Source organism: Sphingomonas sp. PP-CC-1A-547, from assembly GCF_003610375.1.
Lineage (GTDB): Bacteria > Pseudomonadota > Alphaproteobacteria > Sphingomonadales > Sphingomonadaceae > Sphingomonas.
Genome location: NZ_RAPZ01000011.1, coordinates 283,153 through 510,667, shown reverse-complemented (window position 1 = coordinate 510,667; position 227,515 = coordinate 283,153). Strand labels below are relative to the sequence as shown.

The following is a 227,515-nucleotide window of genomic DNA, read 5'->3' as shown; positions in this document are numbered from 1 at the left end:
CGCGGCCTATGCCTCGTCGAAGGCGGCGATCCGCAATCATAGCAAGACGGTGGCGCTGTATTGCGCGCAGCAGGGGTGGAAGATCCGCTGTAACTCGGTGCACCCGGCAGCGATCCTGACACCAATCTGGGAGCCTATGCTCGGGGACGGACCGGACCGCGAGGCGCGGATGGCGGCGCTGGTGGCCGATACGCCGTTGAAGCGGTTCGGGATGCCGGAGGAGGTCGCCGCGGTGGCGGTGATGCTCGCGTCGGGCGAGGCGACGTATATTACGGGGACCGAGATCAATATCGATGGCGGGTTGTTGGCTGGCTCAGCCGCGTCGCCGGGGTAACGGCAACATCGTAATCCTCCCCCGCTAGGGGGAGGTGGCACCGAAGGTGACGGAGGGGGGACACGGAACAGAGGTTACCCCTTCCTCCCCCTCCGTCTGGCAAGAACCAGCCACCTCCCCCTTGCGGGGGAGGATCGTGGGGTCGCCCCTCAGCGCGTGACCATGTTGCCACGATCGAACAGGTCGACGCTCTGCGGCGTAATCCACCCGTAAGAATAATTCAGCTGGAACAGCACGAACAACACCGTCGCCACCACGGTCACCCGCCACGCCGTCCGCCCCGACCGAAACTCATGCGGCGCGCTTTCGGCCTGGCCGGGGACGTGTTCGCCCCCGACCTCACGCGTCGTCTTCACGCCGAATGGCAGGACCAGGAACACCGAGAACGACCAGAACAGGACATAGATCGCGAGTGCCGAGGTCCAGCGCATCGACTCAGCCCTCGATCAGCAGCACGTCAACGATCGGCTGCTTGCCGGTCCAGCGCTTGGCGACCTTGCGCACCGCGAGACGGATCTGCTCGCGCATCTTCTCACTCTCGCGCTTGCCGCCGCGTACCGTGTCCGCGGCCGCCTGGACCGCATCGGCGATAAACGCCGCACGGTCTTCCTCGACCGGCACACCCTGCACGCGGACTTGCGGCTGGCCGACCATCCGGCCGTCCTTGCCGAGCGCGACACCAACCGAAATCTGGCCATTAATCGCCAGCTTGCGCCGCTCGCTCAGCGTCGCGCCGTCCGCCGGGAGGATCACGTCGCCGTCGAGCACCAGACGCCCGACCGTCGCATTGCCGATTTTCGCCGGGCCCTTGGGCGCGAGGCGGATGATGTCGCCGTTGCTCTGCACGATTGCGCGCGGAATGCCCTGCTCGAGACCGAAGCGCGCATGCTCCATCATGTGGCGCATCTCGCCGTGTGTCGGCACCAGCACCTCGGGCCGCAGCCAGTCGTACATCTGCGCGAGTTCCGGCTGACCCGGGTGACCCGAGACATGGACGTGTGCCTGGCGCTCGGTGATCATGCGGATGCCCTTGGCCGCCAGCGTGTTCTGGATGCGACCGATCTGGACCTCGTTGCCCGGGATCTGCTTCGACGAGAAGATCACCGTGTCGTCGGCGTCGAGCGTGATCGTGTGCTGGCCATTGGCGACACGTGCGAGCGCCGCGCGCTCCTCGCCCTGGCCGCCGGTGGCGATGATCAGCACCTTGTTCTTGGGCAGGCGCATCGCTTCGTCGGGGCTGATCGTGTCGGGGAAATCCTTCAGATAGCCCGTCGCGCGCGCGACCTTGATGATCCGGTCGAGCGAACGCCCGGTGACACACAGCTTGCGCCCGGTTTCCTTCGCGACTTCGCCGAACGTGTGCAGACGCGCAGCGTTCGACGCGAAGCTGGTGATCATCACGCGGCCCTTGGCCTTGCTGACCTCCTCGAACAGACCCTTCCGCACGGTGCTCTCGCTGCCGGAAGCGGTGGTGTTGAAGATGTTGGTCGAATCGCAGACCAGCACGTCGACGCCCTTGTCGCCGATCGCCATGAAGCCTTCGGGCGTGGTCGGGTTGCCGATCACCGGGTTCTTGTCGAGCTTCCAGTCGCCGGTGTGGAACACGCGACCATAAGGCGTGTCGATCAGCAGCGCGTTCGCCTCGGGGATCGAATGCGACATCTCGACGAAGGTGAAGCCGAACGGCCCGAGCTGGAAATTGCCGCCCATCGGGATCATCTTGAGCTTCACGCGGTTGGCGATGCCCTCTTCCTCGAGCTTGCCGCGGATCAGGCCCATCGTGAACGGTGTCGCGTAGATCGGCACGCCGAGGTCTTCGGCGAGATACGGCAGCGAGCCGATATGATCCTCATGGCCGTGGGTGATGACGATGCCGAGCAGGTCGTCGATCCGGTCTTCGATGAAGGACAGGTCGGGCAAGATCACGTCGACGCCGGGATATTGCGGATCGGCGAAGGTGATGCCGAGATCGACCATCACCCACTTGCCCTGGCAGCCGTACAGGTTGACGTTCATGCCGATTTCGCCGGAGCCGCCAAGGCCACAGAAAAGGAGTTCGTTCTTCGGAGTCATTGATTACTTTCAGGATTATACAGGAATATGGCCCGCAGGCCGGTCGGCGCGAGCCCAATGGCCCTAGATATGGTGACGATCCCACATCATCGCCAGCCCCTGGATCGTCAGGTCGGCTTCGATGACGTCGAACACGTCGGTCTGCTTCTCGAATAACGTGGCGAGGCCGCCAGTGGCGACGACCTTCACGGGACGGCCGATCTCGCGCTTCATCCGCGCGACCAGCCCCTCGATCATAGCGACATAGCCCCAATAGATGCCGATGTGCATCTGCGAGACGGTATTAAGCCCGATCACGCTAGTATCGGTCGGCGCCTCGATCGCGATCCGCGGCAGTTTCGCGGCCGCGGTTACCAGCGCGTCGAGCGACAGGTTGATCCCCGGCGCGATGATCCCGCCCTTGTACGCGCCGCTATAGTCGACGACGTCGAACGTGGTCGCGGTGCCGAAGTCGATCACGATCAAATCGCCGGGATGCAGCGCGTGCGCGGCGATCGTGTTGACCGCACGATCGGCGCCGAGCGAGGCAGGCTCGTCGACGTCGATCGCGATGCCCCATTCGACCGGAGCATGGCCCGCGATCAGCGCTTCGGTGTTGAAGTATTTTGACGCGAGCACCTGGAGATTGTGCAGCGCGCGCGGCACGACGGTGGCGACGATCACGCCCTCGACCGCGGTCCGATCATGTCCGCCGAGCTGCATCAACTGGCTGAGCCACACCGCGTATTCGTCCGCCGTCCGCCGCGGATCGGTTGCGATCCGCCAACGTGCGACGATCTCGCCGGCTTCGACCAGCGCGAACACGACATTGGTATTGCCGGCATCGATCGCGAGCAGCATCAGCGGGGCCTCAAAGCAGGAAGACGTCGGCAGCGTGAATGACACGCCGCTCGCCAGACGCCAAGCGGAGGATCAGCGCGCCATCGGTATCGAGCCCGACGAACAGGCCGTCGATGCCGCTACCATCGGGAAGGCGAGCGGTCAGCGCGGTCCCGGCAGGGTGCGCACAATCGACCCAGCGCTCACGGACGGGCGCGATGCCCTCGGTCCGCCAACGGCCGATCCAACGGGCGAAACTGTCGGCGAGGATGTCTAGGAACATCGCCGGTTCGACCGCCACACCGTGCGCCGCGAGATCGGTCGTCAGACGGTCGGGCAGGTCAGGATGATGCGCGATGTTGACGCCGTAGCCGACGATCACCGCATTGTCCGCGCGTTCGAGCAGGATGCCCGACAGCTTGGCGTCCGCCAGCAACAGATCGTTTGGCCATTTCAGGACCAGCGTCTCGCTCGCATCGGTCGTGCCTTGGCAGATCCCGGCGACGAGAAAGGTCGACACCGTTTCCTGCAAGGCGACCGCGGCGACCAGCGCGAGGCTGGCGGCCGGCGGATCGTTCGGTCGCAACCGGACCAGCGTGCTGGTGTAAAGGTTACCCTCGGGCGACGACCATTCACGCCCGAGCCGTCCCCGCCCCGCCGTCTGGCGGATGGCGCGCAACCAGAGACCGTCCTCGGCACCGCCGCGTGCAAGCTCCAGCAGGTCGGCGTTGGTCGACCCTGTTTCCGCGACGGTGCGGATGATACTCAGAACAACGCCCGTGCGGCCGCCATCGTCCACGCGCCGAGCACGGGGATGAGGAGGTAACCGGCTGGCGACACGAACACCGCGGCGATGGCGATGAGGCCACCCTCGACCTTGCTCTCCATCGGCGCGAACGCCGGGGCCGGATCGTCGAAGTACATCGTCTTGACGACGCGCAGGTAATAATACGCGCCGATCACCGAGGCGGCGATGCCGACCACTGCCAGCGGGAACAGCCCGGCGTCGACCGCCGCGCTGAACACTGCGAACTTCGCGTAGAAGCCGAACAGCGGCGGAATGCCGGCGAGGCTGAACATGAAGATCGCGAGTGCCGCGGCCAATGCCGGCCGGGTCCGCGACATGCCGGCGAGGCTGTCGATCGTCTCGACCGGTTGCCCATCGTCACCACGCATCTGCAACACGACCAGGAACGAGCCCAGCGTCATCGCGACGTAGATCGTCAGGTACATCAGCACGCCCGACACGCCTTCCGGCGTCCCGGCCGCGAGACCGATCAGCGCGAAGCCGACGTTGTTGATCGACGAGTATGCGAGCAGTCGCTTGATGTTGGTCTGGCCGATCGCCGCGACCGCACCGAGGATGATCGACGCGAGTGCCGCGAAGATCACTATCTGGCGCCATTGGTCCGTCGCCGGGCCCATGGCATCGACCGCCACGCGGACGCTGAGCGCAAGCGCCGCGACCTTGGGCGCCGACGCGAAGAACGCGGTGACCGGGGTCGGTGCGCCCTCGTACACGTCGGGCGTCCACATGTGGAACGGCACGGCGCTGATCTTGAACGCGAGCCCAGCGAACACGAACACCAGCCCGAACAGCAGGCCGAGCGACTTCGTGCCCGCATAGGCTTCCGAGATGCCTGCGAACAACGTCGTACCGCTGAACCCGTAGACCAGCGAGATGCCGTACAGCAGGATACCACTGGCGAGCGCGCCGAGGACGAAATACTTCAGGCCCGCTTCCGCCGAACGCCCGTCGCGCCGCATGAAGCTGGCGAGGACATAGGCCGCAAGGCTCTGGAGCTCGAGACCGACATACAGCGTCAGCATGTCGGTGGCCGAGACCATGATCCCCATGCCGCACGCCGATAGCAGGATCAGCACCGGATATTCCGGACGCAGATCGTCGCCGTACGTGCGGGCGAAGAAGCTCGGCGCCATGACGATCGCGACCGCCGAGGCGATATAGATCAGCACCTTGGCGAACGCGCCGAACGCGTCTGCGCGGTACAGGCCATCGAACGCATAGCCGCCTGACGAGGCCGGACCGACCAGTGCGATCCCCGCCCCAACCAGCACGAACACGGCCGCGATCGAGACGGCACGCGTGGACTTGTCCCCGCCCCAGGCCGAGACGAGCATCAGGGCGATCGCGCCCAACGCCAGCACCAGTTCGGGCAGCGTCATTGCGATGTTAGCGGCGTAATCCATCAGTGTGCCTCCCCGTGCGCGGCACTATGGACGGTTGCGGCGGGCTTCCCCGCGGTTGGGTTGGAATCGCTGGCTGGCTTGGCGCGGTCGACACGGGCGAGAAGCACGCCCACGTCCTTGCGCATCGGAGCCAGGAAGCTCTCGGGATACACGCCCATCCACAGCACAACGGCTGCGATCGGTGCGAGCAGCCACATCTCGCGGCCCGACAGGTCGACCATCGCGCGGACGTCGTCCGACTTGATCTCGCCGAACACGACGCGGCGGTACAGGAACAGCATGTACGCAGCGCCGAGGATGATGCTCGTCGTGCAGAGCAGCGCGGTCCAGGTCGAGACCTGATACGTGCCCATCAGCGACAGGAACTCGGCGACGAAGCCGCTGGTGCCCGGCAGGCCGATCGAGGCCATCGTGAAGAACAGGAAGAAGATCGCGTATTTCGGCATGTTGATCGCGAGGCCGCCATAGCGCGAGATCTCGCGGGTATGGAGCTGGTCGTAGATCACGCCGACGCACAGGAACAACGCACCCGATACCAGGCCGTGGCTCAGCATCATGATCATCGCGCCTTCGATACCCTGCCGGTTGAACGCGAACAGACCGATCGTGACGATCGCCATGTGCGCGACCGACGAATAGGCGATCAGCTTCTTCATGTCCGACTGCACGAGCGCGACGAGCGACGTGTAGATCACCGCGACCGCCGACAGGCCGAAGATCAGCCAGGTGAGCTGGCCCGAAGCTTCGGGGAACATCGGCAGCAGGAAGCGCAGGAAGCCGTATCCGCCGAGCTTCAGCAGCACGCCCGCCAGGATCACCGAGCCTGCGGTCGGCGCCTGAACGTGCGCGTCGGGCAACCAGGTGTGTACCGGCCACATCGGCATCTTGACCGCGAACGATGCGAAGAACGCCAGCCACAGCCACGTCTGGACGTGCGCGGGGAAGTCGTAGTTCATCAGCGCCGGGATGCTCGTCGTCCCCGCGGTCTTCGCCATGTACAACATCGCGATGAACATCAGGACCGAGCCGAGCAGCGTGTACAGGAAGAACTTGTACGACGCGTAGATCCGGTTCGCGCCGCCCCAGATGCCGATGATCAGGTACATCGGGATCAGGCCGGCTTCGAAGAACACGTAGAACAGGAACAGATCCTGCGCCGCGAACGTGCCGATCATCAGCACTTCGGTGAACAGGAACGCCGCCATGTATTCCGGCACGCGCGTCGTGATCGAGCGCCAGCTGGCGCCGATGCAGATCGGCATCAGGAACACGCTGAGCATGATCAGCATCAGCGCGAACCCGTCGATGCCGAGCGACCAGCCGAACGGACCGAAGATGCCGGGGGTATGCTCGACGAACTGCCACTGTGCGCCACCGATATCGTAGTTCATCCACAGCATGATGCCGAGCACGAAGTCGATCAGCGTCGCCGCCAGTGCCAGCATCCGCGCCGTGTTCGCCGAAACGAACAGGCACACGACAGCCGCGATCATCGGGACCGCGATCAGGACGGAGAGGATAGGAAAGCCGGTCATTACAGTCCGATCGCCCAGGTTACGGCTGCGGTCAGCCCGATCAGCATGACGAAGGCATAGGTGTAGAGGTATCCCGTCTGGAAGCGGTTGGCCACGCGGCTACCGATCTGGACGACCCAGGTCGCGCCGTCGGGCCCGAACCGGTTAATCGTCTTCTCGTCGCCGCGGTGCCACAAGAAGCGGCCGATCGCGAACGCCGGGCGAACGAAGATCAGGTCGTACAGCTCGTCGAAATACCACTTATGCAGCAGGAAGTCGTAGAGCACGCCGAACTGTTCGACGACCTTGGCCGGGAACGTCGGTGCCTTGATATAGGCGTACCAGGCGGTGAGCAGGCCGAGCAGCATCGCGATCGTTGCCGACAGCTTCACGAGCAACGGCACGCCGTGCATCTCGTGCATCAGATGTTCGCGGAACGCGAGTGCGCCCTTCCAGAACTCTTCGCCTGCGGTCGGCTCGATGAAGAAGCCGTGGAACACGAAGCCGGCGAAGACAGCACCGATCGACAGCACGATCAACGGGATCAGCATCGGCAGCGGGCTCTCGTGCGGGTGATACCCGCCATCGCCTTCCGCCGGCGCATGTTGTGCGTCGTGATGATCGTGCGGCGCATGGCCTGCGTCCTCGGCCTTCGCCGGGTTCGCATGGTGATCGTCGACATGATGCGCATCGCCGTGGTCATGACCGTGTGCGTCGTGGAGCGCATGCTGGATGTGCTCCGATGCGGCCCAGCGCGGCTTGCCCCAGAAGGTCAGGAACATCACGCGCCACGAATAGAAGCTCGTCAGCAACGCGACGAGCACACCGACGAACCATACGCCCGGCTGACCCGCAGCCCAGCTCGCCTCGATGATCGCGTCCTTCGAATGGAAGCCGGCGAAACCGATCGCGGTGTTGCCGAAGATGCCGGGGATGCCGACGCCGGTGATCGCGAGCGTACCCGCCATCATCGCCCAGAACGTTACCGGGATCTTCTTACGCAGGCCGCCATAATAGCGCATGTCCTGCTCGTGGTGCATCGCATGGATGACCGAGCCGGCGCCGAGGAACAGCAGCGCCTTGAAGAACGCGTGCGTGAAGAGGTGGAACATAGCCGCGCCGTACGCGCCGACACCGGCCGCGAAGAACATGTAGCCGAGCTGCGAACAGGTCGAATACGCGATCACGCGTTTGATGTCGGTCTGCACGAGGCCGCAAGTCGCCGCGAACAGGCAGGTCGCGGCACCGACCGAGGTCACCACGGTCAGCGCGACCGGGCTCATCTCGAACATCGGCGACAGGCGGCAGACCATGAAGACGCCGGCGGTGACCATCGTCGCCGCGTGGATCAGCGCCGACACCGGGGTCGGGCCTTCCATCGCGTCCGGCAACCAGGTGTGCAGGCCGAGCTGCGCTGACTTGCCCATCGCGCCGACGAACAGCAGCAGGCAGAGCACCGTCATCGTGTCGAAGCGGTAGCCGAGGAAGCCGAGCGTCGAGCCCGCCATGCCGGGAGCCGCGGCGAGGATCTCGGGGATCGAGACCGTGCCGAACACCAGGAACGTGCCGAAGATGCCGAGCATGAAGCCGAGATCGCCGACGCGGTTGACGACGAACGCCTTGATCGCGGCCGCACTGGCGGAAGGCTTGCGGAACCAGAATCCGATCAGGAGGTAGGACGCCAGGCCCACGCCTTCCCAACCGAAGAACATCTGGACCAGATTGTTCGCGGTCACGAGCATCAGCATCGCGAAGGTAAACAGCGACAGATACGCGAAAAAGCGCGGCTGGTCGGGATCCTCGTCCATATAGCCCCAGCTATACAGGTGGACGAGCGCCGAGACCGACGTGACGACCACGAGCATCACCGCGGTCAGCGCATCGACGCGCAGCGACCACGCGACGTTCATGTCGCCCGAGTGGATGAAGTCGAGCAGCGGCGCGACGGTGGCCGTGCTGGTGCCCGAAAGGAAGCCGATGAAGATCGGCCAGGACAACAGGCACGACGCGAACAGCGCAGCCGTGGTGACGAGTTTCGCCGGCACGTTGCCGATCGCGCGATTGCCGAACCCGGCAACGATCGCGGCCAGTAACGGCAGGAAGACGATAAGCTGGATCAACCGTATTACCCCTTCATCCGGTTGACGTCGTCGACCGCGATGGTGCCGCGACCGCGGAAATAGATCACGAGAATGGCGAGGCCGATCGCGGCCTCACCCGCGGCGACCGTCAGCACGAACATCGCGAACACCTGTCCGACGAGATCGTGGAGGAACGCCGAGAACGCGACGAGATTGATGTTCACTGCCAGCAGGATCAGCTCGATCGCCATCAGGATGACGATGAGGTTCTTGCGGTTCAGGAAGATGCCGAGCACCCCCATCGTGAACAGGATCGCCGCAACGACCAGATAATGGACGAGACCGATCGTCACAGTTCAACTCCCTGCCCGACGACCGGGCTCGTGTTGCGCGTGGCATCCTGTGGACGACGCGCATTCTGGCGGCTGATGTTCTGCGCCTTGACGCCGCCACGCTGGCGGTGGGTCAGCACGATCGCGCCGATCATCGCGACCAGCAGCACCAGGCCGGCACCCTCAAACACGAACAGATAGCGCGTGTAGAGCAGATTACCGATCGCCTGGATGTTGGGCACGGTGTCGTCGATCGGTGCGGCACGCCGCGCGAGCTGGATTGGACCGGTGCTCCATGCGCCGATCGCGATCATCACCTCGGCGGCGAGTGCGACGGCGAGCGCGAGGCCGATCCCGAAATATCGGGCGACGCCTGCGCGAAGCTCGGTGAAGTCGATGTCGAGCATCATGACGACGAACAGGAACAACACCGCGACCGCACCGACATAGACGATGACGAGCAGCATCGCGATGAACTCGGCACCGACCAGGATCATGAGACCGGCCGCGTTGAAGAACGCTAGGATCAGCCACATCACCGAATGGACCGGGTTGCGCGACGCGATCGTCAAAGCGCCCGACAGGACGACGACGAATGCGAAGAGGTAAAAGGCAAAGGCCTGAATCACGATTGCGGCCCCTTAGACGCCCACGAGAAGAATGAGCGCGCCATTAACGGTACGGCGCATCGGCGGCAAGGTTCGCCGCGATCGCGCTTTCCCAACGGTCGCCATTATCGAGCAGCTTCGACTTGTCGTAGATCAGCTCTTCGCGCGTCTCGGTCGCGAACTCGTAGTTCGGCCCCTCGACGATCGCATCGACCGGGCACGCCTCGGCACACAGGCCGCAGTAAATGCACTTGGTCATGTCGATGTCGTAGCGCGTGGTGCGGCGTGACCCATCGTCACGCGGCTCGGCCTCGATCGTGATCGCCTGCGCGGGGCACACGGCCTCGCAAAGCTTGCACGCGATGCACCGCTCTTCGCCGTTCGGATAACGACGCAGCGCATGCTCGCCCCGGAACCGCGGCGATACCGGATTGCGCTCGTACGGATAGTTGATCGTCGCCTTCTCCTTAAAGAAATAGCGAAGCGTCAACGCGTGCGCCTTCACGAATTCCCACAGGGTAAACGACTTGATGATCTGAGCGACGCTCATGAACCCACTCCAACGCGCGTCAGCATGAGATAGCCCGACACGAGGAAAACCCAGAACAGCGAGACGGGGAGGAAGACCTTCCAGCCGAGCCGCATCAGCTGATCGTAGCGATAACGCGGCACGGTCGCCTTCACCCAGCTGAACAGGAAGAAGAAGAACAGGATCTTGGCGAACAGCCAGATGATCCCCGGCACGTAGTACAGCGGCGCCCAGTCGACCGGTGGCAGCCACCCGCCCCAGAACAGCGTCGCGTTGAGCGCGCACATCAGCAGCACGTTGGCATACTCGCCGAGCCAGAACAGCGCGAACGACATCGACGAATATTCGGTCTGGTAGCCGGCGACGAGCTCGCTCTCCGCCTCGGTCAGATCGAACGGCGCGCGCTGCGTCTCGGCCAGCGACGAGATAAAGAACATCACCGCCATCGGGAACATCAGCGGGTTGAGTATATACCCGTTGAAGAACCAGACGTGCGATTTCTGCGCCATCACGATCGCTGACAGGTTGAAGCTGCCGGTCCACAGCACGACCGAAATCAGGATGAAGCCGATCGCGACCTCATACGACACCATCTGCGCGGCCGCACGAAGCGCCGAATAGAACGGGTATTTCGAGTTCGACGCCCAGCCCGACAGAATGATCCCGTACACGCCGAGCGACGAGGCCGCGAGCACGTAGAGCAGCCCGACGTTGATGTCCGCGAGCACGACGCCGACGCCGAACGGCACCACCGCCCAGACGATCAGCGCGACCGTAAAGGTGATGATCGGTGCCAGCAGGAACAGCGTCCGGTTGGCGGCTGCGGGGACGATCGTCTCCTGCAGGAACACCTTCAGACCGTCGGCAAAGCTCTGCAACAGGCCGAACGGACCGACGACGTTGGGACCGCGTCGCAGCGCCATTGCCGCCCAGATCTTGCGGTCGGCATAGATGATCATCGCCACCGCGAGCATCAGCGGCAGCGCGATCACGAGGATGTCGATGATCGTCGCGAGGAAGAACGCCCAGTCGTAACCGAGCGAGGATTCGAACCAGGAGATCATTCGGCTGCCTCCGCGTAGTCTTCTCCGTGGAGAAGTTCGGCCGAGCAGCGCTGCATCGTCGGCGACGCACGGCAGATCGCGTTGGTCAGGTAGAAGTCCTTGATCGGATAGCCGGCGAGGACACCCTCACCTGCACCGTTGAGCGAAGGCGGATTCCAATCGAACGTCGCGAGCGCCTGATGACGCAACGCAGGCACGTCTGCGTACATTTCCTCGCGCAGCCCCTCGAAACTGTCGAACGGCAGCGTATGGCCGAGCGTGTCGGACAGAGCGCGGAAGATCGACCAGTCGTCGCGCGCATCGCCGGGCGCGAACACCGCACGCTCGCCGCGCTGGACACGGCCCTCGAGATTGACCCACGTGCCCGACTTCTCGGCATAGGTGACGCCCGGCAGGATGACGTCGGCAGCTGCCGCACCCTTGTCGCCGTGATGCCCCACGAACACCTTGAAGCCGGCGAACTTCGAATAATCGACCTCGTCCGCGCCGAGGAAGAAGCCGAGCTTCGCCCCCATCACGTCGGCGATCCCGCCCTTCTGCGCATAACCGAGCATCAGCCCGCCCATCCGCGAGGCGGCCATGTGGACGACGTTGAAGCCGTTCCAGTCCGCCTTCACAAGACCGAGCGTGTCGACCAGCTTCAACGCAGCCGCATGGCCACCCTTCAGCGTGCCGCCACCGACAATCACCATCGGACGCTCGGCCTTGCCGAATGCTTCGGTCACCGCCTCAGGCAGGTTACCCAGCAGCGCCAGATCGTCGCCGAGCCACTCGACCTTGTACGTCAGGTCCGTCTCCGGTCCGATCGCAAAGACCTTTGCGCCCTTCTTGATGGCCTTGCGCACCCGCGTGTTCACCAGCGGCGCTTCCCAGCGCAGGTTGGTGCCCACCAGCAGGATCGCGTCGGCACGCTCGGTGCCCGCGATCGTCGTGTTGAAATTGACCGCGGCGATGCTGGTCGCGTCATAGTCCATGCCGGTCTGACGGCCTTCGAGCAGGCTCGACCCCATCTTCGCGAGCAGCGCCTTGGCGGCGTACATCGTCTCGCAATCGACCAGATCGCCAGCGACAGCCGCAACGCTGGACCCGGCGTTCACCGCCTTGATCGCTGCAAACGCTTCGTCCCACGTCGCGGGAACCAGCTTGCCGTTCACCCGCACATAAGGCTTGTCGAGACGACGACGGACAAGGCCGTCGATCGCATGGCGCGTCTTGTCGGTCGCCCACTCCTCGTTCACGTCCTCGTTGATCCGCGGCACGCAGCGCAGCACCTGGCGACCACGGCTGTCGAGCCGGATGTTGGTGCCGACCGCGTCCATCACGTCGATCGTCAGCGTCTTGCGCAATTCCCAAGGACGCGCCTCGAACGCATACGGCTTCGACGTCAGCGCACCGACCGGGCACAGATCGACGACGTTGCCCGACAGTTCGCTCTTGACCGCATTCTCGAGATACGAGGTGATCTGCATGTCCTCGCCGCGGAAGATCGCACCGATCTCCTCGACGCCGGACACTTCCTCGGCAAACCGGATGCAGCGCGTGCACTGGATGCAGCGGGTCATGACCGTCTTGACGATCGGGCCCATATACTTCTCGGTGACCGCGCGCTTGTTCTCGTCGTAGCGCGAATGACCGCGACCATACGCGACCGACTGGTCCTGAAGATCGCACTCGCCGCCCTGATCGCAGATCGGGCAATCGAGCGGATGGTTGATCAGCAGGAATTCCATGATGCCCTCGCGGGCATTCTTGACCATCGGCGAGTTGGTGAAGATCTCCTGCTTGTCCGCCGCCGGCAGCGCGCACGACGCCTGCGGCTTGGGCGGACCAGGCTTCACCTCAACGAGGCACATCCGGCAATTACCGGCGATGCTCAGCCGCTCATGATAACAGAAACGCGGAATCTCCTTGCCGGCAAGCTCGCACGCCTGCAGCACGGTGGCGCCCTGCGGCACCTCGATCTCTACGCCATCGACTTTGACTAAGGGCATTACTCTGCGGCTTCCATCATCGGCGCGGTGTCGCCACCGCGCTCACGGATACGGCGCTCCATCTCGGGGCGGAAATGCTTGATCAGGCCCTGGATCGGCCAAGCAGCGGCGTCGCCGAGCGCGCAGATCGAGTGACCCTCGACCTGCTTGGTGACCTGCTGGAGCATGTCGATCTCGGACAGTTCGGCGTCGCCGGTGCGCATCCGCTCCATCACGCGCCACATCCAGCCGGTGCCTTCGCGGCACGGCGTGCACTGACCGCAGCTCTCATGCTTGTAGAAGTACGAGATGCGGCTGATCGCGCGGACGATGTCGGTCGACTTGTCCATGACGATGATCGCCGCGGTGCCGAGGCCCGAGCCGACAGCCTTCAGGCCGTCGAAGTCCATCGCGCAGTCCATGATCTGCGCGGCGGGCACAAGCGGCACCGAAGAGCCACCGGGGATCACCGCGAGCAAATTGTCCCAGCCGCCACGGATCCCGCCGCAATGCGTCTCGATCAGGTCGCGGAACGAGATGCTCATCTCCTCCTCGACCACGCAGGGCTTGTTCACATGGCCGCTGATCTGGAACAGCTTCGTCCCGCGGTTGTTCTCCGCGCCAAAGCTGGAGAACCATGCCGCGCCACGTCGAAGGATCGTCGGCGCGACCGCGATCGACTCGACGTTGTTGACCGTCGTCGGGCAGCCATAAAGACCGGCCCCCGCCGGGAAAGGTGGCTTCAGCCGCGGCTGGCCCTTCTTGCCCTCGAGGCTCTCCAACATCGCGGTCTCTTCGCCGCAGATGTACGCGCCCGCGCCACGATGCACGAACACGTCGAAGTCGTAGCCCGACCCACATGCATTCTTGCCGATGAAGCCGCGATCGTATGCCTCGGCAACGGCTGCGAACAGCGTCTCGGCCTCGCGGATATATTCGCCGCGGATGTAGATGTACGCGGCGCGCGCGCGCATCGCGAACCCGGCGATCAGTGCGCCCTCGATCAGCTTGTGCGGATCGTGGCGAATGATCTCGCGATCCTTGCAGCTGCCCGGCTCGGATTCATCGGCGTTGATGACGAGGAAGTTCGGCCGGTCGGGCTTCGGCTCCTTCGGCATGAACGACCATTTGGTGCCGGTCGGGAAGCCCGCACCGCCACGGCCACGCAGACCAGACGCCTTCATCACGTCGATGATCGCGTCCTGGCCGAGCGCCATCAGGTCCTTGGTGTTGTCCCAATCGCCGCGCATGATCGCCGCGTCGATGTTCCACGGCTGGAAACCGTAGACGTTGGTGAAGATGCGGTCCTTGTCGGCGAGCATCAGGCCCACTCCCCCCGGTAATCGTGGTTCGCGTCGACCATCGCCTTCAGCGAGGTCGCGCCGCCCTCGGGGCAGCTTGCGCGACGACCGAATTGCGGCCCCGGCGTCGGGTGCCCGCCATTGGCCAGCGCCTCGAGGATCTCGGTCGTCTTGTCGTAATCGAGATCTTCGAAGTTATCGTCGTTGATCTGCACCATCGGCGCATTCGCGCACGTGCCCAGGCACTCGACCTCGGTCAGCGTGAACATGCCGTCCGGAGTCGTGCCGCCCTTGACCAGCCCGCGGTTCTTGCAGGCGGCCAGAACGTCGTCCGACCCACGCAGCATGCACGGCGTCGTGCCGCAGACCTGGACGTGGAAGCGACCGACCGGCGCGAGATTGAACATCGTGTAGAAGGTCACGACCTCGTACACGCGCATGTACGGCACGCTGATCTGACGCGCGACGAACTCGATTACCGGCACCGGCAACCAGCCCTGCGTCTGCGTTTCCGCACCGACCTGGCGCTGCGCCAGATCAAGCAGCGGGATCGACGCCGACTGCTCGCGACCCTTGGGATAGCGCCCGAGGATCTCGTTCGCCTTCACCTGGTTCTCGTCCGTCCACGCGAACGAACCCCAGCGGGCGCGGGTCTCGGCCTCGTCGGGAATTTTCGGAGCTTCAGCCATCAGCGGTCACATTCACCAAAAACGATATCCATCGCGCCGAGGATCGCGGTCGTATCCGCCAGCATGTGGCCCTTCGCCATGAAGTCCATGGCTTGCAGATGCGAGAACGCGGTCGGGCGGATCTTGCAGCGGTACGGCTTGTTCGAGCCATCGGCGACCAGATACACGCCGAACTCGCCCTTGGGGCTCTCGGTCGCGACATAGACGTCGCCGGCGGGCACGTGGAAGCCCTCGGTATAGAGCTTGAAGTGATGGATCAGCGCTTCCATCGACTGCTTCATCTCGCCACGCTTGGGCGGCACGACCTTGCGGTCGAGCGACGCGATCGGCCCCTCCGGCATGTCGCGCAGGCACTGCTTCATGATCCGCGCAGACTGACGCACTTCCTCGACGCGCACCATGAACCGGTCATAGCAATCGCCACGCGTGCCGACCGGCACCTCGAAGTCCATCTTGGCGTACACGTCATAAGGCTGCGACTTGCGCAGATCCCAGGCGATACCCGAGCCGCGGATCATCGGACCGGAAAAGCCCCATTTGATCGCGTCGTCGCGGCTGACCACGGCGATGTCGACGTTGCGCTGCTTGAAGATGCGGTTGTCCGCGACGAGGCTGATCGCATCCTCGAACAACCGCGGCAGGCGCGTGTCGAGCCAGTCGCCGATGTCGGTGAGCAGCTTCAACGGCGCATCCTGATGCACGCCACCAGGACGGAAATAGTTCGAATGCATGCGCGCACCGGAGACACGCTCGAAGAAGTTCATGCAGTCTTCGCGGATCTCGAACAGCCACAGGTTCGGCGTCATCGCGCCGACGTCCATGACGTGAGAGCCCAGATTGAGCATATGGTTCGAGATGCGCGTCAGCTCAGCGAAGAATACCCGCAGATACTGCGCACGCTCGGGCACTTCGAGATCGAGCAGCTTCTCGACCGCCAGCACCCAGCTATGCTCCATGCACAAAGGCGAGCAGTAATCGAGACGATCGAAATACGGCAGCGCCTGCGTGTAGGTCTTGTATTCGATCAGCTTCTCGGTGCCGCGATGAAGCAGGCCGACATGCGGGTCGACACGCTCGACGATCTCGCCGTCGAGCTCCATGACCAGACGGAGCACACCGTGCGCGGCCGGATGCTGCGGACCGAAGTTGATCGTGTAGTTCTGGATCGTGACGTCGCCGGTCGTGGGATCGGCTGCGTCGGCTTCACCCAGAAGCTCTTCGACATAGAGGCTCACTGGTTCTGTCCCCCGGTTCCGTTGACACCCTTGCTCGGGATCACATCCGACTCCACGGGCTTGTCCTGCTTCTGGTTGCCCGGATCAGGCTCGCCAGCACCACTTTGACCGGAATGCTTGACGTCCTTCTTACCATAAGGCTCGCTCGGCGCGGCAGGCGCCTGGGTAGGCGACTGCGCCGCGTCCGCCTTAACGATCGTGTCGGCCTTGAGCGGCGTCGGCGCACCCTTGGCCTCGGGCAATGCGCCCTTCTCGTCGCCGGGGAGCACGTAATTCGCGCCCTCCCATGGGCTCATGAAATCGAACGTGCGGAAGTCCTGCGCAAGCTGAACGGGCTCGTACACGACGCGCTTCGACTCTTCCGAATAGCGCAGCTCGACATACCCGGTCAGCGGGAAGTCCTTGCGCTGCGGATGACCGCGGAAGCCGTAATCGGTCAGGATGCGGCGCAGGTCCGGATTGCCGCTGAACAACACGCCGTACATGTCGTACACTTCGCGCTCGAGCCAACCGGCGACCGGCCAGATATCCGTCACCGACGGCACCGGCTTTTCCTCGTCGGTCGCGACATGCACGCGCAGACGGTGATTCCGCGTCAGCGACAGCATGCAATAGACGACCTCGAACCGCTCTGCGCGATCCGGATAGTCGACGCCGGCGATCTCCATGAGCTGCTGGTAGGCAAGCCCCGGCGTATCGCGTAGCGCGATCATCGCGTCGTACAGGTCTTCGCGACGAACGTGCAGCGCGACTTCGCCGACATGGTCGACCGCGTCGAGCAGCATGCCGCCAAGCGCCGCGCGGGCGCTGTCGATCACGCCGTCATTCGACGTGTACGCTGGTGCGGGAGCCCTCAACGCTCGATGCTCCCGGACCGCCGGATCTTCCGCTGCAGCTGCATGATGCCGTACAGCAATGCCTCAGCCGTCGGCGGGCACCCGGGGACGTAGATGTCCACGGGCACGATCCGATCGCAGCCACGCACGACGCTGTAGCTGTAGTGATAATAGCCGCCGCCGTTCGCGCACGATCCCATCGAGATCACGTACTTCGGCTCGGACATCTGGTCGTAGACCTTGCGGAGTGCCGGGGCCATCTTGTTGCACAGCGTACCGGCGACAATCATCACGTCCGACTGGCGCGGGGACGCGCGCGGTGCGGCGCCGAAGCGCTCGAGATCGTAGCGCGGCATGTTGACGTGGATCATCTCGACCGCGCAGCATGCGAGCCCGAACGTCATCCACCACAGCGAGCCGGTGCGGGCCCACTGGAACAGCTCCTCGGTCGACGTGACGAGGAAACCCTTGTCCGTCAGTTCACCGTTCAATCCGTCGAAAAAGCCCTGGTCGGGTGGCACCAGCGAACTGGGCGAACCGGGTGCGGGCTGAAGCTCTACTCCCAATCGAGTGCTCCCTTCTTCCATGCGTAGACGAGGCCAAGGGCCAATTCGCCGATAAAGATCATCATCGAAATCCACGCGGTCCAGCCGAGCGTGAAGACCGAGACGGCCCAGGGATACAGGAACGCGGCCTCGAGATCGAAGATGATGAAGAGGATGGCGATCAGGTAGAAGCGCACGTCGAACTGGCTCCGCGGATCCTCGAATGCGGGAAAGCCGCACTCGTATTCGCTGAGCTTCTCAGGCGTAGGCTTGTGTGACCCCGTGAGGCGCGAGACGGCTATCGGCAGGAACACGAACGTGCTCGACAATGCGATGGCGATCCCGAGGAACAGGAGGATCGGAAGGTAGTGCGACAGGTCGACCAAATTGCTTCTCGCAAGTGCGAACGGAACGGGGCCGCTTTAGGCCGATGGGGGGTGATGGGCAAGGCGTGGAGGGTGTGAGAATCACTCGCAAGTGGAGGGATGGGGGTGGCGGGAAACATGCGTTACTTGGCGCGCACGAGCGTTGGCGCTCCATGACGTCGCCGATACCGATCCGTCACCTCGAACGCGTTCGGCGCCTCCCTAAGAAGCAAAGACGACGCCGCGTTCGAAGAGCGACCCCCTCCTCCTTGTTCTCCCGCGAAGGCGGGAGCCCAGTCTGGATCCCCGCCTTCGCGGAGAGACAAGCTGACTTGGACTCTAGGGATACACCGAGTAGTTCCGAGGTCCCCCGGCACCGCAAACAGACGACGAAAGATGTTTTGCGCGAGTGGATGCCGGAACAAGCCGGCATGACAGACTGCGCGCTGACGCCGTCCGACCTCACGATCCTCCCCCGCCAGGCGGAGGTGGCACCGAAGGTGGCGGAGGGGGAGGACGCGGAACAGAGGTTGCCCTTACCTCCCCCTCCGACTGGCAAACGCCAGCCACCTCCCCCTTGCGGGGGAGGATCGTGCATTCGCCTTAGCGCAGCGCGCCGGCCACCAGCTTATGCAACCGCGAGTGAAGCGCATCGTTCGCAGCAAGGAACTCATTACGCTCCATCGCGCGATCGCCGCCACGGAAGTCGGTAACGAAACCACCGGCTTCCTTTACCAGCAGCATGCCCGCTGCGACGTCCCAAGGCTTCAGGTTCGATTCCCAGAACCCGTCGAAACGCCCGGCCGCAAGCCAAGCCAGATCTAAAGCAGCAGCACCAAGACGACGGATCCCAGCAACCTCAGGCGCAACCGCGCCGAAAATCCGGCTCCACTGCGCGAAGTCGCCATGCCCCAGGAACGGGATCCCCGTCGCAATCAGCGATTCGGACAGATCGCGGCGCGACGACACGCGCAGGCGCTGGTCGGTGAGCCAAGCGCCCCGGCCCTTCTCGGCCCAGAAGCTCTCGTCGGTCAGCGGCTGATACACGAGCGCAGTCGTGACCTCACGCTTGCCGTTCGGCATCGGCTCCTCGACCGCGATCGAGATGCAGAAATGCGGGATGCCATGGAGGAAGTTCGACGTCCCATCCAGGGGATCGACGATAAAGCGCGGCTTGTTCGGATCGCCCTCGACCTCGCCGCGCTCCTCCATGAGCATGCCCCAATCGGGACGGGCGTGGCTGAGTTCTTCGAAGATCGTCTGCTCGGCGCGCTGGTCGGCCTGGCTGACGAAGTCGGCTGGACCCTTGCGGCTCACCTGGAGCTGCTGGACCTCGTTGAAGTCACGGCGCAGGCGCGGCGCGGCCTTGCGGGCGGCGCGCTCGATGACGGTCATGATGCCTGAATGGCTGGGCATGGTATTCTATCTCCCCCCCCCCGCAAGCGGGAGGGGCCGGGGGTGGGCTCGCGCTATCAGCGTCGCGCGGCATCGAAATTGTTCGCGCCAAGGTCGTTGCGTACCATGGAGGGCGGGTGCCCACCCCCCGGCCCCCTCCCGCTTGCGGGAGGGGGAGCAGTTTTCAGTCCGCGCGACGCACGTAGGTCTGCTCGTAGACATCGACCACGATCCGCGTGCCGGCACCAATATGCGGCGGCACCATCACGCGCACGCCGTTCTCCAGCACCGCAGGCTTGTAGCTCGACGAAGCAGTCTGCCCCTTCACGACGGCATCCGCCTCGACGATCAGCGCCTCGATCGTGTCGGGAAGCTGGACCGAGATCGGCCGCTCTTCCCAGAGCTCCATCACCACGTCCATACCGTCCTGCAGGAACGCCGCGGCGTCGCCCAGGATGTCGGCGTCGAGCGAGATCTGCTCGTAATTGACCTTGTCCATGAAGGTGAGCATGTCGCCCTCGCGGAACAGGAACTGAAAGTCGACGGTCTCGAGCCGCACCTTCTCGACGCTCTCGGCGGAGCGGAAGCGAGTGTTATTCTTGCGGCCGTCGATGAGATTCTTCATCTCGACCTGCATATAGGCACCGCCCTTGCCAGGCTGGGTGTGCTGAATCTTGACGGCGCGCCAGATGCCGCCCTCATATTCAAGAATGTTGCCGGGACGAATCTCGACCGCGTTGATCTTCATGACCGATTCCTGCTGGAAAGAGCTAGGGGCCGTCCGCGAAGCTTGGCCCTGGGGCATGACTCTGCGGAAACCCGAAGCGGCGGGCTTTAGCGGGACGACCCCGTTCCGGCAAGCAGCGGGTAGGGGTTCACGTTCTCGCCCTGCCACCAGCGCTCACCCGGCTGCATCCTGGTCAGCCCGAAATGGAGGTGGTAATTGCCTGCCCCCGCATCGCCGGTGTCGCCGACATAGCCGAGCGTATCACCTGCCTTGACCGCCATGCCCTCGCGGATGCCAGCCGCATACCCCGCGAGGTGCGCATAATAATAGGTCCAGCGCCGGTCGGGCGAGCGGACGTACAGCGTGATCCCGCCAAGTCCGCTCTGGAACAGCTTCTCGATCCGCCCCGGTGCAGCCGCGACGACGCGCGTGCCACCCGGTGCCATGATGTCCGTCCCGTGATGACTGCGCAGACCGCCGCCCCGCGCATCGTTCCAGCTGTCGGCAATCGCTTTGCGCGACACGCCAGCCACCGGAACGGCCAGCGCCCCCGGCGTCACGGTAACGGCAGCGACCTCGGCGGGAGGCACCGACTTACGCCAAGGCACCCGCCGCTCGATGCCGCTACCGCTGCTCCCGAACGACACCATCGACGCAAATCCGCCGATCGCCACCACGATCAGCCCGAGAATGATCCAGAACGTCCGCGTCATCGCCTCAGGCCTGGAACACGGCCTTGGTCCCCGGCTTGATCATCATCGACAACCGCGCCGCATCCCAGTTGGTCAGGCGGATGCAACCATGGCTCTCCGCACGTCCGATTGTCTCGGGGTTTGGCGTACCGTGAATGCCGTAATGCTCCTTCGACAGATCCATCCAGACGACCCCGACCGGACCGTTCGGCCCCGGCGGGAGCATCTCCTTCTGCTGCCCCTTCTTCGCATCCCAGAACAGCGCCGGGTTGAAGTGGAACTTCGGATTGTAATCGGATCCCTTGATCGTCCACGTGCCGAGCGGCAGCGGGTCATGGCTCGACCCCATCGTCGCGGAGAATTGCGCGATCAGCTTGTCGTTCGCATCGAGCACGCGCAGCACGCCATCCGACTTGTCGACCACGACATGATCCGCCTGCGGCTGCTTCGCATCGACGTTCAGCATCGTGAGCGTCGCGATCCAGTCCGGCTTCAACTTCGAATCATACGCGCGCGACGTCGGCAGCGCGTTCGGAAACACGACCTTGGTGCCCGGCGCCAGCTTCGTCGTCGGCGAGTTCAGCGCGACGATCACCGCCGGCGTCGTGTGGAACATCTCGCCGAGCTTCTCCATCACCGTCTTGTAGCCCAGCGACGGGAGTTCGGCCTGCTTGGCCGGATCCTTCGGGAACGGATTGACGAACGGCCCCGCCAGCATCTCGGGTGTCAGCGCGACCGTCACGGTCGGCCGCGCGGCGCGGTACGGATACAGCGCCTGCAACGTCCGCGCGTCAGACTTGCCAGTGATCGGCAGTCCCTTCGCCTCCTGGAACCCCTTCAGCGCCGCCACCAGCGACTGCCCGCCGCGCCCGTCGAGCACGCCCGGCCCAAAGCCGAGATAGTCGAGGATAACCTGTACGTGCAGGATGTTGCGATCGATCGGCACAGGCTTGGCCGACGCTGTCTGCGCCAATGCGGGAGACGCGGCCCCCAGCAGGCAGGCCGCAAGAACCGAAGCCTTCATCGCAAATGCCGTCATGCCCATCATCCCAAACCGTTACGCTGCTGCATCAAACGGTCGGGACGACGGTTGTTTCCACCGGCTCAGCGCTTCGCGAGAACCTCGCCGAACGCCTTGATCGCAGCAACCTCGTCACCACCCCAAACGGCGCTCGACACGGCAATGAAGTCGGCACCAGCAGCAACCAGCGGCGCGGCATTCTCCGGCGTAATCCCGCCGATCGCGACGCACGGCATCTCGAACAGCGTCGACCACCACGACAGGATAACCGGCTCGGCCATATGCTCGACCGTCTTCGTCGTCGTCGGATAGAACGCCCCGAACGCAACGTAGTCGGCCCCGGCCTCGCCCGCTTCCATCGCCAGATGACGGCTGCCATGACAGCTCACGCCGATCTGCGCATTGGGCCCAAGCTGAACCCGCGCCTCACGCGGATCGCCATCGTCCTGCCCGAGATGCACGCCGTCCGCGTCGAGCCGCTTCGCAAGCCCGATATCGTCGTTGACGATAAACGCGACATCACGCTCGGCACAGATCGCCCGCAAAGGCTCGCCCAGCGCGGCCGCCGCATGCTGGTCGATATCCTTCACGCGGAACTGGAACGCAGCCACGGGGCCAGCATCAAGCGTCCGAGCGAGACGCTCCGGGAAGTCGCCACCGACATCCAGCGGCGACACCAGGTAAAGCTGGCAAGCCGGCCGGCGCATGTCGCGGCGGAAATTCTCGGCGAAATTGGGATCGAGCGGGCCCAGCGGATCTTCGAATTCGGTCATGTCCGCCCCCTAGCCGCTCATGCCCGCCACGTCACCCCGGCGCATGACCAGGGCGACGTGCAGGCCAACCGAGGCTTATTCCTCGTTCTTGTAGATCCGGATGATCCGGTCGAGCATCGCCAACGCTTCGTCGCGCGGGCGCTGGAAGGTATTGCGGCCGATGATCGAGCCGTTGCCGCCACCGTCGCGAATGTCGCGCGCGTCCTGGAAGATCGCGTCCTCGCCCTTCGACGCGCCGCCCGAGAAGACGTTGATGCGACGCCCGGCAAAGCTCGACTGGACGACGTGCTTCACGCGGTCCGACTGCTTCGACCAATCGGTGTTTGCATAAAGCGGCTTAGCTTCCTTCTGCTCGATATGCGCGGTCGGCAGCTTGGTCTTGATGATGTGCGCGCCGAGCAGCGCCGCGATGTGCGCGGCATAGGCGCCGACGTCCAAAGCGAGCTCGCCGTCCTTGGTCAACTCGCCGCCGCGCGGATACGACCAGATCACCGTCGCGATACCGACCGACTTCGCCTCTTCGCTCAGCTCGCGGATTTCCTCGACGAGGTCGAAGAACTGGTCCGCGCCCGGGTAGATCGTGAAGCCGATCGCCGCGGACCCGAGCCGCACCGCGTCCGACACGGTCGCCGTCACCGCCTGGTCGATCGAGGTCGCCCAGCTGTTCGAGCTGTTGCACTTCAAGATCGTCGGGATCTGCCCCGCAAACGTATCCGCGCCCGCTTCGAGCATCCCGAGCGGCGCGGCATAGGCACTGAGCCCGGCATCGATCGCCAACTGATAATGGTAATGCGGGTCGTACGCCGCCGGATTGACCGAGAAGCTGCGCGCCGGGCCATGCTCGAAGCCCTGGTCGACCGGCAGGATCACGAGCTTGCCGGTGCCGCCGAGCTTGCCCTGCATCAGGATGCGCGCGAGGTTCGCCTTCACCGCCGAACTGGTGGCCTCGTATTTGTCGAGAATCATTTTGATTTGCGGGGTGATTGTCGAGGTCATGCTGAAATCCTGTCTTAGAGTTCGAGCCAGCGGCGCAGCGCGTCGTCGACTCGGGTCATGGTGGTGATGGGTATGGTACCGATAATCTTGACGATCTTGTTGCGGTCGAGCGTATCAACCTTGTCGATCTGGATCTGGCTATCGCGAAACAGGCCGGTTTCCGCCGATGCCTCGAGCGACACGCGAAACAGGTTGGTCCCGCTAATGACGCTGGTCAACGGGCACAGCGAAATCGTCGCGTGATCTGCAAAAAGGTCTGATTGGACGACAAGAAAGGGGCGCGGCTTGCCAGAGAAATCGCCCTTGCCCGCGCCGACGACGATCATACCGCGGACGAATTTCATGCAGGGGGCGCCCCGATTAGTGCGTCCCAATCCTCTTCACCTGCCTGCCTATCGTGATCCGCCGCCGCGAGCGACTGACGCCGTGCCTCCGCAAGGAATGCCTCGTCGTGGCGTTCGACATAGCGTCGCACGGCTTCGCGTGCGATATCGCTCTTGCTGCGCCCTTGGGTGCGCGCAACCGCTGCAAGCCGCTCTTCGAGTTCGCTATCGAGCCTGACGCCGAGCATCCGAGTCTCCGTTTAACATGTTAAACATAGGACGGCCTGGATCATCGATCAACCCCCGCCCCGACCGCAGACGTCGCAATTGACGTGAACGCGCGCGACGCCGAGACTGGCAAAAACAGGGGGGCAGGCAATGAGGGTTTTGCAGGGCGTCATCGCATGCGCGTTGCTCATGGCGGCATCCGCGGCACCGGCCGCGGTGAAGATCGGCGAGAAAGCGCCGCCGTTCGAACTGACGTTGATCAACGGGACCAAGGTGCGCAGTGCCGATCTGCACGGGCAGGTCGTCGTCTTGAACTTTTGGGCGACATGGTGCGGGCCGTGCAAGGCAGAGCTTCCGCTGCTCGACAGCTATTACCGCATTCGCAAGGACAACGGCCTGCGCGTGTTCGCGGTGGCGACGGAGGATTCGCTGCCCGCGTCGAGGCTTAAGCCGCTGTTCGCCGCGATGACGATCCCGTCGGCGCGGCGAATCAAGGGGCCGTTCGCGGTGATGGGCGCCCTCCCCACCAACTACATCATCGATCGCGCCGGCGTGGTTCGCTATGCGAAAGCCGGCGCGTTCGACCTGAATGAACTCAATACCCTGCTGGTCCCGTTGCTGCGGGAACCAGCGCCTTAACGCGTCAGCGCCGCGACGCCGGGAAGGTCCTTGCCTTCCATCCATTCGAGGAATGCGCCGCCTGCCGTAGAGACGAACGTGAACGCGTCCGCGACGCCCGCATGGTTGAGCGCCGCAACCGTATCGCCACCGCCGGCGACCGAGACGAGCGATCCGCCTTCGGTCAGTGCTGCGGCAGTCTTTGCGAGGGCAACGGTCGCCTTGTCGAACGGCGGCGTCTCGAACGCGCCGAGCGGGCCGTTCCAGACTAGCGTTCGGCAGTTCTTGAGGACATCGCCGAGCGACTCGACCGCAGCGGGACCGACGTCGAGGATCATCTCGTCTGCGGCGACCTCGTGAACGTTGACGGTACGCGTGGCGGGGTTCGGCTTGAACTCCTTCGCGACCACCACGTCGTACGGCAGGTGGACGGTGCAGTTCGCCTTGTCCGCCGCTTCCATGATCTGTTCGCAAACGCTCGCAAGCTCGTGCTCGCAAAGGCTTTTACCGACATCGACCCCGCGCGCCGCGAGGAAGGTGTTCGCCATGCCGCCGCCGATGATCAAATGATCTACCTTGGTGACGAGATGCCGCAGAACGTCGAGCTTCGACGACACCTTGGCGCCACCGACGACCGCCGCGACCGGATGCTCGGGCTCGCCAAGTGCCTTCTGGAGCGCGTCGAGTTCGGCTTCCATCGCGCGGCCGGCATAGGCGGGTAGGACGTGCGCGAGCCCCTCGGTCGAGGCGTGCGCGCGGTGTGCGGCGGAGAAGGCATCGTTGACGTACAGGTCACCGAGGCTCGCGAACCGGGTCACCACCGCCGCGTCGTTCGTTTCCTCGCCGCCGAAGAAGCGCGTGTTCTCCAGAACCGCGATATCGCCAGGCTCCAGCGTAGCGACGGCGTCGTCCGCCCCTTCCCAGTCGATGTAGCGGACTTCGCGGCCGAGTACTTCGCTGTACGGCTTCACGACCTGCGACAGCGAGAATTCGGGGCTCGGTACGCCCTTGGGACGGCCGAAATGCGCGAGGACGAGGACGATCGCGCCCTTGTCGGCAAGCTCGCCAACCGTCGCGACGGTGGCGCGGAGGCGGGTATCGTCGGTGACGCGACCCTCGGCCATTGGCACGTTGAGGTCTTCGCGAACGAGCACGCGCTTGCCCTGGACATCGCCCATATCATCGAGCGTCTTGAATGGCTTGGTCATGGTTCTTCGATCCTGATCTCATCACCGACGGCGATTCTGCCGCCCATCAAAACTCGGGTACAGGCCCCGCCCCGCCAATCCGGCGTCAGCGCGGCGAACAACCCTGGCGCCAGTGCATCCATGCGGTCGCACGGATCGGTGTGGCGCGTCACCTCCAGCACGACGTCCGCGCCGATGCGCAGCCGCGTGCCGGGTATCTGGGGAAGATCGAAGCCGTCGACGAGCAGATTGGCACGCCGTTCGTACCACGGAATATCGCGCCCAACTTCGGCCATCGCGGCGTCCCAGTCGCCGCGTTCGAGCAACGTCACCTGCCGCCGCCCCTTGCCACCGGGCTTCACGCGACCGCGGAAGTCGCCGTGTAGGCCAGCCTCGATGGTGATCTCGACATCGTCGATGACCTCCATCGGAGCTTTCGCGCGGGGGTGGCGCGCGATGCCGGCTATCGTGCCAGCCATCGTTGGGGCCGGAGCCTGAGCCACCGCCCCCTCTTCGTTCGTGTCGAGCGCAGTCGAGACACCATCTGTCACGGGAAACGACTTCTCGACTGCGCTCGAAGCGAACGGAATAGGGGACGCATAGATCGCGAGCTTAGATGAACTTCGCCATCGCCGTGGCCGTATCGACCATCCGGTTCGAGAAGCCCCACTCGTTGTCGTACCAGCTGACGACGCGGACCAGCTTGCCGTCGATCACCGCGGTCTCCAGGCTGTCGATCGTCGACGATGCCGGGGTATGCTGGAGATCGATCGAGACGAGCGGCTCGTCCGACCAGTCGAGTACGCCGACGAGCGGGCCGCTCTCGGAGGCCGCCTTCAGTACCGCATTCACCTCTTCACGCGTCGTATCGCGCGACGGGGTGAAGGTCAGGTCGATCAGCGAAACGTCCGGCACCGGCACGCGGATTGCTGAGCCGTCGAGCTTGCCCTTGAGCTCCGGCAGCACCTCGGCAACCGCACGCGCGGCCCCCGTCGTCGTCGGGATCATCGACATCGCCGCAGCGCGTGCGCGACGCAGATCCGGGTGGATCTGATCGAGGATCTTCTGGTCGTTGGTGTACGCGTGCACGGTCGTCATCAGGCCGCGCTCGATGCCGATCGCATCGTTCAGTACCTTGGCGACGGGCGCGAGGCAGTTGGTGGTGCACGACGCGTTCGAGACGATCGTGTGCTCGGCGGTCAGCTTGTCGTGGTTGACGCCGTAGACGACGGTCAGGTCGACGTTCTTGCCCGGTGCCGAGATCAGCACCTTTTTCGCGCCGGCATCGAGATGCTTCTGGCAGCTCGCCTTGTCGGTGAAGAAGCCGGTGCATTCGAGGACGATGTCGACGCCCAGTTCGGCGTGCGGGAGGTTCGCCGGGTCACGCTCGGCGGTGACGCGGATGCGCTTGCCGTCGACGACCAACTCGTTGCCCTCGGCCGAAACCTCGCCCGGATACTTGCCGTGCACGCTGTCGCGCTTGAACAGCCAGGCGTTCGACTTGGCATCGCCGAGATCGTTGATCGCGACGAGTTCGAGTGCGCCGTTCGACTGTTCGAGTACCGCACGGGCGACGAGACGGCCGATGCGCCCGAAACCGTTGATCGCAACCTTGACCGTCATTGCTGTCTCTCCGCTACGCCCGCGAGTCCGTTCCGGGCGCGCAGCCTTTGCGGGGCGGTGGGGCGCCCTGTCAACACCGTGGATCGCGGAGCACGGTGGCGAAACCGGCTTGTCGCACACCCCGTGCATGCTATCTCGCATTGCATGTCAGACACACCTTCCGACGGACCAACTGCCGTCGACCGGATCGACGCCGCGATCGCGCGAATCGAATCCGCCATTGCCGCGCGCGCCGAAAGCGGCGACGCACTCGCAAAGCGTCACGCCGCCCTCAAGGCGCGGATGGCCGAGGCGGTCGCCGCGCTCGACGACGTCATCACTCGTGGGAACCCCAACTGATGGCACAGGTCATGCTCGATATCGGCGGCCGTCCGCACGCCGTAGCCTGCCGCGATGGCGAAGAATCCCGTGTCCGCCTCCTGGGCGCGATGGTCGCGGAGCGTTGGGCGACCGCGGACCGTGCCGCCGGCGGCCTCAGCGCCGAACGCGCGATGCTGTTCGTCGCGCTGATGCTCGCCGACGACCTTGACGAAGCCGCGCACCGCCCGCCCGAAGGCTCGGCCGTGAGCGAGGTCGCCCTCACACGGATCGCAGATCGTCTCGAAGGGCTTGCGGAAGCCCTTGAGCTAAGCCCTCCGAACGCCTAGATTGGTGGTGGCGGGTTCTGCCCGGTACGAGCCTTTATTATCCCTGAGGCTATTCATCATCCATAGGGGGCTGTCCCTGTTAGGATCCTGGTCCGAAGCACATGGTCCCCACCTGACGTACCGTGCGTCAGTGGATAACCCGGCACACGGCCATGGTGGGCCCGCCACACCACCATCTTCCAAGGTCGCCGCATGACCGACAAGAGCGCGCTCAGAGCCTCGCTCCGCGCCGCGCGGGAAGCGCACCCGCCGATCGAGCTGCCGGTGCCGTCGGCGTTCCTTGACCAGCTGAAACCCGGATTGACGGTCGCCTCCTATGTGCCGTTCGGTGGCGAGGCCGACCCTTCTCCCTTTGCGCGCGCCGCCGTCGATGCCGGATGCGTCATCGCCCTGCCCCATGTCGTCCGCCGCTCGCTGCCGATGCGCTTCCTGTCCTGGGCGACCGAGGCAGCGCTGATCGCCGGACCGTTCGGGCTGCACCAGCCCGCCGAAGACGCCGCCGAACTCGAACCCGACATCATCCTGACGCCGCTCGTAGGCTTCGACCGCAGCGGCAACCGGATCGGCCAAGGCGCCGGCTATTACGACCGCGCCTTCCTCGCCCACCCGAACGCCTGGCGCGTCGGGGTTGCGTTGTCGGTGCAGGAAGTCGACACGCTGACTCCAGACCCGTGGGACGTCCCGCTCCACGCCATCGCCACCGAATCAGACTGGATCACGCCATGACGCCAACTTGGCGCAAACCCGTCGGCATGCTCGGCATCCTGCTCCTGATCCTGGTGTGGTGCGTCGCCATCGTCAGCCTCTCGAACATGGTCGGCAGCTGGCACTGGCTGGGGCAACTGGTGTTCTACCTTTTCACCGGCCTGATCTGGATAGCACCGCTGAAGCCGGTCCTGCGCTGGATGGAGCTTGGGCGGTAACGCCTGCCTGTTCCCGTTCTGCTCGACACGCTCCTCGCACCTGCGGGTTTCGCAAAACACGCCCCCCCCCCCGTTCGTCCTGAGTAGCTATCGATTAGTCGCGCAACGGCGTATCGAGAGGGCGTATCGAAGGACATGTTGGCGGGTGGAACACATGCTTCGATACGAGCCCTCGATACGCTCCTGACGGAGCTACTCGGTCTCTACTCAGCACGAACGGAGAGGGGTTGGTGGTTCCGGACAATCTACGGAACGGAATGCTCACAGCATCCAAAATCTAAAAAGGGTCTCGTCCACCCATCAGGGTGGCGCGAGTGACGGGACTCGAACCCGCGACCTCCGGCGTGACAGGCCGGCGCTCTAACCAACTGAGCTACACCCGCATTCCCAATGACGAACCCTAGCGACCCTAGGGCCACGCGGGAAGGCTCGTCAAAACCTTAACACTATCTCACACCATCTAAACGATGGCGCGAGTGACGGGACTCGAACCCGCGACCTCCGGCGTGACAGGCCGGCGCTCTAACCAACTGAGCTACACCCGCTGAAACAGCGTGGAGGCGGCAACTAGGCGAGGGTTCGGATACCGTCAACCCAAATTATCCGCCAGTTTCACGTTGTGCCTCGGGCGGGTCGCCACGCCGACGGTTTCGCCCCGTCTTGGGCTGCACCAGCGTCCCGTGCTCGAACAGGAACCCGGCGATATCGGGCTTGCCAGCGGCCTTCACGATCGTCTGGATGATGATCAGCAGCGGAACCGCGAGCAACGCCCCCGACGTGCCCCACACCCATCCCCAGAAGCTCAGCGAGATCAGGATCAGCAACGGGCTGATCGTCAGCCGGTGCCCGACCACGAACGGCGTGATCGCGTTCGCCTCGACCAGGTGCAGCCCGTACATCAGCGCCGGCGGCAGCATCGCCATCCAGATGTCCGAGAACGTCATCAGCCCGCCGAGCGCGAGCAGGAACGCACCGATCACCGGCCCGAAATACGGGATGTAATTCAGCAGCGCGACGATCCCGCCCCACATCGCCGGATAGGGCATGCCGATGAACCACAACGCGGTACCGGTGACGATCCCGAGCACGATGTTGATGAGGGTAATCGTGCCGAGATACGCCGACACGTCGTCGACGATATCCTGGATGACCCTCGCGGTCGCCATCGCCCCATCGAAGCTGGTCCGCCCGGTGATCGTCTGCCGCCGCATCCGCGTCCAGCCCGAGAGGAAGAAGAACACGATCAGGACACCGAACAGGAACTGTACGATAACCGCCGGCGCCGACGTCGCGGCGAGTTCGAGGATCGAGCCCGGCGCGGCTACGCCTGCAGTCGCCGGCTGCTTGATCGGCGTCGACGCGACCTGCCGCAGCGTCTTGTTCACGTATTTCTCGAGGCTCGAATACAGATCGAGCAACGGCGCGAGATTGTTCTGGATCCGGTCCAACCGGGTCGGCAGCAGCCGGAAGAAATCGGTCGCCGGCACGAGGATCGCGGCGATCGCGATGTTCGCGGCTATCAGGAAGACGAGGATGCACAGGATCGCGGCCAACGGCGACGGCACATGCCGCCGCTCGAGCCATTCCAGCACCGGCACGAGCGCAACCGAGATCACGAGCGCGATCGTAAGCGGGAGGAAGAATTCCGCCCCCGATTTCAGAGCGAACGGCGTGGCGAGGATCAGGCCGATACCGGCCGTCAACGTCAACGCCGCGAGCAACCGATCGCGACGCTGCGCGATTCGCATCGCATCCTCGACCCCGACCGCGATCGGCAGCCCGAACGCACTCTCGGCCGGCGGACCTTCGGTAACGGCGCTGTCCCCGCCTTGCGGCTGGTTCGTTTCGTGGCGAAGGCCCTCGTCCGTCATGGCATTTTCCTTTGTTCCCCCATCCCGTAATCGTGGCTAGCATTCAAGCATGCCGAACGACGCCAATGATCTAATTCTCGTCATCGACGAGGGCACCACCTCCACCCGCGCCATGCTGTTTGCGACCGACGGCCGCTGCGTCGCCAGCGAAGCTCGGGCACTCGACCAGAAATACCCGCGCGCCGGTTGGGTAGAGCATGACGCTGCCGAGATCTGGCGCAAGACACTCCGCGTGACCGCGGCGATGGTCGCGCAGGCAGGCGGCGCGCACCGGATCGCCGGGATCGGCATCACCAACCAGCGCGAAACGATCGTCTTCTGGGATCGTGAGACCGGCGAACCGCTCGCGCCCGCGATCGTCTGGCAGGACCGGCGTACCGCCGCGACCTGCCGGGACCTGCGCGAACGGAGCCACGAAGCTGAGGTTCAGGCCAAGACCGGCCTGTTGCTCGACCCGTATTTCTCCGCCTCGAAGATCGGCTGGGCCATGCGGAAGTGGCCCCAACTCGCCGACGCGGGAGCGCGCCTTGCGATCGGCACGGTCGACAGCTGGCTGATATGGAAACTGACCGGCGGGTTGCACGTGACGGACGCGACCAACGCCTCGCGCACCGCCTTGATGGACGTGCACACCGGCGGCTGGGACGACGAGCTCTGCGCGCTGTTCGGCGTACCCCCCGCGGCGTTGCCTGAGATCGTCGACTGCGCCGGACGATTCGGCGAAACGACAGCGTTCGGCGCGGCGATTCCGATCTGCGGCATCGCAGGCGACCAGCAGGCGGCCGCGATCGGCCAGGCCTGCCTCGCACCCGGCCAGACCAAGGCGACGTTCGGCACTGGCGCGTTCATCCTCACCCATGCCGGCGCGACGCCGCCAACATCGGGGCACCGGATGCTCTCGACCGTCGCGTGGCAACTCGGAGGTCAGCGCGCCTATGCGCTCGAGGGATCGGTGTTCGTTGCCGGCAGCCTCGTCCAGTGGCTCCGCGACACGCTAGGCCTGATCGGCACGGCTGCCGAAACCGAAGCGCTGGCCCGCAGCGTGCCCGACACCGGCGGCGTTTACTTGGTGCCAGCCCTCAGCGGCCTCGGCGCGCCATGGTGGGAACCGGACGCCCGCGCGAGCATCTCAGGACTGAGCTTCGCCACCGGCAAGGCACACGTGGCACGCGCGGCGCTAGAGGCCATGGCGTATCAGGCGCACGATCTGAAGACCGCGTTTGCCGCCGACGGCATCGACTGGCACAGTCTGCGGATCGACGGCGGCATGGTCGCCAACGATTGGATGGCGCAGGACATGGCGGACCTGCTGGGGATCGAGGTCGAGCGGCCGAGATTTGCAGAGACGACCGCGTTGGGCGCGGCAATGCTGGCCGGCGTGGGTGCAGGACTTTTCGGAGGGCTAGAAGAGGCCACCTCAATGCGCGGCGAGGTCGAGACGTTTACGCCGTCGCTGGGAGAGGACGAGCGGCAGGCGCGACTGGCGGGATGGAAGGCTGCAGTCGATGCGGTCGTCGCAGGGTCGAAGCGCTAGAACCGATCGCGCGCCGCAACCCCAACCACCACCCCGGCGGAGGCCGGGGCCCAGTTGGGGAACGTCGCTAACGTAGGGCAACGCGTCGTTACCACGGCCTTCCCGACTGGACCCCGGCCTCCGCCGGGGAGGCGCGCCTAGCCAGGCATGCTGCGGCTAAGCCACCACCCCCACCCGATCCGCAAACAACACCTGCAAGTCCTTCTTCAAGATCTTCCCATTCGCATTCCGCGGCAAAGTCTCATGCACGAAGCGCACGGCGACCGGCGTCTTGAACGCCGCTAGATGTTGCCGCACCCAGCTCTGCAACTCCGCCTCGGTCGTTACCGCCCCCGGTGCGAGATGGACCACCGCCGCCGGCTCCTCGCCGAGGATCCGATGTGGAATACCAATCAGCGCCGCGTCGGTCACCGCGGGGTGCGCGTAGAGGACGTTCTCGACCTCGCTGGAGTATATGTTCTCGCCGCCACGGATGATCATGTCCTTGGCGCGATCGACGATGTAGCAGAATCCTTCGTAGTCGAGGCGCGCCAAGTCTCCGGTCCGAACCCAGCCATCGACGAACGTCGAGGCGGTCGCGTCCGGCTTGTTCCAATAGCCTTTCACGATCATCGGCCCGCGCGCCCAGAGTTCGCCGACCTCGCCCTGCGGCATCTCCGTCACGCCGTCGTCCGCCATGATCTTCAAGTCGGCAGCCGCAACCGGAGGCCCCGCGCTGGTCGGGCGGTTGAGATAGTCCTCTCCCCCATGATGCGTGACCGTCGCCATCGTCTCGGTCATGCCCCAGCCATTGCCGGGCATCGCGCCGAACTCGGCATAGATGCGCTTCACCAGTTCGGGGGCAGCGGGCGCTCCACCGTAAGCAATCGATTCGAGCGACGAGAGGTCGTATTTCCCACGATCGGGATGTTCCAAAAGCTGCCAGGCGATGGTCGGCACGCCACCGGTGATGTTGACCTTCTCGCGCTCGATGATCTCCATCGCCCGCACGGTGTCCCATTTGCGCATGAAGATCATCGTGCTGCCGGTCGCGATCACCCCCATCATCCCCGCCGAGCAGGCGGTGACGTGGAACAGCGGGATCACCGTCAGCGTCACACGCGGCGTCGGCTCGGGCGGTGCCTCGCCGCGCCGCAAAAACGAGCGGGCGGAGGAATAGCCGCCGGACATGATGTTCGACATCATGTTGCGGTGCGTGCCGAGTGCCCCCTTGGGCGCGCCGGTGGTGCCGCTGGTGTAGAAGATCGTTGCATCGTCGTCGGGCGCGATCGTCGCTTCGGGGAGGCCGACATCGGGCAGCGCAGCCCAGTCGTGCGGGGTGCCGATCACGTCCTCCAGCCGCGTTACGATCCCCGTCAGCGGCTCCGCGGCGCGCGCGACGAACACGTGCTCCAGCGCCGGCAGCGTCGCATAGGCCGCCTCCAGCCGGTGATGCCGCTCGTCGTCGGTGATCAGCACGCGCGCGCCCGAGTCGGCCAGGCCGTATTCCATCTCCGCGCCGGTCCACCACGCGTTGAGCGGCACCATGATCGCGCCGATGCTGGCGCCTGCAAAGAACGCGACCGGCCATTCGGGCAGGTTGCGCATCGCCAGCGCGACGCGGTCACCGGGGCCGATCCCCATCTCGCGCAACCGGTGCGCCAGTACCGCGATCGCGCGAAAGTTCGCCTCGTAGGTGACGCGCTCGTCCTCATACGCGGTGAAGACCCGTTCGCCATGCGTCCGCGCCGCCTCGGCCAGCCAGCGCAACGACGGCGGCGCGTTCTTCCAGATGCGCGTCTCGATGCCGTCGATCGTCAGCATCTCCATCTCGAACTTCGCGCCGGGCGCGGTCAGCATTCGCTCGGCATCTGCGAGCGACATCGCCGGCCAGGAGGGATCGAGTGCGATGATCGGTTCGCTTGCCAAGACCGGTTGACTCCAGAGTTGAATTTCGGGTTTGGCTTATCGCCTGTTCGAAGACAGGTTATAGTTGATTCCTGCCGCACTCAAGGCAATAGAGGCACCAAGTTCGAACTAGGGGTATGGAGCGGGTCATGGCACGGACGGTCGAATCGTGAAAATCGCTGAACCTGCCGCGCACGGCTTCGCTGCGAGCCGGTTGGCGGCGATCGATACGCTGCTCCAGACGCGCTACATCGATTCGGGCAAGCTGCCGAACGCGCAATTGCTGATCGCGCGGGACGGCGAGATCGTCCATTTCTCGAACGCGGGCGCGGCGCGTGAGGGCGGCAAGAGCGTCGACGAAGGATCGCTGTTCCGGATCGCGTCGATGACCAAGCCGATCACCTCGGTCGCGTTCATGATGCTGGTCGAACAGGGCCTCGTTGCGGTCGATACGCCGGTCCACCACGTGCTGCCCGAGTTCAAGGATATCGGCGTCTATGACGGCGGTGGCGGCGGCGTGCCGTTCGTGACTAGGCCGACGGCCGAGCCGATGCGGATGGTCGACCTGCTTCGCCATACCTCGGGGCTGACGTATAGTTTCCAGAACCGTTCGAACGTCGATGCCGCGTACCGTGAGGGCAAGATCGAGGGCTGGCATGGCGGGTATGATCTCGATGGCTTCATCGGCGCACTCGCCAAGATCCCGCTCGAATTCTCGCCCGGCACGGCGTGGAATTATTCGGTCGCGACCGACGTGCTCGGCGCGGTCGTGCAGCGCGTGTCGGGCCTGCCGCTCGACCAGTTCTTCAGGACACGCATCTTCGCGCCGCTGAAGATGGACGACACCTTCTTCCAGGTTCCAGCCGACAAGTTCGACCGGTTGACGGACTGCTACACGCTCGCGCCCGGCAAGGGCCGCGTGATGTACGATCGCGGCGCGGAGAGCGCATGGAGCCGTCAGCCGAAGCTCGTGTCCGGCGGCGGCGGGCTCGTCTCGACCGCGCTCGATTATCACCGATTCAATACGATGCTGCTGAACGGGGGCGAACTCGACGGCGCGCGCATTCTCGGGCGCAAGACGCTCGACCTGATGACGCAGAACCATCTGCCCGGAAAATCGGATCTCGCAGCGATGTCGAAGTCGCTGTTCAGCGAGGCGGCGAATGCGGGCACCGGGTTCGGGCTCGGGTTCGCGATCACCGACGACGTCGCGAAGACGATGGTGCCGGGGTCGAAGGGCGAGTTCTACTGGGGCGGGATGTTCTCGACCGCGTTCTTCGTCGACCCTGTCGAGCGGCTGTCGATGGTGTTCATGACACAGCTTTCGCCAAGCAGTTTCTATCCCATCCGCCGCGAACTGAAGACGATGATCTACGCAGCGATGACCTGAGTTTCCGTTCTCCTGCGCACGCAGGAGTCCAGTATCACGCAGGGCTGCCGATGCGGCCCTGGGCTCCTGCTTTCGCAGGAGAACAAGGAGAATATGATGACCCCGTCGACGAACACTGGCCCGATCCGCACCGAACGCCATGACGACGTGCTCGTCATCATCTCGAACAATCCCCCCGTCAACGCGCTCGGCGCCGCGGTCCGGCAGGGTCTCGAAGCTGCGATCAAGGACGGCGTGAACGACGACAGCATCACCGCGATGGTGATCCGCTGTGATGGCCGCACGTTCTTTGCGGGCGCCGACATCACCGAGTTCGGCAAGGAGATGGTCGAGCCCGGCCTGCCCACCGTCGTCGACATGATCGAGGCATCGTCGAAGCCCGTCGTCGCGGCGATCCACGGCACCGCGCTCGGCGGCGGGTGCGAAGTCACGCTCGGCTGCCATTACCGCGTCGCCGTCCCCTCTGCGAAGATCGGCACGCCCGAAGTGAAGCTTGGCCTGCTCCCCGGCGCAGGCGGCACGCAGCGTATCCCGCGGATCGCCGGTGTGAAGCTCGCGCTGGAAATGACCGCGAAGGGCGATCCGATCTCGGCGAAGAAGGCGCTCGACGCCGGGCTGATCGACAAGATCGGCGGCGAGGACTCACTCGAAGCCGATGCCGTGGCGTTTGCGCGCGAGATCGCGAGCAAGCGCCCCCTGCCCCGTGCGTCCGAGAAGACCGCGCGGGCCGATCCCGATGCGGTCGCCGCGTTCAAGAAGGAGAATGCGCGCCGTTTCCGTAACTTCGACGCGCCGGCCGCCAACATCGCCTGCGTCGAGAAGGCTGCGGACGGCTCCAGTTTCGAGGAGGGCATCGCGTTCGAACGCCAGGAGTTCATGAAGCTCATGATGGGCGTGCAGTCGGCCGCACAGCGCCACATCTTCTTCGCCGAACGCCAGGCCGCCAAGATCGACGACGTTCCGGCCGACACCAAGCTTCGCGAGATCAAGCGCGTCGGCGTCATCGGTGCGGGCACGATGGGCGGCGGCATCTCGATGAACTTCCTGTCCGCGGGTATCCCGGTCACGATCGTCGAGATGCAGCAGGACGCGCTCGACCGCGGCACCGGCGTCGTGCGGAAGAACTACGAGGCAACCGCCGCCAAGGGCCGGATGAAGCCCCAGCAGGTCGAGCAGGCGATGGGCGCGCTGAAGCCGACGCTGGACTTCGCCGACCTCGCGGAGTGCGACCTGATCATCGAGGCGGTGTACGAGACGATGGAGGTGAAGAAGGAGATCTTCACCAAGCTCGACGCGATCGCCAAGCCGGGCGCGATCCTGGCGTCGAACACCTCGTATCTCGACATCGATGCGATCGCGGCGTGCACCAAGCGGCCGCAGGACGTGGTCGGCATGCACTTCTTCTCGCCCGCCAACGTGATGAAATTGCTGGAGGTGGTACGCGGAGACAAGACCGCGGACGATGTGCTGGCGACCGTCATGGCGCTCGCTAAGAAGATCAAGAAGGTCGCTGTCGTTGCCGGCGTTACGTACGGGTTCATCGGCAACCGGATGCTGATGCCGCGGCAGGTCGAGGCGACCAAGCTGCTGCTGGAAGGCGCGAGCCCGGAGCAGATCGACAAGGTCCATGTCGCGTTCGGGATGCCGATGGGGCCGTTCCAGATGAGCGATCTGGCGGGCGTCGACATCGGCTGGCACCGCGACCCGAGCCGGATCGAGAACATCCGCGATGCGCTGGCCGCGGAGAACCGCTGGGGACAGAAGACCAAGGCGGGTTTCTACGATTACGACGAGAAGCGGACGCCGTCGAACTCGGCACGGGTCACCGAGATCATCGACGATTTCCGCAAGAAGTCGGGTGTGACGCCGCGCGAGATCAGCGACGAGGAGATCGTCGTGCGGACGCTCTACACGATGGTCAACGAAGGCGCGCTGATCCTCGAAGAGGGCAAGGCACAGCGCGCGTCCGACGTCGATGTGGTGTGGATCTATGGCTATGGCTGGCCCGTGTACCGCGGCGGCCCGATGTTCTGGGCGCAGTCCGAGGGGTTGGCGAAGGTCGTCGCGGGGCTGGAGAAATACGGGTTCACCGTTGCGAAATCGCTCAAGGACGCCGCGGTCTCGGGTGTTCGACTGAAGTGATCGGTTGCGGTGGTTTCTTTCGGGCAACCGCGCTCTGATGGAGCGGTCCGCGCTCCAGACGGCGGCTGCGATCCGTGCGGGCGAGACGACCGCGCTCGCCGAGTGCGACGCGGCGATCGCGCGGATCGAGGCGCGCGACGGTGCGATCAACGCCGTCGTCGTGCGCGATTTCGTGCGGGCGCGTGAGGCCGCACGGGCGCTCGATGTGGAGGGTTCGGACGATCGTCCGCTGTTCGGCGTGCCGATGACGGTCAAGGAGTCGTTCGATGTCGCCGGCCTGCCGACCAGCTGGGGCGTCGGGGTCCACCGCGACAATGTCGTCGACAGCGATGCCGTGGCCGTCACGCGGTTGAAGGCGGCGGGCGCGGTGATCCTCGGCAAGACCAACGTACCGGTGCGGTTGAGTGACTGGCAGGCGGAGAACCCGATCCATGGCCGGACGAATCATCCCATCGATCCGACGCTGACACCCGGCGGATCGTCGGGTGGTGCCGCGGCTGCGCTCGCGTCGGGGATGGTACCGCTCGAGCTCGGCTCCGATATCGGTGGCTCGATCCGTGTGCCGGCCGCGTTCTGTGGCGTCTGGGGGCACAAGCCTACTTATGGCGCCTTGTCCGATCTCGGCCACCGCGTGCCCGGCACCGATGGGGCTAGTGCGGCTCTCGGCGTGATCGGACCGCTCGCGCGCAATCCCGAGGATCTGGCCGTCGCGCTGGACATCCTCGCCGACATCCCCTTGCCGCGCGCGACCGTCGACTTAGCCCGACCACGCGTCCTCCTGCTCACCGCGCATCCCTCGGCACGCGTCGATTCGTCGATCGTCGGCGCGATCGGGCGCGTTAGTGAAGCCCTCGCCGCGGCCGGCGCCATCATTTCAAGCGCACCCCCGCCGATCGACCTCGCCGCGCAGGATGCCGACTATATGCGGATGCTCGGCATCGCGATGACCCGCGGCGGGCCCGCGCGCGACGGCAAGGTCGCGACGCTGTCGCACTGGTTCGACCTGCTCGACTCGCAGGCGCGGATGCAACGCGCCTGGGGTGCGCTGTTCGAGCAGTTCGACGCGGTGATCGCGCCGGCCAGCGGCGTGAACGCTTTCGCGCACATCGCCGAGCGCAACGTCGCGCGGCGCACGCTGTCGATCGATGGCGAGGATACCCCGTTCGGCGTCCAGTTCGCCTGGGCGGGCCTCGCCACCTTCCCCAATCTGCCCGCGACCAGCGTGCCCGTCGGGATCGACCCGCGCGGCCTGCCGATCGGCGTGCAGGTCATCACCAACCGTTACCGCGACCACGACGCGATCGCCGTCGCCGCGCTGTGCAATCGACTAAGCAGGAGCTGATCCGATGTCCGACCTCGATACTTTCCGGTCCGAAACGCGTGCGTGGCTCGCGGAGAATTGCCCGCCCGAGATGCGCAAGCCGGTGCGCTCGGAGGACGACGTCTGCTGGGGCGGGCGCCAGTTCAAGCCGTCGTCGCCGGCGCAGAAGGAGTGGCTCGACAAGATGGCGGCGAAGGGCTGGACCGTGCCCGACTGGCCCAAGGCCTATGGCGGCGGTGGACTGTCGCCTGCGGAGACGAAGATCCTGCGCGAAGAGATGGCGGCAATAAAGGCGCGCAACCCGCTGAACTCGTTCGGGATATCGATGCTTGGACCAGCATTGCTGAAGTACGGCACCGAGGAGCAGAAGCTCGACCACCTGACCAAGATCGCGCGCGGCGAGATCCGCTGGTGCCAGGGCTATTCGGAGCCGAATGCGGGGTCCGACCTTGCCGGGCTTGCGACCTCGGCGGAGGACAAGGGCGACCATTATCTCGTCAACGGGCAGAAGGTGTGGACCTCCTACGCCGACAAGGCCGACTGGATTTTCTGCCTCGTCCGTACGGACAAGACCTCGAAGCAGGGCGGGATCAGCTTCGTGCTATTCGACATGGCGTCGCCGGGCGTGTCGACCAAGCCGATCCTGCTGATCAGCGGCAATTCGCCGTTCTGCGAGACGTTCTTCGACAATGTCGAGGTGCCCAAGGTCAACCGCGTCTACGAGGAGAACAAAGGCTGGGACGTCGCGAAATATTTGCTCGGGCATGAGCGCGAGATGATCTCGGGGATGGGGCTCGCGTCGAGCGGCGGCAATCCGTTGATCGACGGGGCGATCGCGACCGTCGGGCTTGGACATGACGGACGGCTGGCCGATCCGCTGCTGCGCGCGTCGATCGCGTTGTTCGAGGTGCGCGCGAAGGCGTTCGGGGCGATGTCCGAGCGGTTCATCGACGAATTGAAGGCGGGCAAGGCGCATCCGGCTCAGCCGAGCATGATGAAATATTACGGGACAGAGCTGAACAAGGGCCGGTACGAACTGATGATGGCGGCGGGCGGATCGGATGCGCTCGAATGGGACAGCGATCGGTCGCGCGGCGGGGCGATCCCGCGGTCGTGGCTGCGGACCAAGGCGAACTCGATCGAGGGTGGGACCAGCGAGATCCAGCTCAACATCATCGCCAAGCGGATCTTGGAATTGCCTGCCTGACCTTTGACCGTTCTCCCGCGAACGCGGGAGCCCAGAATCACGAACGCTGCGCGTGGGGCTCCTGGGCCCCCGCCTCCGCGGGGGAACCAGAATGCCACTGTATCTAGACGACGACCAGACCGTCCTTCAGGACACCATTCGCGATTTCGTCGCGGAGCACGCGCCCGTCAGCCACATGCGGGCGTTGCGCGATGCCGACGACGCGACCGGCTTCTCGCGCGACCTGTGGAAGCAGTTCGCGGAGATGGGCTTTACCGGCATCCTGATCGGCGAGGACCAGGGCGGCCTGGGGCTCGGCCATGTCGAGGCGGGCGTGGTGCTGGAGGAGATCGGGCGCAACCTGTCCCCCTCCCCGTTCCTCTCCACTGCGGTCGCGGCGGTCGAGGCGCTCAAGGGCACGGCGCAGGCCGAACGTTGGTTCCCCGGCATCATCGCCGGCGAGACCGTTGCCGCGCTGGCGATCGACGAGGGCGCCAAGCACCGCGACTCGGTTGCAATGACCGCCGAACGCTCGGGCAACGGCTTCAAGCTGACCGGCTCCAAGCGGTTCGTGACTCACGGTCACACCGCCGACCTGATCATCGTCGCTGCGCGCACCGGCGGTAGTGCCGACGACAAGGATGGGATCACGTTGTTCGCCGTCCCGAAGGATGCTGCTGGACTGACGGCAAACGCCGAACGCCTCGCGGATGCGAGCCTCGCCGCGCGGCTCGAGTTCGATGGCGTCGAGGTCGATGCGGATGCGGTGATCGGCGAGGTCGATGCGGGGCGTACGCCGCTCGATCGCCTGTTGCGCGCGGGGCGGACCGGCGCTTCGGCGGAGTTGCTCGGCGTCGGCGGCGGGGCGATGGACATGACGATCGGCTATATGAAGGAGCGCAAGCAGTTCGGGATGCTGATCGGCAGTTTCCAGGCGCTCCAGCACCGTGCCGCGCATCTGTATTCGGAGATGGAGGTGGCGCGGGCTGCCGTGCTGAAGGCGCAGCAATTGCTCGACCAGGGCAGCGATCGCGCGGACGAGGCGGTGTCGGTGGCCAAGGCGATGACGGCGCTGGCGACGACGCTGAGCGTCCAGGAAGGCGTACAGATGCATGGTGGCATCGGCATGACCGATGAATACGACATCGGCTTCTACATGAAGCGGGCGCGGGTGCTGGCCGAGATGTTCGGGGATGCGAACTTCCATGCGGATCGGTTGGCCGTAGCCGCGGGGTATTGACCGTAGGGTGTGCCCCCGCGAAGGCGGGGGCCCAGTCTGGGCACCCGCCTTCGCGGGTGAACATGGAGGTCAGATGAGCTTGGATACTGCCGATACGTCGCCCGAAGCACTCGCCCAGGGGCTCGTCGACCTGCTCGAGATCGAGGAGGTGGACACCGATCTCTATGTCGGCAAGCGCCAGCCGGGCGGGGTCGGTCGCGTGTTCGGTGGGCAGGTTATCGCGCAGGCGTTGCAGGCCGCGCAACGCTCGACCGAGGCGCCCAAGGCCGCGCATTCATTGCACGCGTATTTCATGCGGCCGGGGAACGAGGATTACCCGATTGTCTACCGCGTGGTGCGTGATTTCGAGGGGCGGAGTTTCGCAACCCGGCGCGTGATCGCGATGCAGCGGGGGCAGCCGATCCTCAACATGGCGGCGTCGTTCCAGACGCCCGAGGATGGACTCCACCATCAGGACGTCATGCCCGATGTCGCACCGCCCGAAGACCTGCGCACCGATCGCGAACTGCGGCTGGAGAGCATCGACGGCATCCCCGAAAAATACCGCGCGCACATGCTTCGCCAGCGCCCGATCGAGATCCGTCCGGTCAACCCGCGCAGCTGGATCGAGCCCGTTCCGCAACCCGCGGCGCATGCCAACTGGTTCCGCCTGGTCGCGCCGATCGGCGACGACCCGGCGATGCACCGCGCGATCCTGTCTTATGCGTCGGACATGGCGTTGCTCGGTACCGCGCTGCTGCCGCACGGCGTCAACTGGATCACGCCGGGGCTGCAGACCGCGAGCCTCGATCATTCGCTCTGGCTGCACGAGGATTTCCGCGCGGACGACTGGCTGCTCTACGCCTGCGACGCACCGTGGTCCGGGCATGCCCGCGGGTTCAACCGTGGGCGTATCTTCTCGCGCGATGGCCGGCTGGTCGCCAGCGTCGCGCAGGAAGGCCTGATCCGGATGCGCCAGTAACCCGCGCGGTTACTTGCGCACCCAGACCTTCTCCCCGCCGATCCACGTCTCGCTGACCTTCGTCGCGCGCAGGTCGGTCGGCGAGGCCATCGTCGGGTCGCGATCGACGACGATGAAGTCCGCGCGCTGACCGGGCGCGAGCGCACCGAACTGCTTCTCGGCGAACCCTGCATAGGCCGCCGCACCGGTCATCGCCCACCACGCCTGTTCGCGCGTCACCAGTTCCTGCGGCTGCCACCCGCCCTGAGGCTGACCATCGGCATCCTGGCGCGTGAACGCTGCCGCCCAGGTCGCGAACGGATCGGGCTTCTCGACGGGGAAGTCGGTCCCGAAGGCGAGCTTGGCGCCGTTGGTCAGCATCGATTTCCACGCATAGGCGCCAGCCAACCGGTTCGGCCCTAACCGTGCCTCCGCCATCGTCCGGTCGCTGGTTTCGTGCGTGGGCTGCATCGAGGCGATGGTGCCGAACTTGCCGAAGCGCGGCAGGTCGGTCGGATCGACGATCTGCGCATGCTCGATCCGCCAGCGGCGATCGCCGGTATAGGTCTCGCTCTCGACCTGGATCGCGTCGAGCACCTCCCGATTGGCCTTGTCGCCGATCGCATGGACCGCGACCTGGAACCCGTCCATCGCCGCGCGGCTCATCTGGTTCTGAAGCTGGTCGTCGGTCAGGAAGCCGAGCCCCGACTGGCCCGGTGCGTCCGAGTAGGGTTTCAGCAGCCATGCGCCGCGCGAGCCGAGCGCGCCGTCGGCATACAGCTTCACGCCGCCCATCCGCAGATGGTCGTTGTACAGCCACGGCGTCGGCCCCTTGCCGCCGATCCGGCTCGCGGTCTCGACGCCCATGGCATAGCTCATGATGCGGACGCGAAGCCCGCCGATGTCCGCCATCCGGCGATAGGTCAGCCAGTCGTCGAGCGTCGTGCCCATGTCGGCGACTGCGGTGACCCCGTAGCCGAGCAGGATGCGTTGCGCGGTCAGGAACGCGGCATCGCGCTCTTTGGGCAGCGGTTGCGGCACGACCTTCTCGATCAGTCCTTGCGCGCCGTCGACGAACACGCCCGCGGGCGCGCCGCCGGTCTTCTCGATCCGCCCGCCCGCCGGAGATACGGTCGAGCTGGTGACCCCGGCCTCGCGCATCGCCTCGCGGTTCGCCCAGCCGGCGTGCCCGTCCGCGCGCGACAGCCAGATCGGGTGGCCGCCGGAAACCGACTCCAGGTCGGCGGCGGTCGGGAAGCGACCCAGCCCCCACGCCTCCTGGTTCCAGCCGCGGCCCAGGACCCATTTGCGATCGGGGTTGCCGGCGATGTAAGCGGCGATCCGCGACTTCGCCTCGTCGAGCGACTTGGTCATCGACAGGTCGAGCGACAGCGCGCCGAAGCCCATCTCGAGGACGTGGCCGTGCGCATCGATGAAGCCCGGCAAAACCGTCTTGCCACCCATGTCGACGCGCCAGTCGTAGAGCGGCTTGCCGGCGTTCTTCTTCAATTCCTTGCGGCTGAGCTTGGGTGGTTCCTCGCCGGGGGGGACGAGCCGCGTGACGCGACCATCCTTGTCGACCAGGATCGCCTTGAAGTGGATCACGCGTCCGCCGTCAGCAATGGTGACACCATTGACGTTGTCGACGATCCCATCGGCGAGCGCTGGCGTCGGAAGGAGTAGCGCCGAAAGCGCCAACATTGCTCCCCTCCCTGAAAGGGAGGGGTTGGGGGTGGGTCGGCTGGTTGGGGCAACGTGCCGCCTGAACGACGGGCCAACCCACCCCCGGCCCCTCCCTTCCAGGGAGGGGAGCAGTGTTGCAGTGACGGAAGCATTCTCGATGAAGGGGAGCAGTGCTGTGGTGTTGCGCTTGATCACTTCGGCAATCTCCGTACCAGCGCGCTCGTATCCTGGCGGGCGCCGCCCATCGCCTGAACATCGGCGTAGAATTGATCGACCAGCGCCGCGACCGGCAGCACCGCGCCGTTACGTCGCGCTTCGTCGAGCGCAAGGCCAAGGTCCTTGCGCATCCAGTCGACTGCGAAGCCGAAGTCGAATTCGTCCTTGGCCATCGTCGGCCAGCGATTGACCATCTGCCAGCTCTGCGCCGCGCCGCCCGAGATCGCCTCGAACACCTTGTCGAGATCGAGCCCGGAGTTTTGGGCGAACCGCAGCGATTCGGCGACGCCCTGGATCACGCCGGCGATCGCGATCTGGTTGCACATCTTGGTGGTCTGCCCTGCGCCTGCTTCGCCGACATGGACGATCCGCGCGGCATAGGCCTGCATGAAGGGTTCGGCCTTCGCCATCGCTTTGGCCGAACCGCCGCACATGATCGAGAGCTTGCCGTTCTCCGCGCCAGCCTGTCCGCCGGACACCGGGGCGTCGACTACCAGCGTGCGCTCGCCCGCGAGCCGCCGCGCGATCGAGGCGGAGACCGTCGTGTGATCGACGAACACCGCGTCGTCGCGCATCGCCGCGAACGCGCCGTCCTCGCCTAGAGTGACCGAGGCCAGATCGTCGTCGTTGCCGACGCAGGCGAACACGGCATCGGCATCCTTCGCCGCAGCGGCCGGCGTGTCCGCGACCTTGCCACCATATTTATCGGCCCATGCCAACGCCTTGGCCTGAGTCCGATTGTAGACCGTGACGTCGTGCCCTGCCGCGGCGAGGTGTCCCGCCATCGGCGCGCCCATGACGCCGGTTCCGATGAATGCCAGTTTTGCCATAGCGTCCGCGCATAAGCGGTGTTTCCCATGCGCGCCAGATGGTCTAGCGGGTCCGGCATGGCTACCCACGCTGCCGTAGCGGCACCCACCCTCCCCGTCTCGATCGACGACGTCCGCGTCGCGCATGACCGGATCCGCGACTCGATCGTCCGCACGCCGACGCTGATCAGCAAGACGCTGAGCAAGATGACCGGCGCGACGGTGTATCTGAAGTTCGAGAACCTGCAGTTCACCGCGGCGTACAAGGAGCGCGGTGCGCTCAACACGCTGTTGCAGCTGTCGGCGGAGGCGCGCGCGAAGGGCGTCATCGCCGCGTCGGCGGGCAATCATGCGCAGGGCCTGGCCTATCACGCCAACCGGCTCGACATCCCAACAACGATCGTGATGCCGACCAACACGCCGACCGTGAAGGTCATGCAGACAGAGGGCCACGGCGCTAACGTCGTGCTGCACGGCGAGACGTTCGACGCGGCCTATGCCCACGCGCGCATCCTGGAGGGCGAGTGCGGCTTCACCTTCGTCCATCCGTTCGACGATCCGCGCGTCATCGCAGGGCAAGGCACTGTCGCGATCGAGATGCTGGAGGACGTGCCGCAACTCGATACGTTGGTCATCCCGATCGGCGGCGGCGGGCTGATCTCGGGCATGTCGACGGTTGCGCGCGCATTGAGCGAAGCGCCGGGCGGACACCCGATCGAGGTCGTCGGCGTGCAGGCCGAGCTGTTCCCGTCGATGTACAACCGCATCAACGGCACCGACATGGCGTGCGCCGGCGATACGCTGGCCGAGGGCATCGCGGTCAAGGAGCCGGGCGCGATCACCTCGAAGATCGTTGCCGAACTGGTCGACGACATCGTCCTCGTCAGCGAGCGCAGCCTGGAAGAGTCCGTCAGCCTGCTGCTGCAGATCGAGAAGACGGTGGTCGAGGGAGCTGGCGCTGCCGGGCTCGCTGCGCTGCTGTCGCATCCCGAGCGGTTTGCGGGGAAGACCGTCGGGATCGTGCTGTGCGGCGGCAATATCGATACGCGGCTGCTCGCCAACGTGCTGTTGCGCGATCTGGCGCGGTCGGGTCGGCTGGCGCGGTTGCGGATCCGGTTGCAGGACAAGCCGGGTGCGCTGTTCCATGTCGCGCGGATCTTCGACCAGGAACGCGTCAACATCATCGAGATCTATCACCAGCGCGTCTTCACGACGTTGCCGGCAAAGGGGCTCATCACCGACATCGAATGCGAGCTTCGCGACCGAGCGCATCTCGATCGGCTGGTGGGGGCACTGCGGGCTGGCGGGTACGAAACGTCGACCGTCGAGCTGGCATAATCCCATTCTGATACGGTGATTTACCGTGTTAACCGACATTCGTGGTAAACCGATTGTACGTTTGGGTTAGGCGGCCATATACGGGGCGACGCGGCTGACCGCGCCTGCCTGAAGGACTTTTCGCTCGGTGACCGCGCCTTTCCGTTTCCCGCGCTTTTTCGTCACCAGCCCCGCGCCGTGCCCGTATCTGCCGGATCGTCAGGAGCGCAAGGTGTTCACCGAACTGACCGGTCCGCATGCGAACGAACTGAACGATGCGCTGGGGCGGATCGGCTTTCGTCGCAGCCAGGGGGTAGCGTATCGGCCGTCGTGCGCGGGGTGCATCGCCTGCGTCTCGGTCCGCGTGGTGACCGACGAGTTCGTGCCCAACGCGACGCAGCGAAAGTTGCTGAAGCGGCTTGGCGATATCGAGGTGACTGCGTGCAAGGCGTGGGCGACCGACGAGCAGTTCCAGTTGCTGCGGCGTTACCTCGGCACGCGTCATCCTGGCGGCGGCATGGCGGGGATGGACGAGGACGACTATGCCGACATGATCGAGCATTCGCCGGTCAATTCGGTGATCGTCGAGTATCGCGAACCGACCGTCGACGGCGTGCAGGGCGCGCTGATCGGCGCGTGCCTGACCGATCGCCAGGCTGACGGACTGTCGATGGTCTACAGCTTCTTCGCAGCCGACGACTCCACGCGACCGGGGTTCGGCAATTTCATCATCATGGACCACATCCTGCGCGCCCGCGATGCCGGGCTGCCGTACGTGTATCTGGGATACTGGGTGAAGGGTTCGCCGCGGATGGAATACAAGACGCGGTATCGACCACTGGAAGTGCTGGGGCCGGCTGGGTGGCGGCGGCTGGAGGATGCTGATGTAACGACGACGCCGGCCCGGGTTGCTGCGTTGGTCTGAGTTGTGGTGAGGTGATTGCCTAGCCTGTTAACTCGCCTCAAGGCCCCCCCGGCGAAGGCCGGGGTCCAATTGGGAAACGCTGCTAGTTGAGGGCAGCACTTCGTTACGACCACCTTGCCAATTGGGCCCCGGCCTTCGCCGGGGTGGGGTATCAGCGGAAAATTCGTCGCCTATTGTTCTCCCGCGAAGGCGGGAGCCCAGTCTGGGTCCCCGCCTTCGCGGGGAAACAAATTTTAAAGCTTAGTCTTCCCGCTGCACCACGACGTCGACGTCGAGTTCCTCGCCACCCTCGCCCAGTCGCGAGCCCGCCACCGGCGCGGCTCCCGCCGCATCCAGCGCCATCGCGACGCGGACGTAATGCTCCTCCGGCGACATCCCCGTGCACGGATCGAACCCTACCCAGCCGAGCCCGTCAACGAACGCCTCGGCCCAGCCATGCGGCGTGGGCAAATGCACCACCTCGTGATCGTTGTGATGATAGCCCGACACGTACCGTGCAGGCGCCCCGAGCGACCGCGCGGCGACGGCGAACATCTGCGCCATGTCGCGCGGTGTGGCGCTGTCCATGCGGAACGCCGCAGCGGCCGTCCGCCCGGGTTCGGGACGCCCGGCATCGAATGCGAACCGCTTATGAAATGCCCGGTTCAGCCGGTGCAATGCGCCGATCCGGTCGCGTGCGCCCTCGGCCGCATTGGCCGCGAACTTCGCGATCGCCGTATCGAGGACGGTCGCCTCGGTGGACCGAAGGTACAGCGCGGGCGGAAGCGTTTCGTGGACGCCGTGCAGGACACCGTCGGAATGGCTGGTCAGCACCTCGCCCTTGACGGTGATCTCGATCCCGTCGACCGGCCCTTCGGCATACAGCATCGTTACCGCGTTGCCGAAGCCGTCACGCCCCGGCCGCAGCCGCGCGTCGCAGTCCACGTCGATCCGCCACGACGCGACCGTCTGGTCATGCGTGTTCTCGGGCGTTAGCCGGAGCATCTGCACTAGCCGCCCCTGCGGCTGCGCGAAACGATAGATCGTGTGATGATCGATCGACAGCCGCATCAGAGGAACTTGAACTGACGGCCGATCGCGCCGTGCAGCAACGCGTTCTCGGCGATGAACGCCTGCAGATACTGGTGCAGCCCGGAGGCGATGACCTCGCCCGATCGCGTCTTCGCCATCCGCGACGCACGCATCCGTGCCATGCGATCGGCCTCGCCGTGGTTCCCGGTCCGCTTGGCGAGCAGGTTGAGCACGTCGACCGTCTCCTCGACCGACGCAGCGAGACTGCGCGGCAGTTCGGACCGTGCGAGCAGCAGGTCGATCACGTCGGCAGGCCGCAGCCCGTCATTGTAGAGCCAACGATAGGCGGTGACGGCGGACACGGTCTGGAGGATCGTCGTCCACTGGTCACGGTCAATCGCGCCGCCGAGTCGTTCGCCCTCGGGCAGCAGGATGTGATATTTGACGTCGAGCAGACGCGCGGTATTGTCCGCCCGCTCGACCGCCTGGCCGAGCCGGATGAACCACGTCGTCTGGTTGCGGAGCATGCGGTGAACCGCACCCTCGAACCCGCGGGTCTCGTTCTTGACCGCCTCGACGAGGTTTAGCTGCGAGGTCGTGCTGCCGGGCGTGGCGCGGTTCTCGAACAGCAGCCATGCGCGGTTGATCGCGGTCCACGCCTCGCGGGTCAGCGCGGTGCGGACCGCCTTGGCGTTGTTGCGCGCCATGTCGAGGCAGCGGACGATCGATCCCGGATGGCTCGAATCGAGCGTCAGGAACCGCACGACGTCGCGCTGGCCGATCTCCACACCGGTCGCCGCGAACGCCTCGTCGGTTTCAGTGACGGCCAGGGCGGAGGCCCAGGCGGCGTCGCCCGAGGGTTGCGACGAAAGCACGTCGAGGCGGACGGTGGCCTCGACCAGACGGGCGATAAAGTCGGCGCGTTCGAAATAGCGGCCGAGCCAGTAGAGCGAGGATGCGGTGCGCGACAGCATCAGGAATTCCCGCCGGACGTCTGGGCACCCAATGACTGAGAGGCCAGCGTCTGCGTCATGCCGCCCATCGTCTGGGTCATCCCGCTGGCGTTTATGCGCTGCGACTGGTCGGCCATGAGGACGAAACTGTCCTTGGTGCCGCCGCCCTGGCTGGAATTGACCACGAGCGATCCCTCCTTGAGCGCGACGCGGGTGAGGCCGCCGGGGACGACCTGCACGCCCTTCGCGCCGCTCAGCACGAAGGGGCGGAAGTCGACATGGCGTGGGCTGAGGCCGCCCTGCGCCATTGTGGGGACGGTGGAGAGTGCAAGCGTGGGCTGCGCGATGTAGCGATGGGGTTCGGCGATCAGCGCGGCGCGGAAATCCTCGATCTCCTGCTTCGACGCTGTCGGGCCGACGAGCATGCCGTAGCCGCCCGAGCCGTCGACCAGCTTGACGACGACGTCTTCGAGATTGTCGAGGACGAACTTCAGCGCCTGCGGTTCGCGGCAGCGCCACGTCTCGACGTTGCGCAGCTTGCACTCGCCGCCCGAGTAAAACTTCACGATGTCGGGCATGTAGCTGTAGATCGCCTTGTCGTCGGCGATGCCGTTGCCGGGCGCGTTCATGATCGCGACGTTGCCGGCCGCATAGGCTGCGATCAGGCCTGGGACGCCGAGCGCGGAGTCGGGACGGAACACGAGCGGATCGAGATAATCGTCGTCGATCCGGCGATAGATCACGTCGACCTTCACCCGCCCGGCGATGGTCCGCATCCAGACGATGTCGTCGTCGACCACCAGATCGGCGGCCTCGACGAGTTCGATCCCCATCGAGTCCGCGAGGAAGCTGTGTTCGTAATAGGCGGAGTTGTAGTGACCCGGGGTCAGCAGCACGCAGGTCGGGTTGGAGCCGGTGCCGTGCGGCGCAACAGACTTCATCGTTTCCAGCAGCAGATCGGGATAGCTGTCGACCGCCGCGACGCGGAACTCGCGGAAGAGTTCGGGGCAGAGCCGGAGCATCGCCTCGCGGTTCTCGAGCATGTAGCTCACACCGGACGGCGTCCGCGCATTGTCCTCGAGCACGAAAAAGTCGTCGGGGCCGGTGCGGACGAGATCGATCCCGCAGATATGCGCCCATACGCCGTGCGGCGGGCGGATACCGGCAATCTCGGGCCGGAACTGCGCGTTGCCGAGCACGAGGTCTTCGGGAAGGATGCCCTCCTTGAGGATGCGCCGTTCGCCGTAGATGTCGTCGAGGAACGCGTTGATCGCCTCGACGCGCTGGACGAGGCCTTCGGACAACCGCGTCCATTCGTCATGCAGGAATACGCGGGGGACGATGTCGAACGGGATGATCCGCTCGGCCGCCTCGTTCTCGCCGTAGACCGCGAAGGTGATGCCAAGCTGCCGGAATGTCGTTTCGGCGGCTTCCTGCCGGCGTCGCAGCTCGGCGTTGGGCGTATCCTCGATCCACTTGCCGAGAGCCGCCAGTTCGGGCCGGGCGGTCGTGTCGCCCGGTGTGCCCATGATCTCGTCGAACGCTTGTTTCCCCATCGAAACGGTCAATTCCCCATCAAGCGTTGCGGTTCCATGCTGCAACGCATCGCTGCGCTGCACAAGTCCTTCTGTGTAAGCATTGGTCGGCTGGTGACCGTTCAATCCTCCCCCGCAAGGGGGAGGTGGCGCGAAGCGACGGAGGGGGAGGAACACGCAACGGAACTCACCCTTACCTCCCCCTCCGTCTGGCGAGCGCCAGCCACCTCCCCCTGGCGGGGGAGGGTCGGTTCAGGCGCCCAATCCCTCCAGCAGGCCCGGCGTGAGGACCTGCGGGAGGACGGTGGGTTCGGCTGCGCCCGGCGCGTAGTATAGGTACAGCGGCACGCCGGCGCGGTTGTGGGCTTGGATGAAGCGGCCCATGACCGGGTCGCCGTCGGTCCAGTCGCCGATCAGCGCCGCGACGCTGTGCTTGGCGAAGGCGTCGCGGACGCCTGTCGTATCGATCGCCGCCTTCTCGTTGACCTTGCACGTCAGGCACCAGTCGGCGGTGAAGTAGACGAACACCGGGCGCTTTTCGGCGCGCAGCGAGGCGAGCTTGGCCTCGGTGAACGCCTCGTCACCCGCGGTCGCAGTCTTGGCGGCGACCGGCGGCGCACGTGAGATCAATACCGCGCTGCCGACGAAGACCACCAGCAAGAGCACCTGCGCGACCGCGCCGAACGACTTGCCCTTGCGCTGGCGCGAGCCGCCGATCCACAGCACCGCGCCGACCGCCAGCACCGCGACCAGCGCGAGCGTCAGCGTATCCACGCCGGTCTGGCGCCCGAGCACCCAGCCCAGCGCGATCGCGGTGAGGAACATCGGCACCGACAGGATGTGACGGAACGTCTCCATCCACGCGCCGGGCTTTGGCAGCCACCGTCGCCATGATGGAATGAACCCGATCGCGAGGAAGGGGAGCGACAAGCCGATCCCGAGCCCGCCGAACACTGCGAGTGCCGCGGGCCACGGCAGCACCAGCGCCGCGCCGAGCGCTGCGCCCATGAACGGCCCGGTGCACGGCGTCGCGATGAACGCGGCAAGTGCTCCGGTCGCGAACGCGCCGCTCGCGCCACTCTCGCCGGCAAAGCGGGGTGTCGGGACCTCGAACAGTCCGGCGAGGTTGAACGCGATCGCGGTGCTCAGCAACAGCAGCGCGACGATCGCGCCGGGATGCTGCAACTGGAACGCCCAGCCGACTGCGGAGCCGCCTGCGCGCAACGCGAGGATCGCGCCGCCGAGACCGAGGCAGACCAGCACGACGCCCGCGGTGTAAGCCAACGCCTCGCCCCGCGCGTCCTTCTCGCTCGCACCACCACGAGCGAGGCTGAGCGCCTTGAGGCTGAGGATCGGGAACACGCAGGGCATGATGTTGAGGATCAGGCCGCCGAGCACTGCTCCGGCGAACGCGATCAGCGCGGTCAACCAGAGGCTTTCGCCGCTGGTGCTGGTCGCGTCGCCGCCGGCCGCTTCGGCCACCGCACCGGGCGTTGCCTTGACGCCGAGCCCCTGCCCGTCACCGATCCGGAGCACGCCCTCGATCGGTCCGCCAACCTTGGCGTTCGCCGCAACCTTGGTGCTGATCGTCAGCCGATCGCCGTCGCGCATGACCGTCTGCGCCGCGCCGTTCTCGATCGCGCCGGTGGTGACCGGGAAGAAATACGCCTTGTCGATCTTCGCGCCCGCCGGAAACGGCACCGCGATCCGCATCGTCCCGTTGCTTGCTGCGTAGGTCGCGCCGGCATCGAGCGGCTTGGGGATCGCCTGACGCCAGCCCGCGAATGCGGCGGCCTGAGACGGCACGCCGTCACCGATCGTGAGGTCGAGCGACAGCGCCTTTTCCTCGGGTACACAGATCGTCGCGGAGCAGACGAGATAGCTCGTCTTCAGGCGGATCGGGAATTTCGTGCCTACCGCCAGCCCCGCCGGAACCTGGATCGTCACTAGCGGCGCATAGGGCGCCTCGTAGACATAGTTCATCAGGCCAGCGATCAGCAGCGTCGTCGGCACCGGCCATTCGGGCTCGCCCGCCTTCGCGCCCGTCGGCAAAGTCCAGTCGAACGTCGCCGGAAAGCCCGCATCGCCCGGGTTGCGCCAATAGCCGTGCCAGCCGGTCTCTGGCGTCGTTGCCAACGCGATCGTCAACGGCGCGCCGGCTTTCGGGTGATCGCTTTCGGCGACCAGCTTCATCATCAGATGCTGGCTGGAGCCGTTCAGCGATTCCGCAAGCGCGGGCGCACTCGCCAGCCCGCAGACGGCCAGCAAGACCGTCATGAGGACGCAACGTAATCCGCGCATGGCCATCCTTGTTTCGTTCATCGCGCAAAGCCATAGCGGTGACCTTGTCGTATTGCACTTCAAAGCGACGGCCCTGCTCAAGGGACGTTGCTGGCTAAAGGACTGTTCGTGAAAGCACTTATCGCCGCGCTCCTGCTGACTTCGGCTTCTTCGGTCTCTGCCCAGACGGCGGCGCCCCCCGCGGCGACCCCGACGACTCCGCCGAAACTGATCGTCGCGATCTCGGTCGACCAGTTCGCCGCCGACCTGTTCCAGCAATATCGCAACCACTATACCGGTGGCTTCACCCGGCTGCTGAACGGCGCGGTGTTCCCGAGCGGGTATCAGAGCCACGCGGCAACCGAGACGTGCCCTGGCCACTCGACGATCCTGACCGGGATGCGGCCCGCGCATACCGGGATCATCGCCAACAACTGGATCGACCAGCGCGCCGGGCGGCCCGACAAGATCGTCTACTGCTCGGAGGACGAACGCGTCACCGGCAGCACGCACGACAGCTACACCGTGTCCGACATGCACCTGAAGGTGCCGACGCTCGGCGAGATGATGAAGGCGCGCGATCCGCGGACCCGCTCGGTGTCGGTCGCGGGGAAGGACCGCGCGGCGGTGATGATGGGCGGGCACAAGGTCGACGAGCTTTGGTGGTGGGACGGCAAGACGTATGTGTCGTATGCCGGCCGCGCGGTGCCGCCGGCGGTGCAGCGCACGCGCGACGCGGTCGCCGCGCTGATCGCCAAGCCGCAGGCGGCGCTGCCATTGCCGGGTTACTGCGCGGGCGTGAACCATCCGATCGTGATCGCGGGCAAGACCTATGGCCAAGGGCGCTTCGAGCGCGACGCCAGCGACGCGAAAGGCTTCCGCGTGTCGCCAGCCTCCGACGCTGCGGTGTTCGCGATGGCGGCGGCGCTGGTGCAGGACATGAAGCTCGGCAAGGGGCCGCAAACCGACATCATCGATATCGGCGCGTCGGCGACGGACTATATCGGGCATACCTACGGTACGCAGGGGTCGGAGATGTGCATCCAGATGGCGCAGCTCGACAAGACACTGGGCGATTTCTTCGCGGTGATGGACGAGACCGGGGTCGATTACGAGGTCGTGCTGACCGCGGATCACGGCGCGCACGACGCGACCGAACGCCAGCAGCAGCGCGCGATGCCGATGGAGGCGCATATGGACGAGAACGTCCTCGCCAAGCAGGTCGGCACCGCGATTGCCAAGGACATGGGGCTGCCGGGTAGCGTGCTGCTCGGGACCGAAGGCGACGTTTATATCGACGACACGCTGCCGGCGAAGACGCAGGCGAAGGTGCTTGCCGAAGCGCTGCGGCGGTATCGCGCGATGCCGCAGATTGCGGGTGCGTACTCGGCTGCCGAGATCATGGCGACGCCGATGGCGAAGTCCCCGCCCGAGACGTGGACGCTGATCGAGCGGGCGCGGGCGTCGTTCTATCCGGAGCGGTCGGGCCAGATGGTGGTGCTACTCAAGCCACGCGTGACGACGATCGTCTCCCCGGCAGGTGGCTATGTCGAGACGCATGGGTCGCCGTGGGATTACGACCGCCGCGTGCCGATCCTGTTCTGGCGCAAGGGGATGACGGGGTTCGAGCAGCCGCTGTCGGTGGAGACGGTGGATATCGTGCCGACCCTGGCGGCGACGATCGGGTTGCCGGTTAGCGGGCTGGATGGGCGGTGTCTGGATCTGGATCCGGGGGCTGCGAGTACGTGCGCTAACTGAGGGTCGAACCTTACCCAAAAAGCAATGTTCGGTGCGGTGCCGCTTCCCTCCAAATCCGTCATCCCAGCGAAAGCTGGGATCTCCCCGTGACCGTGCGAGCCTATCCCAACCGGGATACCCCAGCTTTCGCTGGGGTGACGAATAGTGGGTGGGATGCGGATCAGTTCACCGCGTCTCGAACGCCCGCAACCCGGTGCCCAGCCGGTTCGCCCCCAACGCCAGCTTGTCGTGGCTGTAGTCCGCAAGGAATGCGGGGCTGCTGCTGTCCCCAGGCGACAGTCGTGCGTCGTTACCTTCGATCCGCAACCCGGTCGAGGGATACGTCTGCGCCTCTGCCGCGACCACGATCAGGCCGGTGTGGTTCTCCTTGTTGCGCCCCTGCACGAAGGTGTTGCGCGCGATCAGGCCCGTCGCGCCTTCGGGCAGGTCGATCATGTAGTTGGTCTTCTTGCCCGCCGTATCGTCGAAGCTGTTGTCGGTGATCGACACGGTCGGCACGCGCAGCTTGACGTAGTGCCCGCCGGTACCGCGCTCGAACCGCGAGTTGGTGATCGTCACACTGCCTTTGTTGGCAAGGTAGATCGCATGCGAACAGCCTGGCGATTCGTCGCACTGGCCGAGCCCTGCGAAGGTGGAATGGTCGATCAGGATCTTCTGACCGGTCGGCTCGCCGCCGAGGATGCCCTCCTGGCTGTCGAGGAACATCGCGTTGGTGACGGTCAGGTCGCCCATCTCGGTGCGGATGCCCGCCCCATTGCCGTCCGACACGCGATAGCCGCGGAAAACGAGGCCATCGACGACCGAGCCCTGCCCGCGCAGGACCAGCGCCGCCTTGTCCTCGCAGGCGACCTTCTCGAAGATCGCGGTGCCGGGCTTTACCGCCTTGAAGGTGATGTGGCCGCCGGCCTGGACCGCGCACTGCCGGTAGGTGCCCGGTGCGATCAGGATCGTCGCGGTGCCCAGCCGGATCGACGAGACCGCCTCCTGCAACGTCCCGAACCCCTGCCCGTTCACCGTGAACGGCGCCGAGCTCTGTGCGAACGCGGGGGCGGCGAACAGCGCGAGGGCGAGCAACGATCGTTTCATCCGAGATCCTCTTCGTTCCGCGGCGGTGGCCCACAGACAATATGGGCTGCGTGATCGCACGGAACGTCGCGCTTCGACCAGTGCGTCCGCCGCGCTTTGACGACGCCTGTCCCGTTATGAAGCATTGGAAAGAATGAACCGGGCTGGGTCGATCCCGGCGTCCGCATATTGCCGTGCCCGCGTCGACCGCATAATACCGCTACCGTAACAAAGCCGGCGGGGGAACCGACCGGCGCGGGGGATCCACATGCACGCCATGACGCCGACGGAGGTCTTCCTCCTCGCGATACTCATCATTTTTACCGTGCCGTATCTGGTGTGGCGGCTCGGGCGGACCGATTACTGGGCGCCGCTGGTGGTGGTGCAGATCTTTGGCGGGATCCTGCTCGGGCCGGGCGTGCTGGGGGCGGCGTATCCCGACTATTACGCGACGGTCTTCACGCCCGCGACTTTGGGCTCTCTGAACGGCATCGCGTGGTGGGCGGTGATGATGTTCGTCTGGGTTGCCGGCATCGAACTCGATCTCGGCGAGGCGTGGAAGCGCCGCAGCGAGACTGGCGTGACGGCGGGGCTGGCGCTCGCGGTGCCGCTCCTTACCGGCAGCATCGCCGCGGTGCTAATGTTGCGCTACCCAGGCTGGCGCGGGCCGGACGGTGCGACGTGGCAGGTCGTGCTCGGCATTGGCATGGCGTGCGCGGTCACCGCGCTGCCGATCCTGGTGCTGTTTCTCGAGAAGCTCGACGTACTGCGCCAGCCGATCGGCCAGCGGATCCTGCGCTATGCCAGCCTCGACGACATCGCGATCTGGGGTGTTCTCGCGCTGATCCTGCTCGATTGGGAGCGGGTCGGTCGGCAAGGCGCCTTCCTGGTCGGGTTCGCGGTCGCGACGTTGATCGTACGCAAACTGATGGCGCGGATCGAGGAGCGCGATCGCTGGTATGTAAGCCTGATCTGGCTTGCCGGCTGCGGGTTCGCGGCGGATTGGGCGGGGCTGCACTTCATGGTCGGCGCGTTCCTGTCTGGCGCGGTGCTCGATTCGAAATGGTTTACCACCGCGAAGATGGACCAGTTCCGCCACTTCGTGCTGCTGGCCGTGATGCCGGTGTTCTTTCTGTCGACGGGATTGAAGACGCAGTGGGCGGTCGGCGGTTACGCGGTGTTCGGGGCGGCGGCGTTGCTGCTGGTCGCGTCGGTCGGCGGCAAGCTGGCGGGGGTTCACGCGGCGGGACGGATCCTGAAGTGGCGGCCGGGCGAGGCGTCGGCGATCGGCTGGCTGCTCCAGACCAAGGCGCTAATCATGATCATCTTCGTCAACATCCTTCTGGATAAGAAGATCATCACGAATGAGACGTTCACCGCGCTGCTGCTGATGGCGCTGGCGAGCACGATGCTGACCGTGCCGGTGGTCGCGCCGAAGTTGAAGAAGCTGGTGGGGTTGGTGGGGAAGAGCGGGTGACGAAACACCTACGATCCTCCCCCGCAAGGGGGAGGTGGCGCCGAAGGTGACAGAGGGGGAGGCACGCGAAACCTCTGCTCCGTGTCCTCCCCCTCCGTCTGGCAAGAGCCAGCCACCTCCCCCTTGCGGGGGAGGATTAGCTCAAGCTCCCGCGTTTAGGAGGTCGTGGCGTTTCAGGGCGTGGCGGAGTTGGTCGTAGCTCAGGCCTAGCGCTTCGGCGGTGGCGCGTTGGTTGAAACGATGTTCCGACAGCGCGCGCGAGAGCAGGTCGCGTTCGAAGCGGGATACGCGGGACTTGAAGTCCGAGGGGCCTTCTTCGCACGCGACGACCGGGTCCTCGGCTTCGTCCGGTTCGGCCGCGCGCGGCGCCACAACCATAGGCCTAGGGACGGTCGAGGCGCCCGGCCGGTGTGGCGACTGGAACGGGTCAATCTCGATCGCATCGATCGGTCCCGCCTGCTCCCAGCGGTACACTGCGCGCTCGACGACGTTGCGGAGTTCGCGGACGTTACCGGGCCAGCTATAAGCGATCAGCGCGTCCATCGCTGCCGGGCCGAACCCCTCCCAGCGTTCGCGGCCCAACTCAGACGCCATGCGCCGGCCGAAATGCTCCGCCAGCACCACCACGTCCCCGGTTCGCGCGCGCAGAGGTGGCAACGTCACCACCTCGAACGACAACCGGTCGAGCAGATCGGCCCGGAACTCGTGCCGGTCGACCTTGTCCGGCAGATGCTCGTTGGTCGCCGCCACGATCCGGACGTCGACGCGCATGGGTCGCGACGAGCCGATCCGCGTGATCTCGCCATATTCGACCGCGCGCAGCAGCCGGTCCTGCGCCGCCATCGACAGCGTGCCGAGCTCGTCGAGGAACAGCGTTCCCCCGTCCGCCTCCTCGAACCGCCCTACCCGAGCCTTCGTCGCGCCGGTGAACGCGCCGGCCTCATGCCCGAACAATTCCGCCTCGATCAGCGTCTCGGGCAGCGCCGCGCAGTTCATGATCACCAGCGGCTGGTCCCACCGCGGCGACAGGCGGTGGAGGCGTTCGGCGACGAGTTCCTTGCCCGTGCCACGCTCGCCGATCACCAGTACCGGCCGGTCCAACGCCGCCGCCCGCGATGCGCGTTCGAGCGCGGCCATGAACGTGCCGGACTCGCCGATGACCTGGGTTGTTCTCTCCATGGCGAAGATGTGGCGCGAATTCCCAACTCTTGGCAAGCTTGCGGTGCCTGTCCGACGGTCGAAATCGCGCAAAGCCCTGCAAATCCGCCGTTTTCGAAACTGGCACGACACATGCAATGCTTCAGGCAACCCGCCAAATAGCGGAACCAACCATCCTTAAAGGGGACCCACCATGTTCAACACCAACATCGCCCGCACCGTCGTCGCCGCCCTCTGCACCATCGTCGCCAGCGCAACTTGCGTCATCGGCGCGGTGGGACCTGCGACCGCAACCAACATGACGCCTATCGCGGCAACCACCGCAATCGTGGCATAAGACCCCCGACGGCTCGCCAAGAGCCTAGGGCCGACCCCTGGAGTAGGATTTACATGGGCATCTTTTCCCGCACCCGCGACATCGTCGCCGCCAACTTCGCCGATCTCATCGAGAAGGCCGAAGATCCGTCGAAGATGATCCGCATGATCATCCTGGAGATGGAGGAAACATTGGTCGAGGTTCGCGCCTCCGCCGCGCGCACCATCGCCGACCAGAAGGAGATGCGCCGCCATATCTCGAAGCTGGAGCAGCTTCAGGACAACTGGACCGAGAAGGCCGAACTGGCGCTGAGCAAGGACCGTGAGGATCTTGCCAAGGCAGCCCTGGTCGAGCGTCAGAAGGCGTTCGACATGGCCGAGCAGTTGAAGGGCGAGGTCGGCGTGCTCGACGATGCGCTGCGCGCGTCGGAAGAGGACATCGCCAAGCTCCAGACCAAGCTCCGCGAGGCGCGCACCAAGCAGAACGCGGTGCAGACCCGGCTGGAGAGCGCGAACAACCGGACGCGCCTTCGGGAAATGTACAACGGCCCGAAGACGCATGAGGCGTTCAGCCGCTTCGACATCCTCGACCGCCGCGTCGATGAAGCCGAAGGCCGCGCGGATGCGATGGGGCTAGGCGTCGTCAAGACGCTCGAAGAGGAAATCGCCGAGCTGCGCAGCGACGACAAGGTCAACGCCCAGCTCGCCGCGCTCAAGGCGCGCATGAAGAAGGACGATTGAGATGGATGACCTGATGCCCGTTCTCGTCTGCGCCGTGCTCTTCATCGGGCTGCCGTGGGTGATCCTGCACTACATCACCAAGTGGAAGCAGGCGCCGCGGATCACCGAGGAGGATGAACGCCTGCTCGACGAGATGCAGGCCTTGGCCCGCCGCCTCGAGGACCGCGTGATGACCGTCGAACGGATCATCGCCGCCGACAATCCCGACTGGAAGCCGGGTCTCGGCACCACGCAATCGCCGTATCTGTCGGACCTTCAGTCCGACCGCACTTCTGATCGGAGGAACTGAGATGTCCGGCAGCCGCACACAGTTTTACCTCGATAAGCAGAACGCCAAGTGGAAGGGCGTCTGTGCCGGGATCGCCGACTATACCGGCGTCGATGCGCTCTTCGTCCGTGTCGGCATGGTCGTCCTGACACTTGCGGGGGGCTTTCCCTGGACGCTGCTGGCCTATTGGATGGTTGCCTGGATGGGCCATGCCAAGCCGATCGGCCTGTACGAGACGCCCGACGACGCGAAGTTCTGGCAGGGCGTCCGGTCGAACCCGAAGCGTTCGACCGCAGAGGTCCGCAGCAAGTTTCGCGACATCGACCGCCGCCTCGCCGACATCGAGACGCACTATACCAGCCGCTCAAGCAACAGCCTCGCGGCAGAGATCGACAGCCTGCGCTGAGACGCGGCGTCAACAGGGAGAATGACTATGGCTTGGGGTGGACCAGGTTTCATTATCGCCATCATCGCGATCACGACCGTAGGCTGGATCGTCAACAACTGGATCCGTACGAAGCACGGCTATCCGCCGAGCGACGACTGGGGCAACTCGATGAACTGGGGCGGCGGGCACAAGCAGGACCCGGCTGGCGAACGAAAGGTCGAACTGCTCAGCAGCGAGAATGAGCGCCTTACCGGTCAGGTTTCCCGCCTCGAGGAGCGGATCGCGGTCCTCGAACGCATCGCTACCGATCCCGCCGAGCGCACAGCTCGCGAGATCGACGCCCTCCGCGACCGCTGAAGGACTCGATCATGCTTAGCCCCTTGCTCATCCCGATCCTCGGCATCTGCTGCGGACTGCTGGCGATCTTCGGCGGTGTCTTCGTCAGGCCCTGGTTCGCCTACCGGCACCGCCGCATGGAACTCGACGCGCAGATGATCGCCGAGAAGTCCGCGCAATATGCGGCGCATACCGACCGCCTCGAACAGCGCGTCCGGGTGCTCGAACGGATCGTCACCGACCGTGGGATCGAGCTCTCGAACGAGATCGACCTGCTCCGCGATACCGGTCCCGCGACCGAACGCCTGGCCAACTAGACCGACCCGTTAGGAGACAAGATCATGAATGGTGGACAGGTGATGGTCGTGATGATCGTCCTGATCGTGATGATTACCGGCATCTTCAAATCGCGCCACAAGAGCGGCCGACATGCCGAGGGCTCGTCGCTGATGAACGACCCAGAGGCGGCGCGGCTCCGCGACGAGGTGCAACAGATGAAGGAGCGCATCCAGGTGCTGGAGCGCGTGATCACCGACAACCACAAGAGCGTCGATCTCGACCGAGAGATCGAACGGCTCCGCGACCGCTAGGAGGCGGACATGATCGAACCGAACATCTATATCACCCTGGCGCTGGCGAGCCTTGCGGGGCTGGCGATGATCGTCGCAGGCGGATTGGCCGGATGGCGCGGATGGCTGTCGCTGCGGCGGATGGAGCTGGATAACATGCAGGACGGCCGCATGCCGGTCGCGGTGTCGACCGGATCGCGGATCGAGATCGCGGACTTGAAGGAGCGGATCAAGAAGCTCGAGGCGATCGCTGCCGGGGTGGACCTTTAAGTCTCGCCCCGCAAGTATGTTCCCCCGCGAAGGCGGGGGTCCAGACTGGGCCCCCGCCTTCGCGGGGGAACATGATGTTGAAGCGCCAAGGCTGACCCGCTACCGCCCACGGCATGGCCACTCTCACCGACATTCGCGAGGAATACGACTTCCTTGAACCTGACGACCGCTATCGCCTGCTGATTGACCTTGGCAAAGAGCTTGAACCGATGCCGGAGGCGCTGAAGACCGATGCGACGTTGGTGCGGGGGTGTTCAGCTTCGGTCTGGGTTTATCCGACTACGACTGACGATGGTCGACTGCACTTCCTGGCGGATTCGAATGCGGCGATCACCAAGGGGATCATCGCTCTGGTATTGCTGACGGTGCAAGATCAGGTGCCGGATGCGATCGTCGCGACAGATATCAAGGCGGAACTGGCGCCGTTCGACCTGAGCAAGCAGCTGAGCTCGAACCGGACGCAGGGGATTCCGAATATGATCGCTTTGATTCGCGAGACGGCGGAGCGGTACGCCGGCTGAACCTTTCGATCCTCCCCCGCCAGGGGGAGGTGTCGCCGAAGGTGACGGAGGGGGAGGAACACGCAACAGAGGTTACCCCTTCCTCCCCCTCCGTCTGGCAAGGGCCAGCCACCTCCCCTTGGCGGGGGAGGATCGTCAGGTTGCTGCGTATTCGGTGAGGTTCGCAACGACCTCGGTCACGTCCGCACCAGCCGGGACGAGCACCCACCGATCCGGTCGAGCGCCATCGACCATCACCACTGCGTTCTTCGGGCAAACTCCGAGGCACTTGACCTTTACCACTCCGCGTTCTGCCTTGCGGCCCTTCTTGACGCCGAGTGCCTGACGCAACAGCTTCACAAGGGGCGTCCGGCCCTTTTCGCCAAATCCGCCATCGAGTTTCTTCGAACACTTGCCGCAGACGAGAACGCTGCCTTGCCAGCGACTGGCGAGGACGCGGATCACGCCGGTTTCCAGGTCCGCTGATCCTCGGCCACTTTCAGCACCTCATACGCCGCCTGCACGCCCTGAAACCGCTTCGCCGCGTCCTTGTCGTTCGGGCGCACATCCGGATGATTCGCCTTCGCCATCCGCCGCCACGCCGCGCGCACGTCCTCAAACGTCGCGTCGGGCTCGAGGTCCAGCACCTCCAGCGCGCGCATCTCGTCGCGCGAGCGGCTGCCGTCGCCCGAGCCGGCCCAGGCGTAATGCTTGGGATCGGTGTAGCCGTCCGCGGTGCGCGTTTCCGCCGCCTCGCGCTCGGCCGCTTCCTCCGCGCTCAAGCCTTCGAAATAATTCCAGCCGCGATTATATTCGCCGGCGTGGTTCATGCAGAAATACCAGCGGTCCGGGCTGTTGGGCGATTTGGGCGCCGGGCAGTTGCCGGGCTCGTTGCAGCCATGCCTATCGCACAGACGGACGGTCACCGCCTCGGTGCTTGCGCCATATTCGCGCCAGCGCGGAAAACCCCAGTCTGAAGATCGTGTCGTGCTTCGAGCCATAGCGGTCCGAGATAGGCGTCCCCACGGACAACGCAACCGCACGCAGCGATGGCGACGTAAACATGCCCGATCCGACAGTCTTCCGCGTCGCAACATTCCAACTTGAGTCAGACACCGTTCATCGATTACTGAACATGAACTATTTGTCATGTGGCATGGATAGATGCGTCCGGTGCGGACGTATTCCCGGCCGACACCTTAAGGACAGGAGCCCTGGTGCCGACTCTCATTCCAAAGCTTACCACATGGCGCGCGGATCTTCCCGCCTCCATCGTCGTCGCGCTCGTCGCGCTTCCCCTCTGTCTTGGCGTTGCGCTCGCGTCGGGTGCGCCGCTGTTCGCGGGCATCATCTCGGGGATCGTCGGCGGCATCGCGGTCGGCCTGTTCTCGAAGTCGCCGCTGTCGGTCAGCGGCCCCGCCGCCGGCCTGACCGTGATCGTGCTGACCGCGATCGAGAGCATGCCAAGCTACCAGATGTTCCTGATGGCAGTCGTGCTCGCGGGCGTTCTCCAAATCTGCTTCTCGCTGACCCGCGCCGGCATCCTCAGCGAATTCGTGCCGTCGTCGGTCATCACCGGCATGCTCGCGGCAATCGGCCTGATCCTGATCCTCAAGCAGATCCCCCACGCCGTCGGCTTCGACCGCGAGGCCGAGGGCATCTTCGAATTCACCACCGCGAACGGCATCAATACCTTCTCGCGGATCTTCGACAGCCTCAGCGCAGCCGTGACTCCGGGCGCCATCCTGATCGCGTCGGTCAGCCTAGCTTTCCTGTTCTGGTGGGACGGCGCCAAGCCCAAGGACGGCCCACTGCGCTTCGTCCCCGGCCCCCTGGTGGTCGTGCTGATCGGTATCTTCGGCAACATGCTGCTCGGTGCCGTGAAGCCCGACTGGCAGCTCCAGGCGACGCATCTCGTGCAGGTGCCGATCACGCAGACGCTCTCGCAATTTCCGTCGCTGTTCACTTTCCCCGATTTTTCCGGGATCACGATGGGCATCGTCTGGAGCAGCGCGGTCACGCTCGCGATCGTCGCCAGCCTCGAATCGCTGCTGAGCGTCAAGGCGGTCGATGAGATCGATCCGCGTCGTCGCTCGACCGACAAGAACTGGGAATTGATGGCGCAGGGCGGCGGCAACATCCTGTCGGGCCTGATCGGTGGCCTGCCCGTCACCTCGGTGATCGTGCGTTCGTCCGCCAACGTCGATGCCAAGGCCGAGAGCAAGCTGTCGACGATCCTGCACGGCTTCTGGCTGCTGGTCAGCGTCGCGCTGATCCCCGCGGTGCTCAACCTGATCCCGCTGTCGGCGCTCGCCGCCGTGCTGATCGCGACAGGCTACAAGCTGACCAAGCCCAAGCTCTACACCGAGCGCTTCAAGCAGGGCTGGACGCAGTTCATTCCGTTCGTCGTCACGGTCGCTGCGATCCTGTTCACCGACCTGCTCGAAGGGATCGTCATCGGCCTTGCGGTCGGCTTCGTGTTCGTCGTCGCGCGCAACTTCCGCACCGCGATCACGTTTGCCTGCGACGACGAGGACTGCCTCGTCCGCGCGCGACGCAACCTGTACTTCATCCACAAGTATGAATTGCAGAAGTCGCTCGCCAAGGTGCCCGACAATGCGAACCTGCTGATCGACCTGTCGTCGACCAGCTATGTCGATCTCGACAACGTCGACATCATCAACGCGTTCATCAAGGGCGCGCAGTATCGCGGCATCACCGTGCTCATCCGCGGCGATCTCGCGATGCGCACGGTCAAGCTGATCAACGCCCCCCAGACCGAGGTCCGTTTCGCATGAGGCAGTACAAGCAGCTCCTGCTCGCCAACAAGGCGTGGGCGGCCGAGATCATTGAGGAGAGCGCCGACTTCTTCCAGCGTCAGCTGGTCGGCCAGAACCCGGAGTTCCTGTGGATCGGCTGTTCGGACAGCCGCGTCGGTCCGGAGCAGATGACGATGACGCCACCCGGCAACATGTTCATCCACCGCAACATCGCCAACCTCGTCAACGACGACGACATGAACCTGATGTCGGTGCTGCAATATGCGATCGACGTGCTCGGCGTGCGGCACATCATCATCTGCGGGCATTATGCGTGCGGCGGGATCCGCGCGACGCTCGACGGCGGCACGACCGGCCCCGTCGACGACTGGCTCAGCACCGCGCGCTGCGTGCTGCACGATCATGCCGACGAGATCGACGCGCAGCCTGACCGCGAGCAGAAGGTCAACCGGCTGGTCGAGGTGAACGTCCGCGACCAGCTCGTCCGGCTCGCGCGCACCAAGACGATCCAGGGTGCGTTTGCGCGGGGCCAGGAAGTGCTGCTGCACGGCTGGGTCTACGACATCCGCGACGGGCTGATCAAACCAATGATGGAGATCGATTCGACGACCGTGCTCGAAGAGGTCGGTCGGCCGGACAAGGTGCTGGTGTAAAGCACCCCCCTTCCCACCATGGCCGTGGGAAGGGGCTGCCTTTCGCTTACGAGCCGCGCCGTGCCGAGTCTGGCAGCAGGAACTTGATACGGGTCGTCGTGGCGCCGCAACCGAGCCCCCCATCGGGACGATACGTCTTGGCGTATTTGGCCTTGGTGAAGAACTTGGTCCCCGCCTCCGAGAAGATGAACGGGGGATAGCTCAACAGGGCGCGCTGATTGATCACGTTGCCGTCCGCGCCGATGTCGAACTGAACCTGGGTCCACCCTTCGAAACCCCAACGCATCGCTTCCATCGGGAACGCTTCCGATCCCGGCTGGGATACCATCTTCGGCGGTGCATCCATGATCGCGCACTGGTTCGCGGTCAGACCACTCGACGCGAATGTCGCCCGCGCCGCATCGATCTCGCCGTTGCGCTCTTCGATCGATGCGATGCGGATCAGCGCGCCGACGCGCAGCGGATCGTTCGGCTTCAAGGCTTTGTCGTCCGCCACTTGCCGAAGCGTAACGATCGCCGTGTCGTTCTTCTCGGATTTTCGCGTCCGTGCGACGGCGCCGTCGACCATCATCAACCGGATCGCCGCCCGCGCCTGCGGGTCGTTCGCGTAGACGGGTTCCGATACCATGGGCGTCAGCGTCCGTTCGAATACCCCCGGCCGCCAGATGTCGGTCACCGCATCGACGCGTCCTGGCAGGTCGAACGTCAGCCGCGCACTAGGCGGTGCATCGTTGGCGACCGCGATCGACAGCGCCCGCGCAGCCAAGGCCGCACGCTCTTCCCGCGCTACCGTAGGATTGTTCGTCAGGCGATAGATCGCGGCGAGCGTACGCAAACCATTAGGCGATTGGGCGGTCGCCGATGCGAGTTCGGCGCGCTGTCCGGCGAGTGCTGCCGCCTGCGAGCCGGTCGGTGCAGGAGCGACCGTGACGCCCTTGCTGGAAAGCCACTGTTCCAGGACGTCGTCCAGTCCGTCGTCGATCGACGGCCGTTCGAACGCGGTCGAACAGCGCATCTCGACCCGCACGTGATAGCGATAAAAGGCCGGGATCGCCTGGACCTTTTCGGCAGGCCACGACCAACCCTTGACCGCCCGCGCGAACTCGAGCGCGACCTGGCCGCCACCCGCGGCATAGATCGGCGCCGCCTGGTCGATCGTACCGTCGGACGCGATGTTGAATTCGACCACCGCGACGTCCTGCGGCTTGAGACCGGCATCGCCGCCACAATCCGGCGAGCGCATTTCCGCGGCAGGATCGAACGATCCCTTCACCATGCGTCCGGCACCAGTATAGGCCATGTAGCGCCGCGCTTCGTCGGCATTGCCGCTCAGCAGGAACGCGATCGCGGCATCGGAGCGCGCCGATGCGTCCATGATATCGACCTTGTCGGTTTCGAGGCCGCCGAGAAGCCGGATCGCCTGCAACGCGCTGGCGCGGGCACCGGCGATGTCACCGGTGTTGAGCTTCAGGAGGGTCCGCTCACGCGCGAACCGCGCGGCGACGCTCTTTTCGAGCTTCACCGTGCCGACCAACGCGTCGCTGCGTGCCAACGTCGCCGCCGCGGCGGTGGGATCGATGAATATCTGCGCGGTCACCAGCGAGAGCATGGCCCCGAGCTTATCGGCGGTACTGATCGCGCTCGCCTCCGCCTGCTGGAGTGCGGTCACGGCGCCCGCATAATCGAGCGTATCGGTGGCGACCTGGCCGAGGATGAGGAAGGCGCGCGTCCGATCTTCTGCAAGACTGGCATCGTCCGCCGGCAACAAGGCGAGCCCTGCCCGTGCAGCCTTAACCGATTCGTCAGCGCGGTTCAGGGCGAACAGAGTCGGCGCCTTGCGGACTAGCACGATACCGCGACTGCGTGATCCGGGCTTGGTTCGCGCTTCCAGTTTCTCCCAGGCCGCCAGCGACGCCGCGCGGTCGGATTTCGCATCCAGCGCCGTTGCTGCGTCGAAGTCCTGCTGAATTGTCGTCGCCGACGACGGTGTCTGCGCCCCAACGGGGACTAGCGCACCCGCCACCGCCAACACGCCTGCACCCAACAGCGCGATCGTCCTGATACGCATTACATTCCCCACGTCGCAGCCCAGCGTTATTTGTGCGCAGTCTGCAATGGTTCGGGGAAGGATGCCAGAGGGTCTGTAAGCCGGGTTCTGTCCATTTCCGATCCTTCGATACGGAAGTTAGGCGACCATTCCTCTAGGACGACGGTTGCCCGTCGCCTCAAGCAATCAACCCGGGTGACGAGCTGAAACGAAGCCCATGTGCCACCCCTATTCGATCTTGCTCCCGGTGGGGTTTGCCGTGCCGCCCCTGTTGCCAGGCGCGCGGTGCGCTCTTACCGCACCCTTTCACTCTGACCGCCCCGACCGAGGTCGAGGGTTGGCCGTCTGCTCTCTGTGGCACTTTCCCTGAGGTCACCCTCGCCGGGCGTTACCCGGCACCGTCGTTTCGCGGAGCCCGGACTTTCCTCGCGTGTCCGAAAACACCCGCGGCCGCCCGACCCTCTGGCGAGGCGAGCCCTAGCGCGGGCGCGGGCGATGCACCACCGTTTTTAGCGGGGGCACTCTTACAGGCGAAACGCTCTCCCCTCCCTGGAAGGGAGGGGTCGGGGGTGGGTAGGCTTCCGCATCATGGAACGGTTACGACAAAAGCTGGCCGACCCACCCCCTGCCCCTCCCTTCCAGGGAGGGGAGACCGTAGCGTTCGTCAGTCGTCGCCCATTGGCTTGGGCAGCAACAACGCCAGCAGGATGCATCGGCACTCCGCATCGACCTCGCCGTCGACCAGTTCGGGACGGAAGCGCCGCTGGAACGCCATCGTCGCCGCCATTCGGTTCTCGACGTCATAGCCGAAGCGTTCGAGCGCGAGGCAGAAGCCGCCTTCGGTCCAGCCCGGGTCCATCAGATTCTTGGTCGGTCGCGGCAATGCCAGCCGGCGCCGTGCCAGTTCGTGCCACGGGAACAGCTCGCCCGGATCGCGCTTGCGGACCGGGGCGATGTCCGAATGGCCGACGATGTTGCCGCGCGTGATCTCGTGGCGATCCTTGATCTCGGCGACCAGCTGCACGACCGATGCGATCTGCTCGAGCGGGAACGGGCGATAGCCGAACTCGTGGCCGGGATTGACGATCTCGATGCCAATGCTCGCCGAGTTGACGTCGTCGACGTCGCGCCAATGCGACTTGCCCGCGTGCCAAGCGCGCTTGTCCTCCGCGACCATCCGGAGGACGGTGCCGTCCTCCTCGACCAGGTAATGCGATGACACCTTCGCCTCGGGATCGCGCAACCGGGCGATCGCCGACGCGCCGTCCTTCATGCCGGTATAATGCAGCACGATCATCGTGATGGGCAGCGATCGATCGTCGAAATTGGGTGACGAGGTCTCGATGAACTTCAAGCCAGCTTCCCTTCTAGCCGTCGGGCCAGCACCGATGGCGCAGTCTCGACCGCGATGACCGTGACGTTGCATTGTGACGCCACCGCTCGACCGCATCAATAGCCTACGCGCGTAAGCAGACGCTTCGTGGAGAGGTGCGGACGGGGCTGCACGTGATTCGGCGCGTCCCTCTTGCCGTCGGCCGGCATCCGGGCGAAAGCCGCTCGCGAAAAGGGAGTTGCCATGTCCGTGATGTCCGACCGCTGGATCCGCGAGCGCGCGCTGGGCGATGCGATGATCGAACCGTTCCACGAAGCCCAGCGCCGCGACGGCTGCATCTCGTACGGGCTGTCGTCCTACGGCTATGACGCGCGCGTTGCCGACGAGTTCAAGATCTTCACCAACGTCGACAGCGCGATCGTCGACCCGAAGGACTTCGCCGCGAACAGCTTCGTCGATCGCAAGACCGACGTCTGCATCATCCCGCCGAACAGCTTCGCGCTCGCACGCACCGTCGAATATTTTCGCGTGCCGCGCGACGTGCTGGTAATCTGCCTGGGTAAGTCGACTTATGCGCGGTGCGGGATCATCGTCAACGTGACGCCGCTGGAGCCGGAATGGGAGGGGCATGTGACGCTGGAATTCTCCAACACTACGCCGCTGCCGGCCAAGATCTATGCGAACGAGGGCGCGTGCCAGTTTCTGTTCCTCAAGGGGAACGAGCCTTGCGAAGTGAGTTATGCGGACCGGGCAGGGAAATATATGGGGCAGCGGGGGGTGACACTGCCGCGGCTTTAGGGCTTGGGCTTGGGCTTGGGCTTGGGCTTGGGCTTGGGCTTGGGCTTGGGCTTGGGCTTGGGCGAGACCACGGCAGACGGTTGCTCAGCGTCAAAGCTGATCTAATTGCTCCGTGTCGCCGAACTGCGCGATTCCGCGACGCTCCCCGCAACTTGGCAGCCACTTGTCGGCAGTGGGTAAACGGCAGGCTCTTCTAGCCAACCTCCCCGGCGAAGGCCGGGGTCCAGGTAGTGAGATCTCGGTGACGAAGCTCACCGCTCAGTTGGCAGCGGCTCCCAACTGGGCCCCGGCCTACGCCGGGGTAGTGAGATGCTTGTCTTGGTTGACGGGGTTTCCGGCTGCTAACGACCGTAAGGTCGCAAGCGGACAGAGCACAACACGTCGTCGGATTGCCGCCTAATCGCAGTACCTTCCAACCGCCGTCATGGAGCTCAGATCGAACGGTGACGTACCTTACGGCTGATAGCTGTTCGCCGCTGTGCACATACGTTCAACCGCTTCCTCAGCTTGTTTCCCCGCGAAGGCGGGGACCCAGTCTGGGCTCCCGCCTTCGCGGGGAAACAAGGTAGTACGCGACCTTCTTGGACGGCGCGAGCCAGTCGTCAGCGAGTCGCAATCTGCTGCGAATGGCGCGCCAAGGCACGGCTGGCCAGATCGTGCGATGACGCCACTGCGCCCGATGGCAGGTCCATCGCGACCGCGGGACGGTCCAGCACCGCCGCATACAGCGCGCGTGCCTCCGACTCGCGGCCGGTACGATGATAGACCGATGCCAGGTTGAGCATAAGTTCGGGACGCTGCGGGAAGATTTTCCGCTCGGCGACGATGCGCTGTTCTGCCGTCGACAGGTCGCCTGCCGCGATCGCGACATAGCCAGTGCGATCCGTCGACGCGGACTGGTCCGCCAACGCCGGCGTGGCTGCACCCAGGGTTGCTAGAACGAACAGGACGGTCTTGCGCATCATCCATCTCCACTGACCTTCGCGTATCGGAAGGTTTCATTTTTGTGACAACGGTGTGTCACTTCGATGACTGTCATACAAGCACATTGATCAAGTTCGGTCCCGCGAGCGGATTATCGCCTCTCGATGCACCATGACGCGTTTCGCGGCTCCGGTTCGTCCGCCGTCCAGCGACGACCGCGCAACAAAAAAGGGCGGTCCCGGAGGACCGCCCTTTGGACGTTCGATACTGTATGCAGACGACTTAGAAAGCGTTGCGATACTGCTCGTTGCCGATGAAGCCGAGCTTGGTGATCGCGGACCGCTTGATGACGGCCAGCGTGCGATCGACCACTTCATACTTCGATTCGGGATCGGGCTGGAAGTGGAGTTCGGGCTCTGGCGTCATGCCGGCGGACTGGTCCAGATACTGGCGCAGCGTGACCTCGTCGACCGGCGAACCGTTCCATGCGACCGTACCGGCGGGATCGATCGAGATCTTGTTCTTCTGTGGATCGACCGGATTCTGCGGCTGGTTCTTGCTGTTGACCGGAAGGTCGACCTTCACCGCATGCGTCTGAATGGGGATCGTGATGATGAACATGATGAGGAGAACGAGCAGGACGTCGATCAACGGCGTCATGTTCATTTCCATCATCGGCGCGCCATCTTCTTTGCCGCCGCTCATTGCCATCTTATACTACTCCTAAATACGTCCGAGCGATCATCAGCGTTCGGCATCAGCGTTCGCCATCAACGTTCAGTGGTGCCGCCGGGAGGCGGTTCGGAGATGAAGCCGACGCGGGCGAACCCAGCCTGCTGCATCGTGTAGATCGTTGCGCCGATGCAGCGATACGGTGCGTTCACGTCACCGCGGATGTGAGCCTCGGGCAATTCGAGACCAGCCGCGTTGACACCGCCTTGACGTGCGATCTCAGCCTTCAGCTTGTCGACGGCACGCTGCAGCAGCTCTTCGTGAGTCACCGGCGAAAGACCCCAGTACACCTGGCACTGTCCGCCAGCCGACGTTACCGACAGCGAGACGTTCTCAGGCTTGGTCATCGTCGGATCGAACCGAACATCCGGCAGCTTCAGCTGCACAGCCTGGACCGCGACAGTCGTCGTCACCAGGAAGATGATCAGGAGCACGAGCATGACGTCGACCAGCGGCGTCGTATTGATGTCCGATATCGAACTCTCGGTGGAATCGCCACCAACACTCATCGCCATGTGCGAACTATCCTATCCATATAATCGCCACCGGAACCGCCGGCGGCAATGAAGCGGGGCGGCTGCGAACAGCAGCCCCGCCTTTCGCGTCTTAGTTGGCGCGCGGTACGCCACCGGTCTGGCCGGCAGTCGTGGTCGTCGAGGCAGGCTTGGCCGAAATCGGCTTAGCAGCCGTTGCGATCGACGGACGCACTGCGCCGTTCGAGGCAAGGAAGCCGAGCACGTCGTTCGAGAAGGCCGACAGGTCCTCTGCGATCGACTTGTTGCGGCGCTGCAGCCAGTTGTACGACAGAACGGCAGGAACCGCGACGACCAGACCGAGGGCGGTCATGATCAGTGCTTCACCGACCGGCCCTGCGACCTTGTCGATCGATGCCTGACCCGATGCGCCGATCTTCACGAGCGCGCGGTAGATGCCGATAACCGTACCGAACAGGCCGATGAACGGCGAAACCGAACCGACCGTTGCGAGGAAGGCGAGACCGCCACCCAGCTTCGAGTTGATCGCAGCTTCCGAACGCGCCAGCGAACCGTGCAGCCAGTCATGCGCCTCGACCGGATCGGTCAGCTTCGAATGCTGATCCTGAGCGGCCAGACCGTCGTCGACGATCTGCTTGTAGGCCGAGTTCTTCTCGAGCTTGGCCGAACCTTCGCGAAGGCTGTTCGACGACCAGAAGGCCTGACGGACGCGCTTGCCCTGGCCGATGATCTTCTGCTGCTCGAACAGCTTCGAGAACAGGATGTAGAACGACACGACCGACATCAGCACGAGAATGCCGAACACGGTCTGCGAAATCAGGCCGCCTTCGCGAAGTGCGGCTTGCAGGCCGTACGGGTTGGCGTCGGCTGCGGCGGGCGCTGCCGCTGCAAGAATGGTGGTGATCATGTTCGCTTAGTCCTCTGACTGAATTTTATCTGGTGCGGTTGACGTAGGATGGATCATTCCTGAGGCAGGACCCACCTGATGTTCAGCTGGTACGACGACCCTACGGCATTGCCGTTCTCGTCCTTGGCAGGCGTGAAACGCACCCTCGCCTTGGAGATCCGGCAGGTCGCATCATCCAGCGTCGTGTTGCCGCTGGACGACGTCACCGAACAGTCGGTCACGCGACCATCCGTACCGATCGTCAGCTTCGCGGAAACGCGACCCTGAGCACCCTCGCGCTGTGCCGACGGCGGATAATTGTCCGCGCCGAAATACTGCCCTGGGTTACCCTTGAGACCAGCAGCCTGCGAGACACGTGGCGTCGGCGGCGGTGCCGGCGGCGCTGGTGGTGCGGGCGGCGACGGCGGTGCCGTCGGCTGGAACCGAGGAATGATGCTCGACGTCGTCAGCGCGGGCGCTGGCTGCGGCGTTACCACGACTGGCGGCGGCGTCACGACCGTGGTCGGTGGCGGCGGCAGGTTTGGCTGGTCGGGTGGCGGCGGCGGGGGCTCGTCGGGCGGAGGCGGCGGCGGTGGCGGCTCCACGTCGAACGTCGTCATCTTTTCCTGGGCCTTTTTCACGTACTGGTACGCGAGGCCAGTGACGAAAGCATAGCCCAAGGCCGCATGAATCAGCGCGACGATCACGATCGCAACGATTTTGCCTCCGGACATCTTTTGGTCAGTATAGGCCATTCAGAAACGACACTCCCTTAATCTGCCTGCTCCGTACGCACGTGCCCGCAATGGGTACGCGGCACATGCGTCTGCCGTTGGCCGGAATAACCACGGGGCAGTGAGCAAGTCCTATCGCCACGTTCTGCGACACGCAAACGCTTTGTCGGACGCAACAAACGTACAACCATAGGATGGCAGAATTATTTCTGTATCGTTCAGCTTGCGTAGCGTAGCCTGAAGACATGAATCTTCTCTTTCACGTTACGGCTTCGGCCCTCTCCGTCATCATCGCGGCAACTCCTGTAAGCGCTCAGGAAACCCCGACTGCACCCCGGGTTTTCGGCGATAACGCGGGTGCGCCGCAGGGTGCGGTGCAGCGCGAAGCGGCTGGCGGCATTGGATATTCCGACATCGCCGACCTGGTGCTTTCCGCCCCCGTGATCGCCGACGCGACCGTCCGGTCGACGACCAAGATCAAGCCGGCCGAGGCACCGAATCTCGCGGCGGGGCATGTCAGACTATATGTCGAGGTCGATGTCACCGCGCTGGTCCGCGGCGCCGACGGGCTGCCGCCGCGAATCGGGTATCTGCTCGACGTGATGCCCGACGCAGCCGGCCGGGTGCCGAAATTCAAGAAGGCGCGCGTGCTGATCTTCGCCAGACCAGTGCCCGGCGCGGTGAATCAGGTCCAGCTGGTCGCGCCCGACGCGCAGCTCGATTGGACGCCGACCGCAGATGCGCGCGCACGAAAGATCGCCCGCGATGCCCTGGCGAGCGATGCGCCGCCGGTCATCACCGGCATCGGCAACGCGTTTCACGTGCCGGGCGCGCTACCCGGTGAAGGCGAGACCCAGATCTTCCTGACGACGGCCGACCAGCGCCCGGTGTCGCTGTCGGTGCTACGTCGTCCCGGCGAACAGCCACGCTGGGCGGTTGCGCTGAGCGAGATCGTTGATGAATCGGCGGCGCCCCCCGCCCCGGAGACGCTGCTGTGGTACCGGCTGAGCTGCGCCTTGCCGCAGGCCTTGCCGGATCGGAGCACGGGATCGCTAGAGGCAGCCGATGCGACGATCGCACGCGAGGATTACGCGTTCGTCCTGGCCGCGCTGGGGCCGTGCGGACGGACTCGGAAAAGCTGAACTACCCTGGGAAGCGCGCGGGCTAGCCGACCGCCAGTAATTGTCCGGTGGTGGAGCGCGCCTGCTCGAGAAACGCTACCGCGGCCTCAACATCGGCGTGTCGAGCCGCCTCGGCCGGTGCCACCGCATTCACGCGAACCGCTGGCGCCAACTCGATCGCGAGGGGGCCGATCGCCGCCCTCGCCTGCGCCATCATCAGCGGATCGAGGTTCGCGGGGATCAACACGATCCGCGATTCGCCGATCGCGTCACGGACGAGCGCCGCGATGTCCCCGCCCGGCTCCAGTGTCAGCAGCATGCGATCAGCGGCGGTGGCGGACGAGGGTCACGCCGATCGCCTCGTCGGCTTCGGCGATCGCGAGCTTCACGATCTTGACCATCACCCGCAGGACGCGGGCATCCTGCAAGAACAACGTCTCGCAGATGTGATCAGCAACGCCTTCGATCAGCGTGAAATGCACGCCGGGCGGCAGCGCGGTAGTCGCGGCGTTCTTCAGGTCGAGATAGTTCTTGGATGCCGATAACGGCGTATCCGGCGCGAAGTGTCTCGGGCAGACCATGTCCACGGTCAGAGAAATCCGCAGCGGCTGCGGCAGGTGCGTCTCCTCCGAATAGATGCCGGTCAGGACCTGCACTTCGAGATCGTGGACTTCGAGTTGGAGACTGTCTTCCATCTGCGCGCCTCTAGCAGACGCACCGCGAGATGAAAGTCACACCGTTCGCGCCGGGTCGGCCGAGCGACGGTCCGGTTATCCTTGCGTTCAGCGTCGCCAAGGCTAAAGCGCGCTGCCCTTCCCGCGTGTACGCGGCGCAGTCCGGGCCGGAGATGCCGTTGATCACTCTCGTTCCCCTGGCCAGCATCAACCCGACAGCGGTCGAGATGCTGCTCGATGCCGCTTTCGGCCCGGATCGGTTCACGCGGACCGCGTACACGATCCGCGGTGGCACGAAGCCGGTCGCCGCGCTCAGCTTCGCCGCGGTCGAGGATGGCGTGCTGGTTGGCTCGATCCAGTGCTGGCCGATTGCGCTGGTCGACGACGACAGACTGTTTCCGCTAATCATGGTCGGCCCAGTCGCCGTGGTACCCGACCATCAAGGCGATGGCATCGGTCGTCGCCTGATGACGCAGGCGCTCGATGCGGCTGCCTTCACGGGGCTCGACGATGCGCTCATGCTGATCGGCGATCCCGACTATTACGGCCGCTTCTTCGGCTTCTCCGCCGACCGCACTGCACGCTGGGCCGCCCCCGGCCCGGTCGAGCGCCACCGCCTGCTCGCGCGCGGCGATGCCGTACCGGACAGCACCGGCATGCTAGGCCCGCGCGTTGCGGAGACCATGCCGGTCGCCGCATCCGCATAAGCCACCGCTTTACCTCCGCCTCCTGCCCGCCTAGTCCGCCGCCATGCCCATGGATGCCATCCCCGATATCGCCTCGCTCAGTCTCGCCGAAATCGCGAAGCTCGTCGAAGAGGCCAAGCTCCCGCCGGTCGAGAAATGGAACCCGACGCACTGCGGCGACAGCGAGATGCGGATCGCGCGCGACGGCACCTGGTATCACCAGGGCTCGCCGATCGGCCGCCCGGCGATGGTTCGGCTGTTCTCGACGATCCTGCGCCGCGAACCCGACGGCAGCCATGTCCTCGTCACCCCGGTCGAAAAGCTCGATATCGAGGTCGAAGACGCGCCGTTCATCGCGGTGGAGATGAAGGCCGAGGGTAGCGGTCGCGATGCGAAGCTCGCCTTCCGGCTCAATACCGGCGACCTCGTTACGGCGGGTCCGGAGCATCCGCTGCGCTTCGTCGAGGACACGACCGACGGAGATGGCGGTCCGCGCCCGTATCTCGCCGTCCGCGGCGGGATGGAGGCGCTGGTCGTCCGCTCGGTCTATTACGAACTCGCCGAGCGCGCGATCGCAGACGACGCAACGCCCGCCGGCCTGTGGAGCGACGGCGCATTCTTCCCGCTGGAGCCCGCTGCATGAGCCTGACGGAACGGATGGCCGCGGCGCTGGCAAAGGGCGCCGGGTCGCACATGATCCTGCTTACCGGCGACCAGCATGACGGCGACCTTACCGCCGCCGACACGTTGCTGCCCGCCGCGGTGCTGATCGCGGTGACCGACCGCGCCGATCCGGGCGTGATCCTGACGCAGCGCACCGACACGATGAGCCGCCACCCCGGCCAGATCGCGTTTCCCGGCGGTCGGATCGATCCCGGCGAGGACGTCGTCACCGCCGCGCTGCGCGAGGCCGAGGAGGAGATCGCACTTCCTCGCAACAAGGTCCGGGTGATCGGCGAAGCCGACAGTTATCGCACCGTCACCGGGTTCCAGGTGACGCCGGTGATCGGCGTCATTCCGCCCGACCTGATCTTCACCCCGAGCGAGGCAGAAGTCGCCAGCGTGTTCGAAGTCCCGCTCGCGTTCCTGCTAGACGAAGCGAACCATGTCGAGGCGACGCTCGAATGGCAGGGCCACGACCGGCATTATTACGAGATCATGTGGAACGAGCGCCGTATCTGGGGTGCGACTGCGGCGATGATCGTCAACCTCGCCCGCCGCCTGAGGTGGTCTTGATACTCCCGGCTGCGCCGTGGCGCGAACGGGACGGCCTCGATGCGCTGACGAAGGTTCTCGGCGCGGCGGAGGGCGAGTCGCGCTTCGTCGGTGGTGCGGTGCGCGATACGCTGCTCGGGATCGACGTCGCCGATGTCGACATTGCCACGCGCTTGCCCCCGCAGGAGGTGATCGAACGACTCCAGGATGCGGGGATCAAGGCAGTCCCGACCGGCCTGGCGCACGGTACGATCACGGCAGTCACCCCCGCGGGTCCGGTCGAGGTCACGACATTGCGCCGCGACGTCTCGACCGACGGCCGGCATGCGATCATCGCCTATACCGACGACTGGCGCGAGGATGCTGCGCGGCGCGACTTCACGATGAACGCGCTCTACGCCGATCCCGCGACGGGCGAGATCTTCGATTATTTCGGTGGTCTCGACGATCTGGCGGCGCGGCGCGTCCGCTTCATCGGCGACCCGTTGCAGCGGATCGCCGAGGATCACCTGCGCATCCTCCGCTTCTTCCGCTTCCACGCGCGGTTCGGCACTACGATCGACCAAGCCGGTCTCGACGCCTGCACCGCGCGCGCGAACGACCTGATGGCGCTCTCCCGCGAACGCGTGGCGAGCGAAGTCCTGAAGCTGCTGGTCGCCGCCAACGCCGTGCCCGTAGTCGCGCTGATGGTTGAACGCGGCATCTTCCGGGCGGTATTGCCCGAGATAGACGCCGGGGGAGCGGCGCGTCTCGGCGTGCTAGCCGAGCGAGAGACGGGCGCTGGCATAGCACCGAATCCGATCCGCCGCCTCGCTGTGGCGATCGCGCCTGCCGCCGCGGAGGCCGTTGGAGCGAGGCTGAAGCTGTCGAACGTCGACCGCAAGCGCCTCATGGCAGCCACTGCGGGGCCGGGTGAGGAAGGCCCGCTCGCCTTGGCCTATCGTGTCGGTGTGGCCGGCGCGGTCGACCGTCAGCTCATCGCTGGCGAAGACGTGTCCGCAATCACGGACTGGACACCGCCTGCGTTCCCGTTCTCCGGCGGGGCTCTAGTCGAACGTGGACTCCGCAAGGGGCCGGACGTGGCTGCGATGCTGCGCCGGGTCGAGACGCAGTGGATTTCGGAAGGGTTTCCGGGCGCCGAGCGCGTGGCGGTCATTGCCGACGGACTGGTGGCGGAGGTTTCCGCCTAACCCGATTGAGCCGGCGTGGGCGCCAGTCAGTTCATAGCAGTTATAGAGTTGATCATCGCATACGCCGCATCCGGCTCCAGCGGTCGCGCGTAGAAATAGCCCTGCCCGTACGTGCACCCCAGCGCCGCGAGCGTCTGGGACAGTTCATGCGTCTCGACCCCCTCGGCCGTCGTCCGCATCCCCAGTGCCTGCGCCAGACTGAGGATAGCGCGGACGATCGACACCTTGTCGCGGTCCGCCAGCATGCCCGTCACGAAGCTTCGGTCGATCTTGAGGATGTCGATCGGCAGCTTCTGGAGATAGGCGAGGTTCGAATACCCGGTACCGAAATCGTCCATCGCCAGGTTCGTCCCGAGCGCTTTCAGCGCGTGCATCGTCCCGGCGATCCGGTCGGGATCCGAGACGATCGCGCTCTCGGTCAGTTCGAGCGTGAACCGATCTCCCGACAGCCCCGTCGAGTCCAGCGCCGCCTGCAGCACCGGGGCGATCGCATCACGCTGCAACTGGATCGCCGACAGGTTGACGGCGAGCCTCACCCCACACGGTCCGCCGTTCGTCGCGTCCCAGCGCGCCAGCGTCTGCGCCGCTTCCTCGATCGCCCACCGCCCCAGCGGCACGATCAACCCCGATTCCTCGGCGACCGCGATGAATTCGGTAGGCGAATGTTCGTGGCCATCCTTGTCGGTCCAGCGCGCCAGCGCTTCGAACGACACGATCCGGCCGGTCGCCAAGTCGCAGATCGGCTGATACGCCAGCCGCAGATCGCGGTGCTCGATTGCGCGACGTAGCGCGGTCTCCATGCCGAATTGCGCGCGGGCGATCGCGAAATCCTGGACCTGGTAGAATTCGGCGCGACCACTCACCTTCGCGCGTTTTACCGCAAACTGCGCGTGGCGGACCAGGTCGACATTGTCGCCGGACTCATCGGCACCGAAGGCGATACCGACCGAGCACTCGACGTTGATCTCGTAATCGGTCAACCGGAACGGCGTTTGCAACGTCCGGTGGATCCGCTCGGCCAGCGCCTGCGCCTCCTCGCGATCCTGGTCTATCGATATCAGGATACCGAATTGATTCCCGCCAATCCGCGCCAGCGTGTCGCGCGCGCGCAAGGCACCCTTGATCCTACGCGCCACCGTGATCAGCAATTCGTCTCCCGCCAACGAGCCAAGGCACGAGTTCAGCCGGCCGAACCGATCGAGGTCGATCGCAAGCACGGCCCTGACCGTATGGTCTTCTAGCTCCTCGATCAGGTCCGCGAACCCTTCCCGGTTCAACAATCCCGTCAGGCTGTCAGTCGTCATCTCGCGACGCAGACTGCGCTCGGTCTGGACCTGCGACGTCAGGTCGATGAAACTGATCGTACACCGTTCCCGGAATATGGGATCGGATCGTGCGATCGTGACGCGGTAATGGCGGCAGTCGATCTCGTTGCCCAGGACCCAATCGAAGTCGGACCTGATCCGCTGCGAGCCGAGAAACGCCCGGATCCGGCCGCCGAGCTCGGCGATCATCGGCGAGCGTTCCGCAACGACGCCGAACCCCGCCAGACGATACGCGCGATTCATCGCGAACAGCTCGAGTTGCCCCGCGTTCAAGACGATATGAACCGCGGGGATCGGCACGAGTTCAAGCCCGCGTGCGACCATATCACTCGTCACGATCGGCTTTGCAGTCTGTTCGAGGGCGGTCGATGGCATGCTCCCCGGTACCGCGGGTTCGTTAAGAGGCTCTGAAGGACCCTGAATGGGGCCTTTCTCATCCATTATCCGAACCGATTATCGCGCGGAAAGCCCGTTGGCGGCATCCGCCCGGCGGCTCCGCGGGCAGCGCGCCAGGGCCCAAGGTCCGATTCGGTCCGAGTGCGGCCGGTGCCGCCGCCCATCGCCCAGCTGAGCCCTTCGGCAAAGACGAACGTGATCGCGTCGGCAAGTCCACCGTCGCGATAGCGCTGCAGCTGGAGGCCCTGCCCGCGCGTCATCTCGACCAGTTCGGCGAGCGGGAACACCAGCATCTTCCGATTGTCGCCGATCGCCGCGACGTAATCGTCATTGGGGCCGATCGGCCGGACGATCTTCAATTGCGCGCCCAGGCGCGGTGTCATCACCGTTTTTCCCTTGCGCGTCTCGGCGACGACTTCTGCCGAACTCACCGAGAAGCCGCGCCCGTCGGTCGCTACCACCAAGAGCTTGGGATGCTTGCTCGCTGGCAGCAACGCGACGATCCCGATGCTGCCATCGAGGTCGATCATCGCGCGCACCGGCTCGCCGAACCCGCGCCCGCCCGGCAACTTGTCCGCCGCCAAGATGTAGAACCGCCCGTTCTCCGCTGCGAGCAACAGCTTGTCGGTGGTCTGCGCGTGGAACGCATAGGCCGGGCCATCACCCTCCTTGAACTTCAGCGCCTCCGGGCTCGCCAGATCATTGTGCCCCTTCATCGCGCGGATCCAGCCGCGCTGCGACAGGATCACGGTGATCGGCTCGCGCTCGATCATCGCCTCGAGCGGGATATCGCGGGTCGGTGCGTGCTCCTCGATCGTCGTACGCCGTTTGCCGAGTGGGGTCTCAAGCCCGTATCGATCGCGGATCTTCGCCATGTCGCGCTTCATCCGCGCGCGCTGCTTCTTCGGATCGGCGAGCAGCGCGGCGAGAGTCGCCTGCTCCTTGTCGAGCTTGTCGCGCTCGGTCTTGATCTCGAACTCTTCGAGCCGCCGCAGAGAGCGCAGCCGCATGTTAAGGATCGCCTCGGCCTGGCGATCGGTGAGCGCGAACTCGGCGATCATCACCTTCTTGGGCTCGTCCTCAGTGCGGATGATCTCGATCACGCGGTCGAGATTGAGGTACGCGATCAGATAGCCGTCGAGCAGTTCGACCCGGTCGGCGATCTTCGCCAGCCGGTGCTCGGTCCGCCGGCGCAACACGACGAACTGGTGGTCGACCCACGCCGCCAGCGCCTCGCGCAACGACATCACCCGCGGCGTGCGGTCCTTGTCGAGCACGTTGAGGTTGAGACTGATCCGCGTCTCGAGGTCGGTCAGCCGGAACAACCCGTCCATCAGGATCTGCGGATCGACCGTGCGGCTGCGCGGTTCGAGCACGATACGGATTTCGGTATCCGATTCGTCGCGCACGTCGGCGAGGATCGGCAGGCGCTTGGCGTTGATGAGGTCGGCGATCTGCTCGATCAGCTTGCCCTTCTGCACGCCGTACGGAATCTCGGTGACGATCAGCTGCCAGCCGCCGCCCTTCTCACGCTCGGTCTCCCAGCGCGCCCGCACACGAAAGCCACCACGCCCGGTCGCATAGGATTCGCGGATGACCGCGGGCGGGTCGACGACCAGTCCGCCGGTCGGAAAGTCCGGACCCTTCACATGCTCCAGGATCGCCGCATCGTCCGCGTCGGGCGTATCGATCAGGACGATCGCCGCCTCCAGTAACTCAGCCGCATTGTGCGGCGGGATGCTCGTCGCCATGCCAACCGCGATCCCGCTCGCGCCGTTCGCCAGCAGGTTCGGGAACAGCCCGGGGAACAGCTCGGGTTCATGGTCCTCGCCATTATAGGTCGGGCGATACGCGACCGCATCCTCGTCGAGCCCATCCATCAGGTCGATCGCGACCTGCGTCAGCCGCGCCTCGGTGTAGCGGTAGGCGGCGGCGTTATCGCCGTCGATGTTACCGAAATTGCCCTGCCCGTCGACCAGCGGATAGCGCATCGCGAACGACTGCGCCAAACGCACCATCGCGTCGTAGACCGACTGATCGCCGTGGGGATGGTATTTGCCGATGACGTCGCCGACGACACGCGCGCACTTCTTGTAGCCCTGCGCCGGATCGAGCTTGAGCAGCCGCATCGCCCACAGCAGGCGACGATGCACCGGCTTCATCCCGTCGCGCACGTCGGGCAACGACCGCGCGGTGATCGTCGACAAGGCATAGACGAGATACCGCTCTGACAGCGCGCTGTCGAAGGGGGCGTCGACGATGGAGTCGAACGGATCTTTGAAATCGGTGGCCATTGCGTGCAGCGATAGCAGCCGGGAACGAAACGATCAAAGCATGAACGTACGAAGCGGCCTGCACGTTCGATCACGACGATATGCCCGCATGACGCGGTCGATCGAGCCCGCTACACCAACCCCATGATCCGCCATGCCTTTCTCGCGCTCGCCGCGATGTCCACGCCCGTTATGGCGCAAACGCCTGCTATCCCACCGGCCAAGCTTCTAACGTGGCCCGACCTGACCAAGCGTCCGAAACCGATGCCCGATGCGACCGTCGACTATGGCACCGACCAGATGCAGAAGGTTGACGTCTGGCTCCCCAAGGGCAAGGCTAAGGCGCCCTTCCCGGTGGTCGTGATGGTGCATGGCGGCTGCTGGACGACGAGCATCGCCGATCGCAGCCTGATGAACTGGATCGCCGACGACCTCCGCAACGCCGGCGTCGCTGTCTGGAACATCGACTATCGCGGCGTCGACCGCACCGGCGGCGGCTATCCCGGTACGTTCGCGGATGCTGCGAAGGCTGCGGACCAACTCAAGATCAGCGCCAAGACGTTCAACCTGGATACGCGCCGCGTGCTGGCGATCGGCCACTCGGCTGGTGGCCATCTCGCGCTCTGGCTCGCCGCCCGCCCGAAAGTTCCCGCGTCGAGCGCGCTCCATACTGCGCACCCGCTCCGTATACGCCATGTCATCAGCCTCGGCGGCCTGCCCGATCTCGAAGCTACTGCGACCAACGCCAACAATGGCTGCGGTACCGAAGTCGTCGCGAAACTGGTCGGCGCGCCCACGCCGCAGCGTCCGGACGTCTACGCCGAAACCTCGGTCCCGCGCCTGCTACCCCTCGGCGTGGAGCAGGACCTGATCAACGGCCGCGAGGACCGGATCATTCCCTTCGTCATGGCAACCGACTATGTCGCAAAGGCCACGGCAGCCGGCGACACCGCCACGCTCCACACCATCCCGGCGACCGGACATGTCGAACTGATCGCGCCGGAAACGCCCGCCTGGGCCAAAGCCAGACGCCTGATCCTCGCCTATGTCGGAAAGACCCGATGACCCTCGAAGACGCCCGCGCACTCGACGCGACCGATCCGCTCGCGGCATACCGCGACAAGTTTGCGCTCCCCAAAGGCGTGATCTACCTCGACGGCAACTCGCTCGGTGCGCTGCCAAAGGCTACCCCGGCAGCGCTTGGAGACGTCGCCACGCGCCAATGGGGCGACCGCCTCATCCGAAGCTGGAACGAAGGCTGGATCGACGCCCCCCAGCGGATCGGCGCGAAGATCGCTCCCCTGATCGGCGCGGCTGCGGACGAGGTGATCATCGGCGACACGACCTCGACGCATCTTTTCAAGGCTTTGGTCGCCGCTCTCCGCAGCAACCCCGACCGCCACACCGTCATCAGCGAGGCCGGTAACTTCCCTACCGACCTGCACATCGCCGAGGGCGCAGTCGCCTGCGTCCCCGGCGCACGGCTCGAAGTGGTGGCCCGTGAAGACCTAGCCGCGGCGCTCGACGAAGACACCGCGGTGCTGCTGCTCACCCACGTCCACTACAAGACCAGCGACCGCTTCGACATGGCCGCCTGGACTACCCGTGCGCACGACGCTGGCGCGCTCATGCTCTGGGACCTGAGCCACAGCGTCGGCGCGGTCCCGATCGACCTCGACGGCGCGAACGCCGATCTCGCGGTCGGCTGCACCTATAAATACCTCAACGGCGGCCCCGGCGCGCCTGCGTTCCTCTACGTCGCCAAGCGCTGGCAGGATACGCTCGCCAGCCCGCTATCCGGCTGGATGGGCCACGCCGCGCCGTTCGCGTTCGAGGATGCCTACCGCCCCGCCCCCGGTATGAAGCGCTGGCTTGCAGGCACGCCCGCGATGCTCTCGACCGCCGCACTGGAAACCGCACTCGATCTCTGGGCTGGCATCGACCAGCACGCCGTCGCTACCAAGAGCGCCCAATTGTTCGATACTCTCGCCACCGCCGGCGACGCACTGGGTCTCGACTGCGTCAGCCCCCGCGATCCCGCCAAACGCGGCAGCCACATCAGCTTCCGCCACCCGCATGCCTATGAACTCACGCAAGCGCTCATCGCCCGCGGCGTCATCGGCGATTTTCGTGACCCCGACATCCTCCGATTGGGCCTGACACCCTTGTACCTCAGCCATGAAGACGTCTGGCGCGCAGGCGAGATATTGCGGGATACGGTGGAGACCGAAAGCTGGCGCGACCCGGCATATTCACAACGGCTCGTCGTGACCTGAGCACGCTTGACGGCATATCCCAGTTGATCGATAGTGTTTCGATCGATCACGGGAGACTGTCCATGAAGTGGGTTGTTAGTGGCGCTATCGCGTTGTCCCTCGCCGGGTGCAGCAAGGCTCCCGAAAGTAGCGCCGGGGAGCCCGACATCGCTGGCAACTCTGTCGCTGGGGTGGCATTCGACTACAGCTATGACCTGACGCTTCCCTCGTCCCGGATCTCGGATCTCCAGGAGGAGCATGCGCGCGCGTGCGAACGGCTCGGGGCAACACGCTGCCGTATAACGGGATTGCGCTACACGGTCGGGCAGCAGGGCGACGTCAGCGCGAACCTGTCGGTCAAGATCGCCGCCCCCCTGGCGCGTGCCTTTGGCCGGGCCGGGGTAAAGCAGGCGGAAAGCGTCGGCGCGACGTTGACGGGGGCGGATATCAGCGGAACCGATGTCGCCACGGCCGCTGCAGCGACCGCGACCGAACGGACCGACGTCGCAGCCGAACGCGCTCGGATCGACCGCGAACTGGCCCGCGTCGATCTATCCCCGCGCGAACGTGCCGAACTTCGCCAGCAACAGGCGGTCGCTCAGGGCCAAGCCACGGCGGCGGCCGCGACGGCATCCGAACAACGCGAAAGTCTCGCCAACACGCCGATGTCGTTCGACTATACGACCGGCCGCGGGACCGGCCTGGTCGACCGTCTGCAAGATGCGGGCGACACGGCGCTGGGCTCGATCGGATTGACGGTCACGGCGCTGCTATGGGTATTGGCGGCACTCGGCCCGCCGCTGCTGGTGATCTTGCTGGTCTTCCTGGTCTGGCGACGCTGGATCCAGCGTTGGTGGACAGAGTTGATGGCCCGCATCGATCGTCGAACCAGCCGACCGCTCGCGACTTCCCACGACACATCGTCCCCACCCTTGCGATGACGTCGGGTAGTTTTCCGGGTGCAGTCATGCGCCGCGATTGCACCCCCCGCACCCTTCGCCTATAGGCGCGGCCTATTCCGGCCTCGGCTTCGCGGTGCATAGCGCGTAGGCTGGGGCCGCTCGATTTTCACCGCTCGATTTTCCAGGGGACCGCGCATGGCTCGCCGCCGCCAGATCTACGAAGGCAAGGCCAAGATCCTCTACGAGGGTCCCGAGCCGGGCACGCTGATCCAGTATTTCAAGGACGACGCGACCGCGTTCAATGCCCAGAAAAAGGGCACGATCAACGGCAAGGGCGTGCTCAACAACCGGATTTCGGAGCACATCTTCACGCTGCTCGATCATATCGGGGTGCCGACACACTTCATCCGCCGGCTCAACATGCGCGAGCAGCTGATCCGCCAGGTCGAGATCGTCCCGATCGAAGTCGTCGTGCGCAACGTCGCCGCGGGCTCGATCTCGACGCGCCTCGGGATCGAGGAGGGCACCAAGCTGCCCCGCACGATCATCGAATATTACTACAAGGACGATGCGCTCGGCGATCCGATGATCTCCGACGAACACATCGCCGCGTTCGGCTGGGCAAGCCAGGAGGAGATGCACGACATCGCCGACCTCGCGATCCGCGTGAACGATTTCCTGTGCGGGCTGTTCGCCGGTGTCGGCATCCGCCTCGTCGACTTCAAGCTCGAATTCGGCCGCATCTTCGACAACGACTTCGGCCGGATCATCCTCGCGGACGAGATCAGCCCGGATGGCTGCCGCCTGTGGGACATGGAAACCAACGAGAAGATGGACAAGGATCGCTTCCGTCGCGATCTCGGTGGCGAAGTCGAAGCGTATCAAGAGGTTGCACGCCGTCTTGGCCTGCTGCCCGAGGGTGCGGACAACGCCGTCCTCGACCTCGAAAAGCATCGCAAGAACCGGGGCAAGTAAATGAAACTCAAGGTTTTCGTGACATTGAAGCCTGGCGTGCTCGATCCGCAGGGCCGGGCGATCCACCACGCGCTCGGCAGCCTCGGCTTCGACGGCGTGCAGGACGTCCGCCAGGGCAAGCTGATCGAACTGGAAGTCGCCGACGATACCGACGATGCGACGATCGACGGCATGTGCCGCAAGCTGCTCGCCAACACGGTGATCGAGAACTACCGGGTCGAGCGCGCATGAAGACCGCCGTCATCGTCTTTCCGGGCTCCAACTGCGACCGCGACATCGCCGTCGCGCTGGAGGCGGTGACCGGCGTCAAGCCGCTCATGGTCTGGCACGGTGATGCGGACTTGCCGGCGGATGTCGGCCTGGTCGCGGTCCCTGGTGGGTTTTCGTATGGCGACTACCTCCGCTCGGGCGCGATCGCGGCACGATCGCCGATTATGCGCGCGGTCGTCGAGCAGGCGGGCAAGGGCTTGCCTGTGCTGGGTGTCTGCAACGGCTTCCAGGTGTTGACCGAGGCGGGACTCCTGCCCGGTGCGCTGATGCGCAACGAGGGGCTGAACTTCGTCTGCCGCGACGTCGCGCTGACGGTCGAGACGGCGAGTTCGACGTTCACGTCGGGCTATACGGCGGGAGAGCGCGTCTCCTTTCCGGTCGCACATCACGACGGCAACTACTTCGCCGACACCGACACACTCGACCGCCTCGAAGGCGAAGGCCGCGTGGCGTTCCGTTATGCGGAGAGCGTCAACGGTTCGGCGCGCAACATCGCTGGGTTGCTGAACGACAAGGGCAACGTGCTTGGTATGATGCCGCATCCGGAGCGTCGTATCGAAGCGGCACACGGCGGCACCGACGGACGGCGCTTGTTCGAGGGCCTGCTGGAAGCCGTCAGCGCCTGACGCTTGTTCCCCCGCGCAAGCGGGGGCCCAGGATACCATCCACATCGACCGTAACCCTGGACTCCCGCATTCGCGGGAGAACAGTCTGTAGAGGCGTCAAACCCGAGTCCGGAACGGCGAGAAGTCCGTCCCCCGATCATACACATCGACGCCCTCGCGCCGCTTCAGCCACCCGACCGCGACATAGGTCAGCGGCGTAAGCAGCACCTCCCACGACACCTTCAGCAAGAACTGGCTGACCATCACCATCAGCATCGCCTCGACCGGCCAGTCCGGCGCACCGTAGAAGGCGAGCGGGTAGAAGATCAGGCTGTCGAACGCCTGCCCCACGACCGTGCTGCCGATCGTCCGCGTCCACAGCATCCGCCCCTGCGTCCAGATCTTCATCCGCGCGAGCACGAAGCTGTTGGCAAATTCTCCCACCCAGAACGCGCAGATCGACGCGAACACGATCCGCGGCACCTGTCCGAACACGGACTCATACGCCGCCTGCCCCGTCCACCCGGCATCGGGCGGCAGCGCGACGACGACCGCGGACATGAACACCATGAACAACATCGCGCCGAACCCAGCCCAGATGCAGCGCCGCGCATACGCATAGCCGTAGACCTCGGTCAGGACGTCGCCGATCACATAGCTGACCGGAAAGAACAGGATGCCCGCGCCGAACGGCCACGCGCCGATGAACGGCAGGTCGATCACAGCGCGCTTGCCCGCGCCGATCACGTTCGACAGCAGCAGGATCGTGACGAACGCCGCCATCACGAAATCGAAATAGCGAAACTGCACCCCACCGACTGCATTCGCGTCGACCGGTTCGAGCCCGGGCGCCTGATCCGTTCCAATTTCCATGCTCGGCGTTATGATCGAGGTTCCAAGCCCGCACAATCCGCGCTAGTCGTCGCCGCAGCGCGCGCCCGTAGCTCAGCTGGATAGAGCAAGGAGCTTCTACCTCCTCGGTCGGGGGTTCGAACCCCTCCGGGCGCGCCAACTCGCAAGCCGCCCTTGCCGTGCTTTGGGGCCACCACGGGACCTGGCGCATAATGGCAAGCTTGGCGCTATGATATCGATACCAAGGTTGCGAGAGCGACTGTGAGGTTTTTCGTACGCAGTTATCTGCTGCCGGACACCGTCGCCCCACTTTTTAATTGTATGATTAATCGGTCGCATTTATTTGAACCGTCGTGACGTCGGTGACGGGTCAGCGACGCGACATCGGCATTGGGGACTTGACGCTGACGCTGTGCAGCATACGGTACCGCTAACAAAACGGAGGGGATGACATCGTGGAGATCGCATTCACGTCGACGGGGGCTTTGCCCGTCGACTGGGAAAAGGCGGCGTTACTTGGTCGTATCGACCTTGGCGACGGTCCGACGCCCGTGATCGTTCGCGGTGGCCGCGTGTATGACATGTCCGCCGTCGCGCCGACAGTCGCCGATTTGATCGCGGGTGGGGATTTCGATACCGATGCCGGCGCCGATCTCGGTGCCCTCGGCGACTTGAACCTGACGCCAGCGGCCGATGGCAAGATCCGTCTGCTCAGCCCGATCGACCTGCAGGTGGTCAAGGCATCAGGCGTAACCTTCGCCGTATCCGCGCTCGAACGCGTGATCGAGGAGCGCGCACGCGGCGATGCGTCGGCTGCGACCGCGGTCCGTGCCCGTCTCGAAGAGCGCGTCGGCGGCAGCATCCGCTCGGTCGTGCCCGGCTCGCCCGAGGCCGCCTCGCTGAAGGCCGCGTTGATCGAAGACGGCATGTGGTCGCAATATCTCGAGGTCGCGATCGGCCCCGATGCGGAGATCTTCACCAAGGGTCCGACGTTGTCGACGATCGGCTGGGGTGGCGAAATCGGCATCCGCTCCGACTCCACCTGGAACAACCCCGAACCGGAAGTCGTGCTGGTCGTCGATCGCACCGGCAAGACGGTCGGTGCGGCGCTCGGCAACGACGTCAATTTGCGCGATTTCGAGGGGCGCTCGGCGCTCCTCCTCGGCAAGGCCAAGGACAACAACGCGTCCTGCTCGATCGGGCCGTTCATCCGACTGTTCGACGAGAATTTCGGCATGGACGACGTTCGCGCGGCACAGATCGCGCTGACGATCGAAGGCGCAGACGGCTACCGCCTCGACGGCAGCAGCTCGATGGACCAGATCAGCCGCGATCCCGAAGAACTCGTTCGCCAGGCGATGAGCGAGCATCAATATCCCGACGGCTTCGTGCTGTTCCTCGGCACGTTGTTCGCGCCGACGCAGGACCGCGACGAGCCCGGCCGCGGCTTCACGCACGCGGTCGGCGATGTCGTCACGATCTCGAACCCGAAGCTCGGCGCGCTGGTCAATCCGGTGACGACGTCGAAGGACGCGGCGCCGTGGAATTACGGGATCGGCGACCTGATGCGCAATCTCGCGAGCCGGGGGCTGCTCGGCCATACCAAGAATCAAGGGGCGTAAGCGCGTGTTGCAGAAGACCGAAATGGCCGACCAGACGGCGATCTATCCAAGCCTGAAGGGCAAGCGCGTCCTGATCACCGGCGGCGCGTCGGGGATCGGCGCCGGTCTGGTCGAGGCGTTCGCGCGTCAGGGTGCGCATGTCGCGTTCGTCGATATGGCCAAGGACGCCGCCGAGGCGCTGATCGAGACGCTGACGCCCGACGTCGCGACCGCGCCGATATTCCTGCCGCTCGACCTGCGCGACGTTGATGCGTTGAAGACGACCGTTGCGACGATCGAGGACCGGCTCGGCGGGATCGACGTGCTGATCAACAACGCCGCGAACGACGATCGCCACACGATTGAGGAGATCACGCCCGCGTATTGGGACGAGCGGATGGCAACCAATTTGCGCCATCTGTTCTTCGCAGGGCAGGCCGTGGTGCCGTCGATGAAGCGCGCGGGCGGTGGCGTGATCCTCAATTTCGGGTCGATCTCGTGGCATCTCGCGCTGCCCGAACTGCTAATCTACCAGACCGCCAAGGCCGGTATCGAGGGCATGACCCGCGCGATGGCGCGCGATCTGGGCGGCGACGGTATCCGCGTCAACACGATCGTCCCTGGCAACGTCGAAACGCCGCGCCAGCTGAAATGGTATACGCCTGAGGGTGAGGCCGAGATCATCGGCGCGCAGTGTCTCAAGACCCGCGTCCAGCCCGCGGACGTCGCGGCGCTGGTGCTGTTCCTCGCGTCGGACGATGCGAGGATGTGCACCGGTCACGATTATTTCGTCGATGCCGGGTGGCGTTGAGATGAGCCGCGAAGTCCCCGTCGAAATCACCGCGAAGAGCATTTGCGACGTCGGCGCGACGCTCGGCGAAGGCCCGATCTGGGTCGCGCGCGACGCGGCGCTCTGGTTCGTTGATATCAAGGCGCCGCATATCCACCGCTTCGATCCGGCGACGGGGAAGCTGGACACCTGGGACGCGCCCGACCAGACCGGCTGGGTGATCCCCGCCGACGATGGCGCCTTCCTGGCCGGGGTTCGCGGTGGCCTTCACCGTTTCGATCCGGCAACCAGCGCGTTCGATAAGATCGCGACGGTCCACGCCGAAACGCCTGGCAACCGCCTCAATGACGCCGCGCGCGATCCCGCTGGCCGCGTCTGGTTCGGGACGATGGATAACGCCGAGTCCGAGGACACCGGCCACGTCTATCATTGGCATGACGGTGAATTGACCAAGACGGAGATCCCGCCCGTCGCGATCACCAACGGCCCCGCGATCTCGCCCGACGGCCGCACGCTGTATGCGGTCGACACGCTCGGCAAGCGGATCGATGCCTACCCGATCGACGCTGCCGGTAACGTCGGCGAGCCACGCGCTTTCCTGACGATCGGCCCCGACGACGGTCACCCCGACGGGGCGATCTGCGATTCCGAGGGTGGTGTCTGGGTCGGGTTCTTCGGCGGTTGGGCGGCACGCCGGTTCGCGCCGGATGGTACCTGCACCGACATCGTCCGCTTCCCGGTCGCGAACATCACCAAGATCGCGCTCGGTGGGCCCGACGGTCGCACCGCCTATGCGACGACCGCCGCGAAAGGCCTCGACGACGAAGCGCTCGCAGCCCAGCCGCTGGCCGGAAACCTGTTCACCTTCCGCGTTGCCGTTCCCGGCGTCCCGGTCGAACCCGTCACACTTTAGTGCAACCGATTTTACGACACCCCATTCACGATAAGCGTCGCCGTTAGAGCGCCGTCACGGAGAGGAAAACCAATGACTATAGCGGCAGAATCCGCGCCCCAAGTGAACCGAGCCCTGATTGCGATGATCGTCATCGTCGCGACCATCGGCGGGTTCATGTTCGGCTATGACTCGGGCGTCATCAACGGCACGCAGGCCGGGCTCGAGAGCACCTTCGCGTTGTCGTCGCTCGGCACCGGCTTCACTGTCGGCGCGATCCTGATCGGCTCGTCGGTCGGTGCGTTCATGGCCGGGCGGCTTGCCGACAATCTCGGTCGCCGCAACGTGATGATGATCGCCGCGGTGCTCTTCATCGTCAGCGCACTCGCGGCAGGTGCGGCTACATCGGCGACGATGTTCGTGCTCGCCCGCATCGTCGGCGGCCTCGGCATCGGTGCGGCCAGCGTGCTCGCGCCGGTCTACATTTCCGAAGTCGTTCCCGCGAACGTCCGCGGCCGGCTTTCGAGCGTGCAGCAGATCATGATCATCACCGGCCTGACCGGCGCATTCGTCGCCAACTGGTATCTCGCTCGCATCGCGGGATCGTCGACCGCGTTGTTCTGGCTCGATTACCCGGCATGGCGCTGGATGTTCTGGATGCAGGTCATCCCCGCCGCGATCTATCTCGCGACGCTGTTCCTCATCCCCGAAAGCCCGCGCTTCCTGGTGCTCAAAGGCCGGTACGACGAGGCGCAGGTCGTCCTCACCCGCCTGTTCGGTGCCGCCGAGGCGACGCGCAAGGTCGCCGAGATCCGCGGCTCGCTGTCGGTCGACGCGCACCGCCCCAAGCTGTCCGACCTCATCGACAAGGCGAGCGGCAAGATCCGCCCGATCGTCTGGACCGGCATCGGCCTGGCGATCTTCCAGCAGTTCGTCGGCATCAACATCGTGTTCTATTATGGCTCGGTGCTGTGGCAGTCGGTCGGCTTTAGCGAGAGCGATGCGCTGCTCATCAACATCCTGTCGGGCTCGCTGTCGATCATCGCCTGCCTGCTCACCGTCGCGCTGGTCGACAAGGTCGGCCGCAAGCCGCTCCTGCTGATCGGTTCGGCCGGCATGACCGTCGCGCTGGCGATCGTCGCGATCTGCTTCGCGAGCGGTGCGATCGTCGAGGGTTCGCTGCACCTGTCGGATCGCAACGGCCTGATCGCGCTGATCGCGGCGAATGCGTATGTCGTGTTCTTCAACCTGAGCTGGGGCCCGATCATGTGGGTGATGCTTGGCGAGATGTTCCCGACGCAGATCCGTGGCTCGGGTCTGGCGGTCGCGGGCTTCGCGCAGTGGTTCGCGAACTTCGCGATCTCGGTAAGCTTCCCGACGATGGCGATCTCGCTCGGCCTGTCGCTCACCTACGGCTTCTACGCCCTGTCCGCGTTCGTCTCGTTCTTCTTCGTCTGGAAGATGGTGTCGGAAACGCGTGGCCGCGAGTTGGAAGACATGGTGGGGTAATGCCGACCACCGGACCGCGGCTTGGGTCGCGGTCCGGGTAGGTACGGGTCATCGCGGGGTTCGACTTGGCGTGGTCGTGTCAGGCCGCCATCGTCCTTCTCACGATAGCACTACCCCGGCGGAGGCCGGGGCCCAGTTGGCGAGGCGGAAATAACGGCGGACCTGCCTCCGTTAGCAACGTCCCCCAACTGGGCCCCGGCCTTCGCCGGGGAGGTGCTTTTGGAGGACGACTTCGGTTCATAATACCGCGTTTTTAGCCGCTTAACCGCCCCCTCGGTCACTCCAGCGGGCGCGCGAAACCATATTGGCTGACCCTTGCGAATTAATCGCAAAGGTCAGCCAGTATGCATTTTCGACGCTGAAGATGATCAGTGACTTAAGGAAGGGGTGAGACACCGAGCCCCACCCTCAGCCCTCAGGCTCAGTGGTTGTGTCGAGGCGTCTTCGCCGAAATCCCGCGATATTTCACCGCGAAGTCGAGCACGCCGCCCTCGGCCAGCTGCCCGGTCTTCTCGCGGTACAGTTCCTCCCAAGGCGTATTGCTCTCGGGTACCGGTGGCAACCCCTCGCCCTTGCGTCGCGCGATCTCGTCGGGCTCGACCAGCGCATCGCAGGTCCCAGCGATCAGATCGATCCGCACCACGTCGCCCGTCCGGATCCACGACAGCCCGCCGCCGACCGCGCTCTCAGGCGACACGTTCAGAATCGAGGGACTGTCCGACGTCCCCGACTGCCGCCCGTCGCCAAGCGTCGGCAGCGCCAGCACGCCGCGCTGGATCAGCGCGTCGGGCGGCTGCATGTTGACGACTTCCGCCGAGCCCGGCCAACCGATCGGCCCCGCCCCGCGGATCACCAGGATACAGCCCTCGTCGATGTCGAGCGCGGGATCGTTGATCCGGTGATGGTAATCGTCAGACCCCTCGAACACGATCGCTCGCGCCTCGAACCGATCCTCGGCCCCCGGAGTCGAGAGATAGCGCGTGCGGAACGCCGGCGAGATCACCGAGGTCTTCATAATACCGAAGTCGAACAGATTGCCCTTGAGCACTAGGAAGCCGGCGCGCTCCATCATCGGCGCATCGAACGGCTTGATCATCTCGCGATCACGCGTCTCGCGGCCAGCGATGTTCTCACCGATCGACCGGCCCGTGACGGTCAGGCAGCTCGTGTCGAGCTTCCCGCCCGCAATCAGCTCGTGCAGCACCGCGGGAACGCCCCCCGCGCGGTGGAAGCGCTCGCCGAGATACTTGCCCGCCGGCTGCATGTTGACCAGCAACGGCAGGTCATAGCCATGATCCGACCAGTCCTCCGGGTACAGCGTGACACCGGCATGCTGCGCCATTGCCATGATGTGCGGCTGCGCGTTGCTCGACCCACCGATCGCGCTGACCACGCGGATCGCGTTGAGGAAGCTGTCGCGCGTGAGAATCTTCGACGGGCGCAGATCCTCATACGCCATTTCGACGATCCGCCGGCCGGTCTCGTACGCCATCTGCCCGCGCTCGCGGTACGGCGCCGGGATCGCCGCGCACCCGGTCAGCGACAGCCCGAGCGCCTCGGCGACCGCGTTCATCGTCGAGGCCGTACCCATCGTGTTGCAATGCCCGGCGGACGGCGCGCTGTCGGTGGCGCGGTTGAGGAATTCCTCCTCGTCGATCTCACCCGCGGCCAGCTTGCGCCGGCTGCGCCAGATCACCGTTCCCGATCCGACCAGCTCGCCGTCATGCCAGCCATCGAGCATCGGTCCGCCCGACAGCACGATCGCCGGAATATCGACGGTCGACGCGGCCATGATGCCCGACGGCGTCGTCTTGTCGCACCCGGTCGTGAGAACGACGGCATCGATCGGATAGCCGTACAGCGTCTCGACCAGGCCCAGATACGCCAGATTGCGATCCAGAGCCGCGGTCGGCCGCCGGCAATTCTCGAAGATCGGATGGACCGGAAACTCCATCGCGATGCCGCCTGCGTCGCGGATGCCGTCACGCGTGCGCTTGGCGAGTTCGAGATGGATGCGGTTGCACGGTGACAGGTCGCTGCCTGACTGCGCGATGCCGATGATCGGCCGCCCGGATCGCAACTCCGCCGGGGTCAGCCCGTAATTCATGAAGCGTTCGAGATAGAGCGCGGTCATGTCCGAGCGGGCGGGATCGGCGAACCAGTCGCGCGATCGGAACGGCTTCACCGGTACACGGTCCACTGCAAACTCTCCTGAACGCGATCGATTATCTTATGAGAGCGCTACCGCGACGGTCGTCGGTAGGTCAAGCGCGGGCATTCGCGTTATCCGTGAACGCGCGACGGCGGTCGGCGGCGCGGCGCGGCGTCCGACTGCCGGCGCACCAGCGTATAATCGAGCACGACATGGCCGTTCGCATCCTTGCCGCCGCTGCGACGATTGAAGATCGCCGAGACGAGCAGTTCGACCGCCGCGCGCGACATGTCGGCAATGGGCTGGTGGATCGTCGTCAGTTCGGGCCAGATCGTCGTCGCGAGCGCGCTGTCGTCGAACCCGCACACCGTCAGGTCGCCCGGCACGTCGAGACCGCGGCGATGCGCGACCGCGACGGTCGCCGCCGCCATGTCGTCGTTGCTGGCGAAGATCGCCGTGGGCGGGTCCTTCGCGTCGAGCAATTGCTCGGCACCGTCGAGACCGGAGCGATAGGTAAACAGGCCATTCACCACCAGCGACTCGTCCGGCGCCAGACCGGCATCGGCGATCGCCGCGAGATACCCCTCGTGACGAAGCCGGCTCGCGGTCTGATTCGGGTTGCCGATGATGAACCCGATCCGCGAATGACCCAGCTTAACCAGGTGTTCGGTCATCGCGCGGGCCGCTTCGAAATCGTCGATCGTGACCGCAGCCGACCCTTCCGGTGGGGACCCGGTCGCGACGACCACGGTCGGCACGCCGGCCTCCGTCAGCACGTCGAGCACCGCGCGCGAATCGCACAGCGGCGGCGGCAAGATGACGCCGTCGATGCCGCTCTCGATCATGTGCCGCGCGACCTCGATCTCATGGTCGCCAATGTCGCATTTCTCGACGATCAGCTGCACGTCGCTGCGGCTTGCCTGTTCGAGGCTGCCGACCAGGAATTCGCTCAAATACGCAGCGCTCGGGTTGCTGTAGAGCAGGCCGATCCGCATCTGCCCGCCGCCGGCCAGGCTGCGCGCGGCGCGGTTGGGTGCGTATCGCAGCGTATCGATCGCGACGTTGACCGCCTCGCGCGTCGCCTCCCGTACCTTCGCTTCCCCGTTGATGACGCGCGAGACGGTCATCGGTGAGACGCCTGCGAGAACCGCAACGTCGGAAATGGTAGGTGCGCCGCTTCTGCGGCCCGAAGTGTTGCGCGGCTTGCGCGTGGCGAGGCTCATGCCGCGCTTTTTAGCAGGTGATTGCCATATTATCAGCATGTAATCTGAGTTACCGTGGTCGTATACTCAGAGAACATCGCGTCGCCGCCGTTCGCTCTTGCGTGTTATCGCTCCCAAGATTAGTCCGACAATCGGTTTTGCCTTACCGGGCAGCGAGCACATATGGGACGGACGGGAAGTGCGCGTGCGATACGATCTGATCCGTACACTCTACCCAAGCCATGGCCTCGGTGTCACATTGCCGTCCGCGACTGCTGCTACGCACTGGAACATGGTTCGCATTCGCCCCACATTGGATGACGGGTCCGGGAGTGATAGCGCCACCTTCACGGTCGGCGTGTATCTTGGCCAACGATTTCCCGACGCACCACCGCCCTGGTCGGCGCGTCCCTCGATTTGATTTGGAGAACTGACATGGACGGTACCTTCCCGATCGGCGCGCGCGCCGTAGACAGCGACGTCACCTTCCTCGCGATCGATCCGTCGACCGACGCGAAGATCGAACCCGCCTTTGCCGTTTCGAGCGAAGAAGACGTTGCGGAAGCCTGCAAGCTCGCCGAAACAGCGTTCGATACCTTCCGCGAAACCGATCCCGAAACGCGCGCGAAATTCCTCGAGACGATCGCCGACGAGATCGAGGCGATCCACGAGCCGCTCGTCGCCCGTGCGATCCAGGAAAGCGGCCTGCCCCGCCCACGCCTCGAAGGCGAGCGCGGCCGTACCACCGGCCAGCTCCGCCTGTTCGCCAAGCATCTCCGCGCCGGCGCCTGGGCCTCGGTCATCATCGACGAAGCGCAGCCCGATCGTAAGCCCGCTCCCCGCGCGGACCTGCGCCAGCGCCGCATCGCGGTCGGCCCGGTCGCGGTGTTCGGCGCCTCGAACTTCCCGCTCGCCTTCTCGGTCGCGGGCGGCGACACCGCGTCGGCACTCGCCGCGGGTTGCCCGGTCGTGGTCAAGGGCCACCCCGCGCATCCCGGCACGTCGGTGATGGTCGGCAAGGCGATCCAGGCCGCAGTCGCCAAGTGTGGCCTGCCCGAGGGCGTCTTCTCGCTGGTCCAGGGTCCCGCGAACGAACTCGGCGCAGCACTCGTCAAGGACGCCCGTATCAAGGCGGTCGGCTTCACCGGCTCGCGCGGCGGTGGCCTTGCGCTGGTGGCACTCGCCGCAGCGCGCCCCGAGCCGATCCCGGTCTATGCCGAGATGAGCAGCGTCAACCCCGTCATCCTGTTCCCCGCGGCGCTCGCGGCGCGCGGCGAAGCGCTCGGGAAGGCCTATGTCGGCTCGCTGACGATGGGCTCGGGCCAGTTCTGCACCAACCCCGGCATCGTCGTCGCGGTTGATGGTCCCGACCTCAACACCTTCGTCGAAGCCGCCGCTGCCGCGCTTGGCGAGGCTGCGCCACAGGTCATGCTCACCCCCGGCATCCATGCTAGCTACGAGAAGGGCGTCGCCGCGCTTGCCGGTCACGATGCGGTCGAGACGCTCGCTCGCGGCACCGAAGCCGAAGGCGCAAACCGCGGTCGTGCGGCGTTGTTCTCGACCACCGGCAAGGCGTTCGTCGCCGACCCTGCGCTGTCGCATGAAGTGTTCGGTGCGGCCTCGATCATCGTCCGCTGCGCCGACCTCGGCGAGGTCCGCCAGGTTCTGGAGCAGGTCGAGGGTCAGCTGACGATCACGCTGCAGATCGACGAAGGCGATTACGCGGACGCTGCGACGCTGGTGCCGGTGCTGGAACGCAAGGCCGGTCGCATCCTCGCGAACGGCTGGCCGACCGGCGTCGAGGTTGCTCCTGCGATGGTGCATGGTGGGCCTTTCCCCGCAACGTCGGACCCGCGCACGACCTCGGTCGGCACCGCGGCGATCGAGCGCTTCCTACGCCCGGTCTGCTACCAGGACCTGCCGGATGCGCTGCTGCCTAAGGCGGTCAAGCACGACAACCCGCTGGGCCTGCCGCGCACCGAGGGCTGATCGGTCCAAGAGTGACTAGGAGGGGGTGGCTATCGAACGGCAGCCCCCTCTTCCTTGTTCTCCCGCGAAGGCGGGAGCCCAGTCTGGGTACCCGCCTTCGCGGGGAAACATGCTTGGAGATCGGTTGCTCCCCCCGCACCACCCCGGCGAAGGCCGGGGCCCAATTGGGTGAAGTTGTCAACGGAGCGCCACCCGTCGTTACTGCCACCTTTCCAATTGGGCCCCGGCCTTCGCCGGGGTGGTATGAGGGAGGGGCGGAGCTTCCCAAACACCCCTAATCATTGACACGCGCGCGCCGCATACCCACTAGTCCGGCATGACAACGCCTGACTCGTCGCGCACCATTTCCCTGCCCGCAGACCTCGGCAGCTACATCGACGAATTGACCGATGGAGGGCACGGCGACGCCGCCGCCATCGTCCGCACTGCGGTCCAGCAGATGCGCGACCGTGACGTTGCCTCGGCCGCACCAGCCGAAATCCTGATCGGCGGCGGCGAGTGCGGCCTGCTCGTCCGCCAGCGCGACTGGAGCGCGACCTCGCTCGGCCCGCTCGACTCGTGGCCCGCCGAACTCCGCGTCACGCTCGCCAACATCCTCAACTCGCCCGTCGCCAAGGTCGTGATGTGGGGGCCCGAGCACATCATGCTCTACAACGACAGCTATCGCGCCGTCGCGGGCGACCGCCATCCCGCCGCGCTCGGCAGCCCGGTCGCGACCGCCTTCCCCGAAGTGTGGGACTGGAACCGCGCCGTCCTCGAAGCAGGCCTGCGCGGCGAGACCGTCGCCTACCGCGACCAGCCGATCCTGTTCCGGCGCCCCGACGGCCCGGAAACGCTGACGCTCGACCTGTTCTATACGCCCGTCTACTGCGCCGGCGGGACTGTCGGCGGCGTCCTGTGCACGATGGTCGACAATAGCGGCCGCGTCGAAGCCGAGCACCGCCTCGCCGCCAGCGAAGCCGAACTCCGCCGCGTCACCGACGCCGTGCCGATGCTGATCTCGTACATAGACCGCGACCACGTCTACCGTCTCGCCAACGCGCAATATGACGAATGGCTCGGCGTCGCGCCCGAGACGATGATCGGGAAGCCTGTCCGCGAAGTGCTCGGCGATGCGGTCTACCAGGATCGTCGCCCTTCGTTCGAGCGTGCGCTTGCCGGCGAGAGCTTCATCGCGCAGACCGTCTTCCCGCACCGCGACGGCCGTCCGCGCCGCTCCGAATTCCGCTACGTTCCGCATGTCCAGGCGGACGGCTCGGTCGCCGGCATCTACGTGCTAGGGATCGACGTCGAGGATCGCGCCGAACGCGAGGCCGCACTCGGCATCAGCAACGGCCGCTTCCGCACCGCGATGGATGCGGTCCACGGCGTGCTCTGGACCAACAACCCCGACGGCCGGATGATCGGCGAGCAACCTGGCTGGGCGACGCTCACCGGCCAGTCGATCGACGAATACCAGAATTTCGGCTGGGCCGACGCGATCCACCCCGACGACGTCGCATCGACGATCAAGGCGTGGACCACCGCCGTCCTGAACAAGTCGATGTTCGTGTTCGAACACCGCGTCCGCCGCCATTGCGGCGCCTGGCGTACCTTCGCCGTACGCAGCCTGCCGATCCTCGATTCGGCGGGCGATGTCATCGAATGGGTCGGCGTCCACACCGACATCACGCACCAGCGCGCCGCCGAAGCGGCGTTGCGCGAGCAGGCCGAAGCGCTCGCCCGCCAGGTCCGCCACCGCGAGCGCGCCGAGGACCAGCTCCGCCAGCTCAACGAGACGCTGGAGGCGCGCGTCATCGCCGAGATCGGCGAACGCCGCGATGCCGAAGCCAAGCTCGCGCAGTCGCAGAAGATGGAGACCGTCGGCAAGCTCACCGGCGGCGTCGCGCACGACTTCAACAATCTGCTCCAGGTCGTTTCGGGCAATCTCCAGCTGCTCGGCAAGAACCTCGCCGGCAACGAGCGTGCGGAGCGCTGGGTCGCCAACGCGATGGCCGGCGTCACGCGGGGGTCGAAACTCGCCTCGCAGTTGCTCGCGTTCGGGCGTCGCCAGGCACTCGAGCCGAAGGTCGTCAACGTCACGCGGTTCGTGCGCGGGATGGACGACATGCTGCGCCGCGCGATCGGCGAAGGCGTCGAGATCGAGACGGTGGTCGGTGGCGGCCTCTGGAACACCTTCATCGACCCTGCGCAGATCGAGAACGCGCTGCTCAACCTCGCGATCAACGCGCGCGACGCGATGGAAGGTCAAGGCAAACTCACCATCGAACTCGGCAACGCGCATCTCGACGACGCCTATGCCCGCAGCCACGAGGAGGTCGAAGCCGGTCAGTACGTCCTGCTCGCAGTGTCCGACACCGGCAGCGGCATGAGCCCTGAAATCATCGAGAAGGTGTTCGAGCCGTTCTTCTCGACCAAGAGCGAAGGCAAGGGTTCGGGGCTCGGCCTGTCGATGGTCTACGGCTTCGTCAAACAGTCGGGCGGCCATGTGAAGATCTATTCGGAGGTCGGCGAGGGCACTACGATAAAGCTGTACCTCCCACGCGCGATGGAGAGCGAGGACGTCGAGGTCGTCGCCGATGCGGGGCCGATCTGCGGCGGCACGGAGACGGTGCTCGTGGTCGAGGACGACGATGAGGTCCGCTCCACCGTCGTCGAACTGCTGACCGACCTCGGCTACAGCGTGCTCAAGTCGGTCGACGCGGCCAGCGCGCTCAACGTCGTCGAGAGCGGCGTGCCGATCGACATCCTGTTCACCGACGTGGTGATGCCCGGAACGCTCAAAAGCCCGGAACTCGCGCGCAAGGCGAAGGAGCGGCTGCCCAATCTCGTGGTGCTGTTCACGTCGGGCTATACCGAGAATTCGATCGTGCACGGCGGCAAACTCGATGCCGGCGTCGACCTGTTGTCGAAGCCGTATTCGCGCGAGGCGCTGGCGCGGAAATTCCGCGAAGTGCTCGCCAATCGGCAGCGCGGCGACTCGCCCGGTGCCAAGGTCGCTCGCGATGCGCGGATCGAGGCGGAGCGACGGCTCGACGCGTCGGCACGGCGCACCGTCCTGCTGGTAGAAGATGACGAGATGATCCGCGCGAACACTGCCGAGATGCTGCAAGGGAGCGGCTTCGTGGTGGTCGACGCGGCGAGCGCGGAGGACGCGATGACCGCGCTTCAGACCGTGCCGATCGACGCGCTGGTGACCGATATCAACCTCCCCGGCGTGTCTGGACCGGACTTCGCCCGCACTGCGCGCACGCTGCGGCCGGGCGTGGGGATTGTCTTCGCTAGCGGGGACACCGCGTCGGTCGAAGGGGATACGGATGCGATCATGCTGGAGAAGCCGTACGGGCTCGACGCGCTGACGGCGGCGGTGCTGGCATCGCTGGGCGAGACGGCGCTGGCGGAACCGCTCGCGGCGGACCGGGTGGACTTGGCGAAGTAAAGCCGACCGCAACCTAACGATCCTCCCCCGCCAGGGGGAGGTGGCAGGCGTAGCCTGACGGAGGGGGAGGAAAGCGACACGTCTGTTCCGTGCCCTCCCCCTCCGTCACCTTCGGCGACACCTCCCCCTTGCGGGGGAGGATTGTCAGGCGCGGCTGTCGGCCAAGGCTAGCATAGTCGAAACAAGCCTTAGCGCCGCGGCAAAGCCGCGTCGTCGGACGGGGCTTTTGGCCCCGCCGGCCGGGCGTGATGCCGGATCCGCGCCGGAGCTTTCGCTCCGGCTTGGGCATCACGCCGCGAACTGGTTCATCGTATTATGCGCGCCGCCAGCCTTCAGAGCCGCCTCACCCGCAAAATACTCCTTATGATCGTCGCCGAGATCCGAGCCGGACATGTTTTGGTGCTTCACGCAGGCGATGCCCTCGCGGATCTCCTTGCGCTGGACGCCCTTCACATAACCAAGCATCCCCGCGTCGCCGAAATACTCCTTGGCGAGATTGTCGGTCGAAAGCGCGGCCGTGTGATACGTCGGCAGCGTGATCAGATGGTGGAAGATCCCCGCGCGCTTTGCCGAATCCGCCTGAAAAGTACGGATGCGTTCGTCTGCTTCGTCCGCGAGCTTGGTGCCGTCGTAATCGACACTCATCAAACGCGCGCGATCATAGGCCGAGACGTCATCACCAGCCGCCGACCAGGCATCGAACACCTGCTGGCGGAAGTTCAGCGTCCAGTTGAAGCTTGGCGAGTTGTTGTAGACGAGTTTCGCGTTCGGCACGACCTCGCGGATGCGGTCGACCATGCCGGCGATCTGCTCGATATGCGGCTTCTCGGTCTCGATCCACAGCAGGTCCGCGCCGTTCTGTAGCGACGCGATGCAGTCCATCACGCAGCGATCCTCGCCGGTGCCAGCACGGAACTGGAACAGGCTCGACGGCAGGCGCTTGGGACGGAGCAGCTTGCCGTCTCGGTTGAGGATGACGTCGCCGTTCTGCGCGGTCGCAGGATCGATCTCCTCGCAGTCGAGGTATGAGTTATACTGGTCGCCGAGGTCGCCCGCTGCCTTGCTGACGGCGATCTGCTTGGTCAGGCCGGCGCCGAGCGAGTCGGTGCGCGTGACGATGATGCCGTCCTCGACGCCGAGTTCGAGGAACGCGTAGCGGCACGCGCGGACCTTCGCGAGGAAGTCCTCGTGCGGCACGGTGACCTTGCCGTCCTGGTGGCCGCACTGCTTCTCGTCGCTGACCTGGTTCTCGATCTGGAGCGCGCACGCCCCCGCCTCGATCATCTTCCGCGCGAGCAAATAGGTCGCCTCCGCATTGCCGAAGCCCGCATCGATGTCGGCGATGATCGGCACGACGTGCGTCTGGTGGTTCTCGATCGCGTTGAGCAGGCGCTGTTCCTCGATCGCGTTGCCGGCGGCGCGCGCGGCATCGACGTCGCGGAACATCATGCCGAGTTCGCGCGCGTCGGCCTGGCGGAGGAAGGTGTAGAGTTCCTCGATCAAGGCGGGGACACTGGTCTTCTCGTGCATCGACTGGTCGGGTAACGGGCCGAACTCGCTGCGCATCGCCGCGACCATCCAGCCCGACAGGTACAAATACCGGCGGTCGGTCGTGCCGAAATGCTTCTTGATGCTGATCATCTTCTGTTGCGCGATGAACCCGTGCCAGCAGCCCAGCGACTGGGTGTAGTTCGCCGGGTCCGCATCATAGGCGGCCATGTCCTTGCGCATGATCGCCGCGGTGTAGCGGGCGATGTCGAGACCCGTGGCGAACCGGTTCTGCAACCGCATCCGCGCGACGGACTCGGGCGAGATCGCGTCCCACGTGCCGTTCTGTTCGGCGATGAGGTTGGTCAACTGGGCGATGTGCGTCTGGTAGGTCACGGGCGATCCTCGTCTGCTGCGATGATCGACGTGTAGGTATATTTACATGGTTAAGTGGCCAAATCGCCCCGAGATTGGCGTGCGCATGTAACGAACACCGCTTCCCGAATGTGACGATGTAAACTTCGTGACACTGGGTGGATTCTGGGCGGCGTCGAATGTCCTGATCGATATCAAGTCTTGCAAATTCAAGACCAAGGCGGCGGAACATAGGTCTTCGGACACTGTTGGAAGGACTTCGCAGCCAGGAGACGGTGATGACTGAAAGCGATCCAAGAGATGACGCTCCACTAAGCACGTCCAAGCGAAGCGACGCCGTAGCGGACGCGACGCAGGACCTTGCGGACGGCAAGGGCAGCAGCATCGTTGCCCGTGCGGTTACGATCAATCGCCCGGTCGGCGAACTGTTCGCCTATTTCCGCGATTTCGCGAACCTTCCGACTTTCATGGAAAATGTCGAGCGTATCGACGTCCTCGACCAGCGCCGCTCGCATTGGGTGGTCAAGGGTCCGGCGGGCAAATCCTACGAATGGACGTCGGCGATTACCGACGAAGCACAGGACAGCTTCATCGCATGGTCGTCGGAGGATGGCGCCGACGTGCCTAACAGCGGCCGCGTCGAGTTCCGGGATGCGGGCGCGCGCGGCACGGTGGTCATCGCGACCATCCTGTACGATCCGCCGGGTGGCGTGATCGGCAAGCTGATCGCCAAGATGTTCCAGCGCGAGCCTGCGATTCAGGCCCGCCGGGACCTGCGCCGTTTCAAGCAGTTGATGGAAACCGGCGAGATCGCGACTGCCGCGATGAACCGCAAGCAGCATGAAGAGGAACTCGCCTAATGCGCGCTCTGGCATGGCACGGTAAGCATGACGTCCGCGTAGATACGGTCGACGATCCCGAAATCGTCAACCAGCGCGATTGCATCATCAAGGTCACAGCGACCGCGATCTGCGGTTCCGACCTGCATCTGTACGACGGCTATATCCCGACGATGCAGGCTGGCGACATTCTCGGTCACGAGTTCATGGGCGAAGTCGTTGAGGTCGGCGCGAAGTCGACGCTGAAGAAGGGCCAGAAGGTCGTCGTCCCGTTCACGATCGCCTGCGGCAGCTGCTACCATTGTGGCAAGCACCAGTATTCGGCGTGCGACAACGGCCTTCCCGCCGACAATCAGGACATCGCTCAGGAAATCTACGGCCAGCCCATGTCCGGGCTGTTCGGCTATAGCCACATGACCGGCGGCTATGCCGGCGGCCAGGCGGAATATGTCCGCGTGCCGTTCAGCGACGTCGGGCCGATCGTCATTCCCGACGGCGTCGACGACGAGAAGGTGTTGTTCCTCTCTGACATCTTGCCGACCGGCTGGATGGCGGCCGAGAACGCGCAGATCGAGCCGGGCGACACGGTCGCGGTCTGGGGCTGCGGTCCGGTCGGGCTGTTTGCTGTCCAGTCGGCGTTCCTGATGGGCGCCGAACGCGTGATCGCGATCGACCACTTCCCGCACCGACTGGAGCTTGCCAAGAAGTTCGGCGCCGAGACGATCAACTACGAGGAAAGCGCGGTCTACGAGGCGCTGATGGTGATGACCGGCGGGATCGGTCCTGACGCCGTCATCGACAGTGTCGGGCTGGAGGCACACGGCTTCTTCGTCGACAACGTCGTTGATCAGATCAAGGCGTCGACCTTCCTTGGCACCGATCGGACGCATTCTATCCGCCAGGCGATCATCGCGTGTCGCAAGGGCGGGCGGGTGTCTATGCCTGCAGTGTACGGCGGGTTCGTCGACAAGTTCCCGCTCGGCGCCTTCATGGAGAAGGGGCTGACGCTCAAGACCGGCCAGACGCACGTCCAGCATTACATGCCCGCGCTGCTCAACGCGATCATGGAGGGCAAGATCGATACCACCTTCCTGATCTCGCACCGCATGGACCTGGAGGACGCGCCCAAGGGCTACGACATGTTCAAGAACAACCAGAACGAAGTGACGAAGGTCGTGCTCAAGCCCGGCTTCAACTGAGGATATCTGACAATGGCTGATAAATTCGCAATCATCACCGGCGCGTCGACCGGTATCGGTTTCGAGCTGGCGACCCTGGCGGCGAAGGACGGCTACGACATACTGGTCGTAGCCGACGAGGCGTTGATCGACGCCGCCGCGCAGGACTTCAAGCAGTTCGGCACCGACGTTCAGTCGCTCCAGGCCGATCTCTCGACGATCGAAGGCGTCGACCAGTTGCTTGCGGCCACGAACGGCCGGACGATCGACCTGGTCTGCGCGAATGCCGGGCGCGGGCTCGGCAAGGCGTTCCTCGACCAAGATCTGGCCGAGTGGCGCAAGGTCGTCGACACCAACGTCATCGGCACGGCGTATCTGTTGCAGAAGGTGCTGCCACCGATGGTCGCGCGCAACGCAGGCAAGGTGCTCGTGACGGGATCGATCGCAGGGTACATCCCCGGTGCGTTCCAGGCGGTCTACAACGGCACCAAGAGCTTTGTCGACAGCTTCGTCGCGGCGATCCAGAACGAGATCAAGGATGCGGACGGCGTCACGCTGACCAACTTGATGCCCGGCCCGGTCGACACCGAGTTCTTCGATCGAGCGCACATGATGGACACCGATGTCGGCACCGATCCGAAGAAGAGCGATCCCGCCGACGTGGCGAAGGACGGCTGGGACGCGCTGATGTCCGGCAAGGCGGCGGTCGTGTCGGGTTGGAAGAACAAGATCCAGTCGACGATCGCAAACGTCACGCCGAACGCCGTGCTCGCCGAGATGCACCGCAAGATGGCCGAGCCCGGCACCGCGAACGATTGAACGACAGCTTCAACAGGAGAGAAGACCATGACACGATTTCTGACCGCCGCCGCGCTGATCGCGCTGCCGATCGCCGCCGTATCCGCACAGGCACCGATGCCCGCATCGACCTATGTGATGAAGGCCGGCGCCAGCGACCTGTATGAGAAGACGTCGAGCCAGATCCTGCTCGAGACGACCACCAATCCGAAGCTCAAGAGCTTTGCGCAGATGATGATCACCGATCACACGAAGAGCACGGCGGACGTGAAGGCCGCGGCAATGGCAGCGCACGTGAAGGTCGCACCGCCCAAGCTCGATCCGATGGGTGCGAAGAACGTCGCGGCACTCCGCGCGGCAAAGGGCACGGCGCGCGATCGGCTGTACGTGACGCAGCAGAAGGCGGCACACGCCAAGGCACTGACGTTGCAGCAGGGCTATGCGGCCAAGGGCACCGTGCCGGGCTTGAAGACGGTTGCGGCCGGGATCGTGCCGGTCGTCCAGACGCACATCACCGAGCTGCAGACGATGTAATCTCGCGTCGTTTGACTGATTGCTGAGTACAGACGGCGCCTGCTTCAAAAAGCAGGCGCCGTTCTGCGTTGGAAGCGCCTAACCGTCTGGAAAGCTATCCCCGGTCCCGCTAGGTCGGCGCCATGGAAACCGATATCGCCATCGCTCGCAGCGTCGCCCTGCGCCCTATCGCAGCCATTGCGGACAGTCTGCACATTCCCGACGACGCGATCGAGCCTTACGGCCGGTACAAGGCGAAGATCTCGCTCGAATGGCTGAGCGCGCGCAAGTCTTCGGCGAACGGGAAGCTCATCCTCGTCACCGCGATCAATCCGACCCCGGCAGGCGAAGGCAAGACCACGACCTCGATCGGCCTCGCCGACGCGCTCCGCCATACAGGCCGCAAATCGGTACTCGCACTGCGCGAACCATCGCTCGGGCCGTGCTTCGGGACCAAGGGCGGCGCGACTGGCGGCGGCCGCGCACAGGTTGCGCCGATGGAGGACATAAACCTCCACTTCACGGGCGATTTCCACGCGATCACGGCGGCGCATAATTTGCTCGCGGCGATGATCGACAATCACATACACTGGGGCAACGCGCTCCAGATCGACGTCCGCCGCGTGGTCTGGCGGCGCGTGCTCGACATGAACGACCGCGCGCTGCGTGATATCGTGCAGTCGATCGGTGGCGTCGCCAACGGCTATCCGCGCGAGTCCGGCTTCGACATCACCGTTGCGTCGGAGGTGATGGCGATCCTGTGCCTCGCCGACGGGCTCGCGGACATGGAGCGGCGGCTCGGCGATATCGTCGTTGCCTATACGCGCGACCGCAAGCCGATCACCGCCCGCGACCTGAAGGCGGACGGCGCGATGGCCGTGCTGCTGGCGGAAGCGATCAAGCCGAACCTCGTCCAGTCGCTGGAGGGGACGCCCGCGTTCCTCCACGGCGGGCCGTTCGCCAATATCGCGCATGGCTGCAACTCGGTGATCGCGACGCGGGCGGCGTTGTCGCTCGGCGATTACGTGGTGACCGAGGCGGGCTTCGGCGCGGATCTCGGCGCGGAGAAGTTCTTCGACATCAAGTGCCGCCAGGCGGGGCTGGCCCCCAATGCGGTCGTGATCGTCGCGACGGCACGTGCGCTGAAGATGAACGGTGGCGTCGCCAAAGCTGACCTGGGGCGCGAGGACGTCGACGCCGTCCGCCGCGGCGCGGTCAATCTCGTGCGGCATATCGAGAACATCCGCCAGTTCGGCGTTCCCGCCGTGGTCGCGATCAACCATTTCTACACCGACAGCGATGCGGAGATCGCCGCGATCGTCGAGGCCGCCGCGCACCACGGCTCGCGCGCGATCCTCTGCCGGCATTGGGCCGAGGGTGGCGCCGGTGCGGTCGAGCTGGCCGACGCGGTCGCCGAGCTTTGCGACGGGCACGGGGGCGGGTTCGCGCCGATCTATGGCGACGAACTGTCGCTGTTCGACAAGATCGATACCGTCGCCCGCCGCATCTACCGCGCCGAGCACGCCGTCGCCGAGCCGAGCGTACTGGCCCAACTCAAGCGCTGGGAGGATGCCGGCTATGGCCACCTCCCCGTCTGTCTCGCCAAGACGCAATACAGCTTCTCGACTGACCCAGATTTGCTTGGCGCGCCAACCGGCCACATCGTCCCCGTCCGCGAAGTCCGCCTCGCTGCGGGTGCCGGCTTCGTCGTCGCGATCTGCGGAGAGATCATGACCATGCCGGGCCTCCCGCGCGTGCCGGCAGCAGAAGCGATCCGGTTGAACGATGAAGGGCTGATCGAAGGGCTTTTCTAACAACCTTAAAATTCTCCCCCGCCAGGGGGAGGTGGCTGGCATTTGCCAGACGGAGGGGGAGGCACGCGAAACGCCGGTCCCGTGTCCTCCCCCTCCGTCACCTTTGGTGCCACCTCCCCCTAGCGGGGGAGGATTCGCAGCCGCCTTTACCCAAACATCCGCTTCATCGACCGTTCAAGCATCACGAACTGCCACAACGTCCGACCGTGTTCCGCACGCCCCATCCTGTGCTCGTCGGCGATCCGCGCGATCGTCGCCATGTCGAACCACCCCGTCTCGCCCAGCGTCCGCGACTTGGCGAGTCCGGTCGCCTCGCCCGCCAGCGCGCCACGAAACCAGGCGCTGATCGGCGTCACGAAGCCCATCTTCTGCCGATACAGAATCTCGCGCGGCAGATACGGCTCCATCGCCTTCTTCATCAGCCATTTGCCCTCGCCGTGCCGCAACCGCATGGTCGCCGGCAACGTCGCGCAGAACTCGATCAGGCGGTGGTCGAGCAGCGGTTCTCGCGCCTCTAGGCCGACCGCCATGCTGGTCCGATCGACCTTGGTCAGGATGTCGCCGGGCAGCCAATGCTTGATGTCGGCATATTGCGCGCGGTCGATCGCGTCGCGGGCGGGCGCGTTCGCCATCGTCGCGACATAGCGGTCCTCGGCCCGGTACCCACCGAGCTTCGCGCGAGCGCCGGCGTTGAACAGCTGCGCGCGGAGTTCGGGCGTGGTGACGCCAACCGAGCGCGCATACGCCTCGCCGCCACCCTGCGCGAGCGCGAGCAGCGTCGACTTCGCGCGAAGCGGCCGGGGCGCCCAGTCGGCTTTCGGATACCAGCGGCCGAGGGTCCCGAAGACGTCGGCGCGGAGATGCGACGGCAGCAGGCCGCGGACGCGCTCCTCGACCGACTGGAATTTGTAGCGACGGTATCCGGCGAGCGCTTCATCCGCGCCGTCTCCGGACAGCGCGACGGTGACGCTTTCCCGAGCCAGCGCGCAGACATGGTAGGTAGCGAGTGCGGAGGCGTCCGCGAAGGGCTCGTCAAAGCTCGCGACCAGCGTATCGATCAGCCCGAAATCGCTCGACTGGACGACGCGCTCGCGGTGATCGGTGGCGAAGCGCCGCGCGACGGTGTCGGCAAAGCCGCGCTCGTCGTGCCCAGCTGCCTCGAACCCGATCGTGCAGGTGCGGATCGCCTTGGGGCTCGCCTCCGCCATCAGCGCGACGACCGCGGAACTGTCCACCCCGCCCGACAGGAACGCACCCAGCGGCACGTCGGCGACCATGCGCGACCGCACGCCGGCCCGCATCAGGTCGACCAGTTGCTCGCCCAGCGCCTTGGCCGAGCCGGTCGCGCGATTCGAGAAGTCGACGTCCCACCATTTGCGCGGCTGCGGCACCGACTTGCCGCGCTCGACCAGCAGGAAATGCCCGGCCGCAAGCTTCTTCACGCCCGCGACCATGCAGGCATCATCGGGCACGTACCCGAACGTCAGGTAATCCTCGACGGCGCCCAGATCGGGTACGCGGCGGAGTTGCGGATGCGCGAGCAGGCCCTTCAATTCGGAGGCGAACGCCAGCGATCCGTCGGCCAGTTCGACATAGTGGAGCGGCTTCACGCCCATCCGGTCGCGCGCGAGGAACAGCGTGTGCGCGGCCGTGTCGTGTATCGCAAAGGCGAACATCCCGTTCAGCCGGTCGAGCATCGACGGCCCCCAGGCGCGCCAAGCATGAAGCAGGACTTCGGTATCGCCCGCCGTCCGGAAGAGCGCGCCCTTGGTGGTCAATTCGTCGCGCAGTTCGGCGAAGTTATAGACCTCGCCATTGTAAGTGATCGTCAGGCTGCCATCCGACATCGGCTGTGGCGAGCCTTCGAGGTCGATGATCGACAACCGGCGATGGCCAAGCCCCACGCCCGGCGCGGTCCAGACACCGTCGCCGTCAGGCCCCCGATGCGACAGCGCGGCGATCATCGCGTGGACGCGGTTCGGATCGACCGGCTTGGGGGTACCAGGGTGGAAGATCCCGGCGATGCCGCACATCTAGCGCATCCCCGCGGCGTAATCGGCGACCGGCGCAATCGGGCCGAGCGCGGCGAGGAAGCGCGCGATCGGACGCGGATCGGCGCCCTCGACCGAAAGGTGGATCGCCACCGCGCGTTGCGGCCCCCCGAGCAACCGCGCCTTCATCGTCTCGATCTTCACCAGCGTGTCGTCCTGCGTGGTCGTGTTGCCGACCCGGTACCACGTCGCGACGATCCGCTCTACGGGTCCGGGTGCAGTGATCCGCATGACGCTTCCGCCTTCGATATCTGGCAAATCGGCGACGCGAACCCAACGATCTTCCTCGCGCAGCACGCCGGTACCGTAGGCGATCAGTTCCTTGCTCTCGTGCTGGCTGCCGAACACTCCGATGCTCATGTCGACCTGCGCGCCGGCCGCATCGGCGTAGCGGCCGAACAGATAATGGTCCGCGCCGGGGTAATAGGGCGTCCACGGCGCGCGCGTACTGACGGGGACGCGGTGCCAGCCAGCGATCTCGGGCAGGTCGATATGCGCGGGAAGTGGCTGTACGCGGCTGGCGACTGCGGCGCTCCAGGCCGGGAACGCGGCAACCGTGGCCAAGACCAATGCCGTCGCGATGGCGAGATCGGTCCGTTGACGGGGTGTGACCTGGAGCTTCGCCGGATCGAAGGCGAGATCATCGGGCGCTCGGTCGAACCAGCGCCAGCCGATCGCCAGCACGCCCGCCATAACCAGCGCGAAGAATACCCAGCCATAGACGATATGATCGATCCCGGTGGCCGCCTCGACCGAGGTGAGATCCGCTGCCCAGATCGTGCCGAACGCGCGAAAGCCGTTGGCGATGACCGGTACGACGACCGAGACCACGAGGAACACCGCGCGGCGCTTCCACGACACGAAGCAGAGGTTGGCAACGAGCACCCCGAACGCGACCATCGCGATGACGAACTTGGCGCCCGAACAGGCCTCGGCGACCTCGAAGTAATAGCGCCCGGCGTGGATCAGCACTCCGTCGACCGCCGCGGGTACGCCGACGAGGTGGAGCAGCGGCATGACGATCGCGACCGTGACGGTCTGGAGCGGCGGTTCGAGACCCTCGCCGAACGGTACGAGGAAAAACGCGTAGGCGAGCGGGAAGTGCAATCCGCGCGCCACTTTGGGGCCAAGGATCGTCACGACCGCGCCTTGCAGCATCATCACGAGCCCAAGCTGGCGCGCGAACCCGACCGAGGCTGCATCGCCCATCAGCCAGCCGAACCCGCCGATCGCGACGAGCGCTAGGCCGGGCCACCAGCCGATCGGGGTCAACTGTGCCAGTTCGGCGCGGCGTTGCCAAACGAGCCATGCGATCACCGGGCCAATGAAAAGGCAGTGGCCGAAGGTGGTGCTCGTCCACCAGATATGCGCGAGATCGACGACGTCGCTTCGGAACGCCAGGAGTATCAGCACCGCGACGACCGCGAGTCCGATGCCGTGGCGGCGCCAAGCCATCATGCCGGGAGGCCGAGCAGCGCGTTCAGCGGCGCGAGGCGGGCGTCCCAGCCGTAGCGGCGGATGACCTGCGTGCGGGCGGACTGGCCGAGTGTTGCTGCGGTGTCCGGGGCTTTGAGCAGGTCGCAGATGCGGTCGGCGAACTCCCGCGCGGTCGTGGCGACGCGGATCGTGCCGGCATGATCGATGCCCTCGGCCGCGGCGGTCGAGGCGACGACGGGACGCGCCATCGCCATCGCCTCCAGCACCTTGTTCTGGATGCCGCGTGCGAGTTTCAGCGGGGCTACGCAAACGTCTGCGGCGGCGAGCCAGCCTCGGACATCGTCGACTGCGCCGGTCACTGTGACGTGGTCACTCGCGAGCGTCTGTACGGCAGCGGTTGGCGCGCGGCCGACGATCGCGAAGTGGGCGGGGTGCCGCTGGCGGACGAGCGGAAGGATGTCGCGGGCGAACCACATCACCGCGTCGATGTTGGGGCGATAGTCCATCTGCCCGGTGAAGACGATCAACGCTTCTGCGCCCCTCCCTGGGAGAGAGGGGTTGGGGGTGGGTTGGCCCGCTTGGGTTTCGACCGGTTGCGCCCGGGGAAGCCGACCCACCCCCGGCCCCTCCCTTTCAGGGAGGGGGGAAGATCGGCGGGCGTCTCTGGCCGTCGGATCGAACTTCGCCGAATCGATGCCGTTCTCGACCGCGATGATCCGCCCGGTTGCCCCCCCCTCCCGGAACAGCGCAGCCTCCGCTTCGCTGACGAACAGGCTAGCCGATACCCTGCTCGCCACCTCGCGCTCGAACATACCGAGCAGCCGAGCCTCGCGGCGCATTATCCAACGCATCGGGCCTCGCGCATCGTCAGCAAAACCAGCGAACTTGGCGGAGTCGACGTCGACGAAATCCATGACGACCGGCGGCCCCCCAACCGGCAAATACTGCGCCATCTGACCCGAGAAGCAGTAGACCGCGTTTACCTCTGGCAAAATGCGATTGACTGCATCCTGCATCGCCGCCGTCGCAAAGGCGGTTAGCGAGACGGGCTTACCAGTTGCGAGGGCTTCGAGCGCGGCACGTTTCTGCGACTTCCCGCGCGGCAGGATCGTGCAACTCGCCAGCATATCGGTGAACGCCGCAGGCGGATCGAAGTCGGCTTCGTCGTCGGCGAACGCCACCAGATGTACTGGCGTTAGTTTCGCCAGATACTGGAGGACATGAAAACTGCGGATCTTGTCGCCGCGGTCGGGCGGAAACGGGACGCGGTGCGCGAGGAAGAGCAGGCTCACCCCAGGCCTCGGGAAATCCAAGGTCCTGCTGCATTGGCCACCCAGAGCGGGAGCTTCTTCCACGTCCGTACCATCAGCGCGTATTTCGGGTTCAGCGGGTTCACCTCGCGCGCCGGACCGTTGCTGCGCTTGGCATAAAGCTGCGGTTCGGGCGTAAAGCCCCAGTTCTTCTTGAACGCCGCCGCCCCCGTGCCGGTCTTCGAACGGCCAAAGTCGAACCGCGTGCAGCCCCGCGCGCGCGCATGCGCCATCAGTGCGAAATACATCCGGTCGTTGGCGCGCAGTCCTCGCGCGGCATCGGTCCCGCCGCCCCAATAGGGATAGACGGTACCGTTGAAATACAGGCTCAGGACGCTGGCTACCGCGCGGCCTTTGTGTCGAACGGTGAGAACATCGACGTCCATCATGCTCGCGACGCAGCGGAAAAGCTTGGCGGGAAAAACCGGTGTGCCGAGATTGCGAACCGACTCCGCATAAACCTGATAGTGCTCGGCAAGCAGTTTCCGGTCGTTGCCGATGACGATCTCAAGGTCGAAGCCGAGCGCACGGCGGACTTCGGCGCGCTGCTTTCGGGGGATCGCGAGCAGTTCCGCATCGTCGTCCGCGGCTAGATCGCGAACGAAGCCGAGATAGCTCGTATCATCGCTATCCCAGCCGCCAGGCGCAGGGCCTCCGCGCAATTCTACCGAAGGGCAGCCGGTCAGCAGCGCAAGGTTCCAAGCCCCCGCCGACAGCGGTTCGACCGCGCCACCCAAGATGCCGCCATCGACGCCGAACCCGGTCGACACCAGCGCACGCCCGAACAACGGCGAACGCATCTCGGTCAATGGCAGCACGCCGTTGATCGCGCCTTCGCTTTCCGACACCAGATAGTGCGCACGCTGGCCGCAGCCATCCTGCACCGCGAGGCTCCAGGCCGGGAGGTGGAACGGCGTGGCCTCGTCGCTAGCCTCGACGAACGCCGCGATCCGCGCGCACTCGGCCGGATCACGAAGGTCCGCTTCGCGCACGCCGACGGGCATCGGCGCGGTCACGTCAGCCGCGCCGCTTCGCGCGCTACGACAGTGTCCACACGGCCCCAATCGTGCCGGCCAAGCAGTCCGCGCAACTTGCCGGCCATCGCGCCGAGCCGCGAATAATGACGAATCTTCGAGCGCAACGGCGCAGCGTCGACACGCGGCTGCGACGGATCGATCTCCCACGGATGGAAGTAGAACATTGCCGGACGGTCCTCGCGATTGACCTGCCGCACCGCGAGATCGGTGATCGCCGCCGGGAGTAGCCGGAAGAACCCGCCGCCGGTCGCCAGCTTGCGCTCGCCGAACTTGGCCACCGTCACCGGGACCTCGATCAACGCGCTGCCGGCGAGCGGCTTGAACCCGTAGCGCGGCGCATCGAGCCAGCCGTAATGATCGTGCTTCACTGGAGCGACGCTGGAGGAATAGGCATAGCCCGCCTCAGCAAGTTCGACATGCGCCCAAGGCGTCCGCTGGTCGATCGAGAAGCTCGGCGCGCGGTAGCCCGTGACCTTCGCCCCCGCCGCATCCTCGATCGCCGACCGAGCGCGCGCCAGGTCGGCGCGGAAGAACTCCGGCGTCATTGTGAAGACACGCTGGTGATCCCAGCCATGGCTAGCGATCTCGTGCCCCGCATTGACGATGCGGCGGATCAGGGCGGGGTAGCGGTGGGCTACCCAGCCTAAAGTGAAGAACGTTGCCTTCGTGTCGCGCTCGGCAAATAGGGCGAGGACGGCGTCGGTGTTGGCCTCGACGCGCGGCTGGAGCGAGTCCCAGTCGGCCTTGTCGATCACCTTTTCGAACGCGCCGACCTGGAACCAGTCCTCAACATCGACCGACATGCCATTAAGGACAGGCATTTCAGGCAGCATCGTGCCAGGCGGCCACACCGCGGATCGGTGCGTATTCCGGCTTGGTATCGTCGCCCTCGACCCAGTCGACCAGCAGCGTCAGCACGCGACGTAGCGCCTTGTCCTGCATGTCCACCCGCGCCTCAAGTTCAGCGAGCCGCTCCTCGACCGCAGGATCGGTGCTCGGCGTGTCGACACGCGGCGTGGACACGGGTTCGCGCGGTTCGTGCGCGTTATGCGCACCTTTTCCCCGGTCCTGCGCGATCATTGGCAGGTCGCCCTCAAGGTCACGTTGCACCGCCCGCACCGTATCGCCGTCGATCACCGTAAGGTCGTCGATCGCCGCGTGCAGCATCACCCGCCCGGCAAGCTGGTTCAAACGGCGCGGCACACCGGCCGACCCGGTGAAGAACGCCGCGAACGCATCCTCGGTAAAATCGGGGTTCCCCGTCCAGCCGACCACCGTCAGGCGGTGCGCGAGATAGTCGGAGACCTCATGCTCCTCCATCGGATCGAGATGGTGGATCGCGATCACGCGCTGGCGGAGCTGTTCGAGACGCTCCGAGCCGTGGAGGCGATCGCGGAACTCGGGCTGGCCGAGCAGGACGATCTGCAACAGCGCGTGGCCACCCGCCTGGAAGTTCGACAGCATCCGCAGTTCTTCGAGCGCATCGACGGGCAAGGCCTGCGCCTCGTCGACGATCAGCAGCGTCCGCTTGCCGGTGCGCGCGACCGCGTGCAGCCCGCGCTCGATCGCGGTGAGCAGTTCGGCCTTGCTCAGCCCGGCCGGATCGACCTGCAGGTCGGTAGCGACGATCCGGAGCAGGTCGTCTGCCTCGATCGCGGTCGAGACGAGCTTGATCGCGTTCAGCCGCTGTAGGTCGATCGTGTCCATCAGGTGACCGACAAGCGTCGTCTTGCCCGCGCCGATATCGCCGGTGATGACGATGAAGCCCTCGCCCTGCGCCAGACCATAGCCGAGATACGCCATCGCCTTGCGGTGGGTGGCGGTCTCGAACCAGAATTTGGGATCGGGGGTGAGCTGGAAAGGCCGACCCGTCAGTCCATAATGTTCATCGTACATAAGCTGCTCGCCTTCAGAACTGGTACCGCGCACCGATCAGCGCCTGCGCCGACCAGTCGCTGTCGAGGTCGCCGACCTTGAAGCTGTAAAGCCCGAGCGACGCGGTGGTGCCGAGACGCCCGAAATTGTGAAAATATGTCCCCGTCCCGCCGTAAGACCACACGCCGGTATCGCCGGTGATGTCGTCGACGCCGCTGTCGTAATAATTGACGAACAGGTCGGCGTTGACGCCGGAAACCGGGGTCAGCCTGCGCGTATAGAAGAGCTGGCCATAATAGCTTTCGTCATCGAGACCCGCGACGACCAGGCCGGGTGCGAGCCGCGGTGCATAGAGCTTGCGATTGGCATAGCCGATGCCCGCGCCCCAGGTGGAGCGCCCGCGCGTGGCGGAGATCACGCCGTCGATCCCGCGTGCGCGGTAGCTGGCGGTCGAGATCGACTGGAACACGTCGTTGAGGCAGCCGCCCGGTTGCGCACCGGTGGAGCCGAACACGCAGCCATTGAACTGCTGGCCGAAACCCTGCTGGTTGCCGCTCAGGAAGCTGGTCGGCAAATTGCCGATGCCGGTCCGGAGCTGACGGCCGAAGGTCTGCACGCCGTCATACACGTTGACCGCGAGGCCGACGGAGTCCGATGCCTGATAGGTCGCGGTGCCGGTGTAGCTGAGCGATCCGTAGCGGCGCCCGACATGCCCCTCCACCGAGGTCCGGCGATTGGGCCGCCAGACGACGCCGGCGTCGTAATAGATGCCGTCGGTGCGGTAGGCGACGCGGCGCGGCGATGCCTCGTTGGTGACGAAGCGACCGTCGCGATCGAGCACGGGCGTGCCGGTCGCGTCGACGACCGGATCCTTCTGGCTCGTCTCGATCTTCTCGTAACCGACGCCGGCCGTGAGCGCGACATAGGGCGAGATCGGCTGGAGTATGTCGCCGCGGCCGTAATAGCCCTCGTAACGCTGCTTCAACTGGCTGGCGGTCTCGCGGTCGTAAGCGCCGCTGACCGTGAGCCCGAACGGCGCGATCGCACCGGGGCGCACCGAGGCGCTGGCGGTCACGGTGTTGCCGATCGAATCGTCGTAATAATCGAGCCGTTGCCCGCCCAGGCCCGCATCGCCGAACGTCGGCGTATCGACCTTGGTATAGCCGAGCCGGTAGTTCGCGTTCAGCGTCACCGGGCCGGCGTTGCTGGTGAAACTGGGGCCGGCATAGACCGAATAGATCTGGCTGACGTTGCTGACATTGCCGACGAGAACGCCCGGCGCCGCGCCGCGGATATCGGAGCGCGACCGGGTGGCGATACCGGCGGCCTCCAGCGTGAGGTTCGGCGTGACGCGGGCATCGACGCGCGCGAGGCCCGAATGGATATCATCATCGCCGAGACGATCACCCCAGCCGAATCGATGCTCGTACCGATAGCTGACTTGGCCCGAGATACGCTGGGTCTGGACCGCCGCGTCAACGCCGGCGGCGAGGCTGGTATAGGTCAGCACGTCGCCGCCGTTGAGATCGGCGGACAGCGTCTGGTTTGCCTCGACATACGGATTGATCGTAATGCGGCGCGACGATTGCGCAGGTTGCGTGGCCAGATCGGCCTGCGCGACGACCGGTGTGGCGGGCAGTGCCGCGAGCACGCAACCGCCGGCGATCAACGCCAGCCTCCGGGCCATCCGCCTAGTGTGGTGTGTCCGCATCACGACGCATGCCCGTAATAGCTGCCGAACCGCGCACCGCCCTGGACGAACGACACGGCATTCAGGACGAGCTGGATATGCTCGCACCCGTCGAGCAGGTTCACTGCCGCCCGCAATTCATTCTCGGGGGTGTGGTCGGCGCGGACGACGAGCATCACCTGCCCTACCCGCATCGCCAGCACCGACGCCGGCGACGCCGCCAGCGCAGGGGGCGAATCGAAGATCACGACGCGGCGCGGATTGGCCTCGAGCAGGCGCGCGATCACCGACTTGGTCCGCGCGCTGGCGAGGAGTTCGGTATCCATGCTGGTCTTGGACCCGGCAGGCAGGATCGAGAGATGCGGTACGTCGGTCTGGATGACGAGATCCTCGACGTCGATCCGGGTATCGCCCAGCGCATCGAGCAGTCCGGGGCCATCGGTGAGGCCGAGCTGCGCGACGACATCGGGCTTGGCGACGTCGGCATCGACCAGCAGCACTTCGGTATCGCGTTCGGCGGCGATCGAGAGCGCGAGGTTGATCGCGCAGAACGTCTTGCCGTCGCCGGGGCGCGCCGAGCAGACCAGGATCATGCGCGCCTTGTCGGCGCTCCCGCTCTCCGCAATCCGCGCGCCGGTGATCAGCAACTGCCGCTTGATCAGCCGGAACTCCTCGGCAAGCGGGCCGACGGGCGCGCCGGGGACAATCATGCCGTTCGCGGCCAGCATCCCGCGATCGATCCGCACGGTGTCGGATGCTTCGTCGGGCAGGTAGAATTCATCGGGAAGCTCGTCACCGACCGGTGCGCGCAGTTCTTCCGGGATCGCTAGGAAGGTGGGGTCGACGAATTCGTGCGGCGGCTCGGCCTCGGATAGCGGCGCAGACGCCGCAACAGGCGTTTCTTCGAGCGGCGTTTCGAACTTCGGCGACTCGGGTTCCGGCACCTCGACGACGGGGGGGGCCACGGGCGCGACCGCGGGCGCAACCGGGGGCGCGGCGACCTGCGGCGGAGTCGGCACGACGGTACCGCGCAGCCGGGCGTGCGCGTTGAAATCATACACCTTGGCCGCTCTTTCGAGCAGCGAGGGTTCGCGATCAGGCTTCGTCACGGTCATCCCCCTATGCCGCCAGCCCGCGCTGGAGGATCTCTACCCCCAGCAACAGTACATAGGCGACGCCCAGTGCGGCCGTACCGCCCAGGAACATCTTCAACTTGTGCCGACGCTGGCCGGATTGCACGCGCGTCACCACTTCGCCGATCGACCCGATCACCGGCATGCCTGCCGCCTTTTCGAGCCGCGCGGTCGTCGCGAACGTGGATCGCAGCTTCCCCATCGCGAAGGCCGCGCCGATTCCCGCCGCGAGTCCCGCGATCAGAACCCCCGTGAGTAGCAGCAATCTGTTCGGCGCGCTCGGCTTGCTCGGCATCGTCGGCGGATCGATCACGCTGAACTTCACGTGATCGCTCTGCGACTGCGCTTGACCCACGATCGCGGTCTGCTCGCGCTGTTTGAGCAGCGCGTCGTACTGGTCCTTCAGCACCTGATAATCGCGATCGATCGAGCCCTGTTCGGCGGCGACTTCGGGATCGCCCGACAGCTTCGAATTGAGCAGGTCGAGGTCGCCCTGCAACTGGCTCCGCCGCATCCGTAGCGAGGCGACCGTGGCGGTGCGATCCGCGACCATCGACTGGAGCGACGCGTAGAGCGGGTTCTGCGCGCTGCCTCCTGCACTGCCGCCTGCCAGCGGCTCGCTGCGCGCGGCCGCGGTGGCCGATGCGAGCTGGCTCTTCAGCGCGATCACGTCGGGGTGGTTCTCGGTATAGCCGCGCGCGCGGGCATCGGCGAGCTGACCCTGGATCGCCTGGAGCCGTGCGCGCGCCGGCCCGGCCGCGCCAGCGACGCCCCCCGTCCCTGCGACCGTTGCCGGCGTCCCGGCCATCTGGCCCTGGACCGCGGCAAGGCTCGACTGCGCGGCGGCGAGATCGCCGTCGACCTGCGACATCTGCGACCGCGCGGCGCTGATCCGGTCGCTGACCGAACCCGTGCCGGGGAGAGCGCCGAGATAGCGGTTCTGGAAGTCGGCACGCTTGGCCTCGGCGTCGGCGAGCTGCTTCTGGCGCGAGGCGAGCTGCTGGTCGAGGAAAGTCAGGCTCTGCGTCGTCTTCGAGCGATCGCCGGCGAGGTTCTGCTCGACGAACAGGTCGATCAGCTTCTGCGTGATCTGGCGTGCGAGCTTCGGGGTCGCGGCGCTCGTCGTGATCTGGAACAGATTATCCTGTTGCGACACGATCTTGATGTTCGGGGCCAGCGCCGCGACGCGATCGGCGACGTCCCGGTCGCTCGACACGGTGTTCGCGAGATCGGTGCCGCGCACGACCTTTTCGAGGTTTACCGCCGAGATCAGCGTCGTGCGGATCGTGTCGACCGTCATCGGCGCGACCTGTGGCACGCCGTCCATGCCCGAGGGCAGGATCGTCTGCATCTGTACGAACACGCGCGCGGTCGAATCGTAGCGGCTCGGGATCTGCGACACGACCAGCCAGCCGAGCACGCACACGCCCCATGCCACCGCCAGCGCCAGCCAGCGCCGCGTCCAGATCGCATGAAGCGCGATCCGTACCTCGTCGTAGATCCCGTTCATCCCGATCGCCTCAGAACATCGATTCGGGGATGATGATCACGTCGCCCGGCGCGAGCCGGACGTTGGCCGACGAATCGCCCTTCTTGAGCAGGTTGTTGATCTGCAACCCGAACTCGGTCTGCTTGCCGGTCGCGCGATCGTAGCGCACAAGTCGCGCCTTGTTGCCCGCCGCATACTGGCTGAGGCCGCCGACCGCGATCATCGCATCGAGCAGCGTCATGTTGGCGCGGTACGGGATCGACGCGGGCTTCTCGGTCGCGCCGACGATGCGGACCTGCTGGCTGTAGGTGCCGCTGAAATTCTCGACGATCACCGAGACGATCGGGTCCTTGATATAGGCCCCGAGCGCCTTCTTGATGTCTTCGCTGAGCATCGCGGGGGTCTTGCCGACCGCGGGCAGGTCGTTGATCAGCGGCGTGGTGATCCGGCCGTCGGGACGCACCTGGACCTTCGACGACAGCTCTGGATTGCGCCAGACGAAGATGTTGAGCTGATCGAGCGGGCCGATCACATATTCCTCGCCCGGCAATTCCTGCTTCGCGACGAACGAGGCGGGCGGCAGTGCGGGCGGCGTGCTGCCGGTCGTGCACGCGCCGAGCGTGGTCGCGGCGAGGCCTAGGGTCAGCAGGGATTTCGATACAGATCCGGAACGCATGGGTAACTTTCTCCTGGCGCCGCACCGTCCATCGGTTGCCCGACGGGCGGCTAACTCAGCCTTCGCTATGCAAGTAACAGGTGAAGATAGCGTTAGGAGCGCCCCGTAACCATGCCCCGCCAAGGCACTGCAACTGCGCCTTATATACTAGTAACGATCTCGGACGCCGGTGGATGCCCGAGAAACGCAGTCGGGCTGGCGCTCGCCCCGTAGGCGCCCGCCATGAAGATCGCGATCAGGTCGCCGACATGGACGGGGGGGAGCGCGACCTTGTCGCCGAGCCGGTCGAGCGGGGTGCAGAGCGGGCCGACGACGGAGACGGTTTCGGTCGGCGCGTGGCCCATCCGCGCGGCGACCGCGATCGGGTAGTTGCGGCGAACGACGGTGCCGAAATTGCCGCTGGCGGCGAGCTGGTGGTTGAGGCCGCCGTCGACGACGACGAAGGTCTCGCCCTGGCTTTGCTTTATGTCGATGACGCGGGTGAGGTAGACGCCTGCTTCGGCCACGAGCCAGCGGCCGAGTTCGATCGCGAATCGGGTTTCGGCGAGGATCTCGGGGCGGGATGCGAGCGCTTCGGCCAGCGCCTTGCCGACCCGTTCGACGTCGAGTGGCATGTCGCCCGCGAAATAGGGGACGCCGAAACCGCCGCCGAGGTTGACGAGCGGGGGGGCGACGCCGGCCTCCCCGGCGAGCCGTGCCGCGAGCGCGATCGTCGCGGCCTGCGTCTCGATGATGGCACTGGCATCGAGCGCTTGGCTGCCGGCGTAGATGTGGAACCCGCGCCAGTCCGCGCCCGCTGCGACGATCGCGTTCACGAGCGCTGCCGCCCGCACGGCATCGACCCCGAACGGCGACGCGCGACCGCCCATTCGCATGCCGGAGCCGCGGAGTTCGATGTCGGGGTTCACGCGGACCGCCATCCGCGGTGTTTGTCCGAGGCGGTCGCCGATCGCGAACGCCCGCGCCGCCTCGCCTTCCGATTCGACGTTGAGCGTGGCGCCGGCGGTGATTGCGGCGGCGAGTTCGTCGTCGCGCTTGCCGGGGCCCGCGAAACTGATCGACGCGGCCGGTTTCACGATCATAGCCTTCGCGAGTTCGCCCGAGGAGGCGACGTCGAGCCCGTCGACCAGCGGGGCGATCGCGGCCAGCAGGTCGGCGTGTGGATTGGCCTTGATGGCGTAATGGAGGTCGATCGCCGGCATCGCTGCTCGGAAGCGTGCGATGCGGGCAGCGACGATCGCCATGTCGTAGACGAACAGCGGCGTGTCGCCGGCCTCTACCGCCCAACCATCGGCAGGCCGACCGCCGATCGTTAGCGCGCCCGACTGCGCAACAAACTCAGGAGGAAGAGCACCCATCGGTTTCATGACGCGCTCCCTTCCATGTTCCCCCGCGAAGGCGGGGGCCCAGACTGGACTCCCGCCTCTGCGGGAGAACAAGCTTTTACCTCCAACGCAATGCCAGACCTGTCCAGCTTCCCATTGGCATTGCGCGGCAATTCGTCCCGCCAGAGGTATATCCCCGGCTGCATGAAGCTCGGCAAAGCAGTCCTCAGCCGCGCCCGCAACGCCGTCTCCTCGCTCGCATCCCCCGCCAGCATCACGACGATAGCCTGCCCCAGCCGCTCGTCCGGCACCCCGACGGCGACTGCCTCGCGCGCCTCGCCGCCTGCCAGCACCGCCTCCTCGACCTCGAGCGGGCTGATCCGGTTGCCTGCGCTCTTGATCATCTCATCGTCGCGGCCGACGAATCGGAGCAGGCCGTCCTCGCCCTCGACGACGGTATCCCCTGACCAGACCGCAATGCCGTTGCCACCGGGGGCCGGGCGGAACCGCTGCGCCGTCCGCTCCGCATCCTGCCAATAGCCTTGCGCGACGAGTGGCCCCGAATGCACGAGTTCCCCCGCCTCACCCGGCGCAGCGCGCGTGCCGTCGGACTTCACCACCGAAACCTCGGCGAACGGGATCGCCCGCCCCATCGCTTCGGGATGCGTATCGATCAGCGCCGGGTCGAGATAGGTCGACCGGAACGCCTCGGTCAGCCCGTACATCGCGTACACATCCGCCGCCGGGAACCGCTCCCGAAGCCCGCGCACGAGCCGCGACGTCAGCGCACCGCCCGAATTGGTCAGCCGTTTCAACCGTGCTGCGGTCCCCGCCGACCAGTCTGCCTCTAGCAACTGCACCCACAAGGGCGGCACGCCCGCCAGCGTCGTCGCCCCGACCCGCTCGACCGCCTTCACCACGTCGCGTGCGACGAGGTAGTCCAGCGGCGCTACCGCCGCGCCGGCTGCCCATGTGGAGAATAGCTGGTTCTGGCCGTAGTCGAACGACAAGGGGAGTACGCCGAGTATGCGGTCTTCAGGCTCCAGCTTCAGATAGTGCGCGACGGAGATCGCGCCGAGCCACAGGTTTGCGTGGCTCAGCATCACGCCTTTCGGCCGGCCGGTGGAGCCGGACGTGTAGAGGATCGCGGCCAGGGTATCGGGGTCGGCGTCGGACGGACCCATCATTCCGCTCCCCTGCGGAGGCGAGGGGTTGGGAATAACGGGCGTTGCGCTTTGCAATCCTGGGCCCCCGCGTTCGCGAGGGAACAGAGAAAGAGGATCCGTCTCGTCCACGATCGCGCAGCCATCCGGCACGTCGCCATCGTCTAGCGTCCCAGCCCGCGCGCTCTGGGTCACCAGTAAGCGAGCGCTGCTATCCCCCAGGATATGCGCGACCTGCGCTCGACGGAGCAGTGGGTTGACCGGGACATGCACCAGCCCCGCTCGCGCCACCGCGAGCGGCATCAGGCAGGCGACGCGCGTCTTCGGCAGCCACGTCGCGACGCGGTCGCCCGCCGACAGCCCTCGGCCAGCGAGCCACCCCGCCAGTGCACCGACCCCTGCCTCAAGCTCGGCAAACGTCATCGTGCCCGCCTTGTCGACCAGCGCGACGGCATCCGGCGCACCACGCAGCGCGATGTGGTCGATAGGGTACGGCGTGGGGTCGAGCGCGATCATGAACCCCTAATAGCGCCAAGCCCCCTTTAGCGCGAACCCGTTGCCGAATTCACCCCCACACGCTAGCGGAGCCGGGTTCCTAACCGTTCAGGCGATGCTCGTGATCTTCGAAGGCACTTCCCAAGTCGAAACGACGGTACGCGCCGTCCTCGCCGATATCCTCGGTCTCAGCGTGGACCGCGTCGCCGCGTTCACCGCCGACACACCGCTGTTCGGCGCGCTGCCTGAGCTCGATTCGATGGCGGTGGCAAGCGTGCTGACCGAACTCGAAGACCGGCTCGGCATCCTGATCGAGGACGACGAGATCGACGGCGAGATGCTCGAGACGTTCGGCGCGCTCGTCCAGTTTGCTGCCAGCAAGGCACTGGTCTAGCTTTAACGGGGGGTCTAGCCTCACCCGGGATGACCGGCCTGCGCTTTGACACCTATGACTGGAGCGGCGGCTGCGAAGCGATGCTGCGGTTCGGCCCGGATGCCGGCCCGATCGTCATCGCCGCCCTCCCGCTGTTCGAGGAAGCGAACCGGACCCGCCAGTTCCTCGTCACAATTTTACGCGCACTCGCGGTTCTTGGGATCGGCAGCGTGCTCCCCGATCTCCCCGGCACCGGCGAGAGCATCGTCGTCACCGGCGAAGCGCGACTCCGCAAACAGCGGACAGCCTATACCGAGCTTGCTCAGCAACTTGGCCGGAACACTTACGGCATCTCGATAAGAAGCGGCGCGCTCTTCGATACCGACGCGGCCCTCGCCGGACGATGGCAGCTGTCCGCGCAAACCGGCGAAGACCTGTTGCGTGAGCTGGACCGCACGCGAACGACCTTCCGCTCCGCTCGCGCCACCGAAACCGACTATGCGGGCAACACGCTGTCCCGCGAAATGCTAGCCGACCTCCGTGACGCCACACCCTATGCTGGAACCGGCCCCCTGCAAGGTGTCAGGCTCGAATCCGATCCACGCGACGCAGACGTGAAATATGCTGCATCACCCCTGTGGCGCCGGTCGGAGCCGGACAATGATACTGCGCTGGCTCAGATACTTGCCGACGACATCTCGCACTGGATCGCATCGTGCGAAGGCTGATCGCGTTCGCTTGCGAAGGCGAAAGCCTTGCCGCAACGCTGGACGAGGCAGACGGGTCGACAGGACTGCTCATCGTGTCCGGCGGCAATGAAATCCGCAGCGGCGCACATCGCGGGATGGCGATGCTGGCGCATCGACTGGCCGCCGCTGGCATACCCGTGTTCCGTTACGACCGCCGCGGCGTCGGCGATTCGACGGGCGACAATAACGGCTTCCTCAGTGCCGAACCTGACCTGATCGCAGCCGCCGGCGCGTTCCGCCGCGCGGCGCCGAAGGTCAGCCGGTTGGTCGGCTTCGGCAATTGCGACGCGGCCAGCACACTCGCGCTGTTCGGACGATCGGCGGGGATCGACCGGATCATCGTCGCCAACCCCTGGGTCGTGCAACCGATCGACGACCTCCCCCCCGCCGCGGCGATACGGGCCCGCTATCACAGCGCGCTATGCGACCCCGCAACCTGGCGACGCGCGCTGACAGGGCAGGTCAGCTTTACCAAGCTTCTCAGGGGCTTGAAGAGGGTTTTGACCGCCAAGACTGAAGAGCGTGCTTCACTAGCGACCAACGTCTTGACCGCGCTTGACGGCTGGCACGACGACGCCGCCATCGTCCTTGCGAATGGCGACGCGACCGCGATCGCCTTTGCTGCACGGTATCGCGGCGGCGCGAAAGTGAAGCGGTTCGACACGGCGTCCCATAGTTTTGTCGGGGCGGAGAACGCCGCAGCACTCCACGCCGCGATCGTCGACGGGATGGCGCACGAGTAGCTGCTCTGGTCCTGATGAACGCAGGACCAGAGCCATAACCGCTATCGCTTGGAAACCTGGATCCTGACTTTCGTCAGGATGACGATGACGATGACGATTACGAAGGACGCGGGCGTTATTCCGCGGCTTCGGCCAGCTCCGCAAACTCGGCCGCCGCAAGGAAGCGCTCGGCATCCAGCGCCGCCATGCAGCCCGTCCCGGCCGCCGTCACCGCCTGCCGGTACACCTTGTCCGCGACGTCGCCGCACGCGAACACACCCTCGACGCTGGTCCGGGTCGAACCGGTCTCGACCGAGATATACCCGTCCGAATCGAGATCGATATGGCCGCGGAACAGCTCGGTCGCCGGGTGATGCCCGATCGCGACGAACCCGCCATCGACCGCAAGCCGCGAGCGCTCGCCAGTGACCGTGTCCTCGAGCTCCAGCGCGACCAGACCCGCATTGCCGCCGCCGTCGACGAACTCGCGAACCTCCTTGTTCCAGAGCACCGTCACGCCCTTGTGCGCGAACAGCCGCTCCTGGAGGATCTTCTCCGAACGCAGCGAATCGCGACGGTGGATCAGGGTCACGTCAGGCGAATGGTTGGTCAGGTACAGCGCCTCCTCGACCGCAGTGTTGCCGCCGCCGATTACCGCCACCTTCTTCCCGCGGTAGAAGAAGCCGTCGCAGGTCGCGCAGGCGCTGACGCCCTTGCCCTTCATCGGCTCTTCGCTGTCGATCCCGAGCCACTTGGCCTGCGCGCCGGTCGCGATCACCAGCGTATCGCCCTCGTACACGTCGCCGCTGTCGCCGATCAGGCGGAACGGGCGGCTGGTCAGGTCGACCTGCACGATGGTGTCCCACATCATCCGCGTACCGACATGCTCGGCCTGTCCTTGCATCTGCTCCATCAGCCACGGACCCTGGATCACGTCCTTGAAGCCGGGATAATTCTCGACATCGGTGGTCGTGGTCAGCTGGCCGCCGGGCTGAATGCCCTGCACGACGATCGGCGCCATCCCGGCACGCGCGCCATAGATCGCGGCGGAGAGCCCGGCGGGGCCCGAGCCGAGGATAAGCATGCGGGTCGTGTGCGTCGTCATCAGAGTTCCTTGGGAGATTCGAGATTGCATCTAGGCGATGCGCGGCCGGATTTGAACCGCCGGTAAATCTGTGCCGCCTGCATCGAAAGCTTTGCCACTGCGTTGGACGATAAAAGCGGAGATGAGCATGAGCGACGACCGGACCGTAGAGATCGAGGATTACACGGCACCAGCAGGCGGCTGGGGCTCGATGAAGTCGCTTGTCGAGATTTCCGCGCGCGAGAAGGTCGGGCCTGAGGTGATCCGCGAACTCGCCCGGCAGAACAAGCCGGATGGGTTCGCGTGCGTCAGCTGCGCGTGGGGCAAGCCCGCGCATCCGCACGTCGCGGAGTTCTGCGAGAATGGGGCGAAGGCGACGGCTTGGGAGCTGACCTCGTTCCGGGTCACGCCCGCATTCTTCGAACAGCATACCGTCAGCGAACTGGTAGGCTGGAAGGATTACGATCTCGAGCAGGCCGGGCGGCTTACGCATCCGCTGAAATATGATGCTGCGACCGATAAGTACGCGGCGTGCAGCTGGGACGAGGCGTTCGCTGGCATTGGCGCCAAGCTGAAGACCTATGATCCGACCAAGGTCATCTTCTACGCGTCGGGTCGCGCCAGCCTCGAGACGTCGTACATGTATAGCCTGCTCGCGCGGATGTATGGCAGCCAGAACCTGCCCGACAGCTCGAACATGTGCCACGAGACGACCTCGGTCGGGTTGAAGTCGGCGATCGGCTCCGCGGTCGGCACGATCCACCTGTCGGACTACGAAAAGTGCGACGCGATCTTCTATTTCGGGCAAAATCCCGGAACGAACAGCCCGCGGTTCCTGCATCCTTTGCGCGATTGTGCGAAGCGCGGCGTCGAGATCGTCGTGTTCAATCCGCTCAAGGAGCGCGGGCTGGAAAAATTCCAGGATCCGCAGAACCCGATCGAGATGGTAACGGGCAAGTCGACGCCGATCGCCTCGCAATACCACCAGCTGAAGACCGGCGGCGACGTCGGCGCGATCATGGGGATGTGCAAATACCTGATCGAAGCTGACGACAACGCCAAGCGTATCAACGGCCTTACAGTCTTGGATCACGCGTTCCTAAGCGAACACACGACCGGGTTCGAGGCGTTTGCGGATGTCGCGCGCGCCACCGATTGGGCGACGATCGAGCATGAAAGCGGCTTGGCGCGTACCGAGATCGAGGCGGCGGCCAAGGTCTATGCGAAGTCGAAGGCGGTCATAGCGGTGTACGGGATGGGGCTGACCCAGCACGTCGGCGGGATCGACAACGTCCACATGCTCGTCAATCTGATGCTGCTCCGCGGCAATATCGGCAAACCGGGCGCCGGCATGGGTCCGGTCCGCGGGCATTCCAACGTGCAGGGCCAGCGCACCGTCGGCATCACCGAAAAGCCCGAACTCGCCCCGCTCGACAAGCTTGCCGAGCAATACGGGTTCGAACCGCCCCGCGCGAAAGGCTGGGATACGGTCGAGGCGTGCGAGGCAGTCCTCGACGGCAGCGCGCAGGCGTTCGTTGGCCTTGGCGGCAATTTCGTGCGCGCGATCCCGGATCACGCGCGGATGGAGCCGAAGTGGCGCGCGCTCGACCTGACGGTGCACATCGCAACCAAGCTCAACCGCTCGCACCTGCTGCCGGGCGAGACGTCGTATCTGCTCCCCTGCCTCGGCCGGATCGAGACCGACATGCAGGGCACCGGGCCGCAGAGCGTGTCGATCGAGGATTCGTTCAGCCAGATCTACGGGTCGAAGGGCAAGGCGACGCCGGCGTCCGAGACGTTGCTGTCCGAGCCTGCTATCGTCGCGGGGATCGCCAAGGCTACACTCGCACCTAATCCGAAGCTCGATTGGGACGCGTGGGTGCGTGATTATGCGCGCGTTCGCGATGCGATCGAGGTGACGTATCCGGACCTGTTCAAAAACTTCAACGACCAGATGTTCACGCCCGGCGGGTTCTGGAAGGGCGTGCCCGCGGCGCATCGCGAGTGGAAGACGAAGAGCGGCAAGGCGGAGATCAACGTTCCGCAGGCGCTGAACGTGACCGGGTTCGAGGAAGCGGAGGGCCGCTTCCGGCTAATGACGCTGCGGTCGAACGACCAGTTCAACACGACCGTATACGGCTATCACGACCGTTTCCGCGGCGTGAAGGGCACGCGCGACATCGTGTTCATGAACCGCAGCGACATGATCCGGATGGGGATCACGGATGGCGACGACGTCGATCTGGTCGGCGATGCGGGTGGCAATTCGGATCGCCGCCTGAACAAGCTGCGCGTGGTCGAATACGCGATACCCGAGGGCTGCCTTGGCGCGTACTACCCCGAGTGCAACTTGCTCATACCGGTTGCTCACCATGCTCGCGAAAGCCATGTTCCTGCAGCGAAATCCGTGCCGGTGCGGATCGAGAAGACGCGCTGACCGAGAAGCGTATTCTCGGCGTCGTACTCGCGGGCGGGCGGTCGTCGCGCTTCGGGTCCGACAAGGCGATGGCGGTATTGGACGGACGCGTGCTGGCTGAGCATGCGCGGGCGCTGCTGTTGCGTCATGTCGAGACCGCGATGGTTGCGGGACGCGATGGGGCGATCCGTGACTTGCCGAGCGCGGAGATCGGGCCATTGGGGGGCATCGCCGGCGCGCTCGGTTACGCAGCCTTGCATGGGTTCACGTCGGTGCTGACGATCGCGTGCGACATGCCGTGGTTGCCGGACGGGTTGCTGACGGCGCTGTCCCGACGCGCCTCCGCCTATTGCCCCGACGCTCCGGTGCTCGGGCATTGGGAGACGTGTCTGCTCGGCAATTTGCTGACCCATATCGAGACCGTGCCGCGGCGATCGGTTCGCGGTTGGGCGGAGGCGATCGGGGCTATCCCGATCCCGGCGGGTGCGCCTATCCCGAACGTCAACACGCCGCAGGACCTCGATACCTTATGAGCACGTCGCGCAACGAAGCGATCAAAGTCCTGCGGCCTGACTCGATTACCGCGGGCGAGCGCGTCATAGCGATCGAAGTCCCGGTCGCGATCGAGATCGACGGGCTCGGCTATGCGGTGATGATGATGACGCCCGCCGACCTGGCCGAATTCACGACCGGCTTCCTGCTGACCGAGCGGCTCGCGGACAGCGCCGACGACGTTCGCGACATCGATATCTTCGAGGCGGAGGCCGGCTGGATCGTTCGGGTCGGGCTGTCGGATCGGTGCAAGGGGCGCATCCACGACCGCATCCGCCATCGGACCAGCGACACGAGCTGCGGGTTGTGCGGGATCTCCGGGCTCGAACAGATCCGCAAACCGGTCCCGCGGACGCCGCCCAAGCCCGACACGCCTGTGGACGCGCTGTTCGCCGCGCTGGGTGGGTTACGCGCTCACCAGCCTCTCAACGCGGCTACGGGCGCGATCCATGCCGCCGCCGCCTGCGACCGCGAGGGTCGGATCGTTGCGGCGTATGAAGACGTCGGCCGTCATAATGCGCTCGACAAGCTCGTCGGCGGCATCGCGATCACGGGGCAGCCGATGGACGGCTTCATCCTCGTCACGTCGCGGATCAGTTTCGAGATGGTCGACAAGGCCCTGATCGCCGGTGCGCCGATGCTGGTGGGGATCTCCGCGCCGACCAGCCTGGCGATCGATCATGCACGCGAGCACGGCCTGACGCTGCTCGCACTAGCCCGCGGCGACGCGATCCTGGTGGTCAACGATCCGTGGGACGTCTTCGCCTAGCCGCGGGTGATGCGGCCAGGCAAAGGGTAACTTATTTTGCTGCGAGGACGGGGTCGGTCTTTGCCGCGGCAAGGTAGCCGACGACGACGAACACCAGCCCGCCGATGATGTTCCCGACGCTGACGATCGCAAGATTGCGGACCATGCCAGCGATATCGATCGACGGGTTGGGCACCATCAGACCGAGCGTCAGCGCGGTCATGTTGGCGACCGAATGCTCAAACCCGGCCGCGACGAAGGCGAGCAGTATCCACGCCATCGCGATGCACTTCGCGGCGTCGCCCGTCATCCGCGCCGCGGTCCAGATCGCGAGGCACACCAACCAGTTGCAAAGGATCGCACGCGCCAGCAGCGCGACCGCGCTCGCCTCGACCTTGTGCTGGACATAGGCGTGGAACATCGTGTCCGCGTTGGCGAACACCGCGCCGCCGCCGCCAGCCGCGAACACTGCCGACAGGACTAATCCACCGATCAGGTTACCGACCCATACAACGATGGTCAGCTTCACGGCTTCTGCGACGGTGATCGTCCGCTTTGCCAAGCCGAAGCCCAGATACATCACATAGCCAGTGAACAGTTCAGCCCCGGCAAAGACGGTCAGGATGAGCCCGAGCCCGAAGGTCGCGCCCATCACCAGCGGTCGTACGCCGGGTTCGAGACCTGAGCCCGTGCTGAGCGCGAGGATCATCGCGATGCCGATATACGTGCCCGCGAGGATCGCGCCCGCGAAGAACCCCGCAGGAGAGCGCCGCAACGCCTCCGCCTTGGTCGCCGCTAGGGTCGCATAGGTGTCGATCGTCGACGAATAGCCGGTGCTCATGCGGGTACTTTACTCTCGTGCCCGACGATTCCCGCGCGCACCACACCGCGATCCGAACCCATGTCGGCGGCGGCGGGACGGACGGTCACCGGGATGGATTTGTAGGACGGGGTGAAGCTCTGCGGATCGTGATCCTCGAGCGCGATCAGCGGCTGCGTCTCGGGGTAGTAGGAAGCGACGCAACCATTGGGCAGCGCGTAGCGGACCAGCATCAGTTTTTGCACGACACGGTCGGGCCGCGCGAACTGGAGCGCGGTGGCGATGTCGACGACGTCGCCCTCCTTGTGCCCGAGCCGCGCCATGTCGCGCTCGTTCATGAACAGGATGTCGCGGCGCCCGAACACGCCACGATAGCGATCGTCGAGGCTATAGACGGTGGTGTTGTACTGATCGTGCGCGCGGAGCGTGGTGAGCCGCAGCACGGTCGGATCGCCTGCGCTCTCGTCCTCCTCGACGCCCTTCGCGACGATGAAGTTCGCCTTGCCGCTGTCCGTCTTCCATTCGCGCATCGCGGCCGAGTTCGGCAGGTGGAAGCCGCCCGGCTTACGGATACGTGCGTTATAGTCGGCGAACGCGGGGAAGACCGCCTCGATCTTGTCGCGGATCAGGCTGTAGTCGCCGACATACGCATCCCAGTCGATCTCGATCGGCGTGCGGCCCTTGGCGGCAAAGGTCGCTTTGGCGATCTCGCCGACGATCCAGATTTCGGACTTCACGTTGTCGCCCGGCGGCATCAGGAACCCGCGCGAGGCGTGGACCATCGACATCGAATCCTCGACCGTCACCGATTGTTGCCCGGTCGCCTGCATGTCGAGTTCGGTCCGGCCGAGACACGGCAGGACGTACGTCGCCTTCGCCATCAGCAACTGCGTGCGGTTGAGCTTGGTGGTGATGTGGACCGCGAGGTCGAGGTTGCGGAAGCCCTCCGCGCACGCCTGCGGATCGGACGAGGCGATCGCGAGGTTGCCGCCGAGGCAGACGATCGCCTTGGCGTGGCCGTCGCGCATCGCGGCGATGCTCTCGACCACCGAATGGCCATGCTCGCGTGGCGGCTCGAACCCGAACACGTCGCGCATGTTGTCGAGCAGCAGGGGCATCGGGCGCTCGGTGATGCCGACGGTGCGGTCGCCCTGGACGTTGCTGTGGCCCCGCAGCGGACAGATGCCCGCGCCCGGCTTGCCCATGTTGCCGCGCAGGAGAAGCAGGTTCGCGATCTGCTGGACGTTGGTCGTGCCGGTGCGGTGCTGCGTGACGCCCATGCCGTAGCAGCAGATCGTCGACTTCGACTTCGAATAGGCAAGCGCGACCTCTTCCAGGTCACTGCGGGAGAGGCCGCTGGAGCGCTCGATATCCGCCCACTCGGTGGTCGCGAGATCGGCGATGTAGGCGTCGAGCCCGGCGGTATGCTCGGCGATGAACGCGTGGTCGAGCGCGGGTTCGCCACCCGACACCTTGGCCGCCTCGTTGAGCGCGACCAACGCCTTGGCGATGCCCTTCAGCGCGGCCGCGTCGCCGCCGACCTTCACCTGGTAATAGCTGCTCGCGATCGGGGTTGCCGACATCGTCGCCATCTCGACCACCGACTGCGGCGATTCGAAGCGCTCGAGCGAACGTTCCTTGAGCGGGTTGAAGACGATGATCTTGCCGCCGCGCTTCGACACTTCGCGCAACGTCGCCATCATCCGCGGATGGTTGGTGCCGGGGTTGTGGCCGATCGACAGGATCAGGTCGGCGTGGTCGAAATCCTCGAGGCTGACGGTGCCCTTGCCGATCCCGATCGACTTCGGCAGCCCGACCGAGGTCGCCTCGTGGCACATGTTCGAGCAGTCGGGGAAGTTGTTGGTGCCGTAGAGCCGCACGAACAGCTGGAACAGGAACGCCGCCTCGTTCGAGCAGCGGCCCGAGGTGTAGAACTCCGCCTGATTGGGATCGGGGACGGCGGCGAGACCTGCGCCGATCTCGCGCATCGCGTCCGCCCAGCTCACGACGTCATAGTGATCGGTGGCGGCATTGTAGCGTAGTGGCTCGGTGACGCGGCCCTGGTCCTCGATCCAGTGATCGCTCTGCTTCCAGATGTCGGACACGCTGTGCGCGGCGAAGAAGTCGGCGCCGATCGTCTTGGCGGTGGATTCCCACGCGACGGCCTTTGCACCGTTCTCGCAGAATTCGAACGAGGAGGTATGTTTCGGGTCGGGCCATGCGCAGCTCGGGCAATCGAAGCCGTCGGGCTGGTTCGACTTGAGCAGCGTCTGGCCGCCGCGGACGACGATCTGCTGCGCCTTGAGCGAGACGGCAACCGCCTTCAGCGCGCCCCAGCCACCAGCCGGACCCGCATAATCGGCAATCCCATCAGGGCGTTTGTTGCGCATACTCGTATCTCCCGAACGGCCGGGCCGACGCGTGCGCCCAAGATGCGGCACACTGGCTGACCATTAACCCAAGGCAATAGAAGCGCATTTTGCGATTGCGAAGACGAGTTTCCCGCACTTGGTGATCGCTTGCGTCGGTCTGCGGGGATGTGCCGGCAGCGCTGCGCGCCAGGTCTGAAATGGTAGCGAAGGAGGGACTTGAACCCCCGACCCCAGGATTATGATTCCCGTGCTCTAACCAACTGAGCTACTTCGCCGTACCGTCCGTCAGGGAAGCGTTCTTCCCTGCGAGGCGCGGCCTATAGGAAGCGGTTTCGAGGCGGTCAAGCGAACATGTGCCGGGAAATCGCTTCCCATGGCCCGCCGCGATACCACCAGGCGCCTAGACCGGCGATTTCGACGTCCCTCGCGGTGAAATCGCGTTGCAGATTGGCGAGCAGAAGCTTGGCGACTTGCGGGCTGACCTTGTTCTGGATCGTGACGTGCGGACGCCAGCCGCCGGCGTCCTGAGGGGTGAGCATGCCGGTGAACGCGTCCGCGAGGCGCGCGCGAATGCCGACGAGTTCGGGGGACTCGATCCGGTAGGCCACACCCCGTCCTAGCGACATCAGGCCGCCCACACGGGCCTGTGGAGCACGGATGCCGCGTGTTTCCTGGTTGAGGCGGTGCTTGAGCTCGTCGAGGCCCGAGGGCGGCAGGTGGTGGAACAGCGTCAGGTGCGCGTCGAGCTGGTTGCGCTCGGGCGGGAAATGCTCGCGGCGCATCGAGTCGAAGAACGCGGTGTCCTTGCGGCCGAACAAGGCGGTGACGATGATCGGGGCTACTTCGGTGGGGCCGGTCATCAGATAGACACCTCCCCGGCGAAGGCCGGGGTCCAGTTGGGAATTGTCGATGACGGACGTGGCGCTTCGTTACTGCAACCTTTCCGACTGGACCCCGGCCTCCGCCGGGGCGGTGCAACTTTGGCGGAGCGTATGGGGTAGATCATCAAATCTCGACCTGGCTACCCAGCTCGACCACGCGATTCGTCGGCAGGCGGAAGAACTCCATCGCGCTTTCCGCATTGCGCAGCATCCACGCGAACAGCTTCTCTCGCCAGATCATCATGCCGGGCTTGTCAGACGCGAGCAGCGTCTGGCGCGACAGGAAGAAGCTGGTGTCCATCATCTTGAAGTCCGCACCGCAATTATGGACCTGGCGCAGCGCGGCGGGCACGTCGGCGTCCTCCATGAAGCCGTAGCGCAGCACGAGGCGGTGGAAGCCGTCGCCAAGCTCCTCGCGCACCGCACGGTCGTTGGCGGGCCAGTAAGGCTGGCCGACGATCTTCACGGTGAGCAGGATGACGCGCTCGTGCAGCACCTTGTTGTGCTTGAGGTTGTGCAGCAGCGCGTGCGGCACGCCGTCCGCGGTCGAGGTCATGAACACCGCAGTCCCAGGCACGCGCGACGCCGAGCTTGCGGCCGAGCCGATGAACACCTTTATCGGCATCGCCGCCTCGTGCATCCGGTCGATCATCAACTGCCGCCCCTTCGACCAGGTCGTCAGGAAGGTGAAGATGATGAACCCGACCAGCAGCGGGAACCAGCCGCCGGCGGGTACCTTGGTCAGGTTGGCCGCGAAATAGGCGCCGTCGACCGTGAAGAAGATGGCCAGCAGCGGGATCGCCGCGATCTTCGGCCAGTTCCAGAGGCGGAACAGCACCACCCCGAGCAGGCATGTGTCGATGAACATCGCGCCGGTCACCGCGATTCCGTACGCGCTCGTCAGGTTCGACGAGGTGCGGAAGAACAGCACGAGCAGGATCACCATCACCATCAGCGCGCCGTTGACGAGCGGGATGTAGATCTGGCCGGCGGTCGAGGCGCTGGTGTGCTCGATCCGCAGGCGCGGGATGAAGCCGAGCTGGATCGCCTGCTGCGTTACCGAGAACGCGCCGGAGATGACCGCTTGCGAGGCGATCACCGCCGCCATCGTCGCGAGGATGACGAGCGGTAGCTGGAGGCTTTCGGGGGCGAGGTTGTAGAACGGGCTCACGAGCGCCTCGCGACCATCACGAAACAGCAGCGCGCCCTGCCCCATATAGTTGAGGATCAGCGCGGGGAGCACGAAGAACAGCCACGACAGGCCGATCGGCTTGCGGCCGAAATGGCCCATGTCCGCGTACAGCGCCTCCGCGCCGGTGACCGCGAGGACGACCGAGCCCAGCGCCAGGAACGCTCGCTCGGGATCGATGATGAAGAACTCGACGGCGTAGTGCGGCGACAGCGCCCAGAGCACCTCGGGGGTCTGGACGATGCTGAGGATGCCGAGCACCGCGATGACGCTGAAATACACCAGCATGATCGGCCCGAACACGAGGCCGATACGCGCGGTACCGCTTTTCTGCACCCAGAACAGCCCGATCAGGATGACGATCACGATCGGCAGGACTAGGCCGCCGAAAGCGGGCGCGGCGACGGCGAGACCCTCGACCGCGGACAATACCGAGACCGCGGGCGTGATCATGCTGTCGCCGTAGAACAGCGCCGTCGCGAAGACGCCGAGCAGGATGATGCCCTTGCTCCAGCGCTTCGTCTTGGTCTTGCCCGAGACGAGTGCGAGCAGCGCGAGGCTGCCGCCCTCGCCCTTGTTGTCGGCGCGCATGATGATGATCACGTACTTGACCGTCACGACGATCATCATCGACCAGAACATCAGGCTGATGACGCCCATGATGTGCGCCGCGTCGAGCGCCAGCTTGTGGTGGCCGGCGAAGGTCTCGCGGAAGGCGTAGAGCGGGCTGGTGCCGATATCGCCGAAGACGATGCCGATCGCACCGAAGGCGAGCTTCAGCATGCCGTCGGAGTTATGATGCCCCGTCTCGAGATCGAGATTGGCGGGTGGCACGGTCGAGGCCGCGGCGGTCTGGTCGACGCTCACTGGACGATGAATCGACCCGGAAGTGCAGCAATACTCATCGAATTTCCGATTTCACCCTGTGCCCCAAGCGCGCGCATTTAGCATGCGGGGTAGAGGGCGGCAACGGCGGGGCGGGCAACGTGGATTAACTGGGTCGGAATGGACCCGCGCTTGAGGTGAGAACACTCCGGTTCTCCTGCGAACGCAGGAGCCCAGGGTAACAGGCGCTGGTGTTCTTGACCCTGGGTTCCTGCGTGCGCAGGAAGACACTATCGCCTGATCACCTCACGAATGACGAAGTGCGACGCCAGCCGCGTCACCCCGGGCAGTTGCGACAGTGTCTCGCGGTGGATGCGCTCGAACGTCTCGCCGTGGCGGATCTCGACGTGAAGCATGTAATCCGCTTCCCCGCTCATCAGGAAGCATTGCACGACCTGCAGGCACTCGACGATCTCTGCCTCGAACGCCGCCATCGTCTCCTTGCGCTGATCCCGCAGTGTGACGTTGACAAGGACGATGCTGGGATCGCCCCGCGCCGCTTGCGACAGCACCGCACGATAGCCGGTAATCGCGCCGCTCTCCCGCAATTGCGCGACCCGGCGATGCGCGGCGCTCGCCGACAGTCCGACCGCGTCGCCAAGCTCCGCGCTGGTTAGGTCGGAATTGGCGGCGAGCAGGTCCAGAATCCTGCGTTCGATCGTGATGCTCAAGATTATCCCGTTTCGACGGCAACAGATGCAATCATCTTGCAGATGCGGTAACGCACCACGACCAGTTTGCGAACCCTTCCCGTCCAAGGCGCGCTACTATCGCGCAAACGATAATGGAGTGGAATCAATGCGCGTCGGTGTCCCCAAGGAAATCAAGAACCACGAATATCGCGTCGGCCTGACCCCGCCGTCGGTCGCCGAACTGGTCGCTGCCGGTCACGACGTCGTCGTCGAGACGCAGGCCGGCTCCGGCATCGATTTCGAGGACCAGGACTATGTCGACGCAGGCGCGACGATCCTGCCGACCGCCGCCGCGGTATTCGCCGGCGCCGACATGATCGTGAAGGTCAAGGAGCCGCAGCCGAGCGAGATCGCGATGCTCGAGCCGCGCCACCTGCTGTTCACCTATCTCCACCTCGCCGCGGACAAACCACAGGCCGAGGGGCTGATGAAGTCCGGTGCGACCTGCATCGCGTACGAGACAGTCACCGACAACCGTCGCGGCCTGCCGTTGCTCAAGCCGATGTCGGAGGTCGCGGGCCGCATGTCGGTGCAGGTCGGCGCGCATTATCTCGAGAAGGAGCAGGGCGGACGTGGCGTGCTGCTCGGCGGCGTCCCCGGCGTCGCGCCGGCCAAGGTCGCAATCCTTGGTGGCGGCGTCTCGGGCGTCAACGCGGCGCAGATGGCCGTCGGCATGCGCGCCGACGTGACGATCTACGACATCTCGAACGATCGCCTTGCCGAACTCGACATGTTTTTCTCGAGCCAGATCAAGACCGCCTACGCCTCGAAGGCCGCGATCGCGGCTGCGGTCAAGAACGCGCATCTGGTGATCGGCGCGGTGCTGGTGCCGGGGGCCGCTGCGCCCAAGCTCGTCACGCGCGAGATGCTGAAGACGATGAAGCGCGGCTCGGTGCTGGTCGACATCGCGATCGACCAGGGCGGTTGCTTCGAGACGTCGCACGCCACGACGCATGAGGATCCGGTGTTCGAGGTCGATGGCGTGATCCACTATTGCGTCGCCAACATGCCTGGCGCGGTCGCGCGCACCTCGGCGTTCGCGCTGAACAACGCGACGCTGCCGTTCGCGCTTAAGCTGGCAAACCTCGGCGCCGAGGCGGCAATGAAGGCCGACCCGCACCTCGCCAACGGACTGAACGTCTACAAGGGCAAGATCGCGTACAAGGCGGTCGCCGATGATCTAGGTTTACCTTACGAAGCTTGGACTGGCTGACGCGGGAACGGATACGGAACATGGGTGTTGGACAGGGGAAAGGAATTTCCAATGTCCGACACCCCGAACCCCAAGTCCGAACCATTCTCGAACGCCGAGAAGGATCCGGACGACTGGACCACCGGCGACGAGAAGATGACCGGTGCGCAGGCTAGTTACCTCAAGACGCTCTCTGAGGAAGCGCATGAGGAATTTGACGAGACGCTGACCAAGGCGGATGCGTCGAAGAAGATCGACGAGCTGCAGTCGAAGACCGGCCGCGGGCAGTAAGCGCTTCATCCCGTCATTCTAGGTTGCCCCAGGATGACGGGATTATTTTTGACCTGCGTTCGGCGTATCCTGCATAGCCAGAAACCGATCCAGCAACGCGAGCCGAGTGGCGATCTCGCCCCGATATGAGATGTTGGCCGGCGTCAACGCCAGTGCCCTTGCCCAATATGGCCGAGCCGTCGCGAACTCGCCCGCCCGCACATATGCCAACCCCAGAAAGAACGGCGGAGCAGGATGCCTCGGCGCCAACCGCATCGCCTGCTGGAACGCGAACAAAGCGGGAGGAGAAACCTGGTTGGCATCATGCGCCGCCAGCGCGTTGGCGAGCCCGGTCCACATCACCACGCTCTTCGGGGCGATCCTGAGCCCCCCGAGCAATACCTGCACAGCCGCGCGACGGTCGCCGATCCGCGTCATCGCGTCCGCCGCAACCAGATACGCTGCCGCGCCTGTATACCGCTCGAGCATCTGGTCGCGCAGTTCGAGCATCGCGGTGTCGTCCGGCGTCGCTGCAAGCCCGATCGACACTTCATGGCCGGCAAGCCCTGGCTGCCCCTGCCACGCATACCCCGCCGCACCGAGCATCAGTGCCGCCGCGACCATCGTCCAAAGAACGCGGTTCACCTTCAATACTGCGAGTAGCGCAAACGCTCCAACCCCGATCGCGGCCAGCCAGACGTACCCCATCAGCGTGTCCTCCGCCGAAAGCTCGACCGCGCGATCCAGCCGCCGATGCCGAGCAGCAGGATCGGCGCTAGCCACAACGGCCATGTCAGACCGGATAGGGGGGGGTCATAGGTCACGTAATCGCCGTAGCGCGCGATCAGCCAGTCTCGGATCGACGCCGGCTTCTCGCCGCGCTCGATCCGCTCGCGGACGAGCGCGCGCATGTCGGCCGCCATGTCCGCATCGCTGTCGGCGATCGATTGGCCCTGGCAGACGAGGCAGCGCAGCGTTTCCATGAGCGCTCGGGCGGAGGCTTCCTTGGCTGGGTCGGTGAGTTGTACGTTGGCGTAATGCGCTGGTGGAGTGACCGGCTGGGCGAAGGCCGGCGAGATGCAGAGCAACAGCGCGGCAACGACCTCCCCTCCCGCTCGCGGGAGGGGTCGGGGGAGGGCATGACGCGCGCGTGCGGTTGGTGAGGCATGAGAAGCCCCTCCCCTAACCCCTCCCGCAAGCGGGAGGGGAACTTGGTTACGCACCCTCACCGCGCGTCCTTCACGGCTTGCACGATCTCCGCGACATTCTCCGGCCGGATATCGCCGATGATCTGCTTCACGACGATCCCGCGGCCGTCGATCACGAACGTCTCCGGCACGCCAGACGAGCCCAGCGCCAACTGCACCTGGCTGGCCCGATCGCTGCCGATACGCTCGTACGGATCGCCGTTGCGGCGCAGGAACCCGGCGATCGCCGGTGCAGTGTCGCGGATCGCGATCGCGTCGATCGGCACGCCTATCGCCTTCAGGTGCATCAGTTGCGGCGCCTCGGCGATGCACGGGATGCACCAGCTCGCGAAGACGTTGAGCAACCGCGGCTTGCCCTGCCGGAACGACGCGCTGGTCAGGCCCGGTTTGCCGGGGACCATCGCCGGCAGCGCGAAATCGGGGAGCGGCTTGCCGACCATCGCCGATCGCACCACCTTTTCCGCGGGCCGGAACAGCCCGCTTGCTACCACCGCGAACAACAGCGCGAAGATCGCCAGCGGCGCCCAGAGTGCGAACCGTTTCACGCCCATTCAGCCCGTATCGCAGCCCGTCGCTCGCGGAGCACCCGACCGATCAGCGACAGCATACCGCCGAGCGCGATCAGCACGCCACCGAACCAGATCAGCGTCACGAACGGCTTCCACCAAAGGCGAAGCTGCCAGCGCCCCTGCCCGTCCGGCTGCCCGAGTACGGTATAAAGCTGGCCGTCGAGCACCGTGAGGATGGCGGATTCATTCGTGCTCGTCGGCGGGTTGGCGAAGAAGCGGAGTTGCGGGCGCAGGATGCTCTGGCTGCCACCGCGTGTCGCGGTGAGCCGCGCTTCCAGTGCCGACCAGTTCTCGCCGATCACCGGCGAAATGCCGTCGAGCGTCACGGTGTATGGCCCGACCCGCGCCGGCTCGCCTGCGCGCACCGCGACCAATGTTTCCTTGGTGAACGCGCTGTCCGACGCCATCCCGGCGAGGCTGACCGCGATACCGAGATGTGCGATGACCATGCCGTAGGTAAAGAGCGGCGTGCGCCTCAGATTGCGCTTCCACAGAGGCGCGACGCTGGCGACGGCGAGCCCGGCGGCCAGCGAAAGCCCGGCCCAAGGGAGCACGCCCGGCCAGACGAACAGAAGTGCGATGGCCGCGACCAGCGTCGCGCCGATCGGCAGCATCACGCGCCGGAGCACCGCCTTCGCATCGTCGCGGCGCCAGCGCAGCAGCGGCCCGACGGCCATTACCGCGACGAGAAGCAACGCGATCGGCCCCGCCGCCTTGTTGAAGAACGGCGGCCCGACCGACAGCTGCACGCCGAAGCTGGCCGCGACGATCGGATAGAGCGTGCCGATCAGGACGATCCCGAGGATCACCGACAACAACAGGTTGTTCGCGACCAGCCCGCCCTCGCGGCTGACAGGATCGAAGGTCGTGCCCGCGCGGACGGTGCCGATCCGCGCGGCGAACAGCGCGAGCGCTCCGCCGATGTAGATCGCGAGCAACGCGAGGATGAACGCGCCGCGCTCCGGATCGACCGCGAAGGCGTGGACGCTCGTCAGGATACCCGAGCGGACCAGGAACGTGCCGATCATAGACATCGAGAACGCGACGACTGCCAGCATGATCGTCCACGCGCGCAAGCCGTCGCGGGTCGCGAGAACGGTCACCGAATGAAGCAGCGCGGTGGCGGCGAGCCACGGCATCAGCGAAGCGTTCTCGACCGGGTCCCAGAACCACCAGCCGCCCCAGCCCAGTTCGTAATAGGCCCAATACGACCCCGCGGTGATGCCAAGCGTGAGGAATATCCAGGCGATTAGCACCCAGGGGCGCATCGCTTTCGCGAACGCTGGCCCTACGTCACGCGTGACGAGCGCACCGACCGCGAACGAGAACGCGACCGAGAGGCCGACATAGCCGGTATAAAGCGTCGGCGGGTGAAACGCCAAGCCGGGGTCCTGCAACAGCGGGTTGAGCCCGAGGCCGTCGGCAGCAGCGGGATTGAGCCGCGCGAACGGGTTCGAGGAGAACAGCAGGAACGCGTAGAAGCCGAGCGCGATCGTCGCCTGCGCGCCGAGCGTGGCGGTGAGCGTGCGTTCGGGCAGCGAGCGCTCGAAGATCGCCACTGCCCCGCCGGCCAGCCCGAGGATCGTTACCCAGAGCAGCATCGAGCCCTCGTGATTGCCCCAGGCGCCGGCGAACTTGTAGAGCCACGGCTTGGCCGAATGACTGTTCTCGACGACCAGCTTCACGGACATGTCGGAGTCGAGGAACAGCTCGATCAGCAGCGCCATCGCGAGCAGTGCGAGCAACCCCTGGACGATCGCCACCGGCCGGACCGCCGCCGCGACGTCTTCACGACCGCGTGCGATGCCGATCGCTGCCATTACGAGCTGCAACGCGGCCAGGGCGCCCGCGAACCAGAGCGCGGCGAGGCCTGCTTCGGCGATCATTGCTTGGCGTCCGGTTCGAGCGTCTTGGTCTCGTGCATCTTGCCGGCCATCTCCGGCGGCATGTATTTCTCGTCGTGCTTGGCGAGCAGGTTCGACGCGACGAAGCTGCCGTTGGACTGGAACTGGCCTTCAGCGACGACGCCCGATTTCTCGCGGAACAGGTCTGGGACGATGCCGGCGAAGACGACGGGGGTGGTTGCCTGGCCGTCGGTGACGGTGAAATGCACGGTGATGCCGTCCGCGGCGCGTTTTACCGAGCCACCTTCGACCATCCCGCCGAGCCTTACCGCGCGGCCGAGCGGCAGGCCGTCGCGGCGCACGTCGGAGGGTGCGTAGAAGAACGCGGCCTGATCTTTCAGCGCGGACAGCGCGAGCAGGCCAGCGACGACGACCGCGCCAAGCGCCAGCAGTGCCAGCGTCAGGCGTTGATGCTTGGCCTTCATTTTTCTGCCCTACGCATAGCCAGATAGCTCAGCAACGCGATGATCGCGCCGCCTCCTAGCGTCACGACATACGCGGCAGTCACGAACGGCCAGGGGTTCATGCGCGCGCCATCCGGCGCATGCGAGCTTCGGACTTCGCCACGGCCAGCATCGTCCGCATCCGCATCAACACGATCCCGGCGAACACGAAGGTGAAGCCGGCCAGCATGATTGGCAGCGGCCAGAGGATCGAGCCGTCGATCGTCGATTGCGTGAGACCGATGCTCGGCCCCTGGTGCAGCGTGTTCCACCACACCACCGAATAGCGGATGATCGGCAGCAGCACCGACCCGGCGATCCCGTAGAGCGCCGGGACGCGCCCGTCGCCGCCGCGATCCGCATCGGCCTTCGCGAGCGCCATGTAGCCGAGATAGACGAAGAACAGCAGCAGCATCGACGTCAGCCGGCCATCCCATTGCCACCACGTTCCCCAGGTCGGCCGTCCCCAGATCGAGCCGGTCATGAGACATAGCGCCGCAAACACCGCACCCGGCAGCGCGATCGCGCGCGCGGCGACGCTGGCGAGCGGGTGGCGCCAGACGAGGAACATGATGCTGGAAATCGCGATCCCGCTCCACCCGCCCATGCCGAGCCAGGCGGCGGGGACGTGGATGTAGAGGATGCGGACCGTCTCGCCTTGGAGATAGTCGGGTGGGGTCTGCGTGAGGCCTGCCCAACACCCCAGCACGATCAGCGCGACGCCGGCCCAGAAGAGCGCTGGCGTCAACGGCTTGGCGATCTTCAGGAAGCGCGCGGGGTTTGCGAAGGCGTGTAGGGTGGCCACTAGTGGTACCACTATGGCAACAATACGAGGCTGTCACCTTGGACTTCAGCCCTTCTCCCCGTCGGGGAGAGGGAGGCGCCCCCCCCCCCGTACGCCGTCATCCTGACGAAAGTCAGGATCCAGGGTCGCAGAGGGCGACGCTTAGTTACTCTGGATCCTGACTTTCGTCAGGATGACGGGAGTAATCGGAGCGCGCGCCCTCAGCACGAGCGAAGGCCGCTTGGATTCAGCGGCCAATCAGGCGCTTGGCGATCGAGTCCGACACGTCCGACGCGGGCTGGCCGGTACGGTCGCTTTCGTTCCAGACCTCGATCAGGCGCTCGGGGATGCGCGCGATCCGGGCCTTCACCTCGGCCTCGTCGCCGTGACCCAGATACTCCAGGCCGACGTTGATGATCCCGCCTGCGTTGATCACGTAATCCGGCGCATACAGGATACCGCGAGCATGCAGCCGCGCACCGTCCTCGCGGACGCTCAGCTGGTTGTTCGCACCACCCGCGACGACCTTCGCCTTCAGCGCCGCGATCGACATCTCGGTCAGGATCGCACCCAGCGCGTTCGGGCTGAAGATATCCGCCTCGGACGTCAGGATCGCCTCGGCCGCCACCGCGGTCGCGCCGAGTTCGCCGGCCAGCTTCTGCGCACGGCCCTCGTCGACGTCCGCCAGCGTCAGCACCGCGCCGTCCTTGGCCAGCAACCGCGCGAGCCCGCCGCCGACCGAACCGACGCCCTGGATCGCGACGCGCACGCCCTTCATGTCGGTCGCGCCGAGGCCACGCTGGGCCGCCGCCTTCACGCCGAGATAGATGCCGAGCGCGGTGTACGGCCCCGGATCACCACCCGCAGCGCCGCTCGCGACCGGCAGGCCGGAGACGTAGCGCGTCTGGCTGGCGATCACCTTCATGCGGTCTTCGGACATGCCGACGTCCTCGGCCGTCACGTAGCGCCCGCCGAGCGAGTCGACCGCGCGACCGAACGCCTCGAGCTGGGCGGTCGTGATGACGTCGCCCGGCTTTGCCGCGAGGACCACGCCCTTGCCGCCGCCGAGCTCCAGGCCCGCCATCGCGTTCTTGAAGCTCATGCCGCGCGACAGGCGCAGCGCGTCGGTCACCGCGCGGCCGTTGTCGGCGTAATGCCAGAAGCGTGCGCCGCCGGCTGCCGGCCCGAGCTTGGTCGAGTGCACCGCGATCACCGCGTGCAGCCCCGATTCGGGATCGGTGAAGGCATGAACGCCCTCGTGGTCGTCGAAATCGGGAAGGTCCCAAACCGCTGTCATCGCCGGCTCCTGAGGAGAATAAAATTACCGGGGAGCGAAATATTATTTTCCAGCCGGTTTTACCAGCCCAAAGCGCTCACGTTGGGGAGGCTCGGAAAAATAATGGGAAAATGGGGCGACCGACGGGACTTGAACCCGCAACATCCGGCATCACAAGCCGACGCTCTAACCAATTGAACTACGACCGCCGCGTAGGCATCGCCCCCTAGCGGGGGTCGCCGGGCGGCGTCAACCGTCGACTTGCCAAAAAGACGTCAAAAACGTCCCTCGATGGCGAGCTTGTACCCGTTCGGGCCGCTCACGAAGCCCGCCTGCTCGAGCTTCTGGACCGCTAGTGGATCGGACGGACGCAGCGACAGCTCGGCGCGGTAGGTCCCTGCCCCCTCCATCCGGAGCGCGATGCTCTCGGTCCCGGACTGGCTCGCCAGCGGCAGCAGCAGCGCCGTGCCGTCGCACCGTGCAGTGCCGCTCACCGACTGCGGCAAGGTGATCCCGCCGACGTCACCCGCCAACGTTGCGCGGACGCGGCCCTCGGCGGCTTCGCACTGGCCATCGCGGAAGCGGACCGAGACGTCTTCGAGGTCTAGCGCCGAGACGGGCACCGGCGCGAACAGCCGGCCGGTCGCGACCGTGGCGGTCATGTGGTCGACGCCGAAGCCGTGGCGACTGACGCTCGCCGACCCGCGCAACGGCTTGGCCGACACCGATTCGGGACCGGCGAAGACGATCGTCGCGCGGCCGACCAGCAGCGGCAACGGCGACAGCCGCGCGTGCAGATCGCCGAGCGCGAGATCGCCGAACCGCGCCTCGGTCAGCGTCGCGCCCCAGATCGTCCCCGACACGCGCCGCGCGACCAGCCCCTCGTCGCCGACGCCGACCCAGCCGAGCACCGCGCGCATCGGCAGGAAGACGATCAGCGCGATCAGCAGCATCCCGCCGAACAGCGCGGCTGGGCCGGTACGCAAACGAATCCGCCTCATGCCGCGCGTGCCTTCAACGTGAGCGCGACGCCGACGGTCTTGTCCCCCTTGTCGGTCATCGCCACCGAATCGACGAGGATGCCGAGCCGTTCGAGCCGCGCGAGCCACGCGACCAGCGCCGCGGGGCGCGCCGACTGGATGCCGACGCGCACCCGGCTCGCGCCGTCCTGGTCGAGCGAGGCTAGCGCGAAGCCTGCCTGGTCCGCTTCGGCACGCACCGCATCGGCGAGCGTGCCGGTCAGTGGCGTGGCGCGGGTCCGCTGGATTTCACGCAACGTCGCGACTTGCGCGCGCGTCTCGCCGAGCCGGGTGACGGCATCGGCATGACGCTCGCGCGCGCTCGACAGGCCGTCGCCGACCGGGCGGATGATCAGCGCCCACAGCAGCGTGAGGACCGCGAGCCCCGCCATCACGAGCAGCAGCCGCCGCTCCCTGAGCGAACGACCTTCGAACCAGGTTTTCAGTCCGGTCATCGTCCGCTCTCCGGGCTGATCGTGAGTTCCCCCGTCACGCGGCCGGCTGCTGCCTGGAACACGCCGGCGCGGACCGAAAAGCCGGCGGCTTCGAGCGCGCGCTTCAGGTCGGTCGCCAAGGCTTCGCGTTCGACCGCCACCGACAGGCGCAGATCGCCGTTCGCCTGGAAATCGAGCGCGGTGACTTCGGTGCCGGGCGTCGCACGTACCGCCGCGAAGACCGCCGCGGTCGTACTGGTGAAGCCGAGCCCCGGACCTCGCACGCGCGAAAGACGCTCGTCGAGCTGGCGGCTGGCGTCCACGACCGTCTCGCCGCGCGGCAGGCCAGTGACCGCCACGGTGTCGGCTTCCGCCTCCAGGGCATCCGCGCCGAAGCTGTACTTCGCGATGCGGACGAGTGAGATCGCGAGGGTCACGGCGAGGATCGTCAGCGACAATAGCGCCAGCCGACGGATCAGCCCCCAGTCGATCGTGAACCTTCGCCGCCGCGCGAACGGCCCCTGTCGAAGATCCAGCGGGGGCGACGCGACGGCGGCAACGATCGCCGCCTCTAGCGTGTCGCGGTCGATCGTCGCGGGCGCGGTGCCGCCGGTCACCAGCTCCGTCAGTCGCGCCTCGTCGGCGAACCCGCTGGATGTGCCACGCACGACGCCGCTGCCCGCAAGCTCCGCCCGCGCGTAGCCCTCTTCGGGTCGCGGGAGGAGCATCGGTGCGGGAATGACGGCGACCGGGTCGACGCCTGCCTCCGCCAGCATCAGCAGCCAGTCGCGCATCTTCGCGGCACCGACGACGCCGATCGGTCGATCGCTCGCGCCTTCGTCCCCGACTGCGACGTGGAGTTCGGCGAGTGGCGATGCACTCGCCTCGCTCGCCAGGATACGCGCGGCCGCCGTCGCCTGCGCCGCAGACCGCGACGGCAGTTCCGCCCAGTGCAGCGTCACGGCGTCGGCAGGCGCGACCGCGATCGTCTCGTCGTCGATCGCATCGGGGATACCCTCCCCCTCCCCGACCACGCGCGCATCCGCAACGCGCATCCAGCGATATCCGGTCTCGCCGGCGGGAAGGAACAGCAAAGTCGTCATGATGGCTCGCCCCATTGCCGCGATACGAGCTGCGCGGGAAGCCGGTTCGCGTCGATCAGCGCACGTTCCTGCATTTGAGTGGTGCCGAGCGTCACGTCGATATCGAGCGTGAACCACTTCGACAGCACCTGCGCGTCCACGCCGGGCGCGATGTTGGCGGCGCCGAGCAACGACGCGCCCTTCTGCATTTCGTCGAACGTGGCGTAGCCCTGCACCGGTCGCCGCAGCAGCAATTGCTGCGCGGCACCGACCGACAGCGTATCGGGATACATCATCGCCAACAGCACGCTCTGTTCGGGCAGCAGCGTGTTGACGTTGATCGGCGAGGGCCTGGCGAACGGCAGCGTGCAGATCCACGGGCGGATCTTCGTATAGATCTCGGGCGTCATCCCGGCGATCGCGCGCAGTTCGCTCGGGTCGCTCATCAGCGTGCCGGCGGTGCGGTACGACGGCACGCGACCGATATACGCACCGTCCTCGGCCCCCATCGGTTGCTGATCCTGATCGCTGTCGATCCAGTCGGTCGTGCCCGCCGCGACCTGTTCGGCGACCTGCACGGGTACGTCGAGCAGCCGCATCAAGCGGACGAACTGCGGTCGGACGTCACCGCGCGCGACGTATACGCCCAGGGTCGTCATGCCGACGAGAGAGTTCAGGTTGAAGCAGTTCGCGCCGTCGCGGACGCGCGCGGTCGCGAAGCCTCCGGGTACCGGCAGACCGAACGGGGTGTTGCTCCAGCCGCCGGCCAGCGTGACCCGCGTGGGCTTTGGCGCGAGCAGGTTGGAGACGCGGGTCAGTGCCATCGTCTCCGCCGCAAGCGCATAGGCGCGCGCCTGCTCGCCGGTCGCGGCGTTGCTCGCGAGCCGGGTCGACAGCCGGAGTTTTTCCAGCGCGGCCCCGGCCATCACCGCGATGATGGCTACGAGCATCAGCACGGTGAGCAACGCTGCGCCCCGCTCTTTCCCGCGTCGAATGCCGAGATCAGGTTCGCGCACCGGGCGTCTCCTGTCCCGGAGGGGTGCCCGCTGGTGGCGTGACGGGACCCGTTCCATCGGAGGGCGCCGGGATGTAACTGGTGCCGACGAGGAACATCTGGCGGAACTGCGTCCCGTCATCGCGCTGGACGGTGAGCTCCATCGCGTCTGGCAACGGCCTGCCGCTCGCGCCATCCCATCGATCGCTCCAGGCGCCCGCGATACGATAGCGGAGTGCGATCTGGCGGACATGCGTGAGGAGCGCGGCAGGCGGCAGCGGCTGCGCACCGTCGACCATCGGATAGGCGATCCGCTGGAGCGCGCCGCCATCGACGCGGTAGGCGACCTTCTGCATGCTGGAGCGCGCCGCACCGTCGATATTGCTCCAGCCGGCGCGGACCAGGCGGAGCATCGGCGTGACGCCCGACCCGCTTTCGCCGATGAACGCGGGGACGCTGGTGCCGGCCTCGTCGCGGGTAGCGCGGTTCGATGCCTGGGCGAGATCGGCGGACAGGATCGACATCGTCCGGGTGAGTGCGCTGATGTCGTCGAGCTTCGCACCGGTCGAACTCTGCGCCTTCACGCTGAACGACAGGATGGCCACGCCGGCGGCGGCGATCATGCCGAAGATCATGAGCGACACCATGACTTCGATAAGCGTGAAGCCGGCCTCGGTTTTCGGAGGCGTCACATCACCATCCGCGGCGCGGGTCGCACCATCGTCAGGCGGCCGAGCTGCGTGCCGGTCCGGTCGGCGACCGCCACGTCGATCCGCAGCACGCTCGATCCGCCGAGCGCGCTGACCTGCCGCGTCCACGTCCAGGGCTGGCCGCCGTTCGTCTCGACGCCGGTGACGCGGCCTGCGGTCGGTGGCTGCGCGCTGGTGACCGCATCGATCGCGACGTTGCGCGCGACCATCTGAGCGACCAGCGTTTCGTCGAGGATCGATGCGCCGCGGATCGTCGCGCTTTCCAGACGCACGAGCGCCATCGCCGCGAGACTGAAGACTGCCAGCGCGACCATGATTTCTATCAACGTGAAGCCGTGTTCGGCGTAACGTCGACGAGGGGTGAAGCCGCGCTCAGCCCGCATCGGCTCTTACGCTACCGTCGGCGTCGATGTGGACGGTTGCCGCCACCCCGCCGCGATCGAGGCGGATCTCCGCGGGGCGATCGACGAGGCCGGTCGGGTCGAACGTCACGCGCAGGCGGCCGGTGGTGTCGCCGATGCTGGCCCTGGTACCTTCGTTCCAGCGTTCGACGCGCATCGGTTTCTCGGCGATCGGCGTCCAGCCGCCTGCCAGCCGCCGGTCGAAGCCGTAGCCGCCGCCGCTGATCCAGACGCTCACCGGACGTGCTTCGACGATCGCTGAATCGTGCGCGGCGCGGGTGCGCAGGGCGAAGCGCGTTGCCTCGTCGAGCACGCGGCCGCGCGGGTCCGGCATGACGAGCACGGCCACAGCGGAGGCCAAGCCGATGATCGTGACGACGACCATCAGCTCGACCAGCGTAAAGCCACTTTCGCGTCTCCGCGAAAGTGTCCCCGCGCAGGCGGGGACCCAGTCCAAGGACCTATTGCCAGCTGCCGATATCGGCATCGATCCCCTCGCCGCCTTCCTTGCCGTCCGCGCCGAAGGTCCAGACGTCGGCCTCGCCGTGCGCACCGGGCGAGGCATAGAGATACGGGCGACCCCAGGGATCGTTCGGCAGCTTCTTCAGATACCCGCCACGCTGGTACCGCGATGGATCGGCGAGACCCGCGGGTGCCGAGACGAGCGCGTTCAGCCCCTGCGTGGTGTTGGGGAAGGTCATGTTCTGCAGCTTGTAGAGCTCCAGCCCGCCCTCGATCTGCGCGATGTCGGCCTTCGCCTTCTGGATCCGCGCAGTGTCGCCCGAGGGCAGCACGTTGAGCGCGACGATCGTCGCCAACAGGCCGATGATGACGATCACGACCATCAGCTCGACGAGGGTAAAGCCAGCCTCGCGGCGCTTCTTTTTATCTTCGGGACGCATACGAAACCTCATTGTCCGGCCAGCGTGTTGAGCTGGAGGATCGGGAGCAGGATGGATAGCACGATCGTCGCGACGATGCCGCCCATCACGACGATGATCAGCGGTTCGAGCAGCGAAAGTGCGGTGGCGGTGAAACGGTCGAACTCGCGTTCGAGATAATCGGCGGCGCGTTCCAGCATTTCATCGAGGCGACCTGCCGCTTCCCCGCTCGCCGCGAGATAGGTCAGCAGCGGCGGGAAGACGCCGGCGCGGCGCATCGCGGCGGAGAGCGAACCACCGCCGCGGATCGCGTCGACGATCTGGTCCGAGGCGAGGCGGAGGCGGCGGTTGTGGATCGTGCTGGCGGTCAGGTTGAGGCCGTCGAGCAGCGGCAGGCGACTCGCGACCATCGTCCCGAGCGTGCGGGCCATGCGGGCCGCGTGAAGGTCGCGGATCAGGCGGCCGAGTAGCGGAATGCGGAGCAGCCAGCCGTCGAACGCGAGCCGGAGCGTCGGGTCCTTGAGCGCGCGCCATCCGGCCAAACCACCACCGACGACGATCAGCAGCATCACCCACCAGTATCCGACGAGGAACGCCGAGAACGCCATCACCATCCGCGTGAGCAGCGGCAGTTGCTGGCCGACCGTGTCGAATTGCTCGACGACCTGCGGCACCACGAACATCATCAGCGCGGTGACGACGCCGAACGCCACGAGCGCGAGGATCGAGGGGTAGGCGAGCGCGGTGATGAGCTTGCCGCGGATTTCGGCCTGGCGTTCGAGCAGCGCTGCAAGGCGGTCGAGGATGGTCGGCAGCGAGCCGGAGCTTTCGCCGGCGGAGACCATCGCGCGGTAGAGCGGGGGGAAGCTTTTCGGTTCGCGCGCCATCGCGTCGGCGAGGCGACGGCCTTCGACGACGCCGGCGTGGACGTGCTGGACGATCGTGCGGACGCTGTCCTGTTCGGTTTGCCGGGTGATCGTGCGGAGCGATTCTTCCAGTGGCGAGACGCGGTTCAGCGTGGCGAGCTGGCGGGTGAAGAGCGTGAGGTTCTTGCCCGACATCTTCGGCGTGCCGAGCTGGAGGCCGAACAGCGGGCGGCCCTTGGTTGCCTGTGGCGGCGCGCCGGGGGTGATCTTCACAACGTAGAATTTGCGCGCATCGAGGGTGGCGCGGGCAACGTCGATGTCGGCGGCGGCGACGTGGCCGCGGCGTTCGGCGCCCTTGGTGTCGATCGCGATATAGTCGAAGTCCGCCATCATCCTCCCCTGCAAGGGGAGGGGGACCGCCGCGAAGCGGTGGTGGAGGGGGCGTGCCGCGAACGCTGCGTTGAGTTGCTGGCGGCGTACGGCCGGTGATGCGAGCGTGGTGAGCCCCCTCCACCAGCTTCGCTGGTCCCCCTCCCCGTTCCGGGGAGGATTTTTAGGGCGTTATGCAACTACTGTATCCTCGACAACTTCGGTCGTGTCGCGGCGGGATACTCGGACGGCTTCTTCGGCGGTGGTTTGGCCGGACAGGACTAGATCGCGCGCGGACTGGGCCAAATTCGGGGACTTCGCAAACGCGTGCGCGGTGATCTCCGATTCGTGCCCGTCAGTGTTGATCAGGCGGCGGATGGTGTCGTCGATGCGGACCGCTTCGAACACACCGATGCGCCCCTTATAGCCGGTCTGGTTGCAGTCTTCGCAGCCTTGCGCGACGTAGACCACAGCGTCGGGGGCGATGCCGAGCAGTGGGGCTACCGTGTCCGAGGCGGGCACGGCCTTGCGGCACGTTGGGCACAGGCGGCGCACGAGCCTCTGCGCGATCACTGCGCGCAACGTCGAGGCGAGCAGGAAGCTCTCGACCTTCATGTCGCGCATGCGGGTGATCGCGCCGATCGCGTCGTTGGTGTGGACCGTGGACAGCACGAGATGGCCGGTTAGCGACGCCTGCACCGCGATCTCGGCGGTCTCGCGGTCGCGGATTTCGCCGACCATCACGACGTCTGGATCCTGCCGGAGAATCGCGCGCAGTCCCGCCGCGAAGGTCAGGCCGACCTTCGGGTTGACCTGGGTCTGGCCGACGCCGTCGACCGCGTACTCTACCGGATCCTCGACGGTCAGGATGTTGCGGCTGCCGTCGTTGAGCAGGCGCAAGGCGGCGTAGAGCGAGGTGGTCTTGCCCGAACCGGTCGGGCCGGTGACGAGGATGATGCCGTTTGGCTCGCTCAGTGCTTCGTTCAGCAACGCGAACAGCACGGGTGGCAGGCCGAGCGCTTCGAGATCGATGCCAGCATTCTCCTTGTCGAGGATACGCAGCACCACGCGTTCGCCTGCGCGGCTCGGCAGTGTCGAGACGCGGACGTCGAGCAGCTTGCCGCCCAGCGTCAGCCCCATGCGGCCGTCCTGCGGCACACGACGCTCGGCGATGTCGAGGCGGGCCATGACCTTGATGCGGCTGACGACAACCGGCGCGACGTTGGGCGGCATCCGCAGCGTTTCGCGAAGTACGCCGTCGATGCGCATGCGGACGACGAGGCCGGTCTCATACGGCTCGATGTGGATGTCGGACACGCCGTTTCGCGCGGCGTCGGCGATGATGCCGTTGATGAGGCGGATCGCAGGAGCGTCGTCGGCGGTGTCGAGCAGGTCCTCCGCGGTCGGCATGTCGCCGGCGAGCAGGTCGAGTTCGTCGCCCATGCCGACCGCGGCGAGCGCGTTGGCCTGGCCGTCCATCGCGTAGACGTTCGACAGGAGGCGGTCGAACGCGATCTGTTCGACGAAGGTCACGTCGAACGGGCGGGCGAGGTAGCGGCGGAGTTCGAGCAGGACTTTCGGGTCGGCGCCGGCACGCATGGCGATGGTGAGGTGCGAGTCCGTGTCGGTGTGGTCGACGACGACGCCGAACTTTCGGGCGAACGCGTAGGGGATGGTGATCTGGGGGATATCTATCTCACCCCCCTCCCGCATGCGGGAGGGGCCGGGGGTGGGCTCGCGCTCCGCGTCGAGAGCGTCGCTGGAGATTAGCGCAAGTCTTCCCCCTTCTTCGAACGTGTTATTCGAGGAAGGCGCGAGCCCACCCCCGGCCCCTCCCGCTTGCGGGAGGGGGGAAGGAAGAGCGTCGATCTCGTGGCCTTCGCGGATGATCATTTCTTGGGTCGCACGACCATTGTCGAGGTGCGTACCGGGACGGCAATACGCGGGTCTTCGATGTTGCCAGGGATCGGTGCGCTCGGGATCGGCGGGGCGGCGCCCATGTAATCGCGGACGAGTTGGTCGATCGATGGCTCCGCGCCCGGCTCCTGCAGGCCCTGTTGCAGGCGGACATAGCCGTAGCGCTGCTCGGTCAGCTTGCGGCTGTCCTCCGCGGTGCGCAGGATCGTCGGACGAATGAAGATCATCAGGTTGGTCTTCGACCGCTGCTTCGCCTTCGAGGTGAACAGGTGGCCGAGCACGGGGATGTCGCCGAGCAGCGGGATCTTCTCGATCGTGCGGCGCTCATTGTCGTCGAGCAGGCCGCTGATCACCGCGATCTGGCCGTCGTCGACGGTGCGGACGGTTTCCACCTCGCGCTTGTTGAGGATCAGGTCGCTATTGTCGCTCGACACCGGGCCGGCGATCGAACTGACCTCGAGGCGGAGGTTGAGCTTCACGGTGCCCGACGAGTTGACCTGAGGACGCACGGTCAGTTCGATGCCGACATTCTGCCGTTGCGTGGTTCGGAAAGCGTTGTCGAAATTGGTACTGAGCGCCTGCCCCGTGGTGATCGGGATCTCCTGCCCGACGAGGCTGTGCGCCTCCTGGTTGTCGAGCGTGACGAGATGCGGGACCTGGAGCAGGTTGGAGGTCGTGTCGCTCTTCACCGCGTTGATGATCGCGCCGAAGAAGGTGCTGCCGATCTTCCCGCCGAAGCCGCCAAAGCCGCCCGCGGCAGCGAGGATCGACGCGATTGCCGACTGCTGAAGCGTATCGGCAGCCGGACTGGTGGTGTTGGTGGTCGTCGTGCTGCCATCGGTATTGGTCGTCGTGGTGCTCGACGTGTTGAGCTGGGTCGCGCCGATCGCGCCGGCGATCTGCAGGATGTTAGGGGCGGAGTTCGAGAAGGTCGATGCACCGAACGCGCCGCCGCTGGGATCGCCGACGATGAACTGCGCGCCGAGCGTCTTCGCGGTCGAATCGGACACTTCGGCGACGATCGCCTCGACCAGCACCTGTTCGCGGCGCGTGTCGAGCTGGCGGACGACCTCGTTCAACTGGCGCTGTATCTCGGCGGGTGCGGCGATGACGATCGCGTTGGCGCCGGCGAAGCGCGTGACGACCACGGCCGACCGGCCAGCAGACGTGATCGCGGCTTGGCCGGAGCCGGACGCGCCGCTCGGCGACGGTCCGGATTGCGGGATCTGTGGTTGCGAAAAGTTCGACTGTCCGCCCGACGCGCCGTTGGTGCTGCTCGACCCGAAGTTCGAGCGCGACAACGCCGTCTGCACGGGCTGCGTCGGGGTCTGGCCGACGAGTTCCTGCAACACCGGCAGCAGCTGCTCGGCGTCGGCGTTCTCGAGGAAGACGACCTTGATCTCGGTACCGTTGCGCGCCTTCTGGTCGAGGTCGGCGGCAACCTGCGCGAGGCGGGCGACGGTGGTCGGATCACCGCGTAGCGCGACCGCGTTCGAGCCTTCGACTGCGACCACAGATGCGCTCGGGCCGGCGGCGGCACCACCGCCCTGCCCGCCCTGTCCGCCGCCCGTGCCGGCGCCGATGAGCCCTTGGAGCGCAGTCGCGATTTCCTTCGCACTGGCGTTCTTCAGCGCGACGACGCGAGTGGAGGATGTGTCGGTGTCGATCCGGCGGAGGACTTCGCGGATGCGGCGGATGTTGTCGGCGAAATCGACCACGACGAGGCTGTTGCCGCCCCGGTTCGCGCTGACCGAGCCTTGCGCGCTGACCAGCGGGCGAACCGTCTCTACAGCGGACTGTGCGTCGATCGCGCGGAGTCGGATGATCTCGGTGACGTAGCTGTTGCGTGCGGCGCCTGCGACGCCGATCCGGCCCGGCTGCGAAGCGGCGTTGTCGAGCGGCTGAACGCGGAACGCGCCGCCCGAGGTCGGCACCGCGACGAGGCCGTTGGCGCGCAACGTCGAGAGGAATATCTCGAAATATTCGGAGCGCGACAACGGGCGATCGGTGACCACCGTAACCTTACCAGCGACGCGGTTGTCGATGATAAACGTGCGCCCGGTGACTTTGGCGGCGTCGGCGATGAACGCGCGGATATCGGCATCGCGGACGTTGAGCGTGGTCTGGGCATGGACGCCGGCCGCCAGCGCGAGAGCCACGACGGGGCCGAGAAACAGTTTTTTCATTGAGGGGGCGCGATCGTGATGGCGAGCGGCAGGGTATCCTGGCCGCGTTCTACGGTGATGGGGACGTTGCCGCCGCCCGCGAAATCCTTGGCGATGCGGTCGAGATCGCCGGGACCGGAAACGGGCCGCCCGCCGATCGAGGTGACGACGTCGCCGTCCTTGAGCCCGGCCGAGCGGAACGCGTTGCCCGAGCCTTGCGAGCGGACGGTGAGCCCGCTGATGCGGCCGCCGTCGATGCGGGGGATGAAGCCGATCTCGCTGCGCAACTGCGCGACGGGGATGCCGACGACGGGGGTAACGGCACCGGGCGTACCCGCCGGTGCCGTGCCCGGGACGACCGGCGTGACGGCGCCCGACTGGTCGAGGAACAGGTCTTCGTCGGCACCGCCGCGGTCGATCGTGACGTGATCGAACGCGACCGCCTTGAGACGCACGCCGGGCTGGATCTCGTCGCCGACCGCAACGCTCTGCTGGACGCCGTCGGGACCGGCGATGATCGCGGAACTGCGGCCCATCGCTTCATCCATCCGCGTGCCGAACAGGGTCAATTGGAGCGACGTGACAGTGGCGGGTGCGCCGGCCGCGCCACCAAGGCGGAAAAACGGATCGAAACCGCGCAGGATATCGGCTGGCGAACCCACCACCGCAGGCGCGGCCGGACGCCAGTCGCCGAGCGGCGTGATCGGCGTCACGATCGTCCACGCCAGCCGCGCGCACTGCACCGCCAGCCCGGCCAGCAGCGCGAGTTCGACGACACTATAGACATTCACGACGGGCATACGCCGCAAGATACGGCGCGCCCGCGCGTCCAGCTTCAATCGCATCCGCGACCCACCCCAATTTCCCGCTCTCTTCGTCGCGTAGGCATGCCATGTTACAATTCCGCGTCAATGGCTTGCACGTCGGTTGCTTCGATTCTGATGGGGTAGCGCTTCGCGTCGGCGATGGGCAGAAGACGCGTATGTCCGATCCTGTCCCGTCCAGCGGCTCCGGCCTGCCTCCCGAAGCGACCATCGCGCGGCTGTCCGTACCTGGCGTGCAGCGCGTACCGAGCCCGAAGCTCGACCTGTTCGTGCGGCGCGACTTCCTGCCGCCGGACCTGTGCGCGACGCTGATCGAGCGGATCGACGCGGTGCGACGGCCGTCGACGATCTCCGATTCGAACGGCGACGCGAACTATCGGACGAGCGAGACAGGGGATCTTTCTCCGCTCGATCCGGTCGCGATCGAGGTCGAGCGCCGGATCGCGGCGCTGACCGGACTGGACCCGGTGTACGGCGAACCGCTCCAGGGGCAACGCTATGCGGTCGGCCAGGAGTTCAAGGGACACACCGATTATTTCGAGCCGAACGGCGTCGATTACCAGCGCTATTGCGGGGTCGCGGGCAATCGGACCTGGACCATCATGATCTACCTTAACCAGCCCGAGGCCGGCGGCGCGACGCGGTTCAAGGCGATCGACAAGATCGTCCAGCCGGAGACTGGCAAGCTGCTGGCGTGGAACAACCGGCGGGCGGATGGGAGCATGAACCCGGCGACGCTGCATCACGGGATGAAGGTGCGTGCGGGGGTCAAGTATGTGATCACAAAATGGTTTCGCGAGAAGCCCTGGGGTTGAGATTCCGGCATGTTGCCCGGCTTACAATCCTCCCCCGCCAGGGGGAGGTGGCAGGCACTTGCCTGACGGAGGGGGCGGCAATAGCAATGCCTGTCGCGTATCCTCCCCCTCCGTCGCCTTCGGCACCACCTCCCCCTTGCGGGGGAGGATCATAGCTTCCGATCCGTTTCTCAGAACGTCGTGCTGATCCCCAGCGTGAACACCTGGCCCAGATTATACCGGTTGATGTACACCTTGTTGCCGTTCTCGAACGTCTGGCCCTCGGTGAAGCGCGTCTTGGTGAGGTTGCGTGCCTCGGCCTTCACCTCGAACTTGGCACCGCGCAGTTCGACACCCTGGCGGGCGACGAGATCCAGGCGAATGCCGGGCTTCTCGATGATGTCGGGCAGGAAGCCCGTGCCGCCGAGGTTCGACGGGCCGCGGTTGGTTACGCGGTCGCTGGCGTAGTTGAACAACAACGTGATCTGCGACAGCCGCTTGGTGTCCTCCAGCCCGAGCTGGACGTTGACCAGATGGTCCGACTGGCCGGTGAGCGGCGCGCCGTCGCGAAAGTTACCCGTGGCCGGCGCGAAGCCGGCCTGGCAGCCCGCGACCTTGGTCGTCTGGTCTACCACGTTCGGGACGCAGCTGCCGTCCACCGTGATCGACGACTGGGTATAGGTGTAGTTGGCGATGAACAGCAGGCGCCGCGTCGCGAAGAAATCGCTGCCGAGCGTGTCGAGCGGGACGTATTTCTGGAACTCGACCTCGCCGCCGTACAGCTTGGCCTTGGGCAGGTTGGTGAAGCCGGTCTGCAGACGATCGTCGGCGCCGGTGTAGAAACCGACCTGCTCGATCGGCTTGTCGATCCGCTTGTAGAACGCGCCGAGCGTAAAGCGCTGGTCACGCGCGAAGAACCATTCGTAGCGCGCGTCGAGATTGTAGAGCTTGGTATCCTGCAACAGCGGGTTACCGAAGAACAGGCGATCCGATTCGGGATCGCGGAACTGCTGTGGTGCAAGCTCGCGGAACTGCGGGCGCGAGATCGTCTTCGACGCGCTGGCGCGAAGCTGCATGTCGGGCGCGAAGTTCCAGGTCAGCGTCGAGGCCGGCAGGAAGTAATCGTTCTTAAGCCGCGTCGTGGTCGCACCGATCGGGGTGACCCGCTCGTCCGCCGTCTCGTAGCGCACGCCGATCGTCGCGCGGACGCCGTCGGTCGCCTCGGCCTCGGCCTGGACGTAGCCCGCATGGATCCGCAGCGACGCGTCATATTGATACGCGCCGAGCGGGGTGTTGAACTGCAATTCGAGCGAGTTCAGTGGATCGTTGGTATCGATCGCCAGCAGGTAATCCGGACGGAGCAGATTGTACGGATAGCCTGGCGCGGTGCCACCACCGCGCGGCGTCTGGTAGTTGAACTGGAGACGCGACGACGTACGCTTCGTATCCGAGTAGAAATAGCCGGTCGACAGCGTCATCGGCCGATCGGTCGACAGCTTGTACGCCGCATCCGCCTGCCCGCTGTAGAGGTCTTCCTTCAATTCGCTGAAGATGATCGACGCGAAAGGCGAGAAGCGCTGAGTCACCTGGTACGCGCCGTTGCACTGCGCGCCGCCGGTCCCGTTCGGATCCTGCACGGTGATCGGCTGGCCGGTCGTGGTGGTGTTCGAGCAGAGATAGTCGAACTGCCGCTCGTACGGCGCGTTGCGCTTCGAATTGGCGTACGCCCCGCGGACGTCGAGCGTCAGCGCGTCGACAGGCTTGAACGCGCCGACCAGCTGGCTCTCGAACAGCTGGCGTTCGAACCAGTTGGTGTTCTGCTGGAAACGCAGGCCGCTCGAGTTGTTGTAGGTGGTCGCCGCCGACCCACGCGCCTGCTTCAGCGTGTCGTGGATATAGACGTTGGTCAGCTTGATGCTGTTCTCGCCGAACTCGTAGCCGACGCCGATCAGCGCGTTGGCGACGATCCGGTTATCGGTCAGCAGGGTCTGGAAATCGTTGCGGAGCAGACCTTCGTTGGTGACCGAATCCTGCTGCGTGATGCTGCGGGTGCGGAAGGTGTTGCTCGCGCTGACCGACGCGATCACGCCAAGCCGACCCGAACCGATGTCGAACACTGAGCCGCCGCTGATCTCGCCCGAGAAATTGGCGGGGAGCTGGTTGTTGCGCTGGAGCAGCGAGGTCGAGGCGTTGCTGAGCGTCGCGGCCTGCGCGGCCGAGATGTTGCCGGTGCCGCTAGGCGCGTTCTTGATGAAGCTCGGCACCTTCCGCGTGCCGTCGTCGAAGCCGATCCAGTCGGCATCGCCACCATAATAGGTGTAGCCGAGTTCGCTGGTGGTCGCGGTGTCGGCCGAAATCGAGCCGCCGAACGACAGGAAGTTCTTGTCCGGGATCGCCTTGGTCGTGAGGTTGATCACGCCGCCGCCGAATTCACCGGGATAGTTCACCGAATAGGTCTTCTGGACCAGCGCGGAGCCGACGATCGTGGTCGGGAAGATGTCGAGCGGGACCGAACGGCGCAGCGGCTCGGGGCTCGGCAGTGGCGAGCCGTTGAGCAGCGACGACGAATAGCGATCGCCGAGACCGCGGACGTAGACGAAGCCGTTGCCGACGATGCTTAGGCCGGTGACGCGCGACAGCGCGCCGGCGATGTCGCCTTCGCCGGTACGCGCGATGTCTTCGGTCGACAGGATCGAGACAACCTGCGGGGTCGCGCGGACGAAATTCGGAATGTTGCGACCGACGACGACGATGTCTTCGCCGCCATTCGCGTCGAAGCCGGGAGCTGACACTTCAGCCTGCGCTCCGGCGGCTTGGGGCGCGGATGTGTCCACCGGCGTCGAGGTAGGCCCCGTCGGCGTGGTCGTGGCGGGTGGCGATGCGGCAGGAGCCGGTGCGGCGCCGCCGGTCTGGGCGAGCACGGCCGGCGCGACCAGCTGCGAGGTCAGGAGGAGTAAGGTGGCATAGCCGAAGCGCGTTTGCATGGCCGAATATCCAGATCAGGGGTCTATGGGCGAATGCCGGGGTGGTCTTTGGAACCACCCCGGCATCGCTGCTCACATCATCGACTGCGGAGAGCCGACCGGAGGCGTTACCGGCCGTTGCAGTTGAAGTAGACCGAGGTGAAGATCGGCGGACCCTGGTCCTGCTTCGAGGCATCCGCCGCGCGGATCGTCGAGCGATCGGCCTGGCTGGTTTCCTGCGCGATCAGGTTGAGGCAGGCGACGGTCGCCGGCGTCTTCACGATCCCGTTGATGAAGCGCATGTCCGAGCCACCGCGCTGGCGGATCGCGGCCGGTGCGAGCGCGGTCTGCACGAACGTGAAGTTCGAATACTGGCCGAAGGTACGGGGCAGCAGGTCCTCGGCACCGTTCGAGTCGATCTCGGTCGAGAACGAGTCGGCGGTCGCACCCAGCAGGCGCTGTGCGGCGATGATGAACTGCATGAAGCCGCGATAGCCGTTGTCGATATCGTAGCCGTCGTCGTCTGCGCCGGTGACCGCGAAATACTTGATGTTCGTGGTGCCACCGAAGATCTCGATGCCGTCATCGGCCGAGTTGTGGCTCTGGACGTGATCGATCGTCGTGCCCGAACCGGTGCCGCCGAGCGTCAGGCCCTGGAGCTCGTTGCCGTCGCTGATCGCGATGCCGCTGTAGCGGATCTGGACATACTGCATCGTGCCGCTGTTGTCGGCTGCCGTCGGGCCACCGTAGAAGCGCCCGGTGACGCCTTCGATCGCCTGCTGGCAGGTCGTGCTCGTGCCGCCGGCGTTGTTCGGGCCGGTACCCGTGGCGCAAACCGCGACGGGCGCGCGGCCAAGCAGGATGATCCCGCCCCACTGGCCCTGCGTCGCATCGCTGACGCCGTTGGCGGTCAGATTCTGCTGCGACGTGAAGATGATCGGTGCGTCGCGCGTACCGACGGCGCTGATCTTCGACCCGCGATTGACGAGCAGGAGGTCGGCGGTGACTTCGGTCGAGTCCGCGGCGACGACGACGCCCGGTGCGATCGTCAGCGTTACGCCGGTATCGGCGCCGGTCGTGCCGACATCGGCGCCGACTTCGGTCTGGCCGCGCAGGCGGTAGAACACGCCCGCGATCTTCGGCAGCGTCAGGCTGGACGTGATGTTGGTCGGCAGGCGGCAGGCGCGGAACGTCTGGACCAGGCCGTCGTCGATCGTGCCGGTCGGGCACGCTGCGGCCGAACCGCCGGCGCCGACGGCAGGAACCGCGCTGCAGCGCGCGGTCGTGCTGCCGCCGAACTCGGCCGACGTGGAGGCGCAGGTCCAGCCCTGGAACGCGGTGTCGGTCGGGCCGTTGAGCGCACCGACGAAGTTGGTGCTGGCGAAGAACGGGTTGATCGACGACGGGTCGGTCGCGGTCGTGGCGGACGTCGCGGCGGTCGGGTACACGCCGGTCAGGACGTTGGTGCCGCTGACGTTGTTGTTGGTGCCGGCGTTGACGATCGCAAGCTGCTCGTCGGCGCTGATCGTGATCGTGCCGTCCGAGCGGCCGCCCGAGGTCGAGGCGAACTGGGCTGCCGTGATCGCCGATGGGGTCGGCGTCGGGGTGGACGGCGTCGGGGTCGGCGTGGCTGGCGGGGTGATGATCACCGTGCCTGCGCCCGGCGAAGCGACGTCGTCGGCACCGCCGCAAGCGGTGAGTGCGAGGCAGGCCGTGCCGGTCAGCAGGATCGTGCCGAGGCGAGTAAAGCTGGTCATGCGAAGGACTCCCGAGTCGTACCGTTGATTGTTCGGATCGACCCAGGCTCCCCCCTGCCGACCGTGACATGGCGGTTAGGCTGGCCAGATGACGCCGCGATGCGATTTCGATGACGCCTGCATGACTATGATATGACGGTTCGATGACTGTCGATTGGGGTGCTACTGACGCACGGGGTTGAAAACCGCGCTATCGAACACATCTCTTCCGATCCGGCGCGCGATGATTTACAGGCGCTGCCAGAGTCACTGCCGGCGCATCCCTGCGTTCGGGCGGGTGGACCATCATTACAGGATTATTCGACGACAATGGCCTCTTTCAAGGACCCCAGTTTCCAGGACCGCACGAGCAGCGCAGCCGCCGCCAAGCAGAAGGCGCTCGAAGCGCTGCGTGCCAAGCCGCCGATCGACGAAGCCGTCGTAGCCGAGCGCCTTGCCGCGCGCGAGGCCAAGGAATTGGCCGAGCGCGAGAAGCGCGCTGCGAAGCGTGCGGCAGAGGACGAGGCGAAGGCTGCGAAGAAGGCTGAAGCTGAGGCTGCTGCTGCTAAGAAGCGCGAGGCCGAGGCTAAGGTCGAATTGACCGACGCCGAGAAGAAGGCGATTCGTGACGCTAAGTATGCGGCGCGGAAGAACAAGAAGAAGTGATTTTTGGGCGGTCGTTTGGCCGCCCATTTTGATTGAACGACTGCTCGCTTGGAGCAACCGTCTCCAAAAAAGACCGCCACCCCGGCGAAGGCCGGGGCCCAGGTGGCAAGGTCGAGGTAACGAAGCGGCGTCTACCGTTGGCAACGTCCCCCAACTGGCCCCCGGCCTTCGCCGGGGTGGTGGCTGAGGAATGGACGAACCCCACCAACTAACTTGTTCTCCCGCGAAGGCGGGAGCCCAGACTGGGCTCCCGCCTTCGCGGGAGAACAAAGTAGGTTCAGGTGACGGATGTATTGAAGCGCGCGCCCCTATTCCGCCTGCTCCCAACCGCCCCCCAGCGCCTTGAACAGCGCCACCGTCAGCTGCCGCAACTGCGCGTCGCTCGACACCAGCTGTTCGCGCGCGGTCAGCACGTCCGTCTCCGCGTTCAGCAGCGTCGTCTGGGCCACGAAGCCGGTCCGGTACTGCGACTCCGCCGCCTTCGCGCTGCTCTGCGCATCGACCACCGCGCGCTGCAACGCCGCGTTCCGCCTCCGCTCGGCAGCGATCTGTGCGAGCGGATCCTCGACGTCGCGCAGCGCCTGCAGCACGGTCGAGCGATAGCGGAGATACGCCTGCTCGCGGTCCTCCTCGCGCGACTTCACGGTCGACTTCCGCCGGCCCCAGTCGAGCAGCGGAAACTGCGCCGCCCCGGAGGCGGTCAGCTGGAGGCTGTCACCCGAGAACAGATTGCCGAGCGCGGTGGAGATCAGCTGGCTCATGCCGGTGAGGCTGAACTTCGGATACATATCCGCCACCGCCACGCCGATATCCGCGGTCGACGCCGCCAGATCGCGCTCGGCCGCACGCACGTCCGGACGACGACGCAACAGCTCCGACGGCAAACCGGCAGGGATAGTCGGTACGCCGAGCGGTGCGGTCGAAGGCGTGGCGAGTTCGGACATCAGCGTCGCGGGCGGCTCGCCAAGCAGAATCGCGAGCGCGTGCATCCGGACATCGACATCGGCACGGACCGGTTCGGCGCGCGCTTCCGTGGATGTGATCGAGGCGCGCTGGCGGGTGACGTCGATCGGCGGAACGAGGCCCACCTTGGCGGTGTTGCCCGCGATTTCGAGCGCACGACGCTGGCGGACGATCTCGCCCTCGATCGTCGCAATCTGCGCCTGGTCGAGCCGGAGCGCGAAATAGGCCTGCGCGACTTCCGCGGCTAAAGTCACCGCGGCATCGCGCTTCGACCAGACCGCCGCTTCCGTCCGCGCCCGCGCGCCCTCGGTGCTGCGCCGGACGCCGCCGAACAGGTCGAGCTCCCAGCTTGCGTCGAACCCGACCGAATAGGTCGTGATCCCGCTGCCGGGAAGCGCGATGCCGCCGGTCGAGCCGGTGCCGCCTGCCCCCGTGCCACCGCTGAACGCGCGTGCGATCGACGAAAGGCCGGCGTTCTTGCTGAACTCGATGTGGCTTGGGCTGGCGCTGGCGTTGACGCTCGGCAACCCTTGCGATCGCGCGACGATCTCCTGCAACCGTGCCTGGCGCACGCGCGAGGCGGCGATCGCGATGTCGGGATTGCCCTTCAGCGCGCGCTCGACGAGGCCGTTGAGTTGCGGATCGCCGAACGCCGACCACCAGCGGGCCGGCTCAACCGAAGTACCGACGCTCGCTTGCGGACCGACGAACGCCGGCGGCACCGCCATCTCCGGCGGCGTGTAATTCGGGCCGACGGTGCACCCCGCGAGCAGGGCCGCAACCGCAACCACCATGAACCGCGCACGCATCAATGCATCCCTCCCGAGGGGGCGCCGCCGGTCTTGCCGGAGCGCATGAATAGAACCAGTGGTGCGACGACCAGCACGACCACCATCATCGCGCGGAACACGTCGAGGAACGCGAGCATCGTCGCCTGCCGCTGCATCTGGCTGTAGAGAACGGCCAAGGGAGTCGTCGAATCGCCCTGCCCGCCGAACACGCTCGTCGCCTTCTGTATCCAGTCGTTGTAGTTCGGATCGAGCGGGTTGAGCGTCTGCGTCAGTTCCGACTGATGCCGCTGCAACCCGCCCGCGAGCTGCGTCTGTGCGAAGCAGATGCCGATCGTGCCGCCGAGATTGCGCGAGACGTTGAGCAGGCTCGATGCCTGTGCGGTCTGCGTCTGCTTGAGCCCGACATAGGCGATCGCGTTGATCGGCACGAACAGGAACGGCAGCGCCATCGCCTGGAACAGCCGCGCAAACGCCGCATCGGAGAACGCGATGTCGGCGGTCAGGTGGCTCATGTTCCACAGCGCGAACGCCTGCACCAGCAACGCCGGGAACAGGAGGAAGCGGACGTCGACCAGCCCGCTCAACCGCCCCGCGAACGGCACCATGACAAGCGTCGCCAGACCGCCGGCGGTCAGCGCGAGGCCGGCGTCGAGCGAACTGTAGCCGAGCACCTGTTGCAGCATCTGCGGAATGAGCTGCGTGGTGCCGAACAGGATCATGCCGGTGACGCCCATGACGCCGATCGTCAGCGCGAAGTTGCGGTTCTTCATCAGCTTGAGGTCGATCACCGGGTCCTTGTGGTTGAGCTCCCAGATGACGAGCGTGACCAGCGATACCGCGGCGATGATCGCCGACATCACAATGAAACCGCTCGAAAACCAGTCCTCGCGCTCGCCGCGATCGAAGGTGAGTTCGAGGAAGCCGAGCCCGAGCGCGACCAGTGCGACGCCGACATAGTCGATCGTCAGGCCGTTCTTGAAGCGCTCGTCGCGGTCCTTCTTCACCTGGTCCGGCTCGTCGACGAACGTCTCGACCAGGAACCAGGCGGCGATGCCGACCGGCACGTTGATCAGGAACACCCAGTGCCAGCTCGAATATTCGACGATATAGCCGCCGAGCGTCGGCCCGAGCACGGGCCCGACGACGACGACGATCGCGAACGCGGCGAACGCCATCCCGCGTTGTTTCGGCGGGAAGGTGTCGGCGAGGATCGACTGCTCGACCGGCGCCAGGCCGCCGCCGCCTATGCCTTGCAGCACGCGGGCGACGACAAGCGTGGCGATATTGGGCGCCAGGCCACACATGAGCGACGCGAGCGTGAACAGGGCGATCGACAGCAGGAAATAGCGTTTTCGGCCAATCGCGTCGCTGAGCCAGCCCGAGATCGGGATGACGATCGCGTTGGCGACGAGGTAGCTGGTCAGCACCCAGGTCGCCTGGTCGGTGGTGATCGACAGCCCGCCCGAGATGTGATCGAGCGCGACGTTGGCGATCGAGGTGTCGAGCACCTCCATGAAGGTCGGGATCGAAATGATCGCGACGATCAGCCACGGGCTGTACTTGCCCGCCGCCGACCGGCTTGGCGACCAGGTATGACCGCCCCCCGCATCGGCTTTTGCAGGAGCTTTCGCCACCTCAGCGGACCTTGACGGTCGGCACCACCGACATGCCGGGGCCGATCGGATAGCGCTTCGGATCGGGGCCGTTCTTCGCGTCAAACACGATACGGACGGGGACGCGCTGGACGACCTTCACGTAATTGCCGGTCGCGTTTTGCGGGGGCAGCAGGGCGAACGCCTGGCCGGCGCCGCGCTGGATCGAGTCGACATGACCCTTGAAATCGACGCCGGGATACGCGTCGACATGGATCTCGACGGGCTGGCCAATCTTCATCAGCGTGAGCTGCGTTTCCTTGAAGTTGGCCGTCACCCACATTGTGTCGGGCACGATCGCCATCAGCTGCGTGCCGGGCGCGACATAGGAGCCGACGTTGACCGAGCGATTGACGACCTGGCCTGCGACCGGCGCGGTCAGGCGGAGATCGCCGATCGTGACGTTGGCCTGGTCGACCTGCGCGCGACGGGCGTCGATCACCGACTTGGCCGCACCGACCTGCTTCCTGGCGACGCTGATCTGCGCGGTGGCGGTATCGATCTGCTCGCGGGCGGCGGCGGCATCGGCGGCGGTCTGGCGAGCGGTGGCGCGCGCCTGATCGAGCTGTTGACCGGCGACCGCGCTCGGATCGAGCCGCAGCAACGCCTCGTAGCGCGCGAGATCCTGCTGAGCCTTTACCGCGGCGGCCATTGGGACGCGCGCCTGTGCAGCGGCCTGCTGGCGTTGCGCCTCGGCGGCGGTGACCTGCGCCTGCGCCTGCGCGAACTGCGCGCGGGCCTGCGATTCGTTTGCCTGCGCCTCGGCGACCTGCGCATCGCGCCCCGATGCCTTGATGACCGCGAGCAGGCGGCCCGCCTCGACGTGGCGGTTGTCGATGTCGGCGACCTGCACCAGCGTGCCCGCGACCTGTGGCGCGAGACGGACGATGTGCGTGTCGACGAACGCGTCGTCGGTCGACTCGAACTGGCGCGCGTAAAGCCAGTAAAGCACGCCGCCGATGATCAGCCCGCCGACGACGATGACGAGGATGATCCAGAAGAGCGGCTTCTTGAAGACCGACGGCTTCTTGTCGTCGCCGTCGGCCTTGTCCTCGTCGGAGTCGCCCTGCTGGTCGTTATCGGACTGCTGGTCCTCGCCGTTCGGATCGTCCTTGCGATCCTCGTCGTGGTCGGTGTCGGAATGAGTGTTCTGGTCGGTCATGCCTGGCCCTGTTCTTCAGCACGCATCGAATCGAGAATGGCGTCGATATTGGCGTCGATACGCGCCTTGATATCGAGGATGTCGTTGGGTTCGAGCGTGTCGCGCTCAAGCAGTTTGAGACAGGTCGCGCGGTTCGCCCGCAGCGTGATGACCTGCCCCATCAAGGTGATCGTCGCGATCCTGCCGGTGCGGATCTCGGCGCAACCGGTGGCGATGCAGACAAGGTCGCTGAGCCTGCGCACCATCTGGCCCATCACGCCGCCATAGATCCGCTCGAACGCCTCGCCCGGCTTCATCTGTTCGCGGAGCACGAACAGCGTCCAGTCGGCGCTTTCGTTGCTGGCCATCTTGTCCGCGAGTCGGCCGAAGATGCGGTGGATCTGGGCGCGCGCTTCGCTGGCGTCGTCCGCTGCGACGTCATGCGACAGCTCGGACGGGTCGCCCAAAACGGCCGTCATGCGCTCGGCGATCCGGTCGGCGGCGGCGAGGTACAAGCCCTCCTTGCCGCCGTAGTGATAGGTGATCGAGGACATCGCGGTGCCCGCAGCGGCGGCGATCCCGCGCGTGCTCGCCCCCTCCAGCCCCTTGGTGCCGAATTCGCTGATCGCGATGTCTAGGAGTCGGGACTGGAGCACGGGCGGCGTTTAGTTCGATCGAACGAACCAGCCTAATGAAGAAGCTGTCATGTTGGGGTTTGCCACTCGGTTCAACCTGAATTCCCCCCCTTCCTGGAAGGGAGGGGTTGGGGGTGGGTAGGCCCGCTCGCGCCGCGACTGTTCGGCGATACGGAAACCGACCCACCCCCGGCCCCTCCCTTCCAGGGAGGGGAGAGAAGATCGGAGTGAACGCCAGAAACAGCAACGCCGGCCCCTTCGTGCGAAGGAACCGGCGTAAATCTGGTGGGCGCGGCTGGGATTGAACCAGCGACCCCACCCGTGTGAAGGGTGTGCTCTACCACTGAGCTACGCGCCCGAAACTCGTTCGGAAGCGGGCCTTTAGGCAGACCCCGTCCACCTGTCCAGCCCTATCGACACCGGTTCTAGTTGACCGCGTCCTTCAGGCCCTTGCCGGCCTTGAACTTCGGCTGAGTCGAGGCCTTGATCGTCATCGGCTCGCCGGTGCGGGGGTTGCGGCCGGTCGACGCCTTGCGCTTCGAGATCGAGAACGTGCCGAAACCGACCAGGCGAACCTCGTCGCCCTTCTTGAGCGATGCCTCGATCGCGTCGAACACCGCCTCGACCGCCTTGACCGCGTCGGCTTTTACCAGCCCGGACGTGTCGGCAACCGTCGCGATCAGCTCCTGCTTGTTCATATAATCCCCCGGGAAAAAACTCGAATCGGCCACGATGGACTCGCGACCGCAATCAGCGCGCAATAATGCGGCGGCCCCGTCTGCTGTCAAACGAAACCGCCGTATTGTCGCTTACGATCCAAACATGGATCAGTGGTGAAGGCCACCCCCAACCGGTGCGATCGGCGCCGGCGGCAGAGCTGCCAGCTCGTCCGCGTCGGTCCACTCGATCGCTTCGAGCGGCTCGGTCAGCGCCAGGCGAAGCACCTCGTCGACATGCGAAACGGGGATGATCTTCAGCCCCGCCTTGATGTTCGCCGGGATTTCCGCGAGATCCTTCTCGTTCTCGGCCGGGATCAGCACCGTCTCGATGCCCCCGCGCAACGCCGCGAGCAGCTTCTCCTTGAGGCCACCGATCGGCAGCACGCGACCACGCAGCGTAACCTCGCCGGTCATCGCCACCTCGCGCCGGATCGGCACGCCGGTCAACGTCGAGACGATCGACGTGACCATGCCGATACCCGCCGACGGACCATCCTTCGGCACCGCACCCTCGGGCAGATGGATGTGGATATCCTTGCGTGCGAACAGGCTCGGCTTGATCCCGTAGCTTGGCGCACGTGCCTTCACATAGCTGAACGCGGTCTCGATCGACTCCTTCATCACGTCGCCGAGCGTACCGGTAAGCTTGGCCTGCCCCTTGCCCGCGACCGTCACGCTCTCGATCGTCAGCAACTCGCCGCCGACTTCGGTCCAGGCGAGGCCGGTGACCGCACCGATCTGGTTCTCGGTCTCGCCGAGCCCGTGGCGGTACTTCTGCACGCCAGCATATTCGCCGATATTCTCGGGCGTGATCGTCACGCTGGTCGTCTTGTTCTCAAGGATTTGGCGCAGCGCCTTGCGGCACAGCTTGGCGATCTCGCGCTCCAGCGTCCGCACGCCTGCTTCGCGCGTGTATTGCTGGATGAGCGTACGAAGCCCCTCCTGCGTCAACGTGAACTCACCCGGCTTCAGGCCGTGCGCCTCGATCTGCTTCTCGACAAGATGGCGCTCGGCGATCTCGACCTTCTCGTCCTCGGTATAGCCCTCCAGACGGATGATCTCCATGCGATCGAGCAACGCCTGCGGCAGGTTGAGCGAGTTGGCCGTGCAGACGAACATCACGTCCGACAGGTCGATATCGACCTCCAGATAATGATCCTGGAACTTGCCGTTCTGTTCCGGGTCGAGGACCTCCAGCAGTGCCGACGCCGGATCGCCGCGGAAGTCCTGACCGAGCTTGTCGATCTCATCGAGCAGGAACAGCGGGTTCGACGTGCCGGCCTTTTTGAGGTTCGTCACGATCTTGCCCGGCAGCGAGCCGATATAGGTGCGACGATGCCCACGGATCTCGGCTTCGTCACGCACGCCGCCGAGCGACTGACGGATGAACTCGCGCCCGGTCGCCTTGGCGATCGACTTGCCGAGCGAGGTCTTGCCGACGCCGGGAGGGCCGACGAGGCACAGGATCGGCCCCTTCAGCTTGTTGGTGCGTGCCTGCACGGCGAGATACTCGACAATCCGGTCCTTGACCTTCTCGAGCGCATAATGATCCTCGTCCAGCGTCACCTGCGCGGCGGCGATGTCCTTCTTGATCTTCGACTTCTTGCCCCAGGGGAGCCCGAGCAGCACGTCGAGATAATTACGCACGACGGTCGCCTCGGCACTCATCGGCGCCATCGTCTTGAGCTTCTTCAGCTCCGACGTCGCCTTGCCGCGCGCTTCCTTGCTCATCTTGAGCGTCGCGATCTTCTGCGTCAGCTCGGCGATCTCGTCGCCTTCGCCCTCGCCGTCCTCGTTGCCGAGTTCGCGCTGAATCGCCTTCAACTGCTCATTCAGATAATATTCGCGCTGCGTCTTCTCCATCTGGCGCTTGACGCGGCTCTTGATCTTCTTCTCGACTTGAAGGACGCCCAACTCGCCCTCCATCGCCGCGAACGCCATTTCGAGGCGCTTCGACGGGTTGGTCTCGAGCAGGATCGCCTGCTTCTCGGCGACCTTGATCTGGACGTTGGCGATCACCGCGTCGGAGAGCTTCGACGCGTCCTCGATCTCCGACAACTGCACCGACGTTTCCGACGAGAGCTTGCGGTTGAGCTTGGCGTAGTTCTCGAACTGGTCGACCACCGATCGCATCAGCGCGATGAGCTCGGGTCCCTCGACCTCGGCATCGGCGACCGGCTCGACCGTGGCGGTGAGGTACTCGCCCGACTCGTCCAAGGTCTCCAAAGTCGCGCGGCCCTTGCCTTCGACCAGCACGCGGACGGTGCCGTCGGGCAGCTTCAGCAACTGGAGCACGGTCGCGGTGACGCCCATCGAATACAGGTCGTCGCGCGAGGGATCGTCCTCTGCGGGATCGACCTGCGCGACGAGATAGATCTCCTTGTCCGCCGCCATCGCCGCTTCGAGCGCGGCAACGGACTTATCGCGGCCGACGAACAGCGGCACGATCATGTGCGGGAACACGACGATGTCGCGAAGGGGAAGGACGGGGTACTGGGTCATGAACGCTCCGGTGGGTGCCTGCATGGGGGCATAATCTACAGCTTATATGGTGAGGATGAACCGTCCATCAATTGGTTGGCGGTGGTTAGGGGTTTTGGCGTGGTGGCCGGGCCCATCCGTTCTCCTGCGAATGCAGGAGTCCAGGGTAACGGGCGGCGGTTTGCGTGATCCTGGGCTCCTGCGTTCGCAGGAGAACCGACGGTGCCGGATCGCACTTGTATGCGAGCCGCCCAGGCGCGAGAACGCGGCATGATCTCGCGTTTTCTCCTCGCCGCCAGCGCAACCGCGCTTCTCGCCGCCGCCCCGCTCCCCAAGAAGGGAGAGCCGGCGATCACTGCGCAGACGCAGCGTTCGGGCGGGGTGCTGACACCCGAGCAGACCGCGCTTCGGTTCGACAGCGCGGACCTGGCGTTCGAAGTGCTGCCGGAGACGGAAAGCCTGAATGGCGTGGCGACATTGGTCTTTACCGCGAAGGCCCCCCTCACCCGCCTGCCGATCGATCTCGACCGCAATCTTCCGGTCAGCGCGATCGCGATCGACGGCGTGCCGCTCGCCCCCTCGGCATGGAGCAATCCCGAGGGTCGACTGACGATCACGCTGACCAAGCCGGTCGCGGCGGGCGGCAAGGTCACCGCGAAGATCACCTATGGCGGCACGCCGCACGTCGCGGTGAAGGCGCCGTGGGACGACGGCATGGTCTGGTCCAAGACGCCCGACGGCCGCACTTGGTTCGCGACCACTGCGGAAGGCTATGGCTGCGACCTGTTCTGGCCGTGCCTCGACTTCCCGACCGGCGAACCCGCGCTGGTGACGCTGCACATCACCGTGCCGAAGGGGCTGAAGGCGCCGTCGAACGGCGTGCTGCTCGGCGTCGATACGCTGGCGGATGGACGCACGACCTGGAACTGGCGCGCCAAGCATCCCAACACCTACGGTATCGCGCTGAACGTCGGGCCGTATGAGGAGATCAGCGGCACCTACAAGAGCCGCTTCGGCAACAGCATCCCGATGTATTACTGGTATTTGCCGGGCGAGAAGGCACAGGCGGAGAAGCTGTTCGCCGAGTTCGCGCCGACGCTCGATTTCTTCGAGAGCATGATCGGCCCCTACCCGTTCGGTGACGAGAAGCTGGGCGTAGTCGAGACGCCGCACAAGGGCATGGAGCACCAGACGATCAACGCGTACGGCAACGGCTACGAGAAGGCGCCGGAGGGGTTCGACTGGCTGTTCCAACACGAGTTCGCGCATGAGTGGTTCGGCAACCAGCTGACCGCCGCTAACTGGGACGATTACTGGCTGCACGAGGGGTATGGCACGTACATGCAGCCGCTCTATGGCCAGTGGCGCGAGGGGCGTGCGCGGTACGCGACGATCATGCAGACCGAGCGCGCGTCGATCATGAACCTCAAGCCGATCACGCAGCAGCGCATCACCACTGAGGAGGAGGTGTACGAGCTCGACAAGGGCGGTGCGGGACAGGACATCTACTACAAGGGGTCTTGGATGCTCCACACGCTACGCGGACTGATCGGCGACAAGGCGTTCTTCGATGTGACCCGGCTCGCGGTCTACGGGCGGGCGGATCCCAAGCCGGGGAATTTCGCGCCGCGGTTCGGGTCAACGAAGGAATATGAGGTGCTCGTCCGGAAGGTGACGGGGAAGGACTATGCGTGGTTCTTCGACGTGTATCTCAGGCAGGCGGCTTTGCCTGAACTGGCCGAGACGCGGACGGGGAATACGCTGGGTTTGGCCTGGAAGGTGCCGGGGAACGGCCCGTTTCCGCTGCCGGTACAGGTGCAGGTCGATGGCAAGACGCGGACTTTGCCAATGACTGGCGGGAAGGCGAGCTTGTCGGTCCCGGCCAGCGCGCATGTCGTGATCGATCCGGATGCACTGGTCTTGCGGCGCAGTGTCGCACTGGAAGACGTGGCGGCCTGGAAAGTCGCGCAAGTTGCGAAGGCCAAGCCCCAATGACCTCTCCACCGTTCCACCGCGAAGGCGGGGGCCCAGGAATCACAGATGTCGCCCTACGTGACCCTGCGCTCCTGCGTTCGCAGGAGTACGGACCTTGGGCGTCTCGCGCGGCGGAGATGGCGGCGATCTTCATGGTTGGGGACGGGTTGATCGGGCTGTTGCAACCGCGCCGCCACGTCGATCTCTGGAAGGACGACGCGCTTGGCACCGAGAAACTCGTCGCACCGTTCGTCGACCGCCCCGGCCGCCGTCGCCTCTACGCCGTCGTGCAGATCGCAGCCGGTCTCGCCTTGGCTGCGCGCCAAAAGCGATGACCCTGCTGCGGTGGCCCCTGCTGGCGCTGGTGCTCGCCGGCTGCGGTTCGAGCCCCGACTCCGGCACCACCAGCCAGATCGCCAGCGGCGAACGCGTCTTCCGCCGCTGCACCGCCTGCCACACGATCGGGCAATATGCGGGCGATACCGATGGGCCGAACCTCTACGCGGTCATGGGCAACCCGATCGGCGAGCGGCGCCCGCGCTTCTCCTATACCGCTGGGTTGAAGTCGCTTGGCGGCAACTGGGATGCCAAGCGCATGGACGCCTGGCTCACCAACCCGCGCAAGATGGTGCCCGGCACGACGATGGCGTTCGCCGGCCTTCCCGACCCAAAGGACCGCGCCGACGTCATCGCGTACCTATCGACGCAGGGCCCCTGAGCTTACGGCACCACCGTCGTGAACAGATAGGCCGCAAAGATCACGAGGTGAACGACGCCCTGCAACACCGTCGTCCGCCCGGTGCCAAGCGATAGCGTGGCCACGAACAGCGACAAGGCCAGCAGCGTCATGCTCTTCGCATCGATCCCAAGCGCAAGCGGCAAGTCGAGCACCAGCGACACGATCGCCACGCTCGGAATCGTCAGCCCGATCGTCGCCAGCGCGGAGCCTAGCGCGAGGTTGAGGCTGGTCTGCAACCGGTTGCGCCGTGCCGACTTGTAGGCAGCCAGGCTTTCTGGCGCGAGCACCAGCGCGGCGATCACCACGCCGACCACGGTCAGCGGGAGGCCGGCACCAAGCACCGCCGCCTCGATCGTCGGCGACAGCGTCTTCGCGAGCAGCACCACCGACACCAGCGCCACCAGCAGCGCGGCGAAGGCGATGCCCGTCGCGCGACCCGATGGCGGCGCAGCGTGATCGTCCTTGTCGTCGGTCGACGGCAGGAAATAATCGCGGTGGCGCACCGTCTGGACCAGAACGAACGTCCCGTAGAGGATCAGCGATACGACCGCGACGAACATCAACTGCGACGCCGCATAGGTCGGCCCTGACGTCGACGACGTATAGTTCGGCAGGATCAGCGACAGCACCGCCATCGCCGCGAGCACGCCCAACGCTGCCGTCATCCCCTTCAGCGTGAACCGCTGCTCATGATGCCGCACCGCGCCTGCCAGCAGGCAGATGCCGATGATGAAATTGAGGATGATCATGATCGCCGCGAACACCGTGTCGCGCGCGAGCGTGGTGGCGTCACCCGCGTTGGAGAGCATCAGCGAGACGATCAGCGACACCTCGATCACGGTGACCGCGATCGCGAGGACGAGCGTGCCGAACGGCTCGCCGACCTTGTGCGCTATGACCTCTGCGTGGTGGACGGCGGCGAGCACGCTGCCGATCAACACGATCACCGCGGCAGCGGTGCCGAGCGTGCCCATCTTGGCGAGGCCGACGAGGACGGCGACGAGGCCGAGGCCCGGCGCGATCAGCGTCCAGATCGGCAGCGCCAGGCGGTCCGGCATCGTCTCCACCAAATGTTCGTTCGGTCGGTCGGCCACTTCGATCGTCATGCATGCTCCCTCGTTCCACTTGGATAACGAATGCGTGAGGGCGGATAAGGGTCCGAGTCGGGGCAATTGCGGGGCGGTAAGGATCGGGTAGGCTGCACCGATGCTGTCCGCGGATCTTCGCCAGACGCTCGTCATGACCGCCGACGCGTTGGAGGGGGCGCAGGACCCGTGGTGGGTCATTTCCAGCGCTGCGGTAGCGCTGCACGGGGTAGCGCCGATCGAGGTCGGCGATGTCGATGTGCTCATGAGCGTGGCAGATGCCCAACAGGCGGTGGACCAGCTCGGGGTCGTGCCCATCGAGGACGGTGCAAGTGCGCTCTTCCGGTCGACGCTGTTCGCGCGATGGGAGATGCCGCCCCTGGTCGTCGAGATCATGGCGGGGTTTCATGTTGCGACGGGCTCGGGCTGGACCAAAGTCCTACCCCGTACGCGCGTGCCGATTTTTGTGGATGAGCGCGTTGTTTATGTGCCTGACCGAGCGGAATTGGCCGAGATGCTCAGGCTGTTCGGCCGTCCAAAGGATTTGGAGCGGGTTCGGCTTTTGACTTCGCCGGTGTAGCTAAAGGGCCGCGGTCACTCTGCCTATGACGGAGGGTAGCGACGGAGCGATCGACCAGATTCGGCAAGCCTTCGATCCTCCCCTGCAAGGGGAGGTGGCGCGAAGCGACGGAGGGGTGATGACCAATCGAGAGCGGGTCACCCCTCCGTCAGCGCCCTGCGCTGCCACCTCCCCTTGCAGGGGAGGAACGCGGTGATCTCCGTCCGGCCGATGCCTCCCGTCGTCCTGACGAAAGTCAGGATCCAGGGTTGCGGCTGGCTGACCTTCGCGGCTCTGGATCCTGACTTTCGTCAGGATGACGGACGGGGGTTTTCGGGCGCGTATGCCCCAAACGAAAAAGGGGCGCCGATCGCTCGACGCCCTCTCCCGTATCTCAAACCAGTCCCGCCTTACGCGGCGTCGCCAGTCTTCTTCTTCTCGGCATACACCCGGATCGGTTCCTTGCGGCCTTCGATCACGTCCTTGTCGATCATCACCTCGTCGACGCCGTCCATGCCGGGCAGGTCGAACATCGTGTCGAGCAGGATGCTCTCCAGGATTGAGCGGAGCCCGCGCGCGCCGGTCTTGCGTTCGATGCCCTTCTTGGCGACCGAAACCAGCGCGTCGTCGGTGAAGCCGAGCGCGACGTCCTCCATCTCGAACAGCTTCTGGTACTGCTTGACCAGCGCGTTCTTCGGCTCCTTCAGGATCTTCACCAGCGCGTCGACATCGAGATCCTCGAGCGTCGCGATCACCGGCAAACGGCCGACGAACTCGGGGATGAGCCCGAACTTGAGCAGATCCTCAGGCTCGACCGACTTCAGCGTCTCGCCGGTCTTGCGCTCGTCCGGTCCGGCCACATACGCGCCGAAACCGATCGACTTGCCTTGAAGGCGATCGCCGATGATCTTTTCGAGACCCGAGAACGCACCGCCGCAGATGAACAGGATGTTGGTCGTATCCACCTGCAGGAATTCCTGCTGCGGATGCTTGCGCCCACCCTGCGGAGGAACCGACGCCGTCGTCCCTTCCATCAGCTTGAGCAATGCCTGCTGCACGCCCTCGCCCGACACGTCGCGCGTGATCGAGGGGTTCTCGGCCTTGCGCGAGATCTTGTCGATCTCGTCGATGTACACGATCCCGCGCTGCGCCCGCTCGACGTTGTAGTCCGACGCCTGAAGCAGCTTGAGGATGATGTTCTCGACGTCCTCGCCGACGTAACCGGCTTCGGTCAGCGTCGTCGCATCGGCCATCGTGAACGGCACGTCGAGGATGCGCGCGAGCGTCTGCGCGAGCAGGGTCTTGCCGCAACCGGTCGGCCCGACCAGCAGGATGTTCGACTTGGACAGCTCGACATCGGCACCCTTGGCGCCGTGGTTGAGCCGCTTGTAGTGATTGTGCACCGCCACCGACAGCACGCGCTTGGCGCGCTTCTGGCCGATCACGTAATCGTCGAGGACGTCGCAGATCTCCTGCGGAGTCGGCACGCCGCCGTCCTTCTTGGACACCAGCGCAGACTTCGTCTCCTCACGGATGATGTCGTTGCATAGCTCGACGCACTCGTCGCAGATGAAGACCGTCGGCCCGGCGATCAACTTGCGGACCTCGTGCTGCGACTTCCCGCAGAACGAGCAATAGAGGGTGCTCTTCGAGTCGCCACCGCTCAGCTTCGTCATTCAATCACCTCTCGCGCATGTCGGTGCACGTGCCGTTTCCGGGGCCGCTACCGTAACGCACCCCGGAGTTCCTACAATCAAATAAACCGGCGGGGTTTACGATTCACCCCATGCCAGTGTCGTTCAAGCGGGTTTCGCACCATCCTCGGATACCGCCGGACGCTTGTCGAACACCTCGTCGATCAGACCGAAATCCTTCGCTTCGTTCGCTTCGAGGAACGTATCGCGGTCCATCCGGCGCTCGATCTCTTCAATCGGCTGGCCGGTGTACTGCGAATACAGTTCGTTCATGCGCTTGCGGATGCGCAGGATCTCGCGTGCCTGGATCTCGATGTCGCTGGCCATGCCCTGTGCACCACCCGATGGCTGATGGATCATGATGCGCGCGTTGGTCATCGCGACGCGCATGCCGGGCTCGCCGCTCGCGAGCAGGAAGCTGCCCATCGATGCGGCCTGGCCGATGCAGACGGTGCCGACGCGCGGACGGATGTACCGCATCGTATCGTGGATCGCCATGCCCGCCGTGACGACACCGCCCGGCGAGTTGATGTACATGAAGATGTCCTTCTTCGGGTTCTCGGACTCGAGGAAGAGCAGCTGTGCGGTGATCAGCGAGGCCATGCCGTCCTCGACGCCACCGGTCACGAAGATGATGCGCTCGCGGAGCAGGCGCGAGAAGATGTCGAACGAACGCTCGCCGCGGTTCGACTGCTCGATGACGATGGGAACCAGGCCTGCGTGCGTCTGCTGCAGGCCGAGCCCGGCGCTGGCCAACGGGCTCGCGAAATCGCCGGTCTCGAACGGATTGTGCATGGAAATCTCTCTTATGCCCCAGTGAACCGCTAACATCGGCGGTCCGAGAGGGGAGTTCAAGCCCTGCCTGCCGCTCGGCGCTTTGGCGAGAGGGAGGGTACGCATGCGCTTGTGGGTGGGAGCGTGCGGGGAGGTTGGCGAATCCCAACTTCCCCTCTCCCTCCCGTCGCCGAGTGGCTCCTCCTTCCCTCTCCCCGATGGGGCGAGGGAATCAGATGCCCGGCGCGGGGTAGGCCAAATACGCCAGGCGGCGGACTTCGCGGCGGCCGCGAACGACCGTATCGAGAATCAGCCCGGTGAAGACGTTGAGCGCGGCGAAGATGCCGAGGCCGGTGATCAGGATCGCGGTCGGGAAGCGCGGGACCTGATGGATCTCGATATACGTCAGCACCAGCGGGATGCCGAGGATCAGCGCGAGCAGGCCGAACACGCTGCCGATCGCGCCGAAGAACCAGAGCGGCCGCTCGATCCGGTAGAGCGTCATGATCGTGCGGAGGATCCGCCAGCCGTCGCCGTAGGTGCTGAGCTTCGATTCGGAGCCTTCGGGGCGCGCGTAATAGGGCGTCTCGACCTCGCCGATCGGCATCTTGAGTTCTAGCGCGTGGACGCTGATCTCGGTCTCGATCTCGAATCCGGCGGACAGCGACGGGAAGCTCTTCACGAACCGGCGCGAGAACACGCGGTAGCCCGAGAGGATATCGGTAAAGCTGCGGCCGAACAGGCGCGCGAGCATGCCGGTGAGGAGTGCGTTGCCGAAGCGGTGGCCGCGACGGTAGCTTTCCTGGACCTGGCTGATGCGCGAGCCGACGACCATGTCGAGCTGCTCGTCGAGGACGCGAGCGACCAGATTCGGGGCGGAGGCAGCGTCGTAGGTCGCGTCGCCGTCGGCCATGACGTAGATGTCCGCGTCGATGTCCGCGAACATGCGGCGGACGACTGCGCCCTTGCCCTGGATGCGCTCGGTTCGGACGACAGCTCCGGCGGCACGCGCGACCTCGATCGTGCGGTCGGCGCTGTTGTTGTCGTAGACGTAGATGGTGGCGCCGGGCAGCGCGTCGCGGAACCCGGCGATCGTCTGCGCGATCGCGGCTTCTTCGTTGTAGCAGGGCAGCAGGACGGCGATTCTCGGTTCGGTCATGCCCTGCCCTTGCATTAAGACGCCACGATCGACGTATGACGCCTTTGGGCTGAACACCTTGGGCACGGACGCCTCTTCGCTTCCTTGTTCTCCCGCGAAGGCGGGAGCCCAGTCTGGGTCCCCGCCTTCGCGGGGAAACAATTTCTTACCGATCCCCATCCACCCGTCACCCCGGACGTGTTCCGGAGTCCACCGTTCCACGTGCTCATCGGCTTGAGAGTGCGCGGAACGGTGGATGCCGGAACAAGCCCGGCATGACGGGGAGAAGCTTACGCCTCGGTCTTCGTCGGAGCCTTCTTCGCGCGCGGCTTCTTCGCCGGTGCGTCGGCAGCTTCGGTGCCCTCTGCGTTCTCGGCAGCAACCGGCGACGATTCTGTCACAGCCGTCTCTGCTTCGACCGGAGCTGACTTCTTCTTGGCAGGCGCCTTCTTCGCAGGCTTGGCCTCTTCCGTCGTGTCCGAAGCAGGTGCCTCTTCCGTCACGGTTTCGTCCGAAGCACCGGCGTCGTCGGCAGGTGCTGCCTTCTTCTTTGCAGCAGCCTTCTTCTTCGGCTTGTGATTGTCGTGATCATGCGTGTGCGTGCCACTGGCAAAACCATCCTCGCTCTCGATCGCTGCTTCCAGCTCCTCGCGCGTGGCTTCGCGGTCGGTGATCTCGGCCTTCTCGAACAGGAAGTCGACGACCTTGTCCTCATACAGCGGCGCGCGCAGCTGGGCGGCCGCCATCGGCTCCTGCTGGACGTACTGCATGAACTGCTGGCGCTGCTCGGCAGGATATTGCTGCGCGGCCTGGGCGAGCAGACGCTGCATTTCCTGGTTGGAAACCTCGACGCCGTTCGCCTGGCCGATCTCGGACAGGAGCAGGCCCAGGCGCACGCGACGCTCGGCGATCTTGCGGTAATCGTCGCGCTCGCCTTCCATCTCGGCCATCGCAGCCTCGGGGTCTGCTTCGTGCGTGGCTTCGTGCTGGAGCTGCGACCAGATCTGGTTGAACTCGGCCTCGACCATCGACGGCGGCACTTCGAAGTCGTGACCCTCGGCGAGCTGGTCGAGCAGCTTGCGCTTCATGTGCGTGCGCGTGAGACCGTTATGCTCCTGCTCGATCTGACCCTTGAGCAAGCCCGTGAGCTGATCGAGGCTCTCGAGACCGAGCGACTTGGCCAGATCCTCGTCGATCTTGCTCTCGCCCGCGGTCTTCACCGACTTGACGGTGATGTCGAACGTCGCCGGCTGCCCTGCGAGCGACTTCTCCTGATACTCCTCGGGGAAGGTCACGTTGAGGACCTTGTCGTCGCCGGTCTTCACGCCAACGAGCTGATCCTCGAAGCCGGGGATGAGACGACCCGAACCGAGCTCGACGCCCATGTCGGTGCCGGTGCCGCCCTCGAACGCGACGCCGTCGGCGGTCTTGCCGACGAAATCGACGGTGACGAGATCGCCCATCTTGGCGACGTAATCGTCAGCCGCGTCGTCCCACTTCTTCTGCTGGTCGGCGAACTTCTGGAGCTGCTCGGTGACCGCGTCGTCGGCGACGGGCACGGTCAGGCGCTCGAGCTTCAGGCCGTCGATCGCGGGTGCCGGGACCTGCGGGAGAACCTCCATCTCGACCTTGACCACGGCGTCCTTGCCGAGGTCATAGCCGTCTTCCAGCTCGACCGAAGGCTGCATCGCGGGGCGAAGCTGCTTCTCGGCGACGAGCGTCTGGACGCTCTCCTGGATCGCCGCGTTCAGCGCGTCCTGCGTCAGCGCCGGGCCGTGCATCTTGCGGATGAGGTTCGCCGGCACCTTGCCCGGACGGAAGCCCGGCATCTTCATCTGCGGCGCGAGGCGCTTCAGCTCGACATCGACCTTGGCATCGATATCCTTCGCGGTGATGGTGAGCGTAAAGGCGCGCTTGAGGCCCTCGTTCAACGTCTCGACAGTCTGCATGTCCGGCCTTTGTCTAAAAGAGCATTCAGGATAATTCTTCGGGCGGTCGCCTCGCCTGCGCGGCGGGCTGGTGCGGGCGAAGGGACTCGAACCCCCACATCTTGCGATACTTGGACCTAAACCAAGCGCGTCTACCAGTTCCGCCACGCCCGCACAGGACATCGCCGTAGCGGGCGCGTCTATACCAACGATGCATGCGGGGGCAAGCACATAGGCAACTCCCAACGCAACCGCGCTCGATTACAGGCGTTGAACACCCAGAAGGAGAGACATCATGGCTACCCAACCCCCGGCAGAATTCCCGACCCCGACCTCGCCCGTCGAGCCGACTGCGCCGCCGCCCGAGTTCAATCCGCCCGCGCCGGACGTCGATTTTCCCGATCCCGGTAGTCCGTCGAACGACCCTGCCCCCATCCAGCCCGAGTTTTGAAGATATGACCGATCCCCATTCCGGCACGAACCCCGAAACGCTCCCCGAGGATCGTGACGAGGATACCCGCAGCGACATCGAACAGGCGGTTGAGTCGCGTTCGGACGCGGTCGAGCGCGGCGAAGGCGGCGACGAGCCCGAGACGTTCACGGACACCGGCCTGCCCGACGGCGTCGGTGGTACCGGCGGCGTCGTGAAGAACCAGGACAACGACGCGCAGTAAGCTCGCGTCAGCAACCATACAGGCGGGGGTGGCTATCTTTATGGTGCCACCTCCGCCAATCAGGACCCGATAATCCCCACGATACCCACCTTCGCCGAGCACCAGAGCGTCTATATCGCGCTCGGGCTCGCCGTATTGCTGCTGATCGTAGCGCAGCGCATCCCCATCATTCGCACGCTCGTCAATCTAGCGATGACGCTTGTCCTCGTCGGACTGCTGTTCATCGCGGTCGACCAGCGGCGCCAGTTCGATCCCTATGTCGGCAAGATCGCGCGGTTCCTGAAGATCGAGGACCAGCAGGTTGTTGGCGGCGAGGTTCGCATCCGCATGTCGCCGGACGGCCATTTCTGGGCGCGCGCGACGATCGACGGGGTGAGCCAGCGGCTGCTGATCGACAGCGGCGCGACGATCACGGCGATTTCGGAGAAGACGGCGGACGCTGCGGGGATCGAGGCGCGGGTTGGCGTGGTGCCGATCGTGTTGCAGACCGCCAACGGGTCGATCGCGGCGAAGACGGGGAAGATCGCCTCGCTACGTCTCGACGCGATCGTCGCGCGGGACTTGCAGGTGGTAGTGTCGCCGGCGTTTGGCGAGACGAACGTGTTGGGGATGAACTTCCTGTCGCGTCTGGCGTCGTGGCGGGTGGAGGAGAACACGCTGATCCTCGTGCCCCATCATCCGCAGAAGGGGGACGCGTAAGGCCGCCTCCCGCCGTCCGCTGCTCCCCGACTCCACCCAACTGCCGCCACCCCGGCGAAGGCCGGGGCCCAGTTGGAAAAGTCGCAGTAGCGAAGCGCCGCCCGCAGTCAGCAACGTCCCCCAACTGGGCCCGGCCTTCGCCGGGATGGTGGCGATTGGGAGACGGCTCCCCTTCTGTTCCCTCGCGAACGCGGGGGCCCAGGAATCAAGCAGTACTGCTTTCGGTTACCCTGGACTCCCGCATTCGCGGGAGAACGGACACAGGTGAGAGACCGGCAGGTTCGGGAGAAAGCGAGATAGTCGCTAGCTTACGAAGCCGCCGACTCCCCAAGCATCCCCTTCAGAACCTCGTTCACGACAGCAGGGTTACCCTTCCCCCCCATCGCCTTCATCGTCTGGCCCACGAAGAACCCGAACAGCTTGTCCTTGCCGCCGCGGTAATCCGCGACCTTGTCCGCGTTCGCCGCCATAACCTCGGCGATCACGGCCTCGATCGCGCCGGTGTCGCTGGTCTGCTTCAACCCGCGGTCCTCAACGACCTTCGCCGCGCCGTCGCCGGTCTCGAGCATCACCTCGAACACCTGCTTGGCGAGACTTCCCGACAGCGTGCCGTCCGCGATCAGGCCCAGCAACTCCGCCGCCTGCGCCGGCGACACCGGCGAGTTCTCGATGTCCTTGCCGGTCCGGTTCAGCGCGCCGAACAGCTCCGACGTCGTCCAGTTCGCCGCCGCCGCCGGCTTCACGCCCGCATCGAGCAACGCATCGAACCACCGCGCCGCCTCGACCTCGGCGGTCAACACCGTCGCCTGATACGCCGTGATCCCCAGCGCCTCGTACCGCGCGCGCTTTGCATCCGGCAGCTCGGGCAACGACGCGCGGCACTCGGCGAGGAACGCATCGTCGAGCACCAGCGGCAGCAGATCGGGATCCGGGAAGTAGCGGTAATCATGCGCGTCTTCCTTCGACCGCATCGAGCGCGTCTCGTTCCGATCGGGATCGTAGAGCCGCGTTTCCTGCTGGATCTTGCCGCCGGCTTCGAGCACCTCGACCTGACGCTTGGCCTCCTGCTCGACCACCGCCATCACGAAGCGCACCGAATTGACGTTCTTCGTCTCGGTCCGCGTACCCAGCTCGTCGCCGGGCTTGCGCACGCTGACATTGACGTCGGCGCGCATAGAGCCCTCTTCCATGTTGCCGTCGCACGACCCGACATAGCGCAGGATCGATCGCAGCTTCCGCAGGTAAGCCCCTGTTTCCGCTGGCGATGCGAGATCGGGCTTCGACACGATCTCCATCAGCGCGACGCCCGACCGATTGAGATCGACGTACGACTGGGTCGGATGCTGGTCATGCATCAGCTTGCCGGCATCCTGCTCGACATGGATGCGCTCGACGCCGATCCGCTTGCCCGCGGCGTCGGGATTCTTGTCGTCGAGGCTGATGTCGATTGCGCCTTCACCGACGATCGGATGATAGAGCTGGCTGATCTGGTAGCCCTGCGGCAGATCGGCGTAGAAGTAATTCTTCCGGTCGAACCGCGACCATTCGTTGATCTGCGCCTCGATCGCCATGCCGGTGCGGACCGCCTGGCGGATGCACTCGCGGTTCGGGACCGGCAGCATACCCGGCATCGCGGCGTCGACCAGCGACACCTGCGTGTTGGGCTCCGCACCGAACGCGGTCGCCGCGCCCGAAAAGAGCTTGGCGTTCGACGTCACCTGCGCGTGCACTTCGAGGCCGACCACGACCTCCCACTCGCCGGTTTCGCCCTGGATACGATAATCGCTCATGTTACCACCAAGCCTCTGGTCGCGCGGTAAATCCTGCTCGCTGTTCGATCGCGAGCCCTGCGTTCAGCACGCCTTGCTCGTCGAGCGGCTTGCCGATGATCTGCAGCCCAAGCGGCAGACCCTGCTTGTCGAGCCCACCCGGCACCGACATCGCCGGCAGGCCTGCAAGCGAAGACGGCACGGTGAAGACGTCGTTCAAATACATCGCGATCGGATCAGCCGACTTCTCGCCGAGCGCGAACGCCGCCGACGGTGCGGTCGGGGTGAGCAGGACGTCGCACGCCTCCCAAGCCCGCTCGAAATCGCGCGCGATCAGAGTCCGGACCTTCTGCGCCTGCGTGTAATACGCGTCGTAGAAGCCGGCCGAGAGGACGTAGGTGCCGATCATGATGCGGCGCTTCACCTCGGGGCCGAAGCCATCCGCACGCGTCGCGGCGTACATGTCCTGCAAGCCGGCGCCGGTCGGCAGGTCACGAATCCCGTAGCGAACGCCGTCATAGCGCGCGAGGTTCGACGAGGCTTCGGCGGGCGCGATGATGTAATAGGCGGGCAACGCGTATTTGGTGTGCGGGAGCGAGACCTCGACGATCGTCGCGCCGGCATCCTTGAGCCAGTCGATGCCCTGCTGCCAGAGCGCCTCGATCTCCTCGGGCATCCCGTCGACGCGATATTCCTTGGGAATACCGACGCGCAGGCCGTTGAGATTGGCGGACAAACCCGCTTCCCATTTCGGCACGTCGAGCTGCAACGAGGTGCCGTCCTTGGCGTCGAACCCGGCCATCGCCTCGAGCAGGATCGCGCAGTCACGGACGTCGCGTGCCATCGGCCCGGCCTGGTCGAGCGACGACGCGAACGCGATCGTCCCCCAGCGTGAGCAGCGGCCGTAGGTCGGCTTGATCCCCGAGATGCCGGTGAAGGCGGCAGGCTGGCGGATCGAACCGCCGGTATCGGTACCGGTCGCGCCGGGGCAGAGCCGGGCGGCGACCGCCGACGACGACCCGCCCGACGAGCCGCCGGGTGCGAGCGAAGCGTCGCCGCCGTCGTTGCGCTTCCACGGCGAGATCACGTTGCCGAATGCGGACGTCTCGTTCGACGAGCCCATCGCGAACTGGTCCATGTTCAGCTTGCCGAGCATCCCCGCGCCCGCTTCCCACAAATTCTGCGAGACGGTCGACTCATAGGTCGGCGTGAAGCCTTCGAGGATATGGCTCGCCGCGGTCGTCGTGACGCCCTTGGTGCAGAAAAGGTCCTTCATGCCGATCGGCACGCCGGCCAGCGGCTTGAGCGTCTCGCCGGCTTCGCGTGCGGTATCAGCTGCGGTGGCAGCGGCGATCGCGTGGTCTGGCGTCTCGACAAGAAACGCGTTCAACGCCTTGGCCTGGCTCACCTTGACGATGAACGCATCGGCGACTTCGCGGGCCTTGAAGGAACCATCGCGGACGCCGTCGCGGATCGCTGCGATCCCGAGATCTGTGAGGTCGGTCATTATTCGATCACCTTCGGCACGGCGAAGAAGCCGTGTTCGGCCACGGGCGCGTTGGCGAGAACCTGCTCGCGGATGCCGCCGCCGGTCAGCGGGTCGGCGTTGACGACGTCGTCGCGCAGCCGCAGTGTGTTGGGGATGACGGCGGTCATCGGCTCGATACCGGTCGTGTCGACCTCTTCGAGCATCTCGATCCAGCCAAGGATGTTTCCGAGTTCCGGCGCCATGCGGGCGGCGTCCTCGTCGGTGATCGCGATGCGCGCAAGGCTCGCGATCCGCTTCACGGTTGCAGTATCTACGGACATGGGCTGCGGCTAGCACCCGGCGCGGCGGGGGCGCAATATGTTTCCCGCCTTCTTCGAATCCTCCCCCGCTAGGGGGAGGTGGCGCGAAGCGACGGAGGGGGAGGACACGGAACGGCGGTTACCCTCACCTCCCCCTCCGTCTGGCAAGGGCCAGCCACCTCCCCCTGGCGGGGGAGGATCGTTAGGGAGCCCGTTGCAACCTTCCCCAGCTTCCGGCACGGGAACCCAACCGCCTGCACGGAAGGTCCCGCTTGGCCCGCAAGTTTCTCTATTTCGTCGCCGCGATGATCGTCCTCGCGATCGCCGCCCTGCTCGCGTACCGCCTGTTCGGCACGCAGTTGATGCGCGCGGTTATGGTGCCGAGCGAGACTTTCCAGGCGCAGCGCGAAGCCCCGCGGAACATCTACGCGCGGAAAATCATGTGGCTCGCCCGCCCCGATGCGCCAGGTAACCCTGCGCTCTGGACGCCGCCCGGTTACACGACCGGCGAGCGCGGCACGGGCGCAGCGATCTTCTTCATCCACCCGACGTCGTACATCAACCGCGACCATTGGAACGCGCCGATCGACGATCCCGAGACCAATGCGCGAGCGGAACTGTTCCTGCGCGGCCAGGCGAGCGCGTTCAACGAAGCGGGCGACATCTGGGCGCCGCGGTATCGCCAGGCGACGTTCGGCGCGTTCCTGACCAGCGTTGCGGATAGTGAACGCGCACTGGCGCTCGCTTACGGCGATGTGTCTGCGGCGTTCGACCGATTCCTCAAGGAAGCCGGCCCGACCCGCCCGATCATCCTCGCCGGCCACAGCCAGGGTGCGCTCCATCTCACCCGCCTCCTCCGCGACCGCATCGCCACTGATCCCAAGCTGAAGGCACGGATCGTCGCGGCCTATGTAGTCGGCTGGCCCGTCTCGCGCGCGACCGATCTTCCGAAGATGGGCCTCGCCGAGTGCCGCACCGCCGACCAGACCGGCTGTATCCTGTCGTGGGAGAGCTTTGCCGAACCTGCCGATCCGTCGCTGATCGTCGACGCCTATGACCAGACCACCGGCTTCAACGGCCAGCCGCGCAAGGGCACGCCGATGGTCTGCACCAATCCGCTGACCGGCACCGCCGACGCGACCGCGCCCGCCACCGCCAACCTCGGCACGCTCGTCCCGTCCGCGGACCTGAAGACCGCGACGATCGCGATCAGCAGCGTGCCCGCACGCTGCGCCGACCGCGGCTTCCTGCTGATCGGCGAGGGCCCGAACCTCGGGCCGTACGTGCTGCCCGGCAACAATTACCACGTCTACGACTACAGCCTGTTCTGGGCGAACATCCGCGCCGACGCCAACCGCCGCCTGAAGGCTTTCAAATGATCACGCTCTCCGCCGCGCAGTTCCGCGATGCGCTCCCGAACGGTGGCCGGCTGATCGGTCTCGACGTCGGCACCAAGACGATCGGCACCGCGCTCTGCGACGCCGGCTGGTCGTTCGCGAGCCCCGCGCTCCTGATCCGCCGTACCAAGTTCCAGAAGGACAAGGCCGCGCTTGCCGAGATCATCAAGGCGCAGGCGGTCGTCGGGCTCGTCATCGGCCTGCCGATCAACCTCGACGGTAGCGAGAGCCCACGGTCGCAGTCGACCCGGGCGTTCGCGCAGAACCTCAAGGACATGGGCCTCCCGATCCTGCTTCAGGACGAGCGCTGGTCGACCGTCGCGGTCACCCGCACGCTGATCGAACAGGACGCGAGTCGCGCCAAACGCGCCGAACTCGTCGACAAGATGGCCGCCGCGTACATCCTCCAGGGGGCCATCGACGCGCTGGTGACGGCCCAGATCTAGCGGCGTTCCACCCGGTAGAGTGCCGAACCGCCATTGGTCCAGATCATGCGCAGGTCCGCTGCCTTCGCCGCGCCGGGCAAGAAACCGATTGTCCAGACGTGCGTGAACGCGGCACGGGGAAACCGTGCGATCGTCTTGGCGAAATTGGAGCCGACGGTCGAACAGATCGACGGAAAGACGCTCTGGGTCGGGTCACCGGTATAGGGTGCGGCGATCGCGTAGCGGATGTGCAGCGATTGCTGTCCCTCGATCGCCCATTGCTCGTTGGTGAACACGTCCCGTCGGACGATCGCGAGGGCAGGAAGGTGATTGCGCCGCAGGTCGTCCCACGCGCCTCCACATGGCAACTCGACTAGCGACAGTACCGCAGCGCCATGCGGGATGACTGCAACAGCCGCAAGTTCACGTTGTTGATCGCTGGAGCGTTCGACAAAGCTCAGCGTCGTGCCTGCCAGGCGCAAGACCAGGAAGGCAGTGGCCATCACGGCCAGCGTGCGTGCCATTCGCGAATCGCGCGGCGCGATCGCGATCAATCCCAGCATCACCGCGGCGGGAGCCATCCGCATGTCGACATAGGCGCCCCCCATCAGCAATCGTGGAAGGACGACGAACGCTGCGAGGCACAGCAGCGCGGGTATGCCCAGCAGCGGCGAGAACCCGAGGCAAGCGCTCCGCATTCCGGCATACAGCATGGCGATCAACGGCAGCAGCGAGAGGAGATCGAACCATGGCCAGTGATCGCGGAACAGCGAAACGAGCCATACCAGCTTCACCGGTGCGTCGAACCAGCCCTCGCCGCCAAGCCCGCCCGCTGCCGCGCCCGTCCCGGCCCCGATAGACGCCAGCATGACGAGGAGCGGGACCGTCATCGACAGACACTGGATCGCCGCACCGACGAGCGCCGCCGGCCAGCCACGGCCTGCCGTGCGAAGCCGCGCGATGTCCGCGCCTGCTGTCATCAGCCCCAGCAGCCCCCAGCCGAAGCTGTGCGAAATCCATATTACGCATGCAACGGGTACGAAGAGCAGCGCGCGTATGATCAGGCGACCCTGTCGCCCCAGCCGGATCCACAGCGCCAGTGCGCAGAACGCCAGCGCCTGAGACAGCGCGAAATTGACGAAGCCGAACTGGAATGGCCAGGCATAGGCGAGCGGCAACGCGAACATCGCGGTCGGCGGTATCCGCCCATGCGCCTCTCGCGCGGCCCATAACAGTCCGGTGGCGGTCAGCATCGGGATCGCGATCACCGCCAGCTTGGTCGCGACCTCGAAGGGGAGCAGGTGCGACAGCGCCGGTACGAGCAGGTCCATCCCGAGATTGGGAATCAGCGCCCAGTGATATGCGTAATAGCGCTGGAGATCGGGCGATGTCGGTAGCGCCATCGCAATATGCCAGCGCCCCATATGGCCGGGCAGATCGCCGAGCGGGGGCAGCGCGGGCCATAGCAACGGCACTGCGGACGCCAGGACGAGGGCCAGCGCGAACCACCGCGTTTCCCACCATCGCCCCATCGTCCGTGCCGCTGCGTCCTGCATCATTCCCCCCGTTCGCCATCGCCATCCCATGCCCGCGCTAACATGCGGTTAACCATGCGGATGCAGCGAGGCGTCGCGCGACGCTTGCCCCCTGCCCCCGCCGACACTATCCCGCGCTTTTAATGCGAACCTCAGATCACCGCCCCGCCGCCCTCATCGAAGGCGGCGCCGTCTTCCCGCACCGGCATCTCACCGGTATCGACGGGCTCCAGCCACACGAGATCGCGTTCCTGCTCGACGAGGCGGAGACGTGGGTCGAGGCGAACCGGACTCATGCGACGCCGGACAAGCGGTTGGCCGGGCTTACCCAGATCAACGCGTTTTTCGAGAACAGCACGCGCACGCTCTTGTCGTTCGAGATCGCCGGCAAGCGGCTCGGCGCCGACGTCGTCAACATGCACGCCGCGCAGTCCAGCGTGAAGAAGGGCGAGACGCTGATCGACACCGCGATGACGTTGAACGCGATGCGCGCGGACGTAATCGTGATCCGGCATATGTCCAGCGGCGCGGTGCGGTTGATTGCGGACAAGGTCGATTGTCCGGTGCTGAACGCGGGCGACGGGCGGCATGAGCATCCGACGCAGGCGTTGCTCGATGCGCTGACGATCCGGCGGCGGAAGGGCTCGATCGCCGGGCAGCGCATCGTGATCTGCGGCGACCTGCTGCACAGCCGGGTCGCGCGCTCGAACATCCTGGCGCTGACCGCGCTTGCCGCAGAGGTGCGCGTCTGTGCGCCCTCGACGCTGATGCCACCGATGATCGAGCGGATGGGCGTGCGTGCGTTTACCGATTTCGACAAGGCGTTGGAGGGTGCGGACGTGGTAATGATGCTGCGGTTGCAGAACGAGCGGATGGATGGCGCTTATGTCCCTTCCACGCGCGAATACCGTATGCGCTACGGCTTGACGCTCGACCGGTTGGCGAAGGCGGCGCCGGATGCGCTGGTGATGCACCCTGGGCCGATGAACCGGGGTGTGGAGATCGACTCCGCGGTGGCCGATCACGCTCGCTCGGCGATCACCGAGCAGGTCGAGATGGGGGTCGCCGTCCGGATGGCCTGCCTCGACGTGCTGACCCGAAGAGCGCGCGGCGTGGAGGGTTGGGCATGATCCTCGCACTCACCAACGTGACGCTCGCCTGCCCCGTCGGCGGCGTGTCGAGGGGCAATCTGCTGGTCCGCGATGGCGTGATCGTCGCGACCGGGATCGTCGATATTCCGGCCGGTGCGGACATCGTCGACTGTGGCGGCAAGACGGTCGCGCCGGGAATCGTCGATCTTGGCGTGGCTAAGGTCGATCGTGCGGCGTTTCGCGCCGGCGGGATTGTGCGGATCGGCCTAATGCCCGACCAGTCGCCGGTGCTGGACGACCCCGGCATCGTCCAGCGCGCCGCGTTGATCGGCAAGCCCGACCTGTGGATTCACCCGATCGCGGCCGCGACGCGCGGACTCGAAGGCCATGACCTCGCCGAGATGGCGATCTGTCTTTCGGCTGGCGCCAAGGCGGTGGGCACGGGCAAGCACTGGATCGCCGACAGCGGCGTGATGCGGCGTGTGCTGTCCTATGCGCGCGATCTCGACGTGACGGTGATCGCGCATGCCGAGGATGTTGGACTGACCGCCGGCGCGGTCGCGACCGAGGGCGAGACGGCGACCCGGCTCGGCCTGCCTGCCGCACCGGCGGTGGCCGAGGCGCTGGCGATCGCGCGAGACCTGATGCTTGCCGAGGATACTGGGGCTCGTATCCACATTCGCCAGGTTACGACGGCTGCCGGGTTCGAACTGATCCGTGCGGCGAAGCGTCGTGGCGTGTCGGTAACCTGCGGGATCACGCCGGCGCATCTGCATCTGTCGGAGATCGCGGTCAGTGATTTCCGGTCGTTCGCGCTGCTGTCGCCGCCGTTGCGCGCCGAGAGCGACCGTCGCGCGGCGCTCGAGGCGATCGCAGACGGCACGATCGACGTGCTGTGTTCGGGGCACGAGCCGCGCGGGCCGGAGGAGAAGCGGTTGCCGTTCACCGATTCGAGTAGCGGGATGGCAGGGGCGGAGACGCTGTTGCCGCTCGCGCTGATGCTGGTGCGTGACGAGTTGCTGACACTGGAGCGGCTGTTCGCGCTGCTCGCCAGCAATCCGGCGCGGGTGCTGGGGCTGGATACGGGGACGCTGGAGGTGGGCAAGCCGGCCGACCTGATGCTGTTCGACCGGCTCGCGCCTTGGCAGATCGTCGGGGAAGAGTTTCTGGCGGAGGCGGGGAATACGCCGTTCGATGGCTTGCCGGTGCAGGGGCGCGTGTTGCGATTGTGGAAGGGTGGGCGCGAGGTTCTGTAAGGGTGCACCACCCCGGCGGAGGCCGGGGCCCAATTGGGGGACGTCGCAAACTGAGGACAGCGCCCCGTTATAAACGTTCCCCAATTGGGCCCCGGCCTTCGCCGGGGTGGTCGATACTTTGGAAGTGCGCCTCTCTTACCGCGACGCCAACTGCATGCCGGGTTTGCGCAACCACTGCGCCATGACGTCGCCGGCACCTTGGCGGACGAAGCAGGCGCCGCCCTTGGCGTGATACTGGCGGCACATCGCATTCGCAGCCGACTTGCTGAACCCGCCGACCGAGAGACGGTAGACATCCTCGCCCTTCGCCTTGAACGTCATGCCGTTCGGCGAATAACTGGCGAGTACCGCGAACCGGCGTGCGGCGCGTGCCCAGCCGTCCCTAGCGACCCCCGCGCTCTCGAACGCGCCGAGCTGGACGTACCAATTGCCGGTCGCCGGCGCCTTTACCTGATACGCCGCGGTCGCCATGCCGCGACCCGATGAGACGGGTGCGGACGCGACCTTGATCGGGCCGCCCGACGGACGGAGCATCATCGTCGGCAACGCCTGGACGACCTCCTGCCGCGGTCCGAACGCGATTTTCGAGACGCCAGCCGCTGACACCGAAGCGATCTGCACAGGCGCAACTTCGGTCGGCGCGATGACCGGATCTGCTGCCGCCAAGGCCTGTTCCGGAACACCCGGAGCTGGCGCGTTCAATGCCAGCGCGACCGGTTGTCCCGCGTCGGGTACTGCGCGAACGCCGAGCAGGCTCGCGACTTGGTCCGACGCCTTGGCCGGCTGAGCGAACAAAGCCCATTGCTCGAGCCGGGCGTCGACGTCTGCTGGTGCCATGTCCGCCGCCGCGACCACGCGTGCCTCCTGCCAGCGTCCCGCCAGCGCGAAGCTCAGCGCGAGGTTCTGGCGTATCTTCGCATTCGAGGCTGGCGAACGGGCGGCTTCGGTCAGGACCGCGATCCCACCGGCGGTGTCGCCCGCGAGCGACAGGGCAAGGCCACGATCGACCGCTGGGATGATCGCGGCGTTCGCTTCGAGGCTATGACGCGCCGACTGCCAGTCTCCGGTTGCGATCTGCGACAGCGCGAGGTTGAGCGCCGCCCTGCCGTTGGTGGGCGACAGTTGCAGCGCGTCGGCGAACGCGTGCGAGGCCGAGGCGAACCGCCCGCCCTTGAGATAGCTCTGGCCGAGCAGCATCCGGTAGTCCGCCTGCTGCGGCATGAGTGCCACCGCACGCTCCGCATAACCGATCGCGATGGGACCATCGTTGCGCGCGAGTGCCGCCTGCGCCTGCCCCACATCGCCGGCCGCACCCTTTGTCGCGAGGGCCGCATTGCGGTCGCTGGCCGAGGCGATGCCGCCCCCGTTCGCGGCACAGCCGACCATCGTACCCCCGAGCAGGAGGGCGGAGATGCCGCCGAGGAGGAGAGCGCGCGTGGTCATCGGGGCAATCCCTGTTTCATGGCAAACGCTAGACCGCACATAGTTCCCACTCCCGGTATTCGCGTACGCAGTGCCATATCGGTTTAAAGAAGCGGTTAACGCGACTTCATAATGACTTACCGAGGCGCGATGTTGGGCATCGGGAACGGTCGCCCTTTGCCTTGCGCGACGAACGGCGGCATGGTGGCGGCGAGACGGTATGAGGGATGGCGATGACGGTTCGGCGTAAGCTTTTGGTGGGTGCGATCGCGTTGAGCGGAATGCTGGCCGCCGTCCCTGCGTTTGCCGATGTGAAGGCCGGCGTCGATGCCTGGGCGAAGGGCGATTATCCGCGTGCGATCACCGAGTGGCGCCCGCTGGCGGTGGCGGGCGATGCGGACGCGCAGTTCAACCTGGCGCAGGCGTACAAGCTGGGGCGCGGCGTACCGCTGGATCCGGTGCTGGCCGAGAGCTGGTTCCGGAAGGCGGCGATGCAGGGGCATGTGCAGGCCGCCGACAATTACGGGCTCGCGTTGTTCCAGGCCGAAAAAAAGACGGATGCGCTGCCGTGGCTGCAGAAATCGGTCGCGCATGGTGAACCGCGGGCGCAGCTGGTGCTCGGGACGATGTTGTTCAACGGCGACGGCATACCGCGCGATTTCCCGCGAGCCTATGCGCTGATGACGCGCGCGTCGGCGTCGGGCTTGCAGTCGGCCTCGCAGACGCTCGCGCAGATGGACCAGTATATCTCGCCCACCGACCGCGAGAAGGGCACCGCGCTGGCGCAGCAATATGCGTTGCAATCCCCGCCGCCGGGGCCTTCGCGTGCGACGATCGGGCAAACGCCGGTCGCGCCGCCGCGTACCGCCAGCGCGCCGCGTCCGTCGAAGCTGCCGCCGAGTTCGCTTCCTGCGCGCGTCCCCGGGCCGACACGCGAACCGGCCCCGACGCGGGAACCGACGCCGATGCGCGAGCCGGCACCGGTCAGGCAGGCGCAGGTGAAGCCGCCCAAGCCTGCGCCGACGAAACCTGCGCCGGCAAAAGCTATAGCGGCCAAGCCCGCGCCGGTGCGTGCGACGGGCAATTGGCGCGTGCAGCTCGGTGCGTTCCGCGACCAGGGCAATGCCGAGACGCAGTGGAACAAGGTTCGCGGCAAGCTGCGCGGTGCACAGCCCTTCTACGCGAAGGCGGGCGGCGTGACGCGGCTCCAGGCGGGCGGCTTTGCATCGAAGGCGGATGCGACGCGGGCTTGCTCGGCGTCTGGCGTGGCGTGCGTGATCGTCGCGCCCTGAGCGAATGAGCCCGGCCGCTACGATACTCATGACGAGGATGTGCGAATGTTCTTCCTGACCCTGGCGCTGTTGTCGGCGCCATCGACTTGCACCGAGATCAAGCAGCAGTGCCGCGCGTGTCCTACCGCGCCTAACGTCAAAGGGTGTTCTACGGTCGGGATTGCGTGCCAGCCAACGCGTCGCATCTGCGAACCTGCCGTTTCTCCGAAGTCCGTGGCGCGGGCGGACCGGGTGGCTGACAAAAAGGCGCGCTGAGCGATCGTGCCTTTGCCCGGCGGACGAGCGATCGGGTGCGGCAGGGATCAAATAGCTGGACCGGTCGTTTCGTTTCGACATCGACCGGGAGCTAGATGCATGATTTCGAAGACCTTGGCGCTGGCAGTTGCCGGCGCGACGCTGTTGGCCGCGTGTTCTGGCGAGCAGCCTGCGACGACCACGAGCAACGACGCGATGGTGGATAACGGCGTGTCTCTGCGCAATCTCGCCGAGACGGACGTCGCGGTACCCAAGCCCGAGCAGCTTACCGTGAAGGGGCGGCTTATCCCGACCCCGTCGGATCCGACGTCGCGGCATTTCCTGTTGCGCGAACGGAAAGCGGCCAGCGGCACGATCATCGCGATCCTGCGGCAGGAACATGACGGCAACGTCGCCTATGCGCGCACCGAGACCGATTGCGGCAAGCGGTTGTTCCATGTGCTGGGCGTTGGACCAAACCGCGCGCTGGTCGAGACGAACGTAGCGCATGATGGCCCGTTGCGGCCAATCAAGGGTTTGCCGTTGCGTGAGGAACTGGCGACATATGTATGCAACGCGAGCGGGACGCCGCTGGCGAAGGCCTGACTTTAACTTCTGCGCCCCTCCCTGGAAGGGAGGGGTTGGGGGGTGGGTCGGCCGGCTTGAACCACGACGGTCCGATTAACGCGGAAACCGACCCACCCCCTGCCCCTCCCTTCCAGGGAAGGGTAAGAAGTCTAGGCCGTGATCCAGTCGCGCTTCGCGATGCCCTGGACATAAAGTAGCGTCGTCAGGTCGCCGTGATCGATGCGCGCGGCTGCCGCCGCTGCAACGATCGGCTTGGCGTGGTAGGCCACGCCCAGCCCCGCCGCCTCGATCATCGCAAGGTCGTTCGCACCGTCGCCAACTGCAAGCGATTCTTCCACCACGATCCCCCGCTCGGCGATCGCGGCCCGTAGCGTCGTCAGCTTCGTGTTCGACCCTATGATCGGTTTGGTCACCGTCCCCGTTAGCACGCCACTCTCGATCTCGAGCACGTTGGCGATCGCGCGGTCAAAGCCGATCTCCTTTGCCACCGGCTCCGCGAACCGCGTGAACCCGCCCGACACCAGCACCGCCAGCGCCCCCCTTGCACGCATCGTCCGCACCAAAGCCTTGGCGCCAGGCATGATCGTCACGCGCTCGGCTAAGCAGCGTTCGATGTCGCTTTCGGCCAGGCCTTTGAGGAGCGCTACGCGCGCATCGAGCGCGGCTTCGAAATCGAGTTCACCGCGCATCGCGCGCTCGGTGATCTCTGCGATCTGCGGCTTGATCCCGGCATAGTCCGCCAGTTCGTCGATGCATTCGACGGTGATCATGGTGGAGTCCATGTCCGCGACCAGCAGCTTCTTGGTGCGCGTCAGGCTCGACTGCACGATCACGTCTGTCGCGGGAAATGCGCCCTCGAGCGCAGTCCGCCCCACATCGGGCGCCATCCCGAAGATCAGGTCGGCGGCGTCGCCCTCGTCGATCCAGCCGCTCGCACCCGGTGCGCAGCCTGCGTCGCGCAAGCGGTCCATCGCGGTCGAAATATCGCCTGCGGTCAGCGTGCCCGAGGCTATAAGCGTTGCCGTGAACATACCCATCTCCCAATCAACGGGCGCTCTCCCGAAGGTCGCGCTCATCGCAGGGCCGACCGCGAGCGGCAAGTCCGCGCTCGCGCTGGCCGTAGCCGACCGCCACGACGGCGTCGTCATCAACGCCGACTCCGCGCAGGTCTATGCCGACCTCCGCATCCTCACCGCGCGCCCGTCGGCGGAAGAAGAAGCAAGCGCCCCGCACCGACTGTTCGGCCATGTCGACGCCGCCGATGCGAGCTACTCCGCCGCACGCTGGGCCGCCGAGGCAACGCTGGCGATCCGAGACACGCTCGCGGAGGGGAAGCTGCCGATCCTGGTTGGCGGGACCGGGCTCTATATCCGCACCTTGCTCGACGGTATCGCGCCTGTTCCCGAGATCGACCCGGCCCTTCGCGAGGAGGTCCGCGCCCTCCCCGTGGCGGAGGCGCACGCCGCGCTCACGCAACTCGACCCGCAAGCCGCGACCAAGCTCAACGCAGCCGACACCACCCGCGTCGCCCGCGCGCTCGAAGTCGTCCGCGGCACCGGCCGTACGCTTACCGACTGGCAGACCGAGAAGATCGGCGGGATCGGCGACACGATCGACGTCTGCGCGCTGATCCTGATCCCCGACCGCGACTGGCTCAACGCGCGCATCGACCAGCGCTTCGCCAAGATGGCCGATACCAGCCGCGAGGAGATCGCCGCGCTGCTCGCCCGCACCGACATCCCGCAGGACGCGCCGATCCGCCGCGCGATCGGTGTGCCCGAGATCGCCGCGCTCGTCCGTGGAGAGACCTCGCAACCCGACGCCATCGCCGCCGGATCGCTCGCCACGCGGCGCTACGCCAAGCGACAATATACGTGGCTCCGGCACCAGCCACCCGCTGCTTGGACCCGCACCGAAGCGCTCGATCTCCCAACGCGCCTGCAGCAATTTGAAACTATATTGCTCAAATGATGTTTGACACGCATCTTTTATATCGGTAGCCGGCCCCACCACGAGACGCTAAAGGCAGCGTTCTCGCAAAGGATGATATGAAATGACCGAGAAGAGTGGAGCCGATATCCTGATCGAGGCGCTGTGCGATCTCGGCGTGGAGGTCGTCTTCGGCTATCCGGGTGGTGCCGTGCTGCCGATCTACGACGCGCTGTTTCGCAGTGGCCGGATCAAGCACATTCTGGTGCGCCACGAACAGGCTGCGACGCATGCGGCCGAGGGTTATGCCCGCTCGACCGGCAAGCCCGGCGTGGTGCTCGTCACCTCTGGCCCCGGCGCGACCAACGCGGTCACCGGCATCACCGACGCCCTGATGGATTCGATCCCGATGGTCGTGATCACCGGCCAGGTGCCGACCGCGCTGATCGGCACCGACGCGTTCCAGGAGGCCGATACCGTCGGCATCACGCGCCATTGCTCGAAGCACAACTACCTTGTGAAGGATCCCGCCAAGCTTGGCGACGTGATCCACGAGGCGTTCCACATCGCCACCTCGGGTCGCCCGGGGCCGGTGGTCGTCGACATCCCCAAGGACGTGCAGGTCGCCACGGCGCGGTACAAGAAGCCCGGCCCTATCCAGCACAAGACCTATCGCCCGCAGGTGAAGGCCGACCAGTCGCAGATCGAGCAGCTCGTCGACATGCTGGCCGCGGCAGAACGCCCGATCCTGTACACCGGCGGCGGCATCATCAATTCCGGCCCGGCCGCGAGCCAGTTGCTGTGCGAACTCGTCCGCATCACCGGCGCGCCGGTGACGTCGACGCTTATGGGCCTCGGCGCCTATCCCGCGTCCGGCCCGCAGTGGCTCGGCATGCTCGGGATGCACGGCACGTACGAGGCCAACATGGCGATGAACCAGGCCGACCTCGTCGTCGCGCTCGGCTCGCGATTCGACGACCGCGTGACCGGGCGGCTCGACGCGTTCAGCCCGAACTCGCGGAAGGTGCATATCGACATCGATCGCTCGTCGGTGAACAAGACTGTGCGCGTCGATCTCGGGATCATCGCGGACGTCGGTCATGCGCTCGAGGACATGGTCCGGATCTGGAAGAGCCGCCAGCATCCCAAGCCCGACACGACCGACTGGCAGCGGCGGATCGCCGGCTGGCGCGCGGTGAAGTGTCTCGATTTCCCCGAGAACGATCCGAACGAGATCATGCCGCAGCGCGCGATCCGGGCGCTGTTCGATGCGACGCAGGCACGCTCGCCGATCATCACGACCGAGGTCGGCCAGCACCAGATGTGGGCGGCGCAGCATTTCGGGTTCGAGAAGCCGAACAAGTGGCTGACCAGCGGCGGTCTCGGCACGATGGGCTATGGCCTGCCCGCCGCGATCGGCGCGCAGCTTGGCAACCCGAACGCGCTGGTGATCGACATCGCCGGCGAAGCGTCGATCCAGATGAACATCCAGGAGCTGGCCACCGCGTCGCAATACCGGTTGCCGGTGAAGATCTTCATCCTCAACAACCAGTATATGGGCATGGTCCGCCAGTGGCAGGAGCTCACCTATGAGAGCCGCTATGCCGAGAGCTATTCGGATTCGCTGCCAGATTTCGTGAAGCTCGGCGAGGCTTACGGTTGGAAGGGCATCCTGATCGAGACGCGCGACCAGCTCGACGGCGGGATCGCCGAGATGCTCGCGTATGACGGCCCGGTGATCGTCGACTGCCGCGTGTCGCAGCTGACGAATTGCTTCCCGATGATCCCGTCGGGGGCCGCGCATACCGACATGATCCTGCAGGCGAACGAAGTGTCCGGCACGATGGACGACGAAGCGAAGGCGCTGGTGTGATGACGGCCCAGATCGCAACCGAATCCCCCTCCCGCCTGCGGGAGGGGTTAGGGGAGGGCATGATGTCCACAGCATCGCCAGCCCTCGCCTCCCCTCCCCCGACCCCTCCCGCAAGCGGAAGGGGAGAGTAAGAAACCATGCACATTTCCCAGGAAAAGGCTGAGCGGCATACGCTCGCCGTCATCGTCGACAACGAACCGGGCATCCTCGCCCGGATCGCCGGCCTGTTCACCGCGCGCGGCTATAATATCGAGAGCCTGACGGTGAGCGAGATCACCGCGGACAAGTCGGTCAGCAGGATCACGATCGTCACCAGCGCCTCGCCGGCGACGATGGAGCAGATCATCGCGCAGCTCGACCGGCTGGTGCCGGTGCACAAGGTCACCGACCTGACGGCACAGGGCGCGCATGTCGAGCGCGAGCTGGCGTTGGTCAAGGTTCGCGGCACCGGCGACCACCGGATCGAAGCGCTGCGCCTCGCCGACGTCTACCGCGCGCGCGTGGTCGATGCGACGACGTCGAGCTTCGTGTTCGAGGTCACCGGCGGCATCGACAAGATCGACAAGTTCGTCGAACTCATGGGTGAAGTCGGTCTGATCGAAGTCGCCCGAACCGGCATCGTCGCGATCGCCCGCGGCAAAGAGCCGGCCTGAATTACTGCGTCATCCTGACGAAAATCAGGATCCAGAGCCCCAATCGGCGCCGCCTGGAACCCTGGGTTCCGGCGTTCGCCGGAATGACGAAAGAAGGAAGAATCCAATGCGTGTGTATTACGATCGCGACGCCGACCTGAACCTCATCACCGACAAGAAGATCGCGATCGTCGGCTATGGTTCGCAGGGCCATGCGCACGCGCAGAACCTCCGCGATTCAGGCGTCAAGGACGTCGCGATCGCGCTGCGCGAAGGCTCGGCCACCGCCAAGAAGGCGATCGAGGCGGGCTTCGCGGTCAAGTCGAACAAGGAAGCTGCCGCCTGGGCGGACATCGTCATGATCCTCGCGCCCGACGAGCATCAGGCGGCGATCTACGCTGCCGACCTGCACGACAACCTCAAGCAGGGCGCAACGATTGCTTTTGCCCACGGTCTCAACGTGCATTTCGGCCTGATCGAGCCGCGCGCCGATCTCGACGTCATCATGATCGCGCCGAAGGGCCCCGGCCACACCGTGCGCAGCGAATATGTCCGCGGCGGCGGCGTCCCCTGCCTGATCGCGATCGACCAGGACAAGTCGGGCAACGCGCATGACATCGCGCTCGCCTATGCCAGCGGCGTCGGCGGCGGTCGCTCGGGGATCATCGAGACCAACTTCCGCGAGGAATGCGAGACCGACCTGTTCGGTGAGCAGGCCGTGCTGTGCGGCGGCATCACCCACCTGATCCAGGCCGGGTTCGAGACGCTGGTCGAGGCCGGCTACGCGCCCGAAATGGCGTATTTCGAGTGCCTCCACGAGACCAAGCTGATCGTCGATCTGCTGTATGAGGGCGGCATCGCCAACATGCGCTATTCGATCTCGAACACCGCCGAGTATGGTGACATCACGACGGGTCCGCGGATCATCACCTCGGAGACCAAGGCGGAGATGAAGCGCGTGCTGGCGGATATCCAGTCGGGCCGGTTCGTGAAGAACTTCATCCTCGACAACCGCGCGGGGCAGCCTGAACTGAAGGCGGCGCGGAAGCAGGCGCTGGCGCATCCGATCGAGAAGATCGGGTCGGAACTGCGCGGGATGATGCCTTGGATCGGGAAGAATGCTTTGGTCGACAAGGCGAAGAACTGACGCGAGCGCGCGTTAGCGCGTGAGCGCGGCCGGCACGACGGAGCCTGCCCATAGGGCACGGCTTCGCCGGGTTTGACGGGTTGGCGTGGGGGAAAGTACCTATCTCGAATTCACGTCCAACCCATACCCACCCCGGCGAAGGCCGGGGCCCAGTTGGACAGGCCGGGGTAACGAAACGCGTCTTCCGTTAGCAACGTCCCCCAACTGGGCCCCGGCCTTCGCCGGGGTGGTGGCGTTTTGGGGAAGCGTCAATCGCTGCTTATCCTGCTCCCTCGCGAACGCGGGGTCCAGGGTCTCGAGCGGTGATCGGGGTTTAGCTGGGCCCCCGCGTCCGCGGGGGAACGAGAGCTGGCGGTGCACTCCACCGCGAGCGCGCCCCCTCACCGACCCAATTCCGAAACACAGCGTTGGCATAAGGTCGTTTGACGCGCCCGCCCCGGTCGGCCAGCATCGCGCGTCAAACAGGAGACCCCGTATGCGCCTAGTCCTAGCCACGATCCTCGCCCTTACCGCCGCGCCTATCATGGCCCAGACCGCCGCCATCCCCGGCGCCCCCGTCAAGGCACGCGTCGCCGCCGGTACCTATGCGGTCGACCCGAACCACACGCAGGTGACGTGGCAGGTCAACCATATGGGCTTCTCGATGCTCGAAGGGCAGCTCGGCGCGTCGGGGGGCAGCATCACGATCGATCCCGCCAAGCCGAACGCAACCAAGGTCGAAGTCAACTTCGCGATCGACCAGCTTTCGGTCACCGCGGCACCGTTCGCCGGCCATCTGAAGTCGAAGGACTTCTTCGACGCCGCGACCTATCCGACCGCGAAGTTCGTTTCGACCAAGGTCGTTGCGACCGGCGACAAGGCGACGATCACCGGCGACCTGACGCTCAAGGGCGTCACCAAGCCGGTCGTGCTCCAGGCGACCTTCGTCGGCGCGGGCGCGAACCCGATGAACAAGAAGCTGAACTTCGGCTTCCGCGCGACGACCTCTATCAAGCGTAGCGACTTCAACATCGGTGCTTACGCTCCGGTCGTGTCGGACAAGGTCGATTTGACGATCAACGCGGCCTTCGCGGCGCAATAATCTGTCTAAATTCCTATCGCGCTGGACACGGACCGTGTCCGCGCGATAGGACGCCATCAATGACGCATGGCCGCCTCCTGCTGCTTCGACTTACGCGCCCTTAGGCGCGCCGATCGTTTGCGCGGTGGCCATGCCCCGCGCCTCGCGCCTAAGGGCTGACCCGAACGCTCCCGACGACACGAGAGACACGAGCCATGCTGCGCGACCCATCGACCAAATACCGTCCCTTCCCGCAAATCGACCTGCCCGACCGCCAATGGCCGTCGAAGACCATCGTCAAGCCGCCCCGCTGGCTCTCCACCGATCTGCGCGACGGCAACCAGGCGCTGATCGATCCGATGGATGCCGAGAAGAAGACGCGGTTCTTCGACCTGCTCTGCAAGGTCGGGCTGAAGGAGATCGAGGTCGGTTTCCCGAGCGCCGGCGCAACCGAGTTCGACTTCATCTCGGGGCTGGTGAAGACCGGGCGCATTCCCGACGACGTGTCGATCCAGGTGCTGACGCAGTCACGCCGGGACCTGATCGAAACGAGCTTTGCCAGCCTGGTCGGTGCCAAGACCGCGATCGTCCACCTCTACAACGCCGTCTCGCCTGCGTGGCGCAAGATCGTGTTCGGGATGGACCGCGCGCAGGTTAAGCAAATCGCGATCGACGGCGCCAAGGTGCTGCGCGATGAGGCGGCCAAGCAGCCAAACGTCCGCTGGCAGTTCGAATACAGCCCCGAGACCTTCTCGACCGCCGAACTCGATTTCTCGCTGGAAGTCTGCGAGGCGGTGATGGACGTGCTGATGCCGACGCCCGAGAACCCGATCATCTTCAACCTGCCCGCCACCGTCGAGTGCGCGACGCCGAACATCTATGCCGACCAGATCGAATGGTTCGGGCGGCACATCCGCAACCGCGACGCGGTGGCGATCTCGCTGCACACGCACAACGACCGCGGCACCGGCGTCGCGGCGGCGGAGCTCGGCATGATGGCGGGCGCGGACCGGGTCGAGGGCTGCCTGCTCGGCAACGGCGAGCGCACCGGCAATTGCGATCTCGTGACCGTCGCGCTCAACATGTACACGCAAGGCGTCGACCCGAAGCTCGACCTGTCGGACATCGACGGCGTCGTGAACACGGTCAATTACTGCACCAACATCCCCGTCCACCCGCGCACGCCCTATGCTGGCGACCTGGTCTTCACCGCGTTTTCGGGGTCGCATCAGGACGCTATCAAGAAGGGCTTCGCGGCGCAGGAGGCGAAGAACGACACGTTGTGGGAGGTACCGTATCTCCCTATCGATCCCGCCGATCTCGGCCGCAGCTACGAGGCGGTGATCCGCGTCAACTCGCAGTCGGGCAAGGGCGGCGTCGCCTGGGTGATCGAGCAGGACAAGGGGCTGAAGCTGCCCAAGCGGTTGCAGGCGGACTTCAGCCGGCACGTCCAGGCCTATGCCGACGAGACCAGCCGCGAGCTGAACGCCGCGGACATCTGGAGCCTGTTCGAGCGGACCTACATGCCGCAGGCGGACGACCGGGTGGAGCTGCGCGATTACGAGGAAAGCGGCGCCTCGGGACAGCGAGTCTTCATCGGCCGGGTGGCGATCGACGGCGAGGAGCGGTCGATCTCCGGGCGCGGCAACGGCCTGATCTCGGGCGTGATCGCGGCGATCGCGGAGTCGACCGGGCCGACGCTCGACGTGGTCGACTATAACGAGCACGCGATCGGCCACGGGGCGGACGCGCAGGCGGCAGCGTATGTCGAATGCCGGACTGCCGAGGGTCGGACAGTGTTCGGCGTCGGCATGGATACCGACATTGCGACTGCCTCGGTGCGTGCGGTTCTGAGCGCCGCCAACCGCGCCTGACCTTATGAAAGACGGCCACCGGCTGAACCGGTGGCCGTTTCTCCTTACGCCAGCTTCGCCAGCAACGCCTGTGCCGCCTTTGCCGACGAGGCGGGGTTCTGGCCGGTGATCAGCAAACCGTCCTCGACCACGTACACGCCCCAGTCGGCGGTCTTGGAATAGGTGCCCCCCTTCTGCTGCAGCATGTCCTCGACCAGGAACGGCACGACATCGCTGAGCCCGACCGCGGCTTCTTCGGTGTTGGTGAAGCCGGTGACGGTCTTTCCCTTCACGAGCGGCGCACCATCGGCGGCCCTCACGTCGCGCAGCACGCCGGGTGCGTGACAGACGAGGGCGACGGGCTTGCCTGCGCCGATCGCGTCCTCGATCAGCGCGATCGATGCTGGATCGTTGGCGAGATCCCAGAGCGGTCCGTGCCCACCGGGATAGAACACCGCGTCATAGTCCGGGATCCGCATCTCGGACAGTTTGCGCGTGTCGGCGAGCGCCGCGGTGGCCTCCGCATCGGCGTCGAACCGCCGCGTCGCATCGGTCTGCGCTTCGGGCTTGGCGCTGCTTGGATCGAGCGGCGGCTGGCCACCGGCCGGCGACGCGAGCGTGATGTCCGCGCCGGCATCCTTGAACACGTAGTAAGGCGCGGCGAGTTCCTCGAGCCAGAAACCGGTCTTGCGGCCGGTATCGCCGAGATCGGCATGCGAGGTGAGGACGACGAGAATTTTCAACTTTGGTCTCCGGATCAGGTTCGTGGAGAGAGAACGAACCGGCTTTAGGATCGGCACCTTCCGACTGTGAAACCAAATGCGCCCGCTCGAAGGACTATCGCTCCCGCACGATACGGCAGCCGATCGCGGCGTCCGGGTATATGTCGGTCTTCATGGTCTCGATCTCGATCCGCCGCACCCGTTCGTCTGCCAAACACAGCGTGGCGATCGCCTCGCAAAGCGTCTCCTGCAACGCGAACGGGCGCTCCGCTACCATCGCCAGGATGCCTGCGCGGATGAAGTCGTAATCGAGTACTTGCTCGATCGCATCCTCGCCGAGTGGGCCTGGATACACGACCGTCATCTCGACCGAGACGACCACGCGTTGAGGCGCGACCTCGTGCGGGTGGATGCCCAGCCGCATCATCACCTCGAGTCCGTCCAGGATCGTCGTGAATTCAGCCATTCCGCCCCCCAGGGTCCCGATCGAACATCACGTCGCCGTCACGCGTCAGAAACCGCTGTCCGCAATCGACGAACACATTCTGCCCCGTCACGCCCCTTGCGGTCAGCAGCCACGCGACCGCATCGGCCACTGCCTCCGCACCGACCGGTCGCTTGAGGAAATTGTCGCTCGCTACCGCCGCGAACTCCTCCTCGCTTTGGTCTCCGCTCGGCAAGGTCAGCCCCGGCGATACCGCGTTGACCGAGATGCGCGGTCCGAGCGCCTGTGCGAGCATCGTCGTTGCCCCCTCCAGCGCGATCTTGCCGCAACTGTACGAGAAAAAGTCAGGGTTGAGGTTGGCCACCTTCTGGTCGAGCACATTGACCACCGCGCCGTCCGCGACGTCGTCCTGCGACGCCAGCGCGGATGCTAGCAGCACCGGCGCGCCGCAATTGATCGCGCCGAGCTCGGCGAACAGCACCGGATCGACGGTCGGTGGTCGGTCGAACTCGAACTTCGACGCGCAGTTCACCAGCCCGTCGATCGGCCCGCCGATCGCGGCCCGCACCGTCGCGAACAGGTCGCCGATCGTGCCGAGATCGCTCAGGTCACCCGCTACCGAAGCGGCATGACCACCCATGCCGACGATCTCCGCCACCAGCGCGGCCGCCTCGTCGGGAGAATGTCCCTGATGCACGACCACGGCATGCCCGTCGGCAGCCAGCCGCCGGACGATCGCCGCACCCAGCCGCTTCGCCCCACCCGTCACCAGGACGGTTCGCATCAGACGCCACGCCCCATCAATGCCAGCACTTCCTTCCGGCTGCGCTCGTCGTCGCGGAACACGCCCATCATCCGGCTCGTGACCATCGTCACCCCCGGCGTGCGGACGCCGCGCGCGGTCATGCAGGCATGGCTAGCCTCGATCACCACCGCGACGCCCTGCGGCTTGAGGTTGTCCCAGATGCAGTCGGCCACTTCCGCGGTCAGCCGCTCCTGCACCTGCAACCGCCGCGCGAAGCCGTGCAGCACGCGCGCGAGCTTCGAAATCCCGACGACATGGTCGCGCGGCAGGTACGCGATGTGCGCCTTGCCGATGATCGGCGCCATGTGGTGCTCGCAATGCGACTGGAACGGGATGTCCTTCAGCAGGACGATCTCGTCATACCCGCCGACTTCCTCGAACACGCGTTCGAGATGTTTCGCCGGATCGTCGCCATAGCCCGCGCAATATTCCTTCCACGCACGTGCAACACGACGCGGCGTGTCGAGCAGCCCCTCGCGGGTCGGATCGTCGCCCGCCCAGCGGATCAACGTACGGATCGCCGACGCTACGTCATCGGGCACATTTATCTTGCCGTCAGGACCGAGCACATCGTCTTCAACCGGCCGCTGCTCGGACCCGTTCAGTTCATCCCGCATCGCAACACCCTTTGTCAGCATACCCAAACATCGGAACATGGGTCCTCTTTTGCAACTGTTTCATTTCAGCAACGCGCCGTAAATCCCAGTATTCCGGGGCTCAAAATGCGTTGACGGTAGATCGTTTTCGTCGTTACTTCGCCATACCTGAAAAACTAAATCGTGAATCGGCACAGACCGGCACGATCGGGGAGAGGACTGACATGGCCAAGTTCGAATTGCTCGCCGCCTCGGCGATGATACTCCTGTCGATTGCGCCGGCAATGGCCCAGACGGCCACCACATCGGCTGAAAACGCCGGCCCCACCAACGGCCCCGGGCAGGAAGCGCCGTCGACGCCCGGCACATCGACGCAGACCACCCCCGCCGATACCGCGGCCAGCGCCTATGCGTCGCAGGATATCGTGGTTACCGCGCAACGCCAATCGCAACGTTTGCAGGATGTTCCGATTGCAGTGAGCGCTTTTACCGCGGACACAATCTCGAAGCAGCAGATCGTCAACCCGAGTGCGCTCCAGCAGACGTTGCCCAACGTCACCTTCACCAAGACCAATTTCACCACGTCGAGCTTCACGATCCGCGGTATCGGCGATCTGTGCGTCGGCGCGACCTGCGACCAGGCGACCGCGATCCACGTCAACGACATGCCGCTGGTCACCACGCGACTGTTCGAAAGCGAGTTCTTCGATCTGGAGCGGATCGAGGTGTTGCGTGGGCCGCAGGGTACGCTGTTCGGCCGAAACGCGACCTCGGGCGTGGTCAACTTCATCACCGCCAAGCCGGACCTGTCGGGAATCCACGCCGCCGCCGAGGCCGAATACGGCAATTACGATTCGAAGCGTGCTCGCGCGATGATCAACCTGCCCTTCACCGATACGCTCGGCATCCGCGTTGCGGGCACGTATCTCAACCGCGACGGCTATACCAAGAACACCTATGACAATTCGAAGATCGACGGGCGCGACCTGTATTCGATCCGCGGCACGCTGTCGTGGGAGCCCACCAGCGATACCCGCGTCGACCTGATCGGTTATTATTTCCGCGAGAAGGATAACCGGAGCCGCATTCAGAAGCAGCTCTGCCATCGCGATCCGACCGGCATCCTGGGCTGTCTTCCCGATCGGCTGGCCAACGAGACGCCGAATGGCAACTCGACGCTGGCCGCGACGCTTGCCTCGACACAGTATTTCGGGATTGCCGGTACGCAGCTCGGCCACCCCGAGATCGCCGCGATCGGCCTGCAGAACCTGTATGCGACCGACACCTATGCCGGGGTCGTCAATCCCGGCGACGTCCGCACCGTCCGGATCGATTCAAACCCGACCTATTTCGCCGAGGAAGAGCAGTACACCGCCAAAATCTTCCATGATTTCGGTCCGGTTTCGTTCAACTTCACCGGCGGGTTCTCGCGCAACACGGTCGACAGCACGACCGACTTCAACCTCGCGGTCGAGAACCCGCTCGCGGGCAATGTCGGCCTGAACACGTTGAACGCGATTGGCCGCCCCGGCGTCGTGATTCCGCTGCCCGGCGGTGCGCTGGTCAATACCGGCTATCTGAACGGCGTCCGCTCCGTGCTGATCCCCAATGGCCCCGCCGGCGGCGCGTGCCAGTCGGGTGCCGATCCGAACAATGTCGGCGTGTTCGGCGGCAACGGCATCGGCTGTTACGCGCAGAGCCTCGACGTCGATCGCTCGCGGCAGGTGAACCGGCAATATTCGGCCGAGGCTCATATCGACAGCTCGTTCGACGGCATGTTCAACTTCCTGCTCGGCGGCATCTATGTGGACTCGCGCAGCCAGAACACCGACTATTTCGTCAACGCGTTCGGGCTTGATTACGCATCGGGCGTGCTCGGCGCAGCCAGCTCGGCGGCGATCCCGGGCGTCAACGGCAACGCGTTCCTCGCGACGCCGTTCTACCGCAACGACGGCGACGATTTCCGCCTGAAATCCTACGGTATCTTCGGCGAGGCCTATTTCGAGTTCAACGACAAGCTGAAGCTGACGCTCGGCCTGCGCTACAACCACGACGAGAAGGACGTAAAGGCGCGCAACATCACGCTGAACGTGCTCACCCCGATCGGCGCGTCGAACATGACGCAAGGGCTGAACTACACCACCACCGACTTCGACTCGACGCGCGCCGGGGTGCAGGAATATGCGCTCGACAAGGTCAGCTTCTCGCGGCTCACCGGCCGTGCGGTGATCGACTACAAGATCTCGCCCGACAATCTGATCTACGCGTCCTATTCGCGCGGCTACAAGTCGGGCGGCATCAATCCGCCCTTGCCCGCGACCTTCTCGGTGCCGACGACCTTCACGCCCGAGAAGATCGACTCGTTCGAGATCGGTTCGAAGAATACCTTCGGTAACGGCGCGCTGCGGCTCAACGTCACGGGCTTCTACTACAAGTACAAGCAGTTGCAGCTGAGCCGGATCGTCGCGCGGACTGCGGTCAACGACAATGTCGACGCCAATGTCTATGGCGTCGAGGCTGAGGCGATCCTCAGCCCGATCCCGGCGTTCGTCGTCAACATGAATGCGAGCTACCTCCACAGCGAGGTGTCGGCGGACAAGTTCCTGGTCAATCCGCGCGATCCGTCGGGCGGCCGCTCCGACGCGGTGATCATCAAGGACCTGCAGAGCGCCGCCAACTGCGCGGTCGTACCGACCACCGCAGGCAATATCGTCGGGGTGAACACCTATGTCGGCGCGGTGAACTCAGGTCTCGGCCTGCGCGGCCCCGTGGCGATCCCGACGACCAACACCACCGGCGCGTACAGCCTGTGCTCGGTTCTCGCCTCGACCGCCGCCAATCCTCCGGCGGCGCTGCGTGCGCTGTTCGGCGTCCCGACCGGTGCTCTGCCGTACAGCGTCATCGACGGCGTCGGCGTCAACATCCGCGGCGGCAAGCTGCCCCAGGCACCGACCTACAAATTTTCGGCGGGTGCGCAGTACACGATCGCGTTCGGCAACGGCATGTCGATCGTGCCGCGCGTGGACCTCAACTACACCGGCGGCTTCACCGCATCGATCTTCAACCAGCTGGTCGACCGCGTGCAGGGTTATGAGGTGATCAACGCGCAGGTGCAGCTGAACGGCGCGGAAGACCGCTGGTTCCTGCGCGGCTTCGTGCAGAATTTGACGAACAATGACTCGATCACGGGCCAGGCGGTCGGCGACCAGTCGTCGGGGCTGTTCACGAATATCTTCACGATCGACCCGCGCCGGTATGGCATCGCGGCTGGGTTCAAGTTCTGAGCGACGTCGCAAACGATCCTCCCCCGCCAGGGGGAGGTGGCGCCGAAGGTGACGGAGGGGGGGACACGGAGCAGCGGTGGGCGCGTGCCTCCCCCTCCGTCTGGCAAGAGCCAGCCACCTCCCCCTTGCGGGGGAGGATTTCAAGGCGCCCTGTCTCCTCGTGAGGGCGGGACCCAAGCCAAGATTCCGCCTTCACGAGAGAACCTGGGGGCAAGGTGCCGCACGACTACGGAGTCGTACTGCTTTGAAGGAGCTAGCCCCCGACTTGCTCCCCTCCCTGAAAGGGAAGGGTTGGGGGTGGGTCGGTCTGGATCGGCCGCGGTGTATACTAAGCAGCCTACCCACCCCCGGCCCCTCCCTTTCAGGGAGGGGGGAAGATAGCAGGTGCCCCTCCTCAACGGAGAGGAGAGACGATTACTTCAGGCGCTTGGCGTGCCACGCCACATGATCCGCCATGAAGGTCGAGATGAAGTTGTAGCTGTGGTCATACCCCGGCTGCATCCGTAGCGTCAGATCGATCCCCGCCGCCTTGCAAGCCGCTGCCAGCAACTCAGGCCTCAACTGCTCCACCAGAAAGCCGTCGGCATCGCCTTGGTCTACCAAGATGTCTTCCACCCGCGCGCCATCTTCGATCAACGCACACGCGTCATACGCCCGCCACGCCGTCCGGTCCGGCCCGAGATACCCGCCAAGCGCCTTGTCACCCCAGGGGCACTGCAACGGCGACACGATCGGTGCGAACGCCGACACGCTCCGGAACCGCTCAGGATTGCGCAACGCGATCGTCAGCGCACCATGACCGCCCATCGAGTGTCCGAAGATCCCCTGCCGCGCCATATCCGCCATCGGAAATTCCGCGCCGATCAGCGCCGGCAGTTCGTCCTCGACATAGGTCCGCATCCGGAAATTCTTCGCCCAAGGCTGCTCAGTCGCATCGACGTAGAAGCCTGCGCCCTTGCCGAAGTCGTACGCTTCGTCGTCCGGCACGTCGTCCCCGCGTGGCGAGGTATCCGGCGCGATCAGGATCACGCCCAGGTCGGCACACGCGCGGCGATACTCGCCCTTGTCCATGACGTTGGCGTGCGTGCAGGTGAGCCCCGACAGGAACCACAACACGGGTAACCGCGCGCCCTCGTCATGCGGCGGCACGTAAACCGCGAAGGTCATGTCGGTGCCGGTCGCGGTCGAGGCGTGGCGGTACACGCCCTGCGTGCCGCCATACGCCTTGCTGGTGGATACGGTTTCCATCAGCCCAACCTTTCAAACTTGCGTTTGCCTATGAGGCGGACCGCCTCCAGCTCTTGAATCAAAATGTCGATCTCACGTGAAAACTCTGAAAAGTTCTGAGCGTCTTGGGTTAGGCAAATATGCAATGGTTTTCCATTCTGATCGCGCGTGCTCGGGAACGAATGGTACTCATCGACAGCGACATGCCCGCTAGTCCACCCACTCCCATCGCAACTGGCAAAAACTTAAATCGCGGCATTAGGTCGCAACTGCGGTCGACGCGTGGCGGTAGACGCCCTGCGTGCCGCCATACGCCTTGCTGGTGGAAACGGTTTCCATCACGCGACCCGATGCGCGGCGCAGAGCTTGTTGCCCGCCGGATCTCGCAGATAGGCGAGATACAGCGTGCGACCCGCGGTACCCTGGCGAATCCCGGGCGGGTCCTCGCACGCGGTCCCGCCGTTCGCGAGCCCCGCGGCGTGCCACGCATCGGCGGCCTCGGGCGACGCGGCGACGAAGCCCATCGTGCTGCCGTTGCCATGGCTCGCCGGCTGCCCGTCGATCGGCTTCGTCAGCAGGAAACGGCCGCCGGCGTGGGCGTAGACCACCCGGCCCCATTCATCGACGACGCCCTGGGGCACGCCGAGCGCGCCCAAAGCCGCGTCGTAGAACGTCTTCGACGCGGCGATATCGTCGGCGCCGAGCATGATATGGCTGAACATCCGCGCGTCCTCAGTAGATCACGACGGAGCGGATGCTCTCGCCGGCGTGCATCAGGTCGAAGCCCTTGTTGATCTCGTCGAGCGTCAAGCGGTGCGTGATCATCGGGTCGATCTCGATCATCCCGTTCATGTACCAGTCGACGATCTTCGGCGTATCGGTCCGCCCGCGCGCGCCGCCGAACGCGGTCCCGCGCCAGTTGCGCCCGGTGACGAGCTGGAACGGCCGCGTCGAAATTTCCTTGCCCGCCTCGGCCACGCCGATCACGATCGAGGTGCCCCAGCCGCGATGGCATGCCTCCAGCGCTTGCCGCATCACGGTCGTGTTGCCGGTCGCGTCGAACGTATAGTCCGCACCGCCATCGGTCAGCGCGACGATGTGCTGGACGATGTCGCCCACATCCTTCGGGTTGGCGAAGTGGGTCATGCCAAAGCGACGCCCCCATTCCTCGCGATCGGGGTTGATGTCGACGCCGACGATCATCCCCGCGCCGGCAAGCCGCGCGCCCTGGATCACGTTCAGCCCGATCCCGCCAAGCCCGAACACGACCACCGTGTCGCCCGGCTGGACCTTCGCCGTATGCACCACCGCGCCGACCCCGGTCGTCACGCCGCAACCGACATAGCACGAGGTATCGAACGGCGCGTCCTCGCGGATCTTCGCCACCGCGATCTCCGGCAACACCGTAAAATTCGAGAAGGTCGAGCAGCCCATGTAATGGAAGATCGGCTGGCCCTTGTAGCTGAACCGCGTCGTGCCGTCGGGCATCAGCCCCTTGCCCTGCGTCGCGCGGATCGCGGTGCACAGGTTCGTCTTCTGGCTGAGGCACGACTTACACTGGCGGCATTCGGGGGTGTAGAGCGGGATGACGTGATCGCCGACCGCGACGCTGGTCACGCCCGCGCCCACTTCGCGGACGATGCCGGCGCCCTCATGACCCAGCACGCTCGGAAACAACCCTTCCGAATCAAGCCCGTCGAGCGTGTACGCGTCGGTATGGCAGATGCCCGTCGCCATGATTTCGACGAGGACTTCGCCGAATTTCGGTCCTTCGAGATCGAGTTCGACGATCTCGAGCGGTTTTTTTGCCTCGAAGGCTACGGCGGCGCGGGTCTTCATGGGTGGGTCTCCTTGATTGCCGCCCTGATGGCCCCCGTGCCCTGCGTCTGCAACCCATAGGCAATGCAACCAATGCCGCGTTGCCGCGCTTGATCCTTTCAAATCAAGGAGATGGCGCAATGAAGGATCCGAAGAAGGGCGACGAGGTCACCTGGAAATCGCACGGCGGCGAAGCGCACGGCACGGTCGAGAAGAAGCAGACCACCGATACGAAGATCAAGAGCCACACCGTCAAGGCGTCCAAGGAGGAGCCGCAGTTCATCGTAAGGAGTGACAAGGGCGGCAAGGCAGCGCACAAGGCGGACGCGCTCACCAAGGCGTGACCACGCGCGCAGTGCCCAACGCACGCGCGCAACAGGAAGGAATGCTTATGGCTACAGCTCCCAAGACCGGCGGCATCCACGCCCCCGTCCAGCCCTCTCCCGAGCTCGGCGAGATCGTCGGCAACGACAAGCTCCCGCGCAGCGAAGTGATCAGCAAGGTGTGGGTCTACATCAAGGCCCACAATTTGCAGAACCCCGAGAACAAGCGCGAGATTCTGGCTGACGAGAAGCTGAAGAAGGTCTTCGGGCGTGACAAGTGCACGATGTTCGAGATGAACAAGTACATCTCGCAGCACGTCAAGGCCTAACCGCCCGCACTGCACGGCAAGCGGCGACGGGGCATCGTAAGCGATACCCGTCGCCCCTTGATCGAACCCCGCATAGGGTTCGTAATATCGAGATTATCGTCGTGGCTCGAACGTTACCGCGCACGACCGGACGCTAGCCCCGCGCTTGATCGTCCCACCCGACCGGCGTATTGCGCCCGCCAATGCCCCCGTAGCTCAGCCGGATAGAGCGACGGTTTCCTAAACCGTAGGCCGCGTGTTCAAATCTCGCCGGGGGCACCAGCTTTTCCGCCATTTCCTGAGGTTTTCGGCCTCATTCAAACACGCGAAACGCGCGGCTAGCTACGGTTCGCGTGGGCACAATAGGGGGCACAGTCTGTTCCCGCTACGATCCGCTTTCTAGGCGACAGGCCCCTGCCCCAGCTAGATTTGTCCGGTTAGGCAGGATCTCGACAGCTATCGCCTCATGGCACAGCCAGGGGCACAAAAAGTGGCACAGTGCGCGGCTCACGTCTGAGCCTACTTTGATGTCACTCCGGGCAGCGCCCCAGCTTGCCCGAACTGTAATAGGGTGCCGTTGTACGCGGCGTTCATGCCCTGCTCTCCGCCGATGACATGGTCCTGTCCGGCCGATTCCCAGAACATTTTACGAGGCTAACGCTCGGGGCAGTGCGGCAGCGGGATCCGCAGGGCCAACCTGACGGCCGGGGCGGCCCCTCGCGCGCCGCTGGACGCTTGCATAGCTTCGCGAACGACGTCGACAGCGAGCTTGACGAGCATTCCTTTGCGACGATCGAGCGGCATTCAGGACCCGAGACGGGAAACCGGGAAGCGGCTCGCAGAATATAAAGCAGCACGCGGGAAAAACATAATATCCATAACATCCGCAGTTTTCTGCGGGTTTCAGAGTAATCTCAAACCTAATATCGTTATAACCAGATTATAGTTTTTCTATGTAACCAAAGACCCATAAAAAACCGTGGAATATCAAAGAGATTAGGGTTTTTAGCGGTAGAGATTATGGTGGGATTAGGGTTCTGACCTAATAAAAGAAGCCAGTAAGATCAGATGGTTAAGTCGCTAAATGGGGACAGGTTAGCGATATTATGGTTTTCCCGCATGGGGGATGCCCGCTAGTGCTTTCGTAGATTGCGGCTACAACCAAGATCGTGCGACGAAGCGTTGTTGAACGGCGATGGCGCGGAGAGAGGAAACGGCGATGTCTGAAGAGACTGATGCATCGAACAAACCGGCCCAGATCGATGATGGCCATCCGGACACGACCGACTGGTTTCTGCGATCAATAATTGAGACCTATACGAACGACGGCGTGGAGATCGGTCTAACCCTCACGGTTGGCGGATCAGTCGTTTCCGGACTTTTGATAAGCGGCAAGACCTATTTCAAAGAACTTAAGCGATTTCTCACAGAAAGCTCAGGGCAAGCCGGCGATCTGTTTGCCACGATGGCTGATGATTTTGGAGAACTTGGTCCGTATATTTACGACAAGCCCTCCGACGCCGCTGACGACTGGAAGCCCAAGCCAACTGGCTTCGTACACCTCAAAGATGCTAGGTTTCATGCGCCGGGGCAAAGGCCCATGCCTACTAAAACTAGTTTCTTGTGGCGAGGTAAACTAGAGGCGATTGATGGCTTCTTTATTGGGTGCTTTACAGACTAAACATTAACGATGATCTTAATTAATCTAGGGTGTTAAGGCCTTAGGTAGTGCTACTAGATCGATCTACCGGGGAAAACATGTCCGACCTAGAAATTAAACTGGATGCATACGTTCTTCCTGATGATCACCGCGTGTTCAAACTTTTCCCCGGACGAACATATCGGCTTAATAAGGAAATCGTGGAGCGAAAGACCGCATTCCTTGACATTCGCGGACTCGACGAACTGTCCGGAGATCCTGCGGAATGGTCTGCCGATGATCTTCGGCGGATTATAACCGCAGATCGTGTTCTGCAATCGTCAGGTTCGAAGATTAAGAAACGTCCAGTTTCACAAGACACCAAGCGCCTGCGATTTCTCCGCAACTTGTTGATGGTCGCAAAGGAAGGCGACCTCATTGTCGTTCCCTTGGGCAAGGGCCTTGATGGAGAGGTTGCAATTGGTGAATTTTCTACTGCCCCCGGAGTGATTAAAAAGGTCACTGTTGAAGATGGGGAAAACCATTACGACACTTGGGGTAGAGAGATAACGTGGAAGAGGACGGTTACACGTCGCCGGTTTAGCAATACGCTAAATAAAAGCCTGCATGCGCCTACTGCATTTCATTTAATAGAGGCCTTGAGTCGCGAGGAAGTCTACCTTGCGGCCTACGGGAGCTTTACTTACGACGATATTTACGTCGCGTCGTTCCCGTCGGAGAAGGAAAAGTTTACGACCACGGACCAGGCGACAATCGGCATCTGGTTCAATTCGTTGGCCATCATCCACGAGGCGGGGATCACGAATAGCCCGCTCAACAAGGGCGATGGAATATTTGAGCTCGGCATTGACGAAGCCGACGTCGAGCTAGAACTGATACGTAACTCGCCTTGGACGGCGGTTCTTCGGACCGTCGGCCCTCTCGCGTTTTCGGCACTCGCTATCTATCCCCTCGCGGTCGAGGGAAAGCCACTGTCCCACCTCAAAAATGCGACCGTGTCGGCAAAGCCTGTAGCCGGGGCGATCGACAAATGCGCGGTTGTTATACCGACCGATATGCAGGAAATTGCAAAAGGATACGGCCACGGAAGGTGGGACGCCAGTTGCCGCTTAGGCAAGAAGGTGAGCACCGGCGCCACACTGCGATCAACAGCTCATTTGAAATCTGCCCGCAAAAAGGTTAAATAGCGAACGTGGCAACGGCTCCCCTTCCAATCGGTCTTAGGGCTCGAGCCGCGGCGGTCGTAGCAGGCGCTATTGCTTGGTTCATTCCGATGGCGTTGACCTCGGGCGTGGCGGCATACACGGCGTATTTCTATAACCAGAAGGCAAACCACGAACTCGTCGTTCAGCAGCAAAGCTTATCCGACCTTCAGCAATTCCGCGCGAGCGGCGCAGCGTTCGATCAGTCACTGAGTACGATGAGCGATGCTCTGGTCGATGGATCCGGCATCAAGGCTGGACAGCGAGAAATGCGCACGGCGATCACCAGAAACATTTCAGATGCGCAGGCGATTGAGCATCTTCTCCCCCCTGGTGAAGCAAAACCGTATATCGCTGGCCTTGCCGAACTGCGCGACACCGTGGACGGTTTGGGCACGATCGATTCAGGACAGAAGCTCTGGCAAGACTCACTGAATTTAATGTCAGCTCGAAAAAAGTTGATCGCCAGTGCCGAGCAACGGGCTCTGCGTAGCTAGCTTTATCAGCTGATACAGAGCGGCGGATCGAGGATCACAGGATCCCGGAAAAATTCAGACTCTGGGCGCACCGAAAACCACCCCCATAAATCCGCTTCTGATCGCTATCTGTCCTAGGACGTAGGGCGGTTTTCTACGAATCTAAAAGTGCACCTTTTACCCCACGGAAAGTGCGCGGGCGAGGCGAGGTGGAAAGCGTGCTACGTGGTCGCAAATAAACTGGTGCACCTAGGGAGGGATGATGCTTCAGATAATTTTTGGTGACGACGAGCACACAGCGGCGGATGGTTCATACGCCCGCGTGATGAAGACGCGGAAATGGTTATATTTATCTTCAGCCGCGTCGCTTATTATTTCAATGGGCTTTTATGACGCCAGTTCCACCACCGCGTTAGTAAAAGTTATAAAGCTGCCTACGAGTTTGGTAGCCCCTGCAATGGCCTACGCCGTTACTTACCTTCTGTTACAATACATATTTCTAGTCGGTCAGCTAATTTCAACGTATGATATTGTGCTGAACGATCGTTTCATATTTCGTCGAGCGGATGAATTAGCCTCTGCTACTGAGCGTGTCAAAGATAACCGCCTTCAACTCAATGCAGCTATTGCTCAATTCAATATCGATAATCGGTCTGCATTCGAAAGCCGCGAGCGGGAACTAACCAGTTCCCTGACGGGTGTAGAGTCGCAAATAGAGTCTGCTGAGGATGCGATTGCATCCTCAGACGTCATTAAATTTTCTGAGGATCAGATACAAAAGCTTCGATATGATATCGCGAGATTAAACGCCATGCGCGCGGTTAGCTCCCAGAATTTGCACAAACTGCGGGAAGACCGGGCCAAAGAGCTTTTGCCTGAGCACGACAGTAACGTCCGGATGGCTCAATCTACTCTTGAGGAATCCGAGCGGGCCTTTGCTGTTTTACAACATCAGGTCCCGTCACAGCGGCGGGGATATCAGCTCGCCGAAAGGCTGATCGACTTCAGCCGGATCACCATCCCCGCTCTCAGCGCAATAGCCGCCCTCCTACATTTCTGGCAAATTTGGCCCTTCAACGGGTAGGTCTAAAATCAGTGTTGGCTGCAGCAAACTGCATCCAGCCAATTCGCTTGAAACAGCCCCTGAAGGCTAGGTTTTGTGAGGGTGTGCAGCAGATCCGCAGACTGCATCCAAAGCCACCTAAAAAGCTCTCGGGCGAGGCGGGGGTTCTTGCGCCGTTTATGGGGTTGGCAGGCGATGGGGCCTCCGGCCAGCGGGCTCGGGCCTCGGGAGGTCGATCGACGATCGGACGGAGGGCGCGCGCGCCTCTCGCCCACGCCCCAGGTCGACCGCCGCTAGTCTCTCGTCCAGAGATCGCGGATGCCTAGATCGAGCGGCCCCGCACCGAAGTAGGCCCCGAGCAGGTCATGATCGCGTTCGGTCAACGCGGCCGGGCGGCCAGCGTTGATGAACCGGGATAGGTAGCCCGGCGATCGGTCGATCATACGCGACAACGCCGCGAGGCTCTCGCCTCGCTGCTCTACCGCCTGGCGCAATGCCTGACGCGGATCCGCAGGCGCGAGCCTCAATCTGATCTTCGCGCCCATTAGTATGCGAGCCAGTGCAGCTCGGCGTCGTCGATCGCGGCGAACGCATCGCCATCCGCCGACATGTCGCGCATACTCGCCATGCACCAGGTCTATAGCGAGTACGCCACGGCAGCGCAGGTGCGAGATCGCATAGCGGAATTGTTCGCAGAGCAGCGTTTGAAGGAGGCGGCGTAATGGAACCGCCACCCCTAACCAGATGCGGTATCGCCGACGCTCGCGCGATCACCGGCCTTTCCTACAGGACCATTCAGGATCTAGCATCACGCGGAGCGATTCCCGGCGCATCAAAGCCGTCCGGTCGCTGGATGTTCGTTGTTGCGGATCTCCGGCGCTGGTCGACCCGCGTTAACCGAGCAGCAGCATGTCCAATCTCTACACTCGCAGCGAAATCTACTGGGCGCGTTTCAAGGTCCGGGGCATCGAATACCGGCACAGCTTACGAACGCGTTCTAAAACGGTCGCGGAAAAACGTCTGAAGGCACTTCGCCAGTCAATTGAGGACCAGGCGCTGTTCGGTGCCACCGGTCCGGTAAGTTGGCAGGATGCCGTCGTCTCGTGGAACGAGCATATTGCGCGTTCAATATCCGACTCGACGTGTACCCGGTATATCTCGAGCCTCGGCCAGATCCGCACCTGGCTAGACAACAAAACCGTCCAAGAGATCGATGGCGCGACCCTGCGGGACCTGGTGAAAGGTCGACAGCGCCAGGGCGTGACGAACGCGACCATCCGACGCGACTTGACTGCGATCGCCAGCGTCCTGGCACATTGCGTCGACGAAGGCTGGGTCGAGGAAAACACCGCCCAGGCGTTCAACCGCAAGCGCGTACCCGAGCGCCGCGATCCTATCCTCTTGCCAACCGACGATGACATCGCCTTCACGCTTGGCCGCGAAGCCACGCGGTTCGGCGACATGATCCTGCTCGCGCGCGAAACCGGTATGCGGCAGGAGGAGATTGCCGGCCTCGCACATAGCTCGGTCGATCTGAAGTCACAGACCATCACCTTCATAGGGAAGCGGCGCAAGCTGCGGTCGATTCCGCTCTCGTCTGTAGCGGTCGAAATCATCGGCCGGCAACCACGGTTCCTCAAATGCCCCTTCGTGTTCTGGCACATGGACGAGGATGCCAATGGTAAGCCGATCGCTTGCCGCTACCGCAACGTCTCGTCGAACTTCGGCGACTACACGGAGCGCGCAGCAGCTCGAGCCGCAAAGGCCGATGTGCCCTACCGTCGTTTCCGCTTTCATGACCTGCGCCATCTGTTCGCCGTCGATTATCTCAGGACTGGCAAGGGCGGGATCTATGATCTGCAGCGGATCCTCGGGCACACGACGATCACGACCACAGAGGTCTACCTCGACTATCTCACCCCGGAGGAGGCACAGGCAGCGCGAACGGGGGTGGCACAAAAAGGGGCACAGAAGCGACGGTCGGGCACAGCCGACTAGGCTGTAACCCGCACAAATCCTCACTTTCTTGACGCTTTTTCAGAAGCCCTCGCGGGGTTTCCTAAACCGTAGGCCGCGTGTTCAAATCTCGCCGGGGGCACCAGCTTTTCCGCAGTAGTCCGCTGCCGCTTCGAGGTGCCGGACGGACGGCCGGCACTTCTATCCGCAGCAGCGTTTGGATTTCTTTCCCGAACCGCATGGGCATGGATCATTTCGGCCGATCTTCGTCGGCGTGGTAACCACCGGTGCGCTTGATGATGCACCCGCGCTTCGGGAATGCGCTGCACGGAGTTTCAGGACGGCAGCGACGATCTGCGCGGGGGCGTGCGCGTCGAGGGCGTTGACCTCGACGCTGTCGAGTTCGGTCTCGTTGGCGACGATCGCGATCAGCGCCATGATCTGCGCCATGGCGTCGGCGGTATCAGGATCGCTTCCTTCACCCAATGCCGTCCAACTTTCCGGCCTGAGCGCCACCGCTTCGCCGAAACCATCGATCCAGGCTTCCCAGAGGACGTCGCCATTGCGGTCGTCGGTGTCGAAGATCGGCTGAGGCTTGCCGCGTGTCAGGTCGCGAACGATCTCGGCGTAGCGTGCCATCACTGCATCGACGAACCACTGGACGTCGGCGGGATCGTCGAACGGCGGGTCGACGCTGTCGTCCGAGCCCCAGATGATCTGGAGCCACTCGCTCTGCGGGATCGTGTCGGGGCCTACCACCAAGCCTGTCAGGAAGCCGTCGAGTTCGGTGAGCAGCATCGGCTCCTCGAGCGGAAGATCGGCGAGCGCGCCGTCGAGGCGACGGAAACGGGAGGGAAGGTTTTTCATGGGTTCGGGTCGGCTGCCTTGGAGAATGCAGTGCGTCATAGCCTGCTGATGATGTGCGCTGCCAGCGACGAGTGGTGCAAAGCCCTGCGCCAACCGGAATGGACGGGGCGCGTGACACTTGCCTCGTGCAGGCGATCCTTCCATTGCGTTCGAGTCGCCCACCGGATCGGGAAATTCGTACGTGATCAGAACCTTTTGTCGTTTCGCCGCGCTGGCCTCGATCGCGACGATGGCTCCGGCGCAGCAGATCTCGTCTTCGTCAGTTCGATCGCCAGCCGACCTCTATGGCGCGTTGTTCGAGGCCGTTCAGCAAGGCCATGTGTTCGCGGATGGGAAGACGTTCGTCGACGCGGTGCCGAAGCGGTCGGCGGAGGCGATCATGGCCGACTATGTGCGGACCAAACCAGCCGGCCCCGCCCTCAAGGCATTCGTGCTCGCCAATTTCGTGGTGCCTGGCGAGAATGATCGCGGCTCGGGTGATCTCAGGACGCACGTGCGCACACTCTGGCCACAGCTCGTGCGCCAGCCGGTAGAGCCGATAGCGGGCAGCTCCGCGTTGCCGCTCCCTGCCCGCTATGTCGTGCCGGGCGGACGTTTTCGCGAGATCTATTACTGGGACAGCTATTTCACGATGCTCGGGCTGAAGGTCGATGGCCAGCAGCCGCTGGTAGAGTCGATGCTCGAGGATTTCACCAGCTTGATCGAGCGCTATGGGCATATCCCGAACGGGACGCGGACCTATTATCTCAGCCGGTCGCAGCCGCCTTATTATGCGCTGATGCTCGACCTTTCGACCAACACCGACCCCGTGATCGTCAAGCGGCGGCTGGCGGCGCTGCGGGTCGAGCACGCGTTCTGGATGAAGGGCACTGCGTGCCTGACCGGGAAGCCTGCCTGCCTCCGCGTAGTGCGGATGCCCGATGGCAGCGTGCTCAACCGCTATTACGACGACCGCGATACGCCGCGTGACGAATCCTATGCCGAGGACGTCGAGACTGCGGCGAAGGCAGCACCCCGCCCCGCGGCCGACACGCAGCGCAATCTGCGTGCGGGGGCGGAGAGCGGGTGGGACTTCAGTTCGCGCTGGCTCCGCGATCCGAAGTCGCTCGCAACGGTCCACACCACCGACATCGTGCCCGTCGATCTCAACAGTCTTTTATGGGCGATGGAACGCCGCATCGCAGACGGCTGTCGTGTGGCCGACGACACACCCTGCGCGGCTGCGTTCACGACGTTGGCGGCCAAGCGCAAAACGGCGATCGACCGCTATCTCTGGCAGGCGACGACCGCCCGTTATGCCGATTGGGACCTGTCGACGCGCAAGCCCACCGCGAGCATCAACGCGGCGATGCTGCACCCACTGTTCGTCGGTCTCGCCTCGCAAGCGCAAGCGAAAGCGGTCGCGGCGACGGTACGCAAATCGCTGGTGGCGGAGGGCGGCTTGCGGACGACGACGCTGAACACGGGGCAGCAATGGGACGAACCCAATGGTTGGGCGCCGCTGCAATGGGTGGCGATCGCCGGGCTGGAGCGGAACGGCGAACCGGCGCTCGCGAAGGACATCGCCAAGCGATGGCTCGGGACGGTCGGCGCGGCCTATGCCGAAACGGGCAAGATGCTGGAAAAATACAATATCGAGCAGCGTACGCCGGGTGGTGGCGGCGAATATCCAGTGCAGGACGGCTTCGGCTGGACCAACGGCGTGACCAGCGCGATCCTCGATCGCTATCCCGACCTGGCGCAGAAGGCGAAGTAAGGCAGGCGCCAGCGAACGTTCCGGCGGCAATGGTTGCTTACGGCACCCGGCGCCACATATGGACGTGCAATGCTCGACCCAGCGCCCGCCAGCCAGACCGACGTCGCCGATATGCTCACACCGGATTTCGTCGTCATCGACGTCGAGACGGCATGCTCGCGCGTCAGCAGCATCTGCCAGGTCGGTATCGTCGGGTTTCGCGACGGCCGCGAGATCTTCGAATACGAAACGCTGGTCGATCCGCGCGACGAGTTCAACGTGTTCAACATCCGGATCCACGGGATCACCGAACAGCACGTCACGGGCAAGCCGTGCTTTGGCGACATCCACGGCATCGTCGATGGTCATTTGTCGGGCCGGACGACGGTGGCGCACTCCTATTTCGACAAGGGCGCACTCGCCGCGGCGTGCCGTATCCATGACCGTCCCCCGATCGAGACGGTCTGGCTCGACAGCGTCCGCGTTGCGCAGCGCGCCTGGCCCGATCTCGCGAACCACCGGCTGGGCGGCCTCGCGCAATATCTCGGGATCGCGCACAAGCATCACGACGCGCTGAGCGACGCGCGCGCCGCCGGCTGGGTGATCGTCAAGGCGATCGACCATACCGGCATCGCGCTCGACGAATGGCTGAAACCGCCGCGCAAGCCCGGCCCTGCGCCGCGCCCTGCGCCCAACGGACCGCTCAGCGGCGAACGTATCGCGATCCTTGGTGAACCTCGCGATGGGAGGCTTGCGTGCGCGATTGCCGCGCTTGGCGGGCGGATCGTGTCGGCGGTCGGCAACACGACGACGATGCTGGTCATCACCGGGCGTGCTCCGTTCAGCTATTCGGTGCGCAACAGCGGCGCATATCGTCGCGCGGAGCAGTATCGGCGGCTCGGCGGAACGATCCGCGTGGTCTCCGAAGTCGAGCTCGATCTGCCGGCTATCGCGGCTAGCTTTACGGCAGCCTGAGCAGGCGCAAGCTGCCAGCAATGTGAAGGCTTAGCGACCGTCCGCCTTGGCAAACGCCAGGTAGGGTGCGACCATTGTCCCAAAGCGATAGCGGAGGGCGATATGCGGTTGGCGACTTGGGGAATGGCGGTCGGCTTGCTGGCCGCACCGGCGATGGCGCAACGCGTGCAGGTCGCGACCGGCACGATCGAGGGCATGCGCGTCTCGACCGCCGCGACGCCGGTCGATGCGTATCTCGGCATCCCCTATGCGGCGGCACCGATCGGCCCGTTGCGGTGGCAGCCGCCGCGGCCGGCCGCGCAATGGACGGGTGTACGCAAGGCAGACCGTTTCGGTGCGCGTTGCATGCAGCAGCCGCTGTTCGCCGACATGAAGTTCCGTTCGCCGGGTATCAGCGAGGATTGCCTGACGCTCAACGTCTGGACGCCGGCGGGCGCGAAACCGGGCGCGCGACTGCCCGTGTTGTTCTACATTCACGGTGGCGGCGCGATCGCGGGTGACGGGTCGGAACTGCGCTACGACGGCGCGGCGATGGCGCGGAAGGGCATCGTCGTCGTGACGATCAACTACCGGCTGGGCGCGTTCGGGTTCCTCGCGACCAGCGCGCTGGCGGCGGAATCGTCGACACATTCCGCGGGGAATTACGGCCTGCTCGATCAGGCTGCGGCGCTGGCCTGGGTCCGGCGCAACGCCGCCGCGTTCGGGGGCGACCCTGCGCGGATCACGATCGGCGGGGAGAGCGCGGGTTCTATGTCGGTCAGCGTGCTGATGACCTCGCCGCTGACCCGCACGCAGTTCGCCGGGGCGATCGGCGAGAGCGGTGGTGTGCTGCCGCCGACCTTCCGCCCCAAGCCTCTCGCGGTGGCGATAAAAAACGGTGACGCGTTCGCGGTGGCTGCGGGTGCGCCGTCGCTCGAGACCCTTCGCGCGATGCCGGCCGAAGCTTTGCTGGCTGCACAGGGTACGCAGCGGTTCCGTGCGGACTTCATCGTCGACGGCCAGTTCCTGACGGAGCCGCCGATCGATACCTACATGGCGGGGCGGGCGGCGCGCGTGCCGTTATTGGTCGGTGCGAACTCGCAGGAGGGAAGCTGGACGAGCATTCTTGCCGGGCAACCGCCGACGGTGGCGAATTACCGCGCGGGCGTCGCGAAGCTCTTTACCGATCCGGATGCGCTGCTCGCCTTGTACCCGGCGAAGTCGGATGCCGACGTGCCCGTTGCGGCGACCGCCCTGGCAAGCGATGCGTTTCTCGGCGCGTCGACGTGGCAGTGGTTCGACCTACACCGCCGGACGCGGCAGCCAACCTATTATTATCATTTCGCGCATCCCCGTCCGGCCGCGCTGCCGCCGCTGACCAACCCCGACGTACCGCCGATCGGGGCGGTGCACAGCGCGGAGATCGAATACGCGTTGGGCAACCTCGACACGAACCCGGCTTATGCTTGGACGGCGGACGATCGCCGGATCTCGACGGTGTTCCAGGGGTATTTTGCCGCGTTCATCAAGACCGGTACTCCGAACGCCGCCGGGTTGCCGAACTGGTCGTCCGCGCCATCTGGAGGCGGCGTCATTCCGCGCCAGATCGTCGACGTGCAGACGCGTTCGGGACCGTTCGTCGAGCAGGCCCGCTATGTCGCGGCGACACCGTTGCTCGAACGGCGGGTGCCCTGAACTAGCGGACGCGTGCTAGACCTGGCCGACGAAGACCACGCCGGGCACAGACAGCGTCTGTCCGGTTTCGGTCAGTCGGCCATCGGGTTCGATCCGGAATATCTCCAGCGTGCCGGACCGCTCGTTGCCGACGAGGACACGGCGCTGTGCTTCGAGGACCAGAAGGAAGCGCGGCCACTCGCCGCCGCTGGGGACATGCTGGAGCAAGCTCGGCAGGCCTGACGCGTCCAGCGCGAAGACGGCGACGCTGTCATGGCCACGGTTCGAGACGTAGAGCCGCCGCCCGGCCTGGTCGATCGCGATATGCGCGGCCTGCGACGCGCCCTCGTACCCGCTCGGCAGCGTCGAGACCGTGTGGCGGGTCGCGAAACTGCCGTCTGCGCGGGCGTCGAGCATGATGACAGTGTTGGACAGTTCGCACACCACGTAGGCGAGTGGGCGGCGGGGATGGTGGACGAGATGGCGCGGCCCCGCGCCCGGCGGCGCACGCCATGCCGCGACCGGCTCGGCCAGTGAGCGCGCCCGCGGGTCGAAGCGATAGGCGAAGATCGTGTCCGTTCCCAGGTCGACCGAATGCAGCCAGCGGCGATCCGGGCTGAAGCCGACCCAGTGCGCATGCGGCGCCTCCTGTCGGGCCTTGTTCGGGCCATGCCCCGTGTGGCGGAACACGACTGGCTTGCCTGGCACACCGGTACGCGCGTCGAGGCGGTGGAACGCGACGCTGCCACTCGAATAATTGGCGACCGCGAGGCAGGCACTGGCGCGGTCGATCGCGACGTAACAGGGGTCGGCGCCTGCGGTGGAGGCGGTGCTGCGGTGCGACCAGTCGGGTGCGTAGGCAGCGATCTCGCCCGCGGCCTTCTCACGGACGAAGTAATACGCGTCGCCCGGCCCGCCGCCGACGCCAAACGAGGCATCGTCGATCCCCGATATCGGCGTGCCGACCTGCCATGTGTCGCGATCGGGATCGAACGAGATCGGATATACGCCCTTGCCGCCTTCGCGTGCGTAGGTGCCTGCGATCAACCGTACCCGCCGCTTGCCGCCGCCGGCCGCGACCGCGGGGAAGGCGATCGTTGCCGCCATCGCGGTCAGGGCCGACCGTCGTGTCGTGGTCCAGTCGGTCATGCCCGTTCCTTTGCAGTTATCGGCGGGTGTCATGCGTCAGCGGTGCGGCCGAGGCAACGAACGCCACTCAGGTTTCGACCGCGTAGAGCGCGTGGTGCGTTAGGATGAACAGCGTCCGCCCGTTCGTGCCGCCGAAGATCAGTTGCAGCGGCCGCTCGGGGACGTCGATCCGTCCGGACTCGCGTCCATCCAGGTCGTGGACGAACACCTGGCCGTTCGCGAGGTAGACACGGCCGTCCG

215 protein-coding genes, 8 tRNA genes and 1 other RNA gene (2 of these 224 running past the window's edge) are annotated in these 227,515 nt (G+C 65.3%); 94 read left to right on the top strand and 130 right to left on the bottom strand.

The window, feature by feature from the left end; translation table 11 throughout:
* A protein-coding gene (locus C8J39_RS08660; RefSeq protein WP_120300086.1) for an SDR family oxidoreductase crosses the window boundary here: on the top strand, positions 1-334 show its 3' portion. The gene continues 446 nt to the left of window position 1, outside the view; only the last 334 of its 780 coding nucleotides appear in the window; its start codon lies off the left edge, out of view; its stop codon occupies positions 332-334.
* A 149-nt stretch (positions 335-483) separates the two neighbouring features.
* Here the strand turns inward: C8J39_RS08660 and C8J39_RS08655 are convergent, their stop codons facing one another.
* The 26 genes from C8J39_RS08655 to C8J39_RS08530 form a co-directional block, all read right to left on the bottom strand.
* Positions 484-765: a DUF1467 family protein gene (locus tag C8J39_RS08655; RefSeq protein WP_093397299.1), complete on the bottom strand. Its 282-nt coding sequence runs from the start codon at positions 763-765 to the stop codon at positions 484-486.
* Positions 766-769: 4 nt separating this feature from the next.
* Positions 770-2,407: a ribonuclease J gene (locus tag C8J39_RS08650; RefSeq protein WP_056048555.1), complete on the bottom strand. Its 1,638-nt coding sequence runs from the start codon at positions 2,405-2,407 to the stop codon at positions 770-772.
* A 63-nt stretch (positions 2,408-2,470) separates the two neighbouring features.
* Complete coding sequence (locus C8J39_RS08645) at positions 2,471-3,247, bottom strand: type III pantothenate kinase (protein WP_120300085.1); 777 nt, start codon at positions 3,245-3,247, stop codon at positions 2,471-2,473.
* Between the two features lie 10 nt (positions 3,248-3,257).
* Positions 3,258-3,989, bottom strand: coding sequence for a biotin--[acetyl-CoA-carboxylase] ligase (locus C8J39_RS08640; RefSeq protein WP_120300490.1), 732 nt, complete (start codon positions 3,987-3,989; stop codon positions 3,258-3,260).
* A 2-nt stretch (positions 3,990-3,991) separates the two neighbouring features.
* Positions 3,992-5,437 carry an NADH-quinone oxidoreductase subunit NuoN gene (nuoN, locus tag C8J39_RS08635; protein ID WP_120300084.1) on the bottom strand — a complete coding sequence of 482 codons (1,446 nt, stop codon included), beginning with the start codon at positions 5,435-5,437 and terminating at the stop codon, positions 3,992-3,994.
* Complete coding sequence (locus C8J39_RS08630; protein WP_120300083.1) at positions 5,437-6,972, bottom strand: NADH-quinone oxidoreductase subunit M; 1,536 nt, start codon at positions 6,970-6,972, stop codon at positions 5,437-5,439. Before C8J39_RS08630 ends, nuoN begins: the two co-directional genes overlap by 1 nt.
* On the bottom strand, positions 6,972-9,071 hold the full coding sequence (gene nuoL, locus C8J39_RS08625; protein WP_120300082.1) for an NADH-quinone oxidoreductase subunit L: 2,100 nt from the start codon (positions 9,069-9,071) through the stop codon (positions 6,972-6,974). The genes C8J39_RS08630 and nuoL overlap by 1 nt, the downstream gene beginning before the upstream one ends.
* A gap of 5 nt (positions 9,072-9,076) precedes the next feature.
* Positions 9,077-9,385 (bottom strand): NADH-quinone oxidoreductase subunit NuoK, encoded by a 309-nt coding sequence (nuoK, locus tag C8J39_RS08620; RefSeq protein ID WP_082441002.1) that lies wholly within the window; start codon positions 9,383-9,385, stop codon positions 9,077-9,079.
* The gene (locus C8J39_RS08615; protein ID WP_120300081.1) at positions 9,382-9,993 is read right to left on the bottom strand and encodes an NADH-quinone oxidoreductase subunit J; all 612 of its coding nucleotides are present in this window, start codon (positions 9,991-9,993) and stop codon (positions 9,382-9,384) included. Before C8J39_RS08615 ends, nuoK begins: the two co-directional genes overlap by 4 nt.
* Positions 9,994-10,036: 43 nt before the next feature.
* Complete coding sequence (gene nuoI / locus C8J39_RS08610; RefSeq protein WP_055877898.1) at positions 10,037-10,522, bottom strand: NADH-quinone oxidoreductase subunit NuoI; 486 nt, start codon at positions 10,520-10,522, stop codon at positions 10,037-10,039.
* Complete coding sequence (gene nuoH, locus C8J39_RS08605; RefSeq protein ID WP_056058320.1) at positions 10,519-11,565, bottom strand: NADH-quinone oxidoreductase subunit NuoH; 1,047 nt, start codon at positions 11,563-11,565, stop codon at positions 10,519-10,521. The genes nuoI and nuoH overlap by 4 nt, the downstream gene beginning before the upstream one ends.
* Entirely contained in the window at positions 11,562-13,556 is a 1,995-nt protein-coding gene (nuoG, locus tag C8J39_RS08600; RefSeq protein ID WP_120300080.1) for an NADH-quinone oxidoreductase subunit NuoG, read from the bottom strand. The genes nuoH and nuoG overlap by 4 nt, the downstream gene beginning before the upstream one ends.
* Positions 13,556-14,857, bottom strand: coding sequence for an NADH-quinone oxidoreductase subunit NuoF (gene nuoF, locus C8J39_RS08595; protein ID WP_056050371.1), 1,302 nt, complete (start codon positions 14,855-14,857; stop codon positions 13,556-13,558). Before nuoF ends, nuoG begins: the two co-directional genes overlap by 1 nt.
* Positions 14,857-15,525, bottom strand: a complete 669-nt coding sequence (locus tag C8J39_RS08590; RefSeq protein ID WP_120300079.1) for an NAD(P)H-dependent oxidoreductase subunit E — start codon at positions 15,523-15,525, stop codon at positions 14,857-14,859. The genes nuoF and C8J39_RS08590 overlap by 1 nt, the downstream gene beginning before the upstream one ends.
* Positions 15,525-16,736 carry an NADH-quinone oxidoreductase subunit D gene (locus tag C8J39_RS08585; protein ID WP_404969332.1) on the bottom strand — a complete coding sequence of 404 codons (1,212 nt, stop codon included), beginning with the start codon at positions 16,734-16,736 and terminating at the stop codon, positions 15,525-15,527. The genes C8J39_RS08590 and C8J39_RS08585 overlap by 1 nt, the downstream gene beginning before the upstream one ends.
* A 20-nt stretch (positions 16,737-16,756) precedes the next feature.
* Positions 16,757-17,617, bottom strand: coding sequence for an NADH-quinone oxidoreductase subunit C (locus C8J39_RS08580; protein ID WP_120300077.1), 861 nt, complete (start codon positions 17,615-17,617; stop codon positions 16,757-16,759).
* A complete protein-coding gene (locus C8J39_RS08575; RefSeq protein WP_056058310.1) occupies positions 17,614-18,162 on the bottom strand; it encodes an NADH-quinone oxidoreductase subunit B family protein in 549 nt (182 codons plus the stop codon). Before C8J39_RS08575 ends, C8J39_RS08580 begins: the two co-directional genes overlap by 4 nt.
* Positions 18,153-18,527 carry an NADH-quinone oxidoreductase subunit A gene (locus C8J39_RS08570; protein ID WP_120300076.1) on the bottom strand — a complete coding sequence of 125 codons (375 nt, stop codon included), beginning with the start codon at positions 18,525-18,527 and terminating at the stop codon, positions 18,153-18,155. Before C8J39_RS08570 ends, C8J39_RS08575 begins: the two co-directional genes overlap by 10 nt.
* Positions 18,528-19,109: 582 nt before the next feature.
* A complete protein-coding gene (locus C8J39_RS08565) occupies positions 19,110-19,922 on the bottom strand; it encodes an inositol monophosphatase family protein (protein WP_056048515.1) in 813 nt (270 codons plus the stop codon).
* 163 nt (positions 19,923-20,085) lie between these two features.
* Positions 20,086-20,649 carry an elongation factor P gene (gene efp, locus C8J39_RS08560; RefSeq protein WP_056058307.1) on the bottom strand — a complete coding sequence of 188 codons (564 nt, stop codon included), beginning with the start codon at positions 20,647-20,649 and terminating at the stop codon, positions 20,086-20,088.
* Between the two features lie 86 nt (positions 20,650-20,735).
* A complete protein-coding gene (locus tag C8J39_RS08555; protein WP_120300075.1) occupies positions 20,736-21,341 on the bottom strand; it encodes a M23 family metallopeptidase in 606 nt (201 codons plus the stop codon).
* A gap of 4 nt (positions 21,342-21,345) precedes the next feature.
* On the bottom strand, positions 21,346-22,359 hold the full coding sequence (locus tag C8J39_RS08550; protein ID WP_243649810.1) for a L,D-transpeptidase: 1,014 nt from the start codon (positions 22,357-22,359) through the stop codon (positions 21,346-21,348).
* A gap of 65 nt (positions 22,360-22,424) precedes the next feature.
* Positions 22,425-23,114: a thiamine phosphate synthase gene (thiE, locus tag C8J39_RS08545; protein WP_120300074.1), complete on the bottom strand. Its 690-nt coding sequence runs from the start codon at positions 23,112-23,114 to the stop codon at positions 22,425-22,427.
* Between the two features lie 75 nt (positions 23,115-23,189).
* Positions 23,190-24,110: a class I fructose-bisphosphate aldolase gene (locus tag C8J39_RS08540; protein ID WP_120300073.1), complete on the bottom strand. Its 921-nt coding sequence runs from the start codon at positions 24,108-24,110 to the stop codon at positions 23,190-23,192.
* Between the two features lie 14 nt (positions 24,111-24,124).
* Positions 24,125-24,454 carry a type II toxin-antitoxin system PemK/MazF family toxin gene (locus C8J39_RS08535; protein ID WP_259457517.1) on the bottom strand — a complete coding sequence of 110 codons (330 nt, stop codon included), beginning with the start codon at positions 24,452-24,454 and terminating at the stop codon, positions 24,125-24,127.
* Entirely contained in the window at positions 24,451-24,681 is a 231-nt protein-coding gene (locus tag C8J39_RS08530; RefSeq protein WP_056482291.1) for a ribbon-helix-helix protein, CopG family, read from the bottom strand. Before C8J39_RS08530 ends, C8J39_RS08535 begins: the two co-directional genes overlap by 4 nt.
* 130 nt (positions 24,682-24,811) lie before the next feature.
* On the opposite strand from C8J39_RS08530, the gene C8J39_RS08525 reads away from it, so the two are divergent.
* Entirely contained in the window at positions 24,812-25,300 is a 489-nt protein-coding gene (locus C8J39_RS08525) for a TlpA disulfide reductase family protein (protein WP_120300072.1), read from the top strand.
* Here the strand turns inward: C8J39_RS08525 and C8J39_RS08520 are convergent.
* The 3 genes from C8J39_RS08520 to gap form a co-directional block, all read right to left on the bottom strand.
* On the bottom strand, positions 25,297-26,487 hold the full coding sequence (locus tag C8J39_RS08520) for a phosphoglycerate kinase (RefSeq protein ID WP_120300071.1): 1,191 nt from the start codon (positions 26,485-26,487) through the stop codon (positions 25,297-25,299). The two genes, C8J39_RS08525 and C8J39_RS08520, sit on opposite strands and share 4 nt — an antisense overlap.
* Complete coding sequence (locus tag C8J39_RS08515) at positions 26,484-27,017, bottom strand: MOSC domain-containing protein (protein ID WP_404969323.1); 534 nt, start codon at positions 27,015-27,017, stop codon at positions 26,484-26,486. The genes C8J39_RS08520 and C8J39_RS08515 overlap by 4 nt, the downstream gene beginning before the upstream one ends.
* Before the next feature lie 61 nt (positions 27,018-27,078).
* Positions 27,079-28,089 (bottom strand): type I glyceraldehyde-3-phosphate dehydrogenase, encoded by a 1,011-nt coding sequence (gene gap, locus C8J39_RS08510; RefSeq protein ID WP_056048489.1) that lies wholly within the window; start codon positions 28,087-28,089, stop codon positions 27,079-27,081.
* Positions 28,090-28,233: 144 nt separating this feature from the next.
* On the opposite strand from gap, the gene C8J39_RS08505 reads away from it, so the two are divergent.
* From C8J39_RS08505 to C8J39_RS08490, 4 genes are all read left to right on the top strand, one after another.
* On the top strand, positions 28,234-28,428 hold the full coding sequence (locus C8J39_RS08505; RefSeq protein WP_183037959.1) for a hypothetical protein: 195 nt from the start codon (positions 28,234-28,236) through the stop codon (positions 28,426-28,428).
* Positions 28,428-28,736: a cell division protein ZapA gene (locus C8J39_RS08500; protein WP_120300070.1), complete on the top strand. Its 309-nt coding sequence runs from the start codon at positions 28,428-28,430 to the stop codon at positions 28,734-28,736. Before C8J39_RS08505 ends, C8J39_RS08500 begins: the two co-directional genes overlap by 1 nt.
* 192 nt (positions 28,737-28,928) lie before the next feature.
* Entirely contained in the window at positions 28,929-29,462 is a 534-nt protein-coding gene (locus tag C8J39_RS08495; protein ID WP_120300069.1) for a 5-formyltetrahydrofolate cyclo-ligase, read from the top strand.
* A complete protein-coding gene (locus tag C8J39_RS08490) occupies positions 29,459-29,659 on the top strand; it encodes a DUF2842 domain-containing protein (RefSeq protein ID WP_120300068.1) in 201 nt (66 codons plus the stop codon). The genes C8J39_RS08495 and C8J39_RS08490 overlap by 4 nt, the downstream gene beginning before the upstream one ends.
* A 306-nt stretch (positions 29,660-29,965) precedes the next feature.
* Here C8J39_RS08490 and C8J39_RS08485 read toward each other — a convergent pair.
* From C8J39_RS08485 to C8J39_RS08475, 3 genes are all read right to left on the bottom strand, one after another.
* Positions 29,966-30,042 (bottom strand) — tRNA-Asp (locus tag C8J39_RS08485).
* An 85-nt stretch (positions 30,043-30,127) separates the two neighbouring features.
* Positions 30,128-30,204 (bottom strand) — tRNA-Asp (locus tag C8J39_RS08480).
* A gap of 54 nt (positions 30,205-30,258) precedes the next feature.
* A complete protein-coding gene (locus C8J39_RS08475) occupies positions 30,259-31,407 on the bottom strand; it encodes an AI-2E family transporter (protein WP_120300485.1) in 1,149 nt (382 codons plus the stop codon).
* Between the two features lie 172 nt (positions 31,408-31,579).
* On the opposite strand from C8J39_RS08475, the gene glpK reads away from it, so the two are divergent.
* Positions 31,580-33,064 (top strand): glycerol kinase GlpK, encoded by a 1,485-nt coding sequence (glpK, locus tag C8J39_RS08470; protein WP_120300067.1) that lies wholly within the window; start codon positions 31,580-31,582, stop codon positions 33,062-33,064.
* A gap of 156 nt (positions 33,065-33,220) precedes the next feature.
* On the opposite strand, the gene C8J39_RS08465 is transcribed toward glpK, so the two are convergent.
* Positions 33,221-34,927, bottom strand: coding sequence for a class I adenylate-forming enzyme family protein (locus C8J39_RS08465; protein ID WP_120300484.1), 1,707 nt, complete (start codon positions 34,925-34,927; stop codon positions 33,221-33,223).
* A gap of 193 nt (positions 34,928-35,120) precedes the next feature.
* Here C8J39_RS08465 and C8J39_RS08460 point away from each other — a divergent pair, with 193 nt between their 5' ends.
* The 6 genes from C8J39_RS08460 to C8J39_RS08435 all read left to right on the top strand — a co-directional run bounded on the left by C8J39_RS08460 (position 35,121) and on the right by C8J39_RS08435 (position 43,191).
* Positions 35,121-36,341, top strand: a complete 1,221-nt coding sequence (locus C8J39_RS08460; protein ID WP_120300066.1) for a serine hydrolase — start codon at positions 35,121-35,123, stop codon at positions 36,339-36,341.
* A gap of 96 nt (positions 36,342-36,437) precedes the next feature.
* Complete coding sequence (locus tag C8J39_RS08455; RefSeq protein WP_404969322.1) at positions 36,438-38,483, top strand: 3-hydroxyacyl-CoA dehydrogenase NAD-binding domain-containing protein; 2,046 nt, start codon at positions 36,438-36,440, stop codon at positions 38,481-38,483.
* A 37-nt stretch (positions 38,484-38,520) separates the two neighbouring features.
* Positions 38,521-39,825: an amidase family protein gene (locus C8J39_RS08450; RefSeq protein WP_120300064.1), complete on the top strand. Its 1,305-nt coding sequence runs from the start codon at positions 38,521-38,523 to the stop codon at positions 39,823-39,825.
* Between the two features lie 4 nt (positions 39,826-39,829).
* A complete protein-coding gene (locus C8J39_RS08445; RefSeq protein ID WP_120300063.1) occupies positions 39,830-41,011 on the top strand; it encodes an acyl-CoA dehydrogenase family protein in 1,182 nt (393 codons plus the stop codon).
* A 91-nt stretch (positions 41,012-41,102) separates the two neighbouring features.
* On the top strand, positions 41,103-42,230 hold the full coding sequence (locus C8J39_RS08440; RefSeq protein ID WP_120300062.1) for an acyl-CoA dehydrogenase family protein: 1,128 nt from the start codon (positions 41,103-41,105) through the stop codon (positions 42,228-42,230).
* A gap of 73 nt (positions 42,231-42,303) precedes the next feature.
* Positions 42,304-43,191 carry an acyl-CoA thioesterase II gene (locus C8J39_RS08435; RefSeq protein WP_120300061.1) on the top strand — a complete coding sequence of 296 codons (888 nt, stop codon included), beginning with the start codon at positions 42,304-42,306 and terminating at the stop codon, positions 43,189-43,191.
* Between the two features lie 9 nt (positions 43,192-43,200).
* Here the strand turns inward: C8J39_RS08435 and C8J39_RS08430 are convergent, their stop codons facing one another.
* Complete coding sequence (locus C8J39_RS08430; RefSeq protein WP_120300060.1) at positions 43,201-44,871, bottom strand: amidohydrolase; 1,671 nt, start codon at positions 44,869-44,871, stop codon at positions 43,201-43,203.
* Between the two features lie 173 nt (positions 44,872-45,044).
* A complete protein-coding gene (locus tag C8J39_RS08425) occupies positions 45,045-45,899 on the bottom strand; it encodes an NAD(P)-dependent oxidoreductase (protein WP_120300059.1) in 855 nt (284 codons plus the stop codon).
* 57 nt (positions 45,900-45,956) lie between these two features.
* On the opposite strand from C8J39_RS08425, the gene C8J39_RS08420 reads away from it, so the two are divergent.
* Positions 45,957-47,216: a threonine ammonia-lyase gene (locus tag C8J39_RS08420; protein WP_120300058.1), complete on the top strand. Its 1,260-nt coding sequence runs from the start codon at positions 45,957-45,959 to the stop codon at positions 47,214-47,216.
* Between the two features lie 127 nt (positions 47,217-47,343).
* On the top strand, positions 47,344-48,120 hold the full coding sequence (locus tag C8J39_RS08415) for an arginyltransferase (protein WP_120300057.1): 777 nt from the start codon (positions 47,344-47,346) through the stop codon (positions 48,118-48,120).
* Between the two features lie 240 nt (positions 48,121-48,360).
* On the opposite strand, the gene C8J39_RS08410 is transcribed toward C8J39_RS08415, so the two are convergent.
* From C8J39_RS08410 to C8J39_RS08395, 4 genes are all read right to left on the bottom strand, one after another.
* Entirely contained in the window at positions 48,361-49,170 is an 810-nt protein-coding gene (locus C8J39_RS08410) for a transglutaminase family protein (RefSeq protein WP_120300056.1), read from the bottom strand.
* A complete protein-coding gene (locus C8J39_RS08405) occupies positions 49,170-50,105 on the bottom strand; it encodes an alpha-E domain-containing protein (RefSeq protein WP_056048449.1) in 936 nt (311 codons plus the stop codon). Before C8J39_RS08405 ends, C8J39_RS08410 begins: the two co-directional genes overlap by 1 nt.
* Positions 50,105-51,640 (bottom strand): circularly permuted type 2 ATP-grasp protein, encoded by a 1,536-nt coding sequence (locus C8J39_RS08400; protein WP_120300055.1) that lies wholly within the window; start codon positions 51,638-51,640, stop codon positions 50,105-50,107. The genes C8J39_RS08405 and C8J39_RS08400 overlap by 1 nt, the downstream gene beginning before the upstream one ends.
* 231 nt (positions 51,641-51,871) lie before the next feature.
* Complete coding sequence (locus tag C8J39_RS08395; protein ID WP_183037958.1) at positions 51,872-53,920, bottom strand: protein-disulfide reductase DsbD; 2,049 nt, start codon at positions 53,918-53,920, stop codon at positions 51,872-51,874.
* A gap of 108 nt (positions 53,921-54,028) precedes the next feature.
* On the opposite strand from C8J39_RS08395, the gene C8J39_RS08390 reads away from it, so the two are divergent.
* On the top strand, positions 54,029-55,657 hold the full coding sequence (locus C8J39_RS08390; protein ID WP_120300483.1) for an alkaline phosphatase family protein: 1,629 nt from the start codon (positions 54,029-54,031) through the stop codon (positions 55,655-55,657).
* Positions 55,658-55,822: 165 nt separating this feature from the next.
* On the opposite strand, the gene C8J39_RS08385 is transcribed toward C8J39_RS08390, so the two are convergent.
* Positions 55,823-56,743: a right-handed parallel beta-helix repeat-containing protein gene (locus C8J39_RS08385; RefSeq protein WP_120300053.1), complete on the bottom strand. Its 921-nt coding sequence runs from the start codon at positions 56,741-56,743 to the stop codon at positions 55,823-55,825.
* A gap of 247 nt (positions 56,744-56,990) precedes the next feature.
* On the opposite strand from C8J39_RS08385, the gene C8J39_RS08380 reads away from it, so the two are divergent.
* A complete protein-coding gene (locus tag C8J39_RS08380) occupies positions 56,991-58,199 on the top strand; it encodes a cation:proton antiporter (RefSeq protein ID WP_120300052.1) in 1,209 nt (402 codons plus the stop codon).
* 141 nt (positions 58,200-58,340) lie between these two features.
* Here C8J39_RS08380 and pspF read toward each other — a convergent pair whose 3' ends face one another.
* Positions 58,341-59,378 (bottom strand): phage shock protein operon transcriptional activator, encoded by a 1,038-nt coding sequence (pspF, locus tag C8J39_RS08375; protein ID WP_120300051.1) that lies wholly within the window; start codon positions 59,376-59,378, stop codon positions 58,341-58,343.
* Between the two features lie 172 nt (positions 59,379-59,550).
* Here pspF and C8J39_RS18730 point away from each other — a divergent pair, with 172 nt between their 5' ends.
* The 9 genes from C8J39_RS18730 to C8J39_RS08335 all read left to right on the top strand — a co-directional run bounded on the left by C8J39_RS18730 (position 59,551) and on the right by C8J39_RS08335 (position 62,765).
* Entirely contained in the window at positions 59,551-59,694 is a 144-nt protein-coding gene (locus tag C8J39_RS18730; protein ID WP_165895165.1) for a hypothetical protein, read from the top strand.
* 53 nt (positions 59,695-59,747) lie between these two features.
* The gene (pspA, locus tag C8J39_RS08370) at positions 59,748-60,413 is read left to right on the top strand and encodes a phage shock protein PspA (RefSeq protein ID WP_120300050.1); all 666 of its coding nucleotides are present in this window, start codon (positions 59,748-59,750) and stop codon (positions 60,411-60,413) included.
* 1 nt (position 60,414) lies between these two features.
* Entirely contained in the window at positions 60,415-60,702 is a 288-nt protein-coding gene (gene pspB / locus C8J39_RS08365) for an envelope stress response membrane protein PspB (RefSeq protein ID WP_120300049.1), read from the top strand.
* Position 60,703: 1 nt separating this feature from the next.
* On the top strand, positions 60,704-61,087 hold the full coding sequence (gene pspC, locus C8J39_RS08360; protein WP_056482352.1) for an envelope stress response membrane protein PspC: 384 nt from the start codon (positions 60,704-60,706) through the stop codon (positions 61,085-61,087).
* Positions 61,088-61,114: 27 nt separating this feature from the next.
* The gene (locus C8J39_RS08355; protein ID WP_056058221.1) at positions 61,115-61,426 is read left to right on the top strand and encodes a bZIP transcription factor; all 312 of its coding nucleotides are present in this window, start codon (positions 61,115-61,117) and stop codon (positions 61,424-61,426) included.
* 11 nt (positions 61,427-61,437) lie between these two features.
* Positions 61,438-61,722, top strand: a complete 285-nt coding sequence (locus C8J39_RS08350; RefSeq protein ID WP_056058216.1) for a hypothetical protein — start codon at positions 61,438-61,440, stop codon at positions 61,720-61,722.
* Positions 61,723-61,746: 24 nt separating this feature from the next.
* Complete coding sequence (locus tag C8J39_RS08345) at positions 61,747-61,995, top strand: hypothetical protein (RefSeq protein WP_120300048.1); 249 nt, start codon at positions 61,747-61,749, stop codon at positions 61,993-61,995.
* Positions 61,996-62,004: 9 nt separating this feature from the next.
* A complete protein-coding gene (locus C8J39_RS08340; protein WP_120300047.1) occupies positions 62,005-62,244 on the top strand; it encodes a hypothetical protein in 240 nt (79 codons plus the stop codon).
* Between the two features lie 113 nt (positions 62,245-62,357).
* Entirely contained in the window at positions 62,358-62,765 is a 408-nt protein-coding gene (locus C8J39_RS08335) for a SufE family protein (protein ID WP_120300046.1), read from the top strand.
* Between the two features lie 135 nt (positions 62,766-62,900).
* Here C8J39_RS08335 and C8J39_RS08330 read toward each other — a convergent pair whose 3' ends face one another.
* Complete coding sequence (locus C8J39_RS08330) at positions 62,901-63,209, bottom strand: (2Fe-2S) ferredoxin domain-containing protein (RefSeq protein ID WP_183037957.1); 309 nt, start codon at positions 63,207-63,209, stop codon at positions 62,901-62,903.
* Positions 63,206-63,745, bottom strand: coding sequence for a J domain-containing protein (locus C8J39_RS08325; RefSeq protein WP_056058203.1), 540 nt, complete (start codon positions 63,743-63,745; stop codon positions 63,206-63,208). Before C8J39_RS08325 ends, C8J39_RS08330 begins: the two co-directional genes overlap by 4 nt.
* Before the next feature lie 216 nt (positions 63,746-63,961).
* Between C8J39_RS08325 and C8J39_RS08320 the strand changes: the two genes are divergently transcribed.
* A complete protein-coding gene (locus C8J39_RS08320) occupies positions 63,962-65,542 on the top strand; it encodes a SulP family inorganic anion transporter (protein ID WP_120300045.1) in 1,581 nt (526 codons plus the stop codon).
* Positions 65,539-66,177, top strand: a complete 639-nt coding sequence (locus C8J39_RS08315; protein WP_120300044.1) for a carbonic anhydrase — start codon at positions 65,539-65,541, stop codon at positions 66,175-66,177. Before C8J39_RS08320 ends, C8J39_RS08315 begins: the two co-directional genes overlap by 4 nt.
* Before the next feature lie 46 nt (positions 66,178-66,223).
* On the opposite strand, the gene C8J39_RS08310 is transcribed toward C8J39_RS08315, so the two are convergent.
* The 3 genes from C8J39_RS08310 to C8J39_RS08300 form a co-directional block, all read right to left on the bottom strand.
* Positions 66,224-68,245, bottom strand: a complete 2,022-nt coding sequence (locus C8J39_RS08310) for a hypothetical protein (protein WP_120300043.1) — start codon at positions 68,243-68,245, stop codon at positions 66,224-66,226.
* A 60-nt stretch (positions 68,246-68,305) separates the two neighbouring features.
* Positions 68,306-68,690: RNase P RNA component class A (rnpB, locus tag C8J39_RS08305), an RNA gene on the bottom strand.
* 198 nt (positions 68,691-68,888) lie between these two features.
* Positions 68,889-69,521 carry an N-acetylmuramoyl-L-alanine amidase gene (locus C8J39_RS08300; RefSeq protein ID WP_243649936.1) on the bottom strand — a complete coding sequence of 211 codons (633 nt, stop codon included), beginning with the start codon at positions 69,519-69,521 and terminating at the stop codon, positions 68,889-68,891.
* Between the two features lie 279 nt (positions 69,522-69,800).
* Here C8J39_RS08300 and dcd point away from each other — a divergent pair, with 279 nt between their 5' ends.
* The gene (gene dcd, locus C8J39_RS08295) at positions 69,801-70,355 is read left to right on the top strand and encodes a dCTP deaminase (protein WP_055878967.1); all 555 of its coding nucleotides are present in this window, start codon (positions 69,801-69,803) and stop codon (positions 70,353-70,355) included.
* 602 nt (positions 70,356-70,957) lie between these two features.
* On the opposite strand, the gene C8J39_RS08285 is transcribed toward dcd, so the two are convergent.
* From C8J39_RS08285 to C8J39_RS08265, 5 genes are all read right to left on the bottom strand, one after another.
* Complete coding sequence (locus tag C8J39_RS08285; protein ID WP_056059539.1) at positions 70,958-71,317, bottom strand: tetratricopeptide repeat protein; 360 nt, start codon at positions 71,315-71,317, stop codon at positions 70,958-70,960.
* Between the two features lie 244 nt (positions 71,318-71,561).
* Positions 71,562-71,990, bottom strand: a complete 429-nt coding sequence (locus C8J39_RS08280) for a biopolymer transporter ExbD (RefSeq protein ID WP_056058196.1) — start codon at positions 71,988-71,990, stop codon at positions 71,562-71,564.
* Between the two features lie 59 nt (positions 71,991-72,049).
* On the bottom strand, positions 72,050-72,526 hold the full coding sequence (locus C8J39_RS08275; RefSeq protein ID WP_056058193.1) for a biopolymer transporter ExbD: 477 nt from the start codon (positions 72,524-72,526) through the stop codon (positions 72,050-72,052).
* 91 nt (positions 72,527-72,617) lie between these two features.
* Positions 72,618-73,412: a MotA/TolQ/ExbB proton channel family protein gene (locus C8J39_RS08270; protein ID WP_120300040.1), complete on the bottom strand. Its 795-nt coding sequence runs from the start codon at positions 73,410-73,412 to the stop codon at positions 72,618-72,620.
* A 53-nt stretch (positions 73,413-73,465) separates the two neighbouring features.
* Entirely contained in the window at positions 73,466-74,146 is a 681-nt protein-coding gene (locus C8J39_RS08265; protein ID WP_056058187.1) for an energy transducer TonB, read from the bottom strand.
* Between the two features lie 224 nt (positions 74,147-74,370).
* Between C8J39_RS08265 and C8J39_RS08260 the strand changes: the two genes are divergently transcribed.
* The gene (locus C8J39_RS08260) at positions 74,371-75,267 is read left to right on the top strand and encodes a hypothetical protein (protein ID WP_120300039.1); all 897 of its coding nucleotides are present in this window, start codon (positions 74,371-74,373) and stop codon (positions 75,265-75,267) included.
* A gap of 22 nt (positions 75,268-75,289) precedes the next feature.
* On the opposite strand, the gene C8J39_RS08255 is transcribed toward C8J39_RS08260, so the two are convergent.
* Together C8J39_RS08255 and C8J39_RS08250 are read right to left on the bottom strand one after the other, a co-directional pair.
* Positions 75,290-75,565 carry a Rossmann fold domain-containing protein gene (locus tag C8J39_RS08255; RefSeq protein WP_120300038.1) on the bottom strand — a complete coding sequence of 92 codons (276 nt, stop codon included), beginning with the start codon at positions 75,563-75,565 and terminating at the stop codon, positions 75,290-75,292.
* 4 nt (positions 75,566-75,569) lie between these two features.
* The gene (locus tag C8J39_RS08250) at positions 75,570-75,941 is read right to left on the bottom strand and encodes a dihydroneopterin aldolase (RefSeq protein WP_056058178.1); all 372 of its coding nucleotides are present in this window, start codon (positions 75,939-75,941) and stop codon (positions 75,570-75,572) included.
* Positions 75,942-76,099: 158 nt separating this feature from the next.
* Between C8J39_RS08250 and C8J39_RS08245 the strand changes: the two genes are divergently transcribed.
* From C8J39_RS08245 to C8J39_RS08230, 4 genes are read left to right on the top strand one after another with little or no spacing between them, the layout of a single operon-like run.
* Complete coding sequence (locus C8J39_RS08245) at positions 76,100-76,627, top strand: GNAT family N-acetyltransferase (RefSeq protein WP_120300481.1); 528 nt, start codon at positions 76,100-76,102, stop codon at positions 76,625-76,627.
* A 43-nt stretch (positions 76,628-76,670) separates the two neighbouring features.
* The gene (locus C8J39_RS08240) at positions 76,671-77,249 is read left to right on the top strand and encodes a DUF1285 domain-containing protein (protein WP_120300037.1); all 579 of its coding nucleotides are present in this window, start codon (positions 76,671-76,673) and stop codon (positions 77,247-77,249) included.
* A complete protein-coding gene (locus C8J39_RS08235) occupies positions 77,246-77,842 on the top strand; it encodes a CoA pyrophosphatase (protein WP_120300036.1) in 597 nt (198 codons plus the stop codon). Before C8J39_RS08240 ends, C8J39_RS08235 begins: the two co-directional genes overlap by 4 nt.
* Positions 77,833-79,011, top strand: a complete 1,179-nt coding sequence (locus C8J39_RS08230; RefSeq protein ID WP_243649807.1) for a CCA tRNA nucleotidyltransferase — start codon at positions 77,833-77,835, stop codon at positions 79,009-79,011. Before C8J39_RS08235 ends, C8J39_RS08230 begins: the two co-directional genes overlap by 10 nt.
* A gap of 26 nt (positions 79,012-79,037) precedes the next feature.
* On the opposite strand, the gene C8J39_RS08225 is transcribed toward C8J39_RS08230, so the two are convergent.
* On the bottom strand, positions 79,038-80,711 hold the full coding sequence (locus tag C8J39_RS08225) for a bifunctional diguanylate cyclase/phosphodiesterase (protein ID WP_120300034.1): 1,674 nt from the start codon (positions 80,709-80,711) through the stop codon (positions 79,038-79,040).
* 65 nt (positions 80,712-80,776) lie between these two features.
* A complete protein-coding gene (parC, locus tag C8J39_RS08220; protein ID WP_120300033.1) occupies positions 80,777-83,026 on the bottom strand; it encodes a DNA topoisomerase IV subunit A in 2,250 nt (749 codons plus the stop codon).
* Between the two features lie 123 nt (positions 83,027-83,149).
* Between parC and C8J39_RS08215 the strand changes: the two genes are divergently transcribed.
* The 6 genes from C8J39_RS08215 (at position 83,150) to purQ (ending at position 88,033) form a co-directional block, all read left to right on the top strand.
* Entirely contained in the window at positions 83,150-84,070 is a 921-nt protein-coding gene (locus C8J39_RS08215) for a S9 family peptidase (protein ID WP_120300032.1), read from the top strand.
* Complete coding sequence (gene kynU, locus C8J39_RS08210) at positions 84,067-85,281, top strand: kynureninase (protein ID WP_120300031.1); 1,215 nt, start codon at positions 84,067-84,069, stop codon at positions 85,279-85,281. Before C8J39_RS08215 ends, kynU begins: the two co-directional genes overlap by 4 nt.
* 170 nt (positions 85,282-85,451) lie before the next feature.
* Positions 85,452-86,201 (top strand): hypothetical protein, encoded by a 750-nt coding sequence (locus C8J39_RS08205; protein WP_120300030.1) that lies wholly within the window; start codon positions 85,452-85,454, stop codon positions 86,199-86,201.
* A 156-nt stretch (positions 86,202-86,357) separates the two neighbouring features.
* Positions 86,358-87,137 (top strand): phosphoribosylaminoimidazolesuccinocarboxamide synthase, encoded by a 780-nt coding sequence (purC, locus tag C8J39_RS08200; RefSeq protein WP_056050712.1) that lies wholly within the window; start codon positions 86,358-86,360, stop codon positions 87,135-87,137.
* Complete coding sequence (purS, locus tag C8J39_RS08195; protein ID WP_056050714.1) at positions 87,138-87,368, top strand: phosphoribosylformylglycinamidine synthase subunit PurS; 231 nt, start codon at positions 87,138-87,140, stop codon at positions 87,366-87,368.
* Positions 87,365-88,033: a phosphoribosylformylglycinamidine synthase subunit PurQ gene (gene purQ / locus C8J39_RS08190; RefSeq protein WP_120300029.1), complete on the top strand. Its 669-nt coding sequence runs from the start codon at positions 87,365-87,367 to the stop codon at positions 88,031-88,033. The genes purS and purQ overlap by 4 nt, the downstream gene beginning before the upstream one ends.
* Before the next feature lie 96 nt (positions 88,034-88,129).
* Here purQ and C8J39_RS08185 read toward each other — a convergent pair whose 3' ends face one another.
* Positions 88,130-88,885, bottom strand: a complete 756-nt coding sequence (locus tag C8J39_RS08185) for a queuosine precursor transporter (RefSeq protein ID WP_120300028.1) — start codon at positions 88,883-88,885, stop codon at positions 88,130-88,132.
* 61 nt (positions 88,886-88,946) lie between these two features.
* Between C8J39_RS08185 and C8J39_RS08180 the strand changes: the two genes are divergently transcribed.
* From C8J39_RS08180 to C8J39_RS08160, 5 genes are all read left to right on the top strand, one after another.
* Positions 88,947-89,023, top strand: a tRNA-Arg gene (locus tag C8J39_RS08180).
* A 293-nt stretch (positions 89,024-89,316) separates the two neighbouring features.
* The gene (locus C8J39_RS08175) at positions 89,317-90,486 is read left to right on the top strand and encodes a fumarylacetoacetate hydrolase family protein (RefSeq protein WP_404969331.1); all 1,170 of its coding nucleotides are present in this window, start codon (positions 89,317-89,319) and stop codon (positions 90,484-90,486) included.
* Between the two features lie 22 nt (positions 90,487-90,508).
* Positions 90,509-91,276 carry an SDR family NAD(P)-dependent oxidoreductase gene (locus C8J39_RS08170; protein WP_056059533.1) on the top strand — a complete coding sequence of 256 codons (768 nt, stop codon included), beginning with the start codon at positions 90,509-90,511 and terminating at the stop codon, positions 91,274-91,276.
* Position 91,277: 1 nt separating this feature from the next.
* Positions 91,278-92,168 (top strand): SMP-30/gluconolactonase/LRE family protein, encoded by an 891-nt coding sequence (locus C8J39_RS08165; protein WP_243649802.1) that lies wholly within the window; start codon positions 91,278-91,280, stop codon positions 92,166-92,168.
* Between the two features lie 72 nt (positions 92,169-92,240).
* Complete coding sequence (locus C8J39_RS08160) at positions 92,241-93,656, top strand: sugar porter family MFS transporter (protein ID WP_082452776.1); 1,416 nt, start codon at positions 92,241-92,243, stop codon at positions 93,654-93,656.
* Positions 93,657-94,077: 421 nt separating this feature from the next.
* Here the strand turns inward: C8J39_RS08160 and C8J39_RS08155 are convergent, their stop codons facing one another.
* Positions 94,078-95,856, bottom strand: a complete 1,779-nt coding sequence (locus C8J39_RS08155) for an IlvD/Edd family dehydratase (protein WP_056482432.1) — start codon at positions 95,854-95,856, stop codon at positions 94,078-94,080.
* Between the two features lie 83 nt (positions 95,857-95,939).
* Positions 95,940-97,031 carry a LacI family DNA-binding transcriptional regulator gene (locus tag C8J39_RS08150; RefSeq protein ID WP_120300026.1) on the bottom strand — a complete coding sequence of 364 codons (1,092 nt, stop codon included), beginning with the start codon at positions 97,029-97,031 and terminating at the stop codon, positions 95,940-95,942.
* A 414-nt stretch (positions 97,032-97,445) separates the two neighbouring features.
* Between C8J39_RS08150 and C8J39_RS08145 the strand changes: the two genes are divergently transcribed.
* A complete protein-coding gene (locus tag C8J39_RS08145; RefSeq protein ID WP_120300025.1) occupies positions 97,446-98,999 on the top strand; it encodes an aldehyde dehydrogenase (NADP(+)) in 1,554 nt (517 codons plus the stop codon).
* A 316-nt stretch (positions 99,000-99,315) separates the two neighbouring features.
* The gene (locus C8J39_RS08140) at positions 99,316-102,438 is read left to right on the top strand and encodes a PAS domain-containing protein (RefSeq protein ID WP_120300024.1); all 3,123 of its coding nucleotides are present in this window, start codon (positions 99,316-99,318) and stop codon (positions 102,436-102,438) included.
* Positions 102,439-102,726: 288 nt separating this feature from the next.
* Here C8J39_RS08140 and C8J39_RS08135 read toward each other — a convergent pair whose 3' ends face one another.
* A complete protein-coding gene (locus C8J39_RS08135; protein ID WP_120300023.1) occupies positions 102,727-104,322 on the bottom strand; it encodes an isocitrate lyase in 1,596 nt (531 codons plus the stop codon).
* Positions 104,323-104,579: 257 nt separating this feature from the next.
* On the opposite strand from C8J39_RS08135, the gene C8J39_RS08130 reads away from it, so the two are divergent.
* The 5 genes from C8J39_RS08130 (at position 104,580) to C8J39_RS08110 (ending at position 109,443) form a co-directional block, all read left to right on the top strand.
* Positions 104,580-105,161: an SRPBCC family protein gene (locus C8J39_RS08130; protein ID WP_120300022.1), complete on the top strand. Its 582-nt coding sequence runs from the start codon at positions 104,580-104,582 to the stop codon at positions 105,159-105,161.
* On the top strand, positions 105,161-106,339 hold the full coding sequence (locus C8J39_RS08125) for a zinc-dependent alcohol dehydrogenase (RefSeq protein WP_120300021.1): 1,179 nt from the start codon (positions 105,161-105,163) through the stop codon (positions 106,337-106,339). Before C8J39_RS08130 ends, C8J39_RS08125 begins: the two co-directional genes overlap by 1 nt.
* A gap of 12 nt (positions 106,340-106,351) precedes the next feature.
* Entirely contained in the window at positions 106,352-107,137 is a 786-nt protein-coding gene (locus tag C8J39_RS08120; RefSeq protein WP_120300020.1) for an SDR family oxidoreductase, read from the top strand.
* A gap of 27 nt (positions 107,138-107,164) precedes the next feature.
* Entirely contained in the window at positions 107,165-107,650 is a 486-nt protein-coding gene (locus tag C8J39_RS08115; protein ID WP_243649801.1) for a DUF4142 domain-containing protein, read from the top strand.
* A 122-nt stretch (positions 107,651-107,772) separates the two neighbouring features.
* Positions 107,773-109,443: a formate--tetrahydrofolate ligase gene (locus C8J39_RS08110; RefSeq protein ID WP_120300019.1), complete on the top strand. Its 1,671-nt coding sequence runs from the start codon at positions 107,773-107,775 to the stop codon at positions 109,441-109,443.
* Between the two features lie 146 nt (positions 109,444-109,589).
* Here C8J39_RS08110 and C8J39_RS08105 read toward each other — a convergent pair whose 3' ends face one another.
* The 12 genes from C8J39_RS08105 to C8J39_RS08050 form a co-directional block, all read right to left on the bottom strand.
* Complete coding sequence (locus C8J39_RS08105; RefSeq protein WP_120300018.1) at positions 109,590-111,476, bottom strand: XrtA/PEP-CTERM system amidotransferase; 1,887 nt, start codon at positions 111,474-111,476, stop codon at positions 109,590-109,592.
* Positions 111,477-112,952: an exosortase A gene (xrtA, locus tag C8J39_RS08100; protein ID WP_120300017.1), complete on the bottom strand. Its 1,476-nt coding sequence runs from the start codon at positions 112,950-112,952 to the stop codon at positions 111,477-111,479.
* Positions 112,949-114,223, bottom strand: coding sequence for a glycosyltransferase (locus C8J39_RS08095; protein WP_243649799.1), 1,275 nt, complete (start codon positions 114,221-114,223; stop codon positions 112,949-112,951). Before C8J39_RS08095 ends, xrtA begins: the two co-directional genes overlap by 4 nt.
* Entirely contained in the window at positions 114,220-115,245 is a 1,026-nt protein-coding gene (locus C8J39_RS08090) for a FemAB family XrtA/PEP-CTERM system-associated protein (protein WP_404969330.1), read from the bottom strand. The genes C8J39_RS08095 and C8J39_RS08090 overlap by 4 nt, the downstream gene beginning before the upstream one ends.
* 8 nt (positions 115,246-115,253) lie before the next feature.
* On the bottom strand, positions 115,254-116,099 hold the full coding sequence (locus C8J39_RS08085) for an XrtA system polysaccharide deacetylase (RefSeq protein WP_259457516.1): 846 nt from the start codon (positions 116,097-116,099) through the stop codon (positions 115,254-115,256).
* Position 116,100: 1 nt separating this feature from the next.
* Positions 116,101-117,174, bottom strand: a complete 1,074-nt coding sequence (locus tag C8J39_RS08080; RefSeq protein ID WP_120300015.1) for an ExeA family protein — start codon at positions 117,172-117,174, stop codon at positions 116,101-116,103.
* A 13-nt stretch (positions 117,175-117,187) separates the two neighbouring features.
* The gene (locus tag C8J39_RS08075) at positions 117,188-118,840 is read right to left on the bottom strand and encodes a hypothetical protein (protein WP_120300014.1); all 1,653 of its coding nucleotides are present in this window, start codon (positions 118,838-118,840) and stop codon (positions 117,188-117,190) included.
* A 23-nt stretch (positions 118,841-118,863) separates the two neighbouring features.
* Positions 118,864-119,958: an AAA family ATPase gene (locus C8J39_RS08070; protein ID WP_120300013.1), complete on the bottom strand. Its 1,095-nt coding sequence runs from the start codon at positions 119,956-119,958 to the stop codon at positions 118,864-118,866.
* A 4-nt stretch (positions 119,959-119,962) separates the two neighbouring features.
* Positions 119,963-121,486, bottom strand: coding sequence for an XrtA system polysaccharide chain length determinant (locus tag C8J39_RS08065; protein ID WP_120300012.1), 1,524 nt, complete (start codon positions 121,484-121,486; stop codon positions 119,963-119,965).
* A gap of 10 nt (positions 121,487-121,496) precedes the next feature.
* Positions 121,497-122,141: an XrtA/PEP-CTERM system exopolysaccharide export protein gene (locus C8J39_RS08060; RefSeq protein WP_120300011.1), complete on the bottom strand. Its 645-nt coding sequence runs from the start codon at positions 122,139-122,141 to the stop codon at positions 121,497-121,499.
* 140 nt (positions 122,142-122,281) lie between these two features.
* Entirely contained in the window at positions 122,282-123,508 is a 1,227-nt protein-coding gene (locus C8J39_RS08055) for a pyridoxal-dependent decarboxylase, exosortase A system-associated (protein WP_120300010.1), read from the bottom strand.
* Positions 123,505-125,145 (bottom strand): acyl-CoA ligase (AMP-forming), exosortase A system-associated, encoded by a 1,641-nt coding sequence (locus C8J39_RS08050; RefSeq protein ID WP_183037956.1) that lies wholly within the window; start codon positions 125,143-125,145, stop codon positions 123,505-123,507. Before C8J39_RS08050 ends, C8J39_RS08055 begins: the two co-directional genes overlap by 4 nt.
* 94 nt (positions 125,146-125,239) lie before the next feature.
* On the opposite strand from C8J39_RS08050, the gene C8J39_RS08045 reads away from it, so the two are divergent.
* Genes C8J39_RS08045 through C8J39_RS08035 form a run of 3 tightly spaced genes read left to right on the top strand, consistent with a single transcriptional unit; the run spans position 125,240 to position 126,989 of the window.
* A complete protein-coding gene (locus C8J39_RS08045) occupies positions 125,240-125,518 on the top strand; it encodes an acyl carrier protein (RefSeq protein WP_120300009.1) in 279 nt (92 codons plus the stop codon).
* Positions 125,519-125,547: 29 nt separating this feature from the next.
* Positions 125,548-126,225 (top strand): hypothetical protein, encoded by a 678-nt coding sequence (locus C8J39_RS08040; protein WP_120300008.1) that lies wholly within the window; start codon positions 125,548-125,550, stop codon positions 126,223-126,225.
* The gene (locus C8J39_RS08035; RefSeq protein ID WP_120300007.1) at positions 126,213-126,989 is read left to right on the top strand and encodes a hydrolase 1, exosortase A system-associated; all 777 of its coding nucleotides are present in this window, start codon (positions 126,213-126,215) and stop codon (positions 126,987-126,989) included. The genes C8J39_RS08040 and C8J39_RS08035 overlap by 13 nt, the downstream gene beginning before the upstream one ends.
* A 115-nt stretch (positions 126,990-127,104) precedes the next feature.
* On the opposite strand, the gene trxB is transcribed toward C8J39_RS08035, so the two are convergent.
* Positions 127,105-128,073 carry a thioredoxin-disulfide reductase gene (trxB, locus tag C8J39_RS08030; RefSeq protein WP_107954934.1) on the bottom strand — a complete coding sequence of 323 codons (969 nt, stop codon included), beginning with the start codon at positions 128,071-128,073 and terminating at the stop codon, positions 127,105-127,107.
* A gap of 127 nt (positions 128,074-128,200) precedes the next feature.
* Here trxB and C8J39_RS08025 point away from each other — a divergent pair, with 127 nt between their 5' ends.
* The 3 genes from C8J39_RS08025 to fdhD are packed head-to-tail and all read left to right on the top strand — an operon-like array spanning position 128,201 to position 131,789.
* Entirely contained in the window at positions 128,201-130,489 is a 2,289-nt protein-coding gene (locus tag C8J39_RS08025; RefSeq protein WP_120300006.1) for an FdhF/YdeP family oxidoreductase, read from the top strand.
* The gene (locus tag C8J39_RS08020; protein ID WP_259457515.1) at positions 130,396-131,001 is read left to right on the top strand and encodes a molybdenum cofactor guanylyltransferase; all 606 of its coding nucleotides are present in this window, start codon (positions 130,396-130,398) and stop codon (positions 130,999-131,001) included. The genes C8J39_RS08025 and C8J39_RS08020 overlap by 94 nt, the downstream gene beginning before the upstream one ends.
* Positions 130,998-131,789, top strand: a complete 792-nt coding sequence (gene fdhD, locus C8J39_RS08015; protein ID WP_120300005.1) for a formate dehydrogenase accessory sulfurtransferase FdhD — start codon at positions 130,998-131,000, stop codon at positions 131,787-131,789. Before C8J39_RS08020 ends, fdhD begins: the two co-directional genes overlap by 4 nt.
* A 31-nt stretch (positions 131,790-131,820) precedes the next feature.
* Here fdhD and C8J39_RS08010 read toward each other — a convergent pair whose 3' ends face one another.
* The 6 genes from C8J39_RS08010 to C8J39_RS07985 form a co-directional block, all read right to left on the bottom strand.
* Positions 131,821-132,609 (bottom strand): formate/nitrite transporter family protein, encoded by a 789-nt coding sequence (locus tag C8J39_RS08010; RefSeq protein ID WP_120300004.1) that lies wholly within the window; start codon positions 132,607-132,609, stop codon positions 131,821-131,823.
* Positions 132,606-134,978: an FdhF/YdeP family oxidoreductase gene (locus C8J39_RS08005; RefSeq protein WP_120300003.1), complete on the bottom strand. Its 2,373-nt coding sequence runs from the start codon at positions 134,976-134,978 to the stop codon at positions 132,606-132,608. The genes C8J39_RS08010 and C8J39_RS08005 overlap by 4 nt, the downstream gene beginning before the upstream one ends.
* A gap of 180 nt (positions 134,979-135,158) precedes the next feature.
* Positions 135,159-135,235, bottom strand: a tRNA-Met gene (locus C8J39_RS08000).
* A gap of 66 nt (positions 135,236-135,301) precedes the next feature.
* Positions 135,302-135,820, bottom strand: coding sequence for a 2'-5' RNA ligase family protein (locus C8J39_RS07995; RefSeq protein ID WP_120300002.1), 519 nt, complete (start codon positions 135,818-135,820; stop codon positions 135,302-135,304).
* 145 nt (positions 135,821-135,965) lie between these two features.
* Entirely contained in the window at positions 135,966-137,864 is a 1,899-nt protein-coding gene (locus C8J39_RS07990) for a potassium transporter Kup (protein ID WP_404969329.1), read from the bottom strand.
* Between the two features lie 281 nt (positions 137,865-138,145).
* Positions 138,146-138,586 carry an Lrp/AsnC family transcriptional regulator gene (locus C8J39_RS07985; protein WP_120300001.1) on the bottom strand — a complete coding sequence of 147 codons (441 nt, stop codon included), beginning with the start codon at positions 138,584-138,586 and terminating at the stop codon, positions 138,146-138,148.
* 127 nt (positions 138,587-138,713) lie between these two features.
* Here C8J39_RS07985 and ald point away from each other — a divergent pair, with 127 nt between their 5' ends.
* Both ald and C8J39_RS07975 read left to right on the top strand, forming a co-directional pair.
* Positions 138,714-139,820, top strand: a complete 1,107-nt coding sequence (gene ald, locus C8J39_RS07980) for an alanine dehydrogenase (protein WP_120300000.1) — start codon at positions 138,714-138,716, stop codon at positions 139,818-139,820.
* A gap of 51 nt (positions 139,821-139,871) precedes the next feature.
* Positions 139,872-140,090 carry a DUF3072 domain-containing protein gene (locus tag C8J39_RS07975; RefSeq protein WP_056058060.1) on the top strand — a complete coding sequence of 73 codons (219 nt, stop codon included), beginning with the start codon at positions 139,872-139,874 and terminating at the stop codon, positions 140,088-140,090.
* 42 nt (positions 140,091-140,132) lie between these two features.
* Here the strand turns inward: C8J39_RS07975 and C8J39_RS07970 are convergent, their stop codons facing one another.
* The 20 genes from C8J39_RS07970 to C8J39_RS07875 all read right to left on the bottom strand — a co-directional run bounded on the left by C8J39_RS07970 (position 140,133) and on the right by C8J39_RS07875 (position 157,891).
* On the bottom strand, positions 140,133-140,861 hold the full coding sequence (locus C8J39_RS07970) for a hypothetical protein (RefSeq protein WP_243649795.1): 729 nt from the start codon (positions 140,859-140,861) through the stop codon (positions 140,133-140,135).
* Positions 140,777-141,160 carry a cytochrome c-type biogenesis protein gene (locus tag C8J39_RS07965; protein WP_060524959.1) on the bottom strand — a complete coding sequence of 128 codons (384 nt, stop codon included), beginning with the start codon at positions 141,158-141,160 and terminating at the stop codon, positions 140,777-140,779. The genes C8J39_RS07970 and C8J39_RS07965 overlap by 85 nt, the downstream gene beginning before the upstream one ends.
* Positions 141,161-141,294: 134 nt before the next feature.
* The gene (locus C8J39_RS07960; protein ID WP_120300473.1) at positions 141,295-141,822 is read right to left on the bottom strand and encodes a DsbE family thiol:disulfide interchange protein; all 528 of its coding nucleotides are present in this window, start codon (positions 141,820-141,822) and stop codon (positions 141,295-141,297) included.
* Positions 141,819-143,732, bottom strand: coding sequence for a heme lyase CcmF/NrfE family subunit (locus tag C8J39_RS07955; RefSeq protein ID WP_120299998.1), 1,914 nt, complete (start codon positions 143,730-143,732; stop codon positions 141,819-141,821). Before C8J39_RS07955 ends, C8J39_RS07960 begins: the two co-directional genes overlap by 4 nt.
* On the bottom strand, positions 143,729-144,175 hold the full coding sequence (ccmE, locus tag C8J39_RS07950; protein ID WP_120299997.1) for a cytochrome c maturation protein CcmE: 447 nt from the start codon (positions 144,173-144,175) through the stop codon (positions 143,729-143,731). The genes C8J39_RS07955 and ccmE overlap by 4 nt, the downstream gene beginning before the upstream one ends.
* A gap of 97 nt (positions 144,176-144,272) precedes the next feature.
* Positions 144,273-144,998: a heme ABC transporter permease CcmC gene (gene ccmC / locus C8J39_RS07945; protein ID WP_120299996.1), complete on the bottom strand. Its 726-nt coding sequence runs from the start codon at positions 144,996-144,998 to the stop codon at positions 144,273-144,275.
* Positions 144,999-145,224: 226 nt separating this feature from the next.
* Complete coding sequence (locus C8J39_RS07940) at positions 145,225-146,274, bottom strand: Glu/Leu/Phe/Val dehydrogenase dimerization domain-containing protein (RefSeq protein WP_120299995.1); 1,050 nt, start codon at positions 146,272-146,274, stop codon at positions 145,225-145,227.
* A gap of 111 nt (positions 146,275-146,385) precedes the next feature.
* A tRNA-His gene (locus C8J39_RS07935) sits at positions 146,386-146,462 on the bottom strand.
* 66 nt (positions 146,463-146,528) lie between these two features.
* A complete protein-coding gene (gene gspN, locus C8J39_RS07930; protein WP_120299994.1) occupies positions 146,529-147,254 on the bottom strand; it encodes a type II secretion system protein N in 726 nt (241 codons plus the stop codon).
* The gene (gene gspM, locus C8J39_RS07925; RefSeq protein ID WP_120299993.1) at positions 147,251-147,727 is read right to left on the bottom strand and encodes a type II secretion system protein GspM; all 477 of its coding nucleotides are present in this window, start codon (positions 147,725-147,727) and stop codon (positions 147,251-147,253) included. The genes gspN and gspM overlap by 4 nt, the downstream gene beginning before the upstream one ends.
* Entirely contained in the window at positions 147,724-148,809 is a 1,086-nt protein-coding gene (gspL, locus tag C8J39_RS07920; protein WP_120299992.1) for a type II secretion system protein GspL, read from the bottom strand. Before gspL ends, gspM begins: the two co-directional genes overlap by 4 nt.
* Complete coding sequence (gene gspK / locus C8J39_RS07915) at positions 148,806-149,804, bottom strand: type II secretion system minor pseudopilin GspK (RefSeq protein ID WP_243649791.1); 999 nt, start codon at positions 149,802-149,804, stop codon at positions 148,806-148,808. Before gspK ends, gspL begins: the two co-directional genes overlap by 4 nt.
* Complete coding sequence (gspJ, locus tag C8J39_RS07910) at positions 149,791-150,474, bottom strand: type II secretion system minor pseudopilin GspJ (RefSeq protein ID WP_243649789.1); 684 nt, start codon at positions 150,472-150,474, stop codon at positions 149,791-149,793. The genes gspK and gspJ overlap by 14 nt, the downstream gene beginning before the upstream one ends.
* Complete coding sequence (gene gspI / locus C8J39_RS07905; protein WP_120300471.1) at positions 150,471-150,875, bottom strand: type II secretion system minor pseudopilin GspI; 405 nt, start codon at positions 150,873-150,875, stop codon at positions 150,471-150,473. The genes gspJ and gspI overlap by 4 nt, the downstream gene beginning before the upstream one ends.
* Positions 150,865-151,350, bottom strand: a complete 486-nt coding sequence (locus C8J39_RS07900; RefSeq protein WP_279388812.1) for a GspH/FimT family pseudopilin — start codon at positions 151,348-151,350, stop codon at positions 150,865-150,867. The genes gspI and C8J39_RS07900 overlap by 11 nt, the downstream gene beginning before the upstream one ends.
* Positions 151,351-151,354: 4 nt before the next feature.
* On the bottom strand, positions 151,355-151,795 hold the full coding sequence (gene gspG / locus C8J39_RS07895) for a type II secretion system major pseudopilin GspG (RefSeq protein ID WP_082444053.1): 441 nt from the start codon (positions 151,793-151,795) through the stop codon (positions 151,355-151,357).
* 8 nt (positions 151,796-151,803) lie between these two features.
* Positions 151,804-153,030: a type II secretion system inner membrane protein GspF gene (gspF, locus tag C8J39_RS07890; RefSeq protein WP_120300470.1), complete on the bottom strand. Its 1,227-nt coding sequence runs from the start codon at positions 153,028-153,030 to the stop codon at positions 151,804-151,806.
* 171 nt (positions 153,031-153,201) lie between these two features.
* Entirely contained in the window at positions 153,202-154,722 is a 1,521-nt protein-coding gene (locus C8J39_RS07885; RefSeq protein WP_120299989.1) for a GspE/PulE family protein, read from the bottom strand.
* A 176-nt stretch (positions 154,723-154,898) separates the two neighbouring features.
* Entirely contained in the window at positions 154,899-157,112 is a 2,214-nt protein-coding gene (gene gspD / locus C8J39_RS07880; protein WP_120299988.1) for a type II secretion system secretin GspD, read from the bottom strand.
* Positions 157,109-157,891 carry a type II secretion system protein N gene (locus C8J39_RS07875; RefSeq protein WP_310793808.1) on the bottom strand — a complete coding sequence of 261 codons (783 nt, stop codon included), beginning with the start codon at positions 157,889-157,891 and terminating at the stop codon, positions 157,109-157,111. The genes gspD and C8J39_RS07875 overlap by 4 nt, the downstream gene beginning before the upstream one ends.
* A 182-nt stretch (positions 157,892-158,073) precedes the next feature.
* Between C8J39_RS07875 and C8J39_RS07870 the strand changes: the two genes are divergently transcribed.
* Positions 158,074-158,730, top strand: a complete 657-nt coding sequence (locus C8J39_RS07870) for a 2OG-Fe(II) oxygenase (RefSeq protein WP_120300469.1) — start codon at positions 158,074-158,076, stop codon at positions 158,728-158,730.
* Between the two features lie 170 nt (positions 158,731-158,900).
* Here C8J39_RS07870 and C8J39_RS07865 read toward each other — a convergent pair whose 3' ends face one another.
* Entirely contained in the window at positions 158,901-161,693 is a 2,793-nt protein-coding gene (locus C8J39_RS07865) for a TonB-dependent receptor domain-containing protein (RefSeq protein ID WP_120299986.1), read from the bottom strand.
* Positions 161,694-161,800: 107 nt separating this feature from the next.
* Entirely contained in the window at positions 161,801-163,429 is a 1,629-nt protein-coding gene (locus C8J39_RS07860) for a hypothetical protein (protein ID WP_120299985.1), read from the bottom strand.
* A 309-nt stretch (positions 163,430-163,738) separates the two neighbouring features.
* On the opposite strand from C8J39_RS07860, the gene C8J39_RS07855 reads away from it, so the two are divergent.
* On the top strand, positions 163,739-164,074 hold the full coding sequence (locus C8J39_RS07855; RefSeq protein ID WP_056058003.1) for a DUF6481 family protein: 336 nt from the start codon (positions 163,739-163,741) through the stop codon (positions 164,072-164,074).
* A 308-nt stretch (positions 164,075-164,382) separates the two neighbouring features.
* Here the strand turns inward: C8J39_RS07855 and C8J39_RS07850 are convergent, their stop codons facing one another.
* From C8J39_RS07850 to lon, 7 genes are all read right to left on the bottom strand, one after another.
* The gene (locus tag C8J39_RS07850; RefSeq protein ID WP_120299984.1) at positions 164,383-165,846 is read right to left on the bottom strand and encodes an efflux transporter outer membrane subunit; all 1,464 of its coding nucleotides are present in this window, start codon (positions 165,844-165,846) and stop codon (positions 164,383-164,385) included.
* Positions 165,846-167,462 carry a DHA2 family efflux MFS transporter permease subunit gene (locus C8J39_RS07845; RefSeq protein WP_120299983.1) on the bottom strand — a complete coding sequence of 539 codons (1,617 nt, stop codon included), beginning with the start codon at positions 167,460-167,462 and terminating at the stop codon, positions 165,846-165,848. The genes C8J39_RS07850 and C8J39_RS07845 overlap by 1 nt, the downstream gene beginning before the upstream one ends.
* A gap of 1 nt (position 167,463) precedes the next feature.
* A complete protein-coding gene (locus C8J39_RS07840) occupies positions 167,464-168,642 on the bottom strand; it encodes an HlyD family secretion protein (RefSeq protein ID WP_120299982.1) in 1,179 nt (392 codons plus the stop codon).
* Positions 168,639-169,277, bottom strand: coding sequence for a CerR family C-terminal domain-containing protein (locus C8J39_RS07835; RefSeq protein WP_120299981.1), 639 nt, complete (start codon positions 169,275-169,277; stop codon positions 168,639-168,641). The genes C8J39_RS07840 and C8J39_RS07835 overlap by 4 nt, the downstream gene beginning before the upstream one ends.
* A gap of 262 nt (positions 169,278-169,539) precedes the next feature.
* Positions 169,540-169,614, bottom strand: a tRNA-Val gene (locus tag C8J39_RS07830).
* Positions 169,615-169,681: 67 nt separating this feature from the next.
* Entirely contained in the window at positions 169,682-169,954 is a 273-nt protein-coding gene (locus C8J39_RS07825; protein WP_056048186.1) for an HU family DNA-binding protein, read from the bottom strand.
* Positions 169,955-170,083: 129 nt separating this feature from the next.
* A complete protein-coding gene (lon, locus tag C8J39_RS07820; protein WP_120300468.1) occupies positions 170,084-172,477 on the bottom strand; it encodes an endopeptidase La in 2,394 nt (797 codons plus the stop codon).
* Between the two features lie 249 nt (positions 172,478-172,726).
* Between lon and C8J39_RS07815 the strand changes: the two genes are divergently transcribed.
* The 3 genes from C8J39_RS07815 to C8J39_RS07805 all read left to right on the top strand — a co-directional run bounded on the left by C8J39_RS07815 (position 172,727) and on the right by C8J39_RS07805 (position 175,148).
* Complete coding sequence (locus tag C8J39_RS07815) at positions 172,727-174,451, top strand: M1 family metallopeptidase (RefSeq protein ID WP_120300467.1); 1,725 nt, start codon at positions 172,727-172,729, stop codon at positions 174,449-174,451.
* A 116-nt stretch (positions 174,452-174,567) separates the two neighbouring features.
* On the top strand, positions 174,568-174,765 hold the full coding sequence (locus tag C8J39_RS07810; protein ID WP_120299980.1) for a hypothetical protein: 198 nt from the start codon (positions 174,568-174,570) through the stop codon (positions 174,763-174,765).
* The gene (locus C8J39_RS07805) at positions 174,762-175,148 is read left to right on the top strand and encodes a cytochrome c family protein (RefSeq protein WP_120299979.1); all 387 of its coding nucleotides are present in this window, start codon (positions 174,762-174,764) and stop codon (positions 175,146-175,148) included. The genes C8J39_RS07810 and C8J39_RS07805 overlap by 4 nt, the downstream gene beginning before the upstream one ends.
* Before the next feature lie 2 nt (positions 175,149-175,150).
* On the opposite strand, the gene C8J39_RS07800 is transcribed toward C8J39_RS07805, so the two are convergent.
* Complete coding sequence (locus tag C8J39_RS07800; RefSeq protein WP_120299978.1) at positions 175,151-176,275, bottom strand: calcium:proton antiporter; 1,125 nt, start codon at positions 176,273-176,275, stop codon at positions 175,151-175,153.
* Positions 176,276-176,375: 100 nt separating this feature from the next.
* Between C8J39_RS07800 and C8J39_RS07795 the strand changes: the two genes are divergently transcribed.
* The gene (locus C8J39_RS07795) at positions 176,376-176,834 is read left to right on the top strand and encodes a hypothetical protein (RefSeq protein ID WP_120299977.1); all 459 of its coding nucleotides are present in this window, start codon (positions 176,376-176,378) and stop codon (positions 176,832-176,834) included.
* Positions 176,835-177,223: 389 nt separating this feature from the next.
* Here C8J39_RS07795 and clpX read toward each other — a convergent pair whose 3' ends face one another.
* The 5 genes from clpX to C8J39_RS07770 form a co-directional block, all read right to left on the bottom strand.
* Entirely contained in the window at positions 177,224-178,489 is a 1,266-nt protein-coding gene (gene clpX, locus C8J39_RS07790) for an ATP-dependent Clp protease ATP-binding subunit ClpX (RefSeq protein WP_056048170.1), read from the bottom strand.
* 123 nt (positions 178,490-178,612) lie between these two features.
* A complete protein-coding gene (locus C8J39_RS07785; RefSeq protein ID WP_120299976.1) occupies positions 178,613-179,302 on the bottom strand; it encodes an ATP-dependent Clp protease proteolytic subunit in 690 nt (229 codons plus the stop codon).
* 211 nt (positions 179,303-179,513) lie between these two features.
* Complete coding sequence (locus tag C8J39_RS07780; protein WP_120299975.1) at positions 179,514-180,440, bottom strand: glycosyltransferase family 2 protein; 927 nt, start codon at positions 180,438-180,440, stop codon at positions 179,514-179,516.
* A gap of 269 nt (positions 180,441-180,709) precedes the next feature.
* On the bottom strand, positions 180,710-182,368 hold the full coding sequence (gene tig, locus C8J39_RS07775) for a trigger factor (protein WP_120299974.1): 1,659 nt from the start codon (positions 182,366-182,368) through the stop codon (positions 180,710-180,712).
* 68 nt (positions 182,369-182,436) lie between these two features.
* Positions 182,437-182,521 (bottom strand) — tRNA-Leu (locus C8J39_RS07770).
* A gap of 121 nt (positions 182,522-182,642) precedes the next feature.
* On the opposite strand from C8J39_RS07770, the gene C8J39_RS18725 reads away from it, so the two are divergent.
* The 3 genes from C8J39_RS18725 (at position 182,643) to C8J39_RS07760 (ending at position 183,720) form a co-directional block, all read left to right on the top strand.
* Positions 182,643-182,798, top strand: coding sequence for a hypothetical protein (locus C8J39_RS18725; protein ID WP_165895164.1), 156 nt, complete (start codon positions 182,643-182,645; stop codon positions 182,796-182,798).
* Positions 182,799-182,802: 4 nt separating this feature from the next.
* Positions 182,803-183,021, top strand: coding sequence for a hypothetical protein (locus C8J39_RS07765; protein WP_120299973.1), 219 nt, complete (start codon positions 182,803-182,805; stop codon positions 183,019-183,021).
* 135 nt (positions 183,022-183,156) lie between these two features.
* Positions 183,157-183,720, top strand: coding sequence for a TIGR02281 family clan AA aspartic protease (locus C8J39_RS07760; protein WP_243649786.1), 564 nt, complete (start codon positions 183,157-183,159; stop codon positions 183,718-183,720).
* Positions 183,721-184,028: 308 nt separating this feature from the next.
* On the opposite strand, the gene gatB is transcribed toward C8J39_RS07760, so the two are convergent.
* The 3 genes from gatB to gatC are packed head-to-tail and all read right to left on the bottom strand — an operon-like array spanning position 184,029 to position 187,298.
* On the bottom strand, positions 184,029-185,510 hold the full coding sequence (gene gatB / locus C8J39_RS07755; protein WP_120299972.1) for an Asp-tRNA(Asn)/Glu-tRNA(Gln) amidotransferase subunit GatB: 1,482 nt from the start codon (positions 185,508-185,510) through the stop codon (positions 184,029-184,031).
* Position 185,511: 1 nt separating this feature from the next.
* The gene (gene gatA / locus C8J39_RS07750) at positions 185,512-186,996 is read right to left on the bottom strand and encodes an Asp-tRNA(Asn)/Glu-tRNA(Gln) amidotransferase subunit GatA (RefSeq protein ID WP_120299971.1); all 1,485 of its coding nucleotides are present in this window, start codon (positions 186,994-186,996) and stop codon (positions 185,512-185,514) included.
* A complete protein-coding gene (gatC, locus tag C8J39_RS07745; RefSeq protein ID WP_056048145.1) occupies positions 186,996-187,298 on the bottom strand; it encodes an Asp-tRNA(Asn)/Glu-tRNA(Gln) amidotransferase subunit GatC in 303 nt (100 codons plus the stop codon). Before gatC ends, gatA begins: the two co-directional genes overlap by 1 nt.
* A 251-nt stretch (positions 187,299-187,549) precedes the next feature.
* Here gatC and C8J39_RS07740 point away from each other — a divergent pair, with 251 nt between their 5' ends.
* A complete protein-coding gene (locus tag C8J39_RS07740) occupies positions 187,550-188,656 on the top strand; it encodes a DUF3089 domain-containing protein (RefSeq protein WP_120299970.1) in 1,107 nt (368 codons plus the stop codon).
* Complete coding sequence (gene ruvX / locus C8J39_RS07735; RefSeq protein WP_060524389.1) at positions 188,653-189,120, top strand: Holliday junction resolvase RuvX; 468 nt, start codon at positions 188,653-188,655, stop codon at positions 189,118-189,120. Before C8J39_RS07740 ends, ruvX begins: the two co-directional genes overlap by 4 nt.
* On the opposite strand, the gene C8J39_RS07730 is transcribed toward ruvX, so the two are convergent.
* Positions 189,117-190,658: a hypothetical protein gene (locus tag C8J39_RS07730; protein ID WP_120299969.1), complete on the bottom strand. Its 1,542-nt coding sequence runs from the start codon at positions 190,656-190,658 to the stop codon at positions 189,117-189,119. The genes ruvX and C8J39_RS07730 overlap by 4 nt on opposite strands.
* A gap of 119 nt (positions 190,659-190,777) precedes the next feature.
* On the opposite strand from C8J39_RS07730, the gene C8J39_RS07725 reads away from it, so the two are divergent.
* Together C8J39_RS07725 and C8J39_RS07720 are read left to right on the top strand one after the other, a co-directional pair.
* Entirely contained in the window at positions 190,778-191,764 is a 987-nt protein-coding gene (locus C8J39_RS07725) for an aspartate carbamoyltransferase catalytic subunit (protein ID WP_120299968.1), read from the top strand.
* Complete coding sequence (locus C8J39_RS07720) at positions 191,761-192,981, top strand: dihydroorotase family protein (RefSeq protein ID WP_120299967.1); 1,221 nt, start codon at positions 191,761-191,763, stop codon at positions 192,979-192,981. Before C8J39_RS07725 ends, C8J39_RS07720 begins: the two co-directional genes overlap by 4 nt.
* 135 nt (positions 192,982-193,116) lie before the next feature.
* Here C8J39_RS07720 and C8J39_RS07715 read toward each other — a convergent pair whose 3' ends face one another.
* Positions 193,117-194,424: an SPOR domain-containing protein gene (locus C8J39_RS07715; RefSeq protein WP_120299966.1), complete on the bottom strand. Its 1,308-nt coding sequence runs from the start codon at positions 194,422-194,424 to the stop codon at positions 193,117-193,119.
* 212 nt (positions 194,425-194,636) lie between these two features.
* Between C8J39_RS07715 and C8J39_RS07710 the strand changes: the two genes are divergently transcribed.
* Complete coding sequence (locus C8J39_RS07710) at positions 194,637-195,695, top strand: SPOR domain-containing protein (protein WP_243649784.1); 1,059 nt, start codon at positions 194,637-194,639, stop codon at positions 195,693-195,695.
* 354 nt (positions 195,696-196,049) lie between these two features.
* Positions 196,050-196,535 (top strand): hypothetical protein, encoded by a 486-nt coding sequence (locus C8J39_RS07705; RefSeq protein ID WP_120299964.1) that lies wholly within the window; start codon positions 196,050-196,052, stop codon positions 196,533-196,535.
* Positions 196,536-196,666: 131 nt separating this feature from the next.
* Here C8J39_RS07705 and serB read toward each other — a convergent pair whose 3' ends face one another.
* On the bottom strand, positions 196,667-197,548 hold the full coding sequence (gene serB / locus C8J39_RS07700; protein WP_120300464.1) for a phosphoserine phosphatase SerB: 882 nt from the start codon (positions 197,546-197,548) through the stop codon (positions 196,667-196,669).
* On the opposite strand from serB, the gene miaA reads away from it, so the two are divergent.
* The 6 genes from miaA to leuA all read left to right on the top strand — a co-directional run bounded on the left by miaA (position 197,541) and on the right by leuA (position 205,032).
* A complete protein-coding gene (gene miaA / locus C8J39_RS07695) occupies positions 197,541-198,488 on the top strand; it encodes a tRNA (adenosine(37)-N6)-dimethylallyltransferase MiaA (protein WP_243649774.1) in 948 nt (315 codons plus the stop codon). The genes serB and miaA overlap by 8 nt on opposite strands.
* An 82-nt stretch (positions 198,489-198,570) precedes the next feature.
* Positions 198,571-200,319: an acetolactate synthase 3 large subunit gene (locus C8J39_RS07690; RefSeq protein WP_120299963.1), complete on the top strand. Its 1,749-nt coding sequence runs from the start codon at positions 198,571-198,573 to the stop codon at positions 200,317-200,319.
* Between the two features lie 137 nt (positions 200,320-200,456).
* Positions 200,457-200,972, top strand: a complete 516-nt coding sequence (gene ilvN, locus C8J39_RS07685) for an acetolactate synthase small subunit (protein ID WP_056048113.1) — start codon at positions 200,457-200,459, stop codon at positions 200,970-200,972.
* Positions 200,973-201,078: 106 nt separating this feature from the next.
* On the top strand, positions 201,079-202,098 hold the full coding sequence (gene ilvC, locus C8J39_RS07680; RefSeq protein WP_120299962.1) for a ketol-acid reductoisomerase: 1,020 nt from the start codon (positions 201,079-201,081) through the stop codon (positions 202,096-202,098).
* A gap of 475 nt (positions 202,099-202,573) precedes the next feature.
* Positions 202,574-203,179 (top strand): YceI family protein, encoded by a 606-nt coding sequence (locus C8J39_RS07675; RefSeq protein WP_120299961.1) that lies wholly within the window; start codon positions 202,574-202,576, stop codon positions 203,177-203,179.
* Positions 203,180-203,373: 194 nt separating this feature from the next.
* Positions 203,374-205,032 carry a 2-isopropylmalate synthase gene (leuA, locus tag C8J39_RS07670; RefSeq protein WP_120299960.1) on the top strand — a complete coding sequence of 553 codons (1,659 nt, stop codon included), beginning with the start codon at positions 203,374-203,376 and terminating at the stop codon, positions 205,030-205,032.
* A gap of 44 nt (positions 205,033-205,076) precedes the next feature.
* Here leuA and C8J39_RS07665 read toward each other — a convergent pair whose 3' ends face one another.
* The 4 genes from C8J39_RS07665 to folE all read right to left on the bottom strand — a co-directional run bounded on the left by C8J39_RS07665 (position 205,077) and on the right by folE (position 207,600).
* Positions 205,077-205,754, bottom strand: coding sequence for a type 1 glutamine amidotransferase domain-containing protein (locus tag C8J39_RS07665; protein ID WP_120299959.1), 678 nt, complete (start codon positions 205,752-205,754; stop codon positions 205,077-205,079).
* A gap of 94 nt (positions 205,755-205,848) precedes the next feature.
* On the bottom strand, positions 205,849-206,199 hold the full coding sequence (locus C8J39_RS07660) for a dihydroneopterin aldolase (protein ID WP_120299958.1): 351 nt from the start codon (positions 206,197-206,199) through the stop codon (positions 205,849-205,851).
* Positions 206,192-206,962, bottom strand: coding sequence for an SDR family oxidoreductase (locus C8J39_RS07655; protein WP_120299957.1), 771 nt, complete (start codon positions 206,960-206,962; stop codon positions 206,192-206,194). Before C8J39_RS07655 ends, C8J39_RS07660 begins: the two co-directional genes overlap by 8 nt.
* Positions 206,962-207,600: a GTP cyclohydrolase I FolE gene (gene folE, locus C8J39_RS07650; RefSeq protein ID WP_243649772.1), complete on the bottom strand. Its 639-nt coding sequence runs from the start codon at positions 207,598-207,600 to the stop codon at positions 206,962-206,964. The genes C8J39_RS07655 and folE overlap by 1 nt, the downstream gene beginning before the upstream one ends.
* 203 nt (positions 207,601-207,803) lie before the next feature.
* Between folE and C8J39_RS07645 the strand changes: the two genes are divergently transcribed.
* Positions 207,804-210,863: a TonB-dependent receptor domain-containing protein gene (locus tag C8J39_RS07645; RefSeq protein WP_120299956.1), complete on the top strand. Its 3,060-nt coding sequence runs from the start codon at positions 207,804-207,806 to the stop codon at positions 210,861-210,863.
* A gap of 414 nt (positions 210,864-211,277) precedes the next feature.
* On the opposite strand, the gene fghA is transcribed toward C8J39_RS07645, so the two are convergent.
* From fghA to C8J39_RS07630, 3 genes are all read right to left on the bottom strand, one after another.
* Positions 211,278-212,111, bottom strand: a complete 834-nt coding sequence (fghA, locus tag C8J39_RS07640) for an S-formylglutathione hydrolase (protein ID WP_120299955.1) — start codon at positions 212,109-212,111, stop codon at positions 211,278-211,280.
* A gap of 317 nt (positions 212,112-212,428) precedes the next feature.
* Entirely contained in the window at positions 212,429-212,812 is a 384-nt protein-coding gene (locus C8J39_RS07635; RefSeq protein WP_120299954.1) for a VOC family protein, read from the bottom strand.
* 10 nt (positions 212,813-212,822) lie between these two features.
* Positions 212,823-213,929, bottom strand: a complete 1,107-nt coding sequence (locus tag C8J39_RS07630) for an S-(hydroxymethyl)glutathione dehydrogenase/class III alcohol dehydrogenase (RefSeq protein WP_120299953.1) — start codon at positions 213,927-213,929, stop codon at positions 212,823-212,825.
* A 119-nt stretch (positions 213,930-214,048) separates the two neighbouring features.
* Here C8J39_RS07630 and C8J39_RS07625 point away from each other — a divergent pair, with 119 nt between their 5' ends.
* From C8J39_RS07625 to C8J39_RS07590, 7 genes are all read left to right on the top strand, one after another.
* Positions 214,049-214,252 carry a DUF2945 domain-containing protein gene (locus C8J39_RS07625; RefSeq protein ID WP_120299952.1) on the top strand — a complete coding sequence of 68 codons (204 nt, stop codon included), beginning with the start codon at positions 214,049-214,051 and terminating at the stop codon, positions 214,250-214,252.
* Positions 214,253-214,299: 47 nt separating this feature from the next.
* Entirely contained in the window at positions 214,300-214,560 is a 261-nt protein-coding gene (locus C8J39_RS07620; protein WP_031394799.1) for an SWIB/MDM2 domain-containing protein, read from the top strand.
* A gap of 184 nt (positions 214,561-214,744) precedes the next feature.
* Positions 214,745-214,821, top strand: a tRNA-Arg gene (locus C8J39_RS07615).
* Between the two features lie 937 nt (positions 214,822-215,758).
* A complete protein-coding gene (gvpU, locus tag C8J39_RS07610) occupies positions 215,759-216,220 on the top strand; it encodes a gas vesicle accessory protein GvpU (RefSeq protein ID WP_147420657.1) in 462 nt (153 codons plus the stop codon).
* A gap of 77 nt (positions 216,221-216,297) precedes the next feature.
* Entirely contained in the window at positions 216,298-217,386 is a 1,089-nt protein-coding gene (locus C8J39_RS18485) for a hypothetical protein (protein WP_147420656.1), read from the top strand.
* An 86-nt stretch (positions 217,387-217,472) separates the two neighbouring features.
* On the top strand, positions 217,473-217,898 hold the full coding sequence (locus C8J39_RS07595) for a hypothetical protein (RefSeq protein ID WP_120299948.1): 426 nt from the start codon (positions 217,473-217,475) through the stop codon (positions 217,896-217,898).
* 241 nt (positions 217,899-218,139) lie between these two features.
* Positions 218,140-218,961 carry a hypothetical protein gene (locus C8J39_RS07590; protein ID WP_147420655.1) on the top strand — a complete coding sequence of 274 codons (822 nt, stop codon included), beginning with the start codon at positions 218,140-218,142 and terminating at the stop codon, positions 218,959-218,961.
* A 272-nt stretch (positions 218,962-219,233) separates the two neighbouring features.
* Here the strand turns inward: C8J39_RS07590 and C8J39_RS07585 are convergent, their stop codons facing one another.
* Complete coding sequence (locus tag C8J39_RS07585; RefSeq protein WP_120299946.1) at positions 219,234-219,485, bottom strand: hypothetical protein; 252 nt, start codon at positions 219,483-219,485, stop codon at positions 219,234-219,236.
* Positions 219,486-219,661: 176 nt separating this feature from the next.
* On the opposite strand from C8J39_RS07585, the gene C8J39_RS19290 reads away from it, so the two are divergent.
* Both C8J39_RS19290 and C8J39_RS07575 read left to right on the top strand, forming a co-directional pair.
* On the top strand, positions 219,662-219,964 hold the full coding sequence (locus tag C8J39_RS19290) for a helix-turn-helix domain-containing protein (protein WP_120299945.1): 303 nt from the start codon (positions 219,662-219,664) through the stop codon (positions 219,962-219,964).
* Positions 219,850-220,938, top strand: a complete 1,089-nt coding sequence (locus tag C8J39_RS07575) for a tyrosine-type recombinase/integrase (protein ID WP_120299944.1) — start codon at positions 219,850-219,852, stop codon at positions 220,936-220,938. The genes C8J39_RS19290 and C8J39_RS07575 overlap by 115 nt, the downstream gene beginning before the upstream one ends.
* 159 nt (positions 220,939-221,097) lie before the next feature.
* Here C8J39_RS07575 and C8J39_RS07570 read toward each other — a convergent pair whose 3' ends face one another.
* Positions 221,098-221,763, bottom strand: coding sequence for a UPF0149 family protein (locus C8J39_RS07570; RefSeq protein ID WP_120299943.1), 666 nt, complete (start codon positions 221,761-221,763; stop codon positions 221,098-221,100).
* 181 nt (positions 221,764-221,944) lie between these two features.
* Between C8J39_RS07570 and treF the strand changes: the two genes are divergently transcribed.
* From treF to C8J39_RS07555, 3 genes are all read left to right on the top strand, one after another.
* Complete coding sequence (gene treF / locus C8J39_RS07565) at positions 221,945-223,519, top strand: alpha,alpha-trehalase TreF (RefSeq protein ID WP_310793807.1); 1,575 nt, start codon at positions 221,945-221,947, stop codon at positions 223,517-223,519.
* Between the two features lie 69 nt (positions 223,520-223,588).
* The gene (locus C8J39_RS07560; RefSeq protein ID WP_243649771.1) at positions 223,589-224,473 is read left to right on the top strand and encodes an exonuclease domain-containing protein; all 885 of its coding nucleotides are present in this window, start codon (positions 223,589-223,591) and stop codon (positions 224,471-224,473) included.
* Positions 224,474-224,575: 102 nt separating this feature from the next.
* Positions 224,576-226,147, top strand: a complete 1,572-nt coding sequence (locus C8J39_RS07555) for a carboxylesterase/lipase family protein (RefSeq protein WP_120299942.1) — start codon at positions 224,576-224,578, stop codon at positions 226,145-226,147.
* Between the two features lie 15 nt (positions 226,148-226,162).
* Here C8J39_RS07555 and C8J39_RS07550 read toward each other — a convergent pair whose 3' ends face one another.
* Positions 226,163-227,275, bottom strand: a complete 1,113-nt coding sequence (locus C8J39_RS07550; RefSeq protein WP_165895161.1) for a lactonase family protein — start codon at positions 227,273-227,275, stop codon at positions 226,163-226,165.
* 67 nt (positions 227,276-227,342) lie between these two features.
* Positions 227,343-227,515 carry the end of a glycosyl hydrolase family 28-related protein gene (locus C8J39_RS07545; protein ID WP_120299940.1) on the bottom strand. The gene runs 2,863 nt beyond the window's last position, so 173 of the gene's 3,036 nt are visible here — the last part of the coding sequence; its start codon lies off the right edge, out of view; the stop codon is at positions 227,343-227,345.

Coding starts and splice junctions, on each gene's coding strand:
- C8J39_RS08655 (WP_093397299.1), bottom strand. CDS start 765: ATGCGCTGGACCTCGGCACTCGCGATCTATGTCCTGTTCTGGTCGTTC.
- C8J39_RS08650 (WP_056048555.1), bottom strand. CDS start 2,407: ATGACTCCGAAGAACGAACTCCTTTTCTGTGGCCTTGGCGGCTCCGGC.
- C8J39_RS08645 (WP_120300085.1), bottom strand. CDS start 3,247: ATGCTGCTCGCGATCGATGCCGGCAATACCAATGTCGTGTTCGCGCTG.
- nuoN (WP_120300084.1), bottom strand. CDS start 5,437: ATGGATTACGCCGCTAACATCGCAATGACGCTGCCCGAACTGGTGCTG.
- C8J39_RS08630 (WP_120300083.1), bottom strand. CDS start 6,972: ATGACCGGCTTTCCTATCCTCTCCGTCCTGATCGCGGTCCCGATGATC.
- nuoI (WP_055877898.1), bottom strand. CDS start 10,522: ATGAGCGTCGCTCAGATCATCAAGTCGTTTACCCTGTGGGAATTCGTG.
- nuoH (WP_056058320.1), bottom strand. CDS start 11,565: ATGATCTCCTGGTTCGAATCCTCGCTCGGTTACGACTGGGCGTTCTTC.
- nuoG (WP_120300080.1), bottom strand. CDS start 13,556: ATGCCCTTAGTCAAAGTCGATGGCGTAGAGATCGAGGTGCCGCAGGGC.
- nuoF (WP_056050371.1), bottom strand. CDS start 14,857: ATGCTCGCCGACAAGGACCGCATCTTCACCAACGTCTACGGTTTCCAG.
- C8J39_RS08590 (WP_120300079.1), bottom strand. CDS start 15,525: ATGGCTGAAGCTCCGAAAATTCCCGACGAGGCCGAGACCCGCGCCCGC.
- C8J39_RS08565 (WP_056048515.1), bottom strand. CDS start 19,922: ATGCCCAGCCATTCAGGCATCATGACCGTCATCGAGCGCGCCGCCCGC.
- efp (WP_056058307.1), bottom strand. CDS start 20,649: ATGAAGATCAACGCGGTCGAGATTCGTCCCGGCAACATTCTTGAATAT.
- C8J39_RS08555 (WP_120300075.1), bottom strand. CDS start 21,341: ATGACGCGGACGTTCTGGATCATTCTCGGGCTGATCGTGGTGGCGATC.
- C8J39_RS08550 (WP_243649810.1), bottom strand. CDS start 22,359: ATGACGGCATTTGCGATGAAGGCTTCGGTTCTTGCGGCCTGCCTGCTG.
- thiE (WP_120300074.1), bottom strand. CDS start 23,114: ATGACCGAATTCGAAGATCCGCTGGGCCCGCTCGATCCCAATTTCGCC.
- C8J39_RS08540 (WP_120300073.1), bottom strand. CDS start 24,110: ATGACCTCGACAATCACCCCGCAAATCAAAATGATTCTCGACAAATAC.
- C8J39_RS08535 (WP_259457517.1), bottom strand. CDS start 24,454: ATGAAATTCGTCCGCGGTATGATCGTCGTCGGCGCGGGCAAGGGCGAT.
- C8J39_RS08530 (WP_056482291.1), bottom strand. CDS start 24,681: ATGCTCGGCGTCAGGCTCGATAGCGAACTCGAAGAGCGGCTTGCAGCG.
- C8J39_RS08525 (WP_120300072.1), top strand. CDS start 24,812: ATGAGGGTTTTGCAGGGCGTCATCGCATGCGCGTTGCTCATGGCGGCA.
- C8J39_RS08520 (WP_120300071.1), bottom strand. CDS start 26,487: ATGACCAAGCCATTCAAGACGCTCGATGATATGGGCGATGTCCAGGGC.
- gap (WP_056048489.1), bottom strand. CDS start 28,089: ATGACGGTCAAGGTTGCGATCAACGGTTTCGGGCGCATCGGCCGTCTC.
- C8J39_RS08505 (WP_183037959.1), top strand. CDS start 28,234: ATGTCAGACACACCTTCCGACGGACCAACTGCCGTCGACCGGATCGAC.
- C8J39_RS08500 (WP_120300070.1), top strand. CDS start 28,428: ATGGCACAGGTCATGCTCGATATCGGCGGCCGTCCGCACGCCGTAGCC.
- C8J39_RS08495 (WP_120300069.1), top strand. CDS start 28,929: ATGACCGACAAGAGCGCGCTCAGAGCCTCGCTCCGCGCCGCGCGGGAA.
- C8J39_RS08490 (WP_120300068.1), top strand. CDS start 29,459: ATGACGCCAACTTGGCGCAAACCCGTCGGCATGCTCGGCATCCTGCTC.
- C8J39_RS08475 (WP_120300485.1), bottom strand. CDS start 31,407: ATGCGAATCGCGCAGCGTCGCGATCGGTTGCTCGCGGCGTTGACGTTG.
- glpK (WP_120300067.1), top strand. CDS start 31,580: ATGCCGAACGACGCCAATGATCTAATTCTCGTCATCGACGAGGGCACC.
- C8J39_RS08465 (WP_120300484.1), bottom strand. CDS start 34,927: ATGTCGCTCGCAGATGCCGAGCGAATGCTGACCGCGCCCGGCGCGAAG.
- C8J39_RS08455 (WP_404969322.1), top strand. CDS start 36,438: ATGACCCCGTCGACGAACACTGGCCCGATCCGCACCGAACGCCATGAC.
- C8J39_RS08450 (WP_120300064.1), top strand. CDS start 38,521: ATGGAGCGGTCCGCGCTCCAGACGGCGGCTGCGATCCGTGCGGGCGAG.
- C8J39_RS08445 (WP_120300063.1), top strand. CDS start 39,830: ATGTCCGACCTCGATACTTTCCGGTCCGAAACGCGTGCGTGGCTCGCG.
- C8J39_RS08440 (WP_120300062.1), top strand. CDS start 41,103: ATGCCACTGTATCTAGACGACGACCAGACCGTCCTTCAGGACACCATT.
- C8J39_RS08435 (WP_120300061.1), top strand. CDS start 42,304: ATGAGCTTGGATACTGCCGATACGTCGCCCGAAGCACTCGCCCAGGGG.
- C8J39_RS08430 (WP_120300060.1), bottom strand. CDS start 44,871: ATGTTGGCGCTTTCGGCGCTACTCCTTCCGACGCCAGCGCTCGCCGAT.
- C8J39_RS08425 (WP_120300059.1), bottom strand. CDS start 45,899: ATGGCAAAACTGGCATTCATCGGAACCGGCGTCATGGGCGCGCCGATG.
- C8J39_RS08420 (WP_120300058.1), top strand. CDS start 45,957: ATGGCTACCCACGCTGCCGTAGCGGCACCCACCCTCCCCGTCTCGATC.
- C8J39_RS08410 (WP_120300056.1), bottom strand. CDS start 49,170: ATGCGGCTGTCGATCGATCATCACACGATCTATCGTTTCGCGCAGCCG.
- C8J39_RS08405 (WP_056048449.1), bottom strand. CDS start 50,105: ATGCTGTCGCGCACCGCATCCTCGCTCTACTGGCTCGGCCGCTATTTC.
- C8J39_RS08400 (WP_120300055.1), bottom strand. CDS start 51,640: ATGGGGAAACAAGCGTTCGACGAGATCATGGGCACACCGGGCGACACG.
- C8J39_RS08395 (WP_183037958.1), bottom strand. CDS start 53,920: ATGCGCGGATTACGTTGCGTCCTCATGACGGTCTTGCTGGCCGTCTGC.
- C8J39_RS08385 (WP_120300053.1), bottom strand. CDS start 56,743: ATGAAACGATCGTTGCTCGCCCTCGCGCTGTTCGCCGCCCCCGCGTTC.
- C8J39_RS08380 (WP_120300052.1), top strand. CDS start 56,991: ATGCACGCCATGACGCCGACGGAGGTCTTCCTCCTCGCGATACTCATC.
- pspF (WP_120300051.1), bottom strand. CDS start 59,378: ATGGAGAGAACAACCCAGGTCATCGGCGAGTCCGGCACGTTCATGGCC.
- C8J39_RS18730 (WP_165895165.1), top strand. CDS start 59,551: ATGTTCAACACCAACATCGCCCGCACCGTCGTCGCCGCCCTCTGCACC.
- pspA (WP_120300050.1), top strand. CDS start 59,748: ATGGGCATCTTTTCCCGCACCCGCGACATCGTCGCCGCCAACTTCGCC.
- pspB (WP_120300049.1), top strand. CDS start 60,415: ATGGATGACCTGATGCCCGTTCTCGTCTGCGCCGTGCTCTTCATCGGG.
- pspC (WP_056482352.1), top strand. CDS start 60,704: ATGTCCGGCAGCCGCACACAGTTTTACCTCGATAAGCAGAACGCCAAG.
- C8J39_RS08355 (WP_056058221.1), top strand. CDS start 61,115: ATGGCTTGGGGTGGACCAGGTTTCATTATCGCCATCATCGCGATCACG.
- C8J39_RS08350 (WP_056058216.1), top strand. CDS start 61,438: ATGCTTAGCCCCTTGCTCATCCCGATCCTCGGCATCTGCTGCGGACTG.
- C8J39_RS08345 (WP_120300048.1), top strand. CDS start 61,747: ATGAATGGTGGACAGGTGATGGTCGTGATGATCGTCCTGATCGTGATG.
- C8J39_RS08340 (WP_120300047.1), top strand. CDS start 62,005: ATGATCGAACCGAACATCTATATCACCCTGGCGCTGGCGAGCCTTGCG.
- C8J39_RS08335 (WP_120300046.1), top strand. CDS start 62,358: ATGGCCACTCTCACCGACATTCGCGAGGAATACGACTTCCTTGAACCT.
- C8J39_RS08325 (WP_056058203.1), bottom strand. CDS start 63,745: ATGGCTCGAAGCACGACACGATCTTCAGACTGGGGTTTTCCGCGCTGG.
- C8J39_RS08315 (WP_120300044.1), top strand. CDS start 65,539: ATGAGGCAGTACAAGCAGCTCCTGCTCGCCAACAAGGCGTGGGCGGCC.
- C8J39_RS08310 (WP_120300043.1), bottom strand. CDS start 68,245: ATGCGTATCAGGACGATCGCGCTGTTGGGTGCAGGCGTGTTGGCGGTG.
- C8J39_RS08300 (WP_243649936.1), bottom strand. CDS start 69,521: ATGATCGTGCTGCATTATACCGGCATGAAGGACGGCGCGTCGGCGATC.
- dcd (WP_055878967.1), top strand. CDS start 69,801: ATGTCCGTGATGTCCGACCGCTGGATCCGCGAGCGCGCGCTGGGCGAT.
- C8J39_RS08285 (WP_056059539.1), bottom strand. CDS start 71,317: ATGCGCAAGACCGTCCTGTTCGTTCTAGCAACCCTGGGTGCAGCCACG.
- C8J39_RS08280 (WP_056058196.1), bottom strand. CDS start 71,990: ATGGCAATGAGCGGCGGCAAAGAAGATGGCGCGCCGATGATGGAAATG.
- C8J39_RS08275 (WP_056058193.1), bottom strand. CDS start 72,526: ATGGCGATGAGTGTTGGTGGCGATTCCACCGAGAGTTCGATATCGGAC.
- C8J39_RS08270 (WP_120300040.1), bottom strand. CDS start 73,412: ATGATCACCACCATTCTTGCAGCGGCAGCGCCCGCCGCAGCCGACGCC.
- C8J39_RS08265 (WP_056058187.1), bottom strand. CDS start 74,146: ATGGCCTATACTGACCAAAAGATGTCCGGAGGCAAAATCGTTGCGATC.
- C8J39_RS08260 (WP_120300039.1), top strand. CDS start 74,371: ATGAATCTTCTCTTTCACGTTACGGCTTCGGCCCTCTCCGTCATCATC.
- C8J39_RS08255 (WP_120300038.1), bottom strand. CDS start 75,565: ATGCTGCTGACACTGGAGCCGGGCGGGGACATCGCGGCGCTCGTCCGT.
- C8J39_RS08250 (WP_056058178.1), bottom strand. CDS start 75,941: ATGGAAGACAGTCTCCAACTCGAAGTCCACGATCTCGAAGTGCAGGTC.
- C8J39_RS08240 (WP_120300037.1), top strand. CDS start 76,671: ATGCCCATGGATGCCATCCCCGATATCGCCTCGCTCAGTCTCGCCGAA.
- C8J39_RS08235 (WP_120300036.1), top strand. CDS start 77,246: ATGAGCCTGACGGAACGGATGGCCGCGGCGCTGGCAAAGGGCGCCGGG.
- C8J39_RS08225 (WP_120300034.1), bottom strand. CDS start 80,711: ATGCCATCGACCGCCCTCGAACAGACTGCAAAGCCGATCGTGACGAGT.
- parC (WP_120300033.1), bottom strand. CDS start 83,026: ATGGCCACCGATTTCAAAGATCCGTTCGACTCCATCGTCGACGCCCCC.
- C8J39_RS08215 (WP_120300032.1), top strand. CDS start 83,150: ATGATCCGCCATGCCTTTCTCGCGCTCGCCGCGATGTCCACGCCCGTT.
- kynU (WP_120300031.1), top strand. CDS start 84,067: ATGACCCTCGAAGACGCCCGCGCACTCGACGCGACCGATCCGCTCGCG.
- purC (WP_056050712.1), top strand. CDS start 86,358: ATGGCTCGCCGCCGCCAGATCTACGAAGGCAAGGCCAAGATCCTCTAC.
- purS (WP_056050714.1), top strand. CDS start 87,138: ATGAAACTCAAGGTTTTCGTGACATTGAAGCCTGGCGTGCTCGATCCG.
- purQ (WP_120300029.1), top strand. CDS start 87,365: ATGAAGACCGCCGTCATCGTCTTTCCGGGCTCCAACTGCGACCGCGAC.
- C8J39_RS08185 (WP_120300028.1), bottom strand. CDS start 88,885: ATGGAAATTGGAACGGATCAGGCGCCCGGGCTCGAACCGGTCGACGCG.
- C8J39_RS08170 (WP_056059533.1), top strand. CDS start 90,509: ATGGCCGACCAGACGGCGATCTATCCAAGCCTGAAGGGCAAGCGCGTC.
- C8J39_RS08165 (WP_243649802.1), top strand. CDS start 91,278: ATGAGCCGCGAAGTCCCCGTCGAAATCACCGCGAAGAGCATTTGCGAC.
- C8J39_RS08160 (WP_082452776.1), top strand. CDS start 92,241: ATGACTATAGCGGCAGAATCCGCGCCCCAAGTGAACCGAGCCCTGATT.
- C8J39_RS08150 (WP_120300026.1), bottom strand. CDS start 97,031: ATGAGCCTCGCCACGCGCAAGCCGCGCAACACTTCGGGCCGCAGAAGC.
- C8J39_RS08145 (WP_120300025.1), top strand. CDS start 97,446: ATGGACGGTACCTTCCCGATCGGCGCGCGCGCCGTAGACAGCGACGTC.
- C8J39_RS08140 (WP_120300024.1), top strand. CDS start 99,316: ATGACAACGCCTGACTCGTCGCGCACCATTTCCCTGCCCGCAGACCTC.
- C8J39_RS08130 (WP_120300022.1), top strand. CDS start 104,580: ATGACTGAAAGCGATCCAAGAGATGACGCTCCACTAAGCACGTCCAAG.
- C8J39_RS08125 (WP_120300021.1), top strand. CDS start 105,161: ATGCGCGCTCTGGCATGGCACGGTAAGCATGACGTCCGCGTAGATACG.
- C8J39_RS08120 (WP_120300020.1), top strand. CDS start 106,352: ATGGCTGATAAATTCGCAATCATCACCGGCGCGTCGACCGGTATCGGT.
- C8J39_RS08115 (WP_243649801.1), top strand. CDS start 107,165: ATGACACGATTTCTGACCGCCGCCGCGCTGATCGCGCTGCCGATCGCC.
- C8J39_RS08110 (WP_120300019.1), top strand. CDS start 107,773: ATGGAAACCGATATCGCCATCGCTCGCAGCGTCGCCCTGCGCCCTATC.
- C8J39_RS08105 (WP_120300018.1), bottom strand. CDS start 111,476: ATGTGCGGCATCGCCGGGATCTTCCACCCTGGTACCCCCAAGCCGGTC.
- xrtA (WP_120300017.1), bottom strand. CDS start 112,952: ATGATGGCTTGGCGCCGCCACGGCATCGGACTCGCGGTCGTCGCGGTG.
- C8J39_RS08090 (WP_404969330.1), bottom strand. CDS start 115,245: ATGCCCGTCGGCGTGCGCGAAGCGGACCTTCGTGATCCGGCCGAGTGC.
- C8J39_RS08085 (WP_259457516.1), bottom strand. CDS start 116,099: ATGCCTGTCCTTAATGGCATGTCGGTCGATGTTGAGGACTGGTTCCAG.
- C8J39_RS08080 (WP_120300015.1), bottom strand. CDS start 117,174: ATGTACGATGAACATTATGGACTGACGGGTCGGCCTTTCCAGCTCACC.
- C8J39_RS08075 (WP_120300014.1), bottom strand. CDS start 118,840: ATGGCCCGGAGGCTGGCGTTGATCGCCGGCGGTTGCGTGCTCGCGGCA.
- C8J39_RS08070 (WP_120300013.1), bottom strand. CDS start 119,958: ATGACCGTGACGAAGCCTGATCGCGAACCCTCGCTGCTCGAAAGAGCG.
- C8J39_RS08065 (WP_120300012.1), bottom strand. CDS start 121,486: ATGAACGGGATCTACGACGAGGTACGGATCGCGCTTCATGCGATCTGG.
- C8J39_RS08060 (WP_120300011.1), bottom strand. CDS start 122,141: ATGCGTTCCGGATCTGTATCGAAATCCCTGCTGACCCTAGGCCTCGCC.
- C8J39_RS08055 (WP_120300010.1), bottom strand. CDS start 123,508: ATGAAACCGATGGGTGCTCTTCCTCCTGAGTTTGTTGCGCAGTCGGGC.
- C8J39_RS08050 (WP_183037956.1), bottom strand. CDS start 125,145: ATGATCGCGCTCGACCCCACGCCGTACCCTATCGACCACATCGCGCTG.
- C8J39_RS08045 (WP_120300009.1), top strand. CDS start 125,240: ATGCTCGTGATCTTCGAAGGCACTTCCCAAGTCGAAACGACGGTACGC.
- C8J39_RS08040 (WP_120300008.1), top strand. CDS start 125,548: ATGACCGGCCTGCGCTTTGACACCTATGACTGGAGCGGCGGCTGCGAA.
- trxB (WP_107954934.1), bottom strand. CDS start 128,073: ATGACGACGCACACGACCCGCATGCTTATCCTCGGCTCGGGCCCCGCC.
- C8J39_RS08025 (WP_120300006.1), top strand. CDS start 128,201: ATGAGCGACGACCGGACCGTAGAGATCGAGGATTACACGGCACCAGCA.
- fdhD (WP_120300005.1), top strand. CDS start 130,998: ATGAGCACGTCGCGCAACGAAGCGATCAAAGTCCTGCGGCCTGACTCG.
- C8J39_RS08010 (WP_120300004.1), bottom strand. CDS start 132,609: ATGAGCACCGGCTATTCGTCGACGATCGACACCTATGCGACCCTAGCG.
- C8J39_RS08005 (WP_120300003.1), bottom strand. CDS start 134,978: ATGCGCAACAAACGCCCTGATGGGATTGCCGATTATGCGGGTCCGGCT.
- C8J39_RS07995 (WP_120300002.1), bottom strand. CDS start 135,820: ATGACCGGCCCCACCGAAGTAGCCCCGATCATCGTCACCGCCTTGTTC.
- ald (WP_120300000.1), top strand. CDS start 138,714: ATGCGCGTCGGTGTCCCCAAGGAAATCAAGAACCACGAATATCGCGTC.
- C8J39_RS07975 (WP_056058060.1), top strand. CDS start 139,872: ATGTCCGACACCCCGAACCCCAAGTCCGAACCATTCTCGAACGCCGAG.
- C8J39_RS07970 (WP_243649795.1), bottom strand. CDS start 140,861: ATGGCCGTTGTGGCTAGCGCCGATCCTGCTGCTCGGCATCGGCGGCTG.
- C8J39_RS07955 (WP_120299998.1), bottom strand. CDS start 143,732: ATGATCGCCGAAGCAGGCCTCGCCGCGCTCTGGTTCGCGGGCGCCCTG.
- ccmE (WP_120299997.1), bottom strand. CDS start 144,175: ATGAAGGCCAAGCATCAACGCCTGACGCTGGCACTGCTGGCGCTTGGC.
- C8J39_RS07940 (WP_120299995.1), bottom strand. CDS start 146,274: ATGACAGCGGTTTGGGACCTTCCCGATTTCGACGACCACGAGGGCGTT.
- gspN (WP_120299994.1), bottom strand. CDS start 147,254: ATGAGGCGGATTCGTTTGCGTACCGGCCCAGCCGCGCTGTTCGGCGGG.
- gspM (WP_120299993.1), bottom strand. CDS start 147,727: ATGACCGGACTGAAAACCTGGTTCGAAGGTCGTTCGCTCAGGGAGCGG.
- gspL (WP_120299992.1), bottom strand. CDS start 148,809: ATGACGACTTTGCTGTTCCTTCCCGCCGGCGAGACCGGATATCGCTGG.
- gspI (WP_120300471.1), bottom strand. CDS start 150,875: ATGCGGGCTGAGCGCGGCTTCACCCCTCGTCGACGTTACGCCGAACAC.
- gspG (WP_082444053.1), bottom strand. CDS start 151,795: ATGCGTCCCGAAGATAAAAAGAAGCGCCGCGAGGCTGGCTTTACCCTC.
- gspF (WP_120300470.1), bottom strand. CDS start 153,030: ATGGCGGACTTCGACTATATCGCGATCGACACCAAGGGCGCCGAACGC.
- C8J39_RS07885 (WP_120299989.1), bottom strand. CDS start 154,722: ATGCGGGAGGGGGGTGAGATAGATATCCCCCAGATCACCATCCCCTAC.
- gspD (WP_120299988.1), bottom strand. CDS start 157,112: ATGAAAAAACTGTTTCTCGGCCCCGTCGTGGCTCTCGCGCTGGCGGCC.
- C8J39_RS07875 (WP_310793808.1), bottom strand. CDS start 157,891: ATGCCCGTCGTGAATGTCTATAGTGTCGTCGAACTCGCGCTGCTGGCC.
- C8J39_RS07870 (WP_120300469.1), top strand. CDS start 158,074: ATGTCCGATCCTGTCCCGTCCAGCGGCTCCGGCCTGCCTCCCGAAGCG.
- C8J39_RS07865 (WP_120299986.1), bottom strand. CDS start 161,693: ATGCAAACGCGCTTCGGCTATGCCACCTTACTCCTCCTGACCTCGCAG.
- C8J39_RS07860 (WP_120299985.1), bottom strand. CDS start 163,429: ATGACCAGCTTTACTCGCCTCGGCACGATCCTGCTGACCGGCACGGCC.
- C8J39_RS07855 (WP_056058003.1), top strand. CDS start 163,739: ATGGCCTCTTTCAAGGACCCCAGTTTCCAGGACCGCACGAGCAGCGCA.
- C8J39_RS07850 (WP_120299984.1), bottom strand. CDS start 165,846: ATGCGTGCGCGGTTCATGGTGGTTGCGGTTGCGGCCCTGCTCGCGGGG.
- C8J39_RS07840 (WP_120299982.1), bottom strand. CDS start 168,642: ATGACCGACCAGAACACTCATTCCGACACCGACCACGACGAGGATCGC.
- C8J39_RS07825 (WP_056048186.1), bottom strand. CDS start 169,954: ATGAACAAGCAGGAGCTGATCGCGACGGTTGCCGACACGTCCGGGCTG.
- lon (WP_120300468.1), bottom strand. CDS start 172,477: ATGACCCAGTACCCCGTCCTTCCCCTTCGCGACATCGTCGTGTTCCCG.
- C8J39_RS07815 (WP_120300467.1), top strand. CDS start 172,727: ATGATCTCGCGTTTTCTCCTCGCCGCCAGCGCAACCGCGCTTCTCGCC.
- C8J39_RS07810 (WP_120299980.1), top strand. CDS start 174,568: ATGGCGGCGATCTTCATGGTTGGGGACGGGTTGATCGGGCTGTTGCAA.
- C8J39_RS07805 (WP_120299979.1), top strand. CDS start 174,762: ATGACCCTGCTGCGGTGGCCCCTGCTGGCGCTGGTGCTCGCCGGCTGC.
- C8J39_RS07800 (WP_120299978.1), bottom strand. CDS start 176,275: ATGACGATCGAAGTGGCCGACCGACCGAACGAACATTTGGTGGAGACG.
- C8J39_RS07795 (WP_120299977.1), top strand. CDS start 176,376: ATGCTGTCCGCGGATCTTCGCCAGACGCTCGTCATGACCGCCGACGCG.
- clpX (WP_056048170.1), bottom strand. CDS start 178,489: ATGACGAAGCTGAGCGGTGGCGACTCGAAGAGCACCCTCTATTGCTCG.
- C8J39_RS07785 (WP_120299976.1), bottom strand. CDS start 179,302: ATGCACAATCCGTTCGAGACCGGCGATTTCGCGAGCCCGTTGGCCAGC.
- C8J39_RS07780 (WP_120299975.1), bottom strand. CDS start 180,440: ATGACCGAACCGAGAATCGCCGTCCTGCTGCCCTGCTACAACGAAGAA.
- tig (WP_120299974.1), bottom strand. CDS start 182,368: ATGCAGACTGTCGAGACGTTGAACGAGGGCCTCAAGCGCGCCTTTACG.
- C8J39_RS18725 (WP_165895164.1), top strand. CDS start 182,643: ATGGCTACCCAACCCCCGGCAGAATTCCCGACCCCGACCTCGCCCGTC.
- C8J39_RS07765 (WP_120299973.1), top strand. CDS start 182,803: ATGACCGATCCCCATTCCGGCACGAACCCCGAAACGCTCCCCGAGGAT.
- gatB (WP_120299972.1), bottom strand. CDS start 185,510: ATGAGCGATTATCGTATCCAGGGCGAAACCGGCGAGTGGGAGGTCGTG.
- gatA (WP_120299971.1), bottom strand. CDS start 186,996: ATGACCGACCTCACAGATCTCGGGATCGCAGCGATCCGCGACGGCGTC.
- gatC (WP_056048145.1), bottom strand. CDS start 187,298: ATGTCCGTAGATACTGCAACCGTGAAGCGGATCGCGAGCCTTGCGCGC.
- ruvX (WP_060524389.1), top strand. CDS start 188,653: ATGATCACGCTCTCCGCCGCGCAGTTCCGCGATGCGCTCCCGAACGGT.
- C8J39_RS07730 (WP_120299969.1), bottom strand. CDS start 190,658: ATGATGCAGGACGCAGCGGCACGGACGATGGGGCGATGGTGGGAAACG.
- C8J39_RS07725 (WP_120299968.1), top strand. CDS start 190,778: ATGCGAACCTCAGATCACCGCCCCGCCGCCCTCATCGAAGGCGGCGCC.
- C8J39_RS07720 (WP_120299967.1), top strand. CDS start 191,761: ATGATCCTCGCACTCACCAACGTGACGCTCGCCTGCCCCGTCGGCGGC.
- C8J39_RS07715 (WP_120299966.1), bottom strand. CDS start 194,424: ATGACCACGCGCGCTCTCCTCCTCGGCGGCATCTCCGCCCTCCTGCTC.
- C8J39_RS07710 (WP_243649784.1), top strand. CDS start 194,637: ATGACGGTTCGGCGTAAGCTTTTGGTGGGTGCGATCGCGTTGAGCGGA.
- C8J39_RS07705 (WP_120299964.1), top strand. CDS start 196,050: ATGATTTCGAAGACCTTGGCGCTGGCAGTTGCCGGCGCGACGCTGTTG.
- serB (WP_120300464.1), bottom strand. CDS start 197,548: ATGTTCACGGCAACGCTTATAGCCTCGGGCACGCTGACCGCAGGCGAT.
- C8J39_RS07690 (WP_120299963.1), top strand. CDS start 198,571: ATGACCGAGAAGAGTGGAGCCGATATCCTGATCGAGGCGCTGTGCGAT.
- ilvN (WP_056048113.1), top strand. CDS start 200,457: ATGCACATTTCCCAGGAAAAGGCTGAGCGGCATACGCTCGCCGTCATC.
- ilvC (WP_120299962.1), top strand. CDS start 201,079: ATGCGTGTGTATTACGATCGCGACGCCGACCTGAACCTCATCACCGAC.
- C8J39_RS07675 (WP_120299961.1), top strand. CDS start 202,574: ATGCGCCTAGTCCTAGCCACGATCCTCGCCCTTACCGCCGCGCCTATC.
- leuA (WP_120299960.1), top strand. CDS start 203,374: ATGCTGCGCGACCCATCGACCAAATACCGTCCCTTCCCGCAAATCGAC.
- C8J39_RS07660 (WP_120299958.1), bottom strand. CDS start 206,199: ATGGCTGAATTCACGACGATCCTGGACGGACTCGAGGTGATGATGCGG.
- C8J39_RS07655 (WP_120299957.1), bottom strand. CDS start 206,962: ATGCGAACCGTCCTGGTGACGGGTGGGGCGAAGCGGCTGGGTGCGGCG.
- folE (WP_243649772.1), bottom strand. CDS start 207,600: ATGCGGGATGAACTGAACGGGTCCGAGCAGCGGCCGGTTGAAGACGAT.
- C8J39_RS07645 (WP_120299956.1), top strand. CDS start 207,804: ATGGCCAAGTTCGAATTGCTCGCCGCCTCGGCGATGATACTCCTGTCG.
- fghA (WP_120299955.1), bottom strand. CDS start 212,111: ATGGAAACCGTATCCACCAGCAAGGCGTATGGCGGCACGCAGGGCGTG.
- C8J39_RS07635 (WP_120299954.1), bottom strand. CDS start 212,812: ATGTTCAGCCATATCATGCTCGGCGCCGACGATATCGCCGCGTCGAAG.
- C8J39_RS07630 (WP_120299953.1), bottom strand. CDS start 213,929: ATGAAGACCCGCGCCGCCGTAGCCTTCGAGGCAAAAAAACCGCTCGAG.
- C8J39_RS07625 (WP_120299952.1), top strand. CDS start 214,049: ATGAAGGATCCGAAGAAGGGCGACGAGGTCACCTGGAAATCGCACGGC.
- C8J39_RS07620 (WP_031394799.1), top strand. CDS start 214,300: ATGGCTACAGCTCCCAAGACCGGCGGCATCCACGCCCCCGTCCAGCCC.
- gvpU (WP_147420657.1), top strand. CDS start 215,759: ATGTCTGAAGAGACTGATGCATCGAACAAACCGGCCCAGATCGATGAT.
- C8J39_RS18485 (WP_147420656.1), top strand. CDS start 216,298: ATGTCCGACCTAGAAATTAAACTGGATGCATACGTTCTTCCTGATGAT.
- C8J39_RS07595 (WP_120299948.1), top strand. CDS start 217,473: ATGGCGTTGACCTCGGGCGTGGCGGCATACACGGCGTATTTCTATAAC.
- C8J39_RS07590 (WP_147420655.1), top strand. CDS start 218,140: ATGCTTCAGATAATTTTTGGTGACGACGAGCACACAGCGGCGGATGGT.
- C8J39_RS07585 (WP_120299946.1), bottom strand. CDS start 219,485: ATGGGCGCGAAGATCAGATTGAGGCTCGCGCCTGCGGATCCGCGTCAG.
- C8J39_RS19290 (WP_120299945.1), top strand. CDS start 219,662: ATGGAACCGCCACCCCTAACCAGATGCGGTATCGCCGACGCTCGCGCG.
- C8J39_RS07575 (WP_120299944.1), top strand. CDS start 219,850: ATGTCCAATCTCTACACTCGCAGCGAAATCTACTGGGCGCGTTTCAAG.
- C8J39_RS07570 (WP_120299943.1), bottom strand. CDS start 221,763: ATGAAAAACCTTCCCTCCCGTTTCCGTCGCCTCGACGGCGCGCTCGCC.
- C8J39_RS07560 (WP_243649771.1), top strand. CDS start 223,589: ATGCTCGACCCAGCGCCCGCCAGCCAGACCGACGTCGCCGATATGCTC.
- C8J39_RS07555 (WP_120299942.1), top strand. CDS start 224,576: ATGCGGTTGGCGACTTGGGGAATGGCGGTCGGCTTGCTGGCCGCACCG.
- C8J39_RS07550 (WP_165895161.1), bottom strand. CDS start 227,275: ATGACCGACTGGACCACGACACGACGGTCGGCCCTGACCGCGATGGCG.